This window comes from Pseudomonas fragariae (ex Marin et al. 2024), from assembly GCF_059621105.1.
On record NZ_CM184369.1, the window covers coordinates 284,503 to 515,188 of the forward strand.

Consider the following 230,686-nt stretch of genomic DNA (forward strand, 5'->3'; position numbering starts at 1 on the left):
GATCTGGATAACTGCCAACACTTAACACAACTAGGAGCACGATCGATTTTTCAACCAATCGACACATCTGACTCCTGTCCAAACGGTTAAGTTCCAGCAGTGAAGAAAAGTTCACATTTCCTACAATATTTGACGAACCTGCGTACAGGTTCGCCATTTCAGGCTCAGTGAGCCTCGTCCCAATTGTTGCCAACCCCCACTTCTACCAGCAACGGCACGGCCAATTCTGCTGCGCCGCTCATGTGCGGACGGATCTGTTCACTGATCTGATCGACCAGGTCCTCGCGCACTTCAAGCACCAGTTCATCGTGTACCTGCAGGATTACCCGTGCATCCAGGCCGGACTCGTCCAGCCAGCCGTTCACCGCCACCATGGCTTTCTTGATGATATCCGCAGCGGTGCCCTGCATCGGCGCGTTGATCGCCATGCGTTCCGCGCCTTTGCGCAGTGACTGGTTCTTGGCGTTGATGTCCGGCAGGTACAGGCGACGACCGAAGATGGTCTCGACGAAACCTTGCTCGGCAGCCTGGGCGCGGGTGCGTTCCATGTAGTTCAGCACGCCGGGGTAGCGGGCGAAGTAGCGGTCGACGTAAGCCTGTGACTGCTTGCGGTCCACGCCAATCTGCTTGGCCAGGCCGAACGCGCTCATGCCGTAGATCAGGCCGAAGTTGATCGCCTTGGCGCTGCGACGCATGTCAGTGGTGACGTTTTCCAGCTCGACGCCGAAGACTTCCGCCGCCGTGGCGCGGTGAACGTCCAGGTCATTGCGGAATGCATGCAGCAAGCCTTCGTCCTGGGCCAGATGCGCCATGATGCGCAGTTCGATCTGCGAATAGTCGGCGGCCAGCAGCTTGTAGCCCTTCGGCGCCACGAATGCCTGACGGATGCGCCGGCCTTCAGCGGTACGAATCGGGATGTTCTGCAGGTTCGGATCGCTGGAGGACAAGCGCCCGGTAACGGCCACCGCCTGATGATAGGAGGTGTGAATACGTCCGGTGCGCGGGTTGATCTGCTCCGGCAGGCGGTCGGTGTAGGTGCTCTTGAGCTTGCTCATCGAGCGGTATTGCATCAGCACCTTGGGCAGCGGGAAATCCTGCTCCGCGAGTTCGGCAAGCACCGCTTCGGCAGTCGATGCCTGGCCGGTGGCGGTCTTGCTGAGAATCGGCATGCCGAGTTTTTCGTAGAGAATCACGCCCAGCTGCTTGGGCGAGCCGAGGTTGAACTCTTCGCCGGCAATGGCGAAGGCTTCGCGCTCCAGCGCGGTCATCTTGTCGCCCAGTTCGACGCTCTGGATGCCCAGCAGGTTGGCATCGACCAGCGCGCCCTGGCGCTCGATACGCGCCAGGACAGGCACCAGCGGCATCTCGATATCGTTCAATACCGGCTGCAGGGTCGGAATCGCGGCCAGCCGCGCGTCGAAGACTTCATGCAGGCGCAGGGTCAGGTCCGCTTCTTCGGCGGCGTAATTGCCCGCCTGTTCAAGGGCAATCTGGTCAAAGCTCAGCTGTTTGGCGCCTTTGCCGGCAATCTCCTGGAAATTGATCGGCGTGTGCGTCAGGTACTTGGCCACCAGGCTGTCGCGGTCGTGACGAGTGGCGGTGGAGTCCAGTACGTAGGATTCCAGAATGGTGTCGAAGCGGACGCCCTGCAGGTCGATGCCTTGAGCCTGATCGCCGTCGATCGCGCAATTGGCAAGCAGGTTGATGGCGAACTTGGCGTGCTGGCCGACCTTGATTTTGTCCGGGTCTTCCAGCAGCGGCTTGAGCGCCTTGAGCACCGTGTCGCGGTCCAGTTGCTGCGGCACGCCCATGTAGGAGTGGGTCAGCGGAATGTAAGCGGCTTCGTGGGTCTGAATGGCGAAGGACAGGCCGACCAGTTGCGCACGCTGGGCATCAGTGCCGTTGCTCTGGGTGACGAAGGCAAACAGCGGCGCGGCCTGCAGCTTCTTCAGCCAGGCATCGAACTGGCCCTGTTCAAGAATGACTTCATAGGCGGCTTCCCTGGCTTCGGCGGTCGGCTCTTCGACGGTCAGCTCCTGGCCGGCGCGCTTGGCGTCGCGTTGCAGGTCTTCGATCCAGCTCTTGAATTCCAGCCCGGCGTATAGCTCCATCAATGTGTCACGGTCAGGCTCGCCGCAATGCAATTGATCCAGCTCGATGTCCAGCGGGACGTCGATCTTGATGGTCGCCAGTTCGTAAGACAAAAAGGCCATCTCACGATGTTCTTCGAGTTTGGCGGCCAGGGTCTTGGCGCCACGGATCGGCAGGGAAGCGACCTTGTCGAGGTTCTCGTAAAGCTCCTTGATGCCACCGCCGATGCCAACCAGCAGACCGACCGCGGTTTTCTCGCCAACGCCGGGCACGCCGGGAATGTTGTCGACCTTGTCGCCCATCAGCGCCAGGTAATCGATGATGTGCTCCGGACCGACGCCGAATTTCTCTTTCACGCCCGCCACATCCAGCACGCTGCCGGTCATGGTGTTGACCAGGGTAATGTGGCCGTCGACCAGTTGCGCCATGTCCTTGTCGCCGGTGGAGATCACCACTGGACGATCGGCCGCCGCGCTGCTGCGTGCCAGCGTGCCGATCACGTCATCGGCTTCGACGCCTTCGACGCACAGAAACGGGTAGCCCATGCCTTTGACGCAGGCATGCAGCAGATCGACCTGCACGCGCAGATCGTCCGGCATGCTCGGCCGGTTGGCTTTGTAGTCGTTGTACAGCGCATCACGGAACGTCCCGCCCTTGGCGTCGAACACCACGGCGAGCGGGCTGTCCGGGTACTGGCGCCGCAGGCTTTTGAGCATGTTGAGCACGCCCTTGACGGCACCGGTCGGCAATCCTTTGGAGGTGGCCAGTGGTGGCAGTGCGTGGAAGGCGCGGTAGAGGTAGGAGGAACCGTCTACCAGGACGAGTGGCGCTTGGGTCATGAGCAGAATCAACCTTTTCGGCGGGGTCGGCGCTAGAATGCGCGGACCATTGACGACAAAGGGACAAGGTTATCATGTGCAAGGTAAATCGACTGATATTGACCGGCCTGTTGGCATTTTGCCCTTTGCTCGCTGTTGCAGCAGAAGATCCACCTTCAGCGGCGCCGGACGTTACTATTCGCACTGACGGTGACAGAACCATTCAGGAATACCGCCAGAATGGCTTTCTGTATGCGGTTAAAATCACCCCGAAACACGGCAAACCCTATTTTCTGGTGCGCGCCGATGGTACAAGCCCCAATTTCATTCGTTCGGACCAACCGGACATGCTGATCCCGCAGTGGGAAATATTCAGCTGGTAGCACCCTACATTCACTTCAATCGTTGGCAGTCCTGATATGTCCGTTTTTACCCCACTGGCTCGGCCCGAGCTGGAAACATTTCTCGCCCCTTACGGGCTCGGCCGTCTGCTTGACTATCAGGGCATCGCTGCCGGTAGTGAAAACACCAATTACTTCATCAGTCTGGAGCAGGGCGAGTTCGTGCTGACTTTGGTCGAGCGCGGTCCGGTTCAGGAAATGCCGTTCTTCATCGAACTGCTCGACGTGCTGCATGAGGCCGATCTGCCGGTGCCTTATGCGCTGCGCACCACCGACGGTCAGGCGCTGCGCGAGCTGGCAGACAAACCGGCGCTTTTGCAGCCGCGTCTGCCGGGCAAGCACATCAGCGAGCCGAACACCCAGCACTGCGTGCAGATTGGCGAGTTGCTGGCCAACCTGCATCTGGCGACCCGCGGGCAGATCGTCGAGCGCAAGACTGATCGCGGTCTGGACTGGATGCTGAGCGAGGGGCGCAATTTTCTGTCGCACCTGGGCGAGACGCAGCGAGCGCTGCTTGAAAAGAGCCTGCAGGAGATCGAGGCGTGCAAACCGCAGATCATGGCGCTGCCGCGCGCCAATCTGCATGCCGATCTGTTCCGCGACAACGTACTGTTCGAAGGGACGCACCTGACCGGGTTGATCGATTTCTACAATGCCTGCTCGGGTCCGATGTTGTACGACCTGGCGATTACCCTCAACGACTGGTGTTCCCGCGAAAACGGTCAGCTCGATGCTGTCCGCGCGCGCGCCTTGCTGGGGGCCTATGCAGGCTTGCGACCGTTCACGGCTGCGGAGTCGAAGCTCTGGGCGACCATGTTGCGTATCGCTTGTGTGCGTTTCTGGCTGTCACGTTTGATCGCCGCCGAAACCTTTGCCGGTCAGGATGTGCTGATTCATGATCCTGCGGAGTTCGAGCGCCGCCTGGCCGAGCGCCAGGAAGCGCATATTGCGTTGCCGTTTGCGCTCTGAGACCAGACCTGTCTTCGCGAGTCTGAACTAGTCGGACGGTTGACTCTCTTTCCCATGCTCCGCGTGGGAATGCAGTTGGTGACGCTCTGCGTCGCAAGAGGACGCGGAGCGTCCAGACCGGCATGCCCACGCGGAGCATGGGCACGATAGTGTTATCCCTGACGACTATCGTTCCTCACGCTCCAGCGTGGGAATGCAGTTCGTGACGCTCCGCGTCACACAGCAGTGCTGCTATGTGGGCGGTGGCAGTCAGAGACTGCTCAGGCAACCTGCCAAATCATCAGCCAGCTTTTGCAGTACTTGCTCGTAACCCTGCGCGGTGGCCGGGGTGTAGCCGCCCAGTGCATCCAGTTCGGCCAGTTTGACCGGCAGGCCGGCGCTCAGGGTTTCGGCCAGGCGCGGGCGCAGGGGTGGTTCGCTGAATACGCAGGTCTTGCCTGCAGCTTTCAGGCGTTCGCGCATGGCGGCGACGTGCTGGGCGCCGGGCTGGATCTCGGCGGCGATGGCGAATACCCCGGCATGCTTGAGCCCATAGGCCTCTTCGAAATAATCGAAGGCTTCGTGGAATACGAAGTAAGGCTTGCCTGCCACTGTGCTGACACGCTGCTTGATACGGGCGTCCAGCGTATCCAGACGTTTGCTGAACGCCTCGGCGTTGCTGGCGTAGCGGGCTGCGTTGGCGGGGTCGGCAGCGCTCAGGTCAGTGGCCATTTTTGCGGCGATCACCCGCGCGTTGACGGTCGACAGCCACAGGTGCGAATCGAGACTGCCGGGGCGGTGGTCGTGGTCATGTTCGTCTGCGTCGTTGTCGTGATCATGCTCGTGGTCATCATGCGAGGCGTTGTCTTCGCCAAAGTGCCGCAAGTGCATGCCCGGCAGTGTCTGTACGGCAACCGCAGGCAGTTTGCGGCCCTGAATGACGCGCGGCAGGAAGGTTTCCATGTCCGGGCCGATCCAGTAGAGCAACTCGACTTCCTGTACACGCCGTACGTCGGACGGGCGCAGCGCGTAGTTATGCGGTGAGGCGCCCGGTGGCAGAAGCACTTCCGGTGTACCGACGCCATCCTGTACAGCCGCCGCAATCAGCTGCAGAGGCTTGATACTGGTCAGCACTCGGACCTCGGCCTGAGCAGGGACGATGATCAGCAGGCTGACCCAGAAAACAGCAGCAAGATTTAAAAGACGGCGCACTCGAATCACTCATATCAGCCAGGAACGGGTAACATAATAACGTCTCTAGCCAATATCGTCGCTGCTCATGCCCAATACTCCCCTGGCCAGTCGCCCCCATGACCACTCTCACTGCGTGCATTCGGCCCTCGCCGAAGCCGATGCGCTATGCGCCAAACAGGGTCTGCGCCTGACCACCTTGCGCCGTCGTGTGCTGGAACTGGTCTGGCAAAGCCACAAGCCGCTGGGTGCCTACGACATCCTTGCGGTGCTGAGTGATGAAGACGGTCGCCGTGCGGCCCCGCCAACGGTTTACCGTGCGCTGGATTTCCTCCTGGAAAACGGTCTGGTGCACCGGATTGCCTCGCTCAACGCCTTCACGGGCTGTAACCACCCCACTCATGCGCATCAGGGCCAGTTCCTGATCTGCCGCCTGTGCCATGCGGCGATCGAGCTGCAGCACCCGGCCATCAGCAATGCCGTGGTCGATGCCGCCGCAGGCGTCGGCTTCGCGGTCGAAGGCCAGACGGTCGAGATCGTCGGCGTATGCGCTGGCTGCAAGGCCGCCTGATGTCGGATGCATTGATACGTCTGGACAAGGTTGCCGTTACGCTTTCCGGACAAAACGTCCTGGATGACATCCAGTTGAGCGTCAAACCCGGCGAGATCGTCACCCTGATCGGCCCCAACGGTGCCGGCAAGACCACGCTGGTGCGTGCGGTGCTGGGGCTGCTCAAGCCTGACTCCGGGACCGTCTGGCGCAAGCCGAAACTGCGTGTCGGCTACATGCCGCAAAAGCTGCATGTGGACCAGACGCTGCCGCTGTCGGTGCTGCGTTTCCTGCGTCTGGTTCCTGGTGTGGATCGCACGGCCGCAGCGTCGGCGCTGGAAGAAGTCGGCGCCGGGAAAGTCATCGACAGCCCGATTCAGGGCATTTCCGGTGGCGAGATGCAGCGTGTTCTGCTGGCGCGTGCGTTGTTGCGCAAGCCTGAGTTGCTGGTCCTCGACGAACCGGTGCAGGGGGTCGATGTAGCGGGACAGGCCGAGCTGTACAGCCTGATTACCCGGCTGCGCGACCGCCACCGGTGCGGCGTGCTGATGGTTTCCCACGATCTGCATCTGGTCATGAGCACCACCGATCAGGTGGTGTGCCTGAACCGCCATGTCTGCTGTTCCGGGCATCCCGAGCAGGTCAGCCATGACCCGGCGTTCGTCGAACTGTTCGGCAAGAACGCACAGAGCCTGGCGATCTATCACCACCATCACGATCACGCCCACGATCTGCATGGCGCGGTGGTGAATGACGCTGCGACCTCTCACACTCACGTTCACGGAGACAGCTGCAAGCATGGCTGATTTTCTACTGTATGCCTTGCTCGCAGGCGTTGCGCTGGCCGTGGTCGCAGGCCCGTTGGGATCATTCGTGGTCTGGCGGCGCATGGCGTATTTCGGCGACACACTCTCCCACGCGGCGCTGCTCGGCGTCGCGCTGGGCTTCCTGCTGGATATCAGCCCGACCATCGCGGTGACAGTCGGCTGCCTGCTGCTGGCGGTGTTGCTGGTCACGTTGCAACAGCGCCAACCGCTGGCGTCGGACACGCTGCTGGGGATTCTCGCGCCAAGCACTTTGTCGCTGGGGCTGGTGGTGCTCAGTTTCATGCACGAAGTGCGCATCGACCTGATGGCCTACCTGTTCGGCGATCTGCTGGCCATCAGCCCGGCTGATCTGGGCTGGATTCTGGGCGGCAGCACGTTGGTGCTGGTGCTGATCGTCGCGCTGTGGCGCCCACTGCTGGCAATGACCGTGCATGAAGAGCTGGCGCGGGTCGAAGGCCTGCCGGTTGCTACACTGCGCATGACCTTGATGCTGCTGATCGCCGTGGTGATCGCGGTTGCGATGAAAATCGTCGGTGTTCTGCTGATTACGTCGCTGTTGATCATCCCGGCAGCTGCGGCACAGCGTCACGCCCGTTCGCCGGAGCAAATGGCGCTGGGCGCGAGCCTGTTGGGCGTGATAGCCGTGTGTGCCGGGCTATCATTGTCCTGGTTCAAGGACACCCCTGCCGGACCGTCTATAGTGGTATCGGCTGCGGCGTTGTTCTTGCTCAGCTTTGTTCTACCCAGGCGAGCGGTGTAGACTTGCTCGTTTTTTGCGCAAACTAGAGAATCGCAGGAATGAAGCCGTTCGCCCCACGCTATCTGCTGCTTGTCGCATTTTCCATCCTGCTGGGTGCCTGCCAGAGTGCGCCCACTGTCGAGACGCCTGCCTCCGAGGCCCAGCCTGATGCATTCGCTCAGCTTGAGCAGAACATCGCCGGCAATGAGCTGGCAACGGCCGAGGACCAATTGGCGGCGTTGCAGGCTGCCAATCCTGCCGACATCCGTCTGGAGCCTTTTCAGCGTCGTCTGGCCGAAGCCTATCTGAGCCGCAGTCAGATAAGCCTGCAGAAGGGCGACATGAACGCGGCGGCCTCTGCGCTGAGCCGTGCACGCGCCCTGATGCCCAAGGCACCGGCGCTGACCAGTGGCGTCAACGGCGCCATTGCCCATGCGCGCAAGGCCGAGCTGGAAAAAGCCGAAGCGGATTTGAAAGCGGCCGAAGCCAGAAGGGTTGCCAGACTGATTGACCCGTCGGCAGAAAGCACGACGATTGAGCTCAAGATCGGCGATATGCCTGCATTGCGTCGTCAACTCGACGATATCGCAGCCGATACCGTAGCGTTCAACTGTGAAGTGCTGATGGTGGTGCCGCGTACCGAAGACTATCCGTGGCTGGCTACGTTGCTGACCAAGCGGGTGGTCAAGGCCAATCCGGATTTCGAACTGCAATTGCGTCGACAGATCGAGCGCAATGAAAAAGCTCACATCATCCTCACGCCAGCGAAGTCCTGAGTCGATCCTTGAAGGCGGACGCAGAGCGTCCAGAACTGCATTCCCACGCGGAGCGTGAGGAACGACAAGTGTCCGGGAGTATAAGCGGGGGGAGAGAGCGTCCGGAAAGGCGCTCCCACGCCGGAGCGTGGGAGCGATAAACGCAAGCAGCGTCAGATCAAGCCGGAACAGCCTTGGCTTTCACTTCACGATCCCACACACGGTGCTGAGCAATCGCGTGGAAGAACGGCTTGAACGATGTGCTATCGGACACCTCCAGCAGGCCCGCATCTTCTTCCAGGCGTAGCAGACTCAGCAGCTCTTTGGCTTCCCCGGCAAAGGAGATGGCCTTGAGGTGCTTGTAGGCTTCGAGGATGAAGTGCAATGCCACGCCGTCGCCTTTCAGCGCTTCGATCGAAGCCTCGCCTCCCGGCACGAAGACTGCGTCGAACGCGACCGAAGGCAGGCCTTCAGCCGATGCATCCACTGGCAGGCTCTGGCCGTCAGCTGTCTTGACCGGCGCGGAGGTCGGGCCCAGTACCTTGGCGTGTGCGCCTTCGGCAGTCAGTGCAGCCTTCATGGCTTCGACTACTTTGCCGTTGACGCCGTCAGCCACGAGAATGGCAACTTTGCGCGAGACGATATCGCCAGACAGCAGGTTGACCTGGCTCAGCGCCGGCGACTCTTTTACCGAAGTCTGACGCGCAGGTACGGTACCGGCAGTCGGTGCTGGCAAGCCGAGGTTGGCGGCTACACGCTTGGCCAGATCCATATCGATGTTGGCCAGAATCTCGTTGACCTGACGGGCACGAATGTATTCGCGCTCGACCTTGCCCAACTCGAAGCTGTAGGCCGCGATGATGTGCTCTTTCTCGTGGTGGCTCATGCTCTGGAAGAACAGGGTCGCCTGCGAGAAATGATCGCCGAACGACTCGCTGCGCTCGCGCACCTTATGCGCTTCAACACGCTCAGGGTAGGTCTCGAAGCCGCCATCTACCGGGCCGGCAGGGGTTTCTTTAGGCCAGCCGCCATCGATCGAGTTCGGCTCGTAGGAAGCGCGGCCCTTGTCGATAGTGGTGCGATGCTGTGCGTCACGCTGACCGTTGTGGTTCGGCGCAATCGGACGGTTGATCGGGATTTCGTGGAAGTTTGGCCCACCCAGACGGCTGATCTGCGTGTCGGTGTAGGAGAACAGGCGACCTTGCAGCAGCGGATCGTTGGAGAAATCGATACCCGGCACGATGTGGCCCGGGCAGAAGGCAACCTGCTCGGTCTCGGCAAAATAGTTGTCCGGGTTACGGTTCAGGACCATCTTGCCCAGTGGGGTAACCGGTACCAGTTCTTCCGGGATGATCTTGGTCGGATCGAGCAGGTCGAAGTCGAACTTGTGCTCGTCTTCCTCGGCAACGATCTGTACACCCAGTTCCCATTCCGGGTAGTCGCCCATCTCGATGGACTCCCACAGGTCGCGGCGGTGGAAATCGGTGTCCTTGCCGGCCAGCTTTTGCGCTTCGTCCCAGACCAGCGAGCACACGCCGAACTTGGGCTTCCAGTGGAACTTCACGAAGCTCGACTTACCTTCGGTGTTGATAAAGCGGAAGGTGTGGATGCCAAAGCCCTGCATGGTGCGCAGGCTTTTCGGGATCGCACGGTCGGACATGGTCCACAGCACCATGTGCGCGGATTCCGGCACCAGCGACACGAAGTCCCAGAAGGTGTCGTGAGCCGAGCCGCCAGTCGGGATTTCGTTGTGCGGCTCGGGTTTCACCGCGTGCACGAAGTCAGGAAACTTGATCGCGTCCTGAATGAAGAACACCGGCATGTTGTTGCCCACCAGGTCGAAGTTGCCTTCGTCGGTGTAGAGCTTGACGGCAAAGCCACGCACGTCACGCACGGTGTCGCCCGAGCCACGTGGGCCCTGAACGGTGGAGAAACGCACGAACACCGGGGTCTTCTTGCCCGGATCACGCAGGAAGCCCGCTTTACTCAGGGCGCCATGGTCTTCGTAAGTCTGGAAATAACCATGTGCTGCAGTACCGCGGGCGTGGACGATACGCTCCGGAATACGCTCATGGTCAAAGTGCGTGATCTTTTCACGCATGATGAAGTCTTCGAGCAGCGATGGGCCGCGGCTGCCGACTTTCAGGGTGTTCTGGTTATCGGAAATCTTGACGCCGTGGTTGGTGCGCAGGGCCTGCTGGGTCGCGTCCGAGCGAAACTGCTCGAGACTTTCCAGCTTTTCGTTGGTGTTGCCACGGTCCAGGGTGTCGGTACCTGCCATTTCGCTCTTGGGCGTTTCGGTTACAGGTGGTGCGTTCTTGCTAGCCATCAGAGACTCCTTATCTCGCCCCAATCATTGAGTTGGGTTCGCTGAATACGACTTCCCTGGCGTAAGCGGGAAATCACGGTATCCATGAAGTGACCGGAGCAAAAAACAGCCGTTCCTTTTATTTTCAGCATACGATCACCAACGGTCGTGTTATGCCCGTTGCGCAGGACAGCTGGTAAATAAATGCTAAGCACAGCGGGCCGGACAGGCTAAAATGCGCGCCCGGCTTTATCCGGCCGAGGTAACGAAGCAGGTGGTGCTCTAGCCACTGCGCTGATTTTTTAACGCGCCCCACAAGGTTCGCTCCGTGATCGAGTTTCATAACGTCCACAAAACCTATCGGGTGGCAGGCAAGGAAATACCGGCCCTGCACCCCACCAGCCTGCGCGTCGACAGCGGCCAGGTGTTCGGCATCATCGGCCACTCCGGCGCGGGCAAAAGTACCCTGCTGCGCCTGATCAACCGCCTGGAAACCCCCAGTGGCGGACAGATCGTGGTCGATGGCGAAGACGTCACTGCGCTCGATGCCAACGGCCTGCGCCGCTTCCGCCAACAGGTCGGGATGATCTTCCAGCACTTCAATCTGCTGGCGTCCAGAACCGTGGCCGACAACGTCGCCATGCCGCTGACCCTGGCAGGCGATATGCCGCGCAAGCAGATCGACCAGCGCGTGGCCGAATTGCTGGAACGGGTCGGGTTGTCCGATCACGCCAAGAAGTACCCGGCACAACTGTCGGGCGGCCAGAAGCAGCGCGTCGGCATCGCCCGCGCACTGGCTACCAAGCCCAAAATCCTGCTCTGCGATGAAGCCACCAGCGCGCTGGACCCGCAGACCACTGCGTCGGTTCTGCAACTGCTGGCCGAGATCAATCGCGAGCTGAAGCTGACCATCGTGCTCATTACCCATGAAATGGACGTGATTCGTCGCGTCTGCGATCAGGTGGCCGTCATGGACGCCGGGGTGATTGTCGAGCATGGCAAGGTCGCTGATGTGTTTCTGCATCCGCAGCACGCCACGACCAGGCGCTTTGTGCAGGAAGACGAGCAGATCGACGAAAACGAGCAGCGTGACGACTTCGCTCACGTTCAAGGCCGTATCGTGCGTCTGACGTTTCAGGGCGAGGCCACCTACGCGCCGTTGCTCGGCACGGTAGCGCGGGAAACCGGCGTCGATTACAGCATCCTTGCCGGTCGTATCGACCGCATCAAGGACACCCCTTACGGGCAGTTGACGCTGGCCGTCACCGGCGGCGACATGGACGCCGCCTTCGCGCGCTTCACCGCCGCGGATGTTCATATGGAGGTGCTGCGCTGATGGACGCTTTTCTGAACCTGTTTTCCAATGTCGACTGGTACGAGATCTGGGTGGCCACTGGCGACACGCTGATCATGCTCGGTGTATCGCTCGGCTTCACCATCCTGCTCGGCCTGCCGCTGGGCGTGCTGATGTTTCTCACCTCGCCGCGTCAGCTGCTGGAGCACAAGCAGCTGTATGCGACGGTCGGGGTGATCGTCAACATGCTGCGCGCGCTGCCGTTCATCATCCTGCTGATCGTGATGATGCCGTTGACCGAGATCATTACCGGTACGTCACTGGGCATCCTCGGCACCTTGCCGCCGCTGATCGCAGGCGCCACGCCGTTCTTTGCGCGTCTGGTAGAGACCGCACTGCGCGAAGTGGATCGCGGCATCATCGAAGCCACGCAGGCCATGGGCGCGACGACTCGGCAGATCATCGTCAAGGCACTGCTGCCCGAGGCGCGGCCGGGCATTCTGGCGGCGATCACGGTGACCGCCATTGCGCTGGTGTCGTTCACGGCCATGGCCGGTGCCGTGGGCGCTGGCGGGCTGGGCGACCTGGCGATCCGTTATGGTTATCAACGATTCCAGAACGATGTGATGTTCGTGACGGTCGTATTGTTGCTGGTGCTGGTGCAGATTCTGCAGACCATCGGCGACAGACTGGTCGCGCATTTCACACATCGTTGATCGAATCCGTTGGTATTGGCCCGCCTGTGCGGGCCCAAAGGAGTTGTTGCATGAAAAAACTATTGGCCATATTCGCCGCTGTCACCGCCTTGTCCGCGCAGGCCAACGAAACCCTGACCGTCGCGGCCTCTGCCGTGCCGCACGCCGAGATCCTCGAGTTCGTCAAACCGACCCTGGCCAAAGAAGGCGTGGACCTGAACATCAAGGTGTTCAATGACTACATCCAGCCTAACGTGCAGGTGTCGCAGAACCGTATGGACGCGAACTTCTTCCAGCACCAGCCGTACCTGGATGAGTTCAACAAGGGCAAAGGCACTGATCTGGTGGCTGTGGCCAAGGTTCACATCGAGCCTTTCGGCGCTTACTCGGAGAAGTTCAAGACGCTGGCAGAGCTGCCCAATGATGCCAATGTCGCCCTGCCCAACGATGCCACCAACGAAGGCCGCGCCTTGCTGCTGCTGGCCAAGGCAGGCCTGATCACTCTGAAGGAACCGGGCAACATCCTGTCCAAGCCTTCGGATGTGGTGAATAACCCGAAAAACCTGAAATTCCGTGAACTGGAAGCGGCCACGCTGCCCCGCGTGCTGACTCAGGTCGATCTGGCGCTGATCAACACCAACTACGCCCTGAGCGCCAAGCTTGACCCGACCAAGGACGCGCTGATCCTCGAAGGTGCCGATTCGCCCTACGCGAACATTCTGGTGGCCCGCCCGGACAACAAGGACTCGGACGCGATGAAGAAGCTGGTAGCCGCCTTGCAGAGCCCGGAAGTGAAAACCTTCCTGGCCGAGAAGTACAAAGGCGCGGTGTTGCCGGCGTTCTGATCTGATCGCACCTTGCGGTTCTCGCGCCAGCGCTCTGCGTCCCTTGCGACGCAGAGCGTCGGGCTGCATTCTGGAACGCTCTATCGCTCCTACGCTCTGCGTGGTAGCGCCCTTCGGGACGCTCCGCGTCACATTGCAGCCATTACGCCTGCTTCGGGCCGCACGAGCAGGCGGAGTTGCATGCCGTGACCTCGCAAGATGGAAGACAGGCAAATCCGAAGCAGGTCTTATAGTCGCTTCGCAGCCCGTTGCAGCTGTCGTTATCTCCTGAATCTCCCACGCCCCCAGGCATAAGCCGTTTTTCGTGCCTTTTCTGATCCAAGTATGACAATGAGCACGTAAGGCGGGGACGGTGATTAAGGTGCCCTTCATCCCTGCACCGCACGCCTTGCGTAGGCCCGGGCACAGGTAGGCCTTTGATTAACCCAAGCTAATGTAAGAATTTTCCGAGTTTTGCGGATTTCACGTGGCCCTCGGATTTTTTTGCACTTCTTCTGTTAGGTTGCTTGCGCATTAGCTGTATCAAGAGTTGTCAGGGAGACGCTGAATGTTCTTTTTCCGTATGCTGCCTTCGTGGAGTGAATTGCGACAGAGGCTGGACCACGACATGGGGTATCAGCCCGGCGGCCATTTTCGGAATCATCTTAACGAACCTGCACCTTCGCGATCACTGATCATTCGTCGTTTTGACTGCGTCAGAAGGGCGTTTGTCCTTGCCGAGTGGGAGGCTGGTCGCGTATTGGTAAGGCGTTTCTCTGACCTCGACATCTCCATCATTATCAAGGACTTGGTCGACGTCGTTGCGCAAATGGCCATGATTGTAGTGGGCAGTGCGTTTACGGGAGGCTTGATCGGCGCAGGCGTTGGCTCGGCTTTCTTCGGGATAGGTGCTTATCCCGGTGGTGCTCTTGGTACTGCGCTGGGATTACAGGCCAGTACGTTCATTTTGGGAGTGCTGGGTCTTAAGCCCATCGCCGAATACGTCGTCGATGGCTTCCCGCGCATCATCGGCTATTACTTGAGCGGCATTAAAACAGCATGGCGAGGACCTCGCGAGCGAGGACATAACCCGTTCATGAGTGACGATCCGTACGCCCAGAACAGCGCAACTCAAGACATTGCAAAAGGCCACGTGGAAGTAGTGATGCTGTTGCTGGGGGCGGTGGTTGAATACCTGACACGTGGCCGAGGCAACGCAGGTCTCCTCGCACAGGAAATGCGAGCCAGCCCCAAAGGAGAACGACTGGCCCAGTGGATGCTGGAGCACGAGGACGCGCTCAAGAAACGTCATGATTTGCAAAAGCCGGAGCCGCGCCGAGGCCCGTTTGATATACCGGAATCCTCTCTGCAGCAGGTAGCTGATCGCCCTGGAGCAAATGCCAATGCGATGAATCAAGCTGAACCGGAAGTCCTTGCAAAAGTTAATAGCGGCCGCAGTCCGTATTCTGAATTGAACGGTGCAATCGGAGAGGCACGTGGTTGGGCTCAAGTGATTGAGTCAGGACAAATACCTATATCAGCACCAGGCAAAGCATCGTTACCAGGCGCAGATTACATTACCTACGATCCAGCATCACGTTCAGTGATTGTTTGGGATGCAAAATACCGTGCTCCAGGCGGAAGCTATCCAGCTTCTTTACCACCTTCAAAGTTACAGGCGTGGCAGGCAGAAATCATAAGTTCTGTCAGAAACATGCCCGAGGGCCAAGCTAAAGTAGCTGCAGAAAAAGCGCTTAAGGCTGGCAGGGTTGAAGGTCGTCTATTAAAATGGCCGCAATAAGTGTGAGGCATAAGAGAATGCAAAATTGGGTATCGTTGTGCAGGATGAAAGCCGGAGAAATTATCGACGTGCGGGAGGCATCCGTTCTACCGATGGAGGACGATGCATATAAAGTTTCAGAGGAGCAATATTTATTGGTTGATGCCTCAAGTGATGATACAGATGGCAAACTTTGTTTGCTGTCTTTTTACTGGGCTGCCAGTGAGCGTGCATTTCGAAGAGCTTATTATAAAGATGTTGAAGGTGATGATAACGCTGAAGGTATGCCTCCGCCTGAATTGCTTCCGGTTGGTGCGGGCAGTACTTACAGCCAGATAAGAGAAGCTTTAGACTTCAAAGGCTCTCAGAAATTTATGGAATACGCATCTTATCGTGTAATGTCTGATGGTGCCTTTGTTCATAAGAGTTTGGAAAGCTCATCGGCTGTTTATTATTTTCGGTCGCCTACGAGTATCGATAATGAGCTGCCTTATGCCATTCTCTGGAAGCCTCACGGCGGTTGAGCTGGTCTAATCCCTTCCCAGCAACCCCGGCAATTGCTTCACCAGCTTCCTGTTGTTCAGCGGCGCGCGGATAAAGCCGCGCTGCGTGCCGTCCGGGCCGATCAGGGCCAGGTTACCGCTGTGGTCGACGAAGTAGTTCGGTTTACCGGTATCGGCCGGAATGAACGGGATGCTCACGGCATTGGCCAGTGTCTGGATATCAGCGACAGGTGCCGTCAGGCCGATGTACTGCGGGTCGAAGTAGCCCAGGTATTGCTTGAGCTGCTGCGGTGTGTCGCGGTTCGGGTCGACGCTGACCAGCACTACCCGCATGCGCTTGACTGTCTCTTCGGGCAGCTCGGACCTGATCTGCTTGATCTGCGCCAGGGTCGTGGGGCAGATGTCCGGGCAGAAGGTGTAGCCGAAGAACATCAGCGTCCATTGGTCTTTCAAGCCATCAAGGGGCACGGCCGCGCCGTTCTGGTCGGTCATGCTCAGGGCCGGCAATTGGCGGCTTTTGGGGAGCAGGACAATACCGGCGTCGTTGAGCGCCGCCTGATCCTGTGAGCTGCGGCCGGGCAGCACCTGACTGAGAATCACACCCAGAATCAGGGCGACGATGGCGGCAGCAATGAAAACGCTTTTCTGAGTACGGGTCATGGTGTCAGTGCGAGTAGTGATCGGCGTGCGGCCGGGGATGATGGCCTATATTGCGCGCCGAGCCTAGGTCTAGGGCGTGGTGACATCGAACAGCGTATAGGCCAGCGTCAGGTGTTTTACATCGTCGGGCATGTCCCGGTCGATGATGAAGCGTACCGGCATCTCGATGCGCTCGCCCGGCTGCAATGTCTGTTGCGTGAAGCAGAAACATTCGGTCTTGTGAAACCACGCAGCCGCTTTTCCGGGTGAAATACCCGGGACGGCCTGGGCTTTCATCGGTCTGTCGGTCGGGTTCTGCGCGATGAAGATCATCTCGTTGACCGTGCCGGGATGGACCTGCATCTGGCTGGCCTGTGGATAAAACGCCCAGGTCATCCCGGCAACGTTGCTGGCGGTGAACTGCACTTCGACCTGGCGCGAAGCGTCCTCACCCGGTAGGGCATTGTCATGTCCGGTCAGCACGCCATAGAGCGACGGCCATGCCAATCCACCTATCAGCATGATCACTATTAAGCACGTCAAACGCAGGACGAGCCGTTTGGACAAAAGAGGCTGGCTCATGCGTGGCTCACTTTTTTATGTCGGACAGCGTGTCGAAAGAGCTGCGGGCGACTTCAGAGTAGCCTGCTTATTCAAAACGCGAGCTGCAGCGCGCCCGCATGGCCGGGCACGGCAGCGGTATATAGCCAATGTATCTAAATGTGAGTCACATATAGCAAAACCGTCTTAGGCGTTTAGTTAAGCAAGCTAACGTATGACTTTCCATCAACCAACCACGGGGCCTGACGCCTCCAGGAGTCCCAGCAGCCATGAACACCGCCGCATTGCGCGAGCAGATACAACTAGCCCATCAACATGAGGCCCGGACCGGCCACTTGCTGCAACAGTTGGCACAAAAGCTCCCACATCTCCATCCTGCCATCCACCTGCCGGAAGTCGATGCGAAAGATGTTCTGGCGCGCTTCGTCACGGCCTACATCGATCTGGTACCCGATCTGCTGGACGCAGCTCATGAGGTCGCGCTGGAAGCCGGGATCGAAGGTCAGATAAAGCCGGTGCTGAAAATCGCCGAGCATTTTTTCGCGGCCCCACCTTCCATCATGGATGGGCATGAAGGCCTGGAAAGCCTGCTGGACGAGGCTTATCTGGCCCACCGGTTGGTCGAGGAAGTGAATGACCTGTACATCAAGCATTTCGGTCAGCCGCTGATACCGTCAAATACCACGGTTGCCAGCGTGATTGCCCACCAGTTGATCGGCGAGCAGTTTGCCAACCAGCTGGACGAAGCGGTTCACCATGCCGTCGACGAGTTGCTTGATGAAGAGAGTTTCGCGCTGGACTCGGTCGAGGCCTACCGCGAGAAGCTGATCAGCCCTGAAACAGGAGCGGCCTGGCAGCGCTGGCCAAGCCTGTCACGGCAATTGGGCGTCGGCCTGGAGCTGGAGCGCTCCGCGGTCTGATTCAGAGGCCCGAATCACTGTCTTCGCCGGCAATGGAAGGAGCCGGATATCGCTCCGCTGCTACGCGAAGACCCATCCGGCTCTCATGTTTCCAGGGCTGTGATAACAGGGTGGCGACTATCAGGCTGCGCCCGAGCCGATCCCCGTTGTGGTGTAGATCCGCCCTTCAAGACGACGCTTCAAGCCCCGCGGTTCGATAAGCAACCGGGTGCCATGAGCGGCATTGGAACGACCCCATTCTTCCAGCAGTTCCAGACACGAGTGGTCGATGTAGGACAGATTGCCCAACGGCACATGCACCGTGCTGCCCTGTGGGATAGTGCCCAGTGCCTGAGTCAGCGCCGGTACCTTGAGGAAGGTTGCGGCACCGACCAGACGCAGCTCGAATTCCTTCTCGCCCGCCAGTTCGACCACATTGATCTTCAGACGCGAAGCCTTGAACGCCAGCTTCACCAGGGTCAGGCCGAAACCGACCAGTACACCGGTCAGCAGGTCGGTGAAGATGATCGCCACGGCAGTCGCCGCATACGTGAACATCGGCATCCGGCCATAGCGGCCCAGACCACGAAATGCCTTCAGGTCGACCAGCTTCAGACCGGTGTAGACCAGCACGCCGGCCAGACTCGCGACCGGAATGCTTTGCAGCACGCTCGACAGCAGCAATACGAACGCCAGCAGCCACAGGCCGTGGAAGATCGTCGAGAAGCGCGTGGTAGCACCGGCCTGGACGTTGGCCGAACTGCGTACGATAACGCCGGTCATCGGCAATGCACCGAGCACGCCGCAGAGCATATTGCCCACACCTTGAGCGCTGAGCTCCTTGTCGAAGTCCGAACGCTGGCCACTGTGCATGCGGTCGACCGCCGAGGCAGAAAGCAGCGTCTCGGCACTGGCGATGAACGCTACGACGATAGCGGCCACCAGAATGGCAGGGTCGGCCAGGTTCATCAGGTCAGCCGGGCGAAGCCAGTCGATGGCGTCGGCCAGGTTGTCAGGCACTTCGACACGCTTGACCTGCAAGGCCATGAACAGACTGATACCGGTTGCGATACCCACGCCCAGCAGTGCGCCGGGTACGAAGCGCAAAGACTGCGGACGGAGTTTTTCCCAGCCCCACATGATCAGCATGGTGCCCAGACCGAGCATACCGGCCTGCATGCCGGTGCCTGGCCCGAAGGCCTGGATCAGTGTGGACGGGAAGGCGATCAGATTGTCCAGCCCGGAGGGTTTGGGACCGCTGTCGAACATCACGTGTGCCTGTGACAGTACGATCAACACGCCGATACCGGCGAGCATGCCATAGACCACCGCAGGTGCCGTGACCCGGAACCAGCAACCAAGCTTGAATCGACCCGCCAGCAGCTGAAGCAATCCGGCGAGTACCAGGATAGGACCCAGCATGGCCATGCCGTGCTCGCGTACCACTTCAAAAACCAGTACTGCCAGACCGGCTGCGGGACCGCTGACCTGCAACGGCGAACCGGCTATCCAGCCGACTATCAGCCCGCCCACGATGCCGGTGATCAGACCCTTGGCCGGAGGCATGCCGGATGCAATGGCGATCCCCATGCACAGCGGCAGGGCGACCAGGAACACGACCACGGAAGCGAGCAGCTCCCGTGGTAAAGCGGTTTTCAATGCTGTAATACCCATGACGCTTCTCCGGGATTCTTCAGACGAGGCAAGACGGGCGACGCGCATCCTGCGCAGCCGCCATCAGCTGATAAAGAAGGGCTTGCCGTCAGTCGGACTGGTGATCAGTCGGCTGAAAAGCGTGCTTTCGGTGAAGCCATCGGCGTCGGTCCCGTACCGTCGAGCGGTATGAAACGATCGAGCTCGGCGTCATAAGCCAGGATCTCGCTGGTTTCGATGCTGTAGACCCAGCCATGAATGAACAATTGGCCGCTGGCCATTTTCGCTGCGACCGAAGGGTGGGTGCGCAGGTGTTGCAACTGGGAAATCACGTTTTCCTGAGTCAGGACCTGCATGGTTTCCAGTTCGCCGCTGCAGCTGCAGTTCTGCTCGACCACCGTGCGGGCAACCTCGGCATGGCGCAACCAGGCTTTTACCGTAGGCATCTTGTCCAGGCTGTCGGGGTTGAGCACTGCGCGCATGGCGCCGCAGTCAGAGTGTCCGCAAACGATGATGTGCTGCACGCCCAGTGCAACCACTGCGTATTCCAGAGCGGTGGACACGCCGCCGTTCATCTGGCCATACGGCGGTACGACGTTGCCGACGTTACGCGTGACGAACAGGTCGCCTGGCGAACTTTGGGTAATCAATTCGGGCACGATGCGCGAGTCGGCGCAGGTGATGAACATGGCCCGTGGAGATTGGGCGGTCGCCAGCTTCTTGAACAGTTCTTCCTGCTGGGGGAAGACCTCTTTACGGAAATGTACAAAGCCATCGACGATATGTTTCAACGCTACGTCGGCGCTGTCTGAATGGCTTGATGTGCTGGACGACGTAGCCGAATGCTGTTTACCGATGTCTGTCATGTCTTCACCCTCTCTGACGAATTGATGTGGATTCTTCATGCCTGTTTGACCAGAGCCGGATGTGATCCCTCTCTAAAAGGCATCACGAACAAATCCCTTGAGCGCTATCGCTGATGACACTCCGAGTAACAGACTAATCGCCGAAGCTTAAACGAAACTGAATGCGATGGCTCTGGGACGCGGGTTTGCACGATAGTACCAAGTTCGTCACAGCAGCGACATTTGCCCTCCCGGCGGACAAAACGCATCGCAATCGAGTGCAAATCCACCCCGTTTGTTCAATCCGAGGCGTTTGATCGCCAGGGCATAGCGTTGAGCCAGCAGGTCGGCAAACGGTCCTTCGCCACGCATTCGAGAACCAAACGTGCTGTCGTACACGGCTCCGCCGCGACTTTGACGAATCAGACTCATGACATGCTCGGCGCGTTGCGGGTAATGCGTCTTCAGCCACCCGTCGAACAGCGGCGCGACTTCCAGCGGCAGGCGCAGCATCACGTAGCTGGCGCTCAGGGCGCCCGCAGCCTTCGCTTCGCTCAGCAGTGCCTCCAGCTCGCTGTCGTTGATCATCGGGATCATTGGCGCACACAGCACACCGACCGGGACCCCCGCCTGACGCAGTACCCGAATGGCCCGCAGGCGGGCCTTGGGCGCTGCGGCCCTGGGTTCGAGGATGCATTTGAGCTCGTCATCCAGTGTGGTCAGGCTGATGAACACCGACACCAGCCGCAGTCTGGCCATCTCTGCCAGCAGATCCAGATCGCGCAGGATCAGCGAGCCTTTGGTAATGATGCTGACCGGATGCCGATAGCGCAGTAACACCTCAAGCGTCGCCCGGGTGATGCGGTACTCACGCTCGATCGGCTGGTAGGGGTCGGTGTTGGCCCCGAGGGTAATGGGCGCGCAGCGGTAGCCGGGTTTGGACAGCTGTTGCTCGAGCAGCGCCGCGGCGTTGGTCTTGGCGATCAGCCTGGTCTCGAAGTCCAGGCCGGGCGACATGTCCCAGTAGGCGTGGCTGGGTCTGGCGAAACAATAGATGCAGCCGTGCTCGCAGCCCCGGTAGGGATTGATCGACCTGTCAAAGGGGATATCCGGCGAGCTGTTGCGGGTAATGATGCTTTTGGCTGTTTCGCTGGTGACCTGGGTGCCTTGCGTGAGCGGCACTTCCTGATACCAGCCATCATCTTCGGCCACCGACTGACTGGGTGCGAAGCGGTTATGCGGATTGCTGGCAGTACCTCGGCCACGAACCGGATAGGGGCTGGACATCGGGCATTACTCATATACTGTTCATGCATACAGTACAGTATAAAGCCTGGATGAATCACCATGGCCGGCCTGCAAAACACCGCCCGCCTGACGGGCGGTGCCTTGGGCAGGCAGGGCGCCGATCAGGCATCGCCCTCGTGGGTCAGTTCCAGCACGCGGTCAACCAGCTTGTTGATGCCCGAGGCCGCCTCGCTGATGCTCTTGGCGACCATGTAGGCAGGTGTGCTGACCAGTTTTCGGGCTTCGTCCTCGACGATATCATCGACGGCGCATTCCGCATGGCTGCCGCCCATTTTGGTGATGGCCGCAGCGGTTTCAGGGTCGTTGCCGATGGTGCAGGTAACGCCGGGGCCATAGATCTTGGCCGCGAGTGCCGGGGTGATGCAGATCAGCCCGACCGGTTTGCCGGCTTCGGCAAACGCCTCGGCGAGCTCCAGCAGTCCGGCTTCGACCTGGCAGGCCGGGCCTTGCAGGGCAAGGTCGGAAAGATTCTTTGCCGAGCCAAAACCGCCCGGGATGATCAGGGCGTCAAAGTCTTCGGCATTTGCTTCGCGGATGTCCTTCACTTCGCCGCGTGCAATGCGCGCAGACTCGACCAGCACATTGCGCGACTCGGGCATTTCCTCACCGGTCAGGTGATTGACCACATGATGCTGAGTGATGTCGGGCGCAAAGCACTGAACCTGCGCACCGCGCTGATCCAGACGCAGCAGGGTGAGGACGCTTTCGTGAATCTCGGCACCGTCGTAGACGCCACAGCCGGAGAGGATTACAGCCACTTTTTTCTGCATCGATTTCGGCTCCTTTTGCTCGATCAACCTGAGGCTTGTTTTAATTTGTCTGTTCAGTTGATCGCTTAACGGGCCGAGTGTTCAGTTCAGGCATTGCTGGTTGTGCAAAGGTGCATGGGGAGGGCGGTGGTCGCGCTGTCGCCGAGCGAGGCCTGTCAGCCTGCGCTCGGGAGGGGGACTGAGCGTTTATTCGTCGGATTTTTTCGTCAGGTCGACGGGCACGGTGATCGGCTCCTCCAGGTCGGAGGCCGCTGCCGATGCGCAGAAGCGGCTCCTTTCTTCACGCTCTTCACGGGCGATACGGGCGTTCTTGATGCGTCGGCGTATCCACAGGGCCAGCCCCAGCAGTATCAGTGCGCCCAGCACCCAGAGTTCATATTTCTTGACGTTGCCCAGCAAGCCTTCGAGCACCGCGCCGAAATGGTAGGCAGCTGAACCCAGCGCTGCGGCCCAGACAGCCGCGCCGATACCGTTCAGCAGGAGATAACGCCCGGGGGGATAGCCCGACAGGCCGATGGCCACAGGCATGACCGTTCGCAGGCCGTACACGAAGCGGAAGCCCAACACCCAGATGTCCGGGTGCTTGCGGACCAGCCGCAGCGCCTTGTCGCCCATGAGTTGCCAGCGAGGTTTGCGCGCCAGGAGCTTGCGGCCATGCTTGCGCCCCATGAAATACCACAACTGGTCACCCGCATAACTGCCAAAAAAGGCTACGAGGATGACGATGTTGAGGTCCATGTATCCGCGAAACGCCAGAAATCCGGCAAGAACCAGAATGGTCTCGCCTTCAAAAAAGGTGCCGAGGAACAGGGCGAAGTAGCCGAATTCGTTCAAGAAATTCTGGAGCATTGTCTGGATGCTGGCGAAATGAACGCGCAGCCTAACGCGCCCAAGGCAATCATGAAAGTGTCCATATGTGTCTCGACGTTAAAGATTCTTGCAACCACAATGGTCCTATCCCTTCAAAGGCCGCGACCGCGACGTGCAGTCGCAGGTCGAACCATGACTGTCACACATTGGTCATAATGGCGGCTTATAACTGTCGCGCTTGCCCGCGTAAGCGGGCTCAGGAGTCTCGCCGTGAGCTTTACCCCCGCTAACCGCCTGTTTCCTCTCACTCGTCTGCGCCGTAATCGCCGCGACGACTTTTCCCGTCGGCTGGTGCGTGAAAACGTTGTCACTGTCGACGATCTGATTCTTCCGGTATTTGTACTCGATGGTGAAAACCGTCGTGAATCCATCGCCTCGATGCCTGGCGTCGAGCGCTTGAGCGTGGATCTGTTGCTCAAGGAAGCCGAGCACTGGGTCGCGCTGGGTATCCCTGCGCTGGCGCTGTTCCCGGTGACACCGCTGGAAAAGAAATCCCTCGACGGCGCCGAAGCCTGGAACCCGGACGGCATCGCCCAGCGCGCGACCCGCGCCCTGCGTGACCGTTTCCCGGAGCTGGGCGTCATCACTGATGTGGCGCTGGACCCGTTCACCACGCATGGTCAGGACGGCATCCTCGACGAAGAGGGCTATGTTCAGAACGACATCACTGTCGACGCGCTGGTGAAGCAGGCGCTGTCGCACGCCGATGCCGGTGCTCAGGTGATCGCTCCGTCGGACATGATGGACGGTCGTATTCAGGCCATCCGCGAGTCTCTGGAGCTGGCCGGGCATGTCAATGTCAGGATCATGGCCTATTCGGCCAAGTACGCCAGTGCCTACTACGGCCCGTTCCGTGATGCGGTGGGTTCCTCCCTGAATCTGGGCAAGGCCAACAAGGCCTCCTATCAGATGGACCCGGCCAACAGCAACGAGGCCCTGCACGAAGTGGCGGCCGACCTTGCCGAAGGCGCCGACATGGTCATGGTCAAGCCAGGCATGCCTTATCTGGACATTCTGTACAGGGTCAAGGATGAGTTCAAAGTGCCGACCTTTGTTTATCAGGTCAGCGGTGAATACGCGATGCACATGGCCGCAATCCAGAACGGTTGGCTGAGTGAAGGGGTGATTCTCGAATCCCTCACTGCCTTCAAACGCGCCGGCGCCGACGGCATCCTTACCTACTTTGCTGTTCGCGCCGCTCAACTGTTGAAGGGGCAATAGCCTCACAGGAACATTCATGAATACCGAAGCACTCATCGAAGCCGCTGTTCAAGTCGATGTCCCGGAGGCAACGCCCGTGGTCGAACCTGACATCGAAGTAATCCCGGCCATCGAGGCACCCGCCGCTCTGGTGCCCGCTATCGTCGCGCCCAACCTGGACGACAGCAGCCTGTATATCCACCGTGAACTGTCGCAACTGCAGTTCAATATCCGGGTTCTGGAACAGGCGCTCGATGAGTCCTACCCGTTGCTGGAGCGGCTGAAGTTTCTGCTGATCTTCTCCAGCAACCTCGATGAGTTCTTCGAGATTCGTGTTGCAGGCCTGAAGAAGCAGATCACCTTTGCCCGTGAACAGGCGGGCGCCGACGGTCTGCAGCCGCATCAGGCGCTGGCCAGGATCAGCGAGCTGGTGCACGGTCATGTGGATCGTCAGTACGCGATCCTCAACGACATTCTGCTGCCGGAGCTGGAGAAACATCAGGTCCGCTTCATTCGTCGCCGTCACTGGACGGCCAAGCTCAAGGCCTGGGTACGACGCTACTTCCGCGACGAGATCGCGCCGATCATCACCCCGATCGGTCTCGACCCGACGCACCCGTTCCCGTTGCTGGTCAACAAGAGCCTGAACTTCATCGTCGAGCTTGAAGGTATCGATGCCTTCGGGCGCGACTCCGGTCTTGCGATCATTCCCGCGCCGCGTCTGCTGCCGCGTGTGATCAAGGTGCCGGAAGAGGTCTGCGGGCCTGGCGATAACTTCGTGTTCCTGTCGTCGATGATCCACGCCCACGCTGACGATCTGTTTCAGGGCATGAAGGTCAAGGGCTGCTACCAGTTCCGCCTGACCCGCAACGCCGACCTGGCGCTGGACTCCGAAGATGTGGAAGACCTGGCGCGCGCACTGCGTGGCGAGCTGTTCTCGCGTCGCTATGGTGATGCGGTACGTCTGGAAGTGGCGGACACCTGCCCGAAACACCTGTCGGACTACCTGCTCAAGCAGTTCAACCTGCACGAGTCCGAGCTGTATCAGGTGAATGGCCCGGTCAACCTGACGCGTCTGTTCAGCATCACCGGCCTGGATAGCCACCCAGAATTGCAATACCCGCCGTTCACGCCAGCCATTCCCAAGCTGCTGCAGAACAGCGAAAACGTTTTCAGCGTGGTCAGCAAGCAGGACATCCTGTTGCTGCACCCTTTCGAGTCGTTCACGCCGGTGGTCGACCTGCTGCGCCAGGCGGCAAAAGACCCGCACGTGCTGGCGGTACGCCAGACGCTGTATCGCAGCGGAGCGAACTCGGAAATCGTCGATGCACTGGTCGATGCCGCGCGTAACGGCAAGGAAGTCACTGCGGTGATCGAGTTGCGTGCGCGTTTCGACGAAGAGTCCAACCTGCAACTGGCCAGCCGCCTGCAGGCCGCCGGTGCGGTGGTGATCTACGGCGTGGTCGGCTTCAAGACCCACGCCAAGATGATGCTGATCCTGCGTCGCGAAGCGGGCGAGATCGTGCGTTATGCGCATCTCGGGACCGGCAACTACCACGCCGGTAACGCACGTCTGTATACCGACTACAGCTTGCTGACCTCCGATGACGCCTTGTGCGAAGACGTCGGTAAACTGTTCAGCCAGTTGATCGGCATGGGTAAGACGCTGCGCATGAAGAAGCTGCTGCACGCGCCGTTCACGCTCAAGAAAGGCATGCTCGACATGATCGCCCGCGAGACGCAATTTGCGCTCGATGGCAAACCTGCACACATCATCGCCAAGTTCAACTCGCTGACCGATCCGAAGATCATCCGGGCGTTGTACAAGGCCAGTCAGTCCGGTGTGCGCATCGATCTGGTGGTGCGCGGCATGTGCTGCCTGCGTCCGGGCATCGCCGGGGTTTCGCACAATATCCATGTGCGCTCGATCATCGGCCGCTTCCTGGAGCACACGCGGGTGTTCTACTTCCTCAACGGCGGCGACGAGCAGATGTTCCTGTCGAGTGCCGACTGGATGGAGCGCAACCTCGACAAGCGCGTCGAGACCTGCTTCCCGGTGGAAGGCAAGAAGTTGATTCTGCGTGTGAAGAAGGAGCTGGAAAGCTACCTGACCGACAACACCCACAGCTGGCTGTTGCAGTCGGACGGGCGTTACGTGCGCAGCACGCCGACCGGTAATCAGAACCCGCGAAGCGCCCAGGCGACCCTTTTGGAGCGCCTGAGCAACCCGGTCCTCAGCGTACGCTGAAGACGATGCCGACTCGGGTCAGCCACTCCGCTTCCAGCGCGAAGTCGGCCTGAGTCAGCTGATTGTTTTCCAGCCAGCCTTTCGGGAATTCGGCGTCCAGATTCGGGCCGTCGGCACGCAACGTCACACGCGGCATCTCCTGGGTGCCGCGAATGTGGTGAAACAGAATCGCAAAGCGCAACAGCACGCACAGGCGAATCAGCTTGATGCCTTCAGCGCCGAAATCGGCGAACTTGTCCTTGGGAATATTACGGCGATGACCGCGCACCAGCAGTGCGAGCATTTGCTGGTCTTCGCGTGAGAAGCCGGCCAGGTCGGAGTGCTCGATCAGGTACGCGCCGTGCTTGTGGTAGTGATAGTGGGCGATGTCCAGGCCGATCTCGTGCACCTTGGCCGCCCAGCTCAGCAGTTCGGCATAACTCTCGTGCTGCAATTCCCAGCTCTCGGCAACCTGCTCCAGCGCATGCAGCGCCTTGGCTTCGACGCGTGCAGCCTGTTCCAGATCGACGTGATAACGCTCCATCAACGAGCTGAGTGTGCGTTCACGTACGTCTTCATGATGATGGCGGCCCATCAGGTCGTACAGCACGCCTTCACGCAGGGCACCTTCGCAGTGATCCATGCGCTTGAGTTCGAGGGCGTCGAAGATGGCTTCCAGAATCGCCAGGCCTGCGGGAAAAATGGCGCGACGGTCGGGCTTGATGCCATCGAAGTCGATCTTGTCCACGTCACCCAGCTTGAACAGCTTGCGCTTGAGCCAGGCCAGCCCTTCGGCGTTGACCTCGCCAGCGCCGTAACCATTGGCCTTGAGCGCCAGACCGATAGCACGAATGGTGCCTGACGAGCCGATCGCTTCATCCCACTTGAGGCGATGCAGCGCGTGTTCAATGCTCATGATTTCCAGGCGCGCAGCGGTGTACGCCTGAGCGTAACGGGCCGGTGTCACCTTGCCGTCGCGGAAGTAGCGCTGGGTAAAACTCACGCAGCCCATCTGCAGGCTTTCCCGCAGCAGCGGCTCGAAGCGCTGGCCGATGATGAATTCGGTACTGCCGCCGCCGATGTCGGCGACCAGACGTTTGCCCGGGGTGTCGGCCAGCGTGTGGGAGACGCCCAGGTAAATGAGGCGCGCTTCCTCGCGACCGGAAATCACTTCCACCGGGTGGCCGAGAATTTCTTCGGCGCGGTGAATGAAGTCGTTGCGGTTACGCGCCTCGCGCAGGGCATTGGTGCCCACGATGCGCACCGCACCGGGCGGCAGCCCGTTGATCAACTGGGCGAAACGTTTCAGGCAGTCGAGACCGCGCTGCATGGATTCTTCGGTCAGCTGGCGCTCTTCGTCGATGCCAGCGGCCAACTGCACCTTCTCGCCCAGGCGCTCAAGAATGCGAATCTCGCCCTGATTGGCTTTTGCCACAACCATATGAAAGCTGTTGGAGCCCAGGTCGATAGCGGCGATCAGTGAAAAATTCTTGGGTGTTGAGTGCGGCATGGTCAGGAAATCCGGTTCGATAACCGGACCATCGTGCCACGATCCATGCCTGCCGCCAACGCGAAGCTGTTCAGGCACCGTAAATACCCGGTATTACTCGCGCGCGTGGCGTATGGCTATCAATGCCATGTGACGCAGAGCGTTACCAAAATGCATTGCCACGCTAAAGCGTGCGGAACGAGAGGTATCCCTAAGAACGCCATCTTGTCTATGCGCCGCGCTCAGCGTAATACACAGTCTTCGTGGGAGCCAACTGTCTTTCATCATCCCCCGATGAATGGGCATTTTATAATGCCATCGCGGATAGATTCCGCGATGGCAGGCAAAGCCCGCCCCCATTCAAACCGCATGATCACGCCATGGTGTTCCGTCGCGCACCATGGCGTTCAGGCGTATCAGCAACACCCGCATGCAGGCCACCAGGGCCACTTTCGCGCACTTGCCTTTGGCACGCAGCCTCGCATACCGCTCCTTGAAATCGGCGTTATAGCGCACCATCACCAGCGCACACATGTAGGTCGCACGGCGCAGTTTCGTCCGCCCACCGTAGATCTGCCGCTTGCCGACCTTGCTACCGCTGTCGTTGTTATACGGTGCCACACCGGCTAACGCTGCGATTTGTCCACGACTCAGGTCACCCAGCTCTGGCAGGTAGCAGAACAGGCTGGCGATTGTCACTGGGCCTACGCCCTTTACGGCATGCAGCCGCTGCAGCAGTTCTGAGTCGACCTTGCGCGCTTGTGCATCGACAAGCTGATCTACCGCTTTGATCTGCACTTTGAGGCTGGCTTCCAACGCAAGGTAAATGTCCACCACGCTGGGCAATATGGCCTGTTTGATACGGCGCCGGTTGTCGTCACGTTGTTGAAGCAGGTTGTTGCGCAAGTTCACCAGCTCAAGCAGGACTTCGCGCTCCTCGTCAGGCTTTGCGAAGCCCTTCGCCTCCAGGCTGGAGGCGAACATGGCCAGCATTTGCGCATCGATTGGATCGGTCTTGGCACGCTTGCCCATGGCCAGAGCGAACTGACGTGAGCGAACAGGGTTAATACGCTGGATCTTGAACCCTGCATTAGCCAGAAGCTTTACCGACAGTTTCTCGTAACCACCGGTGGCTTCAACAAGAACGCGCTCAACCTGATGGGCGCTGAGGTACTCGGCAATGCTGGCGAGACCTTCTTCAGTATTAGGTACACACAGCTCATCCGCTTTGGGAAACAGCGCAACCTGCAGCGTGGCCTTGGAAACATCAATACCGGCATAGGCGGACATGAGTAAAACCTCTAGGATAAAGGGTGAGAGGCGCTTTGGCCTGGCTCACGCTTGTTGTTCGAGGTCGGACTCAGTCAACTGTTCGAGCTTTGAGCCAAAGCGGGAAGAGTGGATGGCAGCTTGGCTCCCACACGTGCTCTAGGCACCGCGATTTGTCAGCTTGCCATCCACCCCTCTCACCCCAGACTTTACCTTGATCAAAGACACAAGCGAGCTTGCTCGCGAAGAGGCCGGTGCAGCCCCCGGAGATATGGTGTTTGGAGCAACGCCTTCGTGAGCAAGCTCACTCCCACCAGGATTTCTGTCCAGCCCGATACAGCATGTAGCTGTGACGCGGAGCGTCACGAAATGCATTTCCACGCGGAGCGTGAGGAACGATAAGTGCCCGCAACATGCTCCGCGCTCAGCGTAATACACAGTCTTCGTGGGAGCGAGCTTGCTCGCGAAGAGGCCGGTGCAGCCCCCGGAAATATGGCGTTTGGACCAAAGTCTTCGTGAGCAAGCTCACTCCCACCAGGATTTCTGTCCAGCCCGATACAGCATGTAGCTGTGACGCGGAGCGTCACGAAATGCATTTCCACGCGGAGCGTGAGGAACGATAAGTGCCCGCAACATGCTCCGCGCTCAGCGTAATACACAGTCTTCGTGGGAGCGAGCTTGCTCGCGAAGAGGCCGGTGCAGCCCCCGGAGACATGGTGTTTGGACCAACGCCTTCGTGAGCAAGCTCACTCCCACAAAGATTTCTGTCCAGCCAGACACTGCCGCTTCAGCCCTTTTCCAGGCTCTTCGGGGTTTGTGTATAACGCTGATCGCTTCGCGTGGACATGCTGTTCCGGACGCTCTGCGTTCAGCGTCAGGCGTGCTCCACTGTGCCGATGAAGTTCGCCAGTTCCGGGGTTTTCGGGTTGGCGAAGAGTTCTTTCGGGTCGCCCACTTCGTGCACCTTGCCCTGGTGCATGAACACCAGCTTGTCGCCCACTTCACGCGCGAAACGCATTTCGTGGGTGACCATGATCAGGGTCATGCCATCGGCTGCCAGCTGGCGCACCACGCTGAGCACTTCGTTGACCAGTTCCGGGTCCAGCGCCGAGGTGATTTCGTCGCACAGCAGTACCTTGGGCGACATCGCCAGCGCGCGGGCAATCGCCACGCGTTGCTGCTGACCACCGGACAGGCGATCCGGAAAGGCGTCGAACTTCTCGCCCAGGCCGACGCGTTCGAGCATCTTCCTCGCCAGTTTGGCGGCCTCGGCCTTCGGTACTTTCTGCACGACCTGCGGCGCCAGCATGACGTTCTCGCCCACGCTCAGGTGCGGGAACAGGTTGAACTGCTGGAACACCATGCCGACCTTCTGGCGCAGCGTGCGCAGGTCGGCGCGTGCGGCGTCCAGGTATTCACCATCGACCTCGATCACGCCATCGTTGATCGACTCCAGGCCGTTGAGCGTGCGCAACAGGGTGCTTTTGCCCGAGCCGCTGCGACCGATGATCGCCACGACCTGGCCTTCTTCGACCGATAGATCGATGCCTTTGAGCACGTGATGATCGCCATAGTATTTATGCAGGGCGGAAATTCTAAGCAGAGGCATGCAGTCTCCTTTCCAGATGGCGCGCGCACAGCGACAAGGGGTAGCACAGGATGAAGTAGCCCAGAGCAACGAAGCCATAGACCATGAAAGGTTCGAACGTAGCGTTGGCCAGCATGCTGCCGGTCTTGGTCAGTTCGGTGAAGCCGATGATCGACGTCACCGCTGTGCCTTTGACCACTTGCACGGAAAAGCCGACCGTCGGCGCGACCGCGATGCGCAACGCCTGCGGCAGAATCACATAGCGCATCTGCTCGAACGGAGTCAGCGCCAGGCTCGCGGATGCTTCCCACTGGCCCTTGGAGATCGACTCCACACAGCCGCGCCAGATCTCCGCAAGGTAAGCGCTGGTAAACAGCGTCAAGGCCAGTGCCGCCGCCGCCCAGGGCGAAATGTTCAGGCCCATCAGGGCGACACCGAAGAACACCAGAAACAGCTGCATCAACAGCGGCGTGCCCTGAAACAGTTCTATATAGAGTTTCGCGGTCACGCGCGGGCCGGATTTTTCCGAGGTGCGCATGCCCATGATCAGCAAGCCGATCAGCCCGCCGCCGATGAAGGCCACCAGCGACAAGGCCACGGTCCATTGCAGGCCGATCAGCAGATTGCGCACGATGTCCCAGAGGGTGAAATCCATCAGCGGTTCCTCGAGATGTAGCGACGTCCGATCCAGGCCAGCAGTTGCCGGATCAACAGCGCCATGGCCAGGTAGATCAGCGTGGTCACGATGTAGGTTTCGAACGAGCGGAAGTTGCGTGACTGAATGAAGTTGGCAAAGAAGCTCAGCTCTTCAGTGGCAATCTGCGAGCAGACTGCCGAGCCGAGCATGACGATGATGATCTGGCTGCTCAGTGCCGGCCAGACCTTGCCCAGCGCTGGAACCAGCACCACGTGGCGAAAGGCTTCGTACCGACTCATCGCCAGCGCAGCCGATGCTTCAAGCTGGCCCTTGGGAATCGCCTGGATACCCGCCCGCACGATTTCGGTCGAGTAGGCACCCAGGTTGATAACCATCGCCAGCACCGCTGCCTGCCATTCCGTGATCTGCACGCCCAGCGACGGCAGACCGAAGAAAATGAAGAACAGCTGGACCAGAAACGGTGTATTGCGGATCAGCTCGACATAGATGGCGAAGATCGTCGCAAAGGGCTGGATCTTCCAGGCCCTCACGACGGCACCGACAATGCCAAGGCTGACACCGAGCAAGGTGCCTATAGCGGTCAGTTCCAGCGTGAACAGAGCCCCACGCAACAGCACGTCGAGGTTCTGCAGGACCGGTGTGAAGTCGAAGTGATAAGCCATGGGTGAATCCTGTGACCGAAAAAAGCAGTGATCAGAGATCGGCGGGTAGCGGGTCCTTCAGCCATTTCTGCGACGCTTTTTCCAGCGTACCGTCAGCCTTGGCAGCGTTCAGAATCTCGTTGACCTTGCCCAGCAGTTCCGGCTGACCTTTGTTCACGCCAACGTACACCGGCGAGTCCTTGAGTTTCACTTTCATCGCCGGAATGCGCTTGGGATTGCGCTCACTGATGGCGACCATCACCACGTTGCCGCTGGCGATCAGGTCAGTCTGGCCAGCGAGATAGGCCGCGATGGTCGAGTTGTTGTCTTCAAAGCGCTTGATGGTCGCGCCCTCGGGAGCAACGTTCGACAGCTCGATATCCTCGATCGCGCCACGGGTCACGCTGATAGTCTTGCCTTTCAGGTCAGCGATGTCCTTGACCGGCGAATCAGGTGGGCCGAATACCGCCAGATAGAACGGTGCGTAGGCGCGCGAGAAGTCGATGACTTTCTCGCGATCCGGGTTCTTGCCCAGGCTGGAGATCACCAGGTCGACCTTGCCGGTGGTCAGGAACGGAATGCGGTTGGTGCTGTTGACCGGGGTCAGCTCCAGCTTGACCTTCAGCTTGTCGGCCAGCAGCTGTGCAGTATCGATGTCCAGACCGCGCGGTTTCATGTCCGGGCCGACCGAGCCGAATGGCGGGAAGTCCTGCGGAACGGCCACCTTGAGGGTGCCTCGCGTTACAACGTCGTCCAGGCCATTGGCGTGGGCGGGTGTCTGGCTCAGCATCAGACTGGCAAACAATGCAGTAAGCAGGGCGCTGTAACGCTTGGTCATATGAAGTCTCCGGGCGAAACGAAAGGTGTTGGCCTGTCTCCAGTGCACAGCGCATGCCATCCGCTCGCCACCTGCCATGAATCAAGGTTTTCAGCGCGGTTATGGTCTTACTGGTCTGACCAGTTGAGCGGCGCCGCGCCCTGCTTTGGCGCGCTTTAAAGCCTTGCCGCCCCAGTGATGGGCGTCGCTTGCCGAATGTTCGAGATGCGGATAAAAGGGATTTTTACTGGACTGACTGGCCTGAACAGTGATGCCGCACACTTCACTCGCAGTACCCGAATCAGCCCTCCGGGCCATTCGCAAATTGATCGCCGAGCAAGGGTACAAGCCCGGCGAAAGCCTGCCGTCGCAACGCGATCTGGCGGTATTGCTGGGGGTCAGTCGTGCGTCCTTGCGTGAAGCCTTGTCGTCGCTCAGCGCACTCGGAGTGGTCAGTGTCCAGCCCGGCAAAGGCGTCTTCGTGCAGTCGATTTCTGAACCAGAACAGCGCACGGGTGGTTTTTCCTGGCCTTATGAAGCTCAGGTTTCCCCGGCCGACACTTTTCAGTTGCGCTATGCACTGGAAGGCTTCGCTGCAGGCATGGCCGCCGTGACCCTGACCGCCGACGAGCGCGATGTACTGGAGGACAACGTCGAAGCCATGCGCCTGGAATTGCGGGCCGGTGACTTCGAGGCTGCGGCGCGGCTGGACTTCGAGTTTCATCGGCACATCCTGGTCGCCAGCGGCAATCAGGCGATGCTCGGGATCGTGACTGCCGGGGCCGACATCTTCCTGGAAAGCCAGAAGATGCCGTTCATCCGGGCGGCCAGGGTCATGGAAACCTGGCAGGAGCACCGCAAGATCCTTCGCGCGCTGGCCCGACATGCGTCAGGGCCTGCGCAAAAGGCCATGCAGGACCATATTCGTGGCGCGGCACTGCGCACCGGCATCGTCTTCGTTTCGCCCGCGAACTGAGCTACTGCCATAACCTCAGTCATGTTCTACGATAGCAAGACTCAATGAAGCTTCGCTTCCTGAATAGCATAAGGACCGCTATGATGAGCGTCGTTTTTAGCCTATGACCTCGGAGACTTCCATGAGTAGCGACCTTATCAAACACGTCACCGACGGCACCTTTGACGCCGAAGTACTCGAGGCTCAGGGTCCTGTGCTTGTTGACTATTGGGCTGAATGGTGTGGCCCTTGCAAAATGATTGCCCCGGTTCTGGACGAAATCGCCAGCACCTACAAAGGCAGGCTGACGGTTGCGAAGTTGAACATCGATCAAAACCCGGACACTCCTGCCAAGCATGGTGTTCGTGGTATTCCTACGCTGATGCTGTTCAAGGGCGGCAATGTGGAAGCGACCAAAGTTGGTGCGCTGTCGAAGTCGCAGCTGACTGCGTTTCTCGAAGGAAACGGTATCGACCTTCCTAAACCTGTTTGAGACGTTTCAAAGCCCCGCAAAATGCGGGGTTTTTTTCGGGTGTCGTACTAGACGCCTGGAAAATCAGGTGGTACATTCGGCCCCGCAACGGCTTCTCCGTTGCCCCCTGCTAGCCGTCGCCGACGCTCTCCTTTCGATTTAGTACGCGATCCTGTCGCCTTTTCTGCGGCGCGGCCTCATTAAGCCAAAAGCTTAATTTCCCCCTCCATACATGATTACGTCATTCCCCATATGAACCTGACTGAACTCAAGCAAAAGCCGATTACCGAATTGCTCGAAATGGCCGAACAGGCTGGCATCGAGAATATGGCCCGTTCGCGCAAGCAGGACGTCATTTTCTCCCTGCTCAAACGGCACGCCAAAAGTGGCGAGGAAATATCCGGTGATGGCGTGCTGGAGATTCTCCAGGACGGCTTCGGTTTCCTGCGCTCTGCAGATGCTTCCTACCTGGCCGGCCCGGATGACATCTATGTCTCCCCCAGCCAGATCCGCCGCTTCAACCTGCGTACCGGCGATACCATCGTTGGCAAGATCCGTCCACCCAAGGAAGGCGAGCGTTATTTCGCTCTGCTCAAGGTCGACACGATCAACTACGACCGTCCGGAAAACGCCAAGAACAAGATTCTGTTCGAAAACCTGACGCCGTTGTTCCCGACGATTCGCATGAAGATGGAAGCCGGTAACGGTTCCACCGAAGACCTGACCGGTCGTGTGATCGATCTGTGCGCACCGATCGGTAAGGGCCAGCGTGGTCTGATCGTTGCTCCGCCGAAGGCGGGCAAGACCATCATGCTGCAGAACATCGCGTCGAACATCACGCGTAACAACCCGGAAGTGCATCTGATCGTTCTGCTGATCGACGAGCGCCCGGAAGAGGTGACCGAGATGCAGCGCACCGTGCGCGGCGAAGTGGTTGCCTCGACGTTCGACGAGCCGCCAACCCGTCACGTACAGGTTGCCGAAATGGTGATCGAGAAGGCCAAGCGCCTGGTCGAGCACAAGAAAGACGTCGTCATCCTGCTCGACTCCATCACCCGTCTGGCACGTGCCTACAACACCGTCATCCCGAGCTCCGGCAAGGTATTGACCGGTGGTGTCGACGCTCACGCACTCGAGAAGCCAAAGCGTTTCTTCGGTGCTGCGCGTAACATCGAAGAAGGCGGCTCGTTGACCATCATCGCCACCGCACTGGTTGAAACCGGTTCGAAGATGGATGAAGTGATCTACGAAGAGTTCAAGGGTACCGGCAACATGGAACTGCCTCTGGATCGCAAGATCGCAGAGAAGCGCGTGTTCCCGGCCATCAACATCAACCGCTCCGGCACACGCCGTGAAGAGCTGTTGACCGCTGATGACGAGCTGCAGCGCATGTGGATCCTGCGCAAGCTGCTGCACCCGATGGACGAAGTCGCGGCTATCGAGTTTCTCATCGACAAGCTCAAGCAGACCAAGACCAACGACGAGTTCTTCCTGTCCATGAAACGCAAGTAACTGGCAGGCTGAAACAAAAAATGGTGTCCTTCGGGGCACCATTTTTTTTGCCTGCATGCCGCCGATTAGCTGCCTTGACGGGCTGGAGCAGGTACGATGTGCGTCTATTGGATAAATGGCCGGGTTAATGAAATTCAAAGATCTTAGGGATTTCGTGCAGCAGCTTGAGCAGCGCGGAGAGTTGAAACGCATTCAGATGCCGATCTCGCCTGTGCTGGAAATGACTGAAATCTGTGACCGTACCTTGCGTGCCAAGGGGCCGGCCCTGCTGTTCGAAAAACCGGTCGGTTTTGATATCCCGGTGCTGGGCAACCTGTTCGGCACGCCAGAGCGCGTCGCCATGGGCATGGGTGCCGAAGCGGTCAGTGAGCTGCGTGAAATCGGCAAGCTGCTGGCGTTCCTCAAAGAGCCTGAGCCACCCAAGGGCTTGAAGGACGCGTGGTCCAAGCTGCCGATCTTCCGCAAGGTCATCGCCATGGCGCCGAAGGTCGTCAAGGATGCGCCATGCCAGGAGGTCGTCATCGAAGGCGATGACGTCGACCTCGGCATGCTGCCTGTACAGACCTGCTGGCCGGGCGATGTCGCGCCGCTGATCACCTGGGGCCTGACGGTCACCAAAGGCCCGAACAAGGAGCGCCAGAACCTCGGCATCTATCGCCAGCAGGTCATCGGTCGCAACAAGATCATCATGCGCTGGCTCAGCCATCGCGGCGGCGCGCTGGACTTCCGCGACTGGTGCGTCAAGCATCCCGGCGAGCCTTATCCGGTGGCCGTCGCACTGGGCGCGGACCCGGCGACCATTCTCGGTGCCGTGACGCCGGTACCGGACAGTCTGTCCGAATATGCCTTTGCCGGGCTGCTGCGTGGCTCGCGCACCGAACTGATCAAGTGCCGTGGCAGCAATCTGCAAGTTCCGGCCAGCGCCGAGATCGTGCTTGAGGGTGTGATTCATCCGGGCGAGATGGCCGACGAAGGGCCTTACGGCGATCACACCGGTTATTACAACGAAGTGGACAGCTTTCCGGTGCTGACCGTCGAGCGTATCACCCACCGTATCAAGCCGATCTACCACAGCACCTACACCGGTCGTCCACCTGATGAGCCGGCGATTCTGGGCGTCGCGCTGAACGAAGTGTTCGTGCCGATTCTGCAAAAGCAGTTTCCGGAAATCGTCGATTTCTACCTGCCGCCCGAGGGTTGCTCGTACCGCATGGCGGTGGTGACCATCAAGAAACAGTATCCCGGCCATGCCAAGCGCGTGATGCTGGGTGTCTGGTCGTTCTTGCGCCAGTTCATGTACACCAAATTCGTGATCGTCACCGACGACGATATCAATGCGCGGGACTGGAACGACGTGATCTGGGCCATCACCACGCGCATGGACCCCAAGCGCGACACGGTCATGATCGACAACACGCCCATCGATTACCTCGATTTCGCCTCGCCGGTGTCCGGCCTGGGTTCGAAAATGGGGTTGGATGCCACGAACAAATGGCCAGGTGAGACCAGCCGCGAGTGGGGCAGGGCGATCGTCAAGGACGAAGCCACCACACGCCGGGTGGACGAAATCTGGACTCAGTTGGGAATAGACTGATGCGCGTAACCTTGCAGCCATCAGGTGCGGTGCTGGAAACCCTGCCGGGCGAGCGGATACTCGATGCGGCACAACGCCTGGGCTACGAGTGCCCGCAGAGCTGTCGCAATGGCAACTGCCATGTCTGCTCAGCCCTGCTGGTCGAAGGCCGGGTGATGCAGTCAGGGCAGACGCTTGATCACGGCGAAATTCATACCTGTGTAGCCGAGCCGCTGACAGAGTGCTTAGTGCTGTGGGATTGCGTGTTGGCCAAGGGCGAACTGCCGGTGCGCAGTTTTGCCTGCCAATTGAGCGAATGCGTCGAGGTGGGTGGCGATGTCTGGCGGGTCGGCCTGCGCGCCCCGGCCGGCAAGCCGCCGCGTTATCATGCCGGGCAGTACCTGATGATCGAGCGCGAGAACGGCGAGAAGTCGGCGTTTTCCATCGCATCGGCGCCGCACAGCGGTCGCGACCTGGAGCTGCACGTGCTGGCCCGTGAAGACAGTGCGCGCAGCCTGATCGAACAACTGCAACGCAACCGCATGGCGCGGGTCGAGCTGCCCTTTGGCGACACCCACCTCGCCGAGCTGCCGGACGGGCCGCTGGTGCTGATCGCGGCCGGTACGGGCATGGCGCAAATGAACAGTTTGTTGGAACACTGTCGCTCCACAGGCTTCAGTCATCCTGTGCACCTGTATTGGGGCGTGCGTCGTCCCGAGGATTTCTACCAGGTCAGCCATTGGGATGAGTGGGCGAAACTGCCGAACCTGTTCCTGCACAAGGTCGTCAGCGACCTGTGCGGTTGGGAGGGGCGTTGCGGTCTGCTGCACGAGGCGGTTTGCGAGGATATCAAGGACCTGTCGGCCGTTCACGTCTACGCCAGCGGCTCGCCTGCGATGATCTACGGAACCCTGGACGCCCTGGTTGACGCCGGAATGGATGCACATCAGATGCGCGCAGACGTATTCGCCTACGCACCGCGTCCGTAATGCCGGACTGACGGCTGCAGGAGTGGAGTGTAAATTGCTTTAACTGATTACAACCGATGGCGATGCCTGTTCGTCGCCAGGCAACTTTTAGTAGAGGCAGGCCCTTGGCCTGTGGCAACAACCGAACCACGACACCCTGATGCCGCTCAACCACGAGCGAGTCGGCGGGGCTCGGTAAAAACTGGCAGTCAGACTGTCAGGGAGGCAAATGGAGAATCCAATCAACGAGTTGGCCGCTGCAGTGCATGACGGTCTTGGCCTGACGTATCCGCCCGTTATCGATATGGGCCCACAGCTTACCCGCGAGCAACTGCTCGCATCCATGAACGCCACCATGCGTCGTCACAATGGCGGCCCGGTCTGGCTGTTCGCCTATGGTTCACTGATCTGGCGTCCCGAGTGCACCGCCGTGGAGAGCCAGCGCGCCCGAGTGCACGGTTATCACCGCGGACTTTACCTCTGGTCGCACGAACACCGTGGCACGCCGGAAGTGCCGGGGCTGGTATTCGGTCTGGACCGTGGCGGTTCATGCACCGGCTTCGCGTATCGTCTGCCGGATGAATGCCTGGAAAAATCACTGCTGGCCTTGTGGGAGCGCGAGATGCCGTACCCCTCGTATCGCCCGCACTGGCTCAATTGCCGCCTTGAAGATGGCCGGAAGGTACAGGCCCTGGGCTTTGTGCTGGAGCGGCATCTGCCCAGCTACGCAGGCAACTTGCCGGACAGCGTGCTGAGCCAGGTGCTCGCCAGCGCCAGAGGGCGCTATGGAACCACCCGCGAGTACGTCGAGCAGACCGCCAAGGCCCTGCGTAGCCACGCCATGCCAGACCTGAATCTGGAGGCGCGGCTCAAGCGCTGCAAGTCAGAGACTGCCTGATCAGCCTTTGGTGTCGCGAGATGTGCTGGCGACCTGTTTGTGCCGCAGCGTCGGCGCAAGGAACACCATCGCCAGAATGCACGCGCCGATCAACAGCACGAAGCCGCCATCCCAGCCGAAGTGGTCAACCGTGTAGCCCATCGCTGCGCTGGCCGCGACCGACCCGCCCAGATAGCCGAACAGCCCGGTAAAGCCGGCGGCCGTGCCTGCTGCCTTCTTCGGTGCCAGTTCCAGAGCCTGCAGGCCGATCAGCATCACCGGTCCGTAGATCAGGAAACCGATGGACACCAGCGCGATCATGTCGACGGTCGGATTGCCTTCAGGGTTCAGCCAGTACACCAGCGTGGCGATGGTCACCAGAAACATGAACACCATGCCGGTCAGGCCGCGATTGCCCTTGAAGATCTTGTCCGACATCCAGCCGCACAGCAGCGTGCCCGGAATGCCCGCCCACTCGTACAGAAAGTAAGCCCAGGAGGTCTTGTCGACCGTGAAGTGTTTGGCTTCTTTCAGATAGGTCGGTGCCCAGTCCAGCACGCCGTAGCGCAGCAGGTAAACGAACACGTTGGCCATGGCGATGTACCACAGGAACTTGTTGCGCAGCACGTACTTGACGAAGATCTCCCGGGCGCTGAATTCTTCCTCGTGGCTGGCATCGTAGCCTTCCGGGTAATCGTTCTTGTAGTGCTCGATCGGTGGCAGGCCGACCGATTGCGGGGTGTCACGCATGGTCGCGAAGGCGAACACCGCGACCAGCAACGCAACCGCCGCCGGCACGTAGAACGCCGCATGCCAGTCGTTGGTCCAGCCCATGCCAAGCAGGAACAGCGGGCCGATCAGGCCGCCGCCGACGTTGTGCGCCACGTTCCACACCGACACCACACCGCCGCGCTCTTTCTGCGACCACCAGTGGACCATTGTCCGCCCGCTCGGCGGCCAGCCCATGCCCTGTGCCCAGCCATTGATGAACAGCAGCACGAACATGATCGTGACACTGGACGTCGCCCACGGCGCGAAGCCGAAGATGAACATGATCCCGGCAGAGACCAGCAGGCCGAACGGCAGGAAGTAACGCGGGTTGGAGCGATCCGAAACGATGCCCATGAGGAATTTCGACAAGCCGTAGGCAATCGCAATGGCAGACATCGCCACGCCCAGCTGGCCACGCGTATAGCCTTCGTCGATCAGATACGGCATCGCCAGCGAGAAATTCTTGCGTAGCAGGTAGTAACCCGCATAGCCGATAAAGATGCCTGCGAAGATCTGCCAGCGCAGACGGCGATAGGTGCTGTCGACCTTTTCTTCGGGAAGGGGTGCCTGATGCCTGGCAGGGCGGAAAAACCCAAACATGGAAAAGCTCCTGATTATTGTTGTTTTTGCGAATGCGAATATTACATTTTCATTACAGAAAAAAGCAGTGCCTTCGGGCTGATTCTTTGTAGGAATTGCAGGCAATCAGCTGTTGTTTTACGAACATTGCGTAAATGTTTACAGGTGTTTCAAGTATTTGGGATGGGTCCTACAGGTGTATCGGAAGTCGTGTGCTGACTGATGTGTCGGCAGGTTCATACCATCGTCATCACCGCGCCCTGGAGGTGCACCACGACGATGAGCCCCTACAACAATGAGAATGACCGCGTTCATGATTACCGCAGCACTGGCCCCTCACGTCGGCGCTGCAGAGCCATTTCTGGTGCCGATATACACGCCGACACCGGTTTTTCCACCTGAGCTGGTCAAGACCCGCTATGCGGGCAAAGTCCGCGCCCAGTTGTGGATCAAGTCCGATGGGCAGGTTCGTGAAGTCCGGGCCGTCGAGAGCGGGCATCCGCAGCTCGCCGCAGCAGTGGAGGTAGCACTCCGCCAATGGCGCTATAAACCCTGGGTCGGAACAGTCGGCGCGCCGCCCATGACCACGATCACCGTGCCCGTCATTTTTGGTTCCTACGGCTATCGGCGCTTCAACACCGAAGTGACCGTGGGCCTGGGAAACATCCGCTGCGGCTACCTGAACCACGAAGTGAAATCCGCCCGCCAGGACTATCCCAAGGAACCACTGAGTAAGGTCGACGTGTTCTGGTACACCGGGCAGGCGCTGTTCGGCAGCCATGTAGCCCACCTGCGTAGCGAGCCCCAACGCCAGGTCCTGCTTGAGCAACTGGGCGCCGCGATACCGATGATGGTCAGCAATTGCCGAAGCAATCCCGATCGTCTGTACGGCGATTATCTGCCAGCGCCGATCAAGGCGTTGATCGTCGGGCTGGCCGAGCAAGCGGAGGGCAGCGAATGAGCTGCGTGCTGGGTTGCATGATGCTTACGGGGTTGCTTTCGGCGGGGGGAGCACAGGCGTTGCCGTCTTATCCTGTGCCCTTGCACATGCCTGAGCCGGGCTATCCGACATCGATGCTTCGTTCCTCCGTAAAACGCAGTGTCAGTATCAGGGTTTTCATTCAGGCCGATGGAGGCGTGCGCTTCCTCGAAGTGCTGGGCGCGCCCGATCCTAGGCTCATCAGCCTGACCCGAAGTGCTGTCGAACAGTGGGTCTTCGAACCCTGGCAGCCGTCTGCTTCTCATCCCGAGGGCGAAGCAGTTACGGTCACGTTCAATTTCACGGGGCGGCCACATACCAACCCGCCGCTGGCAGCCAATGTCGAGCTGAAGCAGGTGTTGTGCTGGCAGCTGAATACGGAAATGTTCGAGGGACGCAAATGGCGCAAGGACGTCAAGCCGGATGCGCTGATGCGGACAGAACTGTACCTGTCGAGCAGTCCGGTCATAGAGCAGTTTCTCACACCGGACGAGCGTCAGGCCCTGGTTCTTGAGCTGCTGGAAGCGACGCCGGGCATCGTCGCTCAATGCCAAAAAAATCCGATGCGCAGGTATGTTGATTATTTGCCGGAGAATGTGAGGAAGGCGTTGTAAGGGTTGAGCGGTATTGATTACGGACATCGTGAGCGCCGCGTACTTGTGGGAGTGAGCTTGCTCACGAAGGGGCCGGTACAGCCGACGGATATCTCTCGTTTCGCACGCGTCAGCGGGAGCGCCTTTCTTAAGGCTCCGCGTCACCATTCGCTCCATGAGCCACATTCAAGATTGGACGTAAAGTCTCCAGAAAAGCATGAGCGGGCATGGCAACGAAAATGTTTGTTGCCCTGTGAATACGCCTTCGCGAGCAAGCTCGCTCCCACAGTTCAGGTAATCCTCCTGCTTTTGAGTGAGTTTCAGTCTGGAGGTCTGAACCGGATATCGTCGTCAGTTACCAAATGATCCGACCTTCAGGTAGGTGGATTATTTGCCGGAGAATGTCAGATCTATCGTGTGGTGCCGGTGTCAAAGCAGTGCTGACTTGACCCGGCACCTCCAGCGAAATGATCAGTGAACAGTGCTCATATTTTGAATCGCTTCAAGCTGACTCATGTCGAGCGCTCCGTGAGCGCTGATCGTATTCGAGAAGTCGGTGATCGCGATTTCGATAGTGCCTCTCAGCACCTTGATTGCATTATCGATTTCTCGCGACGTCTCAGGCCCGAACGTTACCTCAATCACTCGGAGGGATTCGGCCTCTGTAGCGCGAGCTTCCTCGGCATTGCGTAGGGCCAACGCATGCTCGGCCTCTTCAACCTGACGCTGTGCAAGCCGGAACGCTGCCTCTATGGCTCGCTGCTGCGCAGCCTGTTCTTCCGCGAGTCGGCGAGCCGCCTCTTCCGCCTCGGCTCGCGCGCGCGCTTCTTCTTCGGCTTGGCGTTGTGCGGCTTCTTGGGCAAGGCGCTCTGCGTGTTGGCGATCAAGTTTTACTAGCCTAGTGTGCTGTTTTCGAAATAATTTGCTTTTTACCTGCGGTTTCAAGTGCTTCACGCGCCCGTTGAATTTTGTTCAAAATCTCCTCTCCCTTTGCGTTCCAAACGTATCGGGTCGGCTGAGCATTACGTAACGCCATGAACGCTGTAATGGAGCTCTCCAGCTCGCGAACCGAGGCAAAACTGCCTTCGCGAAGATACACCGTGGTGTCTCGAAAGAAGCGTTCAACCATGTTCATCCAAGAGCTGGAGGTTGGCGTGAAATGAATATGAAAGCGAGGATGTTTCGCCAGCCACGCTTTCACAGCAGCATGCTTGTGGGTCGCATAGTTATCGACGATCAGGTGAAGCTGGAGGTGTTTGGGCGTTTCTTTATTGATCTTCTTGAGAAAATCCAACCACTCTTGATGCCGGTGCTGACGCTCGATGCTGCTGATCAATTTTCCTTGGAGGTAATCCAGTGCGGCGAATAACGTGACCGTGCCATGGCGGGTGTAATCGTGCGATCTAGTCTGGATATGACCGATGCCCAAAGGTAAACCCGGCTGTGTTCGCTCCAATGCCTGAACCTGACTTTTCTCATTGCAGCACAACACCAAAGCCTTGTCCGGTGGGGCCAGATAAAGCCCGATCACATCCCAGAATTTCTCCTCAAACTGCGGATCGTTGGACAACTTGAATGTGCGCGTCAGGTGGGGCTTTAAATCATTGGCAGCCCACAGTTTATGGACGGTAGTCGAGGAAATACCCGCCGCCTTTGCCATGCTCCGACAGCTCCAGCGTGGTTCTCCGATGCGAGGACGGGTGATCTGTTCCAGGACACGGCGAACTGTCTCGGCAGGCAAAGGCGACTTGCGTCCGCGTCCCGGTTTGTCGATCAGTCCATCAAGCTGATGTGCTTGGAAACGCTGGCACCAGTCGGTGATCGTCGGGCAGGAAAAACCGGTCAATCGCGCAATGCTGTCTCGGGTTTCGCCTTCGGCAGCCAGTAGAATAATCCGTGCTCGCCGGCCTTCTCGCTGAGGAATGGTGGCAGAGCGCACCCGTCGTTTCAGCTCGGTCTTTTCTTCAGGGCTAAGTGTGATGTCCAGAGCGCTCATGGCAAGCTCTCCAAGGCAGGGATAACGTTTGAAGTGTAGACGAAATGCACAGAAAATTATTTCGCGAACAGCACACTAGCGGCGGCGATGACGCGGGCGAAGATGAACTAATATGTTCATCATCACTCGCTGCATTGGTTTATAAAATTTACTTTAGAAGGTCGGCAAGTTCGCCGATGGTTTTAGTGTTTTTTATTTCGGGGCGGCCGTTTGCGCCAGGTGCTCTGTATCAGGTTGTTTTAAAGTGCGCTTCCGTGGGGTGATGAAAGACATGGCTCAGTTGACCGCGCTGTTCGCGTTGTCGAATCTGTGGACGGCACGGAAACACTGATGGACATTGGTGAATTGCGCGCGTTTGATAGGGAAGATGATGCGAAAAAAAATAAATTCCCCATGGGTTTTTCAAAAAATTAGCTCATTTCGGGAAAAGTCCGGCTATCCGTCAATGCGCGGTAAGTTGGTCGGTAAAGCTTAGGTATTTCTGATTGAAGTTTCAGTAGAAGCTATTAAGGGTTTAATGTCTATATAAAGGTCCTGATATTTTTGAGGTTAGTAAATATAAGTGAGTAAGATGGCTTTAGATGTATCTTACCCACTGCGTTGATTTTTCCATGTTACTCTAGAAATTTGGCAAGCTCACCAATGGTGCTGGTTTTTTCGATTTCGTCTTCTAGTGTGCTATTAAGTTTGATGTGGTTTAAGGAGGCGTAAGTATAGTCGTTGTCGTTCCATTCTTTAGTATAGTTCTCTTTAAGTTTTTCAGGGATTTTAATGTCGTCCTGCCTCATGATTTCAAATGATGCGTAGGCTAGGCCTATTTTACTTATGTTCTTGTACTTTCGGGTTAGATCAGAGAATTTAGTTTCACTGCTTATTTCAGTTCTTGTTTCGGTCATAATTCTGGAGGCGGTTTTAGGATCTAGACCAGGTGTGTTTGCAATTGGAGCATAGATAGCTGTTTTAATTATATCTATATATAAGCTCTGGGACATTTCACACCTCTCTTAGCACCGAAAATGGTGCGCTTGCATAATCTCTCCAATAGAGGCAGTTGCCTACTCTCATATCTACTAGGGTCTGTTCCCGTTCCCCTGCTGACGAGTAGGATCAGGCACTCTTCGCAACCAACACCACCACCTTCCCCACAGCCCTGCGTCCCCCCAACAAATCAATCGCCTCCCCAGCCCTTTCCAGCGGATAAACCGTCGACACCAGCGGCGTCAATTTCCCTTCTTCAAACCACGCAAACAACTGCTTGAAGTTCGCCGCGTTGTCTTGCGGTTGTCGCTGCGCAAACGAGCCCCAGAACACGCCGACCACCGAAGCGCCCTTGAGCAGGGTCAGGTTGACGGGCAGGTCGGGGATGCGGCCGCTGGCGAAGCCGACGACCAGCAGGCGGCCGTTCCAGGCGATGCTGCGGATGGCCAGGTCGAAGAGGTCGCCGCCGACCGGGTCGTAGATCACGTCGGCGCCGTTGCCATGGGTGAGGCGTTTGACTTCGTCCTTGAGGCTGGTTTCGCTGTAGTTGATCAGTTCGTCGGCGCCTGCGTTTCTGGCGACTTCGAGTTTTTCTGCGCTGCTGGCGGCGGCGATGACGCGGGCGCCGAGGGCTTTGCCGATTTCCACGGCGGCCAGGCCGACGCCGCCGGATGCACCGAGTACCAGCAGGGTTTCGCCGGGTTGCAGGCGGGCGCGTTGTGTGAGGGCGTGCATGGAGGTGCCGTAGGTCATGCTGAATGCGGCCGCCGTGGTGAAGTCCATGCCCAGTGGAGTCGGCAGCACGTTGTAGTGGGGAACGGCGACCTGCTCGGCAAAGCTGCCCCAGCCGGTGAGCGCCATGACGCGGTCGCCGGGTTTCAGGTGGCTGACGTTTTCTCCGACGGCGGCTATCACGCCTGCGGCCTCACCACCCGGTGAGAACGGGAAGGGTGGTTTGAACTGGTATTTACCCTCGATGATCAAGGTGTCGGGAAAGTTGACCCCGGCGGCGTGCACGTCGAGCAGAATTTCGTTCTTTTTGATCGCAGGGCCGGGGACGTCTTCGAGTACCAGTGTGCTGGCAGGACCGAAGGCTTTGCATAACAGGGCTTTCATCGGGCTATTCCTTTTCCGGTAATGGCCGATAAAGTCAGTTAAGCGGGTTCTCGGGTCAACAAGCATGGCCCTGCCTGATAATCACACATAAGCTGTAAGCTACGTGGCAAACCGTATTAAGGAGTGGACTGTGAAAGCGTGGATTCTGATGTTGCTGGCCTTGTCATTGCCTGTCATGGCGCAAGAGGAAGCCAAGGAAGAAGGCGGCCCGCCAAAAGCGGCGTATGTCTCGCTGACGCCTCCGTTCGTGGGTAACTACGCACTCGATGGCGGCCCCAAGCTGCGTGTCTACAAGGCTGACATTGCCTTGCGTGTAACCGGTGCCGACGCCGAGGCCGCCGTGAAGCGCAATGACGCACTGATCCGCAATCAACTGGTGTCGCTGTTCACTCAGCAGACCGTCGATTCCATGAGCAGCGCCGAAGCGAAGGAAAACATTCGTCAGGAAGCCCTCAAGCAGGTTCAGCGCGTCATGAACGATGAAGAAGGCAAGCCGATTGTCGAAGACTTGCTGTTCAATAACTTCATCGTTCAATAACGGCCGTCAGCGCAATGCCAGGATCGCCGCCCATTGTTCGGCGGTCACCGGCATGACCGAGAGCCGGCTGCCTTTTTGTACCAGAGGCAGTTGCTCCAGCTGGCTTTGTTGCTTGAGATAACCCAGCCCCAGCACGTGTTTGAAGATATCCACGAACTCGACGTCGATGGCACTCCACGGATTCTTTTCCTCCGTGGCCTTGGCGTCGTGATAGTGGCTCTGGGGGTCCAGCGCGGTGGGGTCCGGATAAGCTGACCTGGCGACTTTGCCGATACCGGCGATGCCCGGTTCGGGGCAACTGGAGTGATAGAAAAAGAACTTGTCGCCCTCTGCCATGGTTCTCAGAAAATTGCGCGCCTGATAGTTGCGCACTCCGTCCCAGCGCGCTTTGCCCAGTCGTTGCAGGTCGCTGATCGAGAATTCATCAGGCTCGGACTTCATCAGCCAATAGGCCATTGTGCTCACTCCACAGACAAAAGGTTTACGGTGTTTCGAACAGTTTGATGACAAACCGACAATCGGTTCGCGCCACTATTTGCGTACTGGTTCACGTTACCGCAAAATGCCGCCCTTCAAAGTTCCACGCTGTTGCACGGCCTACACAAAACCGATGCTGACATCGTATTGATTTGCCTAAGGAGGGCAGTCAATGAAACGCAAGCCTGATTTACTCTGGATTCTGGTTATTCTGTTTGGCTTGGGTGTCGTGACAACCGGTTATGCACAGAGCTTGTGGTCCACCAAGGACGACGCTCCCGTCGAGATCACACAGCAGCAGCAAAAAGTCCCCGGCAGGCATTGAGCCCTGCCTGTACTCTGATCGTTGATGGCCTTGTTGGCTGAACGATCAGAGAGTCTGCGTCACATACCAGCCTTTATCCGATAGCGTGCCGTGCAGCGGTACATCCCAACTGGCCTGCGCCAGTCGATCCACTTTCTGACATTCATGAGCCAGCCCGAGTAACAGCGGTTTGCGCCAGGTCTTTCTGCGCGCCAGGTACGCCAGGCTGCGGTCGTAGAAACCTCCGCCCATGCCCAGTCGACCGCCTTCGTCATCGAAACCTACCAACGGCATCAGGATCAGATCGAGCGCCCAGACAGGGCGTTGCCTTGCCCGGTCGATGCGCGGCTCGGGGATGCGGAAACGGTTGGGGATGAATGTCTCGCCGGGACGCACACGCTGAAAAACCATGCGGGTGCGCGGCCAGGCATTGAGCACCGGCAGATAGGTTGCCTTGCCGCGGCGCTGTGCTTCGCGCAGCAACAGCCGCGGGTCGATCTCGCCATCCATCGGCAGGTACAGCGAAACATGTCGGGCACGCCGAAACAGCGGGTGCTGCGCCAGTTGACGGTAAATATCCCGTGCGGCTGCGCGTTGCTGGCTGCGACTCAAGGCTTTGCGTGCCTTGCGTAGCTGGCGGCGCAATTGTGGACGTGTGAGTGATTGGGCGCTGATCATGAGCAGGAGGTCATGCAGGCTGATCCGGAAAGGAGGTTGAAGCCGGAGCGGGGTCGTCGTTGCCAGACAACAGGGCTGGCAACTGACCGAATATGGACTCCCCGACGAACCGCTGTCGGTTTAGCCCTTGAACCCGAAAGTTCAAGGTGGAGATTGCAGGAGGTTTTAAGGCTTTCCGTCGAGCGGACATGCACACCAACCCCAACGTGCAACCCCCGTGGTTGTGCGTATCGGCTCAGGGACATGACCGACTGGCAAGCACTCCAGGGAGCAGCGCGAGTATACAGAAATGCCCCGCAATAATCAGCCCCGAGTTGAATCCGGTGTGCCGGGCGTGTCTGTCGCCAGCACCAGATCGACCTTGTCGAGCAGATCGCGGACCTGTTCGCGGGTCGAACCGCTGGTCTGTACGTCAGGCAGATGTTCCTTGTGCAGCAGGTCGTGAGTGATGTTCAGGGCAGCCATCACGGCGATGCGATCCGCACCGATGACTTTGCCGCTGCTGCGGATCTCACGCATCTTGCCATCCAGGTAGCGGGCGGCGCTGACCAGGTTGGTGCGCTCTTCCTGAGGGCAGATGATCGAATATTCCTTGTCCAGGATCTGAACGGTAACGCTGTTGCCATTGCTCATGAGTCTTGCTCCAGGGCTTTAAGGCGCGAAATCATTGACTCGACCTTCTGCCGGGCGATTTCGTTTTTTTCAATCAGTTGGGCACGTTCCTCGCGCCAGGTCTTTTCCTGAGCTAATAAGAGTGCGTTTTGGCCTTTAAGTTGCTCGGCATACTTCAGGAGCAGCTCCACACGTTTCATCAGCGCTTGCAGGTCGGTGTCTTCCATTGTTTTCCACTGAATACTTTCTGATGAATGGCAGGGGGAGCGATGCTTGTGCTCAAGCTCGAACCGCCGTCCGGGTGATCTTGTCGCGCGGATAGTCTAGGATACAAGGCCTTCATTCTAGACATTGCGCCGTTTGGCGACTAGCTACCCATGCCCATTCAGAATTCTCCGTACAAAGCGTTCGCCACTCTGCTCAACAGTGGCGGTCACCAGGTATCTCCTGCCGAGCTGCATGGCCTGTTGCTGGGGCGTAGTTGCGCAGCTGCCGGTTTCGACTACGAAGGCTGGTTCGCCGACGCGTCGCAACTGCTGGAAACCGAGCCGCAAGCCAATATCCGTCAGGCCCTCATCGGCCTGCAAGAGATGGTCAAGGGCGAGCTCACCGGCGACGACATGACCGTCGTGCTGTTGCTGCCGGGCGACGATGAACCGCTGACCGAGCGTGCTGCTGCGCTGGGCCAATGGTGTCAGGGATTTTTGATGGGCTTCGGTCTGAACATTGGTGACAAGCCGCTGGGCACCGAGGCCAAGGCTGTTCTGGAGGATCTGGCGGCGATTGCCCAGGTTCAGGACGCGCTGGAAGAGTCCGAAGACGGCGAAACCGACTACATGGAAGTCATGGAGTACATGCGTGTAGCGCCGCTGCTGCTGTTCACTGAATTCAACGAGCCGTCCGCGCCGCAACCCAAGCCTTCCCTGCACTGATAGCCGATCACTGCGACACCGGCCAGCGCTTGCCGCAGCGCGAGCCGGTGGACTCCATCAGGACGCCCGCTGCCCATGATTCAGATCCCGAAGTCCGAGTACGCCCGCCGCCGCAAGGCTCTGATGGCTCAGATGGAGCCGGACAGCATTGCCATCCTGCCCGCCGCTGCGGTTGCCATTCGCAATCGTGATGTCGAGCACGTCTATCGGCAGGACAGCGACTTTCAGTACCTGAGCGGCTTTCCCGAGCCCGAAGCGGTGGTGGTGCTGATCCCCGGTCGTGAATACGGTGAGTACGTATTGTTCTGCCGCGAGCGCAACCCCGAGCGCGAGCTGTGGGAAGGCCTTCGCGCGGGGCAGGAAGGCGCGATCCGCGAGTACGGTGCGGACGACGCGTTCCCCATCAATGACATCGATGAAATCCTGCCCGGCCTGATCGAAGGCCGGGATCGGGTGTATTCGGCGATGGGCAGCAATCCTGAATTCGACCGACACCTGATGGACTGGATCAACGTGATTCGCTCCAAGGCGCACCTCGGTGCCCAGCCGCCCAAGGAGTTCGTGGCGCTGGACCATCTGTTGCACGACATGCGCCTGTACAAGTCCGCCGCGGAAATCAAAGTCATGCGTTGCGCGGCGGATATTTCCGCGCGGGCCCATGTGCGGGCGATGCAGGCCTGCCGCGCGGGGTTGCATGAGTTCAGTCTGGAAGCCGAACTGGACTACGAGTTCCGCAAGGGCGGTTCGAAGATGCCTGCCTATGGCTCGATCGTCGCCTCGGGTCGCAACGGTTGCATCCTGCATTACCAGCAGAACGACGCGGTGCTCAGGGACGGTGATCTGGTGTTGATCGACGCGGGCTGCGAAATCGACTGCTATGCCAGCGACATCACCCGTACCTTCCCGGTGAACGGCAGGTTTTCCCCCGAACAGAAAGCCATCTACGAGCTGGTGCTCAAGTCCCAGCAGGCGGCCTTCGCGGCCATCGGGCCTGACAAACACTGGAACCAGGCACACGAGGCGACGGTCAAGGTGATTACCGCCGGGCTGGTCGAGCTGGGCCTGCTGCGCGGCGATGTCGGCGAGCTGATCGAAAGCGAGGCCTACAAGATGTTTTACATGCACCGTGCCGGGCACTGGCTGGGCATGGATGTGCATGACGTCGGCGAATACAAGGTCGGCGGCGAGTGGCGCGTACTGGAGGTCGGCATGACGCTGACCGTTGAACCCGGGATTTACATATCCCCCGACAACCTGGACGTCGCGAAGAAATGGCGAGGTATTGGTGTGCGAATCGAGGATGACGTGGTTGTGACCAGGCAGGGGTGTGAAATTCTGTCCGGCGGCGTGCCCAAGACCGTCGCCGAGATCGAGGCGCTGATGGCGGCTGCACAGGAACAGGTCGTATGAGCCGCTTCAATATCGCCATCGTCGGCGGCGGATTGGTCGGTGCAAGCCTTGCGCTGTCGCTGCAGGCCGGTGCCAAGGCGCGCGGCTGGAAAATCGTGCTCATCGAGCCCTTCGCGCCGGGTGAAGCCTGGCAGCCCAGCTACGATGCGCGTTCTTCGGCACTGTCGTTCGGCTCGCGACGCATCTATGAACGGCTTGGCCTCTGGCAGCAGATTTCCCGACGCGCCGAGCCGATCCTGCAAATCCAGGTGTCGGACCGGGGTCGCTTCGGCGCCACTCGCCTGTCGGCGATCGAAGAGGGCGTTCCGGCGCTTGGCTATGTAGTCGAAAACGCCTGGCTCGGTCAGGCTCTGTGGGCCGGGCTGGACCGTGATGTGGTCAGTTGGCGTGTGCCGGCCGAGGTCAAACACATGCAGCCATTGGCCGATGGTTATCGCCTGAGCCTCAGTGACGACAGCGAACTGGACTGCGACCTGGCCGTGCTGGCCGACGGTGGCCGTTCCAGTCTGCGCGAACAGTTGGGTATCGGGGTGCGGCAACGGCCTTACGACCAGCATGCGCTGATTGCCAATATCACGCCGAGCGAAGCTCACTGCGGGCAGGCGTTCGAACGTTTTACCGAAGACGGGCCGATGGCGCTGCTGCCATTGCCGGATAACCGCTGTGCGTTGGTCTGGACACGTCCGGGCAACGATACCCAGCGTCTGGCCGAGCTGGACGACCGCAGTTTTCTGGAAGAGCTGCAGGGCGTGTTTGGCTATCGCCTGGGCACGCTGCGTCAGGTAGGTGCCCGGCATGTCTACCCCTTGGCACTGATCGAAGCCGAAGAGCAGGTGCGCTCGCATCTGGTGATCCTGGGCAACGCGGCGCACAGTCTGCATCCGGTCGCCGGGCAGGGGTTCAATCTGTCCTTGCGCGACGCCGATGCACTGGCCGAGACGCTGCTGGACAGCGCCGCGCCGCCCGGTGCGCTGCCGACGCTGCAGCTCTACCGTGAGCGCCAGCGCCAGGATCAGCAATTGACCGTGGGCTTCTCCGACAAGGTGACGCGCCTGTTCGGCAGCTCCCGGTCGGCGGTTGCCACCGGGCGTAACGTCGGGTTGCTCGGCCTGGACCTGCTGCCTGCCGCCAAGCGCTGGTTTGCCCGCCAGGCAATGGGGTTGGGGACTCGATCCGATGTGTGAATCACCCACTTTAAACACAGGGCTTCGGCCGCAAGCGAGAACGGTTTGACCATGGAAACGCGCGCAGATGTGCTGATTGTCGGAGCCGGAATGGTCGGCAGTGCCCTTGCCTTGGCATTGCAGGACAGCGGCCTTGATGTGCTGGTGGTCGACGGTGGACCGCTGAGCGTCGAACCGTTTGATCAGCAGTCGAGCTTCGAGCCGCGGGTCAGCGCCTTGTCGGCGGCCAGCCAGCGAATCCTCCAGCGGCTGGGCGTGTGGGAAGGCATCGCAGCCCGGCGCATCAGCCCGTATGCGCATATGCAGGTCTGGGACGGCAGCGGCACCGGGCAGATTCACTTCTCGGCCTCCAGCGTGCATGCCGACGTGCTCGGTCACATCATCGAGAATCGTGTGGTGCAGGACGCGTTGCTCGACCGTCTGCATGCCAGCGACATCGGCCTGCTGGCCAATGCGCGGCTTGAACAGATGCGTCACTCCGGCGATGACTGGTTGCTGACCCTGGCTGATGGCCGTCAGCTGCGCGCACCGCTGGTGGTGGCTGCCGACGGTGCCAATTCCGCCGTGCGCCGCCTGACTGAAACGCCGACGCGTGAATGGGATTACCTGCATCACGCGATCGTCACCAGTGTGCGCACTGCCGATCCCCACAGGAAAACCGCCTGGCAGCGTTTCACCGATGACGGGCCGCTGGCCTTTCTGCCACTGGAGCGTGAGGGCGAGCACTGGTGTTCCATCGTCTGGTCAGTCACACCTGCCGAAGCCGAGCGCCTGATGGTGCTGGAAGATGACCTGTTCTGCCGCGAACTGGAGCAGGCATTCGAAGGACGACTGGGCCAGGTGCTGTCTGCCGATAGCCGCCTGTGTGTGCCGCTGCGTCAGCGTCACGCCAAGCGGTACGTTGCCGGAGGATTGGCACTGATTGGTGATGCGGCCCACACCATTCACCCGCTGGCCGGGCAGGGCGTGAACCTCGGTTTTCTCGACGCCGCAGTGCTGGCGGAGGTCCTGACCCATGCCGCAAGGCGCGGCGAGCGCTGGTCTGACCTGCGTGTGCTGGGCCGCTACGAGCGCCGCCGCATGCCGCACAACCTTGCACTGATGGCCGCGATGGAAGGCTTCGAACGCCTGTTCCAGGCCGACCCGCTGCCCTTGCGCTGGTTGCGCAACACCGGCCTGAAAATGGTCAACCGCATGCCCGAAGCCAAGGCGCTGTTCGTCCGCGAGGCACTGGGTTTGTCGGGGGATCTGCCTGAACTGGCGCGGATCGAAGCACGCTAGAAACCAAAACATACCTACGCGGAGCCCAGGCGCGACGGTGTTCTTGAGAGCACTATCGTTCCTCACGCTCCAGCGTCGCGTGACGCTCTACGTAACATAATCAGTAGAGGACGCAGAGCGTCCAGAACGGCATACCCACGCGGAGCATGGGTACGATGGTGTTCTTCAGGGCGCGTTACGCTCGCGATCCCTCCGACACCTATCGTTCCTCACGCTCCAGCGTGGGAATGCCTGTCGTGACGCTCTGCGTAACATAATCAGTAGAGGACGCAGAGCGTCCAGAACGGCATACCCACGCGGAGCATGGGTACGATGGTGTTCTTCAGGGCGCGTTACGCTCGCGATCCCCCGGACACCTATCGTTCCTCACGCTCTGGTGTGACCCCCGAAGGTTGGATGCAACCTTTGGAGGCGTCATGGGTAAATATACAGAGCAGGCAAAACTCGCAGCCGTGAAAGAGTATTGTGCCGGCAAGGCAGGTTTGAGGGATGTTGCGCGTCGCCACGATGTGGACTTTTCCTGCCTTCGTCAGTGGGTCGCGGCTTATCAGATCCACGGCCCAGCCGCTCTTAAAGAGAAAAGGCGGCAGCGTTACAGTGACGAATTCAAGCTAGCTGTTTTGAAGCGCATGCATGATGAGCGATTATCACTGCGCCAGACAGCGGCCTTGTTCGATATCCGTCAGTTCGGCATCATCAATCTATGGCAGCGCCTTTTTGACGAAGGTGCTCTTAACGCATCCTCAAAGCCCCCTAAGAAAGTTGGACGCCCAAGAAAGATGACGACGCCCCTTCCCCCTGTGAACTCCGCTCCGATCAACGATGAATCGCGCTCGCGTGACGAGTTGCTTGCCGAGGTGAAGCAACTGCGGATGGAGGTCGATTATCTAAAAAAGCTCGATGCCTTGGTTCAGAAGAAGCAACGAATAGCGCAGCAGAAAAAGCGCAAATCGTGATGGAACTGAGGCCTTTACATTCTCTGGACGGCCTGCTGAAGTTTGCCGGTCTGGCACGCAGCACTTTTTACTATCAACAAAAGGTACTGCTGGTAGATGACAAATACGCCGGGCTGAAAGACCTGATTCAGGCAACTTTCTACGAGCACAAGGGCCGGTATGGCTATCGTCGCATCACGGCAGCTTTGCGCAGGGCGGGCCATCTTGTGAACCACAAGACGGTGCAGAAACTAATGGGGCAGCTAGGCCTGAAGAGCCTGATACGCGTGAAGAAATACCGTTCCTACAAAGGCGAAACAGGCAAGGCCGCGCCTAACCTGCTAAAGCGTGATTTCAAAGCGCAATACCTTAACCAGAAATGGGCCACCGACGTGACCGAATTCAAAGTAGGAGGCCAGAAACTTTATCTGTCGCCGATCATGGATCTGTACAGCGGCGAAATCATTTCCTATGCGATTGCCAGGCGCCCGCTGTACTCCATGGTCGACGAAATGCTTGAAGGAGCATTTAAGCGGCTTGGACCGCATGAAAAGCCGATTTTGCATTCCGACCAGGGCTGGCAATATCGGATGCCTATTTACCAGCGACTGCTCAATGAGAATTCGATCGCAGCCAGCATGTCGCGCAAGGGTAACTGCTACGACAACGCGGCTATTGAGAGCTTTTTTAGCACGCTGAAATCCGAATTTTTCTACCTGAACAAATTTAACGATCTGGATGAGCTTCAAGCGGGTATCGAAGAGTACATTGAGTATTACAATCACTCACGCATAAAACTGAAGCTTAACGGCCTGAGTCCTGTGGAATACAGAATGCAGGCCGCCAAGGCAGCGTAGGTGGATAATTGTCCAACCTTCGGGGGTCACACCACTCCAGTGTGGGAATGCCTGTCGTGACGCTCTGCGTCACATAATCAGGAGAGGACGCAGAGCGTCCAGAACGGCATACCCACGCGGAGCATGGGTACGATGGTGTTCTTCAGGGCGCGTTACGCCCGCGATCCCCCAGACACCTATCGTTCCTCACGCTCCAGCGTGGGAATGCCTGTCGTGACGCTCTGCGTCACATAATCAGGAGAGGACGCAGAGCGTCCAGAACGGCATACCCACGCGGAGCATGGGTACGATGGTGTTCTTCAGGGCGCGTTACGCTCGCGATCCCCCGGACACCTATCGTTCCTCACGCTCCAGCGTGGGAATGCCCTTCGTGACGCTCCGCGTCATGGATGTGCGCTGCGCCGCTTGATCAAGAGTGGACGCTGAGCATGGGCACGATGGTGTGTCCTCCATCAGCGCTCAACGCACCACGCTGCTGCGGTACTGTTCCGGTGTCAGCCCGGTCCAGCGTTTGAAGGCGCGGCTCAGGCAGTCGGTGTCGGAAAAACCCAGCAGGTAGGCGATTTCGCTCAGCGAGCTTTGTTGATCGTTCATGTGCAGCAGCGCCAGGTTCTGGCGGCATTGGTTGAGCAGCAGGTCATAGCAGCAGCCCTCGTCCGCCAGATGACGCTGCAGGCTGCGCGTGCTCAGGTGCAGGGCTTCGGCGATGCTGTGGGCGGTGGGCTCGCCGTCCGGCAGCAGGGTTTCGATGGCCGAGCGTACGCGCTGCTCCCAGATCAGGGACGGTAACGGATCCCCTTGGGATTCCTGGCCGTTCAGCTGTACCGGGCCGTCATCCAGGTGGCTGTCGAATTGATCACCGTCAAACTCCAGCAAGTTCTCCTGCGCCGCAAACATGACCGGTGAGCGAAACAGGTCGTGCCAGGGCCGCGGGTCGTCGGGTGCCGGACGCTGCAGGTGCACGGCAAGCGGCGCGTAGCCCCGGCCGAGCCGATTGCGGCAGGTGCGCACGTAAATGGCGGCAAATGCATCCAGCAGCTCATGCACCGGTGACTGACAGGAGGGCGGCGTGCCGAAGCGAAATTCATAACGCTCGCCGACTGTCCTGAAGTCCAGCTCCAGAGAGTCCTCGGCCATCGAGCGGTAACGTACGATGCGCTCGAAAACTTCGCGTAGCGAACCGCTGGCGACCAGCGTGTAGCCCAGCGCATGAAACGCTGTCGGGCTGACAAAGCGTGAAACACGCAAACCCAGCGCCGGATCAAGGCTGGCTTGCACTGCCCGTTGCCAAAGCGCAGCGGTGACATCCGGCGAGAATTGCGCACCGGGTTCACTGAGCAAATTCAGGTCTATGCCCGCGCTCTGGCACAACGCATCGCTGTCCATACCCAGGGCAGTAAGCTGCTTGCGCAGCGCGGGGGTCCAGCTGGCGAGACTGCTTGGCTCGGGCATGCGCACGCCTCTTCCTGACATGAGGTGACTTCAGCGTCGGGCCCATGCCGATAAGGTCTCACCGGGCAACTCCCTTGCCTGACGCCGCCTTCAAGAATGAAAGCATTTGTGACAGTTGTGCAAGTGTCATGACGCGTTTCTTGCCGTCATGCAGAAAATATCTGTGCTGTAACCACTGAGTGATGCCCAATAGGCGCAAACGAGCTGCGTGCAGACGCTGATTGCACAGTCGTCGTATGACGCGAAAATGTATCTCCCACTCTCAATGCTTCCCTGACCCATTGCTGAAGCAGGTCATAGCGTTTCTGTCATTTGACACCGGAATGGCAAATGACTATAAGTTCACTATGTTGTACGACAACATAAGACTCGAAAAAAATTACAACCACAAAAATAATTCAAAGAGTAACAACCTCATGACCAGTCTGAATTCTCAGGCCATAAAAGCATGCTTCTCGCACGGAAAATCTGTTTTTACACATGATCGTCGGCAGAAAGCGCCTAAAAGTCTTCTGAAGAAAACGTAATCTGAAGTTACACAAAACCAGCCGCCTCACGGCCTTGGCCGCGGGACGCTCATCGCCAATCTAAAAATAAACAGGGTGAAGAGATGAAGATAAAAGGCATTCGTTGGTGGATGGTGGGGCTGGTCACGGCCGGCCTGGTGGTCAACTACCTGGCACGCAACACACTGTCCGTCGCAGCTCCGACGCTCATGAGCGAGCTGAGCATTTCCACCGAGCAGTACGCGCACATCGTGGTCGCCTGGCAACTGTGCTACGCCATCATGCAACCTGTGGCGGGCTACATCATTGATGCGATCGGCACCAAGATGGGCTTTGCGATTTTCGCCATCGCCTGGTCTGCCGCCTGCGCTGCTGCCGCCTTCGCAACCGGCTGGCAGAGTCTGGCGATCTTCCGCGGCATGCTCGGCCTGACCGAAGCCGCGGGGCTTCCGGCCGGCGTCAAGGCGACCACTGAATGGTTTCCGGCCAAGGAGCGCTCGGTCGCCATCGGCTGGTTCAACATCGGTTCGTCGTTCGGCGCATTGCTTGCGCCGCCGCTGGTGGTCTGGGCCATTCTGCAGAGTGGCTGGGAGCTGGCGTTTCTGATTGTCGGCGGTCTGGGCATTGTGTGGAGCGGCCTGTGGCTGCTGCTGTACAAACACCCGCGCGATCAGAAGCGTCTGGGCGATGCCGAACGTGACTACATCCTCAGCGGCCAGGAAGCGCGTCTGAAGGACGCACCTGCCCAGAAAGGCAGCTGGAAGCGACTGTTCAAAAACCGTAATTTCTACGCGATTGCCTCGGCGCGAATCCTCTCCGAGCCTGCCTGGCAGACCTTCAATGCGTGGATTCCGCTGTACCTGATGACCGAGCGTCACATGAACATCAAGGAAGTCGCGATGTTCGCCTGGCTGCCGTTTCTGGCGGCTGACATCGGCTGCGTACTGGGCGGCTACCTGAGCCCGTTGTTCCACAAGTACTGCAAGGTGTCGCTGTTCACCTCGCGCAAGATGGTCATGCTGTTCGGCTGCTCCTGCATGATCGGGCCAGCGTGCATCGGGCTGGTCGACAGTCCCTACACCGCCATTGCCTTGTTGTGCATCGGTGGTTTTGCTCACCAGACCCTGTCGGGCGCGCTGTATTCGATCACCTCGGATTCATTCGGCAAAAACGAGGTGGCCACGGCGACCGGGATGGGCGGAATGTTCGGCTTTTTCGGGGCGGCGGCATTCACTATGGTGTTCGGCGTGCTGGTCACCAAAATCGGCTACAGCCCGCTGTTCGTGGTGCTGGCGATTTTCGACATCGTCGCTGCGATTGTGGTGTGGAACGTTGCCCGTGAAGTCCCGCAGCATGACGAGACAGTGCCGTTGACTGCGGGCGAGCAGGGTCCGCGTACTGTGCCTGCAACCTGAGGCCGTCGTAATCCTGTAACGAAGTGCGGATAATCTTTGCCCTGAAAGTGATTTTTATTAGAGGCCGTTCCTCGAAGGCAGGGAGTGGCCTCTTTTTTTGTCTGTCAGCCGATATTCGTTTTGGGAATTAATAAATAGCTTCTTATTCCTTAGCGAATATAACTTCCATCCCTATACTCGTCTCATGAACGCATACATGCAGGAGGCGAATCCATGCATAACGAGTCGATCCGGTATCTGATCGTGCCAGGCTGGCAAGGGTCTCCTGACGATCATTGGCAGACCCACTGGCAGAACAGCCTGCCCAACAGCACGCGCGTGGAGCAGGCCGACTGGCTCAAGCCACGTCGTGAAGACTGGGTGGGTGAGTTGCAACGCACGATTGCCGTGCATGACACGCCAGTGATCCTGATCGCGCACAGCCTGGGTTGCGTCACGGTCGCGCACTGGGCTCGACTCGCGCCGCTGGAAACCTTGCGTCAGGTGCAGGGCGCACTGCTGGTGGCACCGGCCGACGTCGAGCGTCCGAATTGCCCGCCTGCATTGCGTAATTTCGCGCCGATCCCTACTGATCTATTGCCGTTTCCGACGCAGATCGTCAGCTCTGACAACGACCCTGCGGTCAGCTCCCAGCGTGCCATGGAGATGGCGCGTCATTGGGGCGCCGAGCTAGGCTTTCTGAGTCAGGCCGGGCATATCAACGTCAAGTCCGGCCATCAACGCTGGGAGCAGGGCTTCGCTTACCTGTACCGCCTGCAAAACCGTCTGGAGCAACACGCGCGTCGTCGCGCATGACCGGGCAGCTTGTTTATCGGACTCACCGGGTCCCGTCTTTTTAAACGCTTGAGCCATCGCAAGGGCTCAGGCGGGAGTGTGTCATGAGCCTTCACGAAAACTTCGGCCAGCCGCTGCTGACCTTTCCCGATGCGGAAAAAAGCCCACTGAGCATTCGCGCCAAGGCGCTGGTGTTCATCGATCCACGCTCGCGCCGGTTGCGTGAAGAAATGGAGCAACTGGCTCCCCGTTCTCTTCCGGTACTGATCCGTGGCGAGTCCGGGACCGGCAAGGAATTGCTGGCCCGGCACATTCATCGCGGCAGTGATCGCTCGGGTTTGTTCGTTTCAGTGAACTGCGGTGCCATCAGCCCTACATACGCCGATGCCGAATTGTTCGGCTATGCCGCCGGAGCCCACAGTGGGACGGTCAGCAGCCGCGCGGGATGGTTCGGTTCGGCCAATGGCGGCACCTTGTACCTGGACGAGATCGGCGACCTGCCGTTGCCGATCCAGGTCAAGCTGCTGGCGGCCCTTGAAAATCACGAAGTCACGCGAGTGGGCGCGCAGCAGCCGAGCCCGGTCGATGTGCGTCTGGTCGCCGCCACCAGTATCGATCTGGCGCAGGCCGTGGCTGCCGGGAAATTCCACGAGCGTCTTTATCATTACCTGAGCGAGGGCCGCCTCGATCTGCCTGCATTGCGCGAGCAGCCGGGCAACATCCTGCCGTTGGCCGAATATTTTGTCGGGATCTACAGCCAGCGTCTGAACCTGCCGGTGCAACTGATCAGCGAGGAGGCGCAGCGGACGCTGGAGGCCCACAGCTGGCCCGGCAATACCCGTGAACTGGAGAACGTCATTCACTTCGCCCTGCTGGTCAGCAGCGGTGATGAAATTCGCGCACACGATATCAATCTGCCGGACATCGCCGATCCGTTGACGCTGATCGAGCGCCAGACGCAGCTACTGCTCAACGGTAGTGATGGCAGGCAGCTTTCCGCGCTCAGGCAATTGCTTGAAACAGTCACCTCGGAGCTGGCGCGGCTACCTGCTTGAGCGCGTCCCGGCGCGGTCTTGATGAGGTACAGTAGCTTCTGGTGCAAAAAAGCATAAGCACTCGATTAAAAAGTATTTTATCGGAATATAAAACACCGGTAATGTCAGCATGATGTCGCAGGGTTCGGATAGCTGTGGCAAATCATTGAATAATAAGGTGTCATTTTCTGGATGACGCTCTCGGATTTCGTTAAGGACATTGCATGAAAAAGACGTTTTTGCTGACCGCTCTGGCGGCTGTGTTCTCCATTGGCCTGGCCCACGCAGGTGAAAAGCTGGTCGTCGGCGCAACGCCCGTACCGCATGCGGAAATCCTCAAACTGATCCAGCCGACGCTGGCCAAGGAAGGTGTGGATCTGGAAATCAAGGTCTTCACTGACTACGTACAACCCAACGTCCAGTTGAGCGAGAAGCGTCTGGATGCCAACTACTTCCAGACCAAGCCTTACCTGGATGGCTTCAACAAGGGTAAAGGCACCAACCTGGTAACCGGCGTTGGCGTACACGTCGAACCGTTCGGCGGCTACTCGAAAAAGTACAAGAGCGTGAAAGATCTGCCTGAAGGCGCAACCATTGCCATTCCGAACGAAGGCAGCAACGCCGGGCGTGCGCTGATCCTGCTGGACAAAAATAAACTGATCACTCTCAAAGACAACACCAATGCCTTGTCCACTGTGAAAGACATCGCAAGCAATCCGCACAACTTCAAATTCCGCGAGCTGGAATCGGCATTGCTCCCACGCGCCCTGAGTCAGGTTGACCTTGCCCTGATCAACACCAATTACGCACTGGAAGCCAAGCCTCCGCTAAAGCCGACAAAAGATGCCTTGATCATCGAAGGTTCGAATTCGCTTTACGTGAACTACCTCGTGACCCGCGAAGACAACGCCCACACCGACGCCATCGAGAAACTGTCGAAAGCGTTGACCAGCCAGGAAGTGAAAGACTTCATCAAGAAGAAGTACGACGGCGCGGTACTGCCTGCGTTCTGATCACTGACTCTCGTTGCTGCGCTGAGGAACGATAATCTCAACTATCGTGCGACGCTCCGCGTCGCATGCCGTTCTGGACGCTCCGCGTCCGATCCTGAATGTGCGGCGCGGCACAGATTTGTGACGCAGAGCGTCACCCAAGGCATTCCCACGCTGGAGCGTGAGGAACGATAACCTCAACTATCGTGCGACGCTCTTCGTCTCCCCACAATTCCCCGTCATAAGCTCCCCCGAAAATGCTTTCTCGACAAAACGTGTCGAGTCCGGCAGTGAGCCATTCACTGCGCCGGAGTGATCCAGTTGCGGGTAGTAATGCCATTCGATGCGGTCGCCTGCCCTGCACGCGTCCTTGACCAGCGCGATCTGGCTGCGAACAGGTGAGATGACATCCTTGCCCCCGGTACCGATAAATACCGGAATGTCCGACTTTACCGTCGGGTAGTCCGAATGGCGATTGACCTGATCCAGTGCTTTCTCGGGTGAACGTTTGAAACTGTTGTTGAACGTCAGTCCATCCGCGACCACCTTGCGCTCGATGGCTTGCAGGCATTCACGCTGGCTGGTTTCAAACGCGGGCTTCGCGCGGTCGCTCAGGTAATCGGCGGGATGCAGCAACGGGTTGATCAGCGCGGCGGTACTCAATCGCAACAGGTTGTAGGCCAGCGACGGCGAGACCTGATCGCGGAAGTTATCCGATCCCGTATGTTTCTCATGCAATTGAGCCATCGGATAAGGCGTCCCGGTCGCGACCACGCCGACAATATTCAGCTCCGGTGCGTAAGTCTTCTTGTAGACAGCCGTCGCAAACGCCGCACGACCGCCCTGCGACTGACCAAACACAACAACCCGCGAAGACAGATTGAAATCCGCCCTCTGAACTGCACGAATGCTGTCCAGAACGCCGTAAGCCAGCGGGCTGCTCAGCCCGAACGGATGCAGCCCCGGCGTCCCCAGTCCCTCATAGTCAGTGGCCACAATCGCGTAACCGCGCCCGAGCCATTCATTCAGATAGCGCGTGTCGCGACCACTGCGCCCGGCAAAAGAAGGCGCGCAGACATCCGCACTACCAACCGTGCCATGCGCCCACGCCATCAACGGCCATCCACCCTTCGGCGGCGTGCCCTTGGGAGTAAACAGTGCGCCGGAGACTACGACTGGCTGGTTGTTGAGCCCATCGGTGGAGGTATACAAAATACGGACATTCTGGCTAGCATTATCAAGGCTCTGAATGGGCGTCAGTGGCTCGGCGCGCAGCATCCGTCCGGGCGTTGACGGCACTTTATCTGTCCATGCGTAAAACGCGGGAACACCGCCTTCGCCTGGCTGGGTATCGCCGACAGTTTTCGCGCTAGTGCCTGGTGCTCCGCTACAGCCTGTGAGCAGAGCTATCAGCAAGGCGACCAGAGCGGTCGAGGATCCTGGCGACGAGTACATGAATATTTCTCCGCGCGTTCACAGGAGAGGGCGTATCAGTGTCTTCGATAGTAAGCCGATTGAAGTACCCGCGTCACTGAGTGCAGCAGGTTCAGTGCATGAATCGAGCGATGTGAGCAAGCCCGCTATTCTATTCGTACTTTTGAACTAAGACCCTCATATGGATGAATCCTGTCATTCGTCGTTGACAAAATACCGGATCCAATACCTTGATTTTTCTTGACAGGAAATGGGGTTGGGTGTAAATATTTTGCCCGCTGCAATCCGTTTATTAGGCTGTTAAAAATGGATGCGAAACGACTCATAATAAAATGGATTTTAAATGATGCCCTATTGTCTCGATCGCCATCTTCTATTCGCTACAGCGCTTCAAAGTCCATAATCTCATTGCTGGTATTTACAGGTCGCGCCGGTAGCGCGAAACAATGTGTTGTACATTGACCTCTAAAATAGGCAGGGAGTTACTATGAGAGTAGTGGACAGTTCCGTTCTGGAAAAGTGGTACGACAGCGAGTACAGTGCGTGCAGTAGTGGTACTTTGTTTGGCGAGTTAAGGGAGGAGTTAAAACGGTTTTTATCAAACTTGCCTGATGGTCCTGGTGATGTGCTGGAGCTTGGCTGCGGAGACGGTCGCAACCTCGCGGCTTTGGCGATTAAAGGCTACAGCCTTAGCGGCGTGGACATGGTTGACAGCACGGTACATAGCCGCCAGCTCAATCCATGGCTAAAGGACATGAATTTTCAGCAAGCGAATATCCTGAACTACACACCCGCACCTGAAGGTTACGACGTACTGGTGTGTTCTGAAGTGCTCCACTTTTTCACTAAAGATGAGCTTCAACAGGTCATGCCGAAAATAATCGGTGCAGTGAAACCCGGCGGGTATATCGTTCTGGACTTGTTGTCCGACTTGACTCGTTTCTTTCAAGCCACGGGAGAGCCGTTTATCTGGGATAAAGAAGCCGGGCTGTCCATCCAGGACAGCGAAGGCTTTTTTGATCGATGGCTTAGTGGCTTCGATATTGTTGATTTCAGTCACTTTTTTGATAATCAAAGTTGGCCACTTACCGACTCCGTCAGCCTGCCAATAGAGCCTTATACATGGCAAGGTACTTATGTGTCGGTGTGTGCTAAAAAACGTAAGTAATGCCAGGGATGTTTCGCTTAAAAGGAAGTTAAACGATGCAGTTGTTTCATCAGGTTATCGCAGATAACGCCCGTAGATATCCGACCAAGCCGGCCATTATTCTAGACGGGCAGGCGACTTCTTATCGGGAATTGCAACAGCGGGTAGATGACATCGCGTCGTTGCTTGCAACGCTCGGTATCCTCCCTGGCGACCGTGTAGGTCTCTACGCGCCGATCTCCATTGACCTGATCGCAAGCTATCTGGGTATGCTGCAAGCCGGAGTGATCACCGCTGCGACTCATCACACCCTCAGCCGTACCAAGCTGATTCATCAACTCAAGCATTCCGGTGCCCGGGTGCTGATCACCGACTGCACTGATGATTTGCCTGACTTGATCAATGAGGCCGGTCTCGAGCTTGTTTTGCTCACTGTCCCGATTCCAACAGCAATACCTGGTGTTATTCAACTTGCCGAGGCTGTCTCGGGGTACCGCGATGAAGTGAGCGCCGTAGCCTCATTATTGACCGATGACCCTGAACGCCCCACATCGATATTTTATACCTCGGGGTCGACCTTCAATCCGAAAGGCGTACTCGTCAATCACCGCATCATGTTGGCGGCCAGCAGTCGGGTCACTGCTTACCTGGGTAACGAAGCCGATGACCGAATCCTCAGCTACTCAACACTGGCATCGGATTACGGCGTCTATAACGTAATGATGCCGTTGTACGCAGGGGCTACCAGTGTCATTGAGAGCCGGCCTGCAGGTAGCGCAGAAGAAGTACTCGCGGTCGTCGAACGCGAGGCGGTGACCGCAATGCATGTCTTTCCTCCGGTATTTTGCCTGCTGGCCAATGCCGGACCCGAGTGGCAGGCACGGGTACCTGGCTTGCGTTATATCTCCAGCAGCGGACAGGCCCTTCATAGCCGTCACATTCAGCGCATTCGCCAGGCGCTGCCTCAGGTGCAGATTTTCTCCAACTACGGACTCACTGAATGCAAGCGCGTGAGCTACCTGCCCCCCGAGGAAATTGATCGCCGGCCAACGTCTGTAGGCAAACCTCTGCCCGGTGTCAGTCTGTACTTGCTGGACGAGCATGACCGGGTGATCGACCAGCCTGGGCAGGTTGGCGAGTTGCTGGTGACAAGCGACTACCTGATGCTTGAGTACTGGGACATGCCTGAAGCGAACGCCAGAGCCTTTGTTCACAATGCTTTCGGTCACTCGCGGCTGTACCGCACGGGCGATCTGTTCAAGCAGGACGCAGAGGGCTATCTCTACTATGTTGCCCGCAAGGACGACGTATTTGCGCGCAATATCTGGAACGTGAACCCACGGGAGATCGAGCAGTGTCTGGCTTCGCACCCGGCGGTTGCCGAGGTGCTGGTGGTGCCGGTCGCTGACGAGTCGGCCGGGCATGTGCCCAAGGCGTGCATCGTGCTTGATAGCGACCACCGTCAGACCAGCGGACAAACGCTGATCGACTATTGCAAGGCGCATCTGGATTGGCACATGGTCCCGACTCAGTGCGTGTTTCTTGAGGCTCTGCCAAAAACCGATTCGGGCAAGTTTTCCGCCAAAGGACTGATCTGATAGAAGGAGCTATGCCATGAAGACGTTACTCCAGCCAAATGTCGACACGCCCCTCGACCGTGACCTGCAACAGAGTGCGATGCTGAAACTTGCAGGACACTTCCACAGTCTGGCAACAGGTGCCACTCAAGTGCCCTTGCAGTCCCTGGACAGTCATCTACGGTGCGATATCCAGGACCCGCAGGTCCTTGATTACCACGATCGACTCATCTCGGGTGCCGGGCCATTATTTTCCCACTTTCTGGCCAGCGTGCCCTACATCCTTGAGGAACTGGCCAGAGTCGGCGTTGCGCTGGCCCGTTTTGCTCAGCTAAATAGCAGGGAAACAGGCCAAACCTTCAGCCTGTTTGAAGTGGACGCCTTTGACGGAAGTAACGGCCGCGCACTCGCGGGTCATTCGCATGGCTTGATTCAAAGCTTTACGTCCTCTCCGAACGCGGCCAATCAGATTACCTTCAATCGGCATGCCGACCCGGCGTTGTCGTTGTTCTTTGCGCAGTCGGTGTTCAAGGTAACAGGCGCTCTGTTGGCGACCCCCGAATACGATCGCTTCAGGGGGGGATTCGACTTCATCTATGAGATGGCCGCATTCCAGTTCTATACCCGTGACCGCGTTGGCCAGATTTCCCACATCAAGCAGTTTCTGAAGCCGGGCGGCCTGGTATTTTTTCTGGAGAAGCTCGATCACCCCGATCCGGAAGAATACCTTTTGCGGGAGCGGATCAAGGATGAGCAGTTCAAGACCCGCTACTTCAGTGAAGAAGAGATACGCTGGAAGCGCCAGCAGATGCTCGAATACATGCAAAACGGTCAAGTCACGCTGGAAGCGCTGGTGAGCGCTCTTTGCGCTCGCTTCAAATGTGTGCACCTGCTATGGAGCAGCAGCAACTTCTGTGAGTTCGTTGCCTCGGACGACCCGCAACAGTTAGAACAGTTTCTGGATCTACTGGGCCCGACAGTCCAGCCAGCGGATTTTTGCTTTGAACGTTCGCGTCTTGGCGCCATAGCTCCTTCGCAAAAAGGTGTTGTGGAGTTTGGCGATGCTTGAGCCTGCCGAGCAAGCGTTCCAGCGCAACGTAGTGTCCTTGATGTGTCAGCGGGCGGTCGCGTATCTGCCTTTGTGGCGAGAGCGGGCTGCTGTGGCCGAAACAAATCGCCGGCTGAGCAGTAGCACATTCGACGAACTGTTTACCGAAGGCTGGCTGGATCTGGTGTCGCCACGCGCGCCTGTCACACGTACGGGTCACTGGCCCACTCTGGTAGAAAGCGCACGGATTGCGGCTCGGGCGTGTGCCTCCACAGGCTGGATGCTGGCGTTGGTGGGTGGTCACGGCTCAATCGCCCGGCGACTGCCCCCCGCCTGCGTAGACCAGCTTTACAGCCATGGCCCACGACAGTTGTTCGCTTCAGCATCTACCAGTACCGATAGCCTGCTGTCCTTTGAACCAGAAGGTGTTCGGGTTGACGGGCGCTGGCGCTTCAGTTCGGGCATTGAGGATGCTACCTGGTTAATGCTCAACGCCCCCTGCGCTGACCACCCTGAAGCCGCTTGCACCCCGCGCTTTCTGGTGCTGGTCGCCGCCAACGAAGTGGAGAGGCTTCACAATTGGGACAGCTGCGGTATGGCGGCAACCGGTTCTCACGACGTGCTGCTCCGGCGGTTGTTGGTGCCGCATGACCGCGTCTTCGCGCTGCATGAAGTGTTTGCGCAGGACCCGCTTGCATTGGCGTGCGACTACATCGACAGGTTGCCCCTCGTGCCCTATCTGACCACCTCGATCATTGGCCCGCTACTGGGCTGTGCAGAGGGTGCTCTTGCCGCGTTTGTAGCGGCCTTCAACAGTTCATCGGCGGTAAGTGATCCCCGGATCGCCGAACAGGCTGCCCACTCGGCCGCACAGCTCTACAGCGTCGAGCTGTTGTATGACTCGTTGATCTCCCGGCTGCACGAGGCGGGACTCAGTGACCGGGTTCTGGACGCAGCGCAATTGTTGCAGCTCAAGCGCGACCGCGCCTATCTGGCGCAACAATGCGTACAGGCCGTGCACCGGTTAGTGGAAAGGCTCGGTGCGTCTTCCTTGGTTGCCAGTAACCCGCTTCAGCGTCACTGGCGTGATATCCAGGCGATGGCCGCGCACCGAGACGTGACCTGGAACGAAACGATGCAGGCCTGTGGCGACGCGATTCTGCGGCCTGCCACTGACAACGCTCAAAAGAATTGAGTTTTTTCCCGTCGGCCACCTCAGAGAGGTTTCACATGTTTGTTCGCAACAAAACCGATGTCGAGAACACCCCTTATTTCGTCGAATGGGGCGCCGGAACCAGTCACCGTCTGCTCACTGAACGTGATGCTATGGGCTTTACGCTGTGCCACACCATTGTCCGCGCGGGCACAGAGTCGCTCTTGCATTACCGCAATCACCTTGAGGCGTGCTATTGCATTGGAGGTGAAGGCGAAGTCGAGGACATGCAAGGCAACGTATTTCCGATCCGGCCTGGGGATGTGTATGTGCTTGACCAGCACGATCGGCACTTTCTGCGCGGAGGCAAGGAGCAGGACCTGATACTGGTCAGCGTCTTCAATCCGCCTTTGCGTGGGGACGAGCGACATAACCTCAATGACGGTACGGGATCCGCTTACTAATGTTTCTTCTGGCCGCTATGCCACACCGCTTACTGACAGGAGTTCTCCATGCGTAAGGATTACCTCGCTTTTTTTATCTCGCTTTTTCTATCGAGACTGGCGGACCAGATCCTGTTGTTTATCGTGCCGCTGGTGGTATTCCAGACCACCAACAGCGCTTCATGGGCCGGGCTGGCGTTTTTCGTCGAATCGTTACCGAGGTTTCTCGCGTTTCCGTTGTGCGGTGCCCTCTGCGACAAATACCCGCCAGTCAAAATTCTGCATATCAGCCAGATCTACCGGGCATCGCTGTGCGTGCTGGCGATGGTGCTCTACGCCATCTTTGGCGGTATCGGATGGCTGGTGGTGTTGTCGGCACTGTGCGGGGTGCTGACCACGCAAGGCATCATGGCGCGCGAAGTGCTCATGCCGTATATCTTTCAGCACTACAGCTACACCAGAACGCTGTCCTATTCCCAGATCGCCGACCAGTCAGGGCTGGTTCTCGGGCCCCTGGTCGCGGCACTGATGCTTGAAGTATGGGCCTGGCACTGGGTGGTGCTGTTGACCGCCGGCCTGTTCCTGCTGGCAGACCTGAGCATGCTCGCGTGGCAACGTCTCAGCCGTATCACGCTTGAGGTGTTCGAGCAGCATCAGGACATCTGGCTGCAGCCATTGCGGATTGCCTTCGGGCACATCCGCAGCCTCGCGGAATTGAAAAAGATCATCACGCTGGCGGTAGGCGTCAACCTGATCGTCGGTGTCACGCTGGCGACATCGGCAGCCATGGTGATCGGTGAGTACAGCGCCGGCAAAGACAGCTATGCCGGGCTGCAGGCGGCGGGCGCGGTGACGACCATCGTTATCCTGTTCTTCCTGGCCCGCGTGGCTCTGCCTATGCGCGTGCTGGGTGGCGTCGGCTTTTCGATGATCGCGACCGGGGCATTCATCAGCGCCCTGAGCCCGAACCTGATTGGCTATGCGTTGGGGTTCCTGTTGATCGTCGGTTTCGACAAGATGTTTAACGTCTACATGCGCACCCTCCGGCAGCGGGTGATACCGCCTCAGGACTTCGGCAAGACGGTGGGCGTGATCACGTTGCTCAACAACCTGTCGCAGCCTCTGGCGGGTTTGCTGGTGGCCCTGCTCGCAGCGCCCCTGGGCATTCGCCAGGTCATCCTGATGCTGGCCGTGCTGACGAGCGTTATCGGAGCGGGTGCCCTGTGGTGGTTTGCAAAGGCACGCAGCCCATTCCCGACCTCGATTGTTGAGGCTGATCGGGAGGCCGGGAAATGAAAACGAGAGAGCTGGAGTTGGATGGAATCGAGGGTCAACGCAAGAGCGCTCAGACCCCCTGATAACTTCGGCAGGCTGCTCTTCGCCCCTACAGAGAGCCGCCGCTTCAGCCTTAAAACGCCAATGTCACCCGGGCATTCAGCGACTGATCCGATGCGTCGTTGCTCACCTGTCCATCGTAGCTCAAGCCTACGCTCAAGGTATCGCTCAACCCCAGGTCGACACCTGCGCCGAGCACGGCTGCGCTGCGGGCGATGGGGGCGCCGGAGAGTTCGAAGGTGCTGCCGCCGCTGAAGGCCGAGCGGCTTTCCGGGGTGACGTCGCCGTAGGCGCGACGCCAGCCCAGTGTGGCGTTGGGTTTGATCACGACGTTGCCAGCGCTCAAGTGAGTCGCTGCACGCAGGCCCACGGTGCTGAAGGTGATGTGGTTGTCCTGGGATTTGTTCTGCAGGCTGATGGCGTTGCTGTTCTCGTCGAACGCGTCGGTGTCCAGGCGCACATGCGCCAGGTTGGCGAAGGGTTCGAGCTGTGCGTTGCCCATTTCCAGGGTGTAGCCCAGTTCGCCGAAGACCTGATTGGTCGCTGCCTTGTAGTCTTCCTTGAAGTGTTCGGACGAGCCCGGCAGGTCCAGCGTGCGCTTGGCGGTCAGCTCATGCCAGGTGCGCACCGCGCCGAGGCGCAGGCCCAATTGGCCCCATTTCGCGCCGCCGTAGACACCCAAGTGGTAGTTGTCGCTGTCGGTCGAGCCGGACGCGTGGCGCAGGTCGAAGCTGCTGTTGCTGAAGCCTGCCAATGCACCCACACGCCAGGTGTCGTCGAGCGGTACGTCGGCGCCGAACAGCAGGCCGCTGGTACGGGTTTCGAGGCCCGAGGCGTCGCGGCTGCTGTCGGTCTGGCCGGTCGCGCCGATGGCCTGGGTCCACACCACACCGCGCGAGGCATCCCCGGCCAGGGTTTGCGTGGTGCTGCCGAATGCCTGTGCGGATTGCGCTTGTTGCATGCGAGCATTCATGGCATTGCGCACCAGCCGGCTGTCTTCGATCAGTGCAGATTGGGTCGATGCATGCAGCTCGTTGGACAGCGCGCTGAACGTGGCCTGCGCCGTCGAGGCGTCGTCCTGTACCACCTGACGCCACAGCGGATTGCCTGCCCCCGCGCTGTCCAGACCCTGCGCGACCGCCTTGGCGTTGCGCGTGGTCGCCAGGCTGGCGAAGGTTTGTGCGTTGCGATCCAGCGTCAGGCCGACATCGGTCGCGGTGTAGTTCAACGTCGGAGTAAGGAACGCGAAGTTGGTTTGCACGGCGGCAAATGCACCGCTGACGCCACCGGCTGCGGAGAGGATCGAGTAACGGCTGGCGGCCAGCCAGTTACCGCCTTCAACCAGTGACAGCGTGCTGTTATTGATCGTCGCACGACCGCTGGCGACGATGCGGTCGGCTTTGCCACTGGCGTCCGACTCGACCTGATAGACCGAACCCTGAGCCAGGTTGACGTCACCGTTGACGTTCAGTTGCCCGACCGAATTACCCGGCGCGACCACGCCGCCCTGAGCGACGTTGATGCCGCCGACGGTGCCGTTGCCACCCAGCGTTGCGCCTTGCTGCACGCTGACGATGGAGTTGCCGAGGCTACCATTCACTGCCAGGCGACCGGCCTGCACGGTCGTCGCGCCGGACAGGCTGCTGTTGCCGGTCAGGTTCAGTGAACCGACGCCGCGCTTGATCAGCGCGCCGGTGCCCGTGAGGGTGTTGGCGAGGGTGTCGTTGGTGGACTGATCGAGCACCAGCGTTGCGTTGTCGGTGATCGTGCCGCTGCCGAAGGCCTGGGCATGGCCGGTCAGGGTGCCGCCGTTGATCAGCGTGCCGCCCGAGTAGGTGTTGTTGCCGGTCAGGATCAGGTTGCCCGTACCGTTCTTGATCAGCGCACCGCTGCCGCTGATGTCGTTGCGCCAGGCGTCGATGGCGTTATAGCCGCCCAGGCTGGCGTTCATGTTGACGGTGACGTTGGAATTGAACGCGCCGTAGCCATCGCCTGCGGCATACAGGTTCAGGCGACCGTAGCCACCTGACTGATCGATCACTGCATAGCCCGATGACAGTTGAGTGGTCGCCAGAATCTCGCGACGCTGGCTGGCGTCGAGGTACGGGAAGCGTGTTTCCAGCAGCACTTCCGCGTTGGTCGGCACGACCGGGGCCAGGTTGGTCGGGCCGACCGGGTCGAAGCCGTAGGTCATGCGCGCGGTGTACAGCGCCTTGTCCTGCGCGTGCTGGGACGTGCGGTCGGTGGCCGGGTCGATGGCCGTCATGCAATTGTTGACGTTGCCGCCGCACTGAGCGGTGAAGTAGGCCAGCGCCTGTGCGCGAGCATCGGCGCGCAATTGCGTGTTGGCGGAATTGGACAGGTTGTCGATGGCGAAATAGGTCGCCGTAATACGCCCGCCCATCACGTCGAAGGGCGAGTGCATGCCCGCTTCGATGCGGTTGTCGCCGATCTCCGAAGCACGCAGCATCAACTCGCTGAACCGCTCGGGGATCGCGTAGGCCAATGCGTAGGCTGACAGGTAGGCGGCGTTGGTGTGACCGCTGGGGAAACCCGAGTCACTGGCCGGCGTGGTGCTTTCGGCCGGGCGCAGGGAGGGCGCGACAACGAATGCCAGGCTCTGTCCGTCGAGGCTCTGCCGCCATGGCCGTGGATACAGATAGTGGGACTTGGCCGGAGTCGTGGAGGCATCGTTGCGCACCGCGCCGACCAGATCGACCACCTTGCCCAGCGCCGAAGACGAACTGCCTGCGCCATTGCCCTTGTCGTCGTACCTGACGGTTTTGTTGCTGTCGTCGAATTGCGTGATCGTTGTGAACGCGCCCGCGCCGGCTTTATAAGCATCGCTCAGCGAGCCCAGGCCGCTGATGGCGCTGTAGCTCTGGTCGCGGCGGTCATCGAAGTAGGCAGCGGTTTCCTGCGCCAGCGTGCGCGAGTTGGCGCGGTCGACCACGATCTGCAGGTTGCGCCGAAGCAGGCTCTGACCCAGGGCGGTGGGCGTACCGGTGTCCCAGCTTGCGCCGGTTGTCCACAGGGTGTTGAACCCCGAGAGCAGGTCCACACCGTTTATACGATTGTCATTGGCACGGCTCGCTGCCTGAACCGAGACGGCAAGCAGCGACAGTATCAATGACGACACCATTACATGGGCAACCGGTTTATTGGATCGCATAGCGGGCGCTTCACTCAGGTCGAATAAGGCGCCGACCCTAGCAAGGCGGTCTTACACTTGGATGTATCTGCTGTGACACATTTATGCTGGCTGACGTTACACAGCGAGGCAGTGAAAACTTCAGCACTATCGATATTCTTTAACGGTATTTAAATTCTCTTTCTTATATCTATAGAGTTTCTTCTTTCAGTCACACAGTCCTGGAGTCGGAGTTCTCATGCCAGCAGCCTCCCTCGCTTCATCGTCCGCTCAACCTGCTTCGCAAGCGTTCGAAGTGCGTCCATTCACCGAAAAGGTGGGCGCGGAAATTGTTGGGCTGGATCTGTCCAGGCCGTTGAACGATGCCGACTTCGCTCGTTTGCATCAGGCACATCTGGACCATCATGTGGTGGTGTTTCGCGATCAGCAGATCACGCCGCAACAGCAGATCGATTTCAGCCGGCGCTTCGGGGTGCTGCAGATCCATGTGCTCAAGCAGTTTCTGTTGGCCAACCACCCGGAAATCCTGATCGTCTCCAACATTGTCGAGAACGATAAGCCTGTGGGCCTGGGCGATGCCGGTAAATACTGGCATTCGGACCTGTCATACAAAGAGTTGCCGAGCCTGGGCTCGATGCTTTACGCCCAGGAGTTGCCGAGTGAAGGCGGCGATACGCTGTTTGCAGACATGCACCTGGCATGGGAAACGTTGCCGCAACACCTGCGCGATGCCGTCGAGGGGCGTTCAGCGGTGCACAGTTACACCGCACGCTACGCCGAGGGCCATAACGCCGCCAACTGGCGTCCGACCCTGACCGCCGAGCAACTGGCGCAGGTAGTTGAAGTCAGCCATCCGATCGTTCGCACTCACCCTGAAAACGGGCGCAAGGCACTGTTTGTCAGCGAGGGTTTCACTACACGCATCCTCGGTCTGCCGGAAGACGAGAGCCGTCAGATTCTCAACGAGATTTATGCTCACAGCGTGAAGCCCGAGCACATTTATCGGCACCAGTGGCGGGCCAACGACATGGTGTTCTGGGACAACCGTTCCCTGATCCACCTGGCTGCCGGCTGCCCGGCGCATCTGCGTCGCAAACTGCATCGCACGACCATTCAAGGCACCGCGCCATTTTGATCCAGGAGAGCCGTTCATGAATGCTGTCGCGCAAGGCCACACGGCCAGCACCCAAGCGCAGTCGGCTGCACAGCCCACTGCTGAAGCCTTGTTGCAAGTCCGCGGCGTCAGCCTCGAATACCGCACGCCAGAACGCGTTGTGCGGGCGACGCATCAGGTCAGTTTCGAAGTCGATCCGGCCGATCGTTTCGTGCTGCTCGGCCCATCCGGTTGCGGCAAGTCGACCCTGCTCAAGGCGGTGGCCGGTTTCATCGAGCCCAGTGAGGGCGAGATTCGTCTGGCGGGGCAGCAGGTCACCGAGCCTGGCCCGGACCGCATCGTGGTGTTTCAGGAATTCGACCAGCTGCCGCCGTGGAAAACCGTGATCGAGAACGTCATGTTTCCGCTGCTGGCATCACGCACGCTGAAGCGCCCCGAAGCGCTGGAGCGCGCGCGTTACTACCTGGAAAAGGTCGGCCTCAGTGCGTTTGCCGATGCCTACCCGCACACCTTGTCCGGTGGCATGAAAGCCCGCGTGGCGATTGCCCGGGCTCTGGCCATGCAGCCGAAAATCCTGCTGATGGACGAACCCTTTGCCGCGCTGGATGCACTGACCCGACGCAAGATGCAGGAAGAACTGCTGGAGCTGTGGGACGAAGTGCGCTTCACGCTGCTGTTCGTCACGCACTCCATCGAAGAAGCGCTGGTGGTTGGCAATCGCATCCTGCTGCTTTCCCCGCATCCTGGCCGTGTACGGGCGGAAATCAACAGCCACCAGTATGACCTGAAAAGCCTCGGCGGCGTTGGCTTCCAGCAAACCGCGCAGCGTATTCATCGGTTGTTGTTCGATGAGGGCGAGACCGGGCCGGTGGAGCAGGATCTGAATTTTCAGGACATCCGGATCGCTTATTGACTGGCCGCACTGGTACAGGTTTTTGATTCTGGCCGAAGGCCGTAGGAGCGAACTCGTTCGCGAAGACGGTAGTTCAGACAATGCATCTTCTGAGAATGTAACGGCCCATTCGCGAACAAACTCGCTCCACGCCCTGCGAGCAGAATCAAAGGCTAAATAATGAATGCTGTGCGTATTAACGCTTCCCAGAGCGTTCTGTATACGCTTTTTACGACTACCGAGAACCCGAATCATGAGCCTCGCACCTCCCGCTCGCGAAGAATATGAAATCACGCTGGAGCCTTTCACTCAGGAAGACCTGACCCGCGACCTGCCCCTGGCACAGCGCATCTGGCAACTGGGCTGGGTGCGCAAATGCGTCATCATGATCGCCCTGGCGGTGATCTGGGAACTGGCCGCACGTCTGCAGAACAACGACCTGCTGTTGCCGAGCTTTCTGCAAACAGCCGCCGCCTTTTATGACGGGCTGATTTCCGGTGAGTTGCCGGGCAAGGTCTGGATCTCCCTGACCGTACTGATTCAGGGCTATCTGATCGGCATCGTGCTGGCGTTCGCCCTGACCACCCTGGCAGTGTCCACCCAACTGGGCCGCGACCTGCTCAGCACGTTGACTGCGATGTTCAATCCGTTACCGGCCATTGCCCTGCTGCCGCTGGCGCTGCTGTGGTTCGGGCTGGGTCAGAACAGCCTGATCTTCGTGCTGGTGCATTCGGTGCTGTGGGCACTGGCGCTCAATACTTACGCGGGCTTTCTGGGTGTCTCGGAAACCCAGCGCATGGCCGGGCGCAACTATGGTCTCAAAGGCCTGCGCTTTGTCTGGCACATCCTGATCCCCGCTGCGCTGCCGTCGATTCTGGCCGGTCTGAAGATCGGCTGGGCCTTTGCCTGGCGCACGCTGATCGCCGCCGAACTGGTGTTTGGCGCGTCCTCCGGCAAGGGCGGTCTGGGCTGGTACATCTTCCAGAACCGTAACGAGCTGTATACCGACAAGGTCTTCGCAGGCCTGGCAGCGGTGATCCTCATCGGCCTGCTGGTCGAGAACCTGCTGTTCGCCAACATCGAGCGCCTGACCGTCAAGCGTTGGGGCATGCAGCGTTGAAACGCCGTCTTTTTTTGAATAATCAGGGTGAGAACCACATGAAAACTGCATTTCAACGCCCGGCACTGAGTGTGTTGGCGGCGACGCTTGGCTTGTTTGGCGCGCTGCTCAGCGGCGGTGCCCAGGCTGAAGGCAAGATCAGCATCGCTCAGCAATTCGGCATTGGCTACCTGATCCTCGACGTGGTGCGCGATCAGAAACTGATCGAAAAATATGGCAAGGAGCAGGGCCTCGACATCAAGGTCGACTGGAACAGCATCTCCGGTGCCACCGCGATGAACGAAGCGTTGCTGGCTGGCGCACTGGATGTGGTGTCGGCAGGCGTGCCGCCGATGCTGACCGTCTGGGACCGCACCAAGGGCAAGCAGAACGTCAAGGCGATTGCCTCGCTGGGTTCGATGCCCAACTACCTGCTGACCAACAACCCCAACGTCAAGACCCTCAAGGACTTCACCGACAAGGACCGCATCGCTGTTCCGGCTGCGGGCGTGGGCTTCCAGTCGCGCACGTTGCAGATCGAGACCGCCAAGCTGTTCGGTAACGACAACTACAAGAAATTCGACAACATCTCGGTCAGCCTCGCGCACCCGGATGCGACTTCCGCGCTGATTGCCGGTGGTTCGGAAATCAACTCGCACTTCTCCAGCCCGCCGTTCCAGTACCAGGAACTGGAGAACCCCAACGTGCATAAGGTGCTCAGTTCCTATGACGTGCTGGGCGGCCAGGCGACGTTCAACGTGCTCTACACCACCGAGAAATTTCACGACGAAAACCCCAAGACCTACAAGGCGTTCTACGATGCGCTGGCCGAAGCCGAGAAGATCATCAAGGCCGACAAGCCCGCTGCCGCGCAGACCTACATCCGCGTCGAGCAATCGAAGCTGCCGTTGCCACTGGTAGAGAAAATCGTCGCCGACCCGGAAATCGACTTCACCGTCACGCCGCAGCGCACCTTCATCTACGCCGAGAAACTGCATGAGCTGGGTGTGTTGAAAAACAAGGCGGCGAGCTGGAAGGATTTCTTCTTCGAAGAAGCGCACGGCACCGAGGGCAGTTGATCGGCGCGGTTTGCGGATGACGCGGAGCGTCACGAACGGCATTCCCACGCAGAGCGTGAGGAACGATAAGTGATCTCGGGAACGCCATCGTACCCATGCTCCGCGTGGGTATGGATTTCCGGACGCTCTGCGTCCTCTTCTCGAAGAATCAGGTTACTTCCGCTCACGAAAAACCTGTCCTGCAGGACCTTTCTTTCAGTCTTTTCTCTTTCCTGCGTATGACCTTTCCTAGAAAATCCCGGGCCCTTGCGCCTGCCAAGTCTGCACTCTAGGCTGCGTCGGTCGCTGATTTTCAGCGATCGGGTTTAGCAGCCTGTTTGTGGATGACAAGTGGCGCAAGTGCCGTTTATGGCGGCTTTGCGTGGGGCACCTTCGGGTGCGCCGGTTGCTTGCGCTTGTTCCACACCGGTCTGCTAACCCGCGTCAAAGTCGCCACCCTTGTTTGTTTAGCAGCAGGCATCTGGTGGTCTTGTCAGCTAAAGGAATAAGCGATGATCAACTCAACCCCGTCCCCGCCGCTCCCCACCTCCCTTGAAGACTCTCTGATACAGGTCAGCGACATACTGCGCTGTGCCTCTGCCACCGCGTATGAAACCGGTGACAACCTCGATGGCCTGAAACGCGATCTGGCGTTCTCGGTGGTGCATCTGATCAATATGGCCAAGGCCGAGCTGGAGCGCTCGCTGGAATGTGTTCAGAATCCTGACAGCCCTGATGAAACCTAGCAGTTCTACGAGTAGCCGCTAAGGTTCAGTTAACGCATTGTGTGCTTGAAGAGGCCTGCCTCGCTGAAAGACCACTCCGGTTACTCGTCATGCGCCAGCAAATCACTCTATGCCGCTACCGCTACGACGCGCTGGACCGGCTCGCGACTCGCACGCCTGTGGGAGGGGCCATTGCCCGTTCGTTCTATCAGTCCGACACGCTGGCCAGCGAGATTCAGGGTGCAGAACACCTTCGCTTCCTGCATCACGATCGCCAGTTGCTCGCTACGCAGTCAGCGCTCGCCACGTTGTTGATCGGCTCGGACCAACAGCACAGCGTGCTCCACACCGTATCGGCCGGCTTGCCTGCCGCTATCGCCTACACCCCCTATGGGCATCGGCAAGCGCTGAACCCGCTGCCAGGCTTCAACGGTGAGCGACCTGACCCGTTGACCGGTCATTATCTGTTGGGCAATGGTTATCGCGCCTACAACCCCGTTCTGATGCGCTTCAACAGCCCTGACAGCCTGAGTCCGTTTGGCAACGGCGGAGTCAATGCGTATGGCTATTGTGCGGGTGACCCGGTCAATCGATCCGATCCTACGGGACATGGACTCATTGATGATGTGCAGACGTACATCTACCTTGGCGCAGCCCTTGTTACCGGCGTTATTGGCCTTCTGACGGCTCGTTCGTCTATAAAGGCTGTGATAAAGGGAGTGAAGCTGGATCCCGAAGCAAACGCTGTCGATAATGTCCTCTCCCAGACTTCCGCGCTCAGAAGACCGGCGAACACGAAGGAAAAAGTCTTGGCAGCCACTGGTGTCGGGGCGCTGATTGCCAGTGCGACATGGACCGCCTCTTATATTGCAGGAAAGTTCGAGCGTGATTCACTGGCAGCTCGTACGCTGAGAAGCGTTGCTATAGTTATTGTTGTCCCTGTCGTCGGGCTTCGTGGCTGGACGTATTATCGTTCCAGGCTTCCAGCGCGAGCTGCAAAAAACGCGGCGATGTCGAAGCGGAGCTCCTTAACTGGGTCTGATCGCAATGGATACTCACGTTCAAGTATTCGAAGTGGTGATCCAGAGATTGAAGACACTCCTCTTTGAACATCCTTTTTGCGCTCTGCATAAACCCGGTCGCTGACATTTCTGCCAGTAGACCTGCATCCCGACTCTGGTCACGCTGAAGCTCTGACTTCGTCATCATCAGGGAACGATAATGGCCATCCTCTGCAAGTACACCTACGACCCGCTGGACCGTGTGTCCACATTGACCCCGTTGGCTCAGGCCGTCTTCAACCGGTTCTACAACGGCGAACAACTGATGACCGAGTTGCAGGGCGGCAGGCAAAGAACCTGTGTCCGCGCAGGCGGCCAGCTGCTGGCGCAGCAGAGTCGCGAGGGTGATGAAGTGATGACGACGATGCTCTCCGGTGACCAGCAAAACAGCGTTCTGCACGCGAGCGGTGCCATGCAGCAAGCAGATATTGCCTATTCGCCTTACGGCCATCGTGATGCTGTCCGGCCTGTCGCGGAGCTACCCGGTTTCAACGGCGAGCAGCCTGACCCGCTGACCGGCCATTACCTGCTCGGCAATGGCTATCGCGCCTACAACCCGGTTTTGATGCGCTTCAACAGTCCGGACAGCATGAGCCCGTTTGGCAAGGGTGGGGTGAATGCGTATGCGTATTGTGTGGGCGATCCGGTTAATCGCACAGACCCTACAGGGCATGAGTCCTGGGAATTTTATGCAAGCTTGGCCATGGCTGTGGTGGGTGTTGCATTAGGCATTTATGCCTTTCCTAGAGTACGGAACGTTAAAGTGGTTGGGCCGACTATGCTTGCCGGATTTGGTGCTTCTTCCGCGACTGCAGCATCTGCGCTTATGAATTATTACGATGTAGAGGGTGGCTCGGAACTGGGTTGGGCGGCTGTTGGTCTGGGTGCCTTGTCATTGGCCGGTGGTGCAATGTCCGCAAAATCCGCATTGACTCGTGGCCGGGCTCGCGGCCCGACAAATAGCTCCGCGAGAGTGCTTCCAGATCACCGCTCTGCGCCATTCGCTGCATACACCGGCAGGCCCCCAACTTACGCCCAAGCGATGGAGCTTCCCAACGCGCCACCGCCCGCCAATGTCGAAGCGCCACCGCCCACCTATTTCGAGGCGATAGAGCTAGCTGCATTTTCTTCTCGGCCTGGTAATTCCTCGGTGCGGAGCAATTCAGCCTCACCTGCATTACCCGGTATTTCAACTGGTGTTGCGCGTATCCGTGGGAGTGCCGGGCCGATGCGCGAAACGGCAGTTTAATCTAAACCAGATTCCATTTCGTCAGGGACCTTCAGGGTAGATGTGTCTTCTGGAATTTTATCGCGCCTACAAACCCCTTTTGATGCGGTTCAACGGCGCCGAAAGCCTGAGTCCGTTTGGCCTGAAATCAGCATTGCGTCTCTCCACACTCTACATGAACCTGGTCGCTGACATTTCTGCCAGTAGACCTGCATCCCGACTCGGGTCACGCTGAAGCTCTGACTTCGTCATCATCAAGGAACGATAATGGCCATTCTGTGCAGGTACACCTACGACCCGCTGGACCGTGTGTCCACATTGACGCCGTTGGCTCAGGCCGTCTTCAACCGGTTCTACAACGGCGAACAACTGATGACCGAGTTGCAGGGCGGCAGGCAAAGAACCTGTGTCCGCGCAGGCGGCCAGCTGCTGGCGCAGCAGAGTCGCGAGGGTGATGAAGTGATGACGACGATGCTCTCCGGTGACCAGCAAAACAGCGTTCTGCACGCGAGCGGTGCCATGCAGCAAGCAGATATTGCCTATTCGCCTTACGGCCATCGTGATGCTGTCCGGCCTGTCGCGGAGCTACCCGGTTTCAACGGCGAGCAGCCTGACACGCTGACCGGCCATTACCTGCTCGGCAATGGCTATCGCGCCTACAACCCGGTTTTGATGCGCTTCAACAGTCCGGACAGCATGAGCCCGTTTGGCAAGGGCGGGCTGAATGCGTATGCGTATTGTGTGGGCGATCCGGTCAATCGGGTTGATCCGACGGGGCATGAACACGAGGAGCTGTTTGTGGGTATAGGTCTGGCCCTTCTTGGTGTGGTCACGGGGGGGGTAGGCTTAGCAGTTGCACCTCTGCGTAACGTGGCAGCGCAGGGATCAGCTATAGGTATATTGATGGGAGTCGCCGCCACTGCGGCCGGGGTGCCGGCGGGACTATTGTTAGAGTCGAACCCTGAGACCAGTTCAGCACTTCAATACGCAGCAATTGGCATGGGTGGTCTTTCGGTCTTGTCCGGGACGGTTTTTATGGGGAGAGGACTGATGCGCAATCGCAGATATGGAAGTCTTTGGAGAGATAGGCGAGAGCCCGTTGACCTAGGCCCAACAACATACACCGACAGGCTCCCAACTTACGACCAAGCGATGGAGCTTCCCAACGCGCCACCGCCCGCCTATGTCGAAGCGCCACCGCCCACCTATGCCGAGGCGATAGAGCTAGCTGAATTTCCTTCTCGGCCTGGTAATTCCTCGGTGCGGAGCAATTCAGCCTCACCTGAATTACACGTTATTTCAACTAATGCTGCGCGTATCCGTGGGAGTGCCGGGTCGGTGCGCGAAACGGCAGTTTAATCTAAACCAGATTCCATTTCGTCAGGGACCTTCAGGGTAGATGTGTCTTCTGGAATTTTATCGCGCCTACAAACCCCTTTTGATGCGGTTCAACGGCGCCGAAAGCCTGAGTCCGTTTGGCCTGAAATCAGCATTGCGTCTCTCCACGCTCTACATGAACCTGGTCGCTGACAGTTCTACCAGTAGACCTGCATCCCGACTCGGGTCACGCTGAAGCTCTGACTTCGTCATCATCAGGGAACGATAATGGCCATCCTCTGCAAGTACACCTACGACCCGCTGGACCGTGTGTCCACATTGACCCCGTTGGCTCAGGCCGTCTTCAACCGGTTCTACAACGGCGAACAACTGATGACCGAGTTGCAGGGCGGCAGGCAAAGAACCTGTGTCCGCGCAGGCGGCCAGCTGCTGGCGCAACAGCTTCGGGAGGGCGATGAGGTCGTAACGACGATGATCGCCGGCGACCGTAACAATAGCGTTCTGCACGCGAGCGAAGCCGGGCAACAATCTGACGTTGTCTATACGCCATTCGGGCATCATCAAGCCGTGCAGGCTAGTGCAGAGCTACCCGGTTTCAACGGCGAGCAGCCTGACCCGCTGACCGGCCATTACCTGCTCGGCAATGGCTATCGCGCCTACAACCCGGTTTTGATGCGCTTCAACAGTCCTGACAGTCTGAGCCCGTTTGGCAAGGGCGGGGTGAATGCGTATGCGTATTGTGTGGGTGATCCGGTCAATCGGGTTGATCCGACGGGGCATTTCTCGGCGTTGGCTGCTTTGATATCAGGCATTGTACTTAGTGCTGCCGGAGCAGGCGCAATAGCGACGGCTGCCGGGCTCAAGGATTCGGACAGTACGCTCGGTACCACGCTCACCGTCGTCGGGAGCATCTCTTTGATGGCCGGCTTGGGGGCATTTGCTACGACGGGTTTCAAGTTAAAACAGACGAGCGTCAAGTTAAAACAAATGAGAGCCAAGATTAAAACAGGCAAGAGGGAGGCGAGTGATTTGGCGTCCGCTAGAAAACAATCGAGCGCTCGCCATGCTGAGGCATTGACTCGCCAGGCTGATGAATTGACTCGCCATGCTGATGAATTGAAGGGCCCCCCCGCATCTTCTGACAGTGCACTTACGTTTCGATTAGAGCTTATGGAGGCCGACGTCATGAAGAACGGTCCTTACGATTACTATTCTTCCAGCTTTCTTGACCCGGTTATGCTCAATAAAATACGAGATAAAGATGCGAAACGCGTTGTAGTACTTGATTCGACTAGTAGGCCCCCTGGTTTACTGACTTTGACGCGTATCGATGATGGTCAGACGCTTCGCACTAAAGCACACGCGATCAGGGAGATAACGTGAGTGGCATTGAAATTACCGGGAGGGATCAATATGCATCGCTGTTGCGGGACTAAAGAGGTCAGTCTCATCTAATTATAAAAGCAGACTCCGCTCATGTCTGTTGTCACGGCCCGCACGGTAAACGAAGGCTTGGGCTAGCCGGGGTTTCAAGTATGTATCATGTGCCTGTCAGTCATTCTTTCAGAACGGTCCACTCTCGTAGCATGTCCTGTTCTCTATAGTCAGCTGACAGGCTCCCTTCTCCTGCAAATAGCGCCCCCCAATGAACCCTCCCTCTCGCACACAGTCGCATACTCACGCTATTCTCTCGCCCTGATCACGCCCGCATCCGGCAGTTGCACAAGGAGTCTGCATGCCCGTTCGTATTTCAAGACTGGTTACGTTCGGTCTGGCCGCTGCATTGGCGGCGCTGGCCGGTTGTGGTGAGGAGAAACCGGCGGCGCCCGAACTGCCCAGGGTTTACGTGCAGACGGTAAAAAGTGCCGACTTCGCCGCCAGTGTCGCCCTGACCGGTGATGTTCAGGCGCGGGTGCAGACCCGCCTGTCTTTCCGGGTCAATGGCAAGATCATTCAGCGTAACGTCGATGTGGGCGACCGGGTCACTGCCCGGCAGGTGCTGGCGCGGCTCGATCCGAAGGATCTGCAGACCAATGTCGATTCGGCCGCTGCTGCTATGGCGGCCGAGCAGGCCCGCGTGAGCCAGTCCCGCGCTGCGTTTGTCCGTCAGCAAAAGCTGCTGCCCAAGGGTTATACCAGTCGCAGCGAATATGACTCGGCCCAGGCCGCCGTGCGTGGCAGCGAGAGTTCGTTGAAAGCGGCGCAGGCGCAACTGGCCAATGCTCGCGAGCAACTGGGTTATACCGCTCTGGTCGCTGACGCGCCGGGTGTGATCACCGCGCGTCAGGCTGAAGTCGGGCAAGTGGTGCAGGCCACCATGCCGATTTTCGATCTGGCGCGCGACGGTGATCGCGATGCGGTGTTCAATGTCTACGAGTCGCTGTTCGTCAAGCCGCCGACCAATCAGGCCGTGCAGGTCACGTTGCTCGATAACCCGAACATCAAGGTCAGCGGCAAAGTGCGCGAAGTGACCCCGGCGGTGTCGGCGCAGACCGGTACCTTGCAGATCAAGATTGCCCTGGACCCGCTGCCTGAAGGCATGGACCTGGGCTCGGTGGTCAGCGTGGCGCTGAGCGCACCGGCCAACGCCAGTGTCGAGTTGCCATGGGCGGCGCTGACCAAGGACCTCGGCGAACAGTTGGGCAAGCCTGCCGTATGGGTGGTGGACGAGCAGGGCAAGGTCAATCTGCGCAAGGTCACCGTTACCCGTTACCTGACGTCCAAAGTCATCATTGGCGACGGGCTCAAGAGTGGAGAGAAAGTTGTGGTGGCAGGCGGACAGTTGTTACACCCGGACATGCAGGTCGACATTGCCGAACAGCCCAAACCACAGAATGCACAGGTGCAGCCATGAAGCGTCGGTCATGTCTGTTGCTGGGCAGCCTGCTGTTGAGCGGCGTTTTATTGAGTGGCTGTGGCAAGGATGAAGCACCTCCCGAGCCGGTGCGTCCCGTCGTGTTTGTCGAAGTCCGGCCTGAGTCGAATCAGGATTTCGGGCGTTTCGCCGGCAATATCCAGGCGCGTTATCAAAGTGTGCTGGGCTTTCGTGTCGCGGGGCGCATTGCCCGGCGCGATGTTGACGTAGGCGCTGAAGTCAAGAAAGGCGACTTGCTGGCAACCCTCGATCCGACCGATCAGCAGAACACGGTGCGTGCCCGGCAGGGCGACCTGGCCAATGTTCAGGCGCAGTTGATCAACGCCCAGGCCAATGCTCGCCGCCAGCAGGAGCTGTTCGATCGCGGCGTCGGTGCCCAGGCGCAACTGGACATCGCCCTGACCGACCTGAAGACCGCCAGCTCGTCGCAGGAACAGGCCAAAGCCGCGGCTCAACAGGCCCGCGACCAATTGAGTTACAGCGAGCTGCGCAGTGATCACGATGCAGTGGTTACCGAGTGGAAGGTCGAAGCCGGACAGGTGGTGACAGCCGGTCAGGAAGTCGTGACCCTGGCGCGGCCGGACATCAAGGAAGCGGTGATCGACCTGCCCGATACATTGGCCGACCAGTTACCGTCCGACGTGGTATTCACCGTCGCCAGTCAGCTCAATCCGGAAGTGAACACCACTGCCACCATTCGCGAAATCGAGCCCCAGGCCGACCGCACCACACGTACGCGCCGTGCGCGTCTGTCGCTGGCGCAAACGCCAGCGGCGTTCCGGCTGGGCACGGCCATCAGCGTGACGCTCAGCTCGACCATCACGCCGCGCATGCGTCTGCCGATCAATGCCCTGCAGGAAGTCGATGGCAAACGCCAGGTCTGGATCGTCGACTCGCAGAGCCAGACGGTGAACCCCAGAGCGGTGACTATTGCCAGCCGTGACAGCGACTCCTTCGTGCTGACCGATGGCGTCAAAGCCGGTGAAAAAGTAGTGAGCGCGGGCGTCAACAGCCTCAAGCCGGGCCAGAAAGTCAAAGTCGATGAGGAAAGCCCGCGATGAAAGGGAATTTCAATCTGTCCGAGTGGGCCATCAAGCATCAGTCGTTCGTCTGGTACCTGATGTTCGTCGCGCTGTTGATGGGCGTGTTTTCCTACATGAAGCTGGGCCGCGAGGAAGACCCATCCTTCACCATCAAGACCATGATTATCCAGACCCGCTGGCCGGGCGCGACGGTGGACGAGACCCTCGAGCAGGTCACCGACCGGATCGAGAAGAAGCTCGAAGAGCTGGACTCGCTGGACTACGTGAAGAGCTATACCCGACCGGGCGAATCCACGGTCTTTGTGTACCTGCGTGACACCACCAGTGCCAAGGCGATACCGGAGATCTGGTATCAGGTGCGCAAGAAGGTCGATGACATCCGTGGCCAGTTCCCGCAGGGGCTGCAAGGCCCGTCGTTCAACGACGAGTTCGGCGATGTATACGGCTCGATCTATGCGTTTACCGCCGACGGTTTCTCGATGCGTCAGTTGCGTGACTACGTCGAGAAGGTTCGCGCCGACATCCGTGACGTGCCCGGCCTGGGCAAAGTCGAGATGATCGGTCAGCAGGACGAAGTGGTATACCTGAACTTCTCGACACGCAAACTCGCGGCATTGGGCATCGATCAGAGCCAGGTGGTGCAAAGCCTGCAATCGCAGAACGCGGTGACGCCTGCCGGGGTGATCGAAGCCGGGCCGGAGCGGATCTCGGTACGCACCTCCGGGCAGTTCGCTTCCGAGAAGGATCTGGCTGCCGTCAATCTGCGCATCAATGACCGTTTTTACCGTCTGAGCGACATTGCTGACATCACCCGTGGCTACACCGATCCGCCCAAGCCGCTGTTCCGCTTCGATGGCAAACCGGCGATCGGCCTGGCCATCGCGATGCAGAAGGGCGGCAATATCCAGTCGTTCGGCAAGGCGCTGCATGAACGTATGGACGCTACGACGGCGGAGCTGCCAGTCGGCATTGGCGTGCACAAGGTGTCGGATCAGGCCGAAGTGGTGAACAAGGCCGTGGGCGGCTTTACCAGCGCGTTGTTCGAGGCGGTGATTATCGTGCTGTTGGTCAGCTTCGTCAGCCTCGGGTTTCGCGCGGGGTTGGTGGTCGCGTGCTCGATTCCGCTGGTACTGGCGATGGTGTTTGTGTTCATGGAATACAGCGGCATCACCATGCAACGGATTTCCCTCGGCGCACTGATCATCGCCCTCGGCCTGCTGGTGGATGACGCCATGATTACCGTGGAAATGATGGTCACACGGCTGGAAATGGGGGAATCCAAGGAGCAGGCCGCGACGTACGCCTACACCTCGACCGCGTTCCCGATGCTCACCGGTACGCTGGTGACCGTGGCCGGCTTTGTGCCGATCGGTCTGAACAACAGCTCGGCGGGGGAATACACCTTCACGCTGTTTGCCGTGATTGCCGTGGCGATGCTGGTGTCGTGGGTGGTTGCCGTGTTGTTTGCGCCGGTGATCGGCGTGCACATTCTGAGCGCCAACATCAAGCCCAAATCCGAAGAGCCGGGGCGCATAGGCCGGGCATTCAACGGCAGCATGCTCTGGGCCATGCGTCATCGCTGGCTGGCGATTGCCATCACGGTAGGGTTGTTCGCCGCTTCGCTGTTCTCCATGCAGTTCGTGCAGAACCAGTTCTTCCCGTCTTCGGACCGCCCGGAAATTCTGGTCGACCTGAACCTGCCACAGAACGCCTCGATCAACGAAACGCGCAAGGTGGTCGATCGTTTTGAAGCGAGCCTCAAGGACGATCCGGACATCGAGCGCTGGAGCACCTACATCGGCCAGGGTGCGTTGCGTTTCTACCTGCCGCTCGATCAGCAACTGGAAAATCCGTTTTACGCCCAGCTGGTCATTGTCAGCAAAGGCCTGGAAGAGCGCGGCGCGTTGACTGCCCGTCTGCAAAAGCGCCTGCGTGATGACTTCGTCGGCATCGGGTCGTATGTGCAGGCGCTGGAAATGGGCCCGCCGGTGGGTCGTCCGTTGCAGTATCGCGTCAGCGGCGAGAACATCGACAAGGTGCGTCAGCACGCCATCGAGCTGGCCACGCTGCTTGATCACAACCCACATGTGGGCGAAGTGATCTACGACTGGAACGAGCCGGGCAAGGTGCTGCGCATCGACATCAACCAGGACAAGGCCCGGCAGCTGGGTCTGTCGTCCGAGGACGTCGCCAAGCTGATGAACAGCGTGGTCAGCGGCTCTACCGTGACTCAGGTGCGTGATGACATCTACCTGATCAACGTGGTCGGACGTGCTGAAGACGCCGAGCGGGGTACGCCGGAAACCCTGCAGAACCTGCAAATCGTGACACCGACCGGCACGTCGATCCCGCTGCTGGCGTTTGCCACGGTCGGTTACGAGCTGGAGCAGCCATTGGTCTGGCGCCGCGATCGCAAGCCGACCATCACTGTGAAAGGCGCCGTCCGCGACGCGATTCAGCCGACTGATCTGGTCAAGCAGTTGCAACCGGAAATCGACAAGTTTGCCGCGGGTCTGCCGGTCGGCTACAAGGTTGCAACCGGCGGTACGGTCGAAGAAAGCAGCAAGGCACAGGGGCCGATTGCCAGCGTTGCGCCGCTGATGCTGTTCCTCATGGCGACGTTCCTGATGATTCAGTTGCACAGCATTCAGAAGATGTTCCTGGTGGCCAGTGTCGCGCCCCTCGGCCTGATAGGCGTGGTGCTTGCGCTGATCCCGACGGGGACGCCGCTGGGGTTCGTGGCGATTCTCGGGGTGCTGGCGCTGATCGGCATCATCATCCGCAACTCGGTGATTCTGGTGACCCAGATCGATGCCTATGAGAAAAGTGGTTATCTGCCGTGGGACGCCGTGGTCGAAGCCACCGAGCATCGTCGTCGTCCGATCCTGCTGACCGCGGCCGCGGCCAGCCTGGGCATGATTCCAATCGCCCGTGAGGTGTTCTGGGGGCCGATGGCCTACGCCATGATCGGCGGCATCATCATCGCCACGCTGCTGACCCTGCTGTTCCTGCCCGCGTTGTACGTGGCCTGGTACCGCATCAAGGAGCCGACCGACGAACAGCGTCGCGAAGCGGCTGACAAGGATGAAGGCGAGCACGCGCAGCCGGCGCATTGAGTCTGGCGTGCCCTGCCGCCTGTGACAGGGGGCAGGGCTGCTGACGCGGTAATCAGTCGTTCCCGTCGGCGTCTTCGGCGTCGATCGTGGACAGGCTGAGGTTGGCGAACCGTACAGGGCCGTACGGTGAGGCCAGTCTTGAGTTTGAAAACGCGAGGATAAAAGCTTCTGACGGAGCCGATATGTTCAGGAAGAAGTCATCAAGCAATTCTCCGAACTTGATATCGCCGGAAATGTGTTCCCATTGCTGGGTTGCGAGGCCGATGACCGGGGATAGATTCATCGCGCCTTCCTGATTGTAGCCACCCACGGCTATAACAAAAAGTACCTCATCTAGGCGCAGGTCTGCGCTCATCACATCGAATTCGATATGCAGGGTCTTCGCCCGCAGATCGACGATGGACTGGCTGATTGCCACTCCAATGTTCAGTTTAATGCTTTGACCTGCGCCTTCCCCCATGGGCTTGAAGTCTGGCTCAAAGTCCTCCGGTGTTACCCAGTGGGCAAGGCCGTCGCTGAAGTCGCCGTTCTGCACATATTCATTCGCCATGATCAGTTCCTTTGATCGGTTGATGTCAGGTCCATTGTCAGCCGTATGCAAGTACTGCTGTGCAACGATGCTAAAGCTTGCGTGGCCAGGGCGATACTGTCAGAAGTAACAGCACACCGGCTTCACAACGCCGGACATCACTGACGCCGCCAGACACTCGCCAGCCATGGTTGCTGCTCCCTCGGCAGCCCGGCGGGACGGTAGTAGTGCTCCAGTTCGACAAAGCCGGCTTCGGTCAGCAATTTTCGCCATGATTCCAGGTCGTGATAAGCGCCGTAACGTTCGCCGTTCCAGCCTTCCTGATTCTCACCGCGCGGATTGGAGCTGAACAGCACGCCGCCCGGTTTGAGCGTGGCATGCAACTGACGCAGGACGCGCGGCAGCTCCTGTTTGGGGATGTGGAATAACACTGCGTTGGCGAAGAGGCCATCGAAGCGGCCTTGCGGCAGGTCGAGTTCGAGGAAGTTTTGCTGCAACACTTTGCAGCCGGTCTCGGCGCGGGCCATCTCTGCGAAACGTTCGGAGCCGTCGAGCCCGACCGCCACATGGCCCATCGCGGTAAACGCCTTCAGATCACGCCCCGGCCCGCAGCCGAAGTCGAGAATCTGCCAGGGCGTCGGTCCTTCGATATGGCGCAGCAGCGCGTCGATATTCTGGCTGACGTCGTGGTCGCGGGTGCCTGCGCGGAAGTCGTCGGCCACACTGTTGTAGTTGCCGAGGGTCGCGGCGGTGATCTGCGCAAGGGTCTGTGGGTCGAGTTTCATCAAGGGCGGTCCGGTAAGGGAAGACTGCCAATATACCCTCGCTGCGTGGCGGCTGCTCAGCGCCTGTCGAAGCTGCGTGCCAATCGGTCGCCGCCCAGTTGCACCAGCGCGACGACCGCAACCAGCAAGACGATCACGGTCAGCATCACCTGCGTGTCGAAGCGCTGATAGCCATAGCGATAGGCAATATCGCCCAACCCGCCTGCGCCGATGGCACCGGCCATGGCCGATGAATTGATCATGGTCACCAAGGTAATGGTGAAGCCGCCGACGATGCCGGGCCGCGCTTCCGGCAGCAGCACATGCCAGATGATGTGCCAGCGCCGACAGCCCATCGCCTGCGCCGCCTCGACCAGGCCGTGATCGACCTCGCGCAGGCTCACTTCGGCGATCCGCGCAAAGAACGGCGTGGCGGCAATGGTCAGCGGCACGACGGCTGCCCAGACCCCATAGGTGGTGCCGACAATCATCCGGGTGAACGGAATCAGTGCGACCATCAGGATCAAGAACGGAATCGAGCGAAACAGGTTCACGAAGCCGCCCAGCACGCGGTTGATCCCCGGTGCTGCGTAGATGCCGCCTTTGGAACTGGTCACCAGAATCACCGCCAGCGGGATGCCCAGCAGCAGTGCGATCAATGACGACACACCGACCATCAGGAAGGTGTCGAGGGTGCCTTGCAGCAAGCGATCAACCCACATAACCCAATACCTCCGCGCGTGGCGCCAGTGTGCGGGCGCGCGCCAGTAGCTCGTCCCGACTGTGTGGCGAGCCGGCAACCGACAGAATGAGATGCCCGATGGCCCGCCCCTGAATGCGCTCGACGCCGCCTTGCAGCAACCCCACCTTGCCGCCCAGTGCCGTGAACAGCGCCGCCAGATCCGGCCCTTCAGCGCTGACGCCGGTGAAATGCACGTCCAGCAGCAGCGCCGCATCGGGTCGTTGCGGCTGATCGCTCAGGTGCTCGGCCCACTCTTTCGGCAGTCCGGTTTGCAGCGGCGCCAGCAGGGTTTTGCTGACGTCGTGCTGCGGGTCGCCAAACACCTGCCATACCGGCCCCTGCTCGACGATTCGCCCCTGTTCCAGCACCACGACGCGGTGACAGATATCACGGATAACCGCCATTTCATGGGTGATCAGCACGATGGTCAGGCCCAGGCGCTGGTTGATCTCGCGCAGCAGACCGAGGATCGACTGGGTGGTTTCCGGGTCCAGTGCCGAAGTGGCTTCGTCGCACAACAGAATCGCCGGGTCGTGCACCAGCGCGCGGGCGATGCCGACACGCTGTTTCTGCCCGCCGGACAGTTGCGCGGGATACGCCTTGTGCTTGTCCTGCAACCCCACCAGCTCCAGCAACTGCGCGACCTTGCGCGCGCGTTGCTCCCTGGGCACGCCGGCGACCTTTAGCGGCAGCTCGACGTTCTGCCAGACGTTCTTGGCCGACATCAGGTTGAAGTGCTGGAAGATCATGCCGATGCGTCGGCGCAGCTCCACCAGCTTGTCTTCGTCGAACTCACCGATGTCCACCTGATCGATCAATACGCGACCGTTGCTCGGTTGCTCCAGGCGATTGATGGTGCGGATCAACGAGGATTTGCCTGCGCCGCTGCGGCCGATGATGCCGAAGATCTCGCCGTGCTGGACGGCCAGATCGATATTGCCCAGCGCCTCCACCGGGCCTTGCCTGCCGTGATAGGTCTTGCCCAGGTTGATGAAGCGCACATGCGCGCGATTCAACTCCGGATGCAGCTCGGCCTGTTGCGCCCGTTGACCTGCGCCCGCTGTGTCGAGTGGCCGTTGGCGTTGCGCGGTTGCGGTCATTCTTTCCACCCGGCCTGGTAAAGCTTGCCGTTGACCTTGTCCAGTGAGGCGCGGACGACCGGCGAGTGCTGGTAAATGTCGACGAATTTCGCCAGACGCGGATCATCCTTGTGGTCAGGCTTGATCACGAACTGGATGACGTATTCCGGGTGATCCAGACCGTCGAACAGGATCGCCGAGTCGGCGGAAAAGGTCTTGGCCAGACGGATGTAGGCGGGGTAGCCCTGCACCAGATCGGCATCGTCGTAGGCTCGCACCAGTTGCACGGCTTCGACCTGAATGAGCTTGAGTTTTTTCGGGTTGGCGGTGATGTCTTCCTCGGTGGCCTTGTAGCCGACACCTTCCTTGAGCGTGATCAGCCCGGCCTTGGCCAACAGTTGCAGGCCGCGTCCGCTGTTGATCGGGTCATTGGCGATGGCGACTGTGGCGCCGGTCGGCAGTTCGTCGAAGCGCTTGTACTTCTTCGAGTACAGACCCACGTTGTTGATGATTCCCGGGGCGTAGGGCACCAGGCCGAACCCGGCGGCTTCGTTGGCATTGGTCAGAAACGGGATGTGCTGAAAGTAGTTCACGTCGATATCGCCGGCAGCGAGGCTGACGTTGGGCGCGATCCAGTCGGTGAACTCGACCAGCTCGACCTTCAGGCCCTGCTTGCCGGCCTCTTCGACAGCGGCTTCCAGCGGTATCGCGAAGGCTGCCGTGGTGCCGACTTTCAGGGGTTTATCGTCAGCGTAAGCGGTCAGGGTCAACAGGCCGAGGGCCAGTGCAGCGAGTGTTTTGCTCATGATGCGGTCCTTTTAAAAATCCCTAAATCTCGTCCCCACGCCTTGTGCTTATTGCTCCCACAAGACCTGTGTACAACGCCAAGCGCTTCAGCGTGGGCGCGCATGTCGTCATCAACTACGGCGGCGTGCCGTCCCCGCAGCACATCGGTCCTGTGGGAGCCAACTTGCTCGCGAATAGGCCAGTGCAGACACAAAAAACAGGGCGTCTGGACAATCGCTTTCGCGAGCAAGCTCGCTCCCACAAAGCCTGTGCACAACGCCAAGCGCTTCAGCGTTGGGGCGCATGTCGTCATCAACTACGGCGGTGTGCCGCCCCCGCAGCGCATCGGTCCTGTGGGAGCGAGCTTGCTCGCGAATAGGCCAGTGCAGCCACAGAAAACAGGGCGTCTGGACAATCGCTTTCGCGAGCAAGCTCGCTCCCACAAAGCCTGTGCACAACGCCAAGCGCTTCAGCGTTGGGGCGCATGTCGTCATCAACTACGGCGGTGTGCCGCCCCCGCAGCGCATCGGTCCTGTGGGAGCGAGCTTGCTCGCGAATAGGCCAGTGCAGACACAAAAAACAGGGCGTCTGGACAATCGCTTTCGCGAGCAAGCTCGCTCCCACAAAGCCTGTGTACAACGCCAAGCGCTTCAGCGTGGGCGCGCATGTCGTCATCAAATACGGCGGTGTGCCGCCCCCGCAGCGCATCGGTCCTGTGGGAGCGAGCTTGCTCGCGAATAGGCCAGTGCAGCCACAGAAAACAGGGCGTCTGGACAATCGCTTTCGCGAGCAAGCTCGCTCCCACAAAGCCTGTGTACAACGCCAAGCGCTTCAGCGTTGGGGCGCATGTCGTCATCAAATACGGCGGCGTGCCGTCCCCGCAGCGCATCGGTCCTGTGGGAGCGAGCTTGCTCGCGAATAGGCCAGTGCAGACACAAAAAACAGGGCGTCTGGACAATCGCTTTCGCGAGCAAGCTCGCTCCCACAAAGCCTGTGTACAACGCCAAGCGCTTCAGCGTGGGCGCGCATGTCGTCATCAAATACGCCGGTGTGCCGCCCCCGCAGCGCATCGCTCCCACAAAGCCTGTGTACAACGCCAAGCGCTTCGGCGTGGGGCGCATGTCGTCATCAAATACGGCGGCGTGCCGTCCCCGCAGCGCATCGGTCCTGTGGGAGCGAGCTTGCTCGCGAATAGGCCAGTGCAGCCACAGAAAACAGGGCGTCTGGACAATCGCTTTCGCGAGCAAGCTCGCTCCCACAAGGCCTGTGCACAACGCCAAGCGCTTCAGCGTGGGGGCGCATGTCGTCATCAACTACGCCGGTGTGCCGCCCCCGCAGCGCATCGCTCCCACAAAGCCTGTGCACAACGCCAAGCGCTTCGGCGTGGGGCGCATGTCTTCATCAAATATGTCGGTGTGCCGCCCCCGCATGCCGTTGCGGTAAACGGTCGGTGCCTTGCGGAAACAGTTTTTTGCGCAAGCTGCCCTCCTGGTAAGCAGTCTTGTAAGACCCACGGCGTTGCAGCTCCGGGATCACCAGATCAATGAAGTCCTCGTAACTTTCCGGGGTGACGATGCGGGTCAGGTTGAAGCCGTCCAGGCCGGTTTCCTCGATCCACGATTCCAGCTCGTCGGCGACCTGTTGGGGCGAGCCGATCAAGGTGATGTAACGGCCGCCCAAGGCGTGCTGGTCGAGCAGTTTCTGGCGCGTCCAGTCGTTGTTTTTCAGGTTTTTGGTCGCGGACTGAATGGCGTTGCTTTTCACGTACTGAATGGGTTCGTCCAGTTCGTACTGAGAAAAATCGATGCCCGTAGATGCGGCGAAGTGCGCCACGCCAGCTTCGGCGCTGGCATGGCTGCGGTATTCGGCGTGCTTCTCCCGAGCCAGTGCTTCGGTGGCCGCGACGATTACGTTCAGGCCCATGAACACCTTGATGTCCTCCGGGTTGCGCCCGGCCTGCACGGCACTGGCGCGCACCTTGTCGACCTGCTCGCGGGTCGCGGCCTTGTTCTGCCCGCTGATGAACACGCACTCGGCGTTCTGTCCGGCAAACTGCAGGCCGCGCTCCGAGCTGCCAGCCTGAAACAGCACCGGCGTGCGTTGCGGCGACGGTTCGCAGAGGTGATAACCCTCGACCTGATAGAACTCGCCCTGATGCCGGACCTTGTGGACCTTGCCTGGCTGGGCGTAGACGCGTTGCTCGCGGTCGTTGATCACGGCATCGTCTTCCCAGCTGCCTTCCCAGAGCTTGTAAAGCACCTCCAGGTACTCGTCGGCCTGATCGTAACGGCGGTCATGTTCGTTCTGCTCGCTGAGGCCCATGGCCCGCGCTGCGCTGTCGAGGTAACCGGTGACGATGTTCCAGCCCACCCGGCCACGGCTCAGGTGATCCAGTGTCGACATGCGCCTGGCGAACAGATAGGGCGCGTCGTAGGTCAGGTTGGCGGTCAGGCCGAAGCCCAGGTGTCTGGTGACCCCGGCCATGGCCGAGACCAGCAGCAGCGGGTCGTTGACCGGTAACTGGATCGCCTCCTTGAGGGTGACGTCCACCGAGTTCTGATAGACGTCATACACGCCCACGATGTCGGCGATGAACAGGCCGTCGAACAGCCCGCGTTCCAGCAGTTTTGCCAGCTCAGTCCAGTATTCCAGGCTGTTGAATTGTGTCGAGGTGTCGCGTGGATGGGTCCACAGGCCATGGTTGATATGGCCGATGCAGTTCATGTTGAACGCATTGAGGAGGATCTTTTTACGCGCCATCAGATCGTTCCCCGCAGGGGCGGGTTAGTCTCATTGAGGTAGTAATTGCCGATGGCGTGAAACTTCCAGCGCACCGGGTCATGCAGCGTATGCACGCGCGCATTGCGCCAGTGGCGATCCAGGCCGTGTTCCGCCAGTGTGGATTGACTGCCCGCCAGCTCGAACAGCGTGCTGCCGGCTGCCAGGGAAATCTCCGTGCTGATGGCGCGCGCTTCGGCCACGGCTATCGAGGCGGCGGCGACGGTCTCGGCATTGCTGTCGGCCTGAGCGACATCCAGAAATTCCCCGGCGCGCTCGAGCAGTGCTTCGGCGGCATGCAGGCGAATACCCAGCTTGCCGAAGCTGTGCAGGGTCAGCGGGTCGTCCACGGCCTTTTCGATGCCCGAATCGATCCACGGCCGGGTACGCGTCTGGACGAACGTCAGGGCGTCCTCGAAGGCCGCTCGGGCAATGCCGGTGTCGATCGCAGCGTGGAGAATCTGCGCCAGCGGCCCGACCGTGGTAGGGCGCTGGAAGGCGCTCTGGAACGGCACCACATCGTTGGCGCTGACATACACATTGTCGAACACCACCGAGCCACTGCCGGTGGTGCGCTGCCCGAAACCGCTCCAGTCGTCGATGACGCTCAGCCCCTCGCTGTCGTGCGGCACGAACACCAGTTGCTGCACACCTTCATCGTCAATCACCGAGGTGGGGATACGTTGCGCATACAGCGCGCCGGTGGCGTAGAACTTGCGGCCGTTGATGCGATAACCGTCCCCGTCGCGGCTCAGGCGAGTGGTGCGGTCATGTGCGGTTCTGGTCCCCAGTTCGGCCAGCGCATTGCCGAAGCGTAAGCCCGCCAGTGCCTCGGCGTACAAGCGCGCCTGTTGCTGCGGACTGCCGTTCACACGCAGCACTTCCAGAGCGTAAAAATGGTTTTGTGGAATCTGGCCCAGCGAGCCATCGGCTTCGGAAATCAGCTGGATCACCTTGGCCAGGGTGACATTGGAAACACCTGCGCCGCCGAACGCTTGCGGCACACTGATGCCCCACAGACCGGACTGGCTGAACAGGTCGAGTTCGGCATGCGGCAAACGGCGCTCGCGATCGCGTTGCGTGCTGTCGGTTTTCAATTGCAGGGCCAGTTCGCGGGCTATATGCAGGGCCTGAGCGTCACTGGTGATCAACGCTGCGTTGACGCGCGCTTTCGGGTTGGAACTCATGAAGGGTGTTCTCCAGTGGTCTGGTTCAGATCCAGGAATGGCGAGCAGGCAGGGTGCCGTTCAAATGCCAGGTGCCGACCGCGTGGTATTTCCAGCGCACCGGGTCATGCAGGGTATGGACGCGCGCGTTGCGCCAGTGGCGGTCGAGATTGAACTCGGCCAGGGTCGCGCGGCTGCCGGCCAGTTCGAACAGCTTCTCGCTGGCCAGCAGCGAGATTTCGGTGGTCAGTACCTTGGCCCGCGCGACCGCGATGGAGGCGCGGGCTGCCGAGTGTTCATCGATGGGCGCAGCGCTGATCTCGTCGAGCTCCTGACCCGCCTTGCGCAGCAGCGCTTCTGCCGCGTGCAGTTCGAGTTTCAGCTTGCCGATGTCGGCAATCACGTAGAGGTCATCGCTAGCGCGCTCGACATTGGCGTCGACCCACGGGCGGGATTTCTCGCGTACAAAGGCAATCGCATCGTCGATGGCGCCGCGCGCAATACCCGCGTCGATTGCGGCCTGGATCAGTTGCGAAACGGCGCCCTGAATGTTCGGCGTCAGGGACAGGCGCCAGTTATCGACCACCAGCCCGGCGTCCACCGGCACGTTGTCGAGCAGCACCGTGCCGCTGGCGGTTGTGCGCTGGCCAAAGCCCGACCAGTCATCAACGATGCGCAGGCCCGGTGTGCCGCGCTCGATGAAGGCCATGATCTGCCGGCCCTGATCATCCAGCGCCTTGACTGCGACCCAATGCGCGAACAGCGCGCCGGTGGAATAGAACTTCTGTCCGGTAATGGCCAGGCGGTCGCCATTGGCGGTGATCCGCGCCTTGAGTTCCAGGGTGTTTTTGGTGCCACGCTCAGGGCCTGCATTGCCGATGCGCCAACCGTCCAGCACGCTCTGGAACAGCGCTTTCTTCTGCTGCTCGGTGGCGCTGCTCTGCAGCAGGTGCAGAATGCCGAACTGGTTTTGCGGAATTTGTCCCAGTGCCGGATCGGCAGCAGAAATGATCCTGAAAACTTCGGCTACCGTGACGAACGATACTTGCGGGCCGCCGTACGCGCGCGGGATGGAAATACTGCCCAGTCCGCTACGGGTGAACTGTTCGATTTCAGCCCATGGCAAGGCGCGTTGTCTGTCGCGATTGGCGGCGTTGACCTGCGCGGCCGCGGCCAGTTCATGGGCTGCTGCAATGGCTTGCGCGTCGTTTTGCAACACGCTGGCCTTCAGCAGGCGGGGGGCAACGTCAGGCTCTTGTGGAGCCTCGACGCTGTGGGCCGCTACCGTCGCCGGATCAGACTCGCGTCGCTCACCGTCAATCGATACGACCCTGGGTTTATCCACAGGGGTAGTTGTGAAAGGGACCATCGGAACCTCGTAGCAGTAGGCCGCATCAGGTGCGGCTGGAAAACATCACGATGTCCGGTGATCCGGTGTATATACCCTAAGCGTGTATAAAAGTTTTTAAAACGTGCTTTTTGGAATAAGCATAGACAGTTATTGTCAATTGCCACTGCCCGTTCGTGTACTCACCTTGCGTCACGCAAGATGTAAGACGCCTGCGCAGAACCAAGTACGGATGAAACACGGCGGATGCCTGAGCGACGTTGAACTTTCTTACACGCCTGGCCAATGTTTAATACAGGTAATGAGCGTGGATGAATAACGCTTCGTTTTTAGAGTGATCCGTGCGGTGCTGTCTATCAAACAGTATCGTTAGCGAAGCGGTGTGTTCGACGTGCCGTCCTCAGGCATTCAATGCCCCAGCGGTTGGATCCTTATTATACGGGGTGGTGCCCAGAGCGAGTTGTTGCCTACCCGGTCGATCACACAGTAACTCACTTCCAGACGTTGCTCGTCTCCGCCTTCGCGTATCAACTCAGGCGGTACAACCAAATCGACCGGCTCACCGATATCGTCGGCGGTGAGCGGCGGCAGGTCCATGCGCAGATCGCCCCAACGTATGGTGATCTCGTCGTGAACAGCCATGTTCAGATAAGGCTCGATGGTCATCGGCAAGCCGCCTTCCAGGTGTCTGCGCGACAGGCCGTGGCGTATGACCGATGGCGCAACATAGAGCGGCGCCAGCCCCTGGTTTTCTTCCGTGCTGGCGCTGACCAGCAGCCCTCCCGGGGCGTCCAGCTTGACCCATAGCTTGCGGCAGGGCGAGGTGACGGGCACTCCGCCGATCTTCATGACCCGGTAGTAGGTTCTCGCCTTGCCATTCTGCAGAAAGCTTTCCGGCACACGTAGGACGACAGGCTTGCCGACGTCAGATGCCTTCAAAATTGTTGACGCGACGTAACAGCCGTCCCAAAACAGTTCGATCAGATCGCCCTCTTCCATGCTGCCGTAGGGGTCCACATGAACGACGAGTTGAGAGGCGTTCCTCACGCCTATGCCATGTCGGCTGGCCAGCGGAACAGCAGGGATCGGCAAGCTCATAGGGCTGGCTTTGCAAGTGTTTTGACTCATGTCGGGGTGCTCCTGATAATCAATAGTTCAAGTAAAGATTCGTCATAAGTTGTCATGTTCAAGTAATAAAATGTGCGGTTCAGGCAGGGGGATAAGTACCTTAAATATCCAAGTTATGGCAAACATTACAAACGGTATGAAATGCGTGCTTGAAACTTTGCGGTCTCACTGGAATGAGTGAAGTCAGTGAGCTAATGGGCTTTGCGGGCACTTGTCAATGTGCGAAGTGCATTTGAGGGTTGTTTACTTGAAAACCGGAGACTTCCTACGCTGTATGTTTGGAACCGTTGACTCCTCACTAAACAACCGTCCTACCACAAAGTATCAATGGCAGCAGGCTGTAACCGACAGGACAACGCACGGAAGGGGAAGTCTGGCAAGACGGACACACAGCGGCGCAGCCGGCTACGAATCCAGGCGCAAAACGGGCGTACGCTAATTTTATTATTTCGATGATTTTTCGGAAAATTACGCGGGAATTCAGCAAGGATATTGAACGATTAATCCTTCCAGAAATGTAAGAAAAAAGCAGCGCCGCTGAATGGACGCTGCTTTTTGCGCAGGCTGATCGTCCTGATCAGGAGCGGGTACGCTCGAGAAACTGCCTTGTGCGTTCTTCTTTCGGGTTGGCGAACAGCGCTTTGGCTTCGCCTTGCTCCACGATCACTCCCTTGTCGATGAAGATCACCCGGTTGGCAACCTCCCGCGCAAAGCTCATCTCGTGAGTGACGATGACCATGGTGCGCTTCTCTTCAGCCAGAGCGCGGATGGTCGTCAGCACCTCACCGACCAGCTCCGGGTCCAGGGCCGAGGTCGGCTCGTCGAACAGGATCACTTGCGGCTCCATCGCCAGCGCCCGTGCAATCGCCACACGCTGTTGCTGCCCGCCGGACAGGCGTCGCGGGTAAGCGTCTTCCTTGCCGCTCAGGCCGACCTTGGCGAGCAGCTTTCTGCCCAGCGCCTCGGCGGCTTCACGGGCCACCTTCTTGACCACCACCGGGCCTTCGATGACATTTTCCAGAGCGGTGCGATGCGGAAATAGATTGAAGTTCTGAAAGACGAACCCGACCTGCTGACGCAACTGGCGGATCAAACCCTGTTGCTGGTTCATGGAACGGGTGCCATCGATCTCGATGTCACCGACCTTGATCCTCCCGCTGTCAGGCGTTTCAAGCAGATTCAGGCAGCGCAGCAGGGTGGTCTTGCCCGAGCCGCTGGGCCCGATGATGGCCACGACTTCCCCGGCTTCGATACGCAGATCGATGCCCTTGAGCACCTGATTGCCCTTGAATGCCTTGGTGAGTTTTTCAACCACTATCATGTGTCAGGTCTCCAGATCGTGCCGGTTGACCCTGGCTTCCAGCTTGTTTTGCAGGTGCGAGAGCGCCGTGGCAAGGATCCAGTAGATCAGTGCAGCGGCCAGGTACATGGTGAAAATTTCGAAGGTGCGTGCGGTGATCAACTGCGCCTGACGGAACAGCTCTGGCACCTGGATGGTGGCTGCCAGCGCCGTGTCCTTGACCAGCGAGATGAAGCTGTTGCCCAGCGGCGGCAATGCGGTGCGTGCGGCCTGCGGGAGGATCGCCCGACGCATGGTCTGCCAGCGGGTCATGCCGATACTGGCCGCGGCCTCCCACTGGCCGCGCTCCACGGAACTGATGGCCGCGCGCAGGATTTCACAGGCGTAGGCGGCCATATTCAGGGAAAAACCGATCAGTGCAGCGCTCAGCGGCTCAAGCTGGATACCCAGCTCCGGCAGGCCGTAATAAATCACGAACAGCTGCACCAGCAAGGGCGTGCCGCGAAAGAACGACACGTAGATGCGTGCTATCCAGTTCACCGGTTTGATGCGCGAAAGGCGCATCAATGCCAGGCCGAAGCCCAGCAGCAAACCGAAAAACATCCCGCCAAGACTGAGGAATACCGTGTAGTACGCGCCCTTGAGCAGGAAGGGCGCGGAGTCCAGCGCGAGCTGAAGGCTCTCTTCAATCATTGGGTGACGTCAGCGTTGAAGTATTTTTCCGACAGCTTCTTCAGCGTGCCGTCGGCACGCAGTTTGTCGATGGCCTTGTCGATGGCCGCCAGCAATTCAGGCTCGCCTTTACGCAGGGCAATACCCGATGCCTGGCGGGAAAATGCTTCGCCTGCCGGGACGAGTTTGTTTTTTGTCTTGGCAGCCATTTCCAGGGCGGCCAGACGGTCAACGAGGATCGCATCGATACGACCTACGCTCAGGTCCTGGATCTTGCTCGGGTCATCGTCATAGGTTTTGACGATTGCGTCCGGAACGTTCGCCTTGAGCCATTCCTCGTAGTTGGTGCCCAGACCCACGCCCACCTTCTTGCCGCTCAGGTCTTTGGCAGACTTGATGGTGTCTGCGTTCTTCTTCAGAACCAGCGCCTGGATGCCGGAAATGGTGTAGGGCTCGGAGAAGTCGTACTTCTTCTTGCGCTCGTCGGAGATGGTCACCTGGTTGATCACCACGTCCAGACGCTTGGAGTCCAGAGCGGCCAGGATGCCATCCCACTTCGACGGCTGGATCTTGGCCTTGACACCCAGTTCCTTGGCCAGCGCTTCGGAAAACTCGACTTCGAAGCCGGTGAGCTTGCCGCTCTCATCCACAAAGCTGAACGGTGGGTAAGTGCCTTCCAGGCCGACATTGAGCGTACCGCTGTCCTTGATTTTCTGCAGTTGCTCGCCAGCCATGGCTTGCCCGGCGATACCGGCACTGAGCATCAAGCCCATTGCCGAAAAAAGAAACGTACGACGAATAGCGGAAATGTTCATGCGAGCCCCTGGTTGGTATGGAAGTGTCTGGCCATTTTCTGACCCGACTCAAGCAACTTCGTGCTGATTATTCAGCTTTTTTCAGGCAGTTAGGTCAGGTGTAAGGTTAAGCGTTGTGCTCTGCCGGGCGCGACTATATAGCCATCTGCTTATGAGGAAAAATAACAAAAAAAGTTATTTCCCCTCCACAAAAGCATAAAGGACCCGTTGGCTAGAACGTCACTGGTCGAACGCATCCGGATAGGCAAACAGCGCTGGCGCACCGCCGGTGTGCAGGAAGATCAGCGGGCCGTCGTTGAAGCGTTGACGGCCGATGCCATCGAGCAGACCGGACATGGCCTTGCCGGTGTAGACCGGGTCAAGCAACAGTCCTTCGTGGCTGGCCACCAGCTTGATGGCTGACAGCGTACCGGCGTTCGGTTCACCATATCGCGGGGCGAAATACTCATCCCACAGTTCGACCTTGAAGTGTTCAGGCAGCGCAACGCCGAGCAACTCTGCGGTGCGCTCGGCCAGGCCCTGGACCTTGGGCAGCTGTGCTTCTTCACTGCGCGACACGGTCACACCGATGACCGGCAATTGCGGCAGCTCGTGAGCCAGTGCCAACGCCAGGCCGCTGTGCGTGCCGGCACTGCCGGAGGCCAGAACGACAGCCGCAAACTCGATGCCGGTCTGCTTGATCTGCTCGGCCAGTTCCAGCCCGGCGCGCACATAACCCAGCGCACCCACCGGGCTTGAGCCTCCGATGGGGACCAGATAAGGCTTTTTGCCACTGGAGCGCAGGCGTGCAGCCAGGGCATGCAGTTGTTCGTCAGCGTTGTCGAGGTTTTCCACCAGCTCTACCTTGGCATCGAACAGTTCGAGCAGCAGGCGATTGCCGTTTTTCAGGTAGCTGGGGTCTTCGGTGCCGATGGGATTTTCCAGTAGCGCCACACAGCCAAGGCCCAGACGCGCGGCCAGGGCAGCGGTCTGACGGACATGGTTGGACTGGATGGCACCGGCGGTGATCAGTGTATCGGCACCCTGGGCCAGCGCATCGGCGGCCAGGTACTCGAGTTTGCGCACTTTGTTGCCGCCCAGGGCCAGCGTTGTGGTGTCATCCCGCTTGATGTAGATATCACGATCTGCCCAGATCGACAGGCGCTCGAGCTTTTCCAGAGCCGTTGGCGCGCTGATCAGGTCCAGGCGATTGAAGCGGGCAAGCTGATGTTTGATCATGGTGGTCGATAAGCCGTGTAAAGAGTCACCGGACTATAGGCAGACGTTTCTCGCACGGCAACTTATCTGTGCGCACGGCGCTCTTCGCGTATTCCGACAGAAATTGTTGTTTTTTTCGTCTGAATGTTTGCCGTAGAGTGGTAATAGCAGCGGCCCGTACTGTCGGTCGCCACCCTTCACATCAAGGAGAGTCAAGCGTGAGCGATATTCCAGAAGCGTCCGCCGACGGCCGCTCCAGCCACTGGCAGTTGCAGCGCATCGTCAGCCAGTTGCGTGGCGCGCGTGAAGACTGGCGGGCTCGCAACAGGCGGGTGAGCGGTGAACACGGTGGACGTGAGCTGCCTTCGCGTGCGGCCATGGGCGAGATTCTTGAAGCCTTGAGCGGTGCTCTGTTCCCGATGCGCCTGGGTCCTGTGGACCTGCGTGAGGAAAGCGAGGACTTCTATGTCGGCCATACGCTGGATGTGGCGCTCAACGCGCTGCTGGCTCAGGCCCGGCTTGAATTGCGCTACGTGGCCCATCAGCAGGGCGGTGACCTGAAGAGCATCGATGCGCGGGCGCTCGAGCTGATTCAGGGTTTCGCCATGGCCCTGCCGGGTATTCGTCTGTTGCTGGACACCGACGTGCTGGCTGCCTATCACGGTGACCCAGCGGCGCGCAGTGTCGATGAAGTGCTGCTGTGCTATCCCGGCATTCTGGCGGTGATCCACCATCGTCTGGCGCATTATCTGTATCGCGCTGGTTTGCCGTTGCTGGCGCGTATCAGCTCGGAAATCGCCCATTCTGCGACCGGTATCGATATTCATCCGGGCGCGCAGATCGGCCCGAGCTTCTTTATCGATCACGGGACAGGCGTGGTGATTGGCGAAACCGCGATCATCGGCGAGCGGGTGCGGATCTATCAGGCCGTGACCCTGGGCGCCAAGCGCTTCCCCTCAGACGAGGACGGCCAGTTGCAGAAAGGCCATGCACGGCATCCAATCGTTGAAGACGACGTGGTGATCTACGCTGGCGCGACGATTCTGGGGCGCATCACCATCGGCAAAGGTTCGACCATCGGCGGCAATGTCTGGCTGACGCGCAGCGTACCGGCAGACTGCAACCTGACCCAGGCCAACCTGCTGCAACAGGACGACTGCAGCCGCAAGTAGGCTGCTTTCGCGTCAGATCACCTTCACCGCCCGGCCGATGAACTGAATCGGCCCGGTGGGTTTGCCGATGGGCGAGCCGGTGGATTTTTCCAGTGTCAGCTCGAACAACTGGTTGGGTTGCAGCGGCGGCAGTTTATCCAGCGGCACATGCAGGCTTTGCCCCGGTTTGACCAGCCCAAGCGAAACCGGACCTTGCCAGTCATCACCCTTGGTCCAGAACTCCAGTGCCTTGTCGGTCGGAACCTCGAACACGCCCAGCGGGATAAGCTGTATTTCCTGCGAATTACTGGCCTGCACGACCCAGCCAGGCGCCTTGTCCTGCGGCCCTACGAGAACCACCAGATACGACGGTTGCGCCGGTGCGCGGGTCAGCAGCGTCATGCCCAATACCAGCGAAGCAGCCAGGCCGGCCCCGGCGAGGCCGCGCCAGATCGACAGGTTGTCCCACCAGCGCACGCGCGGTCGTTGCGGCGTGCTGGCAGGCGCGGCCATGTCCAGCAGGTTACGTTCGATGCGATCCCACAGGCCAGGCGAGGGCGTTACCGGTTCGGCCAGTCCGGTCAGCGGCAGCAGACGCTGCTCCCAGGCATCCACGGCGGCCCGCAGGTCGGGCTCGCGTGCCAGGCGACGTTGTACGTCGAGTCGCTCCTGTACCGACAGCGTGCCGAGCACGTACTCGCCAGCCAGCTCGTGAATGTTGTCGTCTAAAGGCCGGGTCATCCCATGCACTCCCGCAAAGCCGTCAGGCTGCGCTTGATCCAGGCTTTGACCGTACCCAATGGCGCGCCAATTTTCTGCGCGATTTCCTGATGCGAATAACCGTCTACGTAAGCGTGAAAAATACAGTTTCGTCTTACTGGTTCCAGTTGCTCCATGCATGAAGTAATCCGTCCTGGATTGACCCGCCAATCGAAGGCATCGCCGATTTCCTGCCAGCCTTCCAGTGTCGCCTGTTCCTGATGATCTTCACTGCCGTCGTCTTCGACACGCACCTCGCGAGCCGTGTTGCGCAACGTGTTGAGCGCCAGGTGGCGGGTCACGCTGAAAATCCAGCCACGTGCCGAACCACGCGAGGCATCGAAGCTGGCCGCGTGGGACCAGATTTTCAGGAACGCGTCATGCACGATGTCCTCGGCTAGTGCGCGGTCACGCACCAAGCGCTGAGCGACGCCGAGCAGTCGGGCGCTTTCCTGTTGATAGAGACGCTGCAAGGCCTGTTTTTCACCGCGAGCGCAGGCCTGCAACGTCGCTTCGTAATCAAAGAGAGATTCGTGCGAAGACAAGATGATCCGCCATCAATGGAAGACTACTGCCTCGTTGACATCACGAGGCTCCCGCGCAGCAGCATAGCCTACTGTTGCACGGTCACCTGATTAAGCGCATTGATCAGCCGGCAGTCCAGAACAGGTAATCAGCCTGATACTTGACCACTTCCTTCGCGCCCTTGTTGCTCTCTGCGCAGGCTTTGGCCGGGGCAACGCCGCCTTTCAGGGCTACACGCTGAATGTAGGTGACGCCGGTCATTGCGCCCTTGCCTTCGGCCGGGTTGGCCTTGACCAGTTGGTACGGCAGGTTGCCAGCGCTCGACGGGGCCACGGCGACTTGAGTGCCGGTTATTTTGGAACCGTCTTTGGCTTCCCAGGTGGCAGGCGGGCCGTAGTAGGTGCCGACCTGTTTGCCGCTCTTGTCGTTGAGCACTGCTTTGGGGCCGACGAACGCCCACTCCATTTCGTTGGGCATGTTGGCCTTGGCGCGGCACTCGTAGGTGATCTCGCCAACCCCGGTGGTTTGCATGCCGACCTTGTTGCCAGCCGGCACACGGACGCTTTCGGGGAGGTCGGTCTGAGCCATGGCAACGGACGACAGGCAAGTGAAGGCCAGAGTAGTACCAGCAAGGCAGAGCAAGCGTTTTGCGTTCATGCAGAAATCTCCAGAAGGTTTAACCGCGCTCAGCAACTCGAAGTGGCTGCTGAATGTACTACCCGCGAGAAACCCGTCTGGATGCAGTGATTTGAAAATATTTTTTCAGGGCCGGCTGAAACGGCTGCGCAGCAGCACAACTCCGGCAATCGCGGCCAGCCCCGAGCCGATCAGTACGCCGACCTTCACCTCGTCGATCAGGTGTTGCGAGCCGGGGAACGCCAGGTTGCCGATGAACAGGCTCATGGTGAAACCGATGCCGCACAGCATCGCCACGCCGTACAGTTGCACCCAGTTGCTGCCTTCCGGCAATACCGCCAGCCCGGCGCGGATGGCCAGCACTGCGGCGAGAAACACGCCGATCTGCTTGCCCACGAACAGCCCCAGCGCAACGCCCAGCGGCACAGGATCGACCAGATTGCCCAGAGTAATGCCAGCCAGCGAAACGCCAGCGTTGGCAAAACCAAAGATCGGCACCACGGCGAAGGCCACCCAGTAGTGCATCTTTTCTTCGAGGAACAGCAGTGGCGAGCGGGCTTCTTCCTCGGGCTTGCCCATCGGGATGCACAGCGCCAGGGCGACACCGGCCAGCGTGGCGTGTACGCCCGATTGCAGGACGAAAAACCACAGCAGCGCGCCAAGCAGCAGATAGGGCAGCAAACGACGCACGTTCAAACGGTTCATGACGATCAGCACCGCCAGTGTCACGAAGGCGGCGGCCAGCATCGGCAGGTTCAGACCGGAGCTGTAAAAGAAGGCGATGATGGTCACGGCGCCCAGATCGTCGAGGATCGCAAGTGCGGCCAGAAAGACCTTCAGCGAGGTCGGCACCCGATTGCCGAGCAGCGACAGCACGCCGAGGGCGAAGGCGATGTCGGTGGCTGCCGGGATCGCCCAGCCGCTCAGGGTCTGCGGATTACCCCAATTGATCGCGATGTAGATCAGCGCCGGCACCAGCATGCCGCCGGCCGCCGCAAAGCCGGGCAGGGCACGTTGCCCCCAGCTCGCCAGACCACCGGCGAGGACTTCACGCTTGATCTCCAGGCCGACCATCAGGAAGAAGATCGCCATCAGTCCGTCGTTGATCCACAGCTCGACCGAGAGGCCCAGCCAGACGCTGTGCAGGATCGAGAAATAGCCGGCAGAAAGCGGCGAGTTGGCAACGATCAAGGCCGCCAGCGCAGCCGCCATCAACACGATGCCGCCGGCCGATTCGGAGGCGAGGAAGCGGGCGAGGATGGCAATGCCTCTCGGCGTTTCCCGGTTCGGAACTTGAGTCATGGTCGTCCTTGAACGCAAAGCTGTTTTTATAAGGTGTGCAGACAGGCGCTTACTGGCCTGTGGCGGTGAGCTCGATCAGGCAGCAACGGCTGGCGCGCGGTGATTGCAGTTCGAGTTCAAGCAGACCGCCAGCGTTGTCCACCTGAGCGCAGTCGTGTTTGCCGAGGATTTCCCACGGCTGACTGTCGACGCTGATCGCCACTTGCTCGGCCATGCTGAACAGCACCAGAGTACTGGCTGAACTGAACAGGCGTTGCGGGTGACGCACGTCTATCCAGTGCAAGCGTGCAGTGTAGCGGTGTGGGGCGTAGATCAGGTTGAAATCGCGAATCGGCCCGTCCAGCAAGGTGCAATTGACCTGACTGTCACCGCTGAATGCAAACGGGTCCGATGGCAGCAGCGGGCGACTGCTGAGGCCATCCACGTCCAGCGTCATGCCCGCGCCCTGCAGGACGGTGATGATGCGCTGATAACCGGCGAACACCGAAAAACCGCCCGAGGTTTCGATGTCGGCAATCGACAGCCGCCAGCCGAAACCGTCCAGGTCCTGGCCTGCGTCGCGAGCGATCTCTTCAGTGCTGCCTCCGCCGTTCTTCCACGGCATGCGCGGGTAGTCTGCGGCGCGCAAAATGCGGGTCTGGCTCATTTGGTAAAGCGTCCTTCCAGGCGATGGCGGGAGCCGGGATGGATCAGGCGCGCAGCGGTGACCGGCTGACGACCTGACCAGGTACGGCGGCGAATCAGCAGGCAGGGTTCTCCCGCCTCAATCTGCAACAGCCTGCATTCATCGGCTTCGGCGAGAATCGCCTCGACCACGTGCTCGCCTTCGGTGAGTGGCGCAACCTGCGACAGGTAGGCGTAAGGCGTCTGCAGGGTGAAGTCCTGCCGGAGGTAGTCCGGAGCGACCTGGGCGTTCACGAAGCGGTCCTCGATCTGCACCGGAATGTCGTTCTCGTAATGCACGATCAGCGAGTGGAAGACCCGCTGGCCTTCGCGCATATCCAGCGCCAGGGCGCGTTCGGAGCCAGCGGCTTCCTCCTTGAGGACCATGACCTTGCAGGTGTGGCGATGACCGCGCGCGGCAATCTCGTCGGCAATGTTGTGCACTTCGAACAGCGCCGACTGGCTCTTGGGCTCGGCGACAAAGGTGCCGACGCCCTGCATGCGCACCAGCAGGCCCTCGGCGGTCAGCTCGCGCAGTGCCCGGTTTATGGTCATGCGGCTGAAACCCAGTTGCGTCACCAGCTCGCTTTCCGACGGCACACGGTGGTGCGGCGGCCAGGTGCCGTTCTGGATCTGCAAGGCGATCATCTGTTTCACGCGGGCGTACAAGGGTGCGGGACTTTCGCCCATCTGGGCTGCCAGGGAAGAAGCGGCGGGCGGAGTCGACACGTGGGAATCCTTGTTGTTCGAGACGGTGTTTTCGAGAGCGTTCAGACGCTGCAAAGCGCTCACGCTAACCATTAACCTGCTGCTCGGCAAGCATGCAGAAGGTTTACCGGTCGCTTAAACGTCTGTATATGTATATACAAATTACAGTGATGAGGTGTGAAGTCAATGTCAGCCTTCTTTGCCGAGCGCGCGTTATTCCCCGACGGCTGGGCCCGCAATGTGCGTCTGGAGGTCGGTCAGGACGGTATTTTGACCCGCGTCGAAGCCAATGCCGATCAGCAGGGCGCCGAGAAGGTCAGCGGGCCTTTGCTGCCTGGCATGCCGAACCTGCATTCCCACGCGTTCCAGCGTGCCATGGCCGGGCTGGCGGAAGTGGCGGGCAACCCCAACGACAGTTTCTGGACCTGGCGCGACCTCATGTATCGCCTGGTGGGGCGCATCAGCCCGCAGCAACTGGGCGTTATCGCTCGCCAGCTGTACATCGAGATGCTCAAGGGCGGCTACACCTCGGTTGCCGAATTTCATTACGTGCATCAGGACAGCGATGGCAAGCCCTACGCCGACCCTGCCGAGCTCGCGCTGCAGATCAGCCAGGCGGCCGCTTCGGTCGGTATCGGCCTGACCTTGCTGCCGGTGCTGTACAGCCATTCCGGCTTTGGCGGGCAGGCTCCCAACGAGGGCCAGCGGCGTTTTATCCACAGCACCGACAGCTATCTGGATCTGCAGGCTCGTCTGCGTCCGGTTCTGGCAGCTCAGCCTGCCCAGCAGCCGGGGCTATGCTTCCACTCGCTGCGTGCGGTGACGCCGCAGCAGATAAGCGAGGTGCTGGCGGCCAGCGACCGGCAGTGTCCGGTGCATATTCATATCGCGGAGCAACAGAAGGAGGTCGATGACTGCCTGAGCTGGAGTGGTCGACGTCCGTTGCAATGGCTGTATGAAAACGCCCCTGTGGATAATCGCTGGTGCCTGGTCCATGCGACTCATGCCGAGGCGGATGAAGTGGCTTTGATGGCGCAAAGCGGCGCGGTGGCCGGGCTTTGCCTGACCACCGAGGCCAACCTGGGTGACGGGATCTTTCCGGCGGTGGACTACATTGCTCAGGGCGGTCGCTGGGGGATCGGTTCGGACAGTCACGTCTCGCTCAGCGTGGTCGAAGAACTGCGCTGGCTGGAATACGGCCAGCGCCTGCGCGATCAGCGCCGCAACCGGCTGTATCGCAGCGATCAACCCATGGTTGGCCGCACGTTATACGACGCTGCACTTGCCGGTGGCGCGCAGGCGTTGGGGCAGCAGATTGGAACGCTGCAAGTGGGTCACCGTGCCGACTGGCTGGTGCTCGATGGCAACGACCCGTACATTGCCACGGCCTCGGACGACGCCATCCTCAACCGCTGGCTGTTCGCCGGCAGCGACCGGCAGATCCGCGACGTGGCGGTCAATGGGCGATGGGTCATACGCGAAGGGCGACACGCCGCAGAAGAACAAAGCAACCGCGAGTTCGCGCAGGTGTTGAGGGCGTTGCTGGGCTGATGCAAGGGAGGACGCAGAGCACTCGGCGTTATTCACGAGTCCGCTTCTGATTCTGGCCGAAGGCCGAGGGAGCGAACTTGTTTGCGAAGGGGGCGGAAAGCGTTCTGAAATTTATCGTTCGAACGACCGTCTTCGCGAACAAGTTCGCTCCTACCGGGCTTAGCCAGAATCCCGATTCGGTTACTTCTCGCCCTTGCCAATCTTCGAGTCATCCTCGCGCCAGATCAGGCGTGAGGTGTCGTAGCCTTGCTGGCGGGCCTTGCTGAGCATGTCTTCCCTGACCGAGGCAGATACGGTCGGTGTACGCGACAACAGCCACAGGTATTTGCGATCCGGGTTGCCGACCACGGCGGTGCGGTAGCCTTCGCTGACGTCCAGAATCCAGTAATCACCCTTGGCAACGCTCGGCAGCAGGCGCGAGAACCAGTTGTCGAACACAACCCACAGCTTGTCGGTCTTGCCCGGAACCTGCGGCGAGGCGGTGCCCGTTGCTTCTTCCCACGTGCCTTCAATCGTGCGGCAGCGGTTGGTCACCGCGATGTTGCCGTCATCCTTGAGCGTATAACGCGCCTCGGACTGAGCGCACTTGCGCTGGAAGAACATCGGCAGACGCGCGATCTCGTACCAGGTGCCTTGGTACTGCTTGAGGTCGACGCTGTCGACAGTCTTTGGCTCGAGGTTGTCAGCCGAGTGGGCAAAACCGATGGCCAGGAAGCTGGCCATGACACAAATTCCAAAACGTACCAGTACCTTGATCATGTGTTATTTCAGACCCTGGCCCGAGAACAGCACAACCTTGTCCGCTGCGTACTGCACGCTGATAAAGGTGTTCTGGTCGCCCCAGGTGCAGCTCGACATGCCCAGCGCACCGGAGCATTCCGTCGGGCTGCCGAGCAAGGACTCGACTTGAGCCTTGGGCATGCCAGCGGACAGTTTGGAATAGTTTTCCTGAGTGATCTTGCTGCAGGCAGCCAGCAGAACGCAGAACGAGAGTAACGCGACAGAACGCAAGGACATGGATGTAGCTCCTGAACGGAAGGGGGTCGCGTCGCAGTGCAAGCCGGTGCAGTCTGGCGCTGGCGCAGTACCGCAAGCTTAGAAGAGAAAAACGGAATCTGGTTCCCGGACGGCGCAAGGATTTATGCCGTGGATCAGATAGTCGGCCCGCAGAAGGGGCTGACAGAAGGGCGGACTGCTCGTTTTTTCAAGAATCGGCTCACGCGCTGGTGATCGGGCATGGCCCGATCACCAGCGCTGCAGAAGACGTCTTACGCCTTGTGATACGCGGTGGCGCGTTCGACTTCTTCCTTGGAACCCAGGTACACCGCTACGCGCTGGTGCAGGCCTTCGGGCTGAATGTCGAGAATGCGCTGATGGCCATCAGTGGACGCGCCGCCAGCCTGTTCGACCAGGAAGGACATCGGGTTGGCTTCGTACATCAGGCGCAGTTTACCCGGCTTGGAAGGCTCGCGGCTGTCGCGCGGGTACATGAACAGGCCGCCACGGGTCAGGATACGGTGCACGTCGGCCACCATCGCCGCGACCCAGCGCATGTTGTAGTTCTTTTTCAGCGGACCGTCTTCACCGGCCAGCAGCTCGCTCACGTAGCGCTGTACCGGGGCTTCCCAGTGGCGCTGGTTGGACATGTTGACCGCGAACTCCTGAGTGGACTCCGGGATGGTGATGTCTTCGTGGGTCAGCACGAAGCTGCCCATTTCACGGTCCAGGGTGAAGCCTTTCACGCCATCGCCCAGGGTCAGGACCAGCATGGTTTGCGGGCCGTAGATGGCGTAACCGGCGGCGACCTGTTCGGTGCCTGGCTGCAGGAAGGCCTTTTCATTCAGCGCTTCGTTCTGGCTCAAGTATTCGTTCGGGCAGCGCAGTACCGAGAAGATGGTGCCGACCGGTGCGTTGATGTCGATGTTCGACGAGCCGTCCAGCGGGTCGAAAACCAGCAGGTAGGCACCCTTCGGGTATTTGCCCGGGATCTGGTAGGCGTTGTCCATTTCTTCGGACGCCATGCCGGCCAGGTGACCGCCCCATTCGTTGGCTTCGAGCAGAATCTCGTTGGAGATCACATCGAGCTTTTTCTGCACTTCGCCCTGCACGTTTTCGGTGCCCATGCTGCCCAGTACGCCGCCCAGCGCGCCTTTGGAGACGGCGTGGCTGATTTCCTTGCATGCGCGCGCCACAACTTCGATCAGGAAGCGCAGATCGGCAGGGGTGTTGTTGCTGCGAGTCTGCTCAATCAAGTAACGACTTAGTGTGACGCGGGACATGGATAGCTCCGAAAATAGGGGGTATGAAAACCTGCGCAGTTTAACGCGAGTGGCGACGTAATACTGCTATGAGACTGGCTTAAGACTGTTTCAGTTCAGATGTCAGGCGAAGCACGCCTGACAGGCCGCCTGTTTCAGCGTTTTGCAGCGCGCAGCGTGCTGAACGCCATCCAGCCCAGAAACACCACGCCAAGCAGCAGTACGGCCCAAAGCCCCAGGCGTTTGAAGTCAGTACCTTGTGGCACGGCGATCGGCGCTGCGGCCATGTTGGCCACGGTTGCCGTGGCCGGGCTCGCTGTGCCGAGAGTCGCGAGCTTTTCCGCGCTCAGGTCAGGAATCAGCGTGGCCAGCGACAGGTTGGCAGCCTTGACGCTCGGATTACCGATTGCCAGGGTGAATGGTCCGTCACCGCGCGCCAGGAACACCACCTCTGTGGCAGGCACAGCCACACTCAACTGCGGCGCTTCGCTGCCCAGCCCGCCGCCGCGATCATCCACCACCAGCTTGAGCTGTTGAACGATGCGTCCGGACAATTGCAGCTGGTCCTGCAAGACGTCGCTGTTGTTCTGCGACAAGCGATACAGCAGGCCGCTGCTGATCGGCTGCCAGGGCTGTCCGGCATCGAGCCGGCCGTAGAGCGTCGCCGGTGCCAGGCTGTTGGGCTGGGCAATGTCGATCTTGACGCGGCCTATCGGCAAGCCGGTCGGCAGTTGCCAGACATACTCGTTGGGGCTTTCGACGCTGCCTTGGACCGGTGGCGACCAGGTCAGTGGCGAGGCCGGCGTGCCGCTGCTGGCACTCAGCAGGTGCGCAGAGATCAGCAGCGGCGCACTGTGCGGGGACCGCCACAGCAGGCGCAGATAGCGGGCGCTCTGGCCGGGCAGGCCGACTTCGCGCTGTTCGACCACTTCGTCGGCAAACGACAGCCGTGCAACCTGGCCCTCGCCCCAGTTGCGCCAGTGTTGCAGGTCATCACTGGCTTCGATGCTGAAATTCTGGAAGCCCTCACGCTCGGTGCTCCAGTCGATAACCAGCTGTTCCAGTGGCGCCTTGATTGCGCTGGTGTCCAGCAGCCAGCCGCGCAGCACTTCTTCGCCCGCTTCGATATCGCTTTGTGGCTGCACCTCGATCACGCTGCCGTTGCTGGAGCGCTCGATACGGATGACCGGTGCGGTGTCGCCTGCCTCCTGTGTGCTGTACAGGGCAAACCAGTTGACCTCGATCGGCGTCGGCTCCTGTTCGGGGGCGGGCTGGCGCGGCCTGATCGAATAAGCCTGCGGCTGGCCCTCGGCATTGAACACGCGTACATCGCTCAGATCGGTCTGCCGGGCATTCAGCTGGACGGCAAGCGGCAACTCGATGCGATACCACGGCCCTTGGCCGCTCAGGCTCAGCGGCGTCTGGCTGGCAAAGTCCGCCGGTTTGTCCTGGGCGAGGGCGGTTATCGCCGTGCACAAGGCCAGGCCAAGCACGGCGATCTTCATGGCAGGATGACTCAAGAACGGTTTCCTCATAGCGTTTCCGGTGCGGCAGTCGAGCCTGGGCCGGGTTCTTCACCGACCTCTGTGACAGAGTGTTTCGGCGGTAACGGTGCGAAATATCCCACCACCAATAGCAAAATACCAACACCGATGAACGATACGATGCGCTCCATGCCGCCGCGATTGCTCAGCTCGACGAAGAACAGCTTGATCACCACCACTCCGATCAACGCTGCGCCGCCCAGCGACAGCTGGCGGTTTGAGCGCATGTGACCGCCGATCGTCAAGGCCAGTGCCATCAGCTGATCGCGCTGTCCAGCGGATTGGCTTTTGCTGTCGTGGCTGGCTGGAGGCTCTGTGGGGCGGGCTCGACTGGCGTTGCTGCCTGTGGCTGCTCGTCCGGGAGATCCCAGATCAGCTCGGGACCGTCGGTGGGTGCTTCGATAATGATCGCATCGAGTGGAAGCGGTGCAGGGTCCTGCGCAGGCGGCACGCCGGGCGCGGACTGACGTTCAAGTGCGCTCAGGCGCTGCTGAAGGACATCGAGGGATTCACGGGTTGCGAGCAGTTGCTGCAGCTGATCGGCGGATTGCCTGTCAAGCAGGCGCACGCGAATGCCGGCCCATACGGCCCAGCCCATGACTGCGCCAATCAGCGCACCTGCCCACTCGTCATAACTCAGCGAGTAGCCTAGTGCCGTGCCGCCCACCACCAGACAAATCCAAAGCACGCGACGATATCCTTTTCGGTGTGTGAAGGTTCATCAGGCGCAGTATATAGGGGCCGTCGGACATCGCTTGTAATGTTTTACGCAGGGCGCGAGGAGCACTGGACGTCAGGAACTGCATGCTAACGCGGAGCATTGGCGCGATAGTCATGGACGCCTATCGTTCCTCACGCTCCAGCGTGGGAATGCCTTGGGTGACGCTCCGCGTCACAAATCTGCGCCGCACCGCGCATTCAAGATCGGACGCGGAACGTCCAGAAACAAGTGTCGATGAGTACGGAAAGCGCGGTTGAACTCTAACTGCAGGCCGAATACACGTCCGTGTGGGAGTGAGCTTGCTCACGAAGACGCTGGTTCAAACGCCTTCTTTCCGAGGCATTACTGGCCTCTTCGCGAGCAAGCTCGCTCCCGCACTACGTTTTTTCGAACTTTAACGTCACTCCAGCGCCTTCCAGATGTCTCCGGCGTACTCGCGGATGGTCCGGTCCGAGGAGAACCAGCCCATGCGTGCGGTGTTGAGGACCGCCGAGCGCCACCATTCCTTGGAGTCGTGCCAGCGCTCTTCGACCTTGGCCTGGGCCGCCCAGTACGAGTCGAAGTCAGCGCAGACCAGGAAGCGGTCATACGCCAGCAACTGGTCGATCAGACCCACGTAACGGTTCGGATCATCCGGCGAGAACACGCCGCCACGGATCGCCTGCAGCACATCGTTCAAGCGTCCGGAAGCGGCCACGTCGTCATGCGCGCTGAACTCACCTGCCTGCTTGCGGGCTTCGACCTGTTGCGAAGACATGCCGAAGATGAACATGTGCTCCAGCCCGACCTGCTCGCTCATTTCCACGTTGGCACCGTCCAGCGTACCGATGGTCAGTGCGCCGTTGAGGCCGAACTTCATGTTGCTGGTCCCGGACGCTTCCAGGCCTGCGGTGGATATCTGCTCGGACAGGTCGGCCGCCGGAATGATGCTCTCCGCCAGGCTGACGTTGTAGTTGGGCATGAACACCACTTTCAGCAGGCCGCGTACGGTCGGATCGTTGTTCACGGTCCGCGCGATGTCGTTGGTCAGCTTGATGATCAGTTTGGCCGAGTGATAGCTGGCCGCCGCCTTGCCGGCGAAGATCTTCACCCGTGGCACCCAATCGGTACCCGGCTCGGCCCGAATGGCCTGATACAGGGCGACGGTGTGGAACAGGTTCAGCAACTGGCGCTTGTACTCGTGGATCCGCTTGACCTGAACGTCGAACATCGCGGCAGGATTGACGGCAATGCCCAGGCGTTCATGAATGATCGCGGCCAGCGCACGCTTGCTGTGCAGGCGTTGATCGGCCATCTGCTTGCGGAACGACGACTTCTCGGCGAACGGCTCAAGCTCTTTGAGGCGCGTCTCGGCGTTGTCCAGAACATCCTCGCCGAGCGACTCGACAAGCATCTCGGTCAGCTTCGGGTTGGCCTGGAACAGCCAGCGGCGGAAGGTGATGCCGTTGGTCTTGTTGTTGATCCGCTCCGGATAGATCTTGTGCAGCTCGGCGAATACGGTCTTGCGCATCAGTTGGGTGTGCAGCGCCGAAACGCCGTTGACGCTGTGCGAGCCGAGGAAGGCCAGGTTGCCCATGCGTACCCGACGACCGTTGTCTTCTTCGATCAGCGATACCGCGCGCAGCACGTTGACGTCGTCGACACCCTTGGCGCGCAGTGTGTCGATGTGCTGCGCGTTGATCAGGTAGATGATCTGCATGTGGCGCGGCAGCATCCGCTCCATCAGACCGACCGACCAGGTCTCCAGTGCTTCAGGCAACAGAGTGTGGTTGGTGTAGCCGAGGGTGCCGACGGTGATTTTCCACGCGGTGTCCCATGGGATGTTGTGGTTGTCGATCAACTGACGCATCAGTTCGGCCACGGCGATCGAGGGGTGCGTGTCGTTCATCTGAATCGCCGCGTGCTCGGACAGATCCGTCAGCGTGGCGTGCTGGTTCAGATGGCGGCGCAGCAAGTCCTGCAGCGACGCGGAAACGAAAAAGTATTCCTGACGCAGACGCAGTTCCTGACCGGCTTCGGTCGCATCGTTCGGGTAAAGCACGCGGGAAATACTTTCGGCGCGCACCACTTCGGCCACGGCGCCGAAGTGATCACCGGCGTTGAAGCGTTCCAGGTGCAGGTCTTCTACCGCACGGGCGCGCCACAGGCGCAGGGTGTTGACGCTCTTGCCGCGCCAGCCCACCACCGGGGTGTCATAGGCGATGGCCCGAACGGTCTCGCCCGGACGCCATACCTGACGCGAATCGCCCGCTTCGGTCGGGACGGTGTCGACACTGCCGCCGAAGCCGATGGAGTACACCACCTCAGGGCGTTCGAATTCCCATGGGTTACCGAAGTCCAGCCAGTTCTCGGTCTGTTCCTGCTGCCAGCCATCGACGATGCCCTGACGAAACAGGCCGTGCTCGTAACGAATGCCGTAACCATGACCCGCGATGCCCAGGGTCGACATGCTTTCCATGAAGCACGCGGCCAGACGACCCAGGCCGCCGTTGCCCAGTGCCGCATCCGGTTCAAGCAGGCGGATACGTTCGATGTCCACACCCAGCTCGGTCAAGGCCTCGCGAGCGACTTCGAGCAGGCCCAGGTTACTCAGGCTGTCGTACAGCAGCCTGCCTATCAGGAATTCGAGAGACAGGTAGTAAACGCGTTTCTGAACCTTGCGATAGATCTGCCGCGTATGGTCCATCCAGTGTTCGACCATATGGTCGCGGGCGGCAAGGGCAACAGCTTCAAACCAGTCATGCTCAAACGCATGGTCGGGGTCCTTGCCCACCGAATAGGTGAGTTTGGCGAGCACAGCGGCGCGAAAAGCGGCCACATCAGCGTCACGAACAAGTGGTTCCTGAGACATCGGTAAAACCTCAAGTAGTCTGACGAATGAAAAACGGGATTCTTAGACTGTAGGCGTGTCGTCAATTATTTCCTGAAAAAAAGCGAAATAATTCATGGCATAGCTCTCGCTTCGACCCAGCGCGACAGCTCTGGTTCGCGCACCGTTGAAATTGGCAAAACGCTTGCATCGTTCGTTCCATCCTGATCAATGACGTGCAGCATGCTGATTCTTCGTTTCGGGTTTATGATGCCCCACGGCAGAATAATAGAAGCCTCTGAACTGGACTTATGGAGCACTTATGCAGACTTTGTACCCGCAGATCAAACCCTACGCCCGGCACGATCTGGCCGTGGAACAACCGCATGTGCTTTACGTCGATGAGAGTGGCTCGCCAGAAGGCTTGCCGGTGGTGTTTATCCACGGCGGGCCGGGTTCGGGATGCGATGCGCACAGTCGCTGCTATTTCGATCCCAACCTGTACCGCATTGTCACGTTCGACCAGCGCGGCTGCGGTCGTTCCACACCGCATGCCAGCCTTGAAAACAACACCACCTGGAAACTGGTGGAAGACCTTGAAGCGATTCGCGAGCACCTCGGGATCGACAAATGGGTGTTGTTCGGCGGTTCGTGGGGTTCGACCCTCGCTCTGGCCTATGCACAGACCCATCCTGACCGCGTGCACGCGATGATCCTGCGTGGCGTATTCCTCGCCCGTCAGCAGGAAATCGACTGGTTCTATCAGGCCGGCGCCAGCCGTCTGTTTCCGGACTATTGGCAGGATTATGTCGCGCCGATCCCGCTGGACGAGCGTGACAACATTCTGGCTGCCTTCCACAAGCGACTCACCGGTCCGGACCAGATCGCCCAGATGCACGCTGCCAAGGCCTGGTCGACCTGGGAAGGGCGCTGCGCAACCCTGCGGCCCAATCCGCAAATGGTCGATCGCTTTGCCGAGCCGCACCGCGCGTTGTCCATCGCGCGCATCGAATGTCACTACTTCATGAACAACGCCTTTCTGGAAGACAACCAGCTGATTCGCGACATGCCGAAGATCGCGCACCTGCCGGCAATCATTGTCCACGGTCGTTACGATGTCATCTGTCCGCTGGACAATGCGTGGGAGCTGCACCAGAACTGGCCTGGCAGTGAACTGCAGGTGATTCGCGAGGCCGGGCATTCGGCAGCCGAGCCGGGTATCGCCGACGCGCTGGTGCGTGCTGCCGCAGAAGTGGCGCGCAATCTGCTCGACCTGCCGCCCGAAGAGGCGTGACAGCAGTCCGGTATTGGTTTTGAGTCTGGAAAGGCATCTATGAAAGGTTTGTTGCAGCGCGTGCGAAGTGCGCGCGTCGAGGTGGGCACCGAGGTCGTGGGCGCCATTGAACAGGGCATATTGGTGTTGGTGGGAATAGAGCCTCAAGACACCCGCGCCAGTGCCGATAAGTTGCTGCACAAGTTGCTCAATTATCGAGTGTTCAGCGATGTTGAGGGCAAGATGAATCTGTCCTTGCGTGAGGTGGGGGGCGGCCTGTTGCTGGTTTCCCAGTTCACGCTGGCTGCGGACACCAAAAGCGGGTTGCGTGCGGGCTTCTCGAAAGCCGCGCCTCCAGCACTGGGCGCCGAGCTGTTCGACTATCTGTTGAGCCAGGCCAGAATCGCGCATCCCACGGTAGCTGCGGGCCAGTTTGGTGCAGACATGCAGGTGCACCTGATAAATGATGGCCCCGTGACATTTTTGTTTGATACATAAGCTACGATTTCACTTTATCTCCCTGAATTCATCTGTCTTGCGGGAATAAATTTCTTTGTCATACCTGATGCGTTGTGGCGCGCGCTACTGGATAATCGCGCGTTGCGGGGATCGACACTGTTGGTCCATTTGGTATGACAAAAGCGGTTCTGACACCTGGTTGGGGAATCATTAAGCCCATTCGGAGTCGGAACAATGCTCGCCAACCCGGCATTGATAGCTGGCCGTTGGTTTTTTCATCTGTTTTTCGGCGAGGGTTGCTCGTGATTGTTAGTCCCTGTGATGCTCCAAAGACACCTGTCAAGCGGTTGCGTAGTGCACTTCTGGCAAGCTCGGCCCTTGTATGCCTGTTCAGTGCAGGTCAACTGTGGGCGTTCAACCTTGATGATGTAGCGGCGAAGGCCAAAGAAATGGCCGGGCAGAAGTTCGAGGCTCCGCGGAGCAATCTGCCGAACGAGCTGCGCGACATGAAGTTCGCCGATTATCAGAAGATCCGCTTCCGTGATGACAAGGCCGAATGGGCGGGTGAGAAGACTCCGTTCAAAGTGTCTTTCTACCACCAGGGCATGCACTTCGATACGCCGGTCAAGATCAACGAAGTGACCGCGACCAGCGTCGACGAGATCAAGTACGACCCGAATCGTTTTGACTTCGGCGATCTGAAGATCGACCCGAAATCCACCGAGAAACTGGGTTATGCCGGTTTCCGTGTCCTGTATCCGATCAACAAGGATGACAAGCAGGACGAAATCATGACCATGCTGGGCGCGAGCTACTTCCGCGTCATCGGCAAGGGTCAGGTTTATGGCCTTTCCGCGCGCGGCATGGCGATCGACACTGCCTCGCCATCCGGTGAAGAATTTCCGCGCTTCAAGGAATTCTGGATCGAGAAGCCAGGCCCGGATGACAACCATCTGGTGATCTTTGCTCTGCTCGACTCGCCGCGTGCCACCGGTGCCTATCAGTTGACCCTGCGTCCGGGTACCAACACCCTGGTTGACGTGAAGTCGCGCATGTTCCTGCGTGACAAGGTCAACAAGCTGGGCGTTGCTCCTCTGACCAGTATGTTCCTGTTCGGCGCCAACCAGCCTTCGCGTGTGCCTAACTACCGTCGTGAACTGCACGATTCCAGCGGTCTGTCGATTCAGGCGGCCAACGGTGAGTGGCTGTGGCGTCCGCTGAACAACCCTAAACATCTGTCCATCAGCAGCTTCTCGGTCGAGAACCCGCGTGGTTTCGGTCTGCTGCAACGTGGCCGCGACTTCAGCCAGTACGAAGACCTGGATGACCGCTACGACAAGCGTCCAAGTGCCTGGATCGAGCCGAAGGGCGATTGGGGCAAGGGGACTGTAGAGCTGGTCGAAATTCCGACTGCCGACGAGACCAACGACAACATCGTGGCCTACTGGAAGCCTGAAACGCTGGCCGAGCCTGGCCAGGAAATGGCGTTCGACTACCGTCTGCACTGGACCATGCAGGAAAACTCGATTCACTCGCCGGATCTGGGCTGGGTCAAGCAGACTCAACGCTCCATCGGTGACGTGCGTCAGTCCAACCTGATCCGTCAGCCGGACGGCAGCCTTGCCTTCCTGGTCGACTTCGTGGGCCCGGTGCTGGCCGCACTGCCGGAAGACAAGACCATTCGCAGCCAGGTGACCACTGACGACAACGTCGAGCTGGTGGAAAACAACCTGCGTTACAACCCGGTCACCAAAGGCTACCGCCTGACCCTGCGTGTCAAGGTCAAGGATTCCAGCAAGCCGACCGAAATGCGCGCCTACCTGTTGCGTGAAATCCCTGCCGAACCAGGCAAGGAACCTGCGCTGCTCGTGGCTGACAAAGCCGAAGAGAAGAAGGCCGCCGCCAAGGAAGCTGCCAAGCCGGCAGTCGCCAAGGAGTCCGCCAACGACCAGGTAGAAATCGCCAAGGCCGACGCACCCAAGCCGGAAGCTGCCAAGCCTGAGACTGCCAAGTCTGAAGCTGGCAAAGCCGACGCAGCCAAAGGCAAAGGCGAAGTCGCCAAAGCCGATGCAGGCAAAGCCGACGCATCCAAGGCTGACGTAGCCAAGGACAAGGACGGTAAGGAAATTCAGCAGCCTGAAACCGAGGCAGCACCCACCCATCCGGAACCGGCCAAGACGTTGCAAGTCATGACCGAGACCTGGAGCTATCAGTTGCCGAGCGATGAGTAATTCTCTACCGGTGCCAATGTCTCTGAACGAGTACCTGGCGCATTTACCGATGAGCGACGAGCAGCGGGCAGAACTTGCCGGCTGCACGACCTTCGCCGAGTTGCATGAGCGACTGTCCGCGCAGCCGGTCACTGACCCTGCCGAGGCCGCTCAGGCTTCGGTGGGTCGCCGTCTGACGCTGACTACCGCAGATCAGCTGGAGGACGCCGAGATGCTCGGCGTCGATGCCAGCGGTCGCCTGTGCCTGAAGGCCACACCACCGATTCGCCGGACCAAGGTCGTGCCAGAGCCATGGCGCACCAACATCCTGGTGCGCGGCTGGCGTCGCCTGACCGGCAAGGGCAACCCGCCCAAGCCCGAGCATGATGATCTGCCGCGTGATCTGCCGAAGGCGCGCTGGCGTACCGTCGGTTCGATCCGTCGCTACATCCTGCTGATCCTCATGCTGGGTCAGACGATCGTGGCTGGCTGGTACATGAAAGGCATTCTGCCTTATCAGGGCTGGTCGCTGGTTTCGCTCGACGAAATCACCCGTCAGACCTTCGTGCAGACCGCCTTGCAGGTCATGCCTTATGCCTTGCAGACCAGTATTCTGTTGCTGTTCGGGATTCTGTTCTGCTGGGTATCGGCCGGTTTCTGGACCGCGCTGATGGGCTTCCTGGAGCTACTCACCGGTCGCGACAAATACCGCATCTCGGGTGCCAGTGCCGGCAACGAGCCGATCGAAAAGGGCGCACGTACTGCGCTGGTCATGCCGATCTGCAACGAAGACGTGCCTCGGGTTTTCGCCGGTCTGCGCGCTACGTTCGAATCGGTAGCGGCCACGGGTGACCTGGATCGTTTCGATTTCTTCGTGCTCAGTGACACCAACGAAACCGACATCGCCGTTGCCGAGCAACAGGCGTGGCTGGACGTGTGCCGCGAGACCAAAGGCTTCGGCAAGATCTTCTACCGTCGCCGTCGCCGTCGCGTAAAACGCAAAAGCGGCAACCTCGACGACTTCTGCCGGCGCTGGGGCGGTGACTACCGCTACATGGTCGTGCTGGACGCCGACAGCGTCATGAGCGGTGAGTGTCTGACCAGTCTGGTTCGCCTGATGGAAGCCACGCCGGACGCCGGTATCATCCAGACCGCGCCACGTGCGTCGGGTATGGACACGCTGTATGCACGCATGCAGCAGTTCGCTACACGGGTCTATGGTCCGCTGTTCACTGCCGGTCTGCACTTCTGGCAGCTGGGTGAATCCCACTATTGGGGTCACAACGCGATCATCCGCATGAAGCCCTTCATCGAGCACTGCGCCCTGGCGCCGTTGCCCGGCAAAGGCGCATTCGCCGGTGCGATCCTCTCCCACGACTTCGTCGAAGCTGCGCTGATGCGCCGTGCCGGCTGGGGCGTGTGGATTGCCTACGACCTGCCAGGCAGTTACGAAGAGTTGCCGCCTAACCTGCTGGACGAACTCAAGCGTGACCGTCGCTGGTGCCACGGCAACCTGATGAACTTCAGGCTGTTCCTGGTCAAGGGCATGCACCCGGTTCACCGTGCGGTGTTCCTGACCGGTGTGATGTCTTACCTGTCGGCGCCGTTGTGGTTCTTCTTCCTCGTGCTGTCCACGGCCTTGCTGGCAGTGAACACGCTGATGGAGCCGACCTACTTCCTTGAACCGCGTCAGCTGTATCCGCTGTGGCCACAATGGCACCCGGAAAAAGCCGTTGCGTTGTTCTCGACCACCATCGTCCTGCTGTTCCTGCCTAAACTGCTCAGCGTCATTCTGATCTGGGCCAAGGGCGCGAAAGGCTTCGGTGGCAAGTTCAAGGTCACCATTTCGATGCTGCTGGAAATGCTCTTCTCGGTGCTGCTGGCTCCGGTGCGCATGCTGTTCCACACCCGCTTCGTACTGGCCGCCTTCCTGGGCTGGGCCGCGACCTGGAACTCGCCGCAGCGCGACGATGATTCCACGCCGTGGATCGAAGCGGTGAAGCGTCATGGTCCGCAAACCCTGCTGGGCGCGTGCTGGGCCTTGCTGGTGTTCTGGTTGAACCCGAGCTTCCTGTGGTGGCTTGCGCCGATCGTGGTGTCGTTGATGCTGTCGATTCCGGTGTCGGTGATTTCCAGCCGTACCAATCTGGGCGTCAAGGCGCGTGACGAGAAGTTCTTCCTGATTCCTGAAGAGTTCGAGCCGCCGCAAGAGCTGATCTCGACGGATCGGTACACCTACGAGAACCGCTGGCATGCGCTGAAGCAGGGCTTCATCCGCGCTGTGGTCGACCCGCGCCAGAACGCCCTGGCCTGCGCCCTGGCGACGTCGCGTCACCGTCAGGCTCAGCCTATTGAAGTGGTGCGTATGGAGCGTGTCGATCAGGCACTCAAGGTCGGTCCGGCAAAACTCGGCAATCAGGAACGCCTGATGCTGCTGAGCGACCCGGTAGCCCTTGGCCGCTTGCACGAGCGCGTCTGGAGCGAAGGTCACGAAGAGTGGCTGGCCGCGTGGAGAGCTTCCATCGAAGCCGATCCACATGCGCCTCTGCTGCCTTTGCAGCCTGTCGGTAAAGCATCGGAGCCGGTCCCGGTCTAAAACCGCCCGGCTACGAAAAGAGCCCCTGACGCTTACCGCGTCAGGGGCTTTTTTATTGGGCTTTGTGGCAAAGACCCACGCAAGCGAGGGGGAGAGGCGAACTTGTTCGCGGCATGTTCGGAAAGCTTGACGGCCCCTTCGCGGACAAGTCCGCTCCTACGCCCGTTGGGCAGAATCAAAAACGGCCTCCTGCCCGAGGGGTAGGAGCGAACTTGTTCGCGAAGACGGTCGCTCAGGCGATGCATGTCCGGAAAGCTTGGCGGCCCCTTCGCGGACAAGTCCGCTCCTACGCCCGTTGGGCAGAATCAAAAACGGCCTCCTGCCCGAGGGGTAGGAGCGAACTTGTTCGCGAAGACGGTCGCTCAGGCGATGCATGTCCGGAAAGCTTGGCGGCCCCTTCGCGGACAAGTCCGCTCCTACGCCCGTTGGGCAGAATCAAAAACGGCCTCCTGTCCGAGGGGTAGGAGCGAACTTGTTCGCGAAGACGCTCGCTCAGGCGATGCATGTTCGGAAAGCTTGGCGGCCCCTTCGCGGACAAGTCCGCTCCTACGCCCGTTGGGCAGAATCAAAAACGGCCTCCTGCCCGAGGGCTAGGAGCGAACTTGTTCGCGAAGACGGTCGCTCAAGCGATGCATGTTCGGAAAGCTTGACGGCCCCTTCGCGGACAAGTCCGCTCCTACGCCCGTTGGGCAGAATCAAAAACGGCCTCCTGCCCGAGGGGTAGGAGCGAACTTGTTCGCGAAGACGGTCGCTCAGGCGATGCATGTCCGGAAAGCTTGGCGGCCCCTTCGCGGACAAGTCCGCTCCTACGCCCGTTGGGCAGAATCAAAAACGGCCTCCTGCCCGAGGGGTAGGAGCGAACTTGTTCGCGAAGACGGTCGCTCAGGCGATGCATGTCCGGAAAGCTTGGCGGCCCCTTCGCGGACAAGTCCGCTCCTACGCCCGTTGGGCAGAATCAAAAACGGCCTCCTGTCCGAGGGGTAGGAGCGAACTTGTTCGCGAAGACGCTCGCTCAGGCGATGCATGTTCGGAAAGCTTGGCGGCCCCTTCGCGGACAAGTCCGCTCCTACGCCCGTTGGGCAGAATCAAAAGCAGGCTGGTGTATAACGCCAAGCGCTCCAGCGTCGGAATCCTTGCGTCGCAGATCTATCAACCCACCCTGAATTTCCCCACCAGTGTCTGCAGGTGGGTTCCCAGTCTGGCGAGTTCGACGCTGGAGGCGGCGGTTTGTTCGCTGGCTGCGGCGGTTTGTTCGGAGATGTCGCGTACGCTGATGACGTTACGGTTGATCTGTTCGGCGACCACGCTCTGTTCCTCGCTGGCGGTAGCGATCTGTTCGTTCATGTGCTGGATCGTCGCCACGGTGCGGGTGATCTGCTCCAGTGCGCCACCGGCACGACGGCTCAGTTCAACCGTGTTGTCAGTCAGGGTGCGGCTGCTGTCCAGAGTGGTCGCGACCTGTTGTGTGCCGGTTTGCAGGGCGGCGATCAGCTCTTCGATTTCCTCGGTGGACTTTTGCGTGCGCTGCGCCAGACCACGCACTTCATCGGCAACCACCGCGAAGCCGCGCCCGGCCTCTCCCGCGCGGGCTGCTTCAATCGCCGCATTGAGAGCCAGCAGATTGGTCTGCTGTGAAACAGACTTGATCACGTCAAGAACGCCGACGATCTTGTTACTCTCCTGCTTGAGCGCGCTCATCGACTGCGTGGAGTTCAGCACTTCGCGAGCCAGTTGCTCGATCTGCGTGATCGCCTGCCCGACCACTTCATCGCCGCTGCGCGCCTGTTGATCCGCCTGAGCGGCTGCCTGCGAAGCTTCTTGCGCATTGCGCGCGACTTCCTGCACGGTCGCGGCCATTTCATTCATGGCCGTGGCCACCTGGTCGGTTTCGTCTTTTTGGCTGGTGACTCCGATGCAGGTCTGTTTGGTCACCGCGGATAGCTGTTCGGCCGCGCTGGCGATCTGCGACACGCCCTCGCTGATGCCGCCAACCAGTTCGCGCAGGCTGACGGTCATGGTCTGCATGCTGCCTTGTAACTGACCCATTTCGTCACGGCGTGTGACCGATATGTCCCGGCTCAGATCGCCCTGAGCGATGCGCGCTGCGGCACTGAGTGTCTGCTGCAACGGCACGGTGATCTGTCGGGTCATGATCCAGGCGGCAAGCAATCCGATCAGCAGTGCCAGACCTGCAACACTGCTCAGCATGGCGCTGGAATTAGCCGCCTCGCTGTCGCGCTGTGCAGTCTGCAGGCGATTCAGCGCGCCGACGGAGTCCAGCAGCGTTTCGCCAAGGCCTTCCATGATTTCCTGATCCGCTTCGGCCTTGGTCTGTATCTGCTTGAACTCGCCAAGCCGTTCGCGATAACTCTGCAGGGCTGCGGTCGCCGGTGTCAGGCCCTGAAGGCTTTCGTTGCCCTGATCCTGAGCGATCTGCCCGATTTCCTTGAGCGCTTCGTCGATGGCCGCAATGGCTGCGCTTTCATCCGCGTCGCGGGTGGTGAAGGTATACGTCTGCACTTGATAACGAGCGGTCTGGACCTGCTGCCTCAGTTGGGAAATATTGGTGAATTCCTCCATCCGCTCGCTGCTGTCCTGTTCCTGGCTGACGCTTTTGAGCACTTCTACCTCAACCTGCGCGATGGCCTGCAAGGCCTGTTCCGAGGTCTGCTCCAGACGCGTACGGATCTGGTTGCGGGTCTGTCGGTTGTCGCGAACGTCCGCGAAGGTCTTTTCGATCCTGTTCAGCGTCTCGAACTGCCCGTTGAGCAGCTTGATGGTTGCCTCCTCGTCACTCTGCTTGTGCAGCAGGGTGAGCTGGGCTTTCATTTCATTGAGCTTTTCTGTAACCAGCGCCGTGCTCTCCGGGGTTTTCTGGACGCGGTCGGTGATTCGCTCGGCGCGCAGATCTTTGGTCAGACCGTTGAGCTGGGCGATGTCCGAGAGCGACTCCGAGCGGTCGATCATGGTGTACAGGCCATGCCAGCCCGTCAGTGTGATGATCAGCGTCAATAACAGCACCAGGCCGAAACCCAGGGACAGTTTGAATCTGACGTTCATGTTGCCGAGCGCTTGATTGATCAGTCGGAACATTGGAATCTCCTGCAATGAGCGAACAAAAGCACGTTCCGAACCCGTCGGGACATGCGTTGTGAGCGCATCGGCGTGGCGATTCATTGCGTGACCTGAGAAGGTCGTAGGAGATTTCCGAGCACGGAAGAGGGGTGAAAGGTGTCACATTTTGTCAGGGAAAATGGCCCGCGCCGAGTGCTGACGCGGGCTGTGTCCTGACAGGTCAGACGGTGAAACGGCTCACCAGCACCTGAAGGTGATTGCCCAGTCTCGCCAGTTCTACACTGGACGCCGCGGTTTCTTCACTGGCTGCAGAGGTCTGTTCGGACACGTCACGGACATTGATGATGCTGCGGTTGATCTCTTCGGCGGTCGCGCTCTGTTCTTCGGCGGCAGCCGCAATCTGCTGGTTCATGGCCTGGATCGACGAGACGGTTTTGGTGATGTTCGCCAGCGATCCACCGGCCCTGCGGGTCAGTTCCACGCTGCTGGTGCTCAGCTCGCGGCTGCTGTCCATGACGGTGGTGGCCTGTTGTGTGCCGCTTTGCAGGCGGGCAATAAGCGCTTCGATTTCTTCAGTGGATTTTTGCGTGCGTTGCGCCAGGCTGCGCACTTCATCGGCAACCACCGCAAAGCCCCGACCGGCCTCACCGGCGCGTGCTGCCTCGATAGCGGCGTTCAACGCCAGCAGGTTGGTCTGTTCGGCGACCGATTTGATGACGTCCAGCACGCTGCCAATCTTGTCGCTTTCCTGTTTCAACGCGCCCATTGCTTCGCTGGAGTTGCCCACCGCAGAGGCGAGACGTTCGATTTGCGCAATGGCCTCGTTGACCACCCGTTCGCCATCACGGGCCTGACGGTCTGCCGCCACTGCTGCTTCCGAGGCTTCCTCGGCGTTGCGCGCGACCTCCTGAACGGTTGCCGTCATTTCATGCATGGCGGTGGCCACCTGATCAGTCTCGACCTTCTGACTGTTGACCCCGGCACTGGTCTGCTCGGTAACCGCCGACAGCTCTTCCGCAGCGCTGGCAATCTGGGTGACGCCATCACGAATCCCGCCGACCAGTTCGCGCAGACTGACCGTCATGCGCTGAATCGTGGCCTGCAGCTTGCCCAGTTCGTCCTTGCGATCGACCTTGAGGTTGCGGCTCAGGTCGCCCGAGGCGACCCGCTCCACTACTTCGAGAGTCTCCTGCAGCGGGGTGGTGATCTGGCGAGTGATGACCCACGCCGCGAGAATGCTCAACACCAGCGCCAGCGCAGTAGCAGCGGCGATCATCGTGACCGACTTGGCGCTGTCTGCGTCGCGGCTCTTGTTCTGTCTGGCAATCAGGTCGTTGCTGGTGGCGAGCATGCTGACGCCCAGCGTGGTCATTTTATCCAGTGCGGCCTTGGAGGCGGCCTGGGCATCGCGGTATTTGCCCACAGCCGCGCGGTAGCCATTCAGCCCGGCGATGGCCTGTTGCAGCATGGGCGAATAAGTGGAAGAAATGTCGCCAGCCAGCGTGTTGATCCCGGTCACAGCGTCATCGATGGCTTTATTGGCGTCCTTTTCGAAATCGGGACGGCCGCTGTAGGTGTAACCACGTACCTGAAAGCGCGCCTGCTGAATCAGCTTGCTGACGCCGACGATGCCATTGAAGGCCAGGATGTTATCTTCCTTGAGCAGTTCGGCTTCGATCCTGTTGGCCTGATCCACTGCCTTGTCGGCGTTTTCGCCCATCTGGCTGCGGCTCGCTTCGCGGGTTTCGATCGCCTTGCTCATGTCCTCGAACGACTGCCGATAGTCCCGCGTTGCCTGAATCTGGACATCCAGCAACTGCAGGTTCTCGGGGGATCGCAGCAGGTTTCTGGCGGTTTGCAGTGCAGCGTCGAGCTCATCGAGTGTACTTCTGACCTTCGCTGCAGTCTCTGCGTTGTACAGCACCTCGTAGCTCATACGGTTGATGCGCAACTGAAGGGTCAGCTCATTGACCTCTGCAATCGCAGTGACACGGTCCCCACGATCGATCAGCGCCTGATTGCTGAACCAGCCGGTGGCTGAAATCATCAGCGTCATCAACAGCACCAGACCAAAGCCGATCGCCAATTTCAGGCTGACACTCGCATTGGCGAGGCTTTTGGATAACCCACGAGACATGATCACTCCTTGACGTCTTTTGTCCTAAGTATCCGACTGCATCGGCCAGTTATCGGTTAACTGAAGCGATTGAGTCGACACTGACAGCTTAGAACAAGCGAGCGAGAAGGGCCGTTACAGCGGTTTCAACGCGCAGGATGCGTTCGCCCAGTTGCACGGGTTGCAAACCTGACTGGCGCAACAGATCGATTTCGTAGGGTATCCAGCCACCTTCAGGGCCGATGGCCAGCGTGACCGGTTGGGTGACCGCACGTGGGCAGGCCGGGAAATCACCGGGATGGCCAACCAGGGCCAGTGTGTCGAGCGCGATCTGCGGCAAGCGATCTTCAACGAACGGCTTGAAGCGCTTTTCGATCACGATTTCAGGCAGCACCGAATCGCGACCCTGCTCCAGGCCCAGAATCAGCTGCTCGCGGATGGCTTCAGGCTCGAGAAATGGCGTCTGCCAGAAGCTTTTTTCCACCCTGTAACTGTTCAGCAGGATGACTTTCGGCACGCCCATGGTCGCAACGGTCTGAAACACCCGGCGTAACATCTTCGGGCGTGGCAACGCCAGCAACAGGGTAAGCGGCAGTTTGGCCGGCGGCGCACTCTGTAGCTCGACACGCAGCTCTGCTTCATGCGGTTCAAGGCGCAGCAGTTCGGCATTGCCCAGCAGGCCATTGATCCGGCCCACCCGCACACTGTCGCCGACCTCTGCGCGGTGCACCTCCTGCATGTGCTTCAGGCGGCGGTCACGCAGGACCACCCGGTCCGCCGCAATGAAATCGGCTTCCTCAAGCAGCAGCAGGTTCACGGCGTGGTCGCGGGCGGCTGATCCTGCTTGTCAGCGTCCTCGGCCTCATCGTCCGGATGTTCGCCACGCTTCTTGATCATCGTGCTGCACAGGACGCCCAGCTCGAAGAGCAGCCACATCGGCACCGCCAGCAGCGTCTGCGAGAAGATGTCCGGCGGCGTGAGGATCATGCCGACCACGAAGCAGCCGATGATCACATAAGGGCGGATCTTCTTCAGGTACTTGACGTCGACGATGCCGATCCACACCAGCAACACCACGGCCACCGGGATTTCGAAGGCCACGCCAAAGGCGAAGAACAGCGTCATCACGAAGTCCAGGTAGCTGGCGATGTCGGTCATCATCGACACGCCTTCCGGCGTCACGCTGGCGAAGAAGTGGAAAATCAGCGGGAAGACCAGGAAGTAGGCGAACGCCATGCCTGCGTAGAACAGGATGATGCTCGACACCAGCAATGGCACTGCGACACGCTTCTCGTGCTTGTACAGGCCCGGCGCGATGAAGCCCCAGATCTGATGCAGGATGACCGGCATGGACAGAAACAGCGCGACCATCATGGTCAGCTTGAACGGCGTGATGAACGGCGAGGCCACATCGGTGGCGATCATCGTTGCGCCTTCAGGCAGATAGACTCGCAGCGGCGCCGAGACCAGTGTGTAGATCTTCTGCGTGAAGTAGAACAGGCCGGCGAAAATCAGGAAGACTGCCGCAACGCAGCGCAACAGACGTGTACGCAGCTCGGTGAGGTGCGAGATCAGCGGCATTTGCTGATCATTTTCCGGGGTATCAGCGCTCATGGTGCTCGCGGTGGCAATGACGAATCGTGGGCGGGAGGCGCCGGGACCGGTGTGCCGGCGTCAGCCGGTTTGGCGGTTTTCTCCAGCGACAGCTCGGTCTTTGGTGCCGCAGGTTGGGCAGGGCCGATTTCGTGGTGTGCGGCTTGGTCGTGCACGGGGCTTGCAGCTTCGGCCGCAGCGGGCGCTGGCGGCGGGTTTGCCGGCTCCGGGCTGTTCTCGGACGGCTGATTGGGCGCGAACATTTTGCGCGCTTCGTCTTCCATCGAAAGAATATGCTCGTTGTGCAGCTGCCGACGAATTTCGTCAGCCCCGATTTCACGTTCAACTTCCTGTTTGATCGCATTGAAGCTGCGCTTCAAGCGGCCGATCCATAAGCCTGCGGTGCGTGCAGCACCCGGCAGGCGCTCGGGACCCAGTACCAGCAAGGCAACCAGGCCGACAAGCAGCAGTTCAGAGAAGCTGATACCGAACATGGGCTTAAACCTGGTCTTTGCGGATCGGCTCGTCGACTTTGTGCGCCTGCGCGTCGATGGTGTGCGGCTGATTCAGCGGCGAGCCCTGTGGGGCTGGCTGGGCCTGCTGGGGTTGAGGTGCAGGCTGTTCGGCAGGCTTGTCGTCGTCATTCATCGCCTTGCGAAAGCCCTTGATCGATTCGCCGACGTCGCTGCCCAGGCCCTTGAGTTTCTTGGTCCCGAAAACCAGTACTACGACGATCAGGATGACGATCCAGTGTTTCCAGTCAAAAATACCCATGAAACAGTCCTCGTAAAAGAGTTCAAGCTTGAAAGGGGAGAGCGTTACTCTGCCGTGCGAGCGGCTTTTTCCGCGTGACCGGACAAGCCGAATCGGCGGTCCAGTTCATCGAGCACGGCCTGTGGGTGCTGACCCAGCGCGGCGAGCATCACCATGCTGTGAAACCACAGGTCAGCGGTTTCATAAATCACGTCACTGCAATCGCCGCTGACCGCAGCGTCCTTGGCAGCGATGATGGTCTCGATCGACTCTTCGCCGAGCTTTTCCAGAATCTTGTTCAGGCCCTTGTGATACAGGCTTGCGACATAGGAGCTGTCGGCAGCGGCGTCCTTGCGTGATTCCAGCACTTCGGCCAGACGGGACAACGTATCAGTCATGTTCAATGGCCTGCAGGGTAAATAGCATCAGGATCTTTCAGAACCGGGTCTACGGTCTTCCAGCCTGACTTTTCATACACTCGGTAGAAGCAACTTTCGCGGCCGGTATGGCAAGCGATGCCACCGATCTGCTCGACCATCAGGATAATGACGTCGGCGTCACAGTCCAGGCGCAGTTCATGCAGCTTTTGCACATGACCCGATTCTTCACCTTTGCGCCAGAGTTTGCCACGCGAACGCGACCAATAGATGGCACGGTTCTCGGCCGCGGTCAGGCTCAGGGCCTCGCGGTTCATCCAGGCCATCATCAATACCCGGCCGGTCTTGTGATCCTGAGCGATTGCAGGCACCAGACCGTCGCTGTTCCAGTGAATCTCGTCCAGCCAGTCTTTCATATCTACTCCGGCAGCCGGCTTTCATGCCCGGCGGATTGAACAGTGTGCCAGCGCCATTCGCTGCTGGCTATCGGCGAACGATCAGATACAGGCCGGCGATCAGCATGATCGCGGCCGGCCACGCGGTGAGCGTCAGCAACTGGGTGGCGGCCTCGCTCATCACCCAGCCCTGTATCGCGCCGCCGACCAGCAATGCAGCACCGATCAGCCGCAGGACCGGCTCGTCCTTGCGATCGTGCCATGGGCGTGGCGGGTCCGAGGCGTGCGGGCGGGACATGCGTTCCAGCAGGTCACGGGTCATGCCGGCGATGTGCGGCAATTGCTCGACCTGTGATTGCAGATTGCCCAGCAGGGTTTTCGGGCTGACCCGTTCACGCATCCAGCGCTCCAGATAAGGCTGCGCGGTGCTCCACAGGTCCAGTTCAGGGTACAGCTGACGACCCAGCCCCTCGATGTTGAGCAGGGTCTTTTGCAGCAGAACCAGTTGCGGCTGGACTTCCATATTGAAGCGGCGTGCGGTCTGGAACAGGCGCATCAGCACCTGACCGAAGGAAATATCCTTGAGCGGCTTCTCGAAAATCGGCTCGCAGACCGTGCGGATGGCCGCTTCGAATTCATTGAGCTTGGTCTCTGCCGGCACCCAGCCCGAATCGATGTGCAGTTGCGCAACGCGACGATAATCACGTTTGAAAAAGGCAAACAGGTTACGCGCCAGGTAATCCTGATCTTCCGGGGTCAGGCTGCCGACGATACCGCAGTCGATGGCAATGTACTTCGGCGCCCACGGGTTGACCGTGCTGACGAAAATGTTGCCGGGGTGCATGTCGGCATGGAAGAAGCTGTCGCGAAAAATCTGCGTGAAGAAGATCTCCACGCCGCGCTCGGCCAGTAATTTCATGTCGGTGCGCTGATCCGCCAGCCCGGCCATGTCGGTGACCTGCAGGCCGTAGATACGCTCCATGACCAGCACTTTCGGCCGGCACCAGTCCCAGTAGACCTGTGGCACGTAAAGCAGGTCCGAGCCTTCGAAGTTGCGTCGCAACTGGCTGGCGTTGGCCGCTTCACGCAGCAGGTCGAGTTCGTCGTAGATGGTCTTTTCATAATCCATCACCACCTGCACCGGGTGCAGCAGGCGGGCATCGGCGGAGACGCGCTCGGCGGTGCGGGCGAGAATGAACAGCCATGCCAGGTCCTGACCGATGATCGGCTTGAGGCCGGGGCGTACCACCTTGACCACGACTTCTTCGCCGGTCTTCAGGCAGGCGGCATGCACCTGAGCGACCGAAGCGGATGCCAGCGGCTTCTCGTCGAAGCGGCTGAACACGTCGCAGATGCGTGCGCCGAGCTGTTCTTCGATCAGCTTGATCGCCAATTGCTGATCGAACGGCGGCACGCGGTCCTGCAGCAGCATCAGTTCGTCGGCGATGTCCTCGGGCAGCAGGTCGCGCCGGGTGGACAGCAGTTGCCCGAACTTGATGAAAATCGGCCCCAGGTCCTGGAGCGCCAGGCGAAAGCGTACGCCACGGCTCAGCTCGGATTTGCGCCGGGGCAGCCAGCGCCAGGGCAGCACGAAACGCAGCGCGAGCATCCACCACGGCAGGGGCAGGGCGAACAACAGGTCATCAAGGCGATAGCGGATAACGACACGTTGAATGCGAAACAGACGGCGGACGGCAAGCAGCTTCATGCGTTATCGCTGGTATTGAGGGAGTGGGCAAGGCGGGCAAAGCGCGCCTCGAGGCGTTCCAGATCGAGTTTGATCTGATCGAGTTCGGCGAATCGTGCTTCGGCTTCGTGTTTGCCTACCAGCGTGCGCGATTCTTCGCTGAGGTAGTCGGTGACGTTCTGGCTGAGGCTGTTGAAGCTTTCCCGCGTCCAGCGCCCACTGTTGCGCAGGTGGCTGCTGAACAACTGGCTGGCCACCGGGCCGATCCAGTTGGACAGTTCGTGCTCCCAGTCCAGCTCCAGGTCCTGAAGAATGCCGACCAGTTCCAGCAGCGCGCCGCTGTCACCGTCGAGTTCGACGTCCGGGCCGTGCAGCACAGCGGTCTTGTCTTTGCTCAGGGACAGACGCACCAGGCTGGACGCCGGCGCACGCAGGGTGCAGTCGGCTTCGGCAGCCCAGTCAGCGGCGAGCAGCAAGCCTTGGTCGCTGGGCAGGATGAACAGCTTCAGGGACGGATCGCGACAGTCCACCGCAATGACACGTCCGGACAGACGCGCCATGCGGGGCAGCGCGGTGCTGTCCAGGCGCAGCACCCGATTGATGCCGTGCTCGATGCTGGCGAGCAGCCCCCGGAGCAACATCAGGGTTTGATACCGCGGTGCAGGGCCACGACGCCGGCAGTCATGTTGTGATAGGTCACGCGGTCAAAACCGGCTTCTACCATCATCGACTTGAGGGTTTCCTGGTTGGGGTGCATGCGGATCGATTCGGCCAGATAGCGGTAGCTTTCCGAATCATTGGTGACCAGCTTGCCCATCAACGGCATGAACGCGAACGAGTAGGCGTCGTAGGCCTTGGACATCAACTTGTTGGTCGGCTTGGAGAACTCCAGCACCAACAGGCGACCACCCGGCTTGAGCACGCGCAGCATGGAACGCAGGGCGTCTTCCTTGTGCGTCACGTTGCGCAGGCCGAACGCGATGGTCACGCAGTCGAAATGGTTGTCCGGGAATGGCAGCTTCTCGGCGTCTGCCTGGACGAACTCGACGTTGCCCGACACACCCAGGTCCAGCAGGCGGTCACGGCCGACCTTGAGCATGGAGGCGTTGATGTCAGCCAGTACCACCTGGCCGGTCGGGCCGACCAGGTTGGAGAATTTGCGGGTCAGGTCGCCCGTGCCGCCAGCAATGTCCAGCACGCGGTTACCGGTGCGGACGCCGGACAGCTCGATCGCGAAACGCTTCCACAGGCGATGCATGCCGCCGGACAGCAGGTCGTTCATCAGGTCGTACTTGGCCGCTACCGAATGGAAAACCTCAGCGACTTTTTCTGCCTTCTGGCTTTCCGGTACATTTTTGTAACCGAAGTGAGTCGTAGGTTCGGCATCGCTGCCTTTGCGCTGATCGTTCATATCGCTTCACCGGAATAGAGTGCGGGTCATTCTAATCGCCAAGGCCGGCTTTGTCTTGACAAGGCTCACCTGCAACGCTTTCTTGGATGCGGGCGGGTGTATATAGTTGCGCCGCATTTCATATGACGATCAAGGAAGCCTCCGATGGCCAAGATAACCGTTGAACGCCCGCACGCCCTGGGCCTCGAGAAGGCTCGCGAAAAGGCCGAGCAACTGGTCGAGAAGCTGTCCACCCGATACGGACTGGCCTACGAATGGGCTGGCGATACCGTAAAACTGGAGGGCAAGGGCGCCAAGGGTGAGGTCGAGGTCGAAGAGGCTTTGATCCGCGTCAACATCGAGCTGAACTTCATCCTGTCGGCCATGAGCGGTTCGATCAAGACAGAAGTCGAGCGCGTTCTGGACAAGGCGCTCGCTGCCTGAACGCTGTCTGCAGCCCCTCTGATTTTTCTTCGCGGTCATGTGCCTGCGCGCTCTTTTGTGAGCGCAAATCGACAGAATCGAGTGTGCTTTCGACCTTCGAGTCGCAAAGGCCTTGAACCGGATCGGTATCGCGTCTAAACATGGTGTAGACACGCTCATTGCCAGGCTCGATGAGCCGCCGGTGCTGCATGAGCGTGTCGGGCCGATAAAAGCTCGAACGCTGCGTGCCGAATGACTCGTGCGTTTCACGTCTGGACGATAAGGAGAACAGGATGGCTGGCAAGAAAAAAACCGAAAAAGATGGCAGCTCCTGGATGGGCGAGGTTGAGAAGTACTCTCGTCAGATCTGGCTGGCTGGTTTGGGCGCGTATTCCAAAATCAGCAATGACGGCAGCAAGCTTTTCGAGACGCTGGTGAAGGACGGCGAGAAGGCCGAGAAGCTGACCAAGGTCGAAGCGCAGAAGCAGCTCGATGACGTCAAGAACACCAGCAAGTCGGCCAAGTCCCGCGTGGACGACGTGAAAGACCTCGCGGTTGGCAAGTGGAACGAGCTGGAAGAGGCTTTCGACAAGCGTCTGAATGGCGCGATTGCGCGCCTGGGTGTGCCGAGCCGCAGTGAAGTACAGGCGCTGAACAGCAAGGTCGACCAGCTGACCCGGCAGATCGAGCTACTGACGGGCGCGAAAGCCAGACCGGCTGCTTCGCGCACTGTGGCGGCCAAACCGGCAGCGACGAAGAGCGCGGCGAAACCGTTGGTCAAGGCTGCGCCCAAGCCAGCCGTCAAGAAAGCAGCGGCCATGCCCGTCGAGGCTGCCAAAAAGCCTGCCGCTACGAGCACCCGCAAAACCAGCACCGCGACCAAAACTGCAGCAGCGAAAAAACCAGCGACAAGAAAGCCGGCGGCCAAACCTGCTACCAAGCCCCCTACGCCGGCCGTGCCGGAAAAACCAGCGATTCAGTCCTGATACTTGGCTGCAACAAAGAAGATAGGACGCAGAGCGTCCCGAACGGCATACCCACGCGGAGCATGGGCACGATGGTGTTCTTACGGACGACTATCGTTCCTCACGCTCCAGCGTGGGAATGCCTTTCGTGACGCTCCGCGTCACAGATCTACGCCGCGCCACCTGCTCAAGGTAGGACGCAGAGCGTCCAGAACGGCATGCCCACGCGGAGCATGGGCACGATGATGTTCTTACGGACGACTATCGTTCCTCACGCTCTGGTGTGACCCCCGAAGGTTGGATGCAACCTTTGGAGGCGTCATGGGTAAATATACAGAGCAGGCAAAACTCGCAGCCGTGAAAGAGTATTGTGCCGGCAAGGCAGGTTTGAGGGATGTTGCGCGTCGCCACGATGTGGACTTTTCCTGCCTTCGTCAGTGGGTCGCGGCTTATCAGATCCACGGCCCAGCCGCTCTTAAAGAGAAAAGGCGGCAGCGTTACAGTGACGAATTCAAGCTAGCTGTTTTGAAGCGCATGCATGATGAGCGATTATCACTGCGCCAGACAGCGGCCTTGTTCGATATCCGTCAGTTCGGCATCATCAATCTATGGCAGCGCCTTTTTGACGAAGGTGCTCTTAACGCATCCTCAAAGCCCCCTAAGAAAGTTGGACGCCCAAGAAAGATGACGACGCCCCTTCCCCCTGTGAACTCCGCTCCGATCAACGATGAATCGCGCTCGCGTGACGAGTTGCTTGCCGAGGTGAAGCAACTGCGGATGGAGGTCGATTATCTAAAAAAGCTCGATGCCTTGGTTCAGAAGAAGCAACGAATAGCGCAGCAGAAAAAGCGCAAATCGTGATGGAACTGAGGCCTTTACATTCTCTGGACGGCCTGCTGAAGTTTGCCGGTCTGGCACGCAGCACTTTTTACTATCAACAAAAGGTACTGCTGGCAGATGACAAATACGCCGGGCTGAAAGACCTGATTCAGGCAACTTTCTACGAGCACAAGGGCCGGTATGGCTATCGTCGCATCACGGCAGCGTTGCGCAGGGCGGGCCATCTTGTGAACCACAAGACGGTGCAGAAACTAATGGGGCAGCTAGGCCTGAAGAGCCTGATACGCGTGAAGAAATACCGTTCCTACAAAGGCGAAACAGGCAAGGCCGCGCCTAACCTGCTAAAGCGTGATTTCAAAGCGCAATACCCTAACCAGAAATGGGCCACCGACGTGACCGAATTCAAAGTAGGAGGCCAGAAACTTTATCTGTCGCCGATCATGGATCTGTACAGCGGCGAAATCATTTCCTATGCGATTGCCAGGCGCCCGCTGTACTCCATGGTCGACGAAATGCTTGAAGGAGCATTTAAGCGGCTTGGACCGCATGAAAAGCCGATTTTGCATTCCGACCAGGGTTGGCAATATCGGATGCCTATTTACCAGCGACTGCTCAATGAGAATTCGATCGCAGCCAGCATGTCGCGCAAGGGTAACTGCTACGACAACGCGGCTATTGAGAGCTTTTTTAGCACGCTGAAATCCGAATTTTTCTACCTGAACAAATTTAACGATCTGGATGAGCTTCAAGCGGGTATCGAAGAGTACATTGAGTATTACAATCACTCACGCATAAAACTGAAGCTTAACGGCCTGAGTCCTGTGGAATACAGAATGCAGGCCGCCAAGGCAGCGTAGGTGGATAATTGTCCAACCTTCGGGGGTCACACCACTCCAGCGTGGGAATGTATTTCGTGACGCTCCGCGTCACAGACCAACGCCGCGCCACCTGCTCAGGGAGGACGCAGAGCGTCCAGAACGGCATACCCACGCGGAGCATGGGCACGATGGTGAGCTACCTGACGCCTATCGTTCCTCACGCTCCAGCGTGGGCATGCCTTTCGTGACGCTCCGCGTCACAAATCTGCGCCGCGCCACCTGCTCAAGGGAGGACGCAGAGCGTCCAGAACGGCATGCCCACGCGGAGCATGGGCACGATGATGATCTGGCTGACGACTATCGTTCCTCACGCTCCAGCGTGGGAATGCCTTTCGTGACGCTCCGCGTCACAGATCTACGCCGCGCCACCTGCTCAAGGTAGGACGCAGAGCGTCCAGAACGGCATGCCCACGCGGAGCATCGGCACAATGGTGTTCATGCGGACACCTGCAGGCGGATCAGAGCATCAGTTTGATGACGTGTTCGGAAGGGTCGCGGGACTTGCCGGATTTTTCGAGTTCCTGCAGGTAGTCTTCCCACAGCGAAGCCTGCCGTGTGGCCAGTTCGTACAGGTATTCCCAGGTAAACAGGCCGCTGTCATGGCCGTCATCGAAAGTGAGTTTCAGCGCATATTGCCCGGCGGGCTCGACCTTGGTCAGGCCGACTCCCAGTTTGCCGAATTGCAGGATCGGCCGGCCGTGGCCCTGAACTTCGGCAGAAGGGGAATGCACCCGCAGAAATTCGGCGGGCAAATGGTATTCCTCATCCGGCGCGTATTTCAGCGTCAGGGTCTTGGAGGCTTTATGCAGTTGGATGGCGGTTGGGAGCATTGAGAACAGCCTCAAGTTTTAAGCTGCAAGCTTCAAGCAGAAGCAAAAAAGCTGCAAGCGTGAACAACCGCTTGCAGCTTGCAGCTAATAGCTTGCAGCTTCAGAGAATATAACGCGACAGGTCTTCGTTTTCTGCCAGATCACCCAGGTGACTGTTGACGTATTCTGCGTCGATCTCGATCGGCGCTGCGTCAGGGCTGATGGCCAGGTCACCGGCGCTGAACGAGACTTCCTCGAGCAGGCGCTCAAGCAGCGTGTGCAGGCGGCGGGCACCAATATTCTCGGTCTTCTCGTTGACCTGCCAGGCGATCTCGGCCAGGCGCTTGATGCCTTCAGGCTTGAACTCGATCTTCAGGCCTTCGGTCTTGAGCAGCTCGCGGTACTGTTCGGTCAACGACGCATGCGGCTCGCTGAGGATGCGCTCGAAGTCCTGCGGCGACAGCGCCTTGAGTTCGACGCGGATCGGCAGACGGCCTTGCAGCTCGGGGACCAGATCACTCGGCTTGCTCAAATGGAACGCGCCCGAGGCGATAAACAGGATGTGGTCGGTCTTGACCATGCCCAGTTTGGTGTTCACGGTGCAGCCTTCGATCAGCGGCAGCAGGTCGCGCTGCACGCCTTCACGGGACACGTCGACACCGCCCGAATTACCACGCTTGGCCACCTTGTCGATTTCGTCGATGAACACGATGCCGTGTTGTTCGACCGCTTCCAGCGCCTTGGCTTTCAGCTCTTCTTCATTGACCAGACGGCCAGCTTCTTCTTCGCGTACCAGCTTGAGCGCTTCCTTGACCTTGAGTTTGCGGCTCTTGGTCTTGCCCTTGCCCATGTTGGCAAACAGGCTCTGCAACTGATTGGTCATCTCCTCCATGCCAGGCGGCGCGGAGATATCGACACCAACGGCTTCGTTGATCTCGATCTCGATTTCCTTGTCATCCAGCTGGCCTTCGCGCAGACGCTTGCGGAACAGCTGACGGGTATTGGAATCGCTGCTCTGCGCCGGGTCTTCGTTGAAGCCGACCCGGGCCGGTGGCAGCAGGGCGTCGAGAATGCGCTCTTCGGCAGCATCTTCGGCACGGTGACGCACCTTGACGATTTCCTGTTCGCGCAGCAGCTTGATCGCGGCATCGGCCAGATCACGGATGATCGACTCTACATCACGACCCACATAACCAACTTCGGTGAATTTGGTGGCTTCGACCTTGATGAACGGCGCGTTGGCGAGTTTGGCCAGACGACGGGCGATTTCGGTTTTGCCGACACCGGTCGGACCGATCATCAGAATGTTCTTGGGGGTTACTTCAACACGCAGCTCTTCCGGCAACTGCATGCGGCGCCAGCGATTGCGCAGGGCAATGGCCACGGCGCGCTTGGCATCGTCCTGGCCGATAATATGGCGGTTGAGTTCATGGACGATTTCTCGGGGAGTCATTGACATGGTTATTCACGGTCCTCTGGTACGGTCAAGTCGATGGGGCCGCAAGATGTGCGGCCCGGCAGCGGCTTAGCCGGCGAGGTCCTGCTCCTCAATGGTGATGTTGTGGTTGGTGAACACGCAAATGTCGCCGGCGATATGCAGGGAAGTCTCGGCAATTTCGCGGGCCGACAGGTCGGTCTTGAGCAGCAGGGCGCGTGCTGCGGCCTGAGCGAATGCGCCGCCGGAGCCCATGGCGATCAGTCCGTCCTCGGGCTCGACCACGTCACCGTTGCCGGTGATGATCAGCGAGGCGTCCTTGTTGGCGACGGCCAGCATGGCTTCAAGGCGGCTCAGCGAGCGATCGGTGCGCCAGTCCTTGGCCAGTTCGACGGCTGCACGAACCAGATGCCCCTGGTGTTTTTCCAGTTGGGCCTCGAAGCGTTCGAACAGCGTGAATGCATCGGCGGTCGCGCCAGCGAATCCGGCGATCACTTCACCGTGATACAGGCGGCGTACCTTCTTGGCGTTGCCTTTCATGACGGTGTTGCCCAGAGAAACCTGGCCGTCGCCAGCCATGACGACTTTACCGTGGCGGCGCACTGAAACGATGGTGGTCAAGGGAGAGTCTCCACACTGCGGGGCGAAAATGCCCTGATGCAAACTCATATGGGGGTGTGGGTGAGTATTTCAACCTTGGGGATGAATCGGGGGGGAATGACCGTATGATTCTTGTCCCAACTCTTTAAGCGGACCGGGCGACGCTTCATTTGTCCGCGATCTCCCGGTTTTTGTAGCGGACAGAAGGCCGTTTTGATTCTGCCCAACGGGCGTAGGAGCGGACTTGTCCGCGATGGGCTGCGAAGCGGCCCCCAAACAGGCTGTCTCGGCTGGGTCTGATACACAGATGCGGCTGGTTTTGCTGCCGGTTCCCGGCAGATCGCGGACAAGTCCGCTCCTACGCCCTTCGGGCAGAAGCTCCGTTCTCCGTACTCATCGAAAACACGCGATGAGCACGGAAACAGCGGCGCTTTGGCTAGCGGCTCTGGCGCTGTTGCAACAACAGGTTACTAAATCCGCCGCTTGCCAGTTGTTTCTGGGCAGTGGTCAGTTGTTCGCGGTTGCTGAACGGGCCGACCAGTACGCGATACCAGGTTTCATCCTTGACGGTGCCCGACTCGACGGTAGAGGTCTGGCCCAGCAGGATGATTTGCGCGCGGACCTTCTCGGCGTCAGCCTGTTTGCGGAACGAGCCTGCCTGCAGGAAGAACGTCGTCACCGCTGCCGGCTTGGTGGTCGCAACCGGTGGCGCCGGCGGAGGCGTCAGGCCGCTGAGGGCTGCCTGGGCACGTGCCGTGTCGATCTTGGCTGCCTGTTCCGGCGAGACCGGTGCTGTCGGTGCCACAGGCGGCGGGGTTTTCTCCGGCACGGCCTCGTTCGGCACGATCACTTCCGATTCCGGCAGCAATGTGTAGAAGTCGTACTTGGGTTTGACCGGCGCCGTAGGGCTTGGCGGTGTCTTGTTTGCTTCGGCGATCTTTGCAGCCTTGGCGTCTGCCCTGACCCGCTTGACGTCATCGCCACCGGGTTCGAGCTTCATCAAAAAGACCACGAATGCGCCCACGGTCAAGCCAATCGCCAGCCACAACCATCCTGGAATCGGCTTCTTCGCGGGTGCCTGGTAACGGCTGGCGCCCCGCTTGGGTGCCGGTTTCTTCTTCGCAACTGCCAACTTACATACGCTCCAGAGTTTCCAGACCCAACAGGTCCAGGCCTTGCTTGAGGGTGCGGCCGGTCAGTGCAGCCAGGCGCAGACGGCTCTGTTGCTGATCGGGGTTTTCCGCACCAAGGATCGGGCAGTTTTCGTAAAAGCTCGAAAACAGACCCGCAAGGTCATACAGGTAAGCACAAAGTACGTGCGGTGTGCCTTTTTCTGCGACGTTGTTCAGTGTTTCGGTGAGCTGCGCCAGACGTGCGGCCAGTTCCTGTTCCTGCGGCGCTGCGAGGACGATCTGGCCCTTGCTGGCGTCAAACGCGCTGCCCAGCTTGCGGAACACGCCGGCCACACGGGTGTAGGCGTACAGCAGATAGGGCGCGGTGTTGCCTTCGAAACTGAGCATCTGATCGAAGTTGAAGCTGTAATCGCTGGCGCGGTGCTTGGACAGGTCGGCGTATTTCACCGCACTGATGCCCACGGCCTTGGCAATGCTGCGCAATTCCGCTTCGGCGACTTCCGGGTTCTTTTCCCTGACCAGCGTGTAGGCGCGCTCTTCGGCTTCATCGAGCAGGTCGATGAGCTTGACCGTGCCGCCATCGCGGGTCTTGAACGGGCGGCCATCGGCGCCGTTCATGGTGCCGAAGCCCATGTGTTCGAGCTGCATGCCGTCATGCACGAAACCGGCGCGGCGCGCCACTTCGAACACCTGCTGGAAGTGCAGGGCCTGACGCTGGTCGACGAAATACAGTACGCGATCGGCCTTGAGCACCTTGCTGCGATAGCGGATCGCTGCCAGGTCGGTGGTGGCATACAGATAACCGCCACCGGCCTTCTGCACGATGACCGGCAACGGCGTGTCATCGGCGGTGCGGAATTCTTCGAGGAACACGCATTGTGCGCCATTGCTCTCGACCAGCAGGCCCGTGGCTTTCAGGTCGTTGACGACATTGGCCAGGTCATCGTTATAGGCGCTTTCGCCCATCACGTCGGCCGGGGTCAGCTTGACGTTGAGGCGCTCGTAGGTCTCCTGGCAGTGCGACAGCGAGATGTCCTTGAAGCGCGTCCACAGCGCCAGGCATTCGGCATCGCCGGCCTGCAGCTTGACCACCAGGCCACGGGCACGCTCGGCGAACTCTTCGGACTCGTCAAAGCGCTGCTTGGCGGCGCGGTAGAAGTTTTCCAGGTCGGACAGCTCGTCGCTGGTCGCCGGCTTTTCCTGCAGATAGGCCAGCAGCATGCCGAACTGGGTGCCCCAGTCGCCCACGTGGTTCTGGCGAATGACCGTGTCGCCGAGAAACTCGAGAACGTTCGCCACGCCGTCGCCAATAATGGTCGAGCGCAGGTGCCCAACGTGCATTTCCTTGGCCAGATTGGGTGCCGACAGATCGACGACCACGCGCTGTGCAGCGCCCGCCTTGCGGACCGACAGTTTTTCCGGGTCGGCCAAGGCAGCGTCGAGGCGTGCGGCGAGCGCGGCGGTGTTCTGGAAGAAGTTCAGGAAGCCCGGCCCGGCAATTTCGACCTTGCTGATCTGCTCGTCGGCCGGGAGGGCGGCGATCAGTTTTTCAGCCAGATCGCGCGGTTTCATGCCGGCAGGCTTGGCGAGCATCATCGCGATATTGCTGGCGAAGTCGCCGTGCGTCTTGTCGCGGGCGTTTTCCACCTGAATCGCCGGCGTCAGCCCTTCTGGCAAGACGCCCTCGGTGACGAGACGGGTCAGGGCTTGTTGAATCAGCTGGCGAATCGTGTCTTTCATGGTGCTCTCTTCGACCGCAAGCGCGGTGGCGCTTCGATGCGCGGGTGGAAAAACTCTGCATTATCCGTTGCTCAAGCCTGCTTGCCAACGGCGTGACTTAATAAAGATCCACAGGATCCACATCCAGCGACCATCTGACCTGTCGACCGCTGGGCATTTGCTCCAGCGCGAGCAGCCAGGTGGCAAGCAATTTATGCAGTGGCGCGCGGGCGCTGGACTGCACCAGCAGTTGCGCGCGATAACGCCCGGCGCGGCGTTCCATCGGTGCCGGAACCGGGCCCAGCAGCTCAATGCCGCCCAGCGCCATTTGCGCAACCAGTTGCTCGGCATCGCTGCAGGCCTGATCAAGAAAGGCCTCGGCCTGCCCCGGCTTGTGCGCTTCGGCGCGCAGCAGTGCAAGGTGTGAAAACGGTGGCAGACCCGCTGAACGGCGCTCGCTCAAGGCTTGTTCGGCAAAGGCGAAATAACCCTGCTCGGTCAGCTGGATCAGCAACGGATGGTCGGCCAGGTGGGTCTGGATGATCACCTTGCCAGGCTCTTCGGCGCGCCCGGCACGGCCTGCCACCTGCACGATCAGTTGCGCCATGCGCTCGCTGGCGCGGAAGTCGCCGGAAAACAGCCCGCCGTCGGCGTCCAGAATCGAGACCAGCGTGACCCGGGGAAAGTGATGGCCCTTGGCGAGCATTTGCGTGCCGACCAGAATGCACGGCTGACCGCGCTGGATCGTCGTGAACAGCTGGTTCATGGCGTCCTTGCGCGACGTGCTGTCGCGATCGACACGCAGCACGGGGTAGTCCGGAAACAGAATCGCCAGGCGCTCTTCGGCGCGCTCGGTGCCGGCGCCTACCGGGCGCAAATCCACCTTGCCGCACGACGGGCACTGACGCGGTACGCGCTCGACATACCCGCAGTGATGGCAGCGCAGTTCGCCCGAGCGCTGGTGCACGGTCATGCGTGCATCGCAGCGTTGGCAGCCGGACATCCAGCCGCAGTCGTGGCACAGCAAGGTTGGCGCAAAGCCGCGACGGTTGAGGAACACCAAAACCTGCTGGCCTGCCGCGAGCGTCTGGCCGATGGCCTGCTGCATGGGCCCGGAGATGCCGCTGTCCAGCGGTCGGCTCTTGACGTCCAGGCGCATGAAACGCGGCTGTTGTGCGCCGCCCGCGCGCTGATTCAGGCGCAACAGGCCATAGCGGCCGGTGTAGGCGTTGTGCAGGCTTTCCAGGGACGGCGTGGCCGAGCCCAGGACAATCGGAATGTTTTCCTGACGCGCCCGCACCAGTGCCAGATCGCGGGCGTGATAGCGCAGACCTTCCTGCTGTTTATAGGAACCGTCGTGTTCTTCGTCGATGATGATCAGGCCGGGGTTTTTCATCGGCGTGAACAGCGCCGAACGCGTGCCGATGATGATGTCCGCCTCGCCATCGCGAGCCGCCAGCCAGGCGTCCAGCCGTTCGCGGTCGTTGACCGCCGAGTGGACCAGCGCAATGCGCGCATTGAAGCGCTGCTCGAAGCGCGCCAGGGTCTGCGGGCCGAGGTTGATTTCCGGGATCAGCACCAGCGCCTGCTTGCCGGCTTCGAGGGTTTCGCGGATCAGTTGCAGATAGACTTCGGTCTTGCCGCTGCCGGTGACACCGGCCAGCAGAAACGCATGAAAGCTGTCGAATCCGGCGCGGATCGCTTCGTAAGCGGCGCGTTGTTCGGTGTTGAGTGGCAATTCAGGCTGGGCCAGCCAGTGTTCATGGCGTGCGCTGGGCGCATGGCTGCGGACCTCGACGTACACCAGCTCCTTGGCCAGCAACAGGTTGAGGCTGTCCCTGTTAAGCATCAGCTTGCTGAGCAGTTGATGCGCCACTCCGTGCGGATGCTGGGCAAGGGTGGTCAGGGCTTCGCGCTGCTTGGGCGCGCGGGCGATGCGCGGATCGTCGACGCTGGCGCCCGGGGCCACATGCCAGAAGCGCTCCTGGCGACTTTCGGCCAGTTCGCCCTGACGCAGCAGCACCGGCAAGGCCCAGCTCAGTGTGTCTCCGAGGCTGTGCTGGTAGTACTGCGAGGTCCACAGGCACAGCTTGAACAGTGCGGGCGGCAGCGGCGCTTCACTGTCGAGCAGGGCGATAGCCGGCTTCAGCTTGTCGGCGGGTACTTCGCTGTGATCGACCACTTCCACCAGAATGCCGATCATTTCCCGACGTCCGAACGGCACTCGCAGACGCATGCCCGGCTGCAAGGCGCTGCGCGACACGCCCGCAGGGGCGCGGTAGTCGAACAGGCGGCGAAGCGGCGAGGGCAGGGCAAGGCGCAGGATGGCGTCGGGCACGCGGTGTTTCCCTGTGGTGATAAGTGATGACGGAGGCGCGATCTTAGCAGACGACCGGTGTGAAGGTTCGCTTGCGTCGTTGCAATTGTCTGGTACTATCCGCAGCCTATTTCCGTGCGGTATTCAACAATAGTGTTGGGTGGCGGCGCGTTAGACCGAGGAAGTACCGATGAAAGCTGATATCCATCCAGTTTACGAAGCCATTGACGCTACCTGCAGCTGCGGCAATGTCATCAAGACCCGTTCCACCCTGGCCGCTCCTCTGAGCCTGGACGTGTGCAACGAGTGCCACCCGTTCTACACCGGCAAGCAGAAGATGCTTGACGTTGGCGGCCGTGTCGACAAGTTCAAATCCCGTTTCGGTGCGTTCGGCGCAACCAAAGCGAAGTAAGACTGGCTGCCCTATGGGCATCTCCAGGCTGCTTGAAAAGGCGCTCCTTGTGGGCGTCTTTTTTATGCCCGCGATTTGGGTGTCCGCTGCGCAGGCCTTCTGCCCCGCACCTGCCTCGTTGCCGATTGCACAGGTGCAGCGTGTGGTCGACGGCGACACGTTAAAGCTGACCGATGGCCGCAGTGTGCGGATGATCGGGCTCAATACGCCTGAAACCGGCAGGAAAGGCCGGTCGGCCGAACCGTTTGCCGAGGCGGCGAAAAAGCGCTTGCAGACGCTGGTGAATGAAAGCGGCGGCAAGGTCAGGCTGCGTATCGGCCAGCAGGGCAAGGATCATTACGGCCGCACGCTGGCCAACGTCTATGACCGTAAGGGCGCCAACCTCGAGGCGCAGTTGCTGAGTGAAGGTCTGGGCTATCTGGTGGCCGTTGCGCCCAATGTCAGGCTGGTCGCTTGCCAGCAGGGCGCGGAGCGTCAGGCACGTGAGGCGCGGCTGGGTGTGTGGCGCAATTCGCCGGTGCAGTCCTCGACCCGGCTGAGCACAGGCGGGTTCGCGATTGTGTCCGGTCAGGTCAGGCGTGTGCAGCGCAATCGCGGCGGTATCTGGATCGAGTTGCAGGGCTCGCTGGTCCTGCGTGTCGCGCCTGCCCACCTGAATGCGTTCGATACGGCGATGCTCCAGCGCCTCGAAGGGCAGCAGGTCGAAGCGCGTGGCTGGGTAGTCGACCGCTCCCGGCGCGCGGGCCTGAAAGCCGGGCAGTCCCGCTGGCTGCTGCCACTGACCCATCCCGCCATGCTGAGCCCTCCCCGCCGTTAGAAGCGCCCTCCAGGCCAGTGATCCGACGAGCGTGACCGAGTGTTCACGTATCAGGCCTCTAAGCTAAAGTCTAAGCCTGTGCCTATTGACAGCAGTGACTGGCCAGTCTTGTTAGGACTATGCATCTTGCGTATCCTCGGCGGTCCGTCTGTCCCACAGTAAAAAAAGCGGAATCCAATACATGTCAGATCTGAAAACTGCCGCGCTCGAATACCATGCCAATCCTCGTCCGGGGAAGCTGAGCGTCGAACTCACCAAGCCGACTGCAACCGCTCGTGACCTGGCTCTGGCCTACAGCCCTGGCGTTGCTGAACCCGTGCGTGAAATTGCCCGTGACCCCGAGCTGGCTTACAAGTACACCGGCAAAGGCAATCTGGTAGCAGTTATTTCTGATGGCACCGCGATTCTCGGCCTCGGCGATCTGGGGCCATTGGCTTCCAAGCCGGTCATGGAAGGTAAGGGCGTTCTGTTCAAGCGCTTTGCCGGTATCGACGTTTTCGATATCGAAGTCGATTCCGAAAGCCCGCAGGCGTTCATCGACACCGTCAAGCGTATCTCCATCACCTTCGGTGGCATCAACCTGGAAGACATCAAGGCGCCTGAGTGCTTTGAAATCGAGAAGGCGCTGATCGAACAGTGCGACATCCCGGTTTTCCATGATGACCAGCACGGCACCGCTATCGTGACGGCGGCCGGCATGATCAACGCACTGGAAATCGTCGGCAAGACCCTCGAATCGGCGAAGATCGTCTGCCTGGGCGCTGGCGCTGCAGCCATCTCCTGCATGAAGCTGCTGGTGAGCATGGGCGCGAAGATCGAAAACATCTTCATGGTCGACCGTACCGGCGTTATCCACTCCGGCCGTACCGACCTGAATCCGTACAAGGCTGCATTCGCTCACGCTACCGAGAAGCGCTCGCTGACCGATGCACTGGATGGCGCTGACGTATTCGTAGGCCTGTCCGGCCCTAACCTGCTGAGCGCTGAAAACCTCAAGCTGATGGCCAAGGACCCGATCGTGTTCGCTTGCTCGAACCCTGATCCGGAAATCTCCCCGGAACTGGCTCACGCCACGCGCAGCGATGTGATCATGGCCACTGGCCGTTCGGACTACCCGAACCAGGTCAACAACGTGCTGGGCTTCCCGTTCATCTTCCGCGGTGCTCTGGACGTTCGCGCCAAGCGCATCAACGAAGAAATGAAAATCGCTGCGGCCAACGCCCTGCGCGAACTGGCCAAGCTGCCTGTGCCACAGGAAGTCAGCGACGCCTACGGCGGCATCAAACTGGAATTCGGTCGTGAGTACATCATCCCGAAACCAATGGATACGCGCCTGCTGGGCCTGATCGCCGATGCAGTGGCCAAGGCCGCCATCGAAAGCGGCGTTGCCACCCTGCCTTATCCGAAGCACTACCCGCTGACCAGCGTGGATGACGTGTTCAAGGGCTGATCCCTGAGCCAATAAAAAACCCCTGCAGCGATGCAGGGGTTTTTTTATGCCTTGGATACCCTGCACTTGTGGGGCATTTTCAGGGATTGAACTGGCCTCTTCGCGAGCAAGCTCGCTCCCACGGGACCTGCGTATAACCGTCAGGGCGGAGCATGGGCACGATGGTGATCTGACTGACGACTATCGTTCCTCACGCTCCAGCGTGGCAATGCCTTTCGTGACGCTCCGCGTCACAAGCCTGCGCAGTGCTATCAGAACAAATCGATTGGCGCGGACTCATCTGCCGGTAACGGGCTGCCCGGTGCACTGCTGCCGCCCAGTTCGTTGACGCTTGGCGGTGTGTCTTCGCTTTTGAACAGCTCGAAGAATGCGTTCGGCGTGCTTGGCGTAGCGGCGCGGCCACTCAATGGGTCGACGCGCAGGCTGAGAATGCCTGGCGGTTCGGCCTGTTGATGCGGCGGCTTGTCCTTGAGCGCAGCGCTCATGTAGTCCATCCAGATCGGCAGCGAGACCGTCCCGCCGAATTCGTGACGGCCAAGGCTTTCAGGCTGATCGAAACCACTCCACACCGTCGTCACGTAGTCTGCGTTATACCCGGAGAACCAGGCATCCTTGGAATCGTTGGTGGTACCGGTCTTGCCGGCGATGTCCGGTCTGTTCATGGACAGCGCGCGGCGCCCGGTGCCGCGCTTGATCACGTCCTGCAGCATGCTGTTCAGAATGTACGTGGTGCGGCCATCGACAATGCGCTCGGCAACGGCAGGCGCTTGCGGCTGGGCTGGTGCGCCCGGTGGACCCGCAACCACGCTCGGGCTGTCATGTACCGCAAAGGTCGAAGTATTGGGCGCGGTATTGACGTCATTGGCCGGAACGCTTGGCGGGTTGGCGACAAACAGGGTCTGGCCGTCACGGTTCTCGATGGTCTGGATCAGATAAGGGCTGACCTTGTAACCGCCGTTGGCGAAGGTCGCCCAGCCGGTGGCGATTTCCATCGGGGTCAGTGTCGCCGTACCCAGTGCCAGCGACAGGTTGCGCGGCAAGTCCTGCTTGGAGAAGCCGAAGCGGGTGATGTAGTCGATGGTGCTGTCGATGCCGAGGGCCTGAAGCAAGCGGATCGATACCAGGTTACGAGATTTGTACAGCGCCTCGCGCAGGCGGATCGGCCCGAGGAAGGTGTTGGTGTCATTTTTCGGACGCCATACCTTGTCCAGGTATTCGTCGACAAAGACGATAGGCGCGTCGTTCACCAGGCTGGAAGCGGTGTAGCCGTTATCCAGCGCCGCGCTGTAGATGAACGGCTTGAAGCTGGAGCCCGGTTGACGTTTGGCCTGCATGGCACGGTTGTAGTTGCTCTGCTCGAACGCGAAGCCGCCGACCAGCGCACGAATGGCACCGTTCTGCGGATCAAGCGATACCAGTGCGCTCTGCGCGACGGGAATTTGACTGAATTTCAGCGAGCCATCGTCCTGGCGCAGCAGACGAACCAGGTCGCCGACCTTGGCAACGTCACCCGGCTGCTTCGGATTGGCGCCCAGGCTGTTGGTATTCAGGTAAGGCCGCGCCCACTTCATGGTGGCCCAGTCTGCGGTTTCTTCCTTCTCGCCGTTGTGGGTCAGAACGCGCAGACCGGTCTTGTCGACCTGGGTCACGATGCCGGGCTCGAGGCCGTTGATCATGCGCTGCCTGGTCAGTTCCTGTACCCAGTTGGCGCGGGTCATGCCCGGGAATCGGCTTTCCGGACCACGGTAGCCGTGGCGCTGGTCATAATCGATCAAGCCTTGCTGGATGGACTTGTTGGCGTGTTCCTGAAGGTCGCTCGGCACCGTCGTGGTGACGCGGAAGCCTTCTGTGTAGGCCTCGCTGCCATAGCGGCCGACCATTTCTGCCCGCGCCATTTCAGCGATGTACGGCGCATTCACTTCCGGCGTCGGCACGTGATAGCTGGCGTTGAGCGGTTCGTTCAGCGCTGCCTGGTAAGCGGCCTGGTCGATCTTGCCCAGACGATACATGCGGCCGAGGATCCAGTCGCGACGTTCCTTGGCACGGGTCGGGTTGGCCAACGGGTTGAAGCGTGACGGTGCCTTGGGCAGACCGGCAATCATGGCCATTTGCGCAAGGCTTACATCGCGAATCGATTTGCCATAGTAGACTTGCGCCGCTGCCTCGATCCCGTAGGCGCGGTTACCCAGATAAATCTTGTTGACGTACAGCTCGAGAATCTCGTCCTTGGTAAGTTGGCGCTCGATTTGCAAGGCCAACAGGATCTCGGTGGTTTTGCGCGAAAAGCTGCGCTCGCTGGTCAGGAAGAAGTTTTTCGCGACCTGCATGGTGATGGTACTGCCGCCTGACTGAATATGGCCGCTCTTGACCAGTTGAGTGGCGGCGCGCATCAGGCTGCCCGGGTCGACGCCGTAGTGGTTGGCGAAGTTGTCGTCTTCGGCCGACAGCAGTGCGTTGATGAAATTGGGCGGGATTTCCGCGAAGCGAATCGGCGTGCGGCGCATTTCACCGAACTCGGCAATCAGCTTGCCGTCGCTGGTGAACACGCGCAGGGGGATTTGCAGTTGAATGCTTCGCAGCGCGTCAACGGAGGGCAGGGTCGGGCTCAGGTAAAGAAACGCGCCGCTCAGGCCAAGCAACAGCGAGCAGAATACCGCGACGAGGGACCACCAGAAAAACTTCAGCAGGCGTATCAAGGCTTTTGGATTTCCAGAAAAAATAATGGGTTAAGCGCAGGCATTTACAAATGAACATGCCTTGAAGCTTTGTTAAATGAAAAAAACGCTGGGCATTATAAGCATTTTTCGTCCCCACGCGTGATTTGCGCTACTGTCAAGGCTGTCGACAGTGACGTTGGCCCGAAATAACTCCGTAAGTGACGGAAACTCATAGGAATCAGGTTGTGTTCGAACTCTTCAGTAAGAAGGCCAACACCCTTCTAGGGATCGATATTAGCTCCACCTCGGTAAAACTCCTGGAATTGAGTCGTTCCGGCACCCGTTACAAGGTCGAGTCTTACGCAGTAGAGCCGTTGCCGGCCAACGCTGTCGTCGAAAAGAACATTGCCGAACTCGAAGGGGTCGGGCAGGCGTTGTCTCGCGTGCTCGCCAAGGCCAAGACCAGCGTCAAGAACGTGGCGGTTGCCGTGGCCGGTTCGGCGGTGATCACCAAGACCATCGAGATGGACGCCGGTCTTTCCGACGATGACATGGAAAACCAGCTCAAGCTTGAAGCTGACCAGTACATCCCCTATCCGCTGGAAGAAGTCGCCATCGATTTCGAAGTGCAGGGCTATTCGGTGCGCAATCCCGAACGCGTCGAGGTGTTGCTGGCTGCCTGCCGCAAGGAGAACGTCGAAGTGCGCGAGGCAGCCCTGGCGCTGGCCGGGCTGACCGCGCGCGTGGTCGATGTCGAGGCCTACGCCCTCGAGCGCTCGTTCGGACTGCTGGCCGCGCAACTGGGCAACGGTCATGACGAGCTGACGGTGGCCGTGGTCGATATAGGCGCCACCATGACCACCCTGAGCGTGCTGCATCATGGCCGGATCATTTATACCCGCGAGCAGCTGTTTGGCGGGCGCCAGCTGACTGACGAAATTCAGCGCCGCTACGGGCTCTCCATGGAGGAAGCCGGGCTTGCCAAGAAGCAGGGCGGCTTGCCCGACGACTACGTCAGCGAGGTGCTCGACCCCTTCAAGGAAGCGCTGGTGCAGCAGGTTTCCCGCTCCCTGCAGTTCTTCTTTGCGGCCGGTCAATACAACTCCGTGGATCACATCATGCTGGCAGGCGGCACGGCTTCGATTTCAGGGCTGGAGCATCTGATCCAGCGGCGCATCGGCACTCCGACCATGGTCGCCAACCCGTTTGCCGACATGGCCCTGAGTTCCAAGGTCAATGCCGGCGCCCTGGCCAGTGATGCGCCGGCGCTGATGATCGCGTGTGGCCTGGCGTTGAGGAGTTTCGACTGATGGCGCGGATCAACTTATTACCGTGGCGCGAAGAGCTTCGCGAAGAACGAAAGAAACGCTTCCTGACTGCCTTGGTCGGCGTGTTGGTGGTATCAGTCGGCATTCTGTTTCTGATCGATCGGTACGTCAGCAACGCCCTCGAGCATCAGATGGCACGCAATGCGTTTCTGCAGACACAGATTGCCCAGCTCGATATCCGCATCAAGGAGATCAGCGACCTCAAGGCCCGTCGCAAGCAACTGCTCGAGCGCATGAAGATCATTCAGGACCTGCAAGGCAACCGCCCGATCACCGGGCGCGTCTTCGATCAACTGGCGCGGACCCTGCCGGATGGCGTCTATTACTCGCAGGTCAAAATGACCGACAAGCTGATCGCCATCAATGGTGCTGCCGAGTCGAACAACCGGGTTTCCGACCTGATGCGTAATCTTGAAGCTTCCGACTGGCTGGAAGCGCCGAGCCTGACCGAGGTCAAGGCCACGACCGCCGGTGCTGTGGATCAGGCCAACGTCTTTCAGTTGACCGTACGCCAGACCCAGCCACCGGTTGCCGCTGCCGCAGGAGCCAAGCCATGAATATGTCCGAATGGCTGGAAGGGCTGCGCAAGGTCGATCTGAGCGAACTGGACCTGAACAACCTCGGTTCATGGCCTGCGGCGATCAAGGCCATTGCCGGGGTGCTGGTCGCGGTCATGATTTTCGCACTGGGCTATTTCTTCTTTATCCAGGACCTGGAAACCCAGCTGGAAAGCGCGCAGGGCAGCGAGGTGACGCTCAAGGAGCAGTTCTCCAACAAGGCCTTCCAGGCGGCCAACCTCGATCCGTACAAGAAGCAGATGGAAGAAATGGAAAACACCTTCGGTGCCCTGCTGCGGCAATTGCCCAGCGACACCGAAGTGCCTGGGCTGCTTGAGGACATCACCCGAACCGGACTGGGAAGCGGGCTCGAGTTCGAGGAAATCAAGCTGCTGCCCGAGGCGGCCCAGCAGTTCTACATCGAGCTGCCGATACAGATCACCGTGGTCGGTGGTTATCACGACCTGGCGACCTTCGTCAGCGGCGTCGCCAGCCTGCCGCGCATCGTTACGCTGCATGATTTCGAGATCAAGCCGGTCGATCCCAAGGTGCCGACCAAGTTGCGCATGAGCATTCTGGCCAAGACCTACCGCTACAACGATGAAGGGCTGAAGAAATGAGGGCGGCGCGATTGCTGTGCGTCAGTGTGGTTCTGGCAGGGCTGGCCGGTTGCGGTAATGACAATGATTTTGCCGATCTTTCTGAATTCATGGATCAGGCCAGAGCCCGCCCGAGTGGCAACATCGAGCCGCTGCCCAAGTTTCGGCCGTATGAGGCGTTCACCTACAACGCCTCCACGCTGCGCAGTCCTTTTCAGCCGCCGGTCAAGATCGACCTGCTCAACCGCCAGAAGGGGTCACGGCTGGTGGCGCCGGACGAACACCGGGTCAAACAGTTCCTTGAAGGCTTCAATATCGAGTCGTTCGAGATGGTCGGCACGATGGGCAACGAGTCAGGGACATTCGCCCTGCTGCGCGGTGCCGGAGGTGTTCATCGCGTCAAGGTGGGGGATTATCTGGGGCGTAACAACGGCCGGGTAGTGTCGATCGGCGACGCGCAGGTTGATGTCATCGAAATTGTTCCTGATGGAGAGGGGGCGTGGCTGGAAAGGCCGCGCACGATCGCCCTCAAAGAACGCTCATGAAGTGGGCAAGGCCAAGTATGCACAGTAGCGCTCAACGGAAATTGATCATGACCCGGATTCTCTCGATTATCGGCGTGTCGTTATGCATCGCGATGCTGTCGCCGGTTCTCCAGGCTGCCAACCTCAAGACCCTGGATGTCGCCGCCCTGCCGGGTGACCGCATCGAGCTGAAGCTGGCATTCGACGCCCCGGTGCCTGCACCGCGCGGTTACACCACCTCGCAACCGGCGCGCATTGCGCTGGACCTGCCGGGTGTTACCAGCCAGCTGGCGACCAAAAGTCGTGACCTGGGCACCGGCAATGCGCGCAGTGTGGTCGTGGTACAGGCTCAGGACCGTACCCGGGTGATCATCAACCTGACCACGCTTTCGCCGTACAGCTCCCGCGTCGATGGCAACAACCTGTTCGTGGTCATCGGCCAGGGTGCCGGCGCCGCGCAAGCCTCCCAGCCGACTACCGCGATGGGCGCACAACGGGTCGCAGCGCCACCCCCCACGCCGGCATCTGCCAGGCCGTTCATCCCCGCTGGCGTCAAGGCCATCAGGAATGTCGACTTCCAGCGTGGCGAGCTGGGTGAGGGCAATGTGGTCATCGACCTGAGCAACCCCGGCATTGCCCCGGATATTCAGGAGCAGGGCGGCAAGATCCGCGTGGACTTCGCCAAGACCCAGCTGCCCGAACCGCTGCGCGTCCGCCTGGACGTCAAGGACTTCGCCACGCCGGTGCAGTTCGTCAGTGCTTCGGCGACAGGTGACAAGGCCAGCATTCTGATCGAGCCGTCGGGCGCCTTCGACTACTCGGCGTTCCAGACCGAAAACAAGCTGACGATCAGCGTGCGCCCGTTGACCAACGAGGATCTGGACCGCCGCGCTGCCGACAAGCCGGTGTACACCGGTGAAAAGCTGTCGCTGAACTTCCAGGACATCGATGTGCGTTCGGTGCTGCAGCTGATTGCCGACTTCACCAACCTCAATCTGGTGGCCAGTGATACGGTCCAGGGCGGTATCACCCTGCGTCTGCAGAATGTGCCATGGGATCAGGCGCTGGATCTGGTGCTGAAAACCAAGGGCCTGGACAAGCGCAAGGTCGGCAACGTTCTACTGGTCGCACCGGCTGATGAAATTGCCGCCCGCGAGCGTCAGGAGCTGGAGTCACTCAAACAGATCGCCGAGCTGGCACCCCTGCGCCGTGAGCTGCTGCAGGTCAATTATGCCAAGGCTGCCGACATCGCCAAGCTGTTCCAGTCCGTGACCAGTGCCGAGTCCAAGGCCGACGAGCGTGGCTCGATCACGGTGGACGACCGGACCAACAACATCATTGCCTACCAGACCCAGGAACGACTCGACGAACTGCGTCGTATCGTGTCGCAACTGGACATCCCGGTACGCCAGGTGATGATCGAGGCGCGCATCGTCGAGGCCAACGTCGATTACAACAAGCAGCTCGGGGTACGCTGGGGCGGGTCTACCAACACCAGCGGCAGCGGCAAATGGACAACCTACGGGCTGGATAATAACGGCGACGAGGCCGGTAACACTGGCAGCAGTGTGACCTCCAACGTGCCGTTCGTGGACCTGGGCGCTGCTGATGCGACGACCGGCATAGGCCTGGGCTTCGTGACCAACAACACGCTGCTGGACCTTGAGCTGAGTGCCATGGAGAAAACCGGTAACGGTGAAATCGTCTCCCAGCCCAAGGTGGTCACCTCCGACAAGGAAACCGCCAAGATCCTCAAGGGCACGGAGATCCCGTATCAGGAATCCAGCTCCAGCGGTGCGACCACCGTGAGCTTCAAGGAAGCTTCCCTGTCGCTTGAAGTGACGCCGCAGATCACGCCGGACAACCGCATCATCATGGAAGTGAAGGTCACCAAGGACGAGCCGGACTACCTGAATGCGGTACTGGGCGTACCGCCCATCAAGAAGAACGAGGTCAACGCCAAGGTGCTGATTTCCGACGGCGAAACCATCGTCATCGGTGGTGTGTTCTCGAATACGCAAAGTAAAGTTGTCGATAAAGTGCCATTTCTTGGCGATGTACCGTATCTTGGCCGGCTTTTCAGGCGCGATGTGGTATCCGAGTCCAAATCCGAGCTGTTGGTATTTTTGACTCCGCGTATCATGAACAACCAGGCGATTTCTGTGAGTCGTTGATTTTGTGCGAAATTTAATACTTGTGGGGCCGATGGGTGCTGGCAAGAGCACCATCGGCCGTTTGCTTGCCAAAGAATTGCGACTGCCGTTCAAGGATTCCGACAAGGAAATCGAGCTGCGTACGGGCGCCAATATTCCCTGGATCTTCGACAAGGAAGGCGAACCGGGTTTTCGTGATCGCGAGCAGGCCATGATTGCCGAACTGTGCGCCGCCGATGGCGTGGTTCTGGCGACCGGCGGTGGTGCGGTCATGCGCAGCGAAAATCGCCAGGCACTGCGCGCCGGCGGGCGTGTGGTTTATCTGCACGCCTCGATCGAGCAACAGGTGGGGCGCACCGCGCGTGATCGCAATCGGCCTTTGCTGCGTACCGCCGATCCTGCCCGGGTACTGAGCGAGTTGCTGGCCATCCGTGACCCGTTTTATCGGGAAATCGCCGATATCGTGATTGAAACCGATGAGCGGCCGCCCCGAATGGTGGTTCTTGAGATACTGGCGCGACTGGCAGAGCTTCCTCCCCGTTAAAGCGCAGGCGAAAATGCGCTATTCTCGACGCCCGGAAAACAGCGACGGTGCATGGCCTTGCGTCATGACCTGCTGAAGCACACACCGTCCAATCGGTAATCAATGTGGGGACACATGCAGACACTTAAGGTCGAGCTTGGTGAGCGTAGCTACCCGATCCATATTGGCGAAGGCCTGCTGGATCAGCCAGAGCTCCTGACCCCGCACATCGTCGGGCGCCAGGTAGCTATCGTTTCCAACACGACAGTGGCGCCGCTGTACCTGGAACGCCTGACGCAAACCCTGGCCGGTTACAACGTTCTGCCGATTGTTCTGCCCGATGGCGAGGCGTTCAAGAACTGGGAGACCCTGCAGACCATTTTCGATGGCCTGCTGACCGCCCGTCATGATCGTCGTACCACGGTCATCGCCCTGGGTGGCGGGGTGATCGGCGACATGGCCGGGTTCGCTGCCGCCTGCTATCAGCGTGGCGTGAACTTCATCCAGATCCCGACCACGCTGCTGTCTCAGGTGGACTCGTCGGTCGGCGGCAAGACCGGCATCAACCACCCGCTGGGCAAGAACATGGTCGGTGCCTTCTATCAGCCGAGTGTGGTGCTGATCGATACCGCATCGCTCAATACCCTGCCCGAGCGTGAGCTGTCCGCCGGGCTGGCGGAAGTCATCAAGTACGGCCTGATCTGCGACGAACCCTTTCTGACCTGGCTCGAAGAGCACGTCGATGCACTGCGCGGGCTGGACCAGGCGGCGCTGACCGTGGCCATCGAACGTTCCTGCGCCGCCAAGGCGCTGGTGGTCGGCGCCGATGAGCGCGAGTCCGGTGTTCGTGCGACATTGAACCTGGGTCACACATTCGGGCACGCCATCGAGACGCATATGGGCTATGGTGTCTGGCTGCATGGCGAGGCGGTTGCTGCCGGTACGGTCATGGCGCTGGAAATGTCCTCGCGCCTGGGCTGGATCAGCACGCAGGAGCGGGATCGCGGCATTCGCCTGTTTCAGCGTGCCGGGCTGCCGGTCGTGCCGCCGCAGGACATGACGCAAGACAATTTCCTCGAACACATGGCGATCGACAAGAAAGTCATCGACGGTCGCTTGCGTCTGGTGCTGTTGCGCCGGATGGGTGAAGCGGTTATCACGGACGAATATCCAAAAGAAGTATTACAGGCCACTCTGGTTGCGGATTATCGCGCCCTGGTGGATCAGCTCAGAGGTTAACGGAAACCCCATGACTAGTTTGCATGCCGACGAGGCCTTCCTCGGCCATTATCAGTTGAGTCATGACCCCTTTGCGGCGCGGGTACCTGGCTTCAAATTCTTTCCTGCCCAACGCAAGCCTGTGCTGGGTCAGCTTCATCATCTAGCGCGCTACAGTCAGCTGCTGCTGGCGGTTACCGGGCCTCAGGGCAGCGGCAAGACCCTGCTGCGCCAGGCGTTGGTAGCGAGTACCAACAAGCAGTCGGTGCAAAGTGTCGTGATTTCTGCGCGCGGTGCCGGCGATGCTGCGGGCGTGCTGCAGCAGGTCGCGCAGGCGCTGAGCGTCGCCCAGGCTGAAATGCAGTCGATCCTGTCGCAGGTCGTGCAGCTCGGGCTGACCGGTCAGGAAGTCTACCTGCTGGTTGACGATGCGGAACAACTTGGCGATTCGGCGCTCGAAGCGTTGCTGGGTCTTGCTGCGGGAACGCCTGAAGGGCGTCCGCATGTATTCCTGTTCGGAGAGCCATCGCTGCTCGATCGTCTCGATCAGATGTGTGCCGACCTGCAGGGCGATGTCGAAGGCGAACGCTTTCACGTCATCGAGCTGCAACCCTATACGGAAGAGGAAACCCGGGAGTATCTGGCTCAGCGTCTGGAGGGTGCAGGGCAGGGAATCGCGTTGTTCACCGCCGACCAGATCACCGATATTCATGAACAGTCCGATGGCTGGCCTGGCGCAATCAACCAGGTAGCCCGCGATTCAATGATCGAGGCGATGATCGCGAGTCGTTCCGCGGTCAAGCGTCCAAGTGTGGGGTTCAAAATGCCGAAAAAACACGTATTGGCCTTGGGTGCCGTTGTCATAGTGGCCGTGGCAGCAGCCGTGCTGATCCCGGGTCGCGGCGACAAGACGGGTACACCCGCCAATGCCCCGGCTTCCGCTCAGGCGCAACTGCCGCTGGGCGAAGGCAAGCCAACTGCTCAACAATCGAACAACGGCAGCCCGGCCATCGAATTCGCTGGCAATTCCCAGCCGATGCCGTTGCCGATGAATGGCAACCAGCCGGTGATGCGCGGTCCTCTGGCCGAAGCCGCCGGTTCCAGTGATTCCGACGAAGACGCCGTGCCGACAGGTTCGCCTGCCCAGCCGCCGACCGTGACCACTACTGCGCCTCCAGCCGGTGTTCCGGCAGGTCAGGCCGCAGCGCAGACGCCTCGTTCGTCCATCCCTGCGCCGACACCTGCACCTGCACCTGCGCCAGCGGCCAAGCCGGCACCTGCGCAGACTCAGGTTGCTACGGCCAAGCCTGCCCCGGCTCCGGCTGCCAAACCGGCTGAAAAACCGGCAGCGGCCGCCGCCAAACCGGCTGCCGGCGGTAGCTGGTACAGCAGCCAGGCACCAGGCCACTACGTGGTGCAGATTCTCGGCACCAGCTCCGAAGCGACGGCCCAGGCCTACGTTGCAGAGCAGGGTGGCGAGTATCGTTATTTCAAGAAAACCCTGCAGGGCAAGCCGCTGTACGTTGTGACGTACGGCAACTTTCCTGACCGCGCTGCCGCCCTGGCAGCCATCAAGGTATTGCCAGCCAAGGTTCAGGCTGGTAAACCTTGGCCTCGTACTGTCGCCAGCGTCCAACAAGAGCTCGGCGCCACTCGTTGAAGTCGCAGCGGCCCTACCCGGGCCGTTTGCCGACCTGCCTGACTTAACCCGCCTGCGCGCGCGGCCTATCGGCCCGAGCCTTGCGGCGTCTGCGTTACAAGCGCCTTACAGTCTCCCGTCGCGTCAGTCAGATTCATGAAGAAATACTTTGACTAGCACAGCGACCCGTTTTAAAACTTTCATAATTGCGACATTGATTATCAGCCAGTCGTCGTTAAATTTGTGAGCCCTTGTGTCGCTGTGTACAATGACCTCCGTTTTGCCTGTCCGAAGCTGGCGCACGTTCGGCGTGACAGGCAATTGGTTGAATTAAAAGGAAATTTGCCTCGCATAGAGGCAGCCTGGTGAGAAAGTGTCTATGAAAGCAGGTCTGTACCAACCAGATGAATTCAAGGATAACTGCGGCTTCGGCCTGATCGCTCATATGCAGGGCGAGCCCAGTCATCACCTGTTGCAGACGGCCGTTCAGGCCCTGACCTGCATGACCCACCGTGGCGGTATCAACGCCGACGGCAAGACCGGCGACGGTTGCGGTCTGTTGATTCAGAAGCCCGATGGCTTCCTGCGTGCGATTGCCAAGCAACACTTCGACGTCGATCTGCCCCGCCAATATGCTGTGGGCATGGTGTTCCTCAATCAGGACGACGCCAAGGCCGACGCCGCACGCGAAAACATGAACCGTGAAATCCTCGCCGAAGGCCTGGATCTGGTGGGCTGGCGTCAGGTGCCGATCGATACCAGCGTTCTGGGTCGCCTGGCGCTGGAGCGCCTGCCGAAAATCGAGCAGGTATTCATTGGCGGTGAGGGCCTGAGCGATCAGGAATTCGCCATCAAACTGTTCAGTGCGCGTCGCCGCTCGTCGGTGTCCAACGCCGCCGATACCGATCACTACATCTGCAGCTTTTCGCACAAGACCATCATTTATAAAGGCCTGATGATGCCGGCCGACCTCACGGCCTTCTTCCCGGACCTGAGCGACGAGCGTCTGCAGACCGCTATCTGCGTGTTCCACCAGCGCTTTTCCACCAATACCCTGCCGAAATGGCCGCTGGCGCAGCCGTTCCGTTTCCTCGCCCACAACGGCGAGATCAACACCATCACCGGCAACCGCAACTGGGCACAGGCGCGGCGCACCAAGTTCACCAACGATCTGATGGACCTGGACGAGCTGGGCCCGCTGGTCAACCGCGTGGGTTCTGACTCGTCGAGCATGGACAACATGCTCGAACTGATGGTCACCGGCGGCATCGACCTGTTCCGTGGCGTGCGCATGATCATTCCGCCTGCGTGGCAGAACGTCGAGACCATGGACCCGGATCTGCGGGCGTTCTATGAGTACAACTCCATGCACATGGAGCCGTGGGACGGCCCTGCGGGCGTGGTCATGACCGAAGGTCGTCATGCGGTCTGCCTGCTCGACCGCAACGGCCTGCGCCCGGCGCGCTGGGTCACGACCAGGAACGGCTACATCACCCTGGCGTCGGAAATCGGCGTGTGGGATTACAAACCCGAAGATGTCATCGCCAAGGGCCGTGTCGGTCCGGGGCAGATCTTTGCCGTGGACACCGAAACCGGTCAGATCCTCGACACCGATGCCATCGACAACCGCCTCAAGTCGCGTCATCCGTACAAGCAATGGCTGCGCAAGAATGCCCTGCGCATTCAGGCCACCATGGAAGACAACGACCATGGTTCGGCTTTTTACGACAGCGAGCAGCTCAAGCAGTACATGAAGATGTACCAGGTCACGTTCGAAGAGCGTGATCAGGTGCTGCGTCCGCTGGGCGAGCAGGGCCAGGAAGCCGTAGGCTCGATGGGGGATGACACGCCAATGGCCGTGCTGTCGCGTCGTGTACGCTCGCCTTACGATTACTTCCGTCAGCAATTCGCGCAGGTGACCAACCCGCCGATCGACCCGCTGCGCGAAGCCATCGTCATGTCGCTGGAAATCTGCCTCGGTGCCGAGCGCAATATTTTCCAGGAGTCGCCGGAGCACGCCTCGCGCGTGATCCTCAGCTCGCCGGTCATTTCGCCAGCCAAATGGCGCTCGCTGATGAACCTGGAGCGTCCAGGGTTCGAACGCCATATCATTGACCTGAACTACGATGAAAGCCTGGGCCTTGAAGCCGCTGTGCGCAACGTTGCCGATCAGGCCGAAGAGGCCGTGCGTTCCGGTCATACGCTGATCGTGCTGAGCGACCGACACATTGCGCCGGGCAAGCTGCCGGTGCACGCCTCGCTGGCGGTCGGCGCGGTTCACCACCGTCTGACCGAACAGGGTCTGCGCTGCGACAGCAACATCCTGGTCGAAACCGCGACGGCGCGTGACCCGCACCATTTCGCCGTGTTGATCGGCTTCGGCGCCTCGGCGGTCTATCCGTTCCTGGCCTACGAAGTGCTGGGCGACCTGATCCGTACCGGCGAAGTGCTGGGCGATCTGTACGAAGTCTTCAAGAACTACCGCAAAGGCATCACCAAGGGCCTGCTCAAGATCCTCTCGAAGATGGGCATCTCGACCGTTGCGTCCTACCGTGGCGCACAGTTGTTCGAAGCCATCGGTCTGTCCGAGGAAGTCTGCGACATGAGCTTCCGCGGCGTGCCGAGCCGCCTGAAGGGCGCGCGCTTCGTCGACATCGAAGCCGAACAGAAGGCGCTGGCCGCCGAAGCCTGGAGCCCGCGCAAGCCGATCCAGCAAGGCGGCCTGCTCAAGTTCGTGTTTGGTGGCGAATACCATGCCTACAACCCGGACGTGGTCAGCACCCTGCAGGCTGCCGTGCAGCAGGGTGACTACAGCAAGTTCAAGGAATATACCTCGCTGGTGGACCAGCGTCCGGTGTCGATGATTCGTGACCTGCTGCAGGTCAGGACAATCGATCAGCCGCTGAACATCGACGAAATCGAGCCGCTGAGCGAAATCCTCAAGCGCTTCGACTCGGCCGGTATTTCTCTGGGTGCCTTGTCGCCCGAGGCCCACGAAGCGCTGGCCGAGGCGATGAACCGCCTGGGCGCGCGCTCCAACTCCGGTGAGGGTGGCGAAGACCCGGCCCGTTACGGCACGGTGCGCAGCTCCAAGATCAAGCAGATTGCGACGGGCCGCTTTGGCGTCACGCCCGAGTATCTGGTCAATGCCGACGTGCTGCAGATCAAGGTCGCGCAGGGCGCCAAGCCGGGCGAGGGCGGGCAACTGCCGGGCGGCAAGGTCAATGGCCTGATCGCCAAGCTGCGCTATGCAGTACCGGGCGTGACGCTGATTTCGCCGCCGCCGCACCACGACATCTATTCCATCGAAGACTTGTCGCAGCTGATTTTTGACCTGAAGCAGGTCAACCCGGCGGCGCTGGTGTCGGTCAAGCTGGTGGCAGAAGCGGGCGTCGGCACCATTGCCGCCGGTGTCGCCAAGGCCTACGCCGACCTGATCACCATTTCCGGTTACGACGGCGGCACCGGTGCATCGCCGCTGACCTCGATCAAATATGCCGGCGCACCGTGGGAGCTGGGGCTGGCCGAAACCCACCAGACCCTGCGTGGCAACGACCTGCGCGGCAAGGTTCGGGTACAGACCGACGGTGGTCTGAAAACCGGCCTGGACGTGATCAAGGCTGCCATTCTCGGGGCCGAAAGCTTCGGTTTCGGCACCGCGCCGATGATCGCGCTGGGCTGCAAATACCTGCGTATCTGCCACCTGAACAACTGCGCCACCGGCGTTGCAACTCAGAACGAAAAGCTGCGCAAGGACCACTACATCGGCACCGTCGACATGGTGATCAACTTCTTCACCTACGTGGCAGAAGAAACCCGCGAGTGGCTGGCCAGGCTGGGTGTTCGCTCGCTGGAAGAGCTGATCGGCCGTACCGACCTGCTGGACATCCTGCCGGGCGAAACCGAGAAGCAGCAACATCTGGACCTGACACCATTACTGGGCAGCGACCATATTCCGGCCGACAAACCGCAGTTCAGCCAGGTGGATCGCAACCCGCCGTTCGACAAGGGCTTGCTGGCCGAGAAGATGGTGGAGATGGCCAAGCCGGCCATCGAGTCGCTCAGCGGCGGCGACTACGAACTGGATATCTGCAACTGCGACCGTTCGATCGGCGCGCGCATCTCTGGCGAAATCGCCAGACTGCACGGCAACCAGGGCATGAACAAGGCACCTGTTACCTTCCGCTTCAAGGGCACTGCCGGTCAGAGCTTCGGCGTGTGGAACGCCGGTGGCCTGAACATGTACCTGGAAGGCGATGCCAACGACTACGTCGGCAAGGGCATGACCGCTGGCAAGCTGGTGATCGTGCCGCCCAAGGGCAGCCCGTTCAAGACCAACGAAAGCGCGATTATCGGTAACACCTGCCTGTACGGCGCAACTGGCGGCAAGCTGTTTGCGGCAGGTACGGCAGGCGAGCGTTTCGCCGTGCGTAACTCCGGTGCTCATACTGTGGTTGAAGGCACTGGCGATCATTGCTGCGAATACATGACGGGTGGTTTCGTCTGCGTACTGGGCAAGACCGGCTACAACTTCGGTTCCGGCATGACCGGCGGTTTCGCCTACGTGCTCGACCTGGACAACACCTTCGTTGACCTCGTCAACCATGAACTGGTCGAGATCCAGCGTATCAGCGGCGAATCGATGGAGGCATACCGCACTCACCTGCAAAGCGTCCTGAACGAGTACGTCGCGGAAACCGACAGCGAATGGGGCCGCAATATCGCGGAAAACCTGGACGACTACCTGCGTCGTTTCTGGCTGGTCAAGCCCAAGGCTGCCAACCTGAAATCGCTGCTGTCCAGCACTCGGGCGAATCCGCAGTAAAAGCAGCTGCTAGCGGTTAGCTTCAAGCCGCAAGTTTGCCACCCTGTGAATTGAACTGAATTGATTTCTTGCAGCTTGAAGCTTGTCGCTTGAAGCTGCCGCAAAGAGGCTCCAGAGAATGGCTGAACGTCTCAGTAACGACTTCCAGTTCATCGACGTCGGACGTAAAGACCCGAAGAAGAAACTGCTGCGTCAACGCAAGAAAGAGTTCGTGGAAATCTACGAGCCTTTCAAGCCCCAGCAGTCCGCCGATCAGGCGCACCGCTGCCTGGGTTGCGGCAACCCGTACTGCGAATGGAAGTGCCCGGTGCACAACTTCATTCCCAACTGGCTCAAGCTGGTCGCCGAGGGCAATATCCTCGCGGCAGCGGAATTGTCGCACCAGACCAACACCCTGCCGGAAGTCTGCGGCCGCGTGTGCCCGCAGGATCGCCTGTGTGAAGGTGCCTGCACACTGAACGACGGTTTCGGTGCGGTGACCATCGGGTCGGTCGAGAAGTACATCACCGATACCGCCTTTGCCATGGGCTGGCGTCCGGACATGTCCAAGGTCGTGCCGACCGGCAAGCGCGTCGCGATCATCGGCGCAGGGCCTGCGGGCCTGGGCTGTGCCGACGTGCTGGTGCGTGGCGGCGTAACCCCGGTGGTGTTCGACAAGAATCCGGAAATCGGCGGTCTGCTGACCTTCGGCATTCCGGAATTCAAGCTGGAGAAATCCGTGCTGAGCCATCGCCGTGAAGTGTTCACCGGCATGGGCATCGAATTCCGTCTCAACACCGAAGTCGGCAAGGATGTCACCATCGATCAACTGCTCGCAGAATACGATGCGGTGTTCATGGGCATGGGCACCTACACCTACATGAAAGGCGGCTTCCCCGGTGAGGATCTGCCAGGCGTGCACGATGCGCTCGACTTCCTGATCGCCAACGTCAACCGCAACCTGGGCTTTGAAAAGGCCCCGGAAGACTTCGTCGACATGAAGGGCAAGCGGGTCGTGGTTCTGGGCGGTGGCGACACGGCGATGGACTGCAACCGCACCTCGATCCGCCAGGGCGCCAAGTCAGTGACCTGCGCCTACCGTCGCGACGAAGAAAACATGCCTGGCTCGCGCAAGGAAGTGAAAAACGCCAAGGAAGAAGGCGTGAAGTTCCTCTACAACCGTCAGCCGATCGCCATCATCGGCGAGGGCAAGGTTGAAGGCGTGAAAGTGGTCGAGACGCGCCTGGGCGAACCGGATGCCCGTGGTCGTCGCAGTCCCGAGCCGATTCCGGGCTCCGAAGAGATCATCCCGGCAGAAGCCGTGGTCATCGCCTTCGGCTTCCGCCCAAGCCCGGCACCCTGGTTCGAGCAGTTCACCATCAGCACCGACAGCCAGGGCCGTGTCGTGGCCCCGGAACAGGCGCAGTACAAGCACCAGACCAGCAACCCGAAGATCTTCGCCGGTGGCGACATGGTGCGCGGCTCCGACCTGGTGGTGACCGCTATCTTCGAAGGCCGTAATGCGGCTGAAGGGATTCTGGATTACCTGGGCGTCTGAGCCTTGTGTTGCCGGGGTGTGTCGTTGCTGACGCGCACCCCGATAACAAGCGTCTACCCTTCATAGGCACTGTGCCAATGTCTCTGACATCCCGCCTGGCACTTCTTCCCTGAACTCGGTGCAACTCGCTCGGCAGGGCGGGTTTGAGATCTTTTGAAATAACTCCGATTCTCCGATCACGACCTGTCCGTAAGGGGCGTGATATTCGATTGTTAACGCTTGTTTCCGCCCCCGGTCACTGCCCCTGGAAAGCATTAGGCTCTTGCGCTTTCATCGGGAGGTCAATTGCCACACAGGCACTCCCGCCCTCCATGTCGCTATAAGGAAATAGCCGTGTTGAAAGCAGCACCCAGGGGCAAGCTTGCGCGCTCCACTGAACAGCAATCTCTCGGGCCGGACAGGTTCACGCCCAGTAGCATTGCCGTTCGCGAACACCGAAACCGGGAACGGGCAGACCGCATCATCGACCAGTTCGTCGAGCGCTTCACAGAAAAAGATTTTTTTCCGGATGACGGCGATGACGCCTTGTTTGCCTTGCTGGTTCAGTTGCCTGAATGGCCAGCAGACCTGTCGATCAGGATTCACAACGAAAGCGACGAAGTGCTCGCGGTTTTCCTGAAGGGCAGCGATGACAGCGTCGTTCAGAGCAGTATTCTCCTGACGCTAAACGCTGACGCTTATATTGCGCCGGATGATGTTCCGATCTTCGATGATGAGCCGCTGCTGCACTTGATCTTCAGCCAGTTGCCTGTGGGTTCTGACCTCGGGACGGGAGGTAACTTTCCGGGCAGCAACAGTGTCGCCGGACGAATAGTAACCCTGCGTGAGCAAATCGCCGGGTTGGCAAAAGACCAGAGGCCGCTGTTGTTCGATGCCCTTGTGGCGGCGAATGAGGACGTTTCAAAAAGCCAGCTGGATACCCGCACGCGTAACCCTCTTCTGCCCCTATGGGTTCGTCAGCAGGCTTTTCTGACTCCGGCGCTGGGCGTGCTGTGTGCCTTATGCCCAGAGGTTCCGGTCGCACGCCTCGAGGAATTGCTGGATCAGATGCCGTTGACGGAGCAGGAAGAAACCGGCTTTCTGGAGAGAACACTATTGCCGGACGCTTTTGGCGAAGCGCTGAACATTTCTCTGGATGAGTGGAGCAGCAGTCTGGCCATTGATGGTCTGGCGCGAACGCGCAGCTTCAATACCTATACGGATGAGCTGGCCCGCCGCCTTGCCAGTCAGCTGCTGACGGACACCCTGGGACGAGCACTGGTGATCATCGAATACGGCATGAGCCTGTATGTCACGCCAGGCCCTGACGATACCAGCATCGTTTTGCTGCATGACGACTACGGCAATTACCGTGCACAGGATACCGGCAACGGTGAAATCACTTCATTCAAGGAGGGCACCGACAGCTTTTATCTGGCGATCAGTGCGCAATTGAAGGCCGAAGAACGAACATTGCTGGGCATGCAGTTCGAACAGGACGTGAAGGGGTTTCGCGAGCTGCTGACCCGTCTTGCCATCAAGGAAAATCGCGGCTGGTTTGACCCCGGAAAGCCCACCGAAATCGAAAGCGGGTTTCTACCCGAGTGGTTCGCGGCCGCGGCCGATGTCGAAAAGCATCGCTGGAAAGCGGCGGTGCAGGATTACACTCAGGCATTGCTCGAAGCTCAGGCACCGGACCTGCTCGATCCTTCCGGATACGGAGAGCCCGAGCAGTTGCGCAACTACGCGCGTGAGAAACTTCGGGCGCGAATCCTGCTCGACCACGGGGTTGCAGTCGACCCTGACGCTGTCATTGTGCACACCGCGAGCATCGAGATTGACCCAGGCATTATCATCGATACGGATTACACCTACGTCGGTCCTTCAGAGATCGAGCCGAATGTTGAAACGCAGCAGCGCAGCCTGACGGAGCTGTCTCTGGAAAACATTGCCGTTACCGATATCAACTTTCTGCTCACCGGTCGCGCGTTTGACGATCATGGACAACTGATCAGCTTTTTGAGCGCCGGTTATCTGTTCAGTCTGATTCGTGATCTGAACGTCGGCGAAAACCATGTCCGATTCCTCAACACCGAGTTATTGACCTCGACAGCCGGGCAATGGCACCGCGAACGTTTCGCGAGCGTCATGCGCGCACAGATGCGTCTGGACGCCCTCGAAGCAAAAATGGCCGGAGACTTTCTTGGCGATGGAGGGCTCCCTCCCGAGTTGGCGAACAGAGGTTACAAATGGCTCGCCGCCGTACTGGATCACCCGTCTGAAGGTGGCGATCGTACGGCGGTGGAGGGGCACCGCATTCAGGTCAGTCAGTTGTCGATCAATGGTGTGACATTGAGCGGCATACTGCTGGTCGGCGCGGAGTCTCTTTCCAGCGTGGCCAGCCTGGTGCTGTTCACCCCGCAGGTACCCGACGGCAAATGCTTCCGGGAAATGAGCGATGCGCAGGCACTTCAGCAACAAGTACTGCTTGAGCCTGAATTGCTGGACTATCTGGTGAGCAGGGCTCCTCTGGCGTCCCGGGGCCATGTCAGGCACGTCCTGACCTCTGGCCGTGACACGCTGTTCATGGCGCTGCAGCCCTGCACCGGTAGTTTTCTCGATGCAGTTTACGAGTCTGAAGTCGCACGGGTGATTTCTGCTGTCGAAGAACAGACCAATACCACGTGGGAAACCAATTGGGAGAGCGCCTGGGAAATCACCAAGGCTGTTGGCGATATCGTGCTCACCTTCGCACCTTTCAAGGTGAGGCTGCCGATGGCCGCGCTGCGCAGTTTTTATGCCATATGGCAGGGCGTTGCCACAACGGCTGATGACAAGGCAAGCGCCCCGCTGTATTTCGTTCAGGCGGCGCTACTACTGGCCGATGGATTGGCGCTGCCCAAGGGGCGACAGGTCAGGACGCCCGCAGCGACCTCCATTGGTCGCTCTGTGCTCGACCCGAGAACAGCCGTGGCAAGAATCCCCGGCGGGTTGAAATTACGCGATGACGGTTTTTACAAAGGCGTTTACGAAAAAAGCCGGGAAGACGCGCCAAGCCGTTTTTATGCCGTGCAACACGATAAGGCCTATGCCGTCAGGTACGACGCCGATTCCGCAGTCTGGCGGGTGATCGATCCGCGCCGGCCGGATGCCTATTACCAATTGCCGATTCAGCTCGACAGGCAAAATGTGTGGGTACACGCCTCGGCAGGTTTGCGCGGTGGCAAGAAGCATTCAAAACCCAAGTCCTCCAGTGGCTCGGGCAGTGATAGCGGATCGCCGGAAAACGGTAGCCGCGTCAGGAGGTATAAAGTTGATCTGGAGGGATTTTTTGAAAGTCGCAACTTCAAGAACGCTCAGAAAAACATCGAAGATGACCTCGTCGTTGCAGTCAGGAAGGCAACAGAGCGATTCGAACTGGACGGTAACGGCAGTCTGCATAAACATGGCAAAACAGGTTTTTCGCTCGATCTTCCCGGTGTTGGCAGGAGTACCGGCAGGGGAGCCTGGCGCTTGATACTCGAACCCGGTGAAAAGGGCATCATCAGGGCTGTCGACGTCAAGGATCCGCACAAATAGCTCAGACCTGCGCAGCGCAAACCGCTGAATTGGCTTGGCAAATCGCCTCGATAGACAAAAGGCACGGCTCTCGCCGTGCCTTTTGCGTCGAGCTCTGAGAAAATGCCGGCACTTTTATTGCGGATGCCGACATGACTGCCCTGAAGAACGACCGTTTCCTTCGCGCTTTGCTCAAGCAACCCGTAGACGTCACGCCGGTATGGATGATGCGTCAGGCAGGTCGTTACCTGCCGGAATACCGCGCCAGCCGCGCCAGTGCCGGGGATTTCATGAGCCTGTGCAAGAACCCGCAGTTCGCCTGTGAAGTCACCCTGCAGCCGCTGGATCGCTACCCGCTGGACGCGGCGATTCTGTTCTCCGACATCCTGACCATTCCTGATGCGATGGGCCAGGGGCTGTACTTCGAAACCGGCGAAGGCCCGCGTTTCAGGAAAACCGTGAGCACACTCGCTGACATCGAAGCACTGCCGATCCCCGATGCGCAGCAGGATCTGGGCTACGTGATGGATGCGGTCAGCACCATTCGCCGCGAACTCAACGGTCGTGTACCGCTGATCGGTTTCGCCGGCAGCCCGTGGACGCTGGCGACCTACATGGTCGAGGGCGGTTCGTCGAAGGACTTCCGCAAGTCCAAGGCCATGCTCTACGACAACCCGCAAGCCATGCACCTGCTGCTCGACAAGCTGGCGCAGTCAGTCACCTCCTACCTCAATGGCCAGATTCTGGCCGGTGCGCAGGCCGTGCAGATCTTCGACAGCTGGGGCGGCAGCCTGTCTTCGGCGGCGTATCAGGAGTTCTCGCTGGCCTACATGCGCAAGATCGTCAGCGGCCTGATCCGCGAAAACGACGGGCGCAAGGTGCCGGTCATCGTCTTCACCAAAGGCGGCGGTCTGTGGCTGGAAAGCATTGCCGACATCGGTGCAGACACCCTGGGGCTGGACTGGACCTGCGACATCGGCGAAGCGCGTCAGCGTGTCGGCAGCAAGGTTTCGCTGCAAGGCAACATGGACCCGACCGTACTCTACGCCCGCCCGGAAGCCATCCGCCAGGAAGTCGCACGCATCCTTGCCAGCTACGGCAGCGGCACCGGCCACGTCTTCAACCTCGGCCACGGCATCACCCCTGAAGTCGACCCGGCCAATGCCGGTGCGTTCATCAACGCGGTACACGAGTTGTCGGCGCAGTATCACGTGTAGTTGCCGGGCTGACGATGTTGGTTTTTGAGAGCTGAACCTATGGGAGAGGAATAGAAAAGACTATTCCTCTTGCTGATTCTCAGGGCTGATCGCTGGTCATCGGACGACGGTAGTGCTCTTAGGGACAAGGAGTGATAAATTGCCGGCAAGCAAGCCGGCAAAAATAGCCGGTTAAAAATTACCCAGCCCCTATAAATAGGGGCATTAGGTGGGGTTTAAAACCGGCAAATGGCATTCACACCGTACATTCCCCAAGACAAAGCGCCCGATGACTTGCAGGATCAGGTCGTCCAGATCATGCGGCTCGATGCGGCCCTCCACGCGAAAATTCCGGGCCCGCTGCGCTTGCCGATGATGAATCTGCTTCGGGTGGTGAATTCTTACTACAGCAACAAGATCGAGGGTAACTCCACGATTCCCGCCGACATTCTGCGTGCCGAGGATGCGCCTCAGGAGTTCAAGGGTGCAAAGGACCTGCAGGAGATCAAGCGTCACATTGAAGCCCAGCGTCGACTTACCGATGAGCCTATCAATCAGGTCGACGTGTGCACGAAGAGCGCTATCTCACGCATGCACCGCGAGTTCTATGTTGGCGTGCCCGAAGATATGCTGGATATTCAACTCAATGAGAAGGGCGATACCGTGCGTATGGTCCCCGGCGAATTCCGGCATCTGGGGGTTCGCGTCGGCAAGCACATCCCTCCAACCGTCGAGCAGATGCCCACATACCTCAACGATTTTGAGCGAATGTACCGCCTGGACTGGATTCACGGCCTTTCGGGCTTCTTTGCGGCTGCAGCGTCGCACCACAGGCTGATGTGGATTCACCCATTTATGGATGGCAACGGTCGCACCGGCCGCCTGTTCACGGATCAGTACCTCAAGGCAGCTGGCTTTGGTGGGTATGGTCTGTGGTCCATGAGCCGTGGATTTGCCCGCAACGTCACCGCCTACTACGAGATGCTTGGCGCCGCCGACCACCCGCGCAAAGGTGAGCTGGACGGGCGGGGTGAGCTTTCGGATAGTGGCCTGTTGCGCTGGACCCGTTTCTTCACGGAGACTGCCCTGGATCAGGTGCAATACTTCAGCGCGCAGCTTGAACCGGAAAGGCTTGACGAGCGGATCGACGTTTATTTCGAGATGCGCAGCCGTCGCGCGCTTTCGGACAGCAAGGGCGAGACTCTTCCTGAACTCCGTATAGAGGCCCGAGATGTCTATAAGGCGTTGCTCTACCAGGGCGATCAGCAGCGCGCTGATATTCAGGCCCGCTTGGGCGTCGGCGAGCGCACCACACGCAGTCTGTTGAGCCAGATGGCCAAAGAGGGATTGATAACGTTGGACGGCCGCAAGCCGGTAGCCCTGAACCTATCCCGGCACTCGATCGAGTTCCTGTTTCCCTACCTCTGGTAACCCTGTACGCACCAGGGTCATCCTTCCCTTTTCAGCGCCGACGACTACGTCGGCGCTTTCGCATCCGCAAAGCCCTCCCGCAGCGAACCGCTGCGTGGCAGGAATCGGCCCTGTCGCTCGCCTTGCGGTTTGCCGTCGGCATAGCTCAAGCGGCCGTTGACCCAAACACCGTCGATGCCCTGCGCCGCTCGCTGAGGGTCCTTGAAATCCGCCACGTCGCGCACGGTTTGCGGATTGAACAGCACCAGATCCGCCCAGTAGCCCTCGCGAATAAGGCCGCGCTCGTGCAGGGCGAAGCGCGCGGCCGACAGCCCGGTCATTTTGTGTACGGCGGTGTGCAACGCAAACAGCCCCTTGTCGCGGCTGAAATGCCCGAGCACCCTCGGGAACGCGCCCCACAGGCGCGGATGGGGAAACGGGTCTTCCGGAAGGCCATCGGAGCCGATCATCGCCAGAGGGTGAGACATGATGCGCTCGACATCGCTTTCATCCATGCCGTAGTACACCGCACCCGCAGGCTGCAACGTGCGTGCGGCGTCCAGCAATGACAGCCCCCAGTCGGCGGCAATGTCCTGCAGATCCCTGCCACCCTGATCCGGGTGCGGCGTAGACCAGGTGATGGTGATGCGAAATGCGTCAGTGACCTGTTTGAGGTCCAGCGTCGAAGAGCTGGCCGCATAGGGATAGCAGTCGCAACCTACCGGATGGTCCTGCGCGGCTTTTTCCAGGGCTGCCAGCAGTTGCGGGCTGCGTCCCCAGTTGCCGGCACCAGCGCATTTCATGTGCGAGATGATGACCGGTGAGCGCGCATGGCGGCCTATATCGAATGCTTCCGCCATGGCCTCCAGCACCGGCTCGAACTCGCTGCGCAGGTGGGTGGTGTAAATCGCGCCGAACGCGCTGAGCTCTTCCGCCAGTTGTTTGACCTCGCTGGTTTCGGCCGAAAACGCCGAGGCGTAGGCAAGGCCGGTCGACAACCCTAGCGCGCCCGCTTCCAGGCTGTTACGCAACTGCTCGCGCATGGCGGCAATTTCTTCCGGGCTGGCGCTGCGCAACAAGTCATCCATGTGGTTGCTGCGCAAGGCGGTATGGCCGATCAGGGCCGCCACGTTCACCGCTGGCCTGGCGTTTTCAACCGCTGCGCGGTAGTCGGTGAAACGTGGATAGATGAACGCAGCGGCGTCGCCCAGCAGGTTCATCGGGTCGGGCGGATTGCCGCTCAGCGAGACCGGCGACGCGCTGATCCCGCAGTTGCCGACGATGACGGTCGTTACGCCCTGGGTGATTTTCGGCAGCATGTCGGGTTTGCGGATCACCACCGTATCGTCGTGGGTGTGGACATCGATAAACCCTGGGGCCAGCACGCGACCGGCCGCATCGACTTCTTCCCGGGCTTTGCCGTCGGTCAGACTGCCGATGCGCTGAATGCGCCCGTCGCTGATCGCCACATCGGCGCGTACCCCCGGTGTGTCACTGCCGTCGATGACCAGTGCGTCGCGAATGATCAGGTCATAAAGCATGGTTCAGTCTCCCAGCGGCAGGCCATCTTCGCCGCCACGGTATTCATCCAGCGCAAGCTTGATCCGGCGCAGCCGCTCCTGGTTGTCTTCAGGGCTCGACAGCGCCAGTTCAGTGGCCAGCACATCGATGGTCAGCAGCATGCCGTAACGCGCTGCGGTGGGTTTATAGATGAAATTGGTTTCAGCAATCTGTAACGGCAGCACGACCTCGGCCAGTTGTGCCAGCGGTGAGTCAGGCAGGGTGATGGCCAGCACGCGGGCACCGTAGCTGCGCGCCAGGGTCACGGCGTCGAGCAGCTCCGGTGTGCGCCCGCTGAGCGAGCAGACAATCAGACTGTGTTGCGGGCCAAGCGTAGCGGCGACCATGCGCATCATCACCGGGTCGCGGCAGGCGGCTACCGGGTAACCCAGGCGCACCAGCCGGGTTTGCAGCTCCTCGCTGCACAGGCTGGAGCAACCGCCCATGCCGAATGTGTGAATCATGCGTGCATCGGTGACACAGGCGATGGCGGCGGCAAAGCGTTTTGCATCGAAGCCTGCCAGGTGCTGGCGCAGGGTGGCTTCGATGTCGTCGACAATCCGGGCGAAAAAGGCCGACTGCTCCGGCGCCGGTTGCGGATGCAGAAAGCGGCTGCCGACGCCGCTGGCCTGAGCCAGTTGCAGGCGCAAGTCGCGCAAATCCCGGCAACCGATGCTGCGCGCGAAACGTGACAGCGTCGCACTGCTGACCTCGGCGCGGCTGGCCAGCTCATCCAGACTGGCACTGGCCGCGAAGGCGATATCGCTGAGCAACAGCCTGGCGATTCGGCCTTCTCCCGCACTGAAGGAATCCTGACGGGCACGTATCTGGTACAGAATGTCCACTCAAAGCACCTGCGCCAGGCCCAGCGTCAGGGCGAAAGCGACGACGGAAATCAGCGTCTCCAAGACCGTCCAGGTCTTGAACGTTTGCGCAACGGTCATGTTGAAATACTCCTTGATAAGCCAGAACCCACCGTCGTTGACGTGGGAAAAGATCACCGAGCCTGCACCCGTCGCCAGCACCAGCAGTTCGGGGTGTGGATAACCCAGCCCCATCGCCACAGGTGCAACGATGCCCGATGCCGTGGTCATCGCCACCGTCGCCGAGCCGGTGGCAACGCGCATCAGTGCCGCGAACAACCAGCCCATCAGCAGGGGCGACAGATGAAAGTCCTGCGCCAGGCCGACGATCTCATTGGTCACGCCGCTGTCGATCAGAATGCGGTTCAAGCCGCCACCGGCACCTACCAGCAACGTGATGCTGGCGGTCGGTGCCAGGCACTCGTTGGTGAATTTCAGGATCGAGTCGCGGTTGAAGCCCTGGGCGATGCCCAGCGTCCAGAAGCTCAGCAGGGTGGCCAGCAGCAGGGCAATCACCGAGTTACCGATGAACAGCAGAAAGCTGTTGAACGCGCTACCCGGTGTACTGATCAGGTTGGCCCAGCCACCCAGCAGCATCAGCACCACCGGCAGCAGAATCGTGGCCATGGTCAGGCCGAAGCTGGGCAGCTTCTGGCGTGGCTCGCGGTCGAGAAACTGCTTGGCCAAAGGGTTTTCAGCCGGCAGGTGGATGCGCGGGACAATGAATTTGGCATACACCGGACCGGCGATGATCGCCGTGGGGATGCCGATCAGGATGGCGTAGAACAGCGTTTGTCCTACCGACGCCTGATACGCCTGCACCGCGAGCATCGCAGCAGGGTGCGGCGGCACCAGCGCATGCACCACCGAAAGACCGGCGACCATCGGCAGGCCGACCATCAGAATCGACACCCCGACACGGCGCGCTACGGTAAAGGCAATCGGCACCAGCAGCACAAAGCCGACTTCGAAAAACAGTGGCAAGCCCACCAGAAACGCAATGCAGACCATGGCCCAGTGCGCGTTACGTTCGCCAAAGCGATCGATCAGGGTGCGCGCCACCTGCTCGGCGCCGCCAGACTCGGCCATCATCTTGCCGAGCATGGTGCCCAGCGCCACGACCAGCGCGATATGCCCCAGCGTTTTGCCAACCCCCGCTTCATAAGAGGCGACCACGCCACTGGCCGGCATTCCCGCAACCAGTGCCAGACCGACCGAAACAAGCGTGATGACGATAAACGGATTGAGGCGGTAACGCGCGATCAGCACGATCAAGGCGATGATGGCGACAGCGGCGTAGACCAATAGCGAAATACCGGGTGACGGCGACATAGCGACGGTTCCTTGCAAAGTGGGTAGGCGAGGGCGCAACACCAACAGCTGGAGCTGTCAGCCTGAAGGCGACTCGGGAGTACTCGGCAGGGATGACGCAATAAGGTGGAGCAGGGGCGTTTCAGGGCGATCACAGGTATTCATTGTTTTTATCTCTGTTTTCGTGATGAAAATAAATTACACGAAAATGAAATACAAACAAATATATGAAAATAATTTTCTTTTTTGGGTCGTGCCTCGCTAATGGGAGAGAGGCGCTGAGGCGCGGCCTACCGCTGCGTCAGCAATTGCTCCGCATAGCGCGCAACGACATGGCCGAAAGCAATAGAGGTATTAGCGGTGCCCGAGCGCAGGCTGTCTACAAGGTTAGCGAGTTCCGCATCGCTGGCGCTGGATATGAACTGTTCATCGAACACACCCGTGATGGCCTCCTGACGTCTTTCGGTCAGATACGCGATATCGAGTGCGAGCTTTTCGATCATCGTCGTGGCGGGAAGGTCGGTGTGGGATGTGCTCTGGATTTTCCCTGTCAGCAAGTAACGGAAGCGCTGTTCGCAATCGTCCTCTGTCGGAGAGATGTGCAGGTCTTCATCGAACCAGTTGCCCTTGTAGTGGCCGCAGTGCAACGGGCTTCCTGGTGTGGTCTCGCGCAGGCAGGACGCATGAAGATTGCTGAACTCCAGTGCCAATGGCAGATAATGATCCTGCGGTCTGAAATGTTCGATGTGACTGCTATCAAGTTCTATTTCCCTGCCGCAATAGCAGCATGAGAAGTTCTGCTCTTGCAGCAGGCGATCATGCAGGTCGCGTTTTTGCGGGTTCTGCAAGGTTGGATAAGTGGGCGTCCAGTCTTCGTTTGCACTGGCTTTCCATTCGGTGAATGACGCAGGCTCAGTTCCTTTGATGATGCGTCTCATCGTCCAATGATCTCCTTGCGTTTGAGTAGCGCCTCGGCACCCGCGAACTCTGGTAGATCGGGCGCCTTCTTCTTCAGTGCATCAAGCTGCGACCTGGCTTTTTCAAGCTCGTTGTTTTCCAGAGTGCTGAATAGCTGATCGAGCAACTCTTCAATTTCAGGCTCACGCTGAGGCACGCCCATGACTTCTTCCAGAATGCTGCTGGAGTCCAGGCCGTAGGTTGCTCTTGGGTGAGAGCCGTCATGGTTATTCAGCAGGATGACCTCGCCCGGTTGCAGGCTGCCGATGACCTGTGGCGAGTGGCTGGCAGCGATGAACTGAATGCTGGGAAATGCTTTTTTCAGCGCGGGTGCAATGGTGCGTTGCCAGCCGGGGTGAAGGTGGATGTCCAGTTCATCGATCACGATGATGCCGTTTGTCTTGCTTAGAACATCCTTCCCCATGTGCGGATTTAGCAGGCAGATACGGCGGGCAATATCGGCGAAGAGGGCGACCATTCCGCGTTGCCCGTCGCTCAGGTCGTTGAACGGGGTTTTTCGGTCATCAATGTCCACCATCAGCCCCCGCATTTCCATGTCGTACTCTATGCCCTTGGACTCCGGCAGTGCGCACTGGATAGCTGAATTGATCCAGGTGAGTTCGTCGGTGAGAATGCCAGGGAAACCCGTTCTGGCCAGTCTTTGAAAGCGCTCCAGTGTCTTGCCGATGAACCAGGTCTCGAAGTTTTTCAAGTTGGAAGCGGCATCGAACCAAGAGGTGTAGGCATCCAGTCTTGATGGTTTGCTCTGTGCAGCATGCTCAGCGGTTACACTCATCGTCAGCCAGCGTCGATTGGCTTGATAGACGGCGAATACAGGCAAATCCCCGTGAGTAGCGCCGTCGATGCTGATCAGATTTTCCGAAAATACGAGACTGTTCAGCGCGCTAAAATTTGTCTGAAGACTGCTGCGTTCTAGCGATACGTGCCATTCCTGATGCTCAAACGCGCCACCTTGGGCAGTCAACACAAGAGGATAGCTGCGCTCAAAACGAATCCTGTCTTCGAACTTTACTAACTCGAACCGAACATCGGACTCGGCTATCGATGGTTGATGGACGCCAATGCTTCCAAGTAGATTCCCGAAGCATCCCGCCACCCCCAGCAATAACGACGTCTTCCCACTGCCATTAACCCCCACCACCAGATTGAACCCAGGCTGGAAGTCGAAATGAGCATCTTCGTAGCAACGAAAATTCTGCAGGTGGAGGCGGTCGAGGCGCATGTCGGTTTCCTTTACCAGAACTGGCGGATGCGCCAGTGTACCTTGGCTAACCCTATGCGCCATCGCCCTATGTGTGACTAAACCTGCGACCCCAGCGGCTGCAACCTTGCCAACCTCAACGCCACACCAAGGGCGATCAGCAGCAACACGCCTATAAACACCCCGATACCGTTCCAGCCTGCGTAGTGCCAGAACACGCCGCCGCCGGTGCCGGCCACGCTCGAACCTGCGTAGTAACAGAACAGGTACAGGGACGCGGCCTGGCCTCTGGCGGTGGTGGCCCTGCGTCCGACCCAACTGCTGGCCACTGAATGTGCGCCGAAGAAGCCGAAGGTGAAGATCAGCACACCGACGATCACCAGTGGCAGTGGGGTGAACAGGGTCAGCAGCAGGCCGGCCAGCATCATCACGATCACGGCCCAGAGCACCTGTCGGCGGCCTAGGCGGTCAGCCAGCGAGCCGATCTTTGCTGAACTGTAGATGCCCGACAGGTACACCACTGAAAACACACCGACCACGGCCTGGCTCAGGTTGTAGGGGGCGCTCAGAAAGCGGTAGGCGATGTAGTTGAACAGCGTAACGAATGCGCCCATCAGCAGAAAACCGGTCAGAAACAGCAGCGGCAGGCCTGCATCGCGAAACTGCACGACAAAGCCGTCGAGCAGACTGCGAGGGTGCAGCGAGCGCGGGCGGAAGTTGCGTGACGCCGGCAGGATCTTCCAGAACACCGCTGCGGCGATCAGCGCCAGCCCGCCGACCACCAGCATCGCCGCGTGCCAGCTGACATAATCGATCATCACCCCGACGATCAGCCTTCCGCTCATGCCACCGACGGCGCTGCCGCCGATATACAGCCCCATCGCCAGGCCCAGATGGGTGGGGTGGATCTCCTCGCTCAGGTAGGTCATCGCCACTGCCGCCAGGCCGCTCAACGAAAGACCTACAAGAGCTCGGGTAATCAGCACGCCCTCCCAGCTGGGCATCAAGGCGCTGGCGATGGTGAACAGCGAGGCACAGAACAGCGCCATGACCATCACCGGCTTGCGCCCCAGCCGATCGGATATCGGCCCGGTGATCAGCAGGCCGATGGCGAGCATTGCTGTGGCGACGGACAGGATCAGGCTGCTTTGTGCCGCAGTCAGGGAGAACTCGCTGGACAGCGTGGGCATCATCGGCTGAACGCAGTACAGCAGGGTAAAAGTCGAAAACCCGCCAGCGAACAGCGCCAGTGCAGTGCGTTTGAACAGTGGCGTGTTCTTCTCGATGTAGGTATCGCCCGGCAGTGTCGACGACTGTACGGACGAGGTGTTCAAGTCGGGGGTGGGCGGGGCAACGGCAGGGTTCACAAAGACCTCGGGGCACGGTTGAGCAGGCAATGAAAAAATCATATAGCTCGCTAATCATTCCATCCAATATATTGTTCGACCTGTTTGATATTTAAAACGACTTAATGGAGGCCGCATGGAATTGCGTCATCTGCGTTACTTCATCGCGGTTGCCGAGGAGCTGCATTTTGGCCGCGCAGCCCAGGCGCTGGGGATTTCGCAACCGCCGCTCAGCCAGCAGATTCAGACGCTGGAGCAGGAACTGGGCACGCGTCTTTTCGAACGCACCAACCGGCGTGTCGAGCTGAGCGAATCCGGGCGGCTGTTTCTCGACGAAGCACGGCTGGTGCTGGCACAGGTCGACAAGGCCACTGATGTTGCCCGGCGTGCGCAACTGGGTGAAATCGGCGAGCTGAAGATTGGCTTCACTTCGTCTGCGCCGTTTACGTCGAGCATCCCGCAGGCGATTTTTGCTTTCCGTCAGGCCTGCCCGGATGTGCACCTGACCCTGACCGAGATCACCAGTCAGGAAGTGGCGGCAGGTCTTGAGGACAAGACCATTCAGGTCGGCATCATGCGCCCGCTGGCATTGCCCGATTCACTGGTGGTGTTCGAATTGCTCAGTGAGCCGCTGGTGGCGATCATGCGTGCCGACCATCCGCTGGCGGCAGAAAGCGAGGAAGGGATCTACATGGCGGCACTGGCCGCCGAGCCGTTCGTGTTCTTCCCGCGCACTTATGGCAGCGGTATCTACGCGCAAGTCCTGAGCCTGGCGCGCGCGGCCGGGTTCAGCCCGCTGATCACCCAGGAAGCGGGCGAAGTGATGACCATCATCGGCCTGGTTGCAGCAGGCTTGGGCGTCACCGTACTGCCTGCGTCCTACCGGCGAATGCGCATCGACGGCGTGGTCTACCGCAACGTCCTCGACCCCGGCGCAACCAGCGCGGTGTGGCTGGTGCAACGCAAGGACGAACAATCGCCCATGGCCAAGGCGTTCACCGAGCTGTTAACGCGCAACGTAGGGTGATTCAAAGGCACGGATGATAGGACGCGGAGCGTCCAGAACGGCATGCGACGCGGAGCGTCGCACGATAGTTGAGATTCTGGCCGCAGGCCGTGGGAGCGAGCTTGCTCGCGATCTGCCGGGAACCGGCAGCAAGACCGGTGCATGCGGTGCAGAACTGTATTCCCACGCTGGAGCGTAGGGAACGATAGGTGTGTGGGCTGGCGCGTGAGGAACGACAGGCGGCTCAGAGAATACCCTTAGCCCCAACGCCTGAAGATCAGCGAGGTGTTCACGCCGCCAAACGCGAAGTTGTTGTTCATCACGTATTCGTTGCTCATGTGCCTGGGTTCGCCGACGATGTAGTCCAGTTCGCCGCACTGTGGGTCGATGTCGACCAGGTTGAGCGTATGGATATAGCGATCGCTGTTGAGCATTTCGATGCTGAACCATGATTCCAGCGCGCCGCACGCTCCCAGCGTGTGACCGAGAAAGCTTTTTTGCGAGCTAAGTGGCATGCGCGGGCCGAACAGGCTGCTGGTGGCCAGGGTCTCGGCGATGTCGCCTTGTTCGGTGGCGGTGCCGTGACCGTTGACGTAACCGATGGCGTCGGGCGACAGGTTGGCGTCTTCGAGGGCCAGCTCCATCGCGCGGCGCATGGTGGTCTGCTCGGGGCGAGTGCTGTGCGCGCCGTCGGCGTTGCTGCCGAAGCCGACTATTTCGGCGTAGATGCGCGCCCCCCGTGCCTGGGCATGCTCAAGCTCTTCAAGCACCAGCATGCCGCCGCCTTCACCGATCACCAGGCCGTCGCGCCCGCTGTCGTAGGGGCGTGGTGTGGTGTGGGGCGCGTCATTCTTCAGGCTGGTGGCGTACAGCGCGTCGAAGACCATGGCCTCGGTCGGGCACAGCTCTTCGGCCCCGCCCGCCAGCATCAGCGGCAGACGGCCGAACTTGATCGCCTCGTAGGCATAGCCGATGCCCTGACTGCCACTGGTGCAGGCGCTGGAGGTCGGAATCAGGCGTCCGGTCAGGCCGAAGAAGATACTGATGTTGGCGGCGGTGGTGTGCGGCATCATCCGCACATAGGAATTGGCGTTCAGGCCCACGGCCACCGAGTTGATCAGCATGTTGCCGAAGGCCTTGATCTCGTCGGTGCTGCCGGTGGACGAACCGCAGGCCGTGCCCATGCGCCCATCGCGAATGATCGGGTCATTCAGCAGCCCGGCGTCGATCAGGGCCTGCTCGGCAGCCGCCACGGCCAGCCGTGACACGCGGCCCATGCTGCGCAGTTGCTTGCGCGTCCAGTGCCCCGGCACGGCGAAATCGTCGATGGGACCGGCCAGGCGGGTATTGAGCTCGGCAAACCGGTTCCACTCGTCCATCCGGCGAATGCCGCTGCGATTGGCCGTGAAGCGTGCATCGATAGTCGGCCAGTCGCTGCCTACCGAGGTGATGCCGGACATGCCGGTCACTACCACACGCTTCATCAGCACAGTCCCCCGTTGACGGCCAGAACCTGACGAGTGATGTAGCTCGCTTCGGCCGACATCAGAAAATTCACCGCACCCGCCACTTCCTCGGGCGTGCCCATGCGTTGTGCCGGAATCATTTTCAGCAGTTCGTCCACCGGCACGTTCTCGTCGAGCATGGCGGTATCGATCAGCCCCGGCGCGACGCAGTTGACGGTGATCTTGCGCTTGCCCAGTTCGATAGCCAGGGCCTTGGCAGCACCGATCAGCCCTGCCTTGGAAGCGCTGTAATTGACCTGGCCGCGGTTGCCGATCAGCCCGGAAACCGAGGTGATGCAGACGATGCGCCCTGCTGCACGACGGCGAATCATCGGCATCGTCAACGGGTGCAGGACGTTATAGAAACCGTCCAGGTTGGTGCGCAGCACCTGATCCCAGTCATCGTCGCTGAGCGCCGGAAACGCGCCGTCGCGGGTCAGCCCGGCGTTGAGCACCACGCCGTAATAGGCGCCGTGCGTCTCCACGTCCTGTTCCAGAACGGCCTTGCAGGCGGCCCGGTCCGAGACATCGAATTGCAGCACGCGTGCCTGACGGCCCAGCGCAACGACTTCGGCCTGCACCGCTTCGGCTTCGCTGCGGCCGGTGCGGCAATGCAGGATCAGGTCGTATCCGGCCTGCGCCAGACGCAGGGCGATGGCGCGGCCAATGCCACGGCTGGAGCCGGTGACCAGTATCGATTCAGTCATGCCGGGGCTCCTTCAGCCAGGTAGTCAGCAGTATTGGGCGGGCAATATACATTGAGTCGGGCAAAAGCCTCGATACCCGGTCCGGTGAGGGTGCATTCGAACATGCCCATGCCGTTGTCGTCCTGCAGGGAACGCACGGCGTGAATGTGCAGTTCGCTGCCCAGCGGGAAGCGCGTCACGTTGCAGTCGAACTTGCGGCTGCCAAGCAGAAACCCCAGCTTGACCGCTTCGCCCTTGTTGCGCGCCTTGCAACCGGCATAGGCCGCGACGCTCTGCGCCATCAGCTCGATGCCCAGCCATGCCGGCAGACTGCCGTCGGCTTGATTGAACAGGCCGTCGGCGCGCACGGTCAGGCGGGTTCGAATCTGTTCTTCGTCAAAGCTCAGCACCTGATCGATGAGAATCATGTCGCCGGCATGGGGGATGAGTTCGGCGAGCGGCCACTCGGTCATGGGGCATCTCCGATAATCAGGCTGATGTTGTTGCCACCGAAGGCAAACGAATTGCTCATCATGTAACGAGCGTTTTCAGGTGTCAGGCGCGAGCCTGCATGTGTCCAGTGCAGCGCAGGCAAGAGCGGATCGGCCTCGCCGTCCCACAGGTGCGGGGGCAGGGCCTGTTCGGTATTCTGCGGCGCCAGGCTCAGCCAGCAAAACGCCGCTTCCAGCGCGCCTGCCGCGCCCAGGGTGTGGCCGCTGAGCGGTTTGGTCGACGAGCAGGGCACGCCGTTCGGAAATACCCCCTGCACGGCCAGGCTCTCCATCGCGTCGTTGTGCGGCGTGGCGGTGCCATGCAGGTTCAGATAACCGATCTGTTCCGCCTTGAGTCGGGCATTGCGCAACGCTTGCAGCATGGCATCGCGCGCACCACGCCCGGTGGGTTCGGGGGCCGAGATGTGGTGAGCGTCGCAGCTGGCACCTGCGCCCAGCAGGGCAATCGAGTGCCTGCTGTCGGCTTCACGAGTCATCAGGAACAGCGCGGCCGCCTCGCCGATATTGATCCCGTTGCGGTTGCTGGAGAACGGGTTGCAGAGCTGCGGCGACATGGCCTCGAGTGCCGAGAATCCCTGCAGGGTCAGCCTGCACAGGCTGTCGACGCCGCCGCACAGCACGGCATCGCACAGGCCCATGTCCAGCGCCCGACGCGCACTGAGCAACGCCCGCGAGCTGGACGTGCAGGCTGTCGAAATGACGTAGGCCGGGCCGCTCAATTGCAGCCAGGCGGCGAGAAAATTCGCCGGTGCGCCCAGTTCCTGTTGCCGATAATCGTAATCGTCGGGGAAGGTCCGCTCACGCAGCCAGACGGCCATGCTCTCGCTCGCTTCATCAATGCCCGAGGTGCTGGTGCCGATGATCACGCCAATCCGTCCGGCGCCGAAGCGGGTGATAGCCTGGCTGATGTCATCCTCGATCTGCAGGGCGGCAGCCAGCAGCAACTGGTTATTGCGGCTGTGATGCAAATGCACGGCAGCCGGAATGGGCGGCAGTGCGGATTTGACCGCGCCGACCGGCAACGCACGTTCCGGCACCCAGCCGCTTTCGAACACCATGCCCGAGCTGTCGCCTGCGAACAGCCTGCGCGACACCTCTTCACGGCTGTCGCCCAGCGAGCAGATCAGGCCCAGCGCGTTGAGATAGGCAGTCATGGCAGGCTCTCATTGTTCAGCGGTGTCACCTTGTAGCTCAGCCTGTCCTTGAGGCGGACAGTGAACGCGTTGGCCGATTGATATTCGACCAGCCAGCGGTCATCCAGACGACGCTGCATGCCCTGGCGGTAAGCCGTCGGGTAGCGACCATGCATTTCCAGGTCCGGGGTCATGGCGAACATCAGCGCAGCGAACAGCTCGCGGGCTTCGGGATTGGGCGGCAGCAAACCATCGGCCTGCCATTTTCCGTCGATCAGCAACTGGCGCGCCTGGGGAATGCCCAGCGGGTCCATCATCGACCAGCGCAATCCGCCTTTTTCACGCTGGATGATCAGCAACCAGTCCTGATGCTGATCGGCCTGGCGACGCTCGATGTGCAGCTGCATCGGCAATTGCAGGGTCGGTGCGCTGGTCGGCAGCGGGGCTTGTGCCGCACAGCCGCCGAGCAGCAGGAAGGCTAAAAACAGTACGCGAATCATGATGCTCCCACTTCCAGGGGTTTGCGGGCCACGACATTGACCAGCGTTTCCTCACGTTGCCCGAATGGCCTGGGCTTTTGCAGTTTCAAGACTTCGAGCAGGCCGAAGTCCCTGGCGCGGCTCCACCACAGGTAAGGGTACGAAACATTCTGTGCATCGAACTCGAAACCCTGGTCGCGGATCATCTGCAGATACTGCGCCGCGCTTTTCTGAACGTGCATCGGGTGGCGGAACAGCCAGCGAATCACCCAGGTGTCGATGTACGCCTCGGTCGACTCGGCGAACAGCAGATAGCCGCCCGGTTTGAGTACGCGGTAAAACTCGGCCAGCGCCTGTTGCTGATCGACCAGATGATGGAAAGTCTGGTGGCAGAACAGCAGATCGACGCTGGCGTCAGGCACTTGCAGGGCTGCGCAGTCGCTGCCGATCAGTTCGACCTCTACGCCTCTGGCCCGCGCCTCTTCACGACTCATGTCGAGGCTGTGCGGGTCGGCGTCGACACCGATGAGCCTGGAGGGCTGAAAAACCTTGTTCAGGTGCTGGAACGAGCGGCCTTGCCCGCACCCGGCGTCGAGCAACACCGGCGCAACCGGCGGCGCGCTGGCGAACAGGCTGCGCAAGTCGTCTATCGCCACGCGCAGCACGCGGTACTGCCAGATGTTGCTGCGCAGGAACCACAGGCCGAAGCGGGTTTCCTCGACATAACTGTCACTCAGGAACGGTCGATTCATGAGCCACTGCCCGCGCAGATTTCCGAGAGCGTGCGCAGGCGGCGCTTTGGCTCGCTGACAAACGGATTGCGTTCGTCCCAGGCATAACCGGCCAGAATCGAGCTGATCATGCGGCGGATGTCCGGAGCGCTGCCGGGGTAGAAGATCACGTTCTGGAACGTACCGTCGTACCAGCCTTCGACATAGGCGCGAAAGGTGTCGACGCCACGTTTCAACGGCACCGCGAACTCGCTTTCCCAATCCACGTTTTCGCCCTGCAACTGCCGGCTCAGCACGCCAGCCGCCATGCTTGCCGAACGCATGGCGATGGTCACGCCCGAAGAAAACACCGGGTCGAGGAACTCCGCCGCATTGCCCAGCAGCGCAAAGCCCTTGCCGTGCAGGGTCTTGACGTTGGCCGAGTAGCCGCCGATGGTTCTCGCTGGCGTGTCCCAGACCGCGTTTTTCAGCACGCTGGCCAGTTGCGGTGTTTCAGCGATAAAGGTGCGCAGGCAGGCATCCAGATCCTCGGGCTTGTCCTTGAAGCGTTCAGCCGAGGCGACCACGCCTATCGAACAGCGGCCTTCGCTGAACGGAATCGACCAGAACCACACATCGCTGTGCTGCGGATGGATGCTGACGAGAATCTTGCGGCGGTCGAAGGGCGGGCTTTCGATGCGGTCTTGGATATGCGTGAACACCGCCTGGCGCACGGGGAAACCCGACGGCGCTTCCAGATCCAGCAAGCGCGGCAGCACGCGGCCATAACCGCTGGCGTCGAGCACGAAGCTGGCCTGCACGCTGTATTCGCTGCCGTCCTCGCGCCTCACACGCAAAACCGGCTGCGGGCCGTCGAAGTCGGCACTGACGATCTCTTCCTGATAGCGGATTTCCACGCCTTGCAGCGCGGCCTGGTCCGCGAGCAGTTTGTCGAACTCGCTGCGCTGCACCTGAAAGGTCGTCGGCCTGCCGTTGCTGAACGTATCGCCGAAGTCGAAATCGCTGTATTGCTCGCCACGCGCGAAGGCTGCGCCATTCTTGGGCTGGAAACCGGCGGCCTGCACTGCCTCCAGCATTCCGGCCTCTTCGACGAAGTCCAGGCAATGGCACAGCAGGCTTTCACCGATGGAGAAGCGCGGAAACAGCTGGCGCTCGATGATCAGCACGTCATGGCCCTGGCGTTTGAGCAGGGCAGCCGCTATTGAACCGGCCGGGCCGGCACCGATGACGACGACCTGACGAATTTCCCTATCAGTGATGGGCACAGGTATTCCTTTTCGGTTGGGCGGTGGCAGGGAGTGACGACAGCGCTGCAAGATTCATGCGTGTGGCCCTTCAGCATTGGCTGGCGAATGAAGCGCTTTACGCGGGCTGGCCCAGGGCGCCAGCAGGAAGCTGAACGCCAGCCCCAGACTGACCGACAGGCCGAAGTTGCTGATCGCCGGGGTGCTGGAAACGGCCAGCAGCCCGAACGACAGCCAGGTGGTGAGCGCCGCCAGCAGCGTGCCCAGCAGGCTGACCGCCGCGCCGCCTATCTGCTCGCGCATCAGGATGGCGTAATCGACGCTGATCGCCGTGACCAGCAGCAGGCCGAACAGGCTGAACAGGGTCAGCGGCTGACCGAGCCAGCCCAGGCTTGCGAGGCTGCACAGGGCCGCCAGCAGCGGCAGGGCGACGATGCGCAACGCACCACCGAAGCCAAACGGAGTGATCAGCAGCAGGACGATCAGTACACACGACGCCAGCTTCAATTCCGCTGCACTGATCTGTGTGTGGGCAAACACCTCGTTGAGCTCACCCAGGCGGTCGACCAGTTGCACGCCCTCCAGCCCGATGGCCTGCACGCGCAGCAACGCCATGCTGTTCATGCCGCGCAGGCTGACGATGCTGGCGACACCTTGATCGCCATTGTCATCGCGGGTCGGTCCCAGCCAGAGCGTGCGCCACGGCTCGCTCAGCGGGCCTTGAAGCGCTTGATCGACGTCTTGCGTCGGCAGTACCTGCAATTGGGCCAGTTCAGCCTTCAAGGCGCTGGCCGGAACGCCAAGTTGCACCAGCGGTGCCCAGTATTGCGGCAATTTGCCCAGTGCATCGCGGGTGGCCTGTTGTTCGGCAGGCGAATCGAGCAACTGGTTGAGCGCCATGTAGCCTTGCAGCTTGTCCATGCTGACCAGTTGGTCGAGCCGTTGGGTCAGTTCGGACTGCCGATCCAGCAATTGCTGCTGGTCCTTGCCGCGCACCAGAAAGAACTGGCTGGTGGGTTGATAACCGGTGATCCGTGCGATGGCCTGGGCTTCATCGGTCAACGTCTGAGGCGCTGCCACCCACTGGCGGATATCGTTCTTGGTGGTCAGGTGCCAGAGCCCGCCGCCACAGAAGGCCAACAGCAGCACCAGCAGAATCGGTGTGCTGATGCGCAGCAACAAGGCGGCGCGGCAATCGAGCATCAATTGCGCCAGTTTCAGCGGCCACTGGGCAGGGCTGATCTCGACATTGGCGAGCAGCGCGGGCAGCAGGCACACCGCCGTCAGGTAGGCGCCGATCAGGCCGGCCGCCGAGAACACCGCAATTTGCGTGAGTGCCGGGAACGGCGTCCAGGCCAGCGCCAGGTAGCCGATGCAACTGGTGATCAGGCTCAGGCTCAGGCCCGGCAGGGTCAGGCGCAAGGCGGGCCAGCTGCGCCAGGGCTTGAGGCTCCAGCTCTTGGACAGGTAATGCAGCGGGTAATCCACCGCGACGCCGATCAGGCTGGAGCCCAGCACCAGTGTCATGACGTGCATGCTGCCGAATAGCGCGACGCAGGCCACCGCGCCGAACAGCATGCCGACCACCACCGGCACGAATGCCAGCAGCACGCTCCAGCGGCGGAAGGCGAGCAACAGCAACAACAGGATACCGACCGTTGCGCCACCGCCGACCCAGGTGATTTCCCGGCTGGCCTGCTTCTGCCCGTCGGCAGCGTAAAGCAGCCCGCTGGCGGCGAGTAATTGACCACCTGCCTGACTGGCCTGCACCCGCGCTTGCGCCAGCAGGTCGGCAACCTGGCCGGGCAGGTGCATATCGAAGGCATCGGTTCGGGTTCGTGAACGCAGCAGTACCCAGCTTTTACCCTCGGCGCTGGCCACCAGCGCGCCACTGGCCAGGTCCGCCTCGACCGAGCCCTGCTTCGGCAGGCCGTTCTGGATACGTCCGGTCAGCCCCAGCCAGTCATCCTGACCAGGCACCAGGCTGAACCCGGCAAACGGGTCGAACAGCGTCTGTACGCGCTGTTCGATGAAGGTTTTCGGGTCGTCGATCAGCAGTGTGCGGTCCGCTGTCGGCAACATGGCGATGCGCCCTTGCAGCAACTGGGTGCGCAACGCGGGCAGGTCGGCCTGCAGCGACCACTGGACCTTCTCAAACAGGCCGGTCGACTGCCATTGTTCAGCCAGGTTGCGCGCCAGTTCGACGGCCTTCTGCCGATCGCTGTGGCCCACCAGCACCAGCATTTCGCGGTTGAGCGGTTCCTGCATGCGCTTTTCGGCGCTCACCACCAGTTCGTCGTTATCGGTGCCCGGCACCAGCTCCATCAGGTTGGCCGACAGCGGCGAGCGGTCGTGCCACTGCCAGCCAGCCAGCGCCAATACGCCCGCCAGAATCAGCAGGAACAGTCGCGGCAACAGCCGCTCAGTCTTTGAAGTCATTACGCTGCGCATCGGTCAGGGTCGTGGCACTGCTGCTGTCGATCATTTTCAGGACCGTGCTGTCGCCCTGGGTTTCCAGCAGCTCGATACGCTGCACCAGTTCGCCGCCGTCGATGTTGATCTGCTTGAACACTTGTTGCAGCAGCATCGAGCGTGGCGTCAGGGTGAGGTGCCAGGCAGTCGCTTCGCCCTTGAGCTGCAAGTCGAAATCCCGTTGCAGGCCGCTGCTGTCGCCTTGCAGGACCGCCAGAAACAGACGGTTCTGCTCGGCGCCGGCGTTCTTGTTCGGCACCGGCTTCCAGGTGCTGACATTGCCAGCGGTTTCACGACGGGCAATACCGTCGGCATTGATGCGGTAATCCTGCTTGAGCGGTGTTTCCAGCAGCCAGAGCAGCCCGAAATCCCTGGCGAGCACGAAGCGGCCCTTGCTGAGCAGCGGTTGCGGCAGGGCGCGCAGGTGTTTTTCCTGAACGAAACGACCCTGCACCACGGCAGGTTTGGCGAGCTGGTCGCTCAGTTGTTGCAGGTCGAAAGCCTGCGCCAGGGACGAAAGGCACAGCAGACCCAGCAGAATCAAGGTGCGAAGCGGGCGGTTCATGGCGAGGCGCTCTCTATTGTGCTCTCAAGGGCATTTTTCACGGCATCGATGAACACTTGCGGCGAAGCCAGTTGCATTTCCCGGCTCTGGCTGTCGACGGCGACCTGCACAGTACTGGCGCGGGTCAGGCGCTCACCGGTGTGTGCATCGGTGATCAGGTAATTGATTTTCAAGCGGTTCTCCCACTCCACCAGACTGGCGCGCACGTTCAGTGTCTGACCGAACACGGCGCTGCGCACATAGCGCAATTGCAGATCGATCACCGGCCAACCATAACCGGATTCGAGCATCTGCATGTAGTTATGGCCGATATGATCGAGCAACGCGCAACGCGCCACTTCGAGGTACTTCACGTAGTGCCCGTGCCAGACGATGTTCATCATGTCGACGTCGAAAAACGGCACGACGATTTCAGTGTCGATGTGCAGAAAACCCTTACTGCGCATGTAACCTCCTGTGGCGACCCGCGCTGATTTTACAACGCAGCCCCCGATCGCCGAGCGCGATCAGCTCATGAGCCCGATTCATCGGCAGACTTCCAGAATGGGTAGAAATTGAACCACTGCTGCGGCGCTTCCAGGCAATAGTGACCAAGACGCTCGGCATAACGCGTGGCCCACTGCTCGATGACCTGAGCGCGGTCGCTGCGCCGCCACTCGATGGCGTCGGCGAACGGTTCGAGAATCACTCGGTAGCCTTTCGCACCTTTGAGGCAGAAGAACAGGTTGACCGGGCACTTGAGCAGCCCGGCCAGCAGCCAGGGGCCTTGCGGGAAGTTGGCCGGCTTACCGAGAAAGTCGACCCGCACATTGCGCCCGCCGTGCAGCGCGACGCGGTCACCGGCGATGGCCAGCCACTCGCCTTCGTCCAGGCGCTGGCTGAGCTGCAGCATGATGGCCGGATCCAGCTCGCTGACCTGAATCAGGCGCAGATGGGTCGCGCCGGCTTCGCCGAGCAGGCGATTGAAACGTTCGGCGTGCTTGGTGTGCACCAGCACGTTCATGGTGACCTTTTCGCCGAGTTCGGCCAGCGCACGGCACACTTCAAGGTTGCCCAGGTGCGCACCGACCAGCATCTGTCCGCGTTGGCCACGCAGGTTCTGGCGCAGCAGGGCCTGGTCGACGATCTCGATCTGATCGATACCCAGCCTGCCGTTCCACACGTCGAGCTTGTCGAGCAAGGCATCGGCGAATGCCATGAACTGCCCGAACACCCGGCGCTGGCCGGGCCGCAGTTCGGGCTTGCCGCTCCAGTCGGCCAGGTGCTGCTGGTATTGCCAGATGCTGTGCCGGGCACGTCGGCCGAAGACAAAGAAATACAGAACGATGCCATACAGCACCGGGCTGAGCAGGCGCCGGCCGAGTACCCGCATGCCCCAGGCGGTGAGCTTCATGAGCATGAAACTGCCGCGCTCCTGATGACTGGCCCAATGCTCCCTGGGCGACTTATCGATGCTCATGGCCGCCACCGTCGCCACAGGATCATGGGCAGGCGTACCAGCATGCCGAAGAACAGTTTGGCGTGCATTTTCGAAATCAGAGCGTTGTCGTGAAACAGGCGGAAATGCGACAGGCCGTCCTGCGGGTAGTGAACCCGTGTCGGCAGCCAGCGCATCGGCTGGCCGCGCCAGGACAGGCGCACGAGAATTTCCGAGTCGAAATCCATGCGCCTGCCGATCTGCACGCGGTCGATCAGCGCCACCACCGGCGCCAGCGGATAAAGGCGAAAGCCGCACATGGAGTCGCGAATGTGCAACGACAGGGTATTGATCCACACCCAGACGTGGGTCAGGTAGCGTGCATACAGACGGCCTTTGGGCACGCTCTCGTCAAACTGCGGATAGCCGCAGATCAGCGCATCCGGGTGCTGGCGTGACTGCTCCAGAAACAGCGGGATATCACTCAGATCATGCTGGCCATCGGCATCGACCTGCAACGCATGGCTGAAACCCAGCCGGAGCGCCTCGCGGAACCCCGCCATCACCGCGCCGCCCTTGCCCTGATTGACCGGCAGGCGCAGCAGGTAGATAGCCTCGCCCTGTGCCAACTGCTTTAACACGGCGGCGCAGGCCGGGCTGCTGGCATCGTCGACCAGGATGCACGGCAACCCGGCGTTGCGCACGGCCTTGACCACGGTGGGCACGGCCAGCTCGTGGTCAAACACCGGAATGATCACGCAAGGCTTATGCATGGTCGTCCTCCAGGAGGATCCGGCCACTGGAGCATGGCGCGTTGTCGGCGTTGCGAAAGGCGAAGTGCAGCTTGGAGCGTGCCGCATCGAAGCGCAGTGTCAGCGTGAGACGGTCGCCGGGGCGCACCAGCTGCTGGAATTTGAGCACCTCCATGCCGGCGAATCCGCATGGCAGGTCGAGCAGGCGCTGGCCCAGACTGATCACCCAGTCGACCTGCACCACGCCCGGCAAAATCGGCGCCTTGGGAAAGTGGCCGCTGAAAAACGCCAGATCGGGCGGGACACTCAATTGCAGGTGCAGCTCGCCTTCGACGTTCTGTTGCTCAAGCACTTCCGGTTGTTTCGAGCGTGGCGCCAGCAGCAGCGCCTCGACGTCTGCTTGAGGCAGCTTGCCCTGGGCGTTGAGCGGCATCTGCCGCAGCAGCCGCCAGCGACGCGGCAGGGCGATGGTTTCGCAATGCGGCTGCAGGTGCTGTCGCAAGGCTTCGGTGAGCGCCCGACGGCCCTGATTGCGCAGGGCCAGCAAGCCCGCGTCGCTCAGCACCAGCAGCGCGCCCAGCGAGGCACGGTTTGCCTGCACCACGCCAAGGCGCGCTTCACTCACCCATTCGTGAGCCGCGAGGGCCTGCTCGATCAGCGGCAAGGACACGCGCTTTTCTTCGAGTTTGACGATGCGGTCAAGCCTGCCCAGCAGTTCAAAGCGCCCATCTTCGCCGATCAGCGCCGCGTCGGCGGTCTGCTCGACATGGCCGGGCGGCAGATAGGGCGAGCTGATGCGCAGCGCACCTTGCGCATCCTGACTCAGCTCTACGCCGTCGAAGGCTTGCCAGCGCTGCCCGCCCTGACGCCAGGCGATGCCGCCGGTTTCCGAGCTGCCGAGAATTTCCGTCGGCCACTGACCGAGGCGTTGCTGCAGGCTCTGTGCGGCGTCGGCTGGCAATGCGCCGCCGGAAGAGAACACCCGGCGCACGGCCGCAAGACTGTGCCAGTCGAGATTGTCGCCCATGCGTTTGAGCAGCGCGGGGCTGGCGACCCAGGCGAACGACGGGTATTCACGGCTGGAGCGTTGCAGGTCTTCGGCGAACGGCAACTGACGGCGCACGAACGGGCGTGCCGCGCACAGCGGCCACAGCAAACGAAACAGCAGCCCGTAAATATGTTGCGTCGCCACGCTGCCGATCATGCATGCCGAGCCGAGCTCCGCGCCCCACAGCTGTTCCAGCCCGCAGACTTCGTTGGCCAGTTGCCGCAGGCATTTTTCGATCAGTTTGGGCTCGCCGCTGGAGCCTGAGGTGCACAGGCTCAGCCGGCATTGGTCGAGGTCCAGCTCTGCCGCCGGGAGGGGCGCGGCACGCAGATCGCTCAGCTGGGTGTCACCCGGCAGGTCGGTCAGCCACAGGTCGACCTGATTCGCCCAGCGCTCGCGGGTCTGGCCCTGCAAGTCGGCGGGCAGCAACACATGCACGTCCGCGCGCCAGGCCGCGAACAACGCAATGGCCAGGTCGGCGGCATCTTCGAGGTGCACTGCAAGGTGGGTGATGCCACGCGCTTGCAGCCCAGCGGCCACGCTGAGCGCCTGATCACGAAACTGCGCGTGGTCCAGGGTCGGGGCCAGCGTCAGCAGCCGGTCGGGCAGCGCATCGAGCAGCAGGTGTTCCAGGTTCAACCAGTTCATGCGATCCATTTCATTTGCCGCCCGCAGAGGGTGGGCGGACGATCCATTCGACAGCGAACAACACGCCCATCAGGCCGTAGGAAATCAGGCCGGTGTACAGCGTCCACCATGACAACGGTGCCCACAGCGTCAGGATGGCTGACGTGAGGCCGTTGACGAGAAAGAACAGGCACCAAATCTGCGTGACTTTACGGGTGTAGCGAATACCGGCCTCAGGCAGATCGGGGCGGTTCAGGCGCGCCATCTTTTCCACGATCGGCGGGCCGTAGACAAGGCTTGAACCGAACAGACCGAGCATGAAGGTGCTGACCAGTACCGGATACCAGCGCAGCATCATGTGACTGTCGAGGGCGCCGAGCACCACGCAAAAGATCAGCGCGACAATCGCCATCGCCAGGCTGCCTTGCCTGCGCTCTCCGGTCAGGGCGCGCGCCAGCCACAGGCTGCCGAGCAGCAGCGCGAACTGCCAGGGGGCGAAATGCTCGGTCCCCCAATAGACGGCGAATGGATACAGCACGCCGGCCAGCACCAGAATCAGGCCAATCAGCCGCTTCATTCGGCGGTATTGACCAGTTTGTACACGGCTTCTACCACGTCCTTCACGGTTCTCACCGACTTGAACTCTTCAGCCGCAATCTTCTTGCCGGTCTTGCGTTTGATGTGATCGATCAGGTCCACGGCATCGATACTGTCGATCTCCAGGTCCTGATACAGGTTGGCTTCAAGCGTGACTCTCTCAGGCTCCAGTTCGAACAGTTCCACCATTGCGGCGCGCAGGATTTCGAAGATGTCTTCACGGGTTTGCATGTTCAATTCTCAGGCCGGTTGTCTGGCGCTGACGAAGGCCGCAAGGCTGTCGACGCTGGCGAAATGGTTACGGGTGTCCTTTGCATCGGCATCGATCCTGATGCCATAACGCTTCTGGATGGCCAGGCCCAATTCGAGTGCATCCACCGAGTCCAGTCCCAGTCCTTCGCCAAACAGCGTCATATCGTTGCCGATATCTTCCGGGGTGATGTCTTCGAGGCCCAGGGCATCGATGATCAACAATTTAATGTCCTGGTGCAGATCGCTCATCTGAGGCGAGCTCCTTGGTGAAATAGTCATGCAGGTAATCGTTGAGCTTGCGGGACGCCAGGGGCGGTGGGCCTAGCGCACTGAAGGCGGTTGGGTCTATATCGGCACCGACGCGCAAAGTGAAGTGCACGCGGCGTTGCGGAATGCGATACCAGGGCTCGGCCTTGGTCAGGGTGGTCGGCTGGACCTTGATCGTCACCGGGGTGATGACGCTCGCGCCACGCAGCGCAATGGCGGCCGCGCCGCGGTGAAAGACCGGCGGCTGACCTGGCTGGGTGCGCGTGCCTTCCGGGAAGATGATCAGTGTCTGGCCGCTTTGCAGGCGCTCTACGGCGGCGTCGAGCATGTCCATGCTGCCATCGTTGCTGATGTAACCGGTGGCGCGCACAGGGCCGCGGGTGAACGGGTTCTCCCACAGGCTGCGTTTGACGACGCAGTTGGCGTCCCGCACCAGCCCGATCAGGAACACCACATCGATCAGTGACGGGTGGTTGGCGATGATCATCTGTCCGGGGCGGCCAAGCTTTTCGGCGCCTTGCACGTCATAGGTCAGCACCCGCATGCGCGCCATGATGCGGATGAACAGCCAGAACAGGCGGCTGATGGTCCGCCGCGCGCGGCGTTGATGGCTGGCCACATTGCCAGGCAGGCAACCCAATACTGGAAAAACGAACAACCGCAGACACAAACCGCTCAACCCGAACAGGGCAAAGCTGATGCCTGTTGCCAACAGACGCCAGTAATAGGCGTCCCGACCTTTTTTCAGTGACTGCGTTGCCAGTTCCATAACCGGTTATTCCAAGGGTGCAGGCAGACGGATTGATCAGTGTGCAAGGCCCGCAGCAGGTTCAGGGCGTGAGGCCACTGAGTGCGCGTTGTGCCTTGCGTATCGGTGTTCAGAGACAGCTGCCACTCATTCCCCGGCGTCAGCAGCAAGCCGACCGCGTAGGGAAAGGGCACGTCATCAATCCATTGGGCATAGGCTTGCGGCGGCTGTTCTTCAGTCACCACAAGCAATACTGCTTCTGCTCCCTCGGCCAGCAATGCTGCGGCCTCGAATGCTCCATACTCCAGCCCGTCGCCTGTGGCGGCCAGGGCTGTCATCTCACTTGTTTCACCGCGCATGATCGACCACAGACCAATGACGGCGTTATGCACTGAAAGGCTGAACTGGGTCGGTGAAAGCGGCTCGCTGGCGGCCAGATCACGCAGGATTTCAAAGGTCCTCGGGGTTTCTCCGTGGCGCGAGACAAACACCAGCGGGACGCGCCCCAGCCCTTCAGTCAACGGCCAGCCGACAGCAAACGCCATTCTTGCCATACGGCCCAGGCGGCGGCGTTGCATGGCAGGAAGAAAAGACACGTCTGGCGCTGCGTCACTGGTTTCCAGCAACGTCGGATCGAGGCTCCATCTCTGCCAGTCTTCCGCGCTCGCCAGGCCCGGCGCCCAGGCTTGCCATCGTGCAATGTTGAAGGTGATCAAGGCTTCTCTTCCCGCCCCTGCGGGCTTGTTTCTCGCTACATCGATATCAGGTCGATATCAGCCTGGGTGCGGTAATTGACCGAGTGCGCGCATTATCCCGATGGTGCTCATTACTAGCAAATTTGTTACATAAAAACCGTTTACAGGCGTGTATTTTAAGGTTGAAGTCGTTTTTCTGTATGACAACCGGCTGACAACTGTTTTTGCGTTAAGCTCACCGTTGTCATATGCGCTGTCTAGACTCGACCTCCTCTTACGGTCGTTATCGGCCACTGCTGCTGTTTCTTCATCTTTCAAGGAATCCAAAGCATGCGTCGCGTGGTATTCAATCAGAAGGGCGGTGTCGGCAAATCGAGCATCGCCTGCAATCTGGCTGCAGTCAGCGCTCACGAAGGCTATCGGACGTTATTGATCGATCTCGATGCCCAGGCCAATTCGACTCAGTACCTCACCGGCCTCACCGGCCAGGACATCCCGATGGGGATCGCCGAGTTCTTCAAGAACACGCTGTCCGGCTCACCGGTCGCCAAGAAGAACCATGTCGATATCTACGAAACACCGTTCGACAACCTGCATGTGGTCACGGCGACCGCAGAGCTTGCTGACCTGCAGCCCAAGCTTGAGGCCAAGCACAAGATCAACAAGCTGCGCAAACTGCTCGACGAGTTGAGCGAAGATTACGAGCGTATCTACCTGGATACGCCTCCCGCGCTGAATTTTTATGCAGTTTCGGCGTTGATCGCGTCCGATCGGGTGCTGATCCCTTTCGACTGCGACAGTTTCTCGCGACAGGCGCTGTACGGGCTGATGCGCGAGATCGAGGAGTTGAAAGAGGACCACAACGAAGGTCTTCAGGTGGAAGGCATCATCGTCAACCAGTTCCAGCCCAGGGCCAGCCTGCCGCAGCAGATGCTCGACGAACTGATTGCCGAAGGCTTGCCGGTGCTGCCGGTCTACCTCAACGCCTCGGTAAAAATGCGCGAGTCGCATCAGGCCAACCTGCCGCTGATCCACCTCGACCCACGGCACAAACTGACCCAGCAGTTCATGGAACTGCATCACCTGCTCGAGACCAACGCCCATCCGTGATGGGCCACCGCGAGAGCAATCGTCATACGCAAGTCCGCTCTTGATTCTGGCCGAAGGCCGCAGGAGCGACCGGGGCGGCGACCCGCTTTGTTCGCGAAGGCTCGTCATGCAGAAGTCCGCTCTGGATTCTGGCCGAAGGCCGTAGGAGCGACCGGGGCGGCGATCCGCCTTGTTCGCGAAGGCTATATTCCTGACGCAGAAAATCCATCGACTATGACGCCCTCTTCGCGGACAAGTCCGCTCCTACAGGGCATCGCAAACACCCGTAGGAGCGACCGGGGCGGCGATCCGCCTTGTTCGCGAAGGCTCGTCATGCAGAAGTCCGTTCTTGATTCTGGCCGAAGGCCGTAGGAGCGAACTTGTTCGCGAAGGCTATATTCCTGACGCAGAAAATCCATCGACTATGACGCCCTCTTCGCGGACAAGTCCGCTCCTACAGGGCACCGCAAACTCCCGGTTCGCTCCTAAGCCCTTTAACGGGCGTTCTACCGCGCAACTCTCGCTACGTCAGCGGCCTCAATACATCAGGCGTGAAGCTGCCGTCCTTCATCGAACGGGCCAGGTGTTCGGCATTGTGGCGGGCAGTGTTGGCCAGTTCTTCGGGGATGGTGATGGTCGCGTCCATGTCTGCCCGGACATGCTCCTGCGAGGTGGTCAGCGTATTGCTGCCGGTTGCGCAGCCACACTGCACCTCATGACCCTGCGTGGCGACCGCCACGAGTTCGTCGATGTAGGTGGGGTTGCCCTGGGCGATGAAGCCAATCTCCTTGCAGGCCGGGCACCACACCGGGTCTCCCATGCGCGCTACACGACGCCGCTCGATGACTTCGCTTGCCGATGCGGCCAGCACGAAGCCGCCGGTGGTGGTGAGATCGCCTTCCCTGACTATAAATGACATGGCGCTACTGCCTCTGGGTTACGGAAAACCTCAAGGCTAGGCGCAAACACGGATTCCGATAGCTCCCCTGGCCCTTTAAAGACCGGTCCTACGCAATTACCAGCCGGGCGTTTCGAGCTTGTTGCACGCGCGACGACGCGCCCGGCGACACGTCCGTTTCTCTATCGTTACTCCAGCCGTAATGATTCGACGCGTTGCTTGATTGATGCCCGACCGCTATCGCTCCAGGATGTGTAAAAACTACTGCGCTTGGCAATACTGCGTTAAAAACAGGCGAAAAATGCTCATTTAGAACACCTAGACTCCGCTTTTTCGCCTGTTTTTGCCTTGTCTTGCCTTCGCTCGTGACGTTTTTACACACCCTGGCTCCTAAGGTGGCCGACGACAGCAAAATCGTGGAGCGATCATGACAACAACAACTTCCCCCGACGCACGCTGGACACGTCGTCGCAGCGAGAAGCAGCGGCGTCTGGAGCAAGTGCGGGCGTTGGCCGATGGTGTGGTGTTGCCGACCGACAACATCGTCGCGGCGCTGGAGGCCTTGCTGGTTTCCGGTGATCGTGTGGTGCTTGAAGGCAACAACCAGAAGCAGGCGGACTTCCTCTCCCGCGCGCTGGCCAAAGTCGATCCGGGCAAGGTGCATGACCTGCACATGATCATGCCGAGCGTCGGCCGCGCCGAGCACCTGGACCTGTTCGAGCAGGGCATTGCGCGCAAGCTGGACTTCTCGTTCGCCGGTACGCAAAGCTTGCGCATCAGTCAGTTGCTGGAAGACGGCCTGCTGGAAATCGGTGCGATCCACACCTACATCGAACTCTATTCACGGCTGGTGGTGGACCTGATCCCCAACGTGGTGCTGGCGGCAGGCTTCATGGCCGACCGCGCCGGCAACATCTACACCGGACCCAGCACCGAAGACACCCCCGCACTCATCGAACCGGCGGCATTCAGCGACGGCATCGTCATTGTCCAGGTCAATCAACTGGTCGATGACGTCAGCGAGCTGCCGCGGGTAGACATCCCGGCCTCGTGGGTCGACTTCGTGGTGGTCGCCGACAAGCCGTTCTATATCGAACCGCTGTTCACCCGCGACCCGCGCCACATCAAGCCGGTGCATGTGTTGATGGCGATGATGGCGATTCGCGGCATCTACGAGAAACACAACGTCCAGTCGTTGAACCACGGCATCGGTTTCAATACCGCCGCCATTGAGCTGATTCTGCCGACCTACGGCGAGTCGCTGGGCCTGAAGGGCAAGATCTGCCGCAACTGGACACTCAATCCGCACCCGACGCTGATCCCGGCCATCGAAAGCGGCTGGGTCGAGAGCGTGCATTGTTTCGGCACCGAGCTGGGCATGGAAAATTACATCGCCGCCCGCCCGGATGTGTTCTTCACCGGACGCGACGGCTCGCTGCGTTCCAACCGCCAGCTCTGCCAACTGGCCGGGCAGTACGCGGTGGACCTGTTCATCGGTGCAACCTTGCAGGTCGATGGCGACGGACATTCCTCGACGGTAACCCGTGGTCGTCTGGCCGGCTTTGGTGGCGCGCCGAACATGGGCCACGACCCACGCGGCCGGCGTCATGCCACGCCCGCCTGGCTCGACATGCGTCAGCAGCACGATGACGGCCCGGCTGCCTACCTGGAGCGCGGCAAGAAACTGGTGGTGCAGATGGTCGAGACGTTCCAGGAGGGTGGCAAACCGACCTTCGTCGAAACCCTGGACGCCGTCGAGGTAGCGAAGAAAAGCGGCATGCCGCTGGCGCCGATCATGATCTACGGCGACGACGTGACCCACCTGCTGACCGAAGAAGGCATCGCCTACCTCTACAAGGCACGCAGCCTTGAGGAACGCCAGGCGATGATCGCGGCGGTGGCGGGCGTGACCGTGATCGGTTTGCGCCACAACCCCAAGGACACCGCGCGCATGCGCCGTGAAGGGCTGATCGCGTTGCCCGAAGACCTCGGGATCCGCCGCACCGATGCCAGCCGTGAACTGCTGGCCGCCAAGAGCATTGCCGACCTGGTTCAGTGGTCCGGTGGCCTCTACAACCCGCCCGCCAAATTCAGGAGCTGGTAATGAGCGCACTTCAATGGACACCGCAACCGGCTTCGCTGGCCGAGCGACTGGCCGATCTGGCGGTCGACGCCTTGATCGACGAAGCCGACCTGTCACCCAAACCGGCTCTGGTAGACCGGCGTGGCAGCGGTGCGCACACCGATCTGCATCTGGGGCTGATGCATTCCTCGGCGCTGTCGTTGTGGCCGACCTTCAAGTGGATGGCGGATGCCGCCACGCAGTTCGGTGTCGTGGGTCAGCCATTGCGTGAGGCATTGGGCAGGCTTGGCCGTGAAGGCGAAGCCACGATGCTGCGCACCACCAGCGGGGTGAATACGCATCGCGGCGCGATCTGGGCGCTGGGCCTGCTGGTGACCGCTGCCGCGCTGGATGCTCAGGAGTGTGCGCCCGAAGCCGTCTGCGCGCGCGCTGCCGCTCTGGCACGGATCAAGGACCGCCAGGTGCTCACGCAGAACAGCCACGGTGATCAGGTGGTTCGTCGTTACGGCGTCATGGGTGCCAGGGAGCAGGCGCAGCAAGGGTTCCCGGCGGTCAGGCTGTTTGCCTTGCCGCAACTGCAACGCAGCCGCGCGGCAGGCAGCGGTGAGCAGAACGCCCGGCTGGACGCGCTGCTGGCAATCATGACTACGCTGGACGACACCTGCGTGCTGCATCGCGCCGGCATCGAAGGGCTGAATGCCATGCAGCAAGGCGCGCAGCGCGTGCTGGACGCTGGAGGCAGCGCCAGTCTGGCCGGCCGCCGTGCACTGAACGCGCTGGATCAGCACCTGCTGGCCCTCAATGCTTCGCCCGGTGGCGCGGCGGATCTGCTGGCTGGCTGCCTGTTCATCGATGGCCTTGAGCCTGCGCTCGGCCTTGTTTCGAGGAGTGCCTGAAATGGAAACCCTGTCTTTTGAATTTCCTGCCGGACAGCCGCCCAAGGGCCGTGCGCTGGTGGGTGTGGTGGGCTCCGGTGATCTGGAAGTGCTGCTGGAGCCCGGTAAGCCGGGCACCTTGTCGATTCAGGTGGTGACGTCGGTCAACGGTGCCGCGCTGCGCTGGCAGCATCTGTTCGAACGCATGTTCGACGGCCAGACCCCGCCTGCGCTGAGCATCGATATTCATGACTTCGGCGCGACGCCCGGCGTTGTGCGTCTGCGCCTGGAGCAAGGCTTCGAGGAGATCGGTCATGACTGATAACGCACGGTTGCTGAATCAGCACAGTTTCATCGAACTGGGTGCCCGACAGCGCGCCCGTGCCTTGCTGGATGCCGGCAGTTTCCGCGAACTGCTCGGTCCGTTCGATCGGGTCATGTCGCCGTGGCTGGCCATGCAGGGCGTGGTGCCTCAGGCGGATGATGGCGTGGTGGTCGCTAAAGGCACTGTCGATGGTCGGCCAGTGGTCATCGCCGCCATCGAAGGTTCTTTTCAGGGTGGCAGCATGGGCGAAGTCGGCGGTGCGAAGATGGCCGGTGCGCTGGAACTGGCCGCCGAAGACAACCGCAACGGCATTCCTACCGCCGCGATCGTGCTGCTGGAAACCGGTGGCGTGCGTTTGCAGGAAGCCAATCTGGGCCTGGCCGCGATTGCCGAAATTCATGCCGCGATAGTCGACCTGCGTCAGTACCAGCCGGTGATCGGTGTGTTGGCAGGCAGCGTCGGCTGCTTTGGCGGGATGTCCATCGCCGCAGGGCTGTGCAGTTACCTGCTGGTGACTCAGGAAGCACGTCTGGGCCTGAACGGTCCGCAGGTGATCGAGCAGGAAGCCGGCATCGAAGAATACGACTCCCGCGACCGTCCGTTCATCTGGAGCCTGACCGGTGGCGAGCAACGCTTTGCCAGCGCTCTGGTGGATGGTTTTGCTGCCGATGATGTCGCCGATGTGCGCCAGCAGGTCAGCGGCTGGCTCAAGCAGGGCGTGCCCGACACGCATCGCAGCAGTCAGTACCCACTGTTCCTGCAACGCTTGGCCAGCCTCGACACTGAACCGCAAATCGATCCGCAAAGCGTGCGCACCCTCTATCAAGGAGCCCGGTCATGAGTCATTCACAACGGGGTTTGAACTGGTTCAACGCCTTGAGCGCAGGTGCCCGTGAAGTCACTGGCCTGCCTGCCTCACTCAAGGTGGCGGATGGCGTACTGGGCGAACAGCCGGTGCGCTTTCTGGCCGTGATTGCCGATACCGACAACCGCTTTCCCCGGGCGCGTCAGGGCGAAGTCGGCCTGCTGGAAGGCTGGGGCCTGGCCAAAGCGGTGGACGAGGCTATCGAGCAGGATCGCGACCGCGCCGAAAAGCGCGCACTGATTGCCATCGTCGACGTCCCGAGCCAGGCCTACGGGCGTCGCGAGGAAGCGCTCGGTATCCATCAGGCACTGGCCGGGGCTGTGGACAGTTATGCGCGAGCACGTCTGGCCGGGCATCCGGTGATCGGCCTGTTGGTCGGCAAAGCGATGTCCGGCGCATTTCTGGCCCACGGCTATCAGGCCAATCGATTGATCGCGCTGCGTGATCCCGGCGTGATGGTGCATGCGATGGGCAAGGCCTCGGCAGCCCGCGTAACCCTGCGCAGCGTCGAGGATCTGGAAAAGCTCGCCGCCAGCATTCCGCCGATGGCTTACGACATTGACAGCTACGCCAGCCTCGGCCTGCTGTGGGAAACCCTGACGGTCAAGCAGATCGAACAGCCCGCTGCGGATGACCTGGTTCAGGTGCGCAACGTGCTGAGCAGTGCGATCAAGGACGTACAGGCCCGCGGCGTCGATCTGAGCAGCCGCCTCGGCGCGAGCAACCGTGCGGCGTCGGTCAATGTGCGCCAGTTGCTGCGGGCGCAATGGTGATCAGCAACACGGGTGCAGTGCTGCCCCATGATTTGTTGTGGGGCATGCCGCTGACTGCGTTGCCGGACGATGCGCCCCAATGGGCGGTCGAGGCCGTGCTGGCCGGGCAACCGGTGGTGGTTCGGCGCCAGGCAATGCCCGCCGGGCAGGTGGCGGTGGGGTTGCGCGGTCGCGGTCGGGAGCAGCGCTATGCCGCGAGTATGCCGTTGGCCGACGTCTGCCGAAGGGTCATGCCCGAGCAGTTGATCGACGCCCCGACCGAGATTCATCAGCAATGGCCGGCGTTGCAGGCGTTGCGCCAGATCCGTCCGGTCATGGAGGCGCTGGAGCTGGACTGGGGCGTCGGCGGCAGTGCCGGATTCGAGCTGGCCAGCGGTATTGCGGCGTTGCATCAGGACAGCGATCTGGACCTGATTCTGCGCACCCCCGGACGCTTGAATCGCCGCTGTGCCGCCGAGCTGGTCGAAGCGCTGGAAACCTCGGTCTGTCGGGTCGACGTCCAGCTGCAACTTGAGTCTGGTGCCGTGGCGCTGCGTGAGTGGGCGCGGCCAACGGGGCGGGTGCTGCTCAAGACCGCCACCGGCGCGCGGCTGGTTGCAGACCCGTGGCACCTGCGTCAGGTGTGCGCATGAGCAGCCTGTGGGTATTTCCCGGTCAGGGCGCGCAGCAAGCCGGCATGCTGCATCAGTTACCGGACGATGCCGTGGTGCGCGACTGCCTGCAGGAAGCCGCCGATGCGCTGGGTGAAGACGTGCTGGCGCTGGACACCGCCGAGGCACTGCAAGCCACGCGTGCCGTTCAGCTTTGCCTGCTGATCGCTGGCGTCGCATGCGCACGGGTGCTGCAGGCGCGTGATTGTGTGCCGGACTACCTGGCCGGGCTGTCCATCGGTGCTTATCCGGCAGCGGTGGTTTCGGGGGCGCTGGCCTTTGACGACGCCGTGCGCCTGGTCGCGTTGCGTGGCGAGCTGATGCAAAGCGCCTGGCCGCAGGGTTACGGCATGACCGCGCTCATCGGCCTGGACCAGACGCAGGTAGAAGCGCTGATCGGGCAGGTACACAGCGCGAATACACCGGTATTTCTCGCCAATATCAACGCCGACAACCAGATGGTGATCTCCGGCAGTGCCGAGGCGATGCATCAGGTCGGTCAGTTGGCCAAGGCTGCCGGAGCGGCAGCGGTCAAGCGTCTTGCGGTCAGCGTGCCGTCCCATTGCGCCTTGCTGGACGCTCCCGCGCAACAACTGGCCGAGGCCTTTTCAAGGGTCGCGCTGCAGGCACCCACGCTACGTTACCTCAGCGGCAGCACGGCGCGGCCGGTGCTGAGTGCCGAGAAGCTGCGTGACGACCTGGCCTTCAACATGTGCCGGGTCATCGACTGGCGCAGCACCGTGGAAACCGCCTGGGAGCGGGGCGTGCGCCTGCACATCGAATTGCCGCCCGGCAGTGTGCTGACCGGGCTGGCACGCAAAGTATTCCAGCAGGGCAGCGCGCTGGCTTTTCAGGCTGCGCGCCTGGACAGCCTGGTCGCGCTGTCGCGCGAGGAGGGTCGCCGCACCCCATAGAGCCGCCGTGCAGCTGCTACGAAGGACAAAAACAACAACTTCAGCAATGCAAACAGAGGAATAACAACAATGATTATCTACGGTGTTGCACTACTGGCCATCTGCACGCTTGCGGGCGTGATTCTCGGCGACATGCTCGGCGTTCTGCTGGGCGTGAAATCCAATGTGGGCGGGGTCGGGATCGCCATGATCCTGTTGATCTGCGCGCGCCTGTGGATGGAAAAACACGGCGGCATGAGCAAGGACTGCGAAATGGGCGTGGGTTTCTGGGGCGCGCTGTACATCCCGGTGGTGGTGGCGATGGCTGCGCAACAGAATGTCGTCACCGCGCTCAAAGGCGGGCCTGTTGCCGTTTTGGCCGCCGTCGGTTCGGTGGTGTTGTGTGCCTGCACCATTGCTTTGATCAGCCGTACCAACCGGGGCGAGCCATTGCCCAAGGAAGAGCCGCTGCTGACGCCTGAAATCGCCCCGGCCGGAGGTCGCTGATATGTGGGACCTCATCGAAAAGGGACTTGAACACAACGGCCTGATCACCGCCTTCGCCTTCGTCGGCATCATCATGTGGGTCTCGGTAGTGCTTTCCAGGCGCCTGACGTTCGGCCGGGTGCATGGTTCGGCCATTGCGATTGTCATCGGGCTGATTCTGGCCTGGGTCGGCGGCACCTTGACCGGCGGCCAGAAAGGGCTGGCCGATATCACGCTGTTCTCCGGCATCGGCCTGATGGGCGGGGCGATGCTGCGTGACTTTGCCATCGTGGCCACCGCCTTCGAAGTGCAGGCCACCGAAGCGCGCAAGGCCGGGCTGATCGGGGTAATCGCCTTGCTACTGGGCACGATTCTGCCGTTTATCGTCGGCGCGAGCATTGCCTGGATGTTCGGCTATCGCGATGCAATCAGCATGACCACCATCGGTGCAGGGGCGGTGACCTACATTGTCGGCCCAGTGACCGGTGCTGCGCTGGGTGCCACCTCCGATGTAATGGCGCTGTCGATTGCCACCGGCCTGATCAAGGCGATTCTGGTGATGGTCGGCACGCCGATGGCGGCGCGCTGGATGGGGCTGGACAATCCGCGCTCGGCGATGGTTTTCGGTGGTCTGGCGGGGACTGTCAGCGGCGTTACCGCAGGGCTGGCGGCAACCGACCGGCGTCTGGTGCCCTACGGCGCGCTGACCGCCACGTTCCACACCGGTCTCGGCTGTCTGCTCGGGCCATCGGTGCTGTACTTCATCGTGCGCGCCATCGTCGGCTAGGCTCTGTACTAAAAGTGGCTGCGCTCGGTGATGCTTCGTTAAAAACAGGCTCGGATGCGAGTCCAATCGGAATGCTCATTTACAACACGTAGAGTCGAACGCGACCCCGGCCGTTCCTCGCCTGTTTTTGCCTCGCCTGACCTTCGCTCGCCGACTTTTCGTACAGAGCCTAGGTCAGGTGGTCTGTTCCAGCAGCCGGTGGGTGTACATCCGGCACTCGGCCAACAGCGCGAGCAGGTTGGGATCGCGCTGCTTGGACTTGAGAAAAACAATGCCGATGTGTTGCTGCATCCGGTAGCGGCTCTGCAACGGGATCAGGCGCACGCGGTTTTCATAGACCGCGGCGATTCTTCCCGGCAGCAGTGCATAGCCGACGCCGGAGCTGACCATGCTCAGCAGGGTGAAGATGTCATTGACCTGCATCGCCACCTTGGGCTCGAAACCGGCCTGCTGGAACACCCGGATCCCATCGCGGTGCGTGGCGAAGCCTTGGGTCAGGGTGATGAACGTCGCTTCGCGCAGGTCGCTCAGGTCCACTTCAGGGTGTTCGGCGAACGGTGAGTCGGTGGGGACGGCGAGAAAGATGTCGTCGGAAAACAGCGCCAGATGCTCGCAGTCCGGGTCATGGGTGCTTTCATCCAGCGACACCAGCATCGCATCGACTTCCATGTTCTTGAGCTTGTAGAGCAGGTCCATGTTCGAGCCCAGAATCAGGTCGATATTCAGCTCGCTACGGCGGATCTTCAGGCCCATGATCAGCTGCGGCACCGTCTTGACGGTCAGCGAGTACAACGCCCCCAGCCTGAACCGCGCCGCCGAGAAGCCTGCTGCCTGACGGGTCAGTTCCACCGTGGCGAGCACATCCTGGACCAGTTTCTGTGCACGTTCTTCCAGCACATACGCGCTTTCCAGCGGCGTCAGGTTGCGTCCCTCGTGCTTGAACAACGGGCAACGCAGCGCGCTTTCCAGCGAATGAATGGCGCGGTGCACGCTGACGTTACTGGTCTGCAACTCCTCCGCCGCCCGCGCCAGATTGCCGGTGCGCATGAAGGCCAGGAATATTTCCAGTTTCTTGAGCGTCAGTTCGTCATCGATCTGCATGTCGTGGCGCTTATGGTTAAGGTGCGCTGATTGTGCCCTGTAATGACAGATACGTTGCTCTTTGTTTCAATAACCGGGAGCGTCTGTCATCAGTATTTTCTCTAGGCGAGGGCAATAAGCGGATGTACTACGGAGAAAAATTCAACGCCTGGTCGCATCTGGTTGGCGCCGTACTGGCGGCCGTCGGTGCGATCTGGCTATTGGTCATGGCCAGCCTGCATGGCGATGTCTGGAAAGTGGTCAGCATGGCCATCTATGGTGTTTGTCTAGTGACGCTGTACAGCGTCTCGACGGTCTACCACAGCGTCAAGGGACGCTCGAAATCGATCATGCAGAAGGTCGACCACTTTTCGATCTACCTGATGATTGCCGGCAGCTACACCCCGTTCTGTCTCGTGATATTGCGCGGCGCGTGGGGCTGGACCCTGTTCGGCATTGTCTGGGGGCTGGCGCTGATCGGCATCCTGCAAGAGATAAAACCGCGCTCCGAAGCGCGAATCATGTCCATCGTGATTTACGCGGTGATGGGCTGGATCGTGCTGGTGGCCGTCAAGCCACTGCTGGCTGCGCTCGGTGTATCGGGTTTCATCTGGCTGGCCGGCGGCGGCGTGCTGTACACCGTCGGCATCCTGTTCTTCGCCTACGACCAGATCCGCCACTTTCACGGCATCTGGCACCTGTTCGTCATTGCCGGCAGTTTGATGCACTTTGTGGCGATTTGTTTTTATGTGCTGTGAAAGTGGCCAGGTTCAGGCCTCAATGGCTGTGTAAATGCAAATCCTTGTGGGAGCGAGCCGGTGTCTGACTCTGAGCGTGCAGCGCGTTTGAGGACGCATCAAATGATCAAAAATCGCCCCACAGCTGTTGTGCCACGCTGAGCGCGACCACGGGAGCGGTTTCAGTGCGCAGCACGCGCGGGCCGAGGCGCGCGGCGTGGAAGCCGGCGTCTTGCGCCTGAGCGACTTCCGCATCGTTAAGACCGCCTTCCGGGCCAATCAGAAAGGCCAGGCTGGCGGGTTTGTCATGGCTGGTCAGGGGTTCGGCCACCGGGTGCAAGACCAGTTTCAGGTCGGCCTCGGTGTGCTTGATCCACTCGGCCAGCGGCATCGGCGCATGAATCACCGGCACCACGGAGCGACCACATTGCTCACAGGCGCTGATTGCGATCTGCTGCCAGTGCGCCTGACGCTTCTCGGCACGTTCGTCTTTCAGGCGCACCTCGCAGCGTTCGCTGACAATCGGCGTGATTTCGCTGACGCCCAGCTCGGTGGCCTTTTGAATCGCCCAGTCCATCCGCTCGCCGCGCGACAGGCCCTGACCGAGATGAATGCGCAGGCCTGACTCCACCTGGCCCGCGAAGCTTTCGGTGAGCTGCACATGCACGCGCTTCTTGCCGACTTCCAGCAAGGTGCCGCGAAACTCCTGGCCCGACCCGTCGAACAGTTGCAGCGCGTCACCTTCGGTCATGCGCAGCACGCGGCTGATGTAATGCGCCTGGGCCTCAGGCAGTTCATGCTCGCCCAGACTCAGCGGCGTTTCAGTAAAAAAGCGCGACAGTCTCATGGTGTGTCTCGGTTCCGGTGTTCATTCTGTGAGGGTGTCGTCACCCGGCTCGCTCCCGCATGTGCAGCCAGGCCCCTGTAGGAGCGGACTTGTCCGCGAAGGCGTCAGTCATGACGCCGCAATTTCAGCCCTTAACCCGGATCGCGAAAGTCCGGATGAAAGTTCTCGCGCACGGCAACACTGACACTGCTGCGCGTCGCGATATCAATGCCTTCGCTGGCTACCTCGGCGAGGAAGTCGATCTGCTCCGGCGTAATCACGTACGGCGGCAGGAAATACACCACACTGCCCAGCGGGCGCAGCAGTGCGCCACGTTCCAGCGCATGCTGGAAGACCTTCATGCCGCGGCGTTCCTGCCACGGGTAGGCGGTCTTGGTCGCCTTGTCCTGAACCATTTCGATGGCGATGGCCATGCCGGTCTGACGCACTTCCGCGACGTGCGGGTGATCGACCAGATGCGCAGTGGCCGTCGCCATGCGTTGCGCCAGGGCCTTGTTGTTCTCGATGACGTTGTCCTGCTCGAAGATATCCAGGGTCGCCAGCGCCGCCGCACAGGCCAGCGGGTTACCGGTGTAACTGTGCGAGTGCAGAAACGCACGCAGGGTCGGGTAGTCGTCGTAGAACGCGTCGTACACATCGTCGGTGGTCAGGCAGGCGGCCAGCGGCAGGTAGCCACCGGTCAGCGCCTTGGACAGGCACAGGAAGTCCGGACGAATGCCGGCCTGTTCGCAGGCGAACATGGTCCCGGTACGGCCGAAACCGACAGCGATTTCGTCGTGGATCAGGTGCACGCCATAGCGGTCGCAGGCGTCGCGCAGCAGCTTGAGGTAGATCGGGTGATACATGCGCATGCCGCCCGCGCCCTGGATCAGCGGCTCGACGATCACCGCTGCAACGCTGGCGTGGTGCTCGGCGAGGGTCTGCTCCATGGCGACGAACATGTTGCGCGAATGCTCTTCCCAGCTCATGCCGTCCGGGCGATGGTAGCAATCGGGGCTCGGCACCTTGATGGTATCGAGCAGCAGCGCCTTGTAGGTTTCGGTGAACAGCGGCACATCACCGACCGACATCGCCGCCATGGTCTCGCCGTGGTAGCTGTTGGTCAGGGTGACGAAGCGTTTCTTGTCCGGCTGGCCGCGATTGAGCCAGTAATGAAAGCTCATTTTCAGCGCGACTTCGATGCACGACGAGCCGTTATCGGCGTAGAAGCAGCGGGTCAGTCCGTCAGGCGTGAGTTTGACCAGCCGTTCGGACAGCTCGATCACTGGCTGATGGCTGAAACCGGCGAGGATCACGTGCTCCAGCTGGTCAACCTGATCCTTGATGCGCTGATTGATGCGCGGGTTGGCGTGTCCGAAAACGTTGACCCACCAGGAGCTGACAGCGTCCAGATAGCGCTTGCCCTCGAAGTCTTCAAGCCATACGCCTTCACCACCCTTGATCGGTATCAACGGCAGATTTTCGTGGTCTTTCATCTGGGTGCAGGGGTGCCACAGGACCTTCAGGTCACGTTGCATCCACTGGTCATTGAGGCCCATTTTCAATCTCCGGGTAGCGACTCGCCTGATGCGAGGACGAACAATCGCGCAAGCCTATGCAATGCCCGGCTGCGGAACAACCTTTGATGCAGTTTTAAAGGCCGATGGACATTGCTGGCGGCTATTTGATGGCTCGCGTATCCTGCGCAGCGAGTCGATGTGTCGGGCTGACTTGCCCTATCTTCCCTATGTTTTCTGGAGTTCGCCGAATGCTTTCTGGTTGGCTGCGCGCCTGTGCGCTGATAGTGGCAGGGTTGGTCAGCGTTTCGACGCTCGCCGATGAAAAACAACGAACCGCCATTGTCGTCGGTGGTGGTCTGGCAGGTTTGACTGCCGCCTATGAACTGCAGGCCAAAGGCTGGCAGGTGACGCTGCTGGAAGCCAAGCCGAGTCTGGGTGGCCGCTCCGGTCTGGCGACCAGCGAGTGGATCGGCAACACCAAGGCTCAGCCTGTGCTGAACCGCTACCTGGACAGCTTCAAGCTGCCTACTGTGCCTGCGCCTGAATTCGTGCGCACGCCCAGCTACCTGATCGACGGTGTGTACTACACCCAGGCTGACCTGGCTGTCAAACAGCCGGCGACCGCCGAAGCCATCAAGCGCTACAACGACACGCTGGATAACCTCGCGCGTTCGGTGGACGACCCGGAAAACCCGGCGTCCAACAGCACGCTGTTTGCGCTGGACCAGATCAACGTCGCCAACTGGCTGGACCGCCTGAACCTGCCTGTCACGGCGCGTCAGTTGATCAATCAGCAGATCCGTACCCGCTACGACGAGCCTTCGCGCCTGTCGCTGCTGTACCTCGCCCAGCAATCGCGGGTGTATCGCTCGGTCGACGAGCGTGACTTGCGTGCTGCACGTCTGCCCGGTGGCAGCGCGGTGCTGACCCAGGCGTTCGTCAAGCAACTCAAGACCGTCAAGACCAACTCGCCGGTGACGGCAGTCATTCAGGAAAAGGACAAGGTCACCGTCAAGGCTGGCGCGACCAGCTACACAGCCGACTACGCAGTCATGGCCGTGCCGTTGCGTTCGCTGGGCAAGATCCAGATGACGCCTGCACTGGACGCGCAGCACATGGGCGCGATCAAGAGCACCAACTACGGCTGGCGCGACCAGATCATGCTCAAGTTCAAGACCCCAGTCTGGGACAGCAAGGCGCGCATGTCCGGTGAAGTGTTCAGTAACACCGGTCTGGGCATGTTGTGGGTAGAGCCGGCGCTTAAAGGTGGCGCCAACGTGGTGATCAACCTGTCGGGCGACAACGCGCGCATCATGCAGGCCTTCGGTGACAAGCAGATGGTCGATCAGGTGTTGATCCGTCTGCATGCGTTCTACCCTGAAGCTCGCGGTGCGTACACCGGCTATGAAATCCGCCGCTACAGCGTCGATCCCTCCACTGGCGGTTCTTACCTGGCGTTCGGCCCCGGTCAGATCAGCAAGTACTGGCGTCTGTGGGAGCGGCCGATTCTGCGCGTAGCCTTTGCTGGCGAGCACACCGACACCTTGTACCCCGGCACCCTGGAAGGCGCCCTGCGCAGTGGTCAGCGTGCAGCCGGTCAGGTGCAGGATCTGGCCGCTGGCAAGTCGTTCGAACCGGTCAAGGTTGCGCCGCCGAAAGCTCCGGCCCCGGCTGCGCAGAAATCCGAAGGCAATTTCTTCAGCAATCTGTTCGGCGGTTCCTCCGACAAGCCGGCCGAACCTGCCAAGCCGCAGGCTGACAAGCCAGGCTTCTTCTCGCGCATATTCGGCGGTGGTGAGCAACCGGCGCCGGCACCTGCTCCGGTTGAGAAAGCGGTAGAGCCGGCTCCAGCGCCTGCACCGGCTGCCGCTCCGGCACCCGTGGTTGCGCCGGTTGTTCAGCCTGCCAAACCGCCGGTAAAAGCCGAGCCAGCGAAGAAGCCAGCGACCAAGGCTGAGCCTGCGAAGAAAGTGCAGAGCAAGGAAGCGGCCAGGAAAGAAGCGGCTAAAAAAGAGGCTGCGAAGAAGGAAGCGGCCAAAAAAGAGGCCGCGAAAAAGGCTCAGAGCAAACCGGCTCCAGCCAAGACCCCTGCTGACGCAGCGCCTGCAGACGCCAACAACTGACCAGCCGATGGCTGACTGAAAGGGATGCGGTTCATACCGCATCCCTTTTTTTATGCACGCTCGATTCGTTCTATCCCTGTGGGTTGACCTTGTCGGGCCTCGGCGTGCCGTTCATCGGCATCGAAACGCCGATGGTCATTGCAAAGTGTTACTGGCGGCCAATTATCGGGATGCTGCTGCAGCGAGGACAGCCTGACACCGCTGAACAGGGGTTCAGGTGTTGGGGAAAGCAACAGAATCGAAGTACGAGCTGCCCACCAGACCTATCGTATTGTTCGATACGTCCGAGCGAAATTTTGCGCTTTCATTCGATAGATAAAAAGCTAGTCTGGTAACACTTCTGACAAGGTACTGGTAATGCAGCTACGTAATTCATCCTCTCGCTACGGTCTGGTCAGCATGGTGCTGCACTGGGGTGTGGCTGCTGTCGTGTTTGGAATGTTTGCGCTGGGGCTGTGGATGGTCGGGCTGGATTACTACGATACGTGGCGCAAGGCGGGCCCTGATCTGCACAAGAGCATCGGCATCACGTTGTTTGCAGTCATGTTGATCCGTGTGGTCTGGCGCCTGCTCAGTCCGCCACCACCGCCGTTGACCAGCTACAGTAAGTTGACGCGCATCGGTGCCGCATTCGGCCATCTGTTTTTGTACGTCGCACTGTTTGCCGTGATGTTCGCCGGGTATCTCATCTCCACCGCCGACGGCGTGGGGATTCCGATATTCGGCCTGTTCGATGTGCCCGCGCTGGTTTCGGGCCTTCCTGATCAGGCAGAAACGGCTGGCTGGATTCACCTGTATCTGGCCTGGGTCATCGTGATATTCGCGGGGCTCCATGGTCTTGCTGCATTGAAACACCACTTCATCGATCGCGATGTGACCCTCAAGCGTATGCTGGGTCGTAATTGATTGTTCAACCAAAACGGGAATAAACGCATGTTGAAGAAGTCTCTCGCCGCTCTGGCTCTGGGTACCGCATTGTTGTCTGCTGGCCAGGCCATGGCTGCCGACTACGTTATCGACAAGGAAGGTCAACACGCATTCGTTGACTTCAAGATCAGCCACCTGGGCTACAGCTTCATCCACGGTACCTTCAAGGACTGGGACGGCACGTTCAGCTTCGATGCTGCCAAGCCTGAAGCCAGCAAGATCAATGTCGAGCTGAAAACCGCCAGCCTGTTCACCAACCACGCTGAGCGCGACAAGCACATCTCCAGCAAGGATTTCCTGGACGTTGCCAAATACCCGGAAGCCAAATTCGTTTCCACCGCAGTCAAATCGACTGGCGAGAAAACGGCTGACGTCACTGGCGACCTGACCCTGCACGGCGTGACCAAGCCAATCGTCATCAAGGCAACCTTCAACGGCGAAGGCAAGGATCCATGGGGTGGCTACCGTGCCGGCTTCAACGGTACTTCGACGCTGAACCTGAACGACTTCGGCATCAAGGGCCCAGGCCCTACGTCGCAGACGCTGGATCTGGACATCAGCTTCGAAGGCGTACAGAAGAAGTAATTGCACGCTTGATCGACAAAACGCCGACCCTTGGGTCGGCGTTTTTGTGGGTGCTGCCCAGGATCGAACGCGGAGCGTCCAAGGCTGCGCTACTACGCGGAGCGCTTATCTTCATATACAAGCCCTGAAAAGCTCGGAGGACGGCGCTTTCAGGTTTCTGCCCGCAGGGCGTGGGAGCGAACTTGTTCGCGAAAGGGCCTGTATATTCACCGAAAATGCATCGTCTGAGCTGAAGCCTTCGCGAACAAGTTCGCTCCTACGGCCTTCGGCCAGAATCAAAAACAGATTTACGTATACGCAGAGTGCGGGAGCGATCATCTCGCACGACGATCATCGATACAACAAACAAAAACGCCCCGAGCAAGTCGGGGCGTTTTTAGTGTTGCGTGGCTGTCAGCTGTCGCGGTTGCGGGTCAGCAGGGCCGGTTTTTCACCGCGTGGACGGCTCGGCAACTGGTCCAGTTGCTCGGCAGACGGGAAGCGGTCGATCTTGGATTCCTTGTGCACGATCTTCGGCTGAGGCTGGCCGTCGCGGGGTGCGCGTGCGACCGGCTCCTGACCTTCACGTGGCAAGGGTTGCTCTTCACGTGCCGGGCGACGGCCACGTGGCTGACCATCACGCGAGCGTGGTGCCGATGAGCCCGAGCCGTTGCGCTTTGGTGCGCCACTGCCGGAGCCGTTGCGAGCGCCACCGGCAGGGCGACCCGGATTGGCCGGGCGAGCTGCGCCGCCAGCGGCCGGTGCGGCTGCGCCAGGCGCGGCGGCAGGGCGGCGACCACGGTTCTGGCCTTTGCCCTGATAAGGACTGACGTAGTCAGCGCGGTTGCCGAAGTTGTCTACTTCGTCGTCACGGAACTCGTCCGGTGCACGATCGGCTGCCGGACGCGGTGTGGCGGGTTGCGATGCACGCTGTTCGCTGCGAGGCGTGCCCTCACGAGGTTTTTTTTCGCGTGGCTGCCTTGCAGGGCGTTCGCCAGTGGCGGATGCAGCGGCAGGTTTTTCCTTGCCTTTATCCTTGCCCTTGTCGCGACGACCACCGTTGTTCTTGTCGCCATCGCCACGTGCAGGACGTGCGCCACGCGAGTTGCGAACATCCGGACGCTCACGCACTTCCGGCTTCTCAGCCTCGACTGCGGTGATGTCGAAGCCCATCAGGTCGCCGTCGGCGATCTTCTGCTTGGTCATGCGCTCGATGCTTTTGAGCAGCTTCTCTTCGTCCGGCGCAACCAGCGAAATGGCTTCACCGGAGCGACCGGCACGGCCGGTACGACCGATACGGTGCACGTAGTCTTCGTCGACGTTGGGCAGCTCGAAGTTGACGACATGCGGCAACTGATCGATATCCAGGCCGCGTGCGGCGATATCGGTCGCGACCATGATGCGTACATCACCTGCCTTGAAGTCAGCCAGGGCCTTGGTACGGGCGTTCTGGCTCTTGTTGCCGTGGATCGCGACAGCCGCAAGGCCGTGCTTGTCCAGGTACTCGGCCAGACGGTTGGCGCCGTGCTTGGTGCGGGTGAAGACCAGCACCTGTTCCCAGGCACCGACGGTAATCAGGTGCGCCAGCAGCGAACGCTTGTGGTTGGCTGCCAGGCGGAAAACCCGTTGCTCGATACGCTCGACCGTGGTGTTCGGCGGCGTGACTTCGATGCGCTCGGGGTTGTGCAGCAGCTTGCCAGCCAACGACGTGATGTCATTGGAGAAGGTGGCCGAGAACAGCAGGTTCTGACGCTTGGCCGGCAGCCGCGCGAGGACCTTCTTGACGTCATGCACGAAGCCCATGTCGAGCATCCGGTCTGCTTCATCGAGCACCAGGATTTCGACGTGGGACAGGTCGACACTGCCTTGGCCGGCCAGGTCGAGCAGGCGGCCGGGGCAGGCCACCAGGACGTCCACACCACGGGACATGGCCTGAACCTGCGGGTTCATGCCGACGCCGCCGAAGATGCAGGCGCTGACGAACTTCAGGTCGCGGGCATAGAGCTTGAAGCTCTCGTGCACCTGTGCGGCCAGTTCGCGGGTCGGGGTCAGGACCAGAACGCGCGGTTGACGCGGGCCGTGACGCTGGGATTTGTCCGGAACACCATTGGGAAACAGCCGCTCCAGAATAGGGAGGGCAAAACCGCCGGTTTTACCAGTACCGGTCTGTGCCGCAACCATCAGGTCGCGACCTTGCAACACGGCGGGAATGGCCCGCTGTTGCACGGGGGTAGGCTGGGTATAGCCGGCTGCCTCGATGGCGCGGACTAAAGCCTCGGAGAGACCGAGGGAAGCAAAGGACATGAGTAATCCTGTTCTGTTGGAGCTTAAGCTCAAGGGATGTCTTGCCTGGCGCGAATGGCGTGTAAAGACAACGCGATCCCGTCCGGTCCTGCCGGGTCTTCAGTGCATTCCGTGACGTCTGCGCTTGATGAAAATTGCGCTGTTGGCGTGAACGGATGACGATTGCAAGACCGGGCGTCCGGGCGTAAGCCTGGCGGGAAGGCTGGAGTATAACAGAGCGAGCGCAATACGCCGCTTTCCTGCTGCCCAACGGTGTATGAGGCCGCGATCCCCCGGAAACTGCCGGTCGGATCGCGGTGCCGCAGCCGTTTTCAGCGTGGCAGTTGCAGGTTGTTCCACACCGCCAGGCTCGGTTCCGCCTGGTTCAGGGTGTAGAGGTGCAGGCCGGGAGCGCCACCTTGCAGCAGTCGTTCGCACATCTGCGTGATGACTTCTTCGCCAAACGCCTGGATGCTTTGCACGTCATCGCCGTAGGCTTCCAGCTGTTTGCGAATCCAGCGCGGGATTTCCGCACCGCAGGCATCCGAGAAACGCGCCAGCTTGCTGTAGTTGGTGATCGGCATGATGCCCGGCACGATCGGAATGCTGACGCCCATCTTCTCGACACGCTCGACAAAGTTGAAATAGCTGTCGGCGTTGAAGAAGTACTGAGTGATCGCACTGTCGGCGCCGGCATTGGCCTTGTTGACGAAGTGCTTGAGGTCGTCTTCGAAATTGCGCGCCTGCGGATGCATTTCCGGGTAGGCGGCGACTTCGATGTGGAAGTGGCTGCCGCTTTCCTGGCGAATGAAGCTCACCAGGTCATTGGCGTGACGCAGTTCACCGCTGGCCATGCCCATGCCGGATGGCAGGTCGCCGCGCAGTGCCACGATGCGTTTGATGCCCGCATCCTTGTACTGCGCCAACAGGTTGCGCAGGTCATCCTTGCTGTCGCCTACGCAGGACAAATGCGGCGCAGCAGGGACTTTGATCTCGTTTTCCAGCTGCAGCACGGTATTGAGCGTGCGGTCGCGGGTCGAGCCACCGGCACCATAGGTGCAGGAGAAAAAATCGGGGTTGTACGTAGCGAGCTGACGAGCAACGGTCAGCAGCTTTTCATGTCCAGCGTCGGTCTTGGTAGGAAAGAACTCGAAGCTGAAGCGGCGTTCTTGAGACATGGGGGAGGAGGCCTCCAGCTTTTAGCTGCAAGCTACAAGCTGCAAGAGGGCTGTATGCCTGGCTCCGCAGCCTCATGCTTACCGCTCACGGCTGTGTAATAACGATAAAGAAACGAGCGTCAAGCTCAAGCTGCAAACAAGAGAAATGCACTTGCTTGCAGCTTGAAGCTTATCGCTTGCAGCTATCTATCAATAGCGATAAGCGTCTGGCTTGAACGGACCTTCGACGGTCACGCCGATGTAATCGGCCTGGGTCTTGGTCAGCTTGGTCACAACGCCACCGAAGCCGCGGACCATTTCCAGGGCCACTTCTTCGTCGAGTTTCTTCGGCAGTACTTCAACGGTCAGACGCTCGGCTTTCCTGGCCGGTGCCAGGTCGGCGTACTTCTGCTCGAAGAGGAAGATCTGCGCCAGAACCTGGTTGGCGAACGAGCCATCCATGATGCGGCTTGGGTGGCCAGTGGCGTTACCCAGGTTGACCAGACGGCCTTCGGCCAGCAGGATCAGGTAGTCGTCGTTCTGTGCGTCGAACGAGCCCGGGCCGGTACGATGGATCTTGTGAACCTGTGGCTTCACTTCTTCCCATGCCCAGTTCTTGCGCATGAAAGCGGTGTCGATTTCGTTGTCGAAGTGACCGATGTTGCACACCACAGCACGCTTTTTCAGCGCCTTGAGCATGTTGGAGTCGCAAACGTTGACGTTACCGGTGGTGGTCACGATCAGGTCGATCTTGCCCAGCAGCGCCTTGTCGATGCTCGCTTCGGTGCCGTCGTTTTCACCGTCGATGAACGGCGAGACCAGCTCGAAACCGTCCATGCAGGCCTGCATGGCGCAGATCGGGTCGACTTCGGTCACTTTGACGATCATGCCTTCCTGACGCAGGGACTGGGCCGAGCCCTTGCCCACGTCACCGTAGCCGATCACCAGCGCCTGCTTGCCGGACAGCAAGTGGTCGGTGCCGCGCTTGATGGCGTCGTTCAGGCTGTGACGGCAGCCGTACTTGTTGTCGTTCTTGCTCTTGGTCACCGAGTCGTTGACGTTGATGGCCGGGATTTTCAGCTCGCCCTTGGCCAGCATGTCCAGCAGGCGGTGCACGCCCGTGGTGGTTTCTTCGGTGACACCGTGGATCTTGTCCAGCATCGCCGGGTATTTCTTGTGGATGATCTCGGTCAGGTCGCCGCCGTCGTCGAGGATCATGTTGGCGTCCCATGGCTGGCCATCCTTGAGGATGGTCTGCTCGATGCACCACTCGTATTCTTCTTCGGTTTCGCCTTTCCAGGCGAACACAGGAATGCCGGCAGCAGCGATGGCCGCGGCAGCCTGGTCCTGAGTCGAGAAAATGTTGCACGACGACCAGCGAACTTCGGCACCCAGGGCAACCAGGGTTTCGATCAGTACGGCGGTCTGAATGGTCATGTGGATGCAGCCGAGAATCTTCGCGCCTTTCAGCGGCTGATTACCGGCGTATTTGCGACGCAGACCCATCAGGGCAGGCATTTCGGATTCGGCGATGATGGTTTCGCGGCGACCCCAGGCGGCCAGAGAAATATCGGCAACCTTGTAGTCATTGAATTCTGCGGGCGTCATTACAGCACTCATTGAGAGTCTCCATTCCATAAAAATGCGAATGGGCGCCGTTGTGCGTTTAAGGTTTGCCGGTCGAGGATCGTCCTGGCAAACAACGCCCCATCCGAGCCTGACAGGGAAAACCTGCTGCAGCGCCCCTCGGACAGGTGGCGGGAACGGTATCAAGCGTAGATGACCGTTTTGAAACGTTTGGCAGTATAGCGGTGCTCGCGATTCTACCCAAGGCTTTCTGTCGGTTTAAAGGCCATCCAATTGCCATCTGTCTGTAATAGGGTCGATGCACAGTCGCTATGACCCAGGCATGGGCGCGGGCCGCCGGCTCTGCCATCATGCAGCTATCCATCGGCCAGACGCTCAGGAGTGACCATGAATTTCCACACCCGCAAATGGGTAAAGCCCGAAGACCTCAACCCCAACGGCACGTTATTCGGCGGCAGCCTGCTGCGCTGGATCGATGAAGAGGCGGCGATCTACGCGATTGTTCAGCTGGGTAATCAGCGGGTGGTGACCAAGTACATCTCGGAAATCAACTTCGTCAGTGCCTCGCGTCAGGGCGACATCATCGAACTGGGCATCACCGCTACAGAGTTCGGCCGCACCTCGATCACCCTCAAATGCCAGGTGCGCAACAAGATCACCCGCAAAAGCATTTTGACCGTCGAGAAGATCGTGTTCGTCAACCTCGACGAAGACGGCCAGCCTGTGCCGCATGGCCGGACTGAAATTCGCTACATCAAGGACCAGTTCGACGTAGAGGACTGATGCTCAGGTCGCTGAACACGCGGAGCATGGGCACGATAGTGTTCTTGCGCAAACCTGCCGTGCCTGGGCACGACAGTTACAGAATGATCGTTCCTCACGCTCCGCGTGGGAATGCCTTTCATGACGCTCCGCGTCATCCATAAAAGCAGGGTTCAGCCCTTGGCCTGCAACGCGCGCAACCATGCCAGACCTTCGCTGGTATCGCCTTTCGGGCGATATTCGCAACCGATCCAGCCGCTGTAGCCCAGTTCGTCGATGACGTTGAACAGGTGCTCGTAGTTCAGTTCGCCCAGGTCCGGTTCGTTGCGATCCGGCACCCCGGCGATCTGGATGTGGCCGATGCCTGCAAAGTCACGACGCAGTTTGCTGGTCAGGTCGCCTTCGACGATCTGGCAGTGGTAGCAGTCGAACTGCACCTTCAGATTGTCGGCGCCCACCAGCTTGCAGATGTCCTGCGCCTGATCCTGGCGGTTGAGGAAGAAGCCCGGCATGTCGCGGGTGTTGATCGGCTCGATCAGGATCGTGACGCCTGCGCTCTTGGCTTGCTCAGCCGCGAACGCCAGGTTCTCCAGATAGACCGCCTGATGACGCTCACGCAACCCTTCGTTGGGCAGCAGACCGGCCATGACATGCACACGGTCATTGCCCAGCACCTGCGCATATTCCAGTGCCCGCTCGATACCGCTGCGAAATTCCGCTTCACGGCCCGGCAGGGTGGCAATGCCTCGCTCGCACGCGTCCCAGTCGCCCGGTGGAGCGTTGAACAGCGCCTGCACCAGACCGTTGTCGCTCAGGCGCTGCTTGAGCTCCTGCGGCGTGTAAGCATAAGGAAACAGGTACTCGACCGCGCCGAAACCGTCGGCAGCGGCTGCGGCAAAGCGCTCAAGAAAATCATGCTGCGGGTACAGCATGCTGAGGTTGGCGGCAAAACGAGGCATGTTAACTCCAGTCTTCAAAGGGTCAGACGAATGGCCAAAGCAGCAGGGTGATCACAAAGCCCAGTGTGCCGAGCAGCGTGACCAGTACGGTCCAGGTGCGCAAGCCGTCGGCGACGTTGAGGCCCGCCAGCTTGGTGAACATCCAGTAACCGGCATCGTTGATGTGCGACATGGCCAGGCCGCCACCGCCCATGGCCAGACACAGCAGCGCCAGGTGGTTGGCGCTCAGGTCCAGTGTGGCGATCAGCGGGCTGAGAATGCCTGCGGTGGTGACCAGCGCAACGGTGGTCGAGCCCTGAACGGCACGCAGCAGCAGGGTCAGCAGGAAGCCCAGCGCGAGTACCGGCAGACCGGTGTTGCGCAGCGCTTCGGAAACCACGGCACCTATGCCGGTGTCGACCAGCACCTTGCCGAATACGCCACCGGCGCCGGCAATCAGGATCACCATCGCGACACCCGGCAAGGCCGAGCCGATCACGTCGGACACCTGAGTACGGCTCCAGCCGCGACGCGAGCCCAGCAGCCAGGCGCACAGCAGGGTATCGATCAGCAGCGCAACCAGAGGCGCACCCAGTACGGTCAGCACCGCGCGCAGTGTGGACGTGGCTGGCAGCATGGTGGTGGCCAGCGTGCCCATCAGAATCAGCACGATCGGTAGCAGGATCAGCGCGATGATCAGTCCGAAACCCGGTGCGGGCGCGGGCGGCAGCTTGCTTGCCAAGCTGCTGGCGCTCTCTTCGACGCCCATTGTTCGGGTTTCGCTCGCTTCGCGCACAGCGGAATAATCGTTGCGCGCCCAGGCTTCCAGATCTTCGTTGGTGACATGCGGGCCATAGACTTCGGCGCGGATGTCATCGGTCATCGGGTAAGTCTTGCGGGTCATGCGCCCCGCGACGAAGTAGCCGATCATGCACAGCACGGCAACGATCGGGATGCCCAGCATCAGCACCCGGCCCAGGTCCGCGCCCAACTGGCTGGCGGCGGCAACAGCGCCAGGATGCGGCGGCAGAAACGCGTGCACGGCGAGCAGTGCAGCGCACATCGGCAGCGCGAAAATCAGCAGCGGCTTGCGTGCCGCACGCGCCACACCATAGGCCAGCGGCATGAGAATGATCACGCCGACCTCGAAGAACACCGGAATGCCGACCATGAAACCGGCAACGGTCAGCGCCAGAGGCGTGCGCCTGTTGCCGAAGCGGTTGATCAGGGTCTTGGCCAGTGCTTCGGCCCCGCCGGACAGCTCGATAATGCGCCCGATCATTGCGCCCAGGGCGATGATGATCGCGATATGGCCGAGCGTCTTGCCCATGCCGCCTTCAATGGTGGCGACCAGATCGGCCGGTTTAACACCGGCGACCAGCGCCACGATAATGCTCACCAGCATCAGGGCGACAAACGGCTGGAATTTGTACTTGAGCACCAGAAACAACAGCAGTGCGATGCCCGCACCGGCCACGACCATCAACATGAGCGGCGTCATGCCCGTGCACTCCGGTCAATGGCGGTAAAGACTGACAACGAAACAGCGGGGTAGGGATGAGTCATGCTCTCGATTCCTGTTGTTATTGTTTTCGACCGGGAGGCGCAGTGCGCCTCGCGATCACCGTGTGTCCGTTACCACCTGGCGTCGAACACCTGACGCAGCTCTTCAAGCGCCGCCGGGGCCAGCGGTGCAGGTTTGGGGTTGCTCATCAGCCACAGACGGGCAGTCTCTTCCAGTTCCTCAAGGGCATAGCAGGCCTTGGCCACCGAGCTTTCCCAGACCACCGGGCCGAGGCGCTCGAGCATCACGCCGCGCACGCTGTTGGCCAGTTCCGCCACGCGCTCGGCGACTTTCGGCGAGCCTGGACGTTCGTAAGGGATCAATGGGATATGCCCGACCTTCATGACCTGATACGGCGTCAGCGGCGGCAGAATGTCGTCTTCCTGCCACACCCCGGCCAGGGTCAGGGCGACCAGATGCGTCGAGTGCGTGTGCACCACACCACCGACCTGCGGATTGCGGTCGTAGACCTCGCGGTGCAAGGCCAGGGTTTTGGACGGCTTGCTGCCGGACACCCATTCACCGGCCAGATTGACCTTGGCGATATCGGCCGGGTCCATGCGCCCCAGGCAGGCGTCGGTCGGGGTAATCAGCCAGCCGTCGTCGAGTCGTGCGCTGATGTTGCCGGCGCTGCCAACCGTATAGCCGCGGCCATACAGCAAACGGCCGACGTCGCAGATTTCCTGACGCAGTGCGTTTTCATCGATCATCAGGCAGCCCCCGCCAGTTGCTTGAGCGCCTTGGCGAAGAAGTCGCGCGCACCGAAGTTGCCGGATTTGAGGGCCAGGGCCAGCGGTTGTGTGCCGCTGCTCACCGTGGCCGGAACGCCCGGATCGATCTGTGCGCCGATTTGCAGCAACTGCACGCCCAGTGCCTGAACCACGGCACCGGAGGTTTCGCCACCGGCAACCACGAAACGGCGCACGCCTGCGTCCAGCAGCCCTTTGGCGATTTCACCAAGTGCAGCTTCGACCATAGCGCCGGAGCGTTCGACGCCCAGTTCTTGCTGCACGGCTTTGACTTCGTCCGGAGTGCTGGTGGCGTAGATCAATACGGTCTGCCCGGCGTCTCTGGCAAAGGCCAGCGCCTGCTCGACCACTGGCTTGCCAGCGGCCAGCTCCAGCGGATTGATGCGCAGCGCAGGGCGATCGGCTTCCAGCCAGGCCGCGACCTGACCATTGGTGGCGACCGATGCGCTACCCGCCAGTACCACTTCGCCGCCACTGATGGCGACCTGTTTGGCCGCATCGATATCGCGCAGCTTGCCCGCCTTGCGGAAGTTGCCCGGCAGGCCCAGCGCCAGCCCCGAGCCACCGGTCAGCAGCGGCAAGTCGGCGCAGGCTTCGCCGAGGGTGTACAGATCCGCATCCGACAGGGCATCGGCAATCGCCATGCTCACACCTTCGGCGCGCAGCTCGGCAATTCTGTTGCGCACGCCTTCGACGCCCTGGGCAATGCTGTCATAGCGCAACAGGCCGACCTTGTGGCTAGTCTGCGCTTGCAGCACACGCACCAGATTGGCGTCGGTCATGGGCGTCAGCGGGTGGTTCTGCATGCCCGATTCGCTGAGCAACTGGTCCTGCACGAACAGGTGACCACGGAAAATCGTGCGGCCGTTTTCCGGGAAGGCCGGGCAGGCGAGGGTGAAATCGCTGCCCAGTTGCTCCAGCAGTGCTTCGCTGACCTGACCGATGTTACCTGCAGCAGTGGAATCGAAGGTCGAGCAGTACTTGAAGAAGATCTGCTCGCAGCCGCGCTCGCGCAGCCATTCCAGAGCAGCCAGGGATTCAGCCACCGCCTCGGCGCTGGGCGTGGTACGCGATTTCAGGGCGATGACAATCGCGTCGGCGTCCAGACCGGCCGCCATCTCGGCGCTGGGGATGCCAATGCTCTGCACGGTGCGCATGCCGCCCCGCACCAGCATGTTGGCCAGGTCGGTGGCGCCGGTGAAGTCATCGGCAATGCAGCCCAGCAGCGGGCGAGCGTTATTCAGGCTCATCAGGCGCTCCTCAGGCTTTTTCTGGCATGGCTTTCGGCAACTCGATGCCCGGGAAAATCTTGATCACGGCCGAGTCATCCTCGCGACCGAAGCCGGCGCTGGATGCCTGCATGAACATCTGGTGCGCGGTGGCCGAGAGTGGCAGCGGGAATTTGCTGCTGCGTGCGGTATCCAGCACCAGGCCGAGGTCCTTGACGAAAATGTCCACGGCCGACAGCGGCGTGTAATCGGCATTGAGGATGTGCGGCACGCGGTTCTCGAACATCCACGAGTTACCGGCACTGTTGGTGATCACTTCATACAGCGCGTCAGCATCGACACCTTCGCGCAGGCCCAGAGCCATGGCTTCGGCGCTGGCGGCGATGTGTACGCCCGCGAGCAGTTGATTGATGATTTTGACTTTCGAGCCCAGACCGTGGACGTCGCCCAGGCGATAGACCTTACCGGCCATGCCGTTGAGGATGGCTTCTGCCTTGGCGTAGGACTCGGCCGGGCCGGAGGTCATCATGGTCATCTGGCCAGCGGCCGCCTTGGCGGCACCGCCGGAGATCGGCGCATCGAGGTACAGCAGGTTCTGTGCAGCCAGACGCTCGCCCAGTTCGACGGCGAAGGTGGGCGCGACGGTGGCGCAACCGATGACCAGGCAGCCCGGACGCAGCGCGGCAATGGCGCCGTTTTCGCCAAACAGCACGGTTTCGGTCTGCTCGGCATTGACTACGACTGTGATGATCACATCGCAGGCAGCGGCCATGCTGGCCGGAGAATCACAGGCCACCCCGCCTTCCTGGGCGAATGCTTCGGTCACGCTGGTGCGCACATCACAGGCATGCACAGTGAAGCCGCTACGCAGCAACGAGCGAGCAATGCCCAGACCCATCGCACCCAGGCCGATAACGCCAACGTTTTTGCCAGTCATGCAGTAATCCTCGAAGTCAGTGCCGATGCCTGTGAAGCCGACATTCGGACGTTATTGTTCTGATCTGTGAATCGGATAGTGAATCAATGAGTAAATAATGTGAAGTATTTTTATTTTTCACAAAATTTAACATCGATAGGCTTTTTCCATCGCGCACAAAAAAGCCCCTGTGCGGGGCTTGATTGAAAACCATGATGTTCGGCGTGCTGCGCCGTCTTTCACGAATCAGAATTTCGGCACTGGCGCGCTGGTGGCGTTTCGCAGTGAGCCGCTTTCCTGACGCACGACTTCTTTGGGCTTGTACGCGCAATAACCGGGGCGCGGCCCGACTTTCGGGTGGTTGCGGCAGGTGTCCGGGCGCTTGTCATAGATGGTGCACAGGCGGCTTTTGCGGTCCAGGTACAGGCAGTCGTTGTTGCTCATGCGCTGCAAGGTGAAGATCTCGGACTTCTGGTTGTAGCGCTCGACGATGCCTTCTTTCTGCAGACGCTTGGCGATGTTCTTCGCCGGGTCGCCGCGTTCGAACTCATCGACGATGCCGATGCGGATCAGGTCCTTGATCTTCACTTCTACCGGCAACGTGCAGCAACTGGACACGCAGCCCCCGCACATGTGGCTGGAGTATTTGGCCCAGGTGTCGATGCGATCGAGTTCTGCGGCGGCGATCAAGGTGGGTTTCATTTCAGGTCAGGCTTCCGGGTGTATCGGGGCGCGCGATCATACCGGTCTGCAGCGATTTGCAGAAATCAAAAATTGCCGAAGCGACTGTCGGTCAGGTGTGGGGAGGCAGTCGGCTGCAGCGTCCGCGCCTGCCGAGCGCAGTCGGTCAGCAGGCGCGGTGTCTCAGTGGGGGCTCAGGACTTGAGCTTGTCGTCGGCCCTGAACATGCTGCGGATGCCACGAACGGCCTGGCGGATGCGGTCCTGGTTCTCGATCAGGGCGAAGCGCACATGATCGTCGCCGTACTCACCGAAACCGATGCCCGGCGAGACACACACCTTGGCTTCGGCCAACAGCTTCTTGGCGAACTCCAGCGAACCCAGGTGCGCATAGGCCTGTGGAATCTTCGCCCAGACGTACATCGAGGCCTTGGGGTTCTCGACCATCCAGCCCAGTTCGTGCAAGCCCTTGACCAGTACGTTGCGGCGTTGGCGATACTGCTCGGCAATGTCGAGCACGCATTGCTGATCGCCTTCCAGCGCGGCAATCGCCGCCACCTGCAGTGGCGTGAAGGTACCGTAGTCGTGGTAACTCTTGATCCGCGCCAGTGCATTCACCAGTTCGGGGTTGCCGACCATGAAACCAATCCGCCAGCCGGCCATGTTGTAGCTCTTGGACAGGGTGAAGAACTCCACGGCAATGTCCTTGGCACCCGGCACCTGCATGATCGACGGGGCTTTCCAGCCATCGTAGACGATGTCGGCGTACGCCAGGTCATGCACCACCAGCACGTCGTACTGTTTGGCCAGGGCCACCACGCGCTCGAAGAAGTCCAGCTCCACACATTGCGCAGTCGGGTTGGACGGAAAGCCCAGAATCATCATCTTCGGCTTGGGAATCGAGCCGCGAATGGCTTTTTCCAGCTCGTCGAAGAAGTCCACGCCAGGCACCAGCGGCACCGATCGCACCTGGGCGCCGGCAATCACGGCACCGTAGATGTGGATCGGGTAACTGGGGTTGGGCACCAGCACCGTGTCGCCCTGGTCCAGTGTGGCGAGCATCAGGTGGGCCAGGCCTTCCTTGGAACCAATGGTCACGATTGCTTCGCTTTCAGGGTCGATGTCGACCTCGTAGCGCTTCTTGTACCAGTTGGAAATCGCCCGGCGCAGGCGTGGAATGCCGCGCGAGGTGGAGTAGCCGTGGGTGTCTTCGCGCTGGGCGACGGTGATCAGCTTGTCGACGATGTGCGGCGGTGTGGCCCCGTCGGGGTTGCCCATGCTCAGGTCGATAATGTCCTCACCGCGACGACGAGCAGCCATTTTCAGCTCGGCGGTGATGTTGAACACGTAAGGGGGGAGTCGATCGATGCGCGCAAAGCGGCGCGGCGAACCTTGGTCTGCCATGAGTATCTCGCGTACGTAAGCGCCCGGAACCGTCCGAGCGACGTGGCCACATGAGGCGGCCTGCCGAGGAAGATAGATGGGCTGATAGCCTTTTGTCCATCGGGATCTGCAACGCCGTGCCAAGACCGATATTCGGACCCCACCAAACCACCCGGCGGTGTAGAATCGGCGCTATTCATCGCCAGTCATCCCCGGCGGGTTTATGAGCTCAGGCCGAGTACACGGTGATCCCGTGGTGTTCGGTTTCTTCGCTGCCTGCGGTCACTGCCGCTGGTCCGCGACGTCAATAGAAGCTCACTCCCTTCCTGATTCAGCCTTATTTTTGCCGGAGTGCTCCAATGCCTGATTACCGCTCGAAAACCTCCACCCACGGCCGCAACATGGCCGGCGCCCGTGCCCTGTGGCGCGCCACGGGCATGAAGGACGAAGACTTCAAGAAACCGATCATTGCCATTGCCAACTCCTTCACCCAGTTCGTACCGGGCCACGTCCACCTCAAGGACATGGGCCAGCTGGTCGCGCGTGAAGTCGAACGCGCCGGTGGCGTGGCCAAGGAATTCAACACCATTGCGGTCGACGACGGCATCGCCATGGGCCACGACGGCATGCTCTATTCGCTGCCGAGCCGCGAGATCATTGCCGACTCGGTCGAGTACATGGTCAACGCGCATTGCGCCGACGCCATCGTGTGCATTTCCAACTGCGACAAGATCACCCCCGGCATGCTGATGGCGTCGTTGCGCCTGAACATTCCGGTGATCTTCGTCTCCGGCGGGCCGATGGAAGCGGGCAAGACCAAACTGGCCAGCCACGGCCTGGATCTGGTCGATGCGATGGTCATCGCCGCCGACTCGACGGCCAGTGACGAAAAAGTCGCCGAGTATGAGCGCAGCGCCTGTCCGACCTGCGGGTCGTGTTCCGGCATGTTCACCGCCAACTCGATGAACTGCCTGACCGAAGCGCTGGGCCTGGCCCTGCCGGGCAACGGTTCCGCACTCGCCACCCACAGCGACCGCGAGCAACTGTTCCTGCAGGCCGGCCGCACCATCGTTGACCTGTGCCGTCAGTACTACAAGGAAAACGATGATTCGGTGTTGCCGCGCAACATCGCCAACTTCAAGGCGTTCGAGAACGCCATGACGCTGGACATCGCCATGGGCGGTTCGACCAACACCATCCTGCACTTGCTGGCGGCGGCTCAGGAAGCCGAGATCGACTTCGACCTGCGTCACATCGATCGTCTGTCGCGCAAGGTGCCGCAGCTGTGCAAGGTCGCGCCGAACATCCAGAAGTACCACATGGAAGACGTGCACCGCGCGGGCGGGATCTTCAGCATCCTCGGCGAGCTGGCGCGTGGCGGCCTGCTGCACACCGACCTGCCGACCGTACACAGCAAGACCCTGGCCGAAGGCATCGCCAAATGGGACATCACCCAGACTGACGACGAAGCCGTGCACACCTTCTTCAAGGCAGGCCCGGCGGGCATCCCGACGCAGACCGCGTTCAGCCAGTCGACCCGTTGGGACAGCCTGGATGACGACCGTGAAAACGGCTGCATCCGTAGCGTCCAGCACGCCTATTCGCAGGAAGGTGGCCTGGCCGTGCTGTACGGCAACATCGCCCTGGACGGCTGCGTGGTGAAAACCGCCGGTGTCGACGAGTCGATCCACGTCTTCGAAGGCAATGCGAAGATCTTCGAAAGCCAGGACAGCGCGGTGCGCGGGATTCTTGCCGATGAAGTCAAAGCGGGCGACATTGTCATTATCCGCTACGAAGGCCCGAAAGGCGGTCCGGGCATGCAGGAAATGCTCTACCCGACGTCCTACCTGAAGTCCAAGGGGCTGGGCAAGGATTGCGCGCTGCTGACTGACGGCCGTTTCTCGGGCGGTACGTCCGGCCTGTCCATCGGCCACGCCTCGCCGGAAGCGGCGGCAGGTGGCGCGATTGGTCTGGTGCGTGACGGTGACAAGGTGCTGATCGACATCCCCAATCGCTCGATCAACCTGCTGATCGACGAAGCCGAGATGGCCGAGCGTCGCACCGAACAGGACAAGAAAGGCTGGAAGCCTGTCGAGTCGCGTCCGCGCAAAGTGACCACCGCCCTCAAGGCCTACGCCCTGCTGGCGACCAGCGCCGACAAGGGCGCCGTGCGTGACAAGGCGTTGCTGGACAAACTGGTGCCTTGATCCGCATCGGTAGAAGGTAAAAGCAAAAGCCCGGCAGAGATGCGGGGCTTTTTGCTGCGTTTGAAAAAGCAGCGCTTACTTGCGGTCGGCAATCACCCCGATCAGCACCAGCACCACCAGCAGCACCGGTGCCAGGCTGTAGTTGTTGAACTGGCTGAGGCCGCGCACTACCCACGGTGTGGCGTAGATCAGCGCCGCGCCGCTGCCCACGGCGCACAGCAAGGCGATGAGCGGGATGCGCAGGGCGCCGGTAATGCCGCTGATTCGCTGTTCCAGCCAGCCTTTGATGTCCGAGCCGAACAGCACCAGCAGGCAGCCCACCAGCGCGAGCGCGATTTCCGAGAGATTGCTGCGACTCCAGCGCGAAACGGTGGCGAGCAAGTCGAGTACGAAATCCATGCAGGGTCCTTAGATCAGAAAGTATTGCAGCAGGTCATTGAGGAACAGCTGGCCTTGTGGCGTGGCGATCAGGCGTGTCGGGTCCTGGTGCAGCAAGCCCTTTTGTTCAGCCTGTCGACGCGCCTCGGCCAGCGAATCGAGGCTTAGACCGGTTCTTTCGCGAAATAACGCAGCGTCCACACCATTTGTCAGTCGCAGTGCGTTCATCAGGAATTCGAACGGCAATTCATCGAGC

The 230,686-nt window shown here is 60.1% G+C and carries 202 protein-coding genes, 1 other RNA gene, 7 pseudogenes and 1 riboswitch (1 of these 211 cut by a window edge); of the genes and pseudogenes, 95 read left to right on the top strand and 115 right to left on the bottom strand.

Annotation, left to right across the window (positions count from 1 at the left end):
• Positions 1-164: 164 nt before the first annotated feature.
• Entirely contained in the window at positions 165-2,930 is a 2,766-nt protein-coding gene (polA, locus tag AC54XV_RS01325) for a DNA polymerase I (RefSeq protein ID WP_496717691.1), read from the bottom strand.
• A 74-nt stretch (positions 2,931-3,004) separates the two neighbouring features.
• On the opposite strand from polA, the gene AC54XV_RS01330 reads away from it, so the two are divergent.
• Both AC54XV_RS01330 and AC54XV_RS01335 read left to right on the top strand, forming a co-directional pair.
• Positions 3,005-3,292: a DUF2782 domain-containing protein gene (locus AC54XV_RS01330; RefSeq protein ID WP_003397794.1), complete on the top strand. Its 288-nt coding sequence runs from the start codon at positions 3,005-3,007 to the stop codon at positions 3,290-3,292.
• Between the two features lie 36 nt (positions 3,293-3,328).
• Positions 3,329-4,279 (top strand): homoserine kinase, encoded by a 951-nt coding sequence (locus tag AC54XV_RS01335; protein WP_011266290.1) that lies wholly within the window; start codon positions 3,329-3,331, stop codon positions 4,277-4,279.
• 249 nt (positions 4,280-4,528) lie between these two features.
• On the opposite strand, the gene znuA is transcribed toward AC54XV_RS01335, so the two are convergent.
• Entirely contained in the window at positions 4,529-5,470 is a 942-nt protein-coding gene (gene znuA, locus AC54XV_RS01340; protein ID WP_116866494.1) for a zinc ABC transporter substrate-binding protein ZnuA, read from the bottom strand.
• 67 nt (positions 5,471-5,537) lie between these two features.
• Between znuA and AC54XV_RS01345 the strand changes: the two genes are divergently transcribed.
• Genes AC54XV_RS01345 through AC54XV_RS01360 form a run of 4 tightly spaced genes read left to right on the top strand, consistent with a single transcriptional unit; the run spans position 5,538 to position 8,341 of the window.
• Positions 5,538-6,020 carry a Fur family transcriptional regulator gene (locus AC54XV_RS01345; RefSeq protein ID WP_003425978.1) on the top strand — a complete coding sequence of 161 codons (483 nt, stop codon included), beginning with the start codon at positions 5,538-5,540 and terminating at the stop codon, positions 6,018-6,020.
• Complete coding sequence (znuC, locus tag AC54XV_RS01350; protein WP_024640283.1) at positions 6,020-6,805, top strand: zinc ABC transporter ATP-binding protein ZnuC; 786 nt, start codon at positions 6,020-6,022, stop codon at positions 6,803-6,805. Before AC54XV_RS01345 ends, znuC begins: the two co-directional genes overlap by 1 nt.
• Positions 6,798-7,586 (top strand): zinc ABC transporter permease subunit ZnuB, encoded by a 789-nt coding sequence (gene znuB / locus AC54XV_RS01355; protein WP_003341611.1) that lies wholly within the window; start codon positions 6,798-6,800, stop codon positions 7,584-7,586. Before znuC ends, znuB begins: the two co-directional genes overlap by 8 nt.
• Positions 7,587-7,624: 38 nt before the next feature.
• Complete coding sequence (locus AC54XV_RS01360) at positions 7,625-8,341, top strand: PA5502 family lipoprotein (RefSeq protein WP_011266294.1); 717 nt, start codon at positions 7,625-7,627, stop codon at positions 8,339-8,341.
• A gap of 157 nt (positions 8,342-8,498) precedes the next feature.
• Here the strand turns inward: AC54XV_RS01360 and katE are convergent, their stop codons facing one another.
• Entirely contained in the window at positions 8,499-10,649 is a 2,151-nt protein-coding gene (gene katE, locus AC54XV_RS01365; protein WP_496717696.1) for a catalase HPII, read from the bottom strand.
• Between the two features lie 307 nt (positions 10,650-10,956).
• Between katE and AC54XV_RS01370 the strand changes: the two genes are divergently transcribed.
• From AC54XV_RS01370 to AC54XV_RS01390, 5 genes are all read left to right on the top strand, one after another.
• A complete protein-coding gene (locus tag AC54XV_RS01370) occupies positions 10,957-11,964 on the top strand; it encodes a methionine ABC transporter ATP-binding protein (protein ID WP_011266296.1) in 1,008 nt (335 codons plus the stop codon).
• Complete coding sequence (locus tag AC54XV_RS01375) at positions 11,964-12,638, top strand: methionine ABC transporter permease (protein ID WP_003317371.1); 675 nt, start codon at positions 11,964-11,966, stop codon at positions 12,636-12,638. The genes AC54XV_RS01370 and AC54XV_RS01375 overlap by 1 nt, the downstream gene beginning before the upstream one ends.
• A gap of 50 nt (positions 12,639-12,688) precedes the next feature.
• Positions 12,689-13,462, top strand: coding sequence for a MetQ/NlpA family ABC transporter substrate-binding protein (locus tag AC54XV_RS01380; protein WP_003403866.1), 774 nt, complete (start codon positions 12,689-12,691; stop codon positions 13,460-13,462).
• A 547-nt stretch (positions 13,463-14,009) separates the two neighbouring features.
• Positions 14,010-15,242, top strand: coding sequence for a DUF6861 domain-containing protein (locus AC54XV_RS01385; RefSeq protein ID WP_496717699.1), 1,233 nt, complete (start codon positions 14,010-14,012; stop codon positions 15,240-15,242).
• Between the two features lie 17 nt (positions 15,243-15,259).
• On the top strand, positions 15,260-15,745 hold the full coding sequence (locus tag AC54XV_RS01390) for a hypothetical protein (RefSeq protein WP_080267181.1): 486 nt from the start codon (positions 15,260-15,262) through the stop codon (positions 15,743-15,745).
• Between the two features lie 6 nt (positions 15,746-15,751).
• Here AC54XV_RS01390 and AC54XV_RS01395 read toward each other — a convergent pair whose 3' ends face one another.
• Both AC54XV_RS01395 and AC54XV_RS01400 read right to left on the bottom strand, forming a co-directional pair.
• Positions 15,752-16,384 carry an SCO family protein gene (locus tag AC54XV_RS01395; protein WP_011266297.1) on the bottom strand — a complete coding sequence of 211 codons (633 nt, stop codon included), beginning with the start codon at positions 16,382-16,384 and terminating at the stop codon, positions 15,752-15,754.
• Between the two features lie 69 nt (positions 16,385-16,453).
• Positions 16,454-16,945 (bottom strand): cytochrome c oxidase assembly protein, encoded by a 492-nt coding sequence (locus tag AC54XV_RS01400; RefSeq protein ID WP_496717702.1) that lies wholly within the window; start codon positions 16,943-16,945, stop codon positions 16,454-16,456.
• A 248-nt stretch (positions 16,946-17,193) separates the two neighbouring features.
• On the opposite strand from AC54XV_RS01400, the gene AC54XV_RS01405 reads away from it, so the two are divergent.
• Complete coding sequence (locus AC54XV_RS01405) at positions 17,194-17,844, top strand: hypothetical protein (RefSeq protein ID WP_011266299.1); 651 nt, start codon at positions 17,194-17,196, stop codon at positions 17,842-17,844.
• Positions 17,845-17,964: 120 nt separating this feature from the next.
• Here AC54XV_RS01405 and AC54XV_RS01410 read toward each other — a convergent pair whose 3' ends face one another.
• The 5 genes from AC54XV_RS01410 to AC54XV_RS01430 form a co-directional block, all read right to left on the bottom strand.
• Entirely contained in the window at positions 17,965-19,497 is a 1,533-nt protein-coding gene (locus AC54XV_RS01410) for a SulP family inorganic anion transporter (RefSeq protein WP_003403858.1), read from the bottom strand.
• Positions 19,498-19,601: 104 nt separating this feature from the next.
• Entirely contained in the window at positions 19,602-20,342 is a 741-nt protein-coding gene (locus AC54XV_RS01415; RefSeq protein ID WP_003414103.1) for a carbonic anhydrase, read from the bottom strand.
• Positions 20,343-20,549: 207 nt separating this feature from the next.
• A complete protein-coding gene (locus AC54XV_RS01420; RefSeq protein ID WP_024643075.1) occupies positions 20,550-21,608 on the bottom strand; it encodes a PA0069 family radical SAM protein in 1,059 nt (352 codons plus the stop codon).
• Between the two features lie 122 nt (positions 21,609-21,730).
• A complete protein-coding gene (gene elbB / locus AC54XV_RS01425; protein WP_003403852.1) occupies positions 21,731-22,399 on the bottom strand; it encodes an isoprenoid biosynthesis glyoxalase ElbB in 669 nt (222 codons plus the stop codon).
• Between the two features lie 186 nt (positions 22,400-22,585).
• Positions 22,586-23,248, bottom strand: coding sequence for a DedA family protein (locus AC54XV_RS01430; RefSeq protein ID WP_011266302.1), 663 nt, complete (start codon positions 23,246-23,248; stop codon positions 22,586-22,588).
• Between the two features lie 231 nt (positions 23,249-23,479).
• On the opposite strand from AC54XV_RS01430, the gene hemB reads away from it, so the two are divergent.
• Both hemB and ppk1 read left to right on the top strand, forming a co-directional pair.
• Entirely contained in the window at positions 23,480-24,490 is a 1,011-nt protein-coding gene (gene hemB, locus AC54XV_RS01435) for a porphobilinogen synthase (protein WP_058823230.1), read from the top strand.
• A gap of 16 nt (positions 24,491-24,506) precedes the next feature.
• Positions 24,507-26,717, top strand: coding sequence for a polyphosphate kinase 1 (gene ppk1, locus AC54XV_RS01440; RefSeq protein WP_024643076.1), 2,211 nt, complete (start codon positions 24,507-24,509; stop codon positions 26,715-26,717).
• On the opposite strand, the gene ppx is transcribed toward ppk1, so the two are convergent.
• The 6 genes from ppx to AC54XV_RS01470 form a co-directional block, all read right to left on the bottom strand.
• Positions 26,704-28,206 (bottom strand): exopolyphosphatase, encoded by a 1,503-nt coding sequence (gene ppx / locus AC54XV_RS01445; protein WP_003403846.1) that lies wholly within the window; start codon positions 28,204-28,206, stop codon positions 26,704-26,706. The two genes, ppk1 and ppx, sit on opposite strands and share 14 nt — an antisense overlap.
• A gap of 339 nt (positions 28,207-28,545) precedes the next feature.
• On the bottom strand, positions 28,546-29,475 hold the full coding sequence (locus AC54XV_RS01450; RefSeq protein WP_024638365.1) for an IS110 family transposase: 930 nt from the start codon (positions 29,473-29,475) through the stop codon (positions 28,546-28,548).
• Between the two features lie 853 nt (positions 29,476-30,328).
• The gene (locus AC54XV_RS01455; RefSeq protein WP_003432251.1) at positions 30,329-31,063 is read right to left on the bottom strand and encodes an amino acid ABC transporter ATP-binding protein; all 735 of its coding nucleotides are present in this window, start codon (positions 31,061-31,063) and stop codon (positions 30,329-30,331) included.
• A complete protein-coding gene (locus tag AC54XV_RS01460) occupies positions 31,050-31,700 on the bottom strand; it encodes an amino acid ABC transporter permease (protein WP_032608017.1) in 651 nt (216 codons plus the stop codon). Before AC54XV_RS01460 ends, AC54XV_RS01455 begins: the two co-directional genes overlap by 14 nt.
• Positions 31,697-32,362, bottom strand: coding sequence for an amino acid ABC transporter permease (locus AC54XV_RS01465; RefSeq protein ID WP_003403260.1), 666 nt, complete (start codon positions 32,360-32,362; stop codon positions 31,697-31,699). The genes AC54XV_RS01460 and AC54XV_RS01465 overlap by 4 nt, the downstream gene beginning before the upstream one ends.
• Positions 32,363-32,393: 31 nt before the next feature.
• Positions 32,394-33,179: a transporter substrate-binding domain-containing protein gene (locus AC54XV_RS01470; RefSeq protein ID WP_032655406.1), complete on the bottom strand. Its 786-nt coding sequence runs from the start codon at positions 33,177-33,179 to the stop codon at positions 32,394-32,396.
• A gap of 250 nt (positions 33,180-33,429) precedes the next feature.
• Here AC54XV_RS01470 and AC54XV_RS01475 point away from each other — a divergent pair, with 250 nt between their 5' ends.
• The 6 genes from AC54XV_RS01475 (at position 33,430) to AC54XV_RS01500 (ending at position 39,536) form a co-directional block, all read left to right on the top strand.
• Positions 33,430-34,134: a FadR/GntR family transcriptional regulator gene (locus tag AC54XV_RS01475; RefSeq protein ID WP_003365835.1), complete on the top strand. Its 705-nt coding sequence runs from the start codon at positions 33,430-33,432 to the stop codon at positions 34,132-34,134.
• A 121-nt stretch (positions 34,135-34,255) separates the two neighbouring features.
• Complete coding sequence (gene trxA, locus AC54XV_RS01480) at positions 34,256-34,606, top strand: thioredoxin TrxA (protein ID WP_003403255.1); 351 nt, start codon at positions 34,256-34,258, stop codon at positions 34,604-34,606.
• Between the two features lie 231 nt (positions 34,607-34,837).
• Positions 34,838-36,097: a transcription termination factor Rho gene (rho, locus tag AC54XV_RS01485; protein WP_002551560.1), complete on the top strand. Its 1,260-nt coding sequence runs from the start codon at positions 34,838-34,840 to the stop codon at positions 36,095-36,097.
• A 127-nt stretch (positions 36,098-36,224) separates the two neighbouring features.
• Positions 36,225-37,691, top strand: a complete 1,467-nt coding sequence (ubiD, locus tag AC54XV_RS01490) for a 4-hydroxy-3-polyprenylbenzoate decarboxylase (RefSeq protein WP_003317344.1) — start codon at positions 36,225-36,227, stop codon at positions 37,689-37,691.
• Positions 37,691-38,659 (top strand): CDP-6-deoxy-delta-3,4-glucoseen reductase, encoded by a 969-nt coding sequence (locus AC54XV_RS01495; RefSeq protein ID WP_058399332.1) that lies wholly within the window; start codon positions 37,691-37,693, stop codon positions 38,657-38,659. The genes ubiD and AC54XV_RS01495 overlap by 1 nt, the downstream gene beginning before the upstream one ends.
• A gap of 208 nt (positions 38,660-38,867) precedes the next feature.
• Positions 38,868-39,536, top strand: coding sequence for a gamma-glutamylcyclotransferase (locus AC54XV_RS01500; RefSeq protein WP_054092355.1), 669 nt, complete (start codon positions 38,868-38,870; stop codon positions 39,534-39,536).
• Here the strand turns inward: AC54XV_RS01500 and glpT are convergent, their stop codons facing one another.
• Positions 39,537-40,886, bottom strand: coding sequence for a glycerol-3-phosphate transporter (glpT, locus tag AC54XV_RS01505; protein WP_003403247.1), 1,350 nt, complete (start codon positions 40,884-40,886; stop codon positions 39,537-39,539).
• Between the two features lie 274 nt (positions 40,887-41,160).
• Here glpT and AC54XV_RS01510 point away from each other — a divergent pair, with 274 nt between their 5' ends.
• Complete coding sequence (locus AC54XV_RS01510) at positions 41,161-41,826, top strand: energy transducer TonB (protein ID WP_349344914.1); 666 nt, start codon at positions 41,161-41,163, stop codon at positions 41,824-41,826.
• Entirely contained in the window at positions 41,823-42,458 is a 636-nt protein-coding gene (locus tag AC54XV_RS01515; protein ID WP_024643080.1) for an energy transducer TonB, read from the top strand. Before AC54XV_RS01510 ends, AC54XV_RS01515 begins: the two co-directional genes overlap by 4 nt.
• Positions 42,459-42,908: 450 nt before the next feature.
• Here the strand turns inward: AC54XV_RS01515 and AC54XV_RS01520 are convergent.
• From AC54XV_RS01520 to AC54XV_RS01535, 4 genes and pseudogenes are all read right to left on the bottom strand, one after another.
• Positions 42,909-43,337 (bottom strand): annotated as a pseudogene (locus AC54XV_RS01520) (hypothetical protein); the annotation flags it as partial.
• Positions 43,336-44,433, bottom strand: coding sequence for an IS630 family transposase (locus AC54XV_RS01525; protein ID WP_058399333.1), 1,098 nt, complete (start codon positions 44,431-44,433; stop codon positions 43,336-43,338). The gene AC54XV_RS01525 and the pseudogene AC54XV_RS01520, both read right to left, overlap by 2 nt.
• 614 nt (positions 44,434-45,047) lie before the next feature.
• Positions 45,048-45,425, bottom strand: a complete 378-nt coding sequence (locus AC54XV_RS01530) for a hypothetical protein (RefSeq protein ID WP_060409284.1) — start codon at positions 45,423-45,425, stop codon at positions 45,048-45,050.
• A gap of 115 nt (positions 45,426-45,540) precedes the next feature.
• Complete coding sequence (locus tag AC54XV_RS01535) at positions 45,541-46,527, bottom strand: NADPH:quinone oxidoreductase family protein (RefSeq protein WP_058399335.1); 987 nt, start codon at positions 46,525-46,527, stop codon at positions 45,541-45,543.
• 130 nt (positions 46,528-46,657) lie between these two features.
• Between AC54XV_RS01535 and AC54XV_RS01540 the strand changes: the two genes are divergently transcribed.
• Positions 46,658-47,065: a flagellar basal body-associated protein FliL gene (locus AC54XV_RS01540; protein ID WP_003403230.1), complete on the top strand. Its 408-nt coding sequence runs from the start codon at positions 46,658-46,660 to the stop codon at positions 47,063-47,065.
• A gap of 6 nt (positions 47,066-47,071) precedes the next feature.
• Here the strand turns inward: AC54XV_RS01540 and AC54XV_RS01545 are convergent, their stop codons facing one another.
• Positions 47,072-47,521: an EVE domain-containing protein gene (locus AC54XV_RS01545; RefSeq protein ID WP_011266315.1), complete on the bottom strand. Its 450-nt coding sequence runs from the start codon at positions 47,519-47,521 to the stop codon at positions 47,072-47,074.
• Positions 47,522-47,714: 193 nt separating this feature from the next.
• Between AC54XV_RS01545 and AC54XV_RS01550 the strand changes: the two genes are divergently transcribed.
• The gene (locus AC54XV_RS01550) at positions 47,715-47,867 is read left to right on the top strand and encodes a hypothetical protein (RefSeq protein WP_003317333.1); all 153 of its coding nucleotides are present in this window, start codon (positions 47,715-47,717) and stop codon (positions 47,865-47,867) included.
• A 45-nt stretch (positions 47,868-47,912) separates the two neighbouring features.
• Here AC54XV_RS01550 and AC54XV_RS01555 read toward each other — a convergent pair whose 3' ends face one another.
• From AC54XV_RS01555 to AC54XV_RS01570, 4 genes are all read right to left on the bottom strand, one after another.
• Positions 47,913-48,524, bottom strand: coding sequence for a 5-formyltetrahydrofolate cyclo-ligase (locus AC54XV_RS01555; protein ID WP_058399336.1), 612 nt, complete (start codon positions 48,522-48,524; stop codon positions 47,913-47,915).
• A 94-nt stretch (positions 48,525-48,618) separates the two neighbouring features.
• Positions 48,619-48,797: non-coding RNA, 6S RNA (gene ssrS, locus AC54XV_RS01560), on the bottom strand.
• Between the two features lie 30 nt (positions 48,798-48,827).
• Positions 48,828-49,157, bottom strand: coding sequence for a cell division protein ZapA (locus tag AC54XV_RS01565; protein ID WP_003317331.1), 330 nt, complete (start codon positions 49,155-49,157; stop codon positions 48,828-48,830).
• Complete coding sequence (locus tag AC54XV_RS01570) at positions 49,154-49,363, bottom strand: TIGR02449 family protein (protein WP_002551573.1); 210 nt, start codon at positions 49,361-49,363, stop codon at positions 49,154-49,156. The genes AC54XV_RS01565 and AC54XV_RS01570 overlap by 4 nt, the downstream gene beginning before the upstream one ends.
• Positions 49,364-49,513: 150 nt before the next feature.
• Between AC54XV_RS01570 and AC54XV_RS01575 the strand changes: the two genes are divergently transcribed.
• From AC54XV_RS01575 to AC54XV_RS01595, 5 genes are all read left to right on the top strand, one after another.
• Positions 49,514-50,068, top strand: coding sequence for a YecA/YgfB family protein (locus tag AC54XV_RS01575; RefSeq protein WP_024641261.1), 555 nt, complete (start codon positions 49,514-49,516; stop codon positions 50,066-50,068).
• A 75-nt stretch (positions 50,069-50,143) separates the two neighbouring features.
• Positions 50,144-51,478 (top strand): Xaa-Pro aminopeptidase, encoded by a 1,335-nt coding sequence (gene pepP, locus AC54XV_RS01580; protein ID WP_024640253.1) that lies wholly within the window; start codon positions 50,144-50,146, stop codon positions 51,476-51,478.
• Entirely contained in the window at positions 51,475-52,662 is a 1,188-nt protein-coding gene (gene ubiH / locus AC54XV_RS01585; protein ID WP_024640254.1) for a 2-octaprenyl-6-methoxyphenyl hydroxylase, read from the top strand. Before pepP ends, ubiH begins: the two co-directional genes overlap by 4 nt.
• A 51-nt stretch (positions 52,663-52,713) precedes the next feature.
• Positions 52,714-53,943, top strand: coding sequence for a 2-octaprenyl-3-methyl-6-methoxy-1,4-benzoquinol hydroxylase (locus tag AC54XV_RS01590; RefSeq protein ID WP_011266320.1), 1,230 nt, complete (start codon positions 52,714-52,716; stop codon positions 53,941-53,943).
• Between the two features lie 416 nt (positions 53,944-54,359).
• Positions 54,360-55,735, top strand: a protein-coding gene (locus AC54XV_RS01595) for an IS3-like element ISPsy9 family transposase (protein ID WP_104722995.1) whose coding sequence is annotated in 2 segments (ribosomal slippage) — positions 54,360-54,831 and positions 54,831-55,735 — 1,377 coding nt in all. Because the reading frame shifts where the segments join, the coding sequence is not laid out codon by codon here.
• Positions 55,736-56,194: 459 nt separating this feature from the next.
• Here the strand turns inward: AC54XV_RS01595 and AC54XV_RS01600 are convergent.
• A complete protein-coding gene (locus AC54XV_RS01600; protein WP_060400367.1) occupies positions 56,195-57,187 on the bottom strand; it encodes an AraC family transcriptional regulator in 993 nt (330 codons plus the stop codon).
• 610 nt (positions 57,188-57,797) lie between these two features.
• Here AC54XV_RS01600 and AC54XV_RS01605 point away from each other — a divergent pair.
• The 4 genes from AC54XV_RS01605 (at position 57,798) to AC54XV_RS01620 (ending at position 61,929) form a co-directional block, all read left to right on the top strand.
• Entirely contained in the window at positions 57,798-59,108 is a 1,311-nt protein-coding gene (locus AC54XV_RS01605; RefSeq protein WP_080269070.1) for an MFS transporter, read from the top strand.
• A 213-nt stretch (positions 59,109-59,321) separates the two neighbouring features.
• Positions 59,322-59,903 carry an alpha/beta hydrolase gene (locus AC54XV_RS01610; RefSeq protein WP_003403209.1) on the top strand — a complete coding sequence of 194 codons (582 nt, stop codon included), beginning with the start codon at positions 59,322-59,324 and terminating at the stop codon, positions 59,901-59,903.
• 83 nt (positions 59,904-59,986) lie between these two features.
• The gene (locus AC54XV_RS01615; protein WP_111522324.1) at positions 59,987-60,937 is read left to right on the top strand and encodes a sigma 54-interacting transcriptional regulator; all 951 of its coding nucleotides are present in this window, start codon (positions 59,987-59,989) and stop codon (positions 60,935-60,937) included.
• A 203-nt stretch (positions 60,938-61,140) separates the two neighbouring features.
• Entirely contained in the window at positions 61,141-61,929 is a 789-nt protein-coding gene (locus tag AC54XV_RS01620; RefSeq protein WP_496717718.1) for a MetQ/NlpA family ABC transporter substrate-binding protein, read from the top strand.
• A 180-nt stretch (positions 61,930-62,109) separates the two neighbouring features.
• Here the strand turns inward: AC54XV_RS01620 and AC54XV_RS01625 are convergent, their stop codons facing one another.
• Positions 62,110-63,363 carry a lipase family protein gene (locus AC54XV_RS01625; RefSeq protein WP_496717720.1) on the bottom strand — a complete coding sequence of 418 codons (1,254 nt, stop codon included), beginning with the start codon at positions 63,361-63,363 and terminating at the stop codon, positions 62,110-62,112.
• Between the two features lie 466 nt (positions 63,364-63,829).
• Here AC54XV_RS01625 and AC54XV_RS01630 point away from each other — a divergent pair, with 466 nt between their 5' ends.
• From AC54XV_RS01630 to AC54XV_RS01655, 6 genes are read left to right on the top strand one after another with little or no spacing between them, the layout of a single operon-like run.
• Positions 63,830-64,510, top strand: coding sequence for a class I SAM-dependent methyltransferase (locus AC54XV_RS01630; RefSeq protein ID WP_058399352.1), 681 nt, complete (start codon positions 63,830-63,832; stop codon positions 64,508-64,510).
• A 35-nt stretch (positions 64,511-64,545) separates the two neighbouring features.
• Complete coding sequence (locus AC54XV_RS01635) at positions 64,546-66,087, top strand: class I adenylate-forming enzyme family protein (RefSeq protein ID WP_003403196.1); 1,542 nt, start codon at positions 64,546-64,548, stop codon at positions 66,085-66,087.
• 16 nt (positions 66,088-66,103) lie between these two features.
• Positions 66,104-67,135, top strand: a complete 1,032-nt coding sequence (locus AC54XV_RS01640) for a hypothetical protein (protein ID WP_003403194.1) — start codon at positions 66,104-66,106, stop codon at positions 67,133-67,135.
• A complete protein-coding gene (locus AC54XV_RS01645) occupies positions 67,128-68,309 on the top strand; it encodes an acyl-CoA dehydrogenase family protein (protein ID WP_011266329.1) in 1,182 nt (393 codons plus the stop codon). Before AC54XV_RS01640 ends, AC54XV_RS01645 begins: the two co-directional genes overlap by 8 nt.
• Positions 68,310-68,344: 35 nt before the next feature.
• Positions 68,345-68,731 (top strand): ectoine synthase, encoded by a 387-nt coding sequence (locus AC54XV_RS01650; RefSeq protein WP_003403190.1) that lies wholly within the window; start codon positions 68,345-68,347, stop codon positions 68,729-68,731.
• A gap of 48 nt (positions 68,732-68,779) precedes the next feature.
• Positions 68,780-70,006 (top strand): MFS transporter, encoded by a 1,227-nt coding sequence (locus AC54XV_RS01655; protein WP_024659621.1) that lies wholly within the window; start codon positions 68,780-68,782, stop codon positions 70,004-70,006.
• Between the two features lie 112 nt (positions 70,007-70,118).
• Here AC54XV_RS01655 and AC54XV_RS01660 read toward each other — a convergent pair whose 3' ends face one another.
• Positions 70,119-73,217 carry an autotransporter domain-containing protein gene (locus AC54XV_RS01660; protein ID WP_496717724.1) on the bottom strand — a complete coding sequence of 1,033 codons (3,099 nt, stop codon included), beginning with the start codon at positions 73,215-73,217 and terminating at the stop codon, positions 70,119-70,121.
• A gap of 217 nt (positions 73,218-73,434) precedes the next feature.
• On the opposite strand from AC54XV_RS01660, the gene AC54XV_RS01665 reads away from it, so the two are divergent.
• From AC54XV_RS01665 to AC54XV_RS01720, 12 genes are all read left to right on the top strand, one after another.
• Positions 73,435-74,331 (top strand): TauD/TfdA dioxygenase family protein, encoded by an 897-nt coding sequence (locus AC54XV_RS01665; protein WP_054091454.1) that lies wholly within the window; start codon positions 73,435-73,437, stop codon positions 74,329-74,331.
• Positions 74,332-74,347: 16 nt separating this feature from the next.
• Complete coding sequence (locus AC54XV_RS01670) at positions 74,348-75,223, top strand: ABC transporter ATP-binding protein (RefSeq protein WP_024659620.1); 876 nt, start codon at positions 74,348-74,350, stop codon at positions 75,221-75,223.
• 232 nt (positions 75,224-75,455) lie between these two features.
• Positions 75,456-76,322, top strand: a complete 867-nt coding sequence (locus AC54XV_RS01675) for an ABC transporter permease (RefSeq protein ID WP_103754362.1) — start codon at positions 75,456-75,458, stop codon at positions 76,320-76,322.
• A 38-nt stretch (positions 76,323-76,360) separates the two neighbouring features.
• The gene (locus AC54XV_RS01680) at positions 76,361-77,380 is read left to right on the top strand and encodes an ABC transporter substrate-binding protein (RefSeq protein ID WP_116866303.1); all 1,020 of its coding nucleotides are present in this window, start codon (positions 76,361-76,363) and stop codon (positions 77,378-77,380) included.
• Between the two features lie 491 nt (positions 77,381-77,871).
• Positions 77,872-78,105 carry a DUF6124 family protein gene (locus AC54XV_RS01685; protein WP_103754361.1) on the top strand — a complete coding sequence of 78 codons (234 nt, stop codon included), beginning with the start codon at positions 77,872-77,874 and terminating at the stop codon, positions 78,103-78,105.
• A gap of 89 nt (positions 78,106-78,194) precedes the next feature.
• Positions 78,195-79,193 (top strand): RHS repeat-associated core domain-containing protein, encoded by a 999-nt coding sequence (locus AC54XV_RS01690; protein WP_240885051.1) that lies wholly within the window; start codon positions 78,195-78,197, stop codon positions 79,191-79,193.
• Positions 79,194-79,305: 112 nt separating this feature from the next.
• Entirely contained in the window at positions 79,306-80,394 is a 1,089-nt protein-coding gene (locus AC54XV_RS01695; RefSeq protein WP_240875327.1) for an RHS repeat-associated core domain-containing protein, read from the top strand.
• 246 nt (positions 80,395-80,640) lie between these two features.
• Entirely contained in the window at positions 80,641-81,732 is a 1,092-nt protein-coding gene (locus AC54XV_RS01700; RefSeq protein WP_496717728.1) for an RHS repeat-associated core domain-containing protein, read from the top strand.
• Positions 81,733-81,978: 246 nt separating this feature from the next.
• On the top strand, positions 81,979-83,094 hold the full coding sequence (locus AC54XV_RS01705; protein ID WP_496717730.1) for an RHS repeat-associated core domain-containing protein: 1,116 nt from the start codon (positions 81,979-81,981) through the stop codon (positions 83,092-83,094).
• 352 nt (positions 83,095-83,446) lie between these two features.
• The gene (locus tag AC54XV_RS01710; RefSeq protein ID WP_496717731.1) at positions 83,447-84,565 is read left to right on the top strand and encodes an efflux RND transporter periplasmic adaptor subunit; all 1,119 of its coding nucleotides are present in this window, start codon (positions 83,447-83,449) and stop codon (positions 84,563-84,565) included.
• Positions 84,562-85,647, top strand: a complete 1,086-nt coding sequence (locus AC54XV_RS01715) for an efflux RND transporter periplasmic adaptor subunit (RefSeq protein WP_024639257.1) — start codon at positions 84,562-84,564, stop codon at positions 85,645-85,647. The genes AC54XV_RS01710 and AC54XV_RS01715 overlap by 4 nt, the downstream gene beginning before the upstream one ends.
• The gene (locus AC54XV_RS01720; protein ID WP_024652387.1) at positions 85,644-88,745 is read left to right on the top strand and encodes an efflux RND transporter permease subunit; all 3,102 of its coding nucleotides are present in this window, start codon (positions 85,644-85,646) and stop codon (positions 88,743-88,745) included. The genes AC54XV_RS01715 and AC54XV_RS01720 overlap by 4 nt, the downstream gene beginning before the upstream one ends.
• A gap of 52 nt (positions 88,746-88,797) precedes the next feature.
• On the opposite strand, the gene AC54XV_RS01725 is transcribed toward AC54XV_RS01720, so the two are convergent.
• From AC54XV_RS01725 to AC54XV_RS01785, 13 genes are all read right to left on the bottom strand, one after another.
• Complete coding sequence (locus tag AC54XV_RS01725; RefSeq protein WP_116866300.1) at positions 88,798-89,295, bottom strand: hypothetical protein; 498 nt, start codon at positions 89,293-89,295, stop codon at positions 88,798-88,800.
• Between the two features lie 137 nt (positions 89,296-89,432).
• Positions 89,433-90,059, bottom strand: a complete 627-nt coding sequence (locus AC54XV_RS01730) for a class I SAM-dependent methyltransferase (RefSeq protein WP_240879710.1) — start codon at positions 90,057-90,059, stop codon at positions 89,433-89,435.
• Positions 90,060-90,115: 56 nt separating this feature from the next.
• Positions 90,116-90,760, bottom strand: a complete 645-nt coding sequence (locus AC54XV_RS01735; RefSeq protein ID WP_003403166.1) for a methionine ABC transporter permease — start codon at positions 90,758-90,760, stop codon at positions 90,116-90,118.
• A complete protein-coding gene (locus AC54XV_RS01740) occupies positions 90,750-91,880 on the bottom strand; it encodes a methionine ABC transporter ATP-binding protein (RefSeq protein ID WP_058399182.1) in 1,131 nt (376 codons plus the stop codon). The genes AC54XV_RS01735 and AC54XV_RS01740 overlap by 11 nt, the downstream gene beginning before the upstream one ends.
• The gene (locus tag AC54XV_RS01745; protein WP_024639252.1) at positions 91,877-92,665 is read right to left on the bottom strand and encodes a MetQ/NlpA family ABC transporter substrate-binding protein; all 789 of its coding nucleotides are present in this window, start codon (positions 92,663-92,665) and stop codon (positions 91,877-91,879) included. The genes AC54XV_RS01740 and AC54XV_RS01745 overlap by 4 nt, the downstream gene beginning before the upstream one ends.
• 1,381 nt (positions 92,666-94,046) lie before the next feature.
• On the bottom strand, positions 94,047-95,405 hold the full coding sequence (locus AC54XV_RS01750; RefSeq protein WP_058399185.1) for an LLM class flavin-dependent oxidoreductase: 1,359 nt from the start codon (positions 95,403-95,405) through the stop codon (positions 94,047-94,049).
• Positions 95,405-96,610: an SfnB family sulfur acquisition oxidoreductase gene (locus AC54XV_RS01755; protein ID WP_496717735.1), complete on the bottom strand. Its 1,206-nt coding sequence runs from the start codon at positions 96,608-96,610 to the stop codon at positions 95,405-95,407. Before AC54XV_RS01755 ends, AC54XV_RS01750 begins: the two co-directional genes overlap by 1 nt.
• 25 nt (positions 96,611-96,635) lie before the next feature.
• Entirely contained in the window at positions 96,636-97,808 is a 1,173-nt protein-coding gene (locus tag AC54XV_RS01760; protein WP_024639248.1) for an SfnB family sulfur acquisition oxidoreductase, read from the bottom strand.
• Positions 97,809-98,345: 537 nt separating this feature from the next.
• Positions 98,346-99,065, bottom strand: coding sequence for a hypothetical protein (locus tag AC54XV_RS01765; protein ID WP_003403135.1), 720 nt, complete (start codon positions 99,063-99,065; stop codon positions 98,346-98,348).
• Positions 99,066-99,642: 577 nt separating this feature from the next.
• Complete coding sequence (tcyN, locus tag AC54XV_RS01770; RefSeq protein ID WP_024639247.1) at positions 99,643-100,386, bottom strand: L-cystine ABC transporter ATP-binding protein TcyN; 744 nt, start codon at positions 100,384-100,386, stop codon at positions 99,643-99,645.
• 3 nt (positions 100,387-100,389) lie between these two features.
• On the bottom strand, positions 100,390-101,058 hold the full coding sequence (gene tcyL, locus AC54XV_RS01775; protein WP_003403129.1) for a cystine ABC transporter permease: 669 nt from the start codon (positions 101,056-101,058) through the stop codon (positions 100,390-100,392).
• The gene (tcyJ, locus tag AC54XV_RS01780) at positions 101,055-101,852 is read right to left on the bottom strand and encodes a cystine ABC transporter substrate-binding protein (protein ID WP_024640802.1); all 798 of its coding nucleotides are present in this window, start codon (positions 101,850-101,852) and stop codon (positions 101,055-101,057) included. Before tcyJ ends, tcyL begins: the two co-directional genes overlap by 4 nt.
• Positions 101,853-102,071: 219 nt before the next feature.
• Positions 102,072-103,070, bottom strand: coding sequence for a D-cysteine desulfhydrase (locus AC54XV_RS01785; RefSeq protein ID WP_011266349.1), 999 nt, complete (start codon positions 103,068-103,070; stop codon positions 102,072-102,074).
• Between the two features lie 197 nt (positions 103,071-103,267).
• On the opposite strand from AC54XV_RS01785, the gene epsC reads away from it, so the two are divergent.
• Complete coding sequence (gene epsC, locus AC54XV_RS01790) at positions 103,268-104,221, top strand: serine O-acetyltransferase EpsC (RefSeq protein ID WP_003414200.1); 954 nt, start codon at positions 103,268-103,270, stop codon at positions 104,219-104,221.
• A 12-nt stretch (positions 104,222-104,233) separates the two neighbouring features.
• Here the strand turns inward: epsC and AC54XV_RS01795 are convergent, their stop codons facing one another.
• The 6 genes from AC54XV_RS01795 to hutC all read right to left on the bottom strand — a co-directional run bounded on the left by AC54XV_RS01795 (position 104,234) and on the right by hutC (position 108,775).
• The gene (locus AC54XV_RS01795; RefSeq protein WP_024640803.1) at positions 104,234-104,941 is read right to left on the bottom strand and encodes an anti-sigma factor; all 708 of its coding nucleotides are present in this window, start codon (positions 104,939-104,941) and stop codon (positions 104,234-104,236) included.
• Complete coding sequence (locus tag AC54XV_RS01800; protein WP_003414203.1) at positions 104,938-105,504, bottom strand: sigma-70 family RNA polymerase sigma factor; 567 nt, start codon at positions 105,502-105,504, stop codon at positions 104,938-104,940. The genes AC54XV_RS01795 and AC54XV_RS01800 overlap by 4 nt, the downstream gene beginning before the upstream one ends.
• 103 nt (positions 105,505-105,607) lie before the next feature.
• Positions 105,608-106,141 (bottom strand): DUF3455 domain-containing protein, encoded by a 534-nt coding sequence (locus AC54XV_RS01805; protein ID WP_058823040.1) that lies wholly within the window; start codon positions 106,139-106,141, stop codon positions 105,608-105,610.
• Positions 106,142-106,246: 105 nt separating this feature from the next.
• Positions 106,247-107,422 (bottom strand): Na+/H+ antiporter NhaA, encoded by a 1,176-nt coding sequence (gene nhaA / locus AC54XV_RS01810; protein ID WP_058823039.1) that lies wholly within the window; start codon positions 107,420-107,422, stop codon positions 106,247-106,249.
• Between the two features lie 49 nt (positions 107,423-107,471).
• Positions 107,472-108,068, bottom strand: a complete 597-nt coding sequence (locus AC54XV_RS01815; RefSeq protein WP_024640805.1) for a HutD/Ves family protein — start codon at positions 108,066-108,068, stop codon at positions 107,472-107,474.
• Complete coding sequence (gene hutC / locus AC54XV_RS01820) at positions 108,065-108,775, bottom strand: histidine utilization transcriptional repressor HutC (RefSeq protein ID WP_161420743.1); 711 nt, start codon at positions 108,773-108,775, stop codon at positions 108,065-108,067. Before hutC ends, AC54XV_RS01815 begins: the two co-directional genes overlap by 4 nt.
• A gap of 204 nt (positions 108,776-108,979) precedes the next feature.
• Here hutC and AC54XV_RS01825 point away from each other — a divergent pair, with 204 nt between their 5' ends.
• Positions 108,980-110,344 carry a formimidoylglutamate deiminase gene (locus AC54XV_RS01825; protein ID WP_058399187.1) on the top strand — a complete coding sequence of 455 codons (1,365 nt, stop codon included), beginning with the start codon at positions 108,980-108,982 and terminating at the stop codon, positions 110,342-110,344.
• Positions 110,345-110,524: 180 nt separating this feature from the next.
• On the opposite strand, the gene AC54XV_RS01830 is transcribed toward AC54XV_RS01825, so the two are convergent.
• From AC54XV_RS01830 to AC54XV_RS01860, 7 genes and pseudogenes are all read right to left on the bottom strand, one after another.
• Positions 110,525-111,103, bottom strand: a complete 579-nt coding sequence (locus tag AC54XV_RS01830; RefSeq protein ID WP_024652659.1) for a lipocalin family protein — start codon at positions 111,101-111,103, stop codon at positions 110,525-110,527.
• Between the two features lie 3 nt (positions 111,104-111,106).
• Positions 111,107-111,361 carry an outer membrane protein assembly factor BamE domain-containing protein gene (gene bamE / locus AC54XV_RS01835; RefSeq protein WP_003403102.1) on the bottom strand — a complete coding sequence of 85 codons (255 nt, stop codon included), beginning with the start codon at positions 111,359-111,361 and terminating at the stop codon, positions 111,107-111,109.
• A gap of 251 nt (positions 111,362-111,612) precedes the next feature.
• Positions 111,613-112,623, bottom strand: a complete 1,011-nt coding sequence (locus tag AC54XV_RS01840; RefSeq protein ID WP_003341445.1) for a class 1 fructose-bisphosphatase — start codon at positions 112,621-112,623, stop codon at positions 111,613-111,615.
• Positions 112,624-112,757: 134 nt separating this feature from the next.
• Positions 112,758-114,107, bottom strand: coding sequence for a DUF3999 domain-containing protein (locus AC54XV_RS01845; RefSeq protein ID WP_058399188.1), 1,350 nt, complete (start codon positions 114,105-114,107; stop codon positions 112,758-112,760).
• Positions 114,108-114,133: 26 nt separating this feature from the next.
• Positions 114,134-114,406, bottom strand: a pseudogene (locus tag AC54XV_RS01850) (DUF2339 domain-containing protein); the annotation flags it as partial.
• Positions 114,406-114,834 (bottom strand): annotated as a pseudogene (locus tag AC54XV_RS01855) (DUF2339 domain-containing protein); the annotation flags it as partial. The pseudogenes AC54XV_RS01850 and AC54XV_RS01855, both read right to left, overlap by 1 nt.
• Positions 114,835-115,267: 433 nt before the next feature.
• Positions 115,268-117,718, bottom strand: coding sequence for a glycogen/starch/alpha-glucan phosphorylase (locus AC54XV_RS01860; protein ID WP_003403097.1), 2,451 nt, complete (start codon positions 117,716-117,718; stop codon positions 115,268-115,270).
• A 280-nt stretch (positions 117,719-117,998) separates the two neighbouring features.
• On the opposite strand from AC54XV_RS01860, the gene pip reads away from it, so the two are divergent.
• The 4 genes from pip to mdoH all read left to right on the top strand — a co-directional run bounded on the left by pip (position 117,999) and on the right by mdoH (position 124,214).
• Complete coding sequence (gene pip, locus AC54XV_RS01865) at positions 117,999-118,970, top strand: prolyl aminopeptidase (RefSeq protein ID WP_496717742.1); 972 nt, start codon at positions 117,999-118,001, stop codon at positions 118,968-118,970.
• Positions 118,971-119,009: 39 nt separating this feature from the next.
• Entirely contained in the window at positions 119,010-119,447 is a 438-nt protein-coding gene (gene dtd / locus AC54XV_RS01870; RefSeq protein WP_011266358.1) for a D-aminoacyl-tRNA deacylase, read from the top strand.
• Positions 119,448-119,710: 263 nt separating this feature from the next.
• Positions 119,711-121,639, top strand: a complete 1,929-nt coding sequence (locus tag AC54XV_RS01875) for a glucan biosynthesis protein G (protein WP_003427703.1) — start codon at positions 119,711-119,713, stop codon at positions 121,637-121,639.
• A complete protein-coding gene (mdoH, locus tag AC54XV_RS01880) occupies positions 121,632-124,214 on the top strand; it encodes a glucans biosynthesis glucosyltransferase MdoH (RefSeq protein ID WP_024639238.1) in 2,583 nt (860 codons plus the stop codon). The genes AC54XV_RS01875 and mdoH overlap by 8 nt, the downstream gene beginning before the upstream one ends.
• A gap of 1,149 nt (positions 124,215-125,363) precedes the next feature.
• Here mdoH and AC54XV_RS01885 read toward each other — a convergent pair.
• The 13 genes and pseudogenes from AC54XV_RS01885 to ubiE form a co-directional block, all read right to left on the bottom strand.
• Complete coding sequence (locus AC54XV_RS01885) at positions 125,364-126,239, bottom strand: methyl-accepting chemotaxis protein (RefSeq protein ID WP_370661159.1); 876 nt, start codon at positions 126,237-126,239, stop codon at positions 125,364-125,366.
• Positions 126,222-127,391: pseudogene (locus tag AC54XV_RS01890) on the bottom strand (methyl-accepting chemotaxis protein); the annotation flags it as partial. The pseudogene AC54XV_RS01890 and the gene AC54XV_RS01885, both read right to left, overlap by 18 nt.
• Before the next feature lie 118 nt (positions 127,392-127,509).
• Entirely contained in the window at positions 127,510-128,373 is an 864-nt protein-coding gene (locus AC54XV_RS01895) for a methyl-accepting chemotaxis protein (protein WP_445081658.1), read from the bottom strand.
• Positions 128,365-129,426 (bottom strand): annotated as a pseudogene (locus tag AC54XV_RS01900) (methyl-accepting chemotaxis protein); the annotation flags it as partial. The pseudogene AC54XV_RS01900 and the gene AC54XV_RS01895, both read right to left, overlap by 9 nt.
• Positions 129,427-129,514: 88 nt before the next feature.
• Positions 129,515-130,222 (bottom strand): 16S rRNA (uracil(1498)-N(3))-methyltransferase, encoded by a 708-nt coding sequence (locus AC54XV_RS01905; protein ID WP_058398650.1) that lies wholly within the window; start codon positions 130,220-130,222, stop codon positions 129,515-129,517.
• Positions 130,219-131,019 carry a twin-arginine translocase subunit TatC gene (gene tatC / locus AC54XV_RS01910; protein WP_011266364.1) on the bottom strand — a complete coding sequence of 267 codons (801 nt, stop codon included), beginning with the start codon at positions 131,017-131,019 and terminating at the stop codon, positions 130,219-130,221. The genes AC54XV_RS01905 and tatC overlap by 4 nt, the downstream gene beginning before the upstream one ends.
• Positions 131,016-131,492, bottom strand: coding sequence for a Sec-independent protein translocase protein TatB (gene tatB, locus AC54XV_RS01915; protein ID WP_024640650.1), 477 nt, complete (start codon positions 131,490-131,492; stop codon positions 131,016-131,018). Before tatB ends, tatC begins: the two co-directional genes overlap by 4 nt.
• A gap of 4 nt (positions 131,493-131,496) precedes the next feature.
• Positions 131,497-131,772 carry a twin-arginine translocase TatA/TatE family subunit gene (locus AC54XV_RS01920; protein ID WP_003316632.1) on the bottom strand — a complete coding sequence of 92 codons (276 nt, stop codon included), beginning with the start codon at positions 131,770-131,772 and terminating at the stop codon, positions 131,497-131,499.
• Positions 131,773-131,816: 44 nt separating this feature from the next.
• Entirely contained in the window at positions 131,817-132,149 is a 333-nt protein-coding gene (locus tag AC54XV_RS01925) for a phosphoribosyl-ATP diphosphatase (protein ID WP_002551631.1), read from the bottom strand.
• Between the two features lie 2 nt (positions 132,150-132,151).
• The gene (hisI, locus tag AC54XV_RS01930) at positions 132,152-132,544 is read right to left on the bottom strand and encodes a phosphoribosyl-AMP cyclohydrolase (protein ID WP_003403068.1); all 393 of its coding nucleotides are present in this window, start codon (positions 132,542-132,544) and stop codon (positions 132,152-132,154) included.
• A 67-nt stretch (positions 132,545-132,611) separates the two neighbouring features.
• Positions 132,612-134,231, bottom strand: a complete 1,620-nt coding sequence (gene ubiB / locus AC54XV_RS01935; protein ID WP_003316635.1) for a ubiquinone biosynthesis regulatory protein kinase UbiB — start codon at positions 134,229-134,231, stop codon at positions 132,612-132,614.
• Positions 134,228-134,851 carry a ubiquinone biosynthesis accessory factor UbiJ gene (locus AC54XV_RS01940; RefSeq protein ID WP_003403066.1) on the bottom strand — a complete coding sequence of 208 codons (624 nt, stop codon included), beginning with the start codon at positions 134,849-134,851 and terminating at the stop codon, positions 134,228-134,230. The genes ubiB and AC54XV_RS01940 overlap by 4 nt, the downstream gene beginning before the upstream one ends.
• Positions 134,851-135,621 carry a bifunctional demethylmenaquinone methyltransferase/2-methoxy-6-polyprenyl-1,4-benzoquinol methylase UbiE gene (gene ubiE, locus AC54XV_RS01945; RefSeq protein WP_002551635.1) on the bottom strand — a complete coding sequence of 257 codons (771 nt, stop codon included), beginning with the start codon at positions 135,619-135,621 and terminating at the stop codon, positions 134,851-134,853. Before ubiE ends, AC54XV_RS01940 begins: the two co-directional genes overlap by 1 nt.
• A gap of 144 nt (positions 135,622-135,765) precedes the next feature.
• On the opposite strand from ubiE, the gene AC54XV_RS01950 reads away from it, so the two are divergent.
• The 4 genes and pseudogenes from AC54XV_RS01950 to AC54XV_RS01965 all read left to right on the top strand — a co-directional run bounded on the left by AC54XV_RS01950 (position 135,766) and on the right by AC54XV_RS01965 (position 138,685).
• Positions 135,766-136,044: a polyhydroxyalkanoic acid system family protein gene (locus tag AC54XV_RS01950; protein ID WP_058398651.1), complete on the top strand. Its 279-nt coding sequence runs from the start codon at positions 135,766-135,768 to the stop codon at positions 136,042-136,044.
• A 61-nt stretch (positions 136,045-136,105) separates the two neighbouring features.
• A pseudogene (locus AC54XV_RS01955) lies at positions 136,106-136,279 on the top strand (phasin family protein); the annotation flags it as partial.
• Between the two features lie 37 nt (positions 136,280-136,316).
• The gene (locus tag AC54XV_RS01960; protein WP_011266369.1) at positions 136,317-137,009 is read left to right on the top strand and encodes a phasin family protein; all 693 of its coding nucleotides are present in this window, start codon (positions 136,317-136,319) and stop codon (positions 137,007-137,009) included.
• Between the two features lie 300 nt (positions 137,010-137,309).
• A protein-coding gene (locus tag AC54XV_RS01965) for an IS3-like element ISPsy9 family transposase (protein WP_099081513.1) occupies positions 137,310-138,685 on the top strand; the annotation gives its coding sequence in 2 pieces (ribosomal slippage) (positions 137,310-137,781 and positions 137,781-138,685; 1,377 coding nt in all).
• Positions 138,686-139,164: 479 nt separating this feature from the next.
• Here AC54XV_RS01965 and AC54XV_RS01970 read toward each other — a convergent pair.
• The 6 genes from AC54XV_RS01970 to AC54XV_RS01995 form a co-directional block, all read right to left on the bottom strand.
• Positions 139,165-139,536, bottom strand: coding sequence for a gamma-butyrobetaine hydroxylase family protein (locus AC54XV_RS01970; protein WP_003403059.1), 372 nt, complete (start codon positions 139,534-139,536; stop codon positions 139,165-139,167).
• Between the two features lie 100 nt (positions 139,537-139,636).
• The gene (hslU, locus tag AC54XV_RS01975) at positions 139,637-140,974 is read right to left on the bottom strand and encodes an ATP-dependent protease ATPase subunit HslU (protein WP_003316641.1); all 1,338 of its coding nucleotides are present in this window, start codon (positions 140,972-140,974) and stop codon (positions 139,637-139,639) included.
• A 66-nt stretch (positions 140,975-141,040) separates the two neighbouring features.
• Positions 141,041-141,571, bottom strand: coding sequence for an ATP-dependent protease subunit HslV (hslV, locus tag AC54XV_RS01980; protein WP_003392345.1), 531 nt, complete (start codon positions 141,569-141,571; stop codon positions 141,041-141,043).
• A 415-nt stretch (positions 141,572-141,986) separates the two neighbouring features.
• Positions 141,987-142,682, bottom strand: a complete 696-nt coding sequence (locus AC54XV_RS01985) for an SPOR domain-containing protein (RefSeq protein ID WP_003403056.1) — start codon at positions 142,680-142,682, stop codon at positions 141,987-141,989.
• Position 142,683: 1 nt separating this feature from the next.
• A complete protein-coding gene (argS, locus tag AC54XV_RS01990; protein WP_058398652.1) occupies positions 142,684-144,423 on the bottom strand; it encodes an arginine--tRNA ligase in 1,740 nt (579 codons plus the stop codon).
• Between the two features lie 97 nt (positions 144,424-144,520).
• Positions 144,521-146,740, bottom strand: a complete 2,220-nt coding sequence (locus AC54XV_RS01995) for a primosomal protein N' (RefSeq protein WP_003403050.1) — start codon at positions 146,738-146,740, stop codon at positions 144,521-144,523.
• A 169-nt stretch (positions 146,741-146,909) separates the two neighbouring features.
• On the opposite strand from AC54XV_RS01995, the gene rpmE reads away from it, so the two are divergent.
• The 3 genes from rpmE (at position 146,910) to AC54XV_RS02010 (ending at position 149,398) form a co-directional block, all read left to right on the top strand.
• The gene (gene rpmE, locus AC54XV_RS02000; protein WP_003403048.1) at positions 146,910-147,131 is read left to right on the top strand and encodes a 50S ribosomal protein L31; all 222 of its coding nucleotides are present in this window, start codon (positions 146,910-146,912) and stop codon (positions 147,129-147,131) included.
• 13 nt (positions 147,132-147,144) lie between these two features.
• Positions 147,145-147,948: a thermonuclease family protein gene (locus AC54XV_RS02005; RefSeq protein ID WP_057457309.1), complete on the top strand. Its 804-nt coding sequence runs from the start codon at positions 147,145-147,147 to the stop codon at positions 147,946-147,948.
• Between the two features lie 181 nt (positions 147,949-148,129).
• Complete coding sequence (locus AC54XV_RS02010) at positions 148,130-149,398, top strand: malic enzyme-like NAD(P)-binding protein (protein ID WP_024641863.1); 1,269 nt, start codon at positions 148,130-148,132, stop codon at positions 149,396-149,398.
• Positions 149,399-149,649: 251 nt separating this feature from the next.
• Here AC54XV_RS02010 and AC54XV_RS02015 read toward each other — a convergent pair whose 3' ends face one another.
• A complete protein-coding gene (locus tag AC54XV_RS02015; protein WP_496718905.1) occupies positions 149,650-152,091 on the bottom strand; it encodes a penicillin-binding protein 1A in 2,442 nt (813 codons plus the stop codon).
• Positions 152,092-152,300: 209 nt separating this feature from the next.
• Here AC54XV_RS02015 and AC54XV_RS02020 point away from each other — a divergent pair, with 209 nt between their 5' ends.
• From AC54XV_RS02020 to AC54XV_RS02080, 13 genes are all read left to right on the top strand, one after another.
• A complete protein-coding gene (locus AC54XV_RS02020; protein WP_003403040.1) occupies positions 152,301-153,365 on the top strand; it encodes a pilus assembly protein PilM in 1,065 nt (354 codons plus the stop codon).
• Positions 153,365-153,940, top strand: coding sequence for a PilN domain-containing protein (locus AC54XV_RS02025; protein ID WP_003403038.1), 576 nt, complete (start codon positions 153,365-153,367; stop codon positions 153,938-153,940). Before AC54XV_RS02020 ends, AC54XV_RS02025 begins: the two co-directional genes overlap by 1 nt.
• Positions 153,937-154,560, top strand: a complete 624-nt coding sequence (gene pilO / locus AC54XV_RS02030; RefSeq protein ID WP_024660871.1) for a type 4a pilus biogenesis protein PilO — start codon at positions 153,937-153,939, stop codon at positions 154,558-154,560. The genes AC54XV_RS02025 and pilO overlap by 4 nt, the downstream gene beginning before the upstream one ends.
• Positions 154,557-155,084 (top strand): type 4a pilus biogenesis lipoprotein PilP, encoded by a 528-nt coding sequence (gene pilP / locus AC54XV_RS02035; protein WP_024651857.1) that lies wholly within the window; start codon positions 154,557-154,559, stop codon positions 155,082-155,084. Before pilO ends, pilP begins: the two co-directional genes overlap by 4 nt.
• Positions 155,085-155,131: 47 nt before the next feature.
• Positions 155,132-157,237: a type IV pilus secretin PilQ gene (locus AC54XV_RS02040; RefSeq protein WP_024660872.1), complete on the top strand. Its 2,106-nt coding sequence runs from the start codon at positions 155,132-155,134 to the stop codon at positions 157,235-157,237.
• A gap of 4 nt (positions 157,238-157,241) precedes the next feature.
• On the top strand, positions 157,242-157,760 hold the full coding sequence (aroK, locus tag AC54XV_RS02045) for a shikimate kinase AroK (protein WP_003403034.1): 519 nt from the start codon (positions 157,242-157,244) through the stop codon (positions 157,758-157,760).
• Between the two features lie 114 nt (positions 157,761-157,874).
• Positions 157,875-158,978 (top strand): 3-dehydroquinate synthase, encoded by a 1,104-nt coding sequence (gene aroB, locus AC54XV_RS02050; RefSeq protein WP_003403032.1) that lies wholly within the window; start codon positions 157,875-157,877, stop codon positions 158,976-158,978.
• 10 nt (positions 158,979-158,988) lie between these two features.
• Positions 158,989-160,617, top strand: coding sequence for an SPOR domain-containing protein (locus AC54XV_RS02055; protein WP_032655053.1), 1,629 nt, complete (start codon positions 158,989-158,991; stop codon positions 160,615-160,617).
• A 358-nt stretch (positions 160,618-160,975) separates the two neighbouring features.
• Positions 160,976-165,421, top strand: coding sequence for a glutamate synthase large subunit (gltB, locus tag AC54XV_RS02060; RefSeq protein ID WP_011266380.1), 4,446 nt, complete (start codon positions 160,976-160,978; stop codon positions 165,419-165,421).
• Between the two features lie 118 nt (positions 165,422-165,539).
• Positions 165,540-166,958, top strand: a complete 1,419-nt coding sequence (locus AC54XV_RS02065; protein WP_003403026.1) for an FAD-dependent oxidoreductase — start codon at positions 165,540-165,542, stop codon at positions 166,956-166,958.
• Between the two features lie 333 nt (positions 166,959-167,291).
• Positions 167,292-170,516, top strand: a complete 3,225-nt coding sequence (locus tag AC54XV_RS02070) for a dermonecrotic toxin domain-containing protein (RefSeq protein ID WP_058398654.1) — start codon at positions 167,292-167,294, stop codon at positions 170,514-170,516.
• Between the two features lie 131 nt (positions 170,517-170,647).
• Entirely contained in the window at positions 170,648-171,712 is a 1,065-nt protein-coding gene (gene hemE, locus AC54XV_RS02075; protein ID WP_003403024.1) for a uroporphyrinogen decarboxylase, read from the top strand.
• A 228-nt stretch (positions 171,713-171,940) separates the two neighbouring features.
• Positions 171,941-173,122, top strand: a complete 1,182-nt coding sequence (locus AC54XV_RS02080) for a Fic family protein (protein WP_003403023.1) — start codon at positions 171,941-171,943, stop codon at positions 173,120-173,122.
• Between the two features lie 44 nt (positions 173,123-173,166).
• Here AC54XV_RS02080 and AC54XV_RS02085 read toward each other — a convergent pair whose 3' ends face one another.
• The 6 genes from AC54XV_RS02085 to AC54XV_RS02110 all read right to left on the bottom strand — a co-directional run bounded on the left by AC54XV_RS02085 (position 173,167) and on the right by AC54XV_RS02110 (position 180,381).
• Entirely contained in the window at positions 173,167-174,642 is a 1,476-nt protein-coding gene (locus tag AC54XV_RS02085; protein ID WP_003403021.1) for an N-acyl-D-amino-acid deacylase family protein, read from the bottom strand.
• Between the two features lie 3 nt (positions 174,643-174,645).
• Positions 174,646-175,506 carry a MurR/RpiR family transcriptional regulator gene (locus AC54XV_RS02090; protein ID WP_024643143.1) on the bottom strand — a complete coding sequence of 287 codons (861 nt, stop codon included), beginning with the start codon at positions 175,504-175,506 and terminating at the stop codon, positions 174,646-174,648.
• Positions 175,507-176,856, bottom strand: a complete 1,350-nt coding sequence (locus AC54XV_RS02095) for a GntP family permease (protein ID WP_011266384.1) — start codon at positions 176,854-176,856, stop codon at positions 175,507-175,509.
• Between the two features lie 269 nt (positions 176,857-177,125).
• Complete coding sequence (locus tag AC54XV_RS02100; protein WP_058398656.1) at positions 177,126-177,773, bottom strand: retron system putative HNH endonuclease; 648 nt, start codon at positions 177,771-177,773, stop codon at positions 177,126-177,128.
• Positions 177,770-179,035: an AAA family ATPase gene (locus tag AC54XV_RS02105; protein ID WP_032620174.1), complete on the bottom strand. Its 1,266-nt coding sequence runs from the start codon at positions 179,033-179,035 to the stop codon at positions 177,770-177,772. The genes AC54XV_RS02100 and AC54XV_RS02105 overlap by 4 nt, the downstream gene beginning before the upstream one ends.
• Before the next feature lie 77 nt (positions 179,036-179,112).
• Positions 179,113-180,381: an MFS transporter gene (locus AC54XV_RS02110; RefSeq protein ID WP_011266387.1), complete on the bottom strand. Its 1,269-nt coding sequence runs from the start codon at positions 180,379-180,381 to the stop codon at positions 179,113-179,115.
• A gap of 115 nt (positions 180,382-180,496) precedes the next feature.
• Here AC54XV_RS02110 and AC54XV_RS02115 point away from each other — a divergent pair, with 115 nt between their 5' ends.
• Positions 180,497-181,387, top strand: a complete 891-nt coding sequence (locus AC54XV_RS02115) for a LysR family transcriptional regulator (protein WP_003402997.1) — start codon at positions 180,497-180,499, stop codon at positions 181,385-181,387.
• A 236-nt stretch (positions 181,388-181,623) separates the two neighbouring features.
• On the opposite strand, the gene AC54XV_RS02120 is transcribed toward AC54XV_RS02115, so the two are convergent.
• The 18 genes from AC54XV_RS02120 to AC54XV_RS02205 form a co-directional block, all read right to left on the bottom strand.
• Complete coding sequence (locus AC54XV_RS02120) at positions 181,624-182,850, bottom strand: beta-ketoacyl-ACP synthase (protein ID WP_024660840.1); 1,227 nt, start codon at positions 182,848-182,850, stop codon at positions 181,624-181,626.
• Positions 182,850-183,578 carry a 3-oxoacyl-ACP reductase FabG gene (gene fabG, locus AC54XV_RS02125; protein WP_024642358.1) on the bottom strand — a complete coding sequence of 243 codons (729 nt, stop codon included), beginning with the start codon at positions 183,576-183,578 and terminating at the stop codon, positions 182,850-182,852. Before fabG ends, AC54XV_RS02120 begins: the two co-directional genes overlap by 1 nt.
• The gene (locus AC54XV_RS02130) at positions 183,575-184,030 is read right to left on the bottom strand and encodes a hotdog family protein (RefSeq protein ID WP_003346295.1); all 456 of its coding nucleotides are present in this window, start codon (positions 184,028-184,030) and stop codon (positions 183,575-183,577) included. Before AC54XV_RS02130 ends, fabG begins: the two co-directional genes overlap by 4 nt.
• On the bottom strand, positions 184,027-185,223 hold the full coding sequence (locus AC54XV_RS02135) for a beta-ketoacyl-[acyl-carrier-protein] synthase family protein (protein ID WP_024660839.1): 1,197 nt from the start codon (positions 185,221-185,223) through the stop codon (positions 184,027-184,029). The genes AC54XV_RS02130 and AC54XV_RS02135 overlap by 4 nt, the downstream gene beginning before the upstream one ends.
• Positions 185,220-185,702: a hypothetical protein gene (locus AC54XV_RS02140; protein WP_024660838.1), complete on the bottom strand. Its 483-nt coding sequence runs from the start codon at positions 185,700-185,702 to the stop codon at positions 185,220-185,222. Before AC54XV_RS02140 ends, AC54XV_RS02135 begins: the two co-directional genes overlap by 4 nt.
• Complete coding sequence (locus AC54XV_RS02145; RefSeq protein WP_024660837.1) at positions 185,699-186,433, bottom strand: class I SAM-dependent methyltransferase; 735 nt, start codon at positions 186,431-186,433, stop codon at positions 185,699-185,701. Before AC54XV_RS02145 ends, AC54XV_RS02140 begins: the two co-directional genes overlap by 4 nt.
• Positions 186,430-187,677: an NAD(P)/FAD-dependent oxidoreductase gene (locus AC54XV_RS02150; protein ID WP_011266394.1), complete on the bottom strand. Its 1,248-nt coding sequence runs from the start codon at positions 187,675-187,677 to the stop codon at positions 186,430-186,432. Before AC54XV_RS02150 ends, AC54XV_RS02145 begins: the two co-directional genes overlap by 4 nt.
• A 54-nt stretch (positions 187,678-187,731) precedes the next feature.
• Positions 187,732-190,095 carry an MMPL family transporter gene (locus AC54XV_RS02155; RefSeq protein ID WP_024660835.1) on the bottom strand — a complete coding sequence of 788 codons (2,364 nt, stop codon included), beginning with the start codon at positions 190,093-190,095 and terminating at the stop codon, positions 187,732-187,734.
• Entirely contained in the window at positions 190,079-190,693 is a 615-nt protein-coding gene (locus tag AC54XV_RS02160) for an outer membrane lipoprotein carrier protein LolA (RefSeq protein WP_011266396.1), read from the bottom strand. Before AC54XV_RS02160 ends, AC54XV_RS02155 begins: the two co-directional genes overlap by 17 nt.
• Entirely contained in the window at positions 190,690-191,139 is a 450-nt protein-coding gene (locus AC54XV_RS02165; protein ID WP_003316680.1) for an acyl-CoA thioesterase, read from the bottom strand. The genes AC54XV_RS02160 and AC54XV_RS02165 overlap by 4 nt, the downstream gene beginning before the upstream one ends.
• Positions 191,140-191,204: 65 nt before the next feature.
• Positions 191,205-192,152 carry a lysophospholipid acyltransferase family protein gene (locus AC54XV_RS02170; protein WP_003402976.1) on the bottom strand — a complete coding sequence of 316 codons (948 nt, stop codon included), beginning with the start codon at positions 192,150-192,152 and terminating at the stop codon, positions 191,205-191,207.
• On the bottom strand, positions 192,149-192,883 hold the full coding sequence (locus tag AC54XV_RS02175; protein WP_024660834.1) for a glycosyltransferase family 2 protein: 735 nt from the start codon (positions 192,881-192,883) through the stop codon (positions 192,149-192,151). Before AC54XV_RS02175 ends, AC54XV_RS02170 begins: the two co-directional genes overlap by 4 nt.
• Complete coding sequence (locus AC54XV_RS02180; RefSeq protein ID WP_024660833.1) at positions 192,876-194,558, bottom strand: acyl-CoA synthetase family protein; 1,683 nt, start codon at positions 194,556-194,558, stop codon at positions 192,876-192,878. Before AC54XV_RS02180 ends, AC54XV_RS02175 begins: the two co-directional genes overlap by 8 nt.
• A gap of 10 nt (positions 194,559-194,568) precedes the next feature.
• A complete protein-coding gene (locus tag AC54XV_RS02185; protein WP_011266400.1) occupies positions 194,569-195,114 on the bottom strand; it encodes a COG4648 family protein in 546 nt (181 codons plus the stop codon).
• Complete coding sequence (locus AC54XV_RS02190; protein WP_011266401.1) at positions 195,111-195,365, bottom strand: acyl carrier protein; 255 nt, start codon at positions 195,363-195,365, stop codon at positions 195,111-195,113. The genes AC54XV_RS02185 and AC54XV_RS02190 overlap by 4 nt, the downstream gene beginning before the upstream one ends.
• Positions 195,366-195,374: 9 nt before the next feature.
• Positions 195,375-195,635 carry a phosphopantetheine-binding protein gene (locus tag AC54XV_RS02195; RefSeq protein WP_003316688.1) on the bottom strand — a complete coding sequence of 87 codons (261 nt, stop codon included), beginning with the start codon at positions 195,633-195,635 and terminating at the stop codon, positions 195,375-195,377.
• Positions 195,610-196,422: a lysophospholipid acyltransferase family protein gene (locus AC54XV_RS02200; protein ID WP_003402969.1), complete on the bottom strand. Its 813-nt coding sequence runs from the start codon at positions 196,420-196,422 to the stop codon at positions 195,610-195,612. The genes AC54XV_RS02195 and AC54XV_RS02200 overlap by 26 nt, the downstream gene beginning before the upstream one ends.
• The gene (locus tag AC54XV_RS02205; RefSeq protein WP_024641099.1) at positions 196,398-197,117 is read right to left on the bottom strand and encodes a beta-ketoacyl synthase chain length factor; all 720 of its coding nucleotides are present in this window, start codon (positions 197,115-197,117) and stop codon (positions 196,398-196,400) included. The genes AC54XV_RS02200 and AC54XV_RS02205 overlap by 25 nt, the downstream gene beginning before the upstream one ends.
• 309 nt (positions 197,118-197,426) lie before the next feature.
• Between AC54XV_RS02205 and AC54XV_RS02210 the strand changes: the two genes are divergently transcribed.
• Both AC54XV_RS02210 and AC54XV_RS02215 read left to right on the top strand, forming a co-directional pair.
• Positions 197,427-198,206, top strand: a complete 780-nt coding sequence (locus AC54XV_RS02210; RefSeq protein WP_011266403.1) for a ParA family protein — start codon at positions 197,427-197,429, stop codon at positions 198,204-198,206.
• Between the two features lie 168 nt (positions 198,207-198,374).
• Positions 198,375-198,660 (top strand): annotated as a pseudogene (locus AC54XV_RS02215) (hypothetical protein); the annotation flags it as partial.
• 48 nt (positions 198,661-198,708) lie between these two features.
• Here the strand turns inward: AC54XV_RS02215 and AC54XV_RS02220 are convergent.
• Positions 198,709-199,104 carry a PAAR domain-containing protein gene (locus tag AC54XV_RS02220; protein ID WP_024660832.1) on the bottom strand — a complete coding sequence of 132 codons (396 nt, stop codon included), beginning with the start codon at positions 199,102-199,104 and terminating at the stop codon, positions 198,709-198,711.
• Between the two features lie 406 nt (positions 199,105-199,510).
• On the opposite strand from AC54XV_RS02220, the gene mdcA reads away from it, so the two are divergent.
• The 9 genes from mdcA to madM all read left to right on the top strand — a co-directional run bounded on the left by mdcA (position 199,511) and on the right by madM (position 206,820).
• Entirely contained in the window at positions 199,511-201,187 is a 1,677-nt protein-coding gene (gene mdcA, locus AC54XV_RS02225) for a malonate decarboxylase subunit alpha (protein WP_003402963.1), read from the top strand.
• The gene (locus AC54XV_RS02230) at positions 201,187-202,062 is read left to right on the top strand and encodes a triphosphoribosyl-dephospho-CoA synthase (RefSeq protein ID WP_024640822.1); all 876 of its coding nucleotides are present in this window, start codon (positions 201,187-201,189) and stop codon (positions 202,060-202,062) included. Before mdcA ends, AC54XV_RS02230 begins: the two co-directional genes overlap by 1 nt.
• Position 202,063: 1 nt before the next feature.
• On the top strand, positions 202,064-202,363 hold the full coding sequence (locus AC54XV_RS02235) for a malonate decarboxylase subunit delta (protein ID WP_003346322.1): 300 nt from the start codon (positions 202,064-202,066) through the stop codon (positions 202,361-202,363).
• Complete coding sequence (locus AC54XV_RS02240; protein ID WP_024640821.1) at positions 202,356-203,207, top strand: biotin-independent malonate decarboxylase subunit beta; 852 nt, start codon at positions 202,356-202,358, stop codon at positions 203,205-203,207. Before AC54XV_RS02235 ends, AC54XV_RS02240 begins: the two co-directional genes overlap by 8 nt.
• Entirely contained in the window at positions 203,204-204,004 is an 801-nt protein-coding gene (gene mdcE / locus AC54XV_RS02245) for a biotin-independent malonate decarboxylase subunit gamma (RefSeq protein ID WP_003402951.1), read from the top strand. Before AC54XV_RS02240 ends, mdcE begins: the two co-directional genes overlap by 4 nt.
• Positions 203,998-204,636: a malonate decarboxylase holo-ACP synthase gene (locus AC54XV_RS02250; protein WP_024660831.1), complete on the top strand. Its 639-nt coding sequence runs from the start codon at positions 203,998-204,000 to the stop codon at positions 204,634-204,636. The genes mdcE and AC54XV_RS02250 overlap by 7 nt, the downstream gene beginning before the upstream one ends.
• The gene (gene mdcH, locus AC54XV_RS02255) at positions 204,633-205,568 is read left to right on the top strand and encodes a malonate decarboxylase subunit epsilon (RefSeq protein WP_024660830.1); all 936 of its coding nucleotides are present in this window, start codon (positions 204,633-204,635) and stop codon (positions 205,566-205,568) included. Before AC54XV_RS02250 ends, mdcH begins: the two co-directional genes overlap by 4 nt.
• 69 nt (positions 205,569-205,637) lie before the next feature.
• Complete coding sequence (gene madL / locus AC54XV_RS02260) at positions 205,638-206,054, top strand: malonate transporter subunit MadL (RefSeq protein WP_003402948.1); 417 nt, start codon at positions 205,638-205,640, stop codon at positions 206,052-206,054.
• Position 206,055: 1 nt separating this feature from the next.
• Positions 206,056-206,820, top strand: coding sequence for a malonate transporter subunit MadM (madM, locus tag AC54XV_RS02265; protein WP_003402947.1), 765 nt, complete (start codon positions 206,056-206,058; stop codon positions 206,818-206,820).
• A gap of 174 nt (positions 206,821-206,994) precedes the next feature.
• Here the strand turns inward: madM and AC54XV_RS02270 are convergent, their stop codons facing one another.
• Positions 206,995-207,921, bottom strand: a complete 927-nt coding sequence (locus AC54XV_RS02270) for a LysR family transcriptional regulator (protein WP_024660828.1) — start codon at positions 207,919-207,921, stop codon at positions 206,995-206,997.
• A 122-nt stretch (positions 207,922-208,043) separates the two neighbouring features.
• On the opposite strand from AC54XV_RS02270, the gene trhA reads away from it, so the two are divergent.
• Entirely contained in the window at positions 208,044-208,658 is a 615-nt protein-coding gene (gene trhA / locus AC54XV_RS02275; RefSeq protein WP_024660827.1) for a PAQR family membrane homeostasis protein TrhA, read from the top strand.
• Positions 208,659-208,764: 106 nt separating this feature from the next.
• Here trhA and AC54XV_RS02280 read toward each other — a convergent pair whose 3' ends face one another.
• Positions 208,765-209,484, bottom strand: coding sequence for a 16S rRNA (uracil(1498)-N(3))-methyltransferase (locus AC54XV_RS02280; RefSeq protein WP_003346339.1), 720 nt, complete (start codon positions 209,482-209,484; stop codon positions 208,765-208,767).
• Positions 209,485-209,615: 131 nt separating this feature from the next.
• The gene (locus AC54XV_RS02285) at positions 209,616-211,022 is read right to left on the bottom strand and encodes an adenosylmethionine--8-amino-7-oxononanoate transaminase (protein WP_240884177.1); all 1,407 of its coding nucleotides are present in this window, start codon (positions 211,020-211,022) and stop codon (positions 209,616-209,618) included.
• A 209-nt stretch (positions 211,023-211,231) separates the two neighbouring features.
• On the opposite strand from AC54XV_RS02285, the gene AC54XV_RS02290 reads away from it, so the two are divergent.
• From AC54XV_RS02290 to AC54XV_RS02300, 3 genes are all read left to right on the top strand, one after another.
• Positions 211,232-213,106 carry a flavin monoamine oxidase family protein gene (locus AC54XV_RS02290; protein WP_058822075.1) on the top strand — a complete coding sequence of 625 codons (1,875 nt, stop codon included), beginning with the start codon at positions 211,232-211,234 and terminating at the stop codon, positions 213,104-213,106.
• A 357-nt stretch (positions 213,107-213,463) separates the two neighbouring features.
• Positions 213,464-214,012, top strand: coding sequence for a cytochrome b (locus AC54XV_RS02295; protein ID WP_011266415.1), 549 nt, complete (start codon positions 213,464-213,466; stop codon positions 214,010-214,012).
• A gap of 27 nt (positions 214,013-214,039) precedes the next feature.
• Complete coding sequence (locus AC54XV_RS02300; RefSeq protein ID WP_002551707.1) at positions 214,040-214,618, top strand: YceI family protein; 579 nt, start codon at positions 214,040-214,042, stop codon at positions 214,616-214,618.
• 393 nt (positions 214,619-215,011) lie between these two features.
• On the opposite strand, the gene rhlE2 is transcribed toward AC54XV_RS02300, so the two are convergent.
• From rhlE2 to ahcY, 3 genes are all read right to left on the bottom strand, one after another.
• Complete coding sequence (rhlE2, locus tag AC54XV_RS02305) at positions 215,012-216,901, bottom strand: RNA helicase RhlE2 (RefSeq protein WP_003316710.1); 1,890 nt, start codon at positions 216,899-216,901, stop codon at positions 215,012-215,014.
• Positions 216,902-217,212: 311 nt separating this feature from the next.
• On the bottom strand, positions 217,213-218,058 hold the full coding sequence (gene metF, locus AC54XV_RS02310; RefSeq protein ID WP_003404519.1) for a methylenetetrahydrofolate reductase [NAD(P)H]: 846 nt from the start codon (positions 218,056-218,058) through the stop codon (positions 217,213-217,215).
• 189 nt (positions 218,059-218,247) lie between these two features.
• Entirely contained in the window at positions 218,248-219,657 is a 1,410-nt protein-coding gene (ahcY, locus tag AC54XV_RS02315; protein ID WP_148193313.1) for an adenosylhomocysteinase, read from the bottom strand.
• Between the two features lie 23 nt (positions 219,658-219,680).
• Positions 219,681-219,791, bottom strand: a riboswitch (S-adenosyl-L-homocysteine riboswitch).
• 220 nt (positions 219,792-220,011) lie between these two features.
• Between ahcY and AC54XV_RS02320 the strand changes: the two genes are divergently transcribed.
• On the top strand, positions 220,012-220,407 hold the full coding sequence (locus tag AC54XV_RS02320; protein ID WP_003404521.1) for an acyl-CoA thioesterase: 396 nt from the start codon (positions 220,012-220,014) through the stop codon (positions 220,405-220,407).
• A 152-nt stretch (positions 220,408-220,559) separates the two neighbouring features.
• On the opposite strand, the gene otnI is transcribed toward AC54XV_RS02320, so the two are convergent.
• From otnI to alaC, 7 genes are all read right to left on the bottom strand, one after another.
• On the bottom strand, positions 220,560-221,345 hold the full coding sequence (gene otnI, locus AC54XV_RS02325) for a 2-oxo-tetronate isomerase (protein WP_496717775.1): 786 nt from the start codon (positions 221,343-221,345) through the stop codon (positions 220,560-220,562).
• A 22-nt stretch (positions 221,346-221,367) separates the two neighbouring features.
• Positions 221,368-222,825, bottom strand: coding sequence for a GntT/GntP/DsdX family permease (locus AC54XV_RS02330; protein ID WP_116865714.1), 1,458 nt, complete (start codon positions 222,823-222,825; stop codon positions 221,368-221,370).
• Between the two features lie 134 nt (positions 222,826-222,959).
• Positions 222,960-223,598 (bottom strand): 3-oxo-tetronate 4-phosphate decarboxylase, encoded by a 639-nt coding sequence (gene otnC, locus AC54XV_RS02335; RefSeq protein ID WP_011266420.1) that lies wholly within the window; start codon positions 223,596-223,598, stop codon positions 222,960-222,962.
• Positions 223,598-224,887 carry a 3-oxo-tetronate kinase gene (gene otnK, locus AC54XV_RS02340; RefSeq protein WP_024659465.1) on the bottom strand — a complete coding sequence of 430 codons (1,290 nt, stop codon included), beginning with the start codon at positions 224,885-224,887 and terminating at the stop codon, positions 223,598-223,600. The genes otnC and otnK overlap by 1 nt, the downstream gene beginning before the upstream one ends.
• A 10-nt stretch (positions 224,888-224,897) precedes the next feature.
• Complete coding sequence (ltnD, locus tag AC54XV_RS02345) at positions 224,898-225,803, bottom strand: L-threonate dehydrogenase (RefSeq protein ID WP_496717777.1); 906 nt, start codon at positions 225,801-225,803, stop codon at positions 224,898-224,900.
• Between the two features lie 225 nt (positions 225,804-226,028).
• Positions 226,029-226,484, bottom strand: a complete 456-nt coding sequence (locus AC54XV_RS02350; protein WP_002551717.1) for a YkgJ family cysteine cluster protein — start codon at positions 226,482-226,484, stop codon at positions 226,029-226,031.
• 173 nt (positions 226,485-226,657) lie between these two features.
• Positions 226,658-227,866 (bottom strand): alanine transaminase, encoded by a 1,209-nt coding sequence (gene alaC / locus AC54XV_RS02355; protein WP_003404530.1) that lies wholly within the window; start codon positions 227,864-227,866, stop codon positions 226,658-226,660.
• A gap of 338 nt (positions 227,867-228,204) precedes the next feature.
• Here alaC and ilvD point away from each other — a divergent pair, with 338 nt between their 5' ends.
• Positions 228,205-230,052 carry a dihydroxy-acid dehydratase gene (ilvD, locus tag AC54XV_RS02360; protein WP_496717780.1) on the top strand — a complete coding sequence of 616 codons (1,848 nt, stop codon included), beginning with the start codon at positions 228,205-228,207 and terminating at the stop codon, positions 230,050-230,052.
• Between the two features lie 75 nt (positions 230,053-230,127).
• On the opposite strand, the gene AC54XV_RS02365 is transcribed toward ilvD, so the two are convergent.
• The gene (locus tag AC54XV_RS02365; protein WP_002551720.1) at positions 230,128-230,451 is read right to left on the bottom strand and encodes a DUF3392 domain-containing protein; all 324 of its coding nucleotides are present in this window, start codon (positions 230,449-230,451) and stop codon (positions 230,128-230,130) included.
• Positions 230,452-230,460: 9 nt separating this feature from the next.
• Positions 230,461-230,686, bottom strand: partial view of a radical SAM family heme chaperone HemW gene (hemW, locus tag AC54XV_RS02370; RefSeq protein ID WP_011266423.1) — the end only. 989 nt of this gene lie beyond the right edge of the window; the window shows 226 of its 1,215 coding nt (coding positions 990-1,215); the start codon falls outside the window, past its right edge; it ends in the stop codon at positions 230,461-230,463.

Bases quoted from the DNA above. Each gene is read 5' to 3' on its own strand.
- AC54XV_RS01545 (WP_011266315.1), bottom strand. From the start codon at position 47,521: ATGGCCTATTGGCTGATGAAGTCCGAGCCTGATGAATTCTCGATCAGC.
- AC54XV_RS01380 (WP_003403866.1), top strand. From the start codon at position 12,689: ATGAAAAAACTATTGGCCATATTCGCCGCTGTCACCGCCTTGTCCGCG.
- AC54XV_RS01745 (WP_024639252.1), bottom strand. From the start codon at position 92,665: ATGAGCAAAACACTCGCTGCACTGGCCCTCGGCCTGTTGACCCTGACC.
- AC54XV_RS01700 (WP_496717728.1), top strand. From the start codon at position 80,641: ATGGCCATTCTGTGCAGGTACACCTACGACCCGCTGGACCGTGTGTCC.
- pilP (WP_024651857.1), top strand. From the start codon at position 154,557: ATGAGGGCGGCGCGATTGCTGTGCGTCAGTGTGGTTCTGGCAGGGCTG.
- AC54XV_RS02025 (WP_003403038.1), top strand. From the start codon at position 153,365: ATGGCGCGGATCAACTTATTACCGTGGCGCGAAGAGCTTCGCGAAGAA.
- AC54XV_RS01825 (WP_058399187.1), top strand. From the start codon at position 108,980: ATGTCAGCCTTCTTTGCCGAGCGCGCGTTATTCCCCGACGGCTGGGCC.
- AC54XV_RS01715 (WP_024639257.1), top strand. From the start codon at position 84,562: ATGAAGCGTCGGTCATGTCTGTTGCTGGGCAGCCTGCTGTTGAGCGGC.
- argS (WP_058398652.1), bottom strand. From the start codon at position 144,423: ATGAAAGACACGATTCGCCAGCTGATTCAACAAGCCCTGACCCGTCTC.
- AC54XV_RS02100 (WP_058398656.1), bottom strand. From the start codon at position 177,773: ATGAGACGCATCATCAAAGGAACTGAGCCTGCGTCATTCACCGAATGG.
- AC54XV_RS02140 (WP_024660838.1), bottom strand. From the start codon at position 185,702: ATGATTCGCGTACTGTTTTTAGCCTTCCTGCTGCTCGGCGGCTGTGCG.
- ppx (WP_003403846.1), bottom strand. From the start codon at position 28,206: ATGCCGCACTCAACACCCAAGAATTTTTCACTGATCGCCGCTATCGAC.
- AC54XV_RS01430 (WP_011266302.1), bottom strand. From the start codon at position 23,248: ATGCTCCAGAATTTCTTGAACGAATTCGGCTACTTCGCCCTGTTCCTC.
- AC54XV_RS02295 (WP_011266415.1), top strand. From the start codon at position 213,464: ATGCAGCTACGTAATTCATCCTCTCGCTACGGTCTGGTCAGCATGGTG.
- AC54XV_RS01630 (WP_058399352.1), top strand. From the start codon at position 63,830: ATGAGAGTAGTGGACAGTTCCGTTCTGGAAAAGTGGTACGACAGCGAG.
- AC54XV_RS02285 (WP_240884177.1), bottom strand. From the start codon at position 211,022: ATGGGCCTCAATGACCAGTGGATGCAACGTGACCTGAAGGTCCTGTGG.
- AC54XV_RS01410 (WP_003403858.1), bottom strand. From the start codon at position 19,497: ATGGGTATTACAGCATTGAAAACCGCTTTACCACGGGAGCTGCTCGCT.
- AC54XV_RS01895 (WP_445081658.1), bottom strand. From the start codon at position 128,373: ATGACGGTCAGTCTGCGCGAACTGGTCGGCGGGATTCGTGATGGCGTC.
- AC54XV_RS02165 (WP_003316680.1), bottom strand. From the start codon at position 191,139: ATGCGCAGTAAGGGTTTTCTGCACATCGACACTGAAATCGTCGTGCCG.
- madM (WP_003402947.1), top strand. From the start codon at position 206,056: ATGTGGGACCTCATCGAAAAGGGACTTGAACACAACGGCCTGATCACC.
- AC54XV_RS01665 (WP_054091454.1), top strand. From the start codon at position 73,435: ATGCCAGCAGCCTCCCTCGCTTCATCGTCCGCTCAACCTGCTTCGCAA.
- ubiE (WP_002551635.1), bottom strand. From the start codon at position 135,621: ATGAACGATCAGCGCAAAGGCAGCGATGCCGAACCTACGACTCACTTC.
- AC54XV_RS01475 (WP_003365835.1), top strand. From the start codon at position 33,430: ATGCCGCACACTTCACTCGCAGTACCCGAATCAGCCCTCCGGGCCATT.
- AC54XV_RS02195 (WP_003316688.1), bottom strand. From the start codon at position 195,635: ATGAGCGATCTGCACCAGGACATTAAATTGTTGATCATCGATGCCCTG.
- AC54XV_RS01555 (WP_058399336.1), bottom strand. From the start codon at position 48,524: ATGATCAGCGCCCAATCACTCACACGTCCACAATTGCGCCGCCAGCTA.
- mdoH (WP_024639238.1), top strand. From the start codon at position 121,632: ATGAGTAATTCTCTACCGGTGCCAATGTCTCTGAACGAGTACCTGGCG.
- hemE (WP_003403024.1), top strand. From the start codon at position 170,648: ATGACTGCCCTGAAGAACGACCGTTTCCTTCGCGCTTTGCTCAAGCAA.
- mdcH (WP_024660830.1), top strand. From the start codon at position 204,633: ATGAGCAGCCTGTGGGTATTTCCCGGTCAGGGCGCGCAGCAAGCCGGC.
- AC54XV_RS01675 (WP_103754362.1), top strand. From the start codon at position 75,456: ATGAGCCTCGCACCTCCCGCTCGCGAAGAATATGAAATCACGCTGGAG.
- AC54XV_RS02190 (WP_011266401.1), bottom strand. From the start codon at position 195,365: ATGCAAACCCGTGAAGACATCTTCGAAATCCTGCGCGCCGCAATGGTG.
- nhaA (WP_058823039.1), bottom strand. From the start codon at position 107,422: ATGACTCAAGTTCCGAACCGGGAAACGCCGAGAGGCATTGCCATCCTC.
- AC54XV_RS01550 (WP_003317333.1), top strand. From the start codon at position 47,715: ATGAAACGCAAGCCTGATTTACTCTGGATTCTGGTTATTCTGTTTGGC.
- otnI (WP_496717775.1), bottom strand. From the start codon at position 221,345: ATGCCTCGTTTTGCCGCCAACCTCAGCATGCTGTACCCGCAGCATGAT.
- AC54XV_RS02180 (WP_024660833.1), bottom strand. From the start codon at position 194,558: ATGAACTGGTTGAACCTGGAACACCTGCTGCTCGATGCGCTGCCCGAC.
- trhA (WP_024660827.1), top strand. From the start codon at position 208,044: ATGTACTACGGAGAAAAATTCAACGCCTGGTCGCATCTGGTTGGCGCC.
- AC54XV_RS01375 (WP_003317371.1), top strand. From the start codon at position 11,964: ATGGACGCTTTTCTGAACCTGTTTTCCAATGTCGACTGGTACGAGATC.
- AC54XV_RS01385 (WP_496717699.1), top strand. From the start codon at position 14,010: ATGTTCTTTTTCCGTATGCTGCCTTCGTGGAGTGAATTGCGACAGAGG.
- AC54XV_RS01735 (WP_003403166.1), bottom strand. From the start codon at position 90,760: ATGTGGGTTGATCGCTTGCTGCAAGGCACCCTCGACACCTTCCTGATG.
- AC54XV_RS01510 (WP_349344914.1), top strand. From the start codon at position 41,161: ATGAGAATGACCGCGTTCATGATTACCGCAGCACTGGCCCCTCACGTC.
- AC54XV_RS01635 (WP_003403196.1), top strand. From the start codon at position 64,546: ATGCAGTTGTTTCATCAGGTTATCGCAGATAACGCCCGTAGATATCCG.
- AC54XV_RS01420 (WP_024643075.1), bottom strand. From the start codon at position 21,608: ATGTCCAGCCCCTATCCGGTTCGTGGCCGAGGTACTGCCAGCAATCCG.
- AC54XV_RS01720 (WP_024652387.1), top strand. From the start codon at position 85,644: ATGAAAGGGAATTTCAATCTGTCCGAGTGGGCCATCAAGCATCAGTCG.
- tatC (WP_011266364.1), bottom strand. From the start codon at position 131,019: ATGAGCGCTGATACCCCGGAAAATGATCAGCAAATGCCGCTGATCTCG.
- ppk1 (WP_024643076.1), top strand. From the start codon at position 24,507: ATGAATACCGAAGCACTCATCGAAGCCGCTGTTCAAGTCGATGTCCCG.
- AC54XV_RS02095 (WP_011266384.1), bottom strand. From the start codon at position 176,856: ATGTCGCCGTCACCCGGTATTTCGCTATTGGTCTACGCCGCTGTCGCC.
- AC54XV_RS02210 (WP_011266403.1), top strand. From the start codon at position 197,427: ATGCGTCGCGTGGTATTCAATCAGAAGGGCGGTGTCGGCAAATCGAGC.
- AC54XV_RS01795 (WP_024640803.1), bottom strand. From the start codon at position 104,941: ATGACCCGGCCTTTAGACGACAACATTCACGAGCTGGCTGGCGAGTAC.
- otnC (WP_011266420.1), bottom strand. From the start codon at position 223,598: ATGATCGATGAAAACGCACTGCGTCAGGAAATCTGCGACGTCGGCCGT.
- AC54XV_RS01710 (WP_496717731.1), top strand. From the start codon at position 83,447: ATGCCCGTTCGTATTTCAAGACTGGTTACGTTCGGTCTGGCCGCTGCA.
- AC54XV_RS01405 (WP_011266299.1), top strand. From the start codon at position 17,194: ATGAACACCGCCGCATTGCGCGAGCAGATACAACTAGCCCATCAACAT.
- AC54XV_RS01845 (WP_058399188.1), bottom strand. From the start codon at position 114,107: ATGAAGATCGCCGTGCTTGGCCTGGCCTTGTGCACGGCGATAACCGCC.
- tcyN (WP_024639247.1), bottom strand. From the start codon at position 100,386: ATGATAGTGGTTGAAAAACTCACCAAGGCATTCAAGGGCAATCAGGTG.
- AC54XV_RS01750 (WP_058399185.1), bottom strand. From the start codon at position 95,405: ATGGCGCGTAAAAAGATCCTCCTCAATGCGTTCAACATGAACTGCATC.
- rpmE (WP_003403048.1), top strand. From the start codon at position 146,910: ATGAAAGCTGATATCCATCCAGTTTACGAAGCCATTGACGCTACCTGC.
- AC54XV_RS01390 (WP_080267181.1), top strand. From the start codon at position 15,260: ATGCAAAATTGGGTATCGTTGTGCAGGATGAAAGCCGGAGAAATTATC.
- gltB (WP_011266380.1), top strand. From the start codon at position 160,976: ATGAAAGCAGGTCTGTACCAACCAGATGAATTCAAGGATAACTGCGGC.
- AC54XV_RS01600 (WP_060400367.1), bottom strand. From the start codon at position 57,187: ATGCCCGAGCCAAGCAGTCTCGCCAGCTGGACCCCCGCGCTGCGCAAG.
- AC54XV_RS02330 (WP_116865714.1), bottom strand. From the start codon at position 222,825: ATGACGCCGCTCATGTTGATGGTCGTGGCCGGTGCGGGCATCGCACTG.
- ahcY (WP_148193313.1), bottom strand. From the start codon at position 219,657: ATGAGTGCTGTAATGACGCCCGCAGAATTCAATGACTACAAGGTTGCC.
- AC54XV_RS02365 (WP_002551720.1), bottom strand. From the start codon at position 230,451: ATGGATTTCGTACTCGACTTGCTCGCCACCGTTTCGCGCTGGAGTCGC.
- AC54XV_RS01970 (WP_003403059.1), bottom strand. From the start codon at position 139,536: ATGCTCCCAACCGCCATCCAACTGCATAAAGCCTCCAAGACCCTGACG.
- AC54XV_RS02320 (WP_003404521.1), top strand. From the start codon at position 220,012: ATGAATTTCCACACCCGCAAATGGGTAAAGCCCGAAGACCTCAACCCC.
- AC54XV_RS02155 (WP_024660835.1), bottom strand. From the start codon at position 190,095: ATGACTTCAAAGACTGAGCGGCTGTTGCCGCGACTGTTCCTGCTGATT.
- tcyL (WP_003403129.1), bottom strand. From the start codon at position 101,058: ATGATTGAAGAGAGCCTTCAGCTCGCGCTGGACTCCGCGCCCTTCCTG.
- AC54XV_RS02240 (WP_024640821.1), top strand. From the start codon at position 202,356: ATGACTGATAACGCACGGTTGCTGAATCAGCACAGTTTCATCGAACTG.
- AC54XV_RS01645 (WP_011266329.1), top strand. From the start codon at position 67,128: ATGCTTGAGCCTGCCGAGCAAGCGTTCCAGCGCAACGTAGTGTCCTTG.
- polA (WP_496717691.1), bottom strand. From the start codon at position 2,930: ATGACCCAAGCGCCACTCGTCCTGGTAGACGGTTCCTCCTACCTCTAC.
- AC54XV_RS02160 (WP_011266396.1), bottom strand. From the start codon at position 190,693: ATGAACCGCCCGCTTCGCACCTTGATTCTGCTGGGTCTGCTGTGCCTT.
- AC54XV_RS02270 (WP_024660828.1), bottom strand. From the start codon at position 207,921: ATGCAGATCGATGACGAACTGACGCTCAAGAAACTGGAAATATTCCTG.
- ubiD (WP_003317344.1), top strand. From the start codon at position 36,225: ATGAAATTCAAAGATCTTAGGGATTTCGTGCAGCAGCTTGAGCAGCGC.
- AC54XV_RS02145 (WP_024660837.1), bottom strand. From the start codon at position 186,433: ATGAATCGACCGTTCCTGAGTGACAGTTATGTCGAGGAAACCCGCTTC.
- aroB (WP_003403032.1), top strand. From the start codon at position 157,875: ATGCAGACACTTAAGGTCGAGCTTGGTGAGCGTAGCTACCCGATCCAT.
- trxA (WP_003403255.1), top strand. From the start codon at position 34,256: ATGAGTAGCGACCTTATCAAACACGTCACCGACGGCACCTTTGACGCC.
- AC54XV_RS01330 (WP_003397794.1), top strand. From the start codon at position 3,005: ATGTGCAAGGTAAATCGACTGATATTGACCGGCCTGTTGGCATTTTGC.
- AC54XV_RS01640 (WP_003403194.1), top strand. From the start codon at position 66,104: ATGAAGACGTTACTCCAGCCAAATGTCGACACGCCCCTCGACCGTGAC.
- AC54XV_RS02300 (WP_002551707.1), top strand. From the start codon at position 214,040: ATGTTGAAGAAGTCTCTCGCCGCTCTGGCTCTGGGTACCGCATTGTTG.
- AC54XV_RS01680 (WP_116866303.1), top strand. From the start codon at position 76,361: ATGAAAACTGCATTTCAACGCCCGGCACTGAGTGTGTTGGCGGCGACG.
- AC54XV_RS02120 (WP_024660840.1), bottom strand. From the start codon at position 182,850: ATGAAGCGTGTGGTAGTGACCGGCATGTCCGGCATCACCTCGGTAGGC.
- AC54XV_RS02065 (WP_003403026.1), top strand. From the start codon at position 165,540: ATGGCTGAACGTCTCAGTAACGACTTCCAGTTCATCGACGTCGGACGT.
- AC54XV_RS02010 (WP_024641863.1), top strand. From the start codon at position 148,130: ATGTCAGATCTGAAAACTGCCGCGCTCGAATACCATGCCAATCCTCGT.
- AC54XV_RS01610 (WP_003403209.1), top strand. From the start codon at position 59,322: ATGCATAACGAGTCGATCCGGTATCTGATCGTGCCAGGCTGGCAAGGG.
- AC54XV_RS02005 (WP_057457309.1), top strand. From the start codon at position 147,145: ATGGGCATCTCCAGGCTGCTTGAAAAGGCGCTCCTTGTGGGCGTCTTT.
- AC54XV_RS01815 (WP_024640805.1), bottom strand. From the start codon at position 108,068: ATGAGCCAGACCCGCATTTTGCGCGCCGCAGACTACCCGCGCATGCCG.
- AC54XV_RS01345 (WP_003425978.1), top strand. From the start codon at position 5,538: ATGCCCAATACTCCCCTGGCCAGTCGCCCCCATGACCACTCTCACTGC.
- ubiH (WP_024640254.1), top strand. From the start codon at position 51,475: ATGAGCCGCTTCAATATCGCCATCGTCGGCGGCGGATTGGTCGGTGCA.
- rho (WP_002551560.1), top strand. From the start codon at position 34,838: ATGAACCTGACTGAACTCAAGCAAAAGCCGATTACCGAATTGCTCGAA.
- AC54XV_RS01515 (WP_024643080.1), top strand. From the start codon at position 41,823: ATGAGCTGCGTGCTGGGTTGCATGATGCTTACGGGGTTGCTTTCGGCG.
- AC54XV_RS01765 (WP_003403135.1), bottom strand. From the start codon at position 99,065: ATGAGTCAAAACACTTGCAAAGCCAGCCCTATGAGCTTGCCGATCCCT.
- AC54XV_RS01495 (WP_058399332.1), top strand. From the start codon at position 37,691: ATGCGCGTAACCTTGCAGCCATCAGGTGCGGTGCTGGAAACCCTGCCG.
- pip (WP_496717742.1), top strand. From the start codon at position 117,999: ATGCAGACTTTGTACCCGCAGATCAAACCCTACGCCCGGCACGATCTG.
- AC54XV_RS01705 (WP_496717730.1), top strand. From the start codon at position 81,979: ATGGCCATCCTCTGCAAGTACACCTACGACCCGCTGGACCGTGTGTCC.
- ubiB (WP_003316635.1), bottom strand. From the start codon at position 134,231: ATGAAGCTGCTTGCCGTCCGCCGTCTGTTTCGCATTCAACGTGTCGTT.
- fabG (WP_024642358.1), bottom strand. From the start codon at position 183,578: ATGACTGAATCGATACTGGTCACCGGCTCCAGCCGTGGCATTGGCCGC.
- pilO (WP_024660871.1), top strand. From the start codon at position 153,937: ATGAATATGTCCGAATGGCTGGAAGGGCTGCGCAAGGTCGATCTGAGC.
- AC54XV_RS01535 (WP_058399335.1), bottom strand. From the start codon at position 46,527: ATGAAAGCCCTGTTATGCAAAGCCTTCGGTCCTGCCAGCACACTGGTA.
- AC54XV_RS01650 (WP_003403190.1), top strand. From the start codon at position 68,345: ATGTTTGTTCGCAACAAAACCGATGTCGAGAACACCCCTTATTTCGTC.
- AC54XV_RS02105 (WP_032620174.1), bottom strand. From the start codon at position 179,035: ATGCGCCTCGACCGCCTCCACCTGCAGAATTTTCGTTGCTACGAAGAT.
- alaC (WP_003404530.1), bottom strand. From the start codon at position 227,866: ATGGCAGACCAAGGTTCGCCGCGCCGCTTTGCGCGCATCGATCGACTC.
- glpT (WP_003403247.1), bottom strand. From the start codon at position 40,886: ATGTTTGGGTTTTTCCGCCCTGCCAGGCATCAGGCACCCCTTCCCGAA.
- AC54XV_RS01450 (WP_024638365.1), bottom strand. From the start codon at position 29,475: ATGTCCGCCTATGCCGGTATTGATGTTTCCAAGGCCACGCTGCAGGTT.
- tcyJ (WP_024640802.1), bottom strand. From the start codon at position 101,852: ATGAACATTTCCGCTATTCGTCGTACGTTTCTTTTTTCGGCAATGGGC.
- AC54XV_RS02115 (WP_003402997.1), top strand. From the start codon at position 180,497: ATGGAATTGCGTCATCTGCGTTACTTCATCGCGGTTGCCGAGGAGCTG.
- AC54XV_RS01685 (WP_103754361.1), top strand. From the start codon at position 77,872: ATGATCAACTCAACCCCGTCCCCGCCGCTCCCCACCTCCCTTGAAGAC.
- AC54XV_RS01725 (WP_116866300.1), bottom strand. From the start codon at position 89,295: ATGGCGAATGAATATGTGCAGAACGGCGACTTCAGCGACGGCCTTGCC.
- AC54XV_RS01360 (WP_011266294.1), top strand. From the start codon at position 7,625: ATGAAGCCGTTCGCCCCACGCTATCTGCTGCTTGTCGCATTTTCCATC.
- AC54XV_RS01570 (WP_002551573.1), bottom strand. From the start codon at position 49,363: ATGGAAGACACCGACCTGCAAGCGCTGATGAAACGTGTGGAGCTGCTC.
- AC54XV_RS02130 (WP_003346295.1), bottom strand. From the start codon at position 184,030: ATGACCGAGTGGCCGCTCGCCGAACTCATCCCCCATGCCGGCGACATG.
- AC54XV_RS01335 (WP_011266290.1), top strand. From the start codon at position 3,329: ATGTCCGTTTTTACCCCACTGGCTCGGCCCGAGCTGGAAACATTTCTC.
- AC54XV_RS01740 (WP_058399182.1), bottom strand. From the start codon at position 91,880: ATGACCGCAACCGCGCAACGCCAACGGCCACTCGACACAGCGGGCGCA.
- mdcE (WP_003402951.1), top strand. From the start codon at position 203,204: ATGAGTCATTCACAACGGGGTTTGAACTGGTTCAACGCCTTGAGCGCA.
- hisI (WP_003403068.1), bottom strand. From the start codon at position 132,544: ATGAAAGACTGGCTGGACGAGATTCACTGGAACAGCGACGGTCTGGTG.
- znuC (WP_024640283.1), top strand. From the start codon at position 6,020: ATGTCGGATGCATTGATACGTCTGGACAAGGTTGCCGTTACGCTTTCC.
- AC54XV_RS02170 (WP_003402976.1), bottom strand. From the start codon at position 192,152: ATGAGCATCGATAAGTCGCCCAGGGAGCATTGGGCCAGTCATCAGGAG.
- AC54XV_RS02350 (WP_002551717.1), bottom strand. From the start codon at position 226,484: ATGAAACCCACCTTGATCGCCGCCGCAGAACTCGATCGCATCGACACC.
- AC54XV_RS02080 (WP_003403023.1), top strand. From the start codon at position 171,941: ATGGCATTCACACCGTACATTCCCCAAGACAAAGCGCCCGATGACTTG.
- AC54XV_RS01615 (WP_111522324.1), top strand. From the start codon at position 59,987: ATGAGCCTTCACGAAAACTTCGGCCAGCCGCTGCTGACCTTTCCCGAT.
- AC54XV_RS01605 (WP_080269070.1), top strand. From the start codon at position 57,798: ATGAAGATAAAAGGCATTCGTTGGTGGATGGTGGGGCTGGTCACGGCC.
- AC54XV_RS01670 (WP_024659620.1), top strand. From the start codon at position 74,348: ATGAATGCTGTCGCGCAAGGCCACACGGCCAGCACCCAAGCGCAGTCG.
- AC54XV_RS01395 (WP_011266297.1), bottom strand. From the start codon at position 16,384: ATGACCCGTACTCAGAAAAGCGTTTTCATTGCTGCCGCCATCGTCGCC.
- AC54XV_RS01940 (WP_003403066.1), bottom strand. From the start codon at position 134,851: ATGTTGCTCCGGGGGCTGCTCGCCAGCATCGAGCACGGCATCAATCGG.
- znuB (WP_003341611.1), top strand. From the start codon at position 6,798: ATGGCTGATTTTCTACTGTATGCCTTGCTCGCAGGCGTTGCGCTGGCC.
- ilvD (WP_496717780.1), top strand. From the start codon at position 228,205: ATGCCTGATTACCGCTCGAAAACCTCCACCCACGGCCGCAACATGGCC.
- AC54XV_RS01785 (WP_011266349.1), bottom strand. From the start codon at position 103,070: ATGATCAAACATCAGCTTGCCCGCTTCAATCGCCTGGACCTGATCAGC.
- AC54XV_RS01465 (WP_003403260.1), bottom strand. From the start codon at position 32,362: ATGGCTTATCACTTCGACTTCACACCGGTCCTGCAGAACCTCGACGTG.
- ltnD (WP_496717777.1), bottom strand. From the start codon at position 225,803: ATGACTGGCAAAAACGTTGGCGTTATCGGCCTGGGTGCGATGGGTCTG.
- AC54XV_RS01500 (WP_054092355.1), top strand. From the start codon at position 38,868: ATGGAGAATCCAATCAACGAGTTGGCCGCTGCAGTGCATGACGGTCTT.
- AC54XV_RS02040 (WP_024660872.1), top strand. From the start codon at position 155,132: ATGACCCGGATTCTCTCGATTATCGGCGTGTCGTTATGCATCGCGATG.
- dtd (WP_011266358.1), top strand. From the start codon at position 119,010: ATGAAAGGTTTGTTGCAGCGCGTGCGAAGTGCGCGCGTCGAGGTGGGC.
- AC54XV_RS01655 (WP_024659621.1), top strand. From the start codon at position 68,780: ATGCGTAAGGATTACCTCGCTTTTTTTATCTCGCTTTTTCTATCGAGA.
- pepP (WP_024640253.1), top strand. From the start codon at position 50,144: ATGATTCAGATCCCGAAGTCCGAGTACGCCCGCCGCCGCAAGGCTCTG.
- mdcA (WP_003402963.1), top strand. From the start codon at position 199,511: ATGACAACAACAACTTCCCCCGACGCACGCTGGACACGTCGTCGCAGC.
- AC54XV_RS01925 (WP_002551631.1), bottom strand. From the start codon at position 132,149: ATGACTGATACGTTGTCCCGTCTGGCCGAAGTGCTGGAATCACGCAAG.
- AC54XV_RS02220 (WP_024660832.1), bottom strand. From the start codon at position 199,104: ATGTCATTTATAGTCAGGGAAGGCGATCTCACCACCACCGGCGGCTTC.
- AC54XV_RS01415 (WP_003414103.1), bottom strand. From the start codon at position 20,342: ATGACAGACATCGGTAAACAGCATTCGGCTACGTCGTCCAGCACATCA.
- AC54XV_RS01960 (WP_011266369.1), top strand. From the start codon at position 136,317: ATGGCTGGCAAGAAAAAAACCGAAAAAGATGGCAGCTCCTGGATGGGC.
- hslU (WP_003316641.1), bottom strand. From the start codon at position 140,974: ATGTCAATGACTCCCCGAGAAATCGTCCATGAACTCAACCGCCATATT.
- AC54XV_RS01950 (WP_058398651.1), top strand. From the start codon at position 135,766: ATGGCCAAGATAACCGTTGAACGCCCGCACGCCCTGGGCCTCGAGAAG.
- AC54XV_RS01660 (WP_496717724.1), bottom strand. From the start codon at position 73,217: ATGCGATCCAATAAACCGGTTGCCCATGTAATGGTGTCGTCATTGATA.
- AC54XV_RS01830 (WP_024652659.1), bottom strand. From the start codon at position 111,103: ATGATCAAGGTACTGGTACGTTTTGGAATTTGTGTCATGGCCAGCTTC.
- AC54XV_RS02185 (WP_011266400.1), bottom strand. From the start codon at position 195,114: ATGAAGCGGCTGATTGGCCTGATTCTGGTGCTGGCCGGCGTGCTGTAT.
- AC54XV_RS02175 (WP_024660834.1), bottom strand. From the start codon at position 192,883: ATGCATAAGCCTTGCGTGATCATTCCGGTGTTTGACCACGAGCTGGCC.
- AC54XV_RS01805 (WP_058823040.1), bottom strand. From the start codon at position 106,141: ATGAACGCAAAACGCTTGCTCTGCCTTGCTGGTACTACTCTGGCCTTC.
- tatB (WP_024640650.1), bottom strand. From the start codon at position 131,492: ATGTTCGGTATCAGCTTCTCTGAACTGCTGCTTGTCGGCCTGGTTGCC.
- AC54XV_RS01565 (WP_003317331.1), bottom strand. From the start codon at position 49,157: ATGAGCAATGGCAACAGCGTTACCGTTCAGATCCTGGACAAGGAATAT.
- elbB (WP_003403852.1), bottom strand. From the start codon at position 22,399: ATGCAGAAAAAAGTGGCTGTAATCCTCTCCGGCTGTGGCGTCTACGAC.
- AC54XV_RS01840 (WP_003341445.1), bottom strand. From the start codon at position 112,623: ATGTCCCGCGTCACACTAAGTCGTTACTTGATTGAGCAGACTCGCAGC.
- AC54XV_RS01885 (WP_370661159.1), bottom strand. From the start codon at position 126,239: ATGCAGACCATGACCGTCAGCCTGCGCGAACTGGTTGGCGGCATCAGC.
- AC54XV_RS01755 (WP_496717735.1), bottom strand. From the start codon at position 96,610: ATGAGTTCCAACCCGAAAGCGCGCGTCAACGCAGCGTTGATCACCAGT.
- AC54XV_RS01530 (WP_060409284.1), bottom strand. From the start codon at position 45,425: ATGTCCCAGAGCTTATATATAGATATAATTAAAACAGCTATCTATGCT.
- AC54XV_RS02085 (WP_003403021.1), bottom strand. From the start codon at position 174,642: ATGCTTTATGACCTGATCATTCGCGACGCACTGGTCATCGACGGCAGT.
- AC54XV_RS02250 (WP_024660831.1), top strand. From the start codon at position 203,998: ATGGTGATCAGCAACACGGGTGCAGTGCTGCCCCATGATTTGTTGTGG.
- AC54XV_RS01690 (WP_240885051.1), top strand. From the start codon at position 78,195: ATGCGCCAGCAAATCACTCTATGCCGCTACCGCTACGACGCGCTGGAC.
- katE (WP_496717696.1), bottom strand. From the start codon at position 10,649: ATGGCTAGCAAGAACGCACCACCTGTAACCGAAACGCCCAAGAGCGAA.
- AC54XV_RS01575 (WP_024641261.1), top strand. From the start codon at position 49,514: ATGCCCATTCAGAATTCTCCGTACAAAGCGTTCGCCACTCTGCTCAAC.
- AC54XV_RS01730 (WP_240879710.1), bottom strand. From the start codon at position 90,059: ATGAAACTCGACCCACAGACCCTTGCGCAGATCACCGCCGCGACCCTC.
- AC54XV_RS02235 (WP_003346322.1), top strand. From the start codon at position 202,064: ATGGAAACCCTGTCTTTTGAATTTCCTGCCGGACAGCCGCCCAAGGGC.
- AC54XV_RS01455 (WP_003432251.1), bottom strand. From the start codon at position 31,063: ATGCCTCTGCTTAGAATTTCCGCCCTGCATAAATACTATGGCGATCAT.
- AC54XV_RS02200 (WP_003402969.1), bottom strand. From the start codon at position 196,422: ATGGAACTGGCAACGCAGTCACTGAAAAAAGGTCGGGACGCCTATTAC.
- AC54XV_RS02290 (WP_058822075.1), top strand. From the start codon at position 211,232: ATGCTTTCTGGTTGGCTGCGCGCCTGTGCGCTGATAGTGGCAGGGTTG.
- AC54XV_RS01590 (WP_011266320.1), top strand. From the start codon at position 52,714: ATGGAAACGCGCGCAGATGTGCTGATTGTCGGAGCCGGAATGGTCGGC.
- AC54XV_RS02055 (WP_032655053.1), top strand. From the start codon at position 158,989: ATGACTAGTTTGCATGCCGACGAGGCCTTCCTCGGCCATTATCAGTTG.
- rhlE2 (WP_003316710.1), bottom strand. From the start codon at position 216,901: ATGTCCTTTGCTTCCCTCGGTCTCTCCGAGGCTTTAGTCCGCGCCATC.
- AC54XV_RS01860 (WP_003403097.1), bottom strand. From the start codon at position 117,718: ATGTCTCAGGAACCACTTGTTCGTGACGCTGATGTGGCCGCTTTTCGC.
- AC54XV_RS01525 (WP_058399333.1), bottom strand. From the start codon at position 44,433: ATGAGCGCTCTGGACATCACACTTAGCCCTGAAGAAAAGACCGAGCTG.
- AC54XV_RS02280 (WP_003346339.1), bottom strand. From the start codon at position 209,484: ATGAGACTGTCGCGCTTTTTTACTGAAACGCCGCTGAGTCTGGGCGAG.
- AC54XV_RS01620 (WP_496717718.1), top strand. From the start codon at position 61,141: ATGAAAAAGACGTTTTTGCTGACCGCTCTGGCGGCTGTGTTCTCCATT.
- AC54XV_RS02135 (WP_024660839.1), bottom strand. From the start codon at position 185,223: ATGACTGCCTATCTCAACGCGCTGGGCCTGATCTGCTCGCTGGGCGAC.
- madL (WP_003402948.1), top strand. From the start codon at position 205,638: ATGATTATCTACGGTGTTGCACTACTGGCCATCTGCACGCTTGCGGGC.
- metF (WP_003404519.1), bottom strand. From the start codon at position 218,058: ATGTCTCAAGAACGCCGCTTCAGCTTCGAGTTCTTTCCTACCAAGACC.
- AC54XV_RS01400 (WP_496717702.1), bottom strand. From the start codon at position 16,945: ATGAGCCAGCCTCTTTTGTCCAAACGGCTCGTCCTGCGTTTGACGTGC.
- AC54XV_RS01695 (WP_240875327.1), top strand. From the start codon at position 79,306: ATGGCCATCCTCTGCAAGTACACCTACGACCCGCTGGACCGTGTGTCC.
- AC54XV_RS01625 (WP_496717720.1), bottom strand. From the start codon at position 63,363: ATGTACTCGTCGCCAGGATCCTCGACCGCTCTGGTCGCCTTGCTGATA.
- AC54XV_RS01920 (WP_003316632.1), bottom strand. From the start codon at position 131,772: ATGGGTATTTTTGACTGGAAACACTGGATCGTCATCCTGATCGTCGTA.
- AC54XV_RS01470 (WP_032655406.1), bottom strand. From the start codon at position 33,179: ATGACCAAGCGTTACAGCGCCCTGCTTACTGCATTGTTTGCCAGTCTG.
- bamE (WP_003403102.1), bottom strand. From the start codon at position 111,361: ATGTCCTTGCGTTCTGTCGCGTTACTCTCGTTCTGCGTTCTGCTGGCT.
- AC54XV_RS02230 (WP_024640822.1), top strand. From the start codon at position 201,187: ATGAGCGCACTTCAATGGACACCGCAACCGGCTTCGCTGGCCGAGCGA.
- hutC (WP_161420743.1), bottom strand. From the start codon at position 108,775: ATGGGCGAAAGTCCCGCACCCTTGTACGCCCGCGTGAAACAGATGATC.
- otnK (WP_024659465.1), bottom strand. From the start codon at position 224,887: ATGAGCCTGAATAACGCTCGCCCGCTGCTGGGCTGCATTGCCGATGAC.